Source organism: Rhizobium phaseoli, assembly GCF_003985125.1.
Lineage (GTDB): Bacteria > Pseudomonadota > Alphaproteobacteria > Rhizobiales > Rhizobiaceae > Rhizobium > Rhizobium phaseoli.
Map to the genome: position 1 here is coordinate 167,300 of NZ_ML133566.1, position 222,438 is coordinate 389,737.

The window sequence follows — 222,438 nt, forward strand, 5'->3', positions numbered from 1 at the left end:
CGCAGGTGCAGAAGGTGCTCGGCGCGCAGCCGGCCTTCTTTCTCCGCCGACTGGATGGCGTCGGCCATCTCGCGCATCTCGCCATGTTCGAAGCCGCCGTCCTCGTCCGCGCCCATGCGCAGGCAGTCGAACACCGTGGTGATGCCCGATGTGACGATCTGGGCGTCATGTGCCTGGACCGCGGCGGTCTTGTTCCAGCGAATGCCGGGACGCGGCTGATAATGGCCTTCGAGATGGTCGGTATGCAGCTCGACGAGGCCGGGAATAATGAAGTCGCCTTCGAAATCTTCGCCGGCTACCGACTTCCCTTCGGAAATATCGGCGATCTTGCCGTCGCGGATGAGGATCGATCCGGCGAGGACGTCATCCTCGAGAACGATGCGGGCATTGGAAAACACGGTCTCTTTGCTCATCTCGTCAGGTCTTTCAGCTTTTGGCGCCGGAAAGCGGCAGCCAGGAATGAACTTTGAACGGGGCGCCGCGCGTCTCCTCGACGAAGACGGCAAGGCTGGAAATCGACAGCGGCCGGCCGATGAAACCGGCAAAACGCTCGGCCAGAATCGTTTTCATCACCGCGGCGCGTGTCTCGGGCACTTGCCCGCTCAGCGTCATGTGGAAGCCGAAATCCTCCATGACGTAGGGATAACCCCAGCGCTGCAGATTGGCGCGCTGGCTGTCGCTGAGCTTCTCCGGATTGCGCCTGCTGATATCGGCTTCCGAAAGGGTCGCGCGAAACGGTTCGAAGGACTTTACCACCTTCGCGGCGAAATCCTGAAGAGGTTGATGAAGAGAACCGGGGACGAGCGCAAAAAAACGGCCGAGCTGGCCGAGCACGAGTTCGGGGATCTCGAAGGCCGGCGTGCGCGCGGCAAAATCCTCGGCAAAGGCCATGAGGTCCTTTTCGGTGACGGAGGCGGCAAGCGCAAAGGGCGCCTTGATCGTGGCATGGAAGCCATAACGGCGTGGATCGGCGGTCAGTTCGAACTGTTCTGCCTGGCCGAGCTGCTCATAGGCCGGGGCAGGATAGGTCTCGCCCGTAAAGGCGTCGCGGCCGAGCCAGAGCGAGGCCGCGCCGGTCAGGGGATCATCCTTCGGCGGCGAGAAATAGAGAGCGTAGCGCAAGGCTTTTGTCCTGGGAATCGTCGAGACGGGGGAGCGCAATGTGCAGTGATTTGGCGGTGAACCGCAAGCAGGCTCCCCGGCTAAAAGATTTCCGTGACAGAATGATGATGGCGGCCGCGTCGCCACGGCGTTGTGATCGTCAGTGTGTCCCGCTGCCCATCAGCCGATGGCGCAGTGCGTTGGAGGCGGCGTCAAAGAGGAAGACGACGATGAGGATCAGAATCACCATATAGGCGACGTTTTCCCAGTTGGCGTTGGTGCGCATGGCCTCCCAGAGTTTGAGGCCGATGCCACCCGCGCCGACGGCGCCGATGATGGTGGCGCCACGCACATTCGATTCCCACTGGTAGAGCGTCTGGCTGACGATGACAGGAACGATCTGCGGCATAATGCCGTAACGATGGACGAGCACCGTCTGAGCGCCGGTCGATTGGATGCCTTCCCGCGGTTTGTTGTCGATGTTCTCGAGGCCTTCGGAATAGAGCTTGCCGAGCGTGCCGGTCTCGGTGAGAAAGATCGCGCCGCTGCCGGCAAGCGGCCCGGGGCCGAAGGCGCGCGTCAGGAACAGCGCCCAGATCAGCATGTCGACCGAGCGCAGGAAATCGAAGAAGCGCTTCAGGACCTGGTTCAACAGCCGGTTCGGCGTGATGTTGCGCGCTGCCATGAAGGCAAGCGGGAAGGCGGCGAGCGCGCCGAGCAACGTTCCGAGGAAGGCCATGACGATCGTCTGGAAGAGCTTGGTCCAGATGTCGCCGTGCTGCCATTCGCTGTTGTTCCAGATGTCGTCGAAGGCGAGCGACAGGTTGGACTGGTCGGGCTTGATGCGCGGGCCGGAGACGATGAGGCCGATGACCTCGCTTGCCGGCTTGTCGAAGAAGGACGACTGCGTGTCAAAGACGAAATTTGCCCAGCCGATGAAGCGTTTGCGGATCTTCACCCGGTCGACAGAAATGCTGACATCGCCGGCAAAGCCGAGATCGGCGAGCGCGTTGTCGTCATAGACGGTCATCCAGGCGGGCACCGGTCCGACGACCTTCGGCGCGCCGCTCGAAACGTCGACGTGCACGCTGACGCCATGCGCCGTGACGATCGTCTCGCTCTTCGAGACGGTGACGGCGCGGCCGGTGCCGCTGACGGCAACGCTGATGCTGCCATCGGGATTGTCGACCACCCAGTCCGGGTGCGGATTGTCGCCGAGCGGCGAAAAGCGGGGATAACGCACCTCGATCGTGCCGTCGTCCTGAATGCGGAATTCCGGTTGAACGTCGTAGCTCACCCATTGGCTGAGATAGATGCCGACGCGCTCCCAATGGGCCTCGGCGAAAAGCTTGGGCAGGTCGAAGAACCAGACGGCGTAAAGGCCGTAGAGCAGCGTCGCGATGACAATCATCAGCCCGCCGAAACGCTGGCGGAACGAGCGGTGGAAATATTCCGGATAGCGCGCTTCGATTTCGTGCATGCGGTTGGCGTCGATCACCGTCATGGCGGCCTCAATGTTGCAGAAGGAAGGCGTGCTCGCCGACGAGGCGGCGGCGCAGCCATGCGGAGAACTGGTCGACGGCGACGATCGTCACGAACAGCAGCAGAACGAGCGCCATCGTCTTGGCGCCGAAGCCGCGCGAGATCGACAGCTTCAGCTCCTCGCCGATGCCGCCGCCGCCGACGGCGCCGATAATGGTCGAGGCGCGCACGTTGATCTCGAGACGGAGCAGCGCATAGGAGGTGAAATTCGGCAGCACCTGCGGCAGGGCAGCGAAGCGCGCCCGCTCCCACCAGTTGGCGCCGACGGCCTTCATGCCCTCATGCGGTTTCATGTCGATATTTTCGGCCACCTCGTAGAAGAGTTTGCCGAGCGCACCTGTTGTGTGCAGGGTGATAGCGATGATGGCGGCGACCGGTCCGATCGACAGGATCGCCGAAAACAGGCCGGCGATGACGATCTCGGGGAAGGCGCGCAGGAATTCCATCAGGCGCTTGGTGAAGATGCGCAGCGGCCATGAACGCGTCAGGTTGCGCGCGGCAAAGAAGCTTAAGGGAACGGCAAAGACAAAGGCGATGAGCGTCGAAAGCAGTGCCACGTTGATCGTGACGATCATCAGCTCGAAATATTCGGGAATGTAGAAGGCGCCCCAGACGTAGACACGGCCCTTGTCGAAATTGAATTCCTCGCCGCCCTTGTCATTGACGCTCGCTATGTCGAACAGCGCGCGCCAGACGTCGTTCCAGTCCTTGGGAATGAGCCAGCTCAGGAAGTCGAAAAGATGCGGCAGGCGGTCGAAGAAATGGCCGGCATTGCTCTCGTCGGCGAAGCGGACGGAGCTGACGAAAGCCGCGATGAGGATCACCAGGCCGAGCACGGTGTAGAAGCGGCGCTTGGCGACCATCCGGCCCCAGGCGGTGCCGATCTCCTCAGTGCTCTGCAAGTGCGGCAGTGTATCGGCAATAGTCATGGACGCCCCGCCCGGTTACAAAGAAAGGGCGGCCGTTTCCAGCCGCCCAGCATTCCAAAGGCCGATCAGCCGCCGATGGCAGCTTTGCGGACTTCGACAACAGTGTTGTAGAACTCGTGCTTGACGGGGGCGTAGCCCTTGTAATCACCGCCTTCGACGGCTGCGAAGCACTTGTGATCCTTTTCCGGCAACGCGGTGAAGAAGGCTGCGAGCTTCGTCTGCCATTCTTCGCCAAGCGCGTTGCGAACGACGAGCGGGCCGTTCGGGATCAGCGGCGAACGCCAGACTTCAACCAGCTTGTTCGGATCGACGGCGCCCTTGTCGACTTCCTTGCGGAAGGTGCCGGAGGTATAGCCGTCCTTGAAATCGCCGATGCCCGAGGAGTCGTCAACGGCAACGTCGACCTTGCCGTCATAGGCGGCGAGAAGGTTGTTCTCATGGCCGCCGTTGAACTGCGTCGAGGCGAAGAACTTGTCGTTCGGCATGCCCGTATCCTTCGGGATCTGCGTCAGCGGAACGAGATAGCCCGAGGTGGAATCCGGATCGGCATAGCCGAGCTTCTTGCCCTTGGCGTCCTGGATGGTCTTGATGCCGGAGGACTTCAGCGCCAGGCCGATCGAGTGGTAGCCCGTCGAGCCGTCCTTCTGCTGCGTCGTCAGGATCGGCGTAACCGCCTTCGGATCCTTGATGTAGACGGCTGCGTAGCCGGAAGCGCCGAGTTCGGCGAAGTCGAGCGTGCCGCCGAGCAGGCCCTGGATGACGCCGTCATAATCGGCGGCCGGGAACAGTGACACCTTCTCGAAGCCGAATTCCTGCTTCAGGTGGTCGGCGAGGCAGGCATAGTTGCGCAGGCGGTCGGTTTCGTTTTCACCGCCGAGGATGCCGATGCGGAATTCCTTGAGGTCTGCGGCATTGGCGGCGCCGGCGAGCGCAAACAGCGCCGTTGCCGCAAAGAGTGCTTTCTTCAACATGCGTTCTCTCCTATTGACCGGTGTCCCCGGCTTTCCGTTACGAAGAAGTGTGCCCTTGACGCGGGCTTTCGATCGCGGCCGCCTCGCTCAGAGGCCGGCCAGCGCCAGCGGTTGGATGCCGGCGGATTGATTGTCTGACCGCTCGGGAGCGAGATTGATCGATGTCGAGGTCATCGTTTCGTCGATGCCGGCGCCATCCTTATCCGTTCCGTAGATTGCCTTCACCGTGTCGGCGGTCAGCTCCGACGGCTTGCCGTCGAAGACGACGCGGCCGCCGGCCATGCCGACGATACGCTCACAATAGTTGCGGGCGGTATCGAGCGTGTGGAGGTTGGTGATGACGGTGATGCCTTCGCGCTCGTTGATGTCGCGCAGCGCATCCATGACGATCTTGGCGTTCAGCGGATCGAGCGAGGCGATCGGCTCGTCGGCGAGCACCATCTTTGGGTTCTGCATCAGTGCGCGGGCGATCGCCACGCGTTGCTGTTGTCCGCCGGAAAGCGTGCCGGCCGCCTGCAGCGCCGTCTGCTCGATGCCGAGGCGTTCGAGGGCTGCGATCGCGTGCACGCGTTCCTCGCGGGTGAAGATGTTGAGCAGGCTCAGAAGCGTCGAGCGGTGATTGAGGCGGCCGAGCATGACATTGGTGAGAACGTCGAGGCGCGGCACCAGGTTGAACTGCTGGAAGATCATCGCGCAGTCGCGCTGCCAGTTGCGCAACGCCCGGCCGTGAAGTCCGGAGACCTCGACGCCGGCGAAATGGATGGAGCCGGAGCTCGGCTCCTGAAGCCGGTTGATCATGCGCAGCAGCGTCGACTTGCCGGCGCCGGAGCGGCCGATGATGCCGACCATCTGGCCTTGGGGAATGGTGAGCGTGACGGTGTCGACGGCGAGCTTCTTTCCGAAACGGCGGGTGACATCCTTCAGCTCGAACATCATGCTCTTCCCTTGCACTCCAGGCCTTGGTCAGCATCGCATTAGTCCCGCTTCATGAACCTCAAATGTCATATTTGTGTAGTTCGTGTCACAATTCTCCGTGCCTATATCGGAGGTTTAGCCACCATATCTTGCCAGGAAATCTTCCGCGCTCAGGTTGCGAAAATCCTGCAACGCCTGGCGCAGAAGGTCATGGTCCCAGTCCCACCAGGCAAGCCTGTCCATGCGCTCGCCGACTGCTTTCGGAAAGCGCTCGCGGATTAATTTAGCCGGCACACCGCCGACGATCGAGTAGGCGGCGACATTCTTCGAAACGACGGCGCCGGCGCCGATCACCGCGCCGTTGCCGACGCTGACGCCCGGCAGGATCGTCGCCCCATGGCCGATCCAAACGTCGTTGCCGATCGTCACGCGGTTTGCGCGCCGCCAGGCGAAGAAGTCTTCCTCCATATCGCCGTCCGGCCAGTAGTCGGCGGCGCGATAGGTGAAATGATGCAGCGTCGCGCGCCAGGTCGGGTGATTGGTGGCGTTGATGCGCACGGCGGCGGCGATATTGACGAACTTGCCGATCGTCGCGCACCAGACGGAGCCGTCCTGCATGATGTAGGAATAGTCACCGAAGGTTACCTCGTTGATGCGGCAGCGCTCGGAAACCTCCGTATAGCGTCCGAAGCTGGACTCGCTGACGGAAGCTGTCTCGTGGACATAGGGTTCAATGCCCAGCCTGCGGCTCATGCGGCGATCTTTCTTGGAACTGCTGGACGTCGAGAATGCGGTCGGCGACGGCTTCGCGCACTTCCTCGTCGTGGAAGATGCCGAGAAGGGCGACGCCGGCCCGCTTCTTTTCCGAAATCATCTCGACGACGACGGCGCGGTTGCGGGCATCGAGCGAGGCGGTGGGTTCATCGAGAAGCAGAATCGTGTGGTCGGTGATGAAGCCGCGGGCAATGTTGACGCGTTGCTGTTCGCCGCCGGAGAAGGTGGCGGGCGGAAGCTGCCAGAGCGCCTCCGGCAGATTGAGCCTGGCAAGCAGGGCGCCCGCCTTCTCCCGGGCTGCGCCGGCTGCCTCGCCACGCGCCACCAGCGGTTCCGCCACCACGTCGATTGCCGCGACGCGCGGCACGGTGCGCAGGAATTGGCTGACATAGCCGAGCGTATTGCGCCGCACATTGAGCACGGTGCGCGGATCGGCGGCGGCGAGATCGACGACGCGCCCGTCGTGGCGGATGAGGATCTGGCCGGTATCGAGGGCGTAATTGCCGTAGATCATCTTGAGCAGCGAGCTCTTTCCGATGCCCGACGGGCCGCCGAGCACGACGCATTCGCCTGACGCGACCGAGAAGGCGACATCGGAGACGACGGGCAGCCGGATGCCGTCGCGCAGGTGCATGGTGAAGCTCTTCGAGACTTCGGAAACGACGAGAGGCGTTGGCATGATGTCTTCTTCCCTGGTTTTGGACCTGCAGTGGCGCTCAGACCTGCAGGATCGAGGAAACGAGCAGTTGCGTGTAGGGTTCGCGCGGATCGTCGAGCACCCGGTCGGTGAGCCCGTGTTCGATGACGTAGCCGTCCTTCATCACCATCATGCGGTGCGACAGAAGCCGGGCGACGGCGAGATCGTGGGTGACGATGATGGCCGAGAGGCTGAGATCGTTGACGAGGCCGCGCACGAGATCGAGCAGGCGCGCCTGCACCGAGACGTCGAGGCCGCCGGTCGGCTCGTCCATGAAGACCAGGCGCGGGCCGGTGACGAGGTTGCGGGCGATCTGCAAGCGCTGGCGCATGCCGCCGGAAAAGGCCCGCGGCTGGTCGTCGATGCGGTCGGCATCGATCTCGACGCGTTCCAGCCAGTCTATCGCCGAGGCGCGGATCTTGCCGTAGTGCCGGTCGCCGATCGCCATGAGGCGCTCGCCGACATTGGCGCCGGCGGAAACCGTCATGCGCAGGCCATCGGCCGGGTTCTGGTGCACGAAGCCCCAGTCGGTGCGCATCAGGAAGCGGCGCTCGGCCTCGTTCATATGGTAGAGGTCGCGGTAGGTGCCGTCGCGCATGTGGTATTCGACACCGCCGCTGGTCGGCATCAGCCGGGTGGAGATGCAGTTCAGCAGCGTCGTCTTGCCCGAGCCGGATTCGCCGACGATGGCGAGCACTTCGCCGGGCCAGAGCTCGAAGGACACATTGCGGCAGCCGATGCGGTTGCCATAGAACTTCGAGAGGTCGTTGACTTTGAGGAGCGGCGTTTCGGTCATTCTGCAGCCTCCCGGGCCAGCATCTCGCCGGCATGCCCATGTGCCCGGCGGTCTTCGCAATGATCGGTGTCGGAGCAGACGAACATGCGCCCGCCCTTGTCGTCGAGGATCACCTCGTCCAGGTAGACATCCTCGGCGCCACACAGCGCGCAGGGCTTGCCGAAGCGCTGGATTTCGAAGGGATGGTCTTCGAAATCAAGGCTGACGACGTCGGTATAGGGCGGCACGGCATAGATGCGCTTTTCGCGGCCGGCGCCAAAAAGCTGGAGCGCTTCCGACTTATGCATCTTGGGATTATCGAATTTCGGGGTCGGCGAGGGATCCATGACGTAGCGGCCGTGAACCTTGACCGGATAGGCATAGGTCGTGGCGATGCGGCCGTTGCGGGCGATATCCTCGTAGAGCTTCACGTGCATGAGGCCGTATTCTTCCAGCGCATGCATTTTGCGCGTCTCGGTCTCGCGCGGCTCGAGGAAGCGCAGCGGCTCGGGGATCGGCACCTGGTAGACGAGCACCTGGCCGGCCTTGAGCCTTTCCTCGGGGATGCGGTGGCGCGTCTGGATGATCGTCGCCTCGCCTGTGTGCGTCGTCACCGCGACATTGGCGACCTTCTGGAAGAAGGCGCGGATGGAAACGGCGTTGGTCGTATCGTCGGCGCCCTGGTCGATGACCTTCAGCACGTCATCGGGTCCGATGATCGAGGCCGTCACCTGCACGCCGCCGGTGCCCCAGCCGTAGGGCATCGGCATTTCGCGCGAGGCGAAGGGCACCTGATAGCCGGGGATGGCGATCGCCTTCAGGATGGCGCGGCGGATCATCCGCTTGGTCTGTTCGTCGAGATAGGCGAAATTGTAGCTGGCCAGATCGCTCATTCGGCGGCTTCCTTCAAATCTTCGCCCCTGTTGCGGGCGGCTTCGAATTCACGGCGCATGCGGCGGACGAGATCGAGTTCGGCCTGGAAGTCCACATAATGCGGAAGCTTCAGATGCTCGACGAAGCCGGTCGCCTGGACGTTGTCGGAATGGGAGATGACGAATTCCTCGTCCTGGGCCGGCGCAGTGATATCCTCGCCGAGCTCTTCAGCCCGTAATGCGCGATCCACCAGCGACATCGCCATGGCCTTGCGCTCGCTCTGGCCGAAGACCAGGCCGTAGCCGCGGGTGAATTGCGGCGGTGCCTTGGCCGAACCCTTGAACTGGTTGACCATCTGGCATTCGGTGATCTGGATGACGCCGAGCGAGACGGCGAAGCCGAGTTCCGGCACGTCGAACTCCACCTCGACCTCGCCGATGCGGATCTCGCCGGTGAAGGGATGGTTGCGGCCATAGCCGCGCTGGGTGGAATAACCGAGCGCCAGCAGAAAACCCTCGTCGCCGCGGGCGAGCGCCTGCAGGCGCAGATCGCGGCTCATCGGAAACTCCATCGGCTCGCGGGTCAGGTCGCCGACCTCGTGATCCTCCGGCATGTCGCCGTCGGCCTCGATCAGGCCTTCCTCGCCGAGAATTTCGGAGACGCGCATGACGCGGCCGGTCTCGGCGGCGCGCTGCGCGGGCGTCTCGACCGCCTCGTCGGTAAGCAGCGAGGGATCGAGCAGCCGGTGGGTATAGTCGAAGGTCGGCCCAAGAAGCTGGCCGCCCGGCAGATCCTTGTAGGTTGCCGAGATCCGCCGTTCGATCGTCATATCAGCCGTGTCGAGCGGCTTGGAATAACCGAAGCGCGGCAGCGTCGTGCGGTAGGCGCGCAGCAGGAAGATCGCCTCGATCATATCGCCGCGCGACTGGCGGATGGCGAGCGCGGCGAGCGTGCGGTCGAAAAGCGAGGCCTCGGCCATGACGCGGTCGACGGCGAGCGCCAGCTGCGCGACGATCTGGTCGATACCGATCGCCGGCAGCGAACGGTCGCCGCGGCGGCGGTCGGCAAGCAGGCGATGGGCATTGGCGATGGCGGCCTCGCCGCCCTTGACGGCAACATACATGAGCTCAGATCTCCGTTGCTGTGATCTTGGTGGTGCGCGGCAGGCAGAGGAAGCGCTCGGCCGAGGTCAGCACGATGTCGATGCCGCGCGGGAAAAGCGCGCGGTTCTCGGTCCAGAGCCGCAGGAAGGTATCTGGCAGCCCGACAGGCGCGATCTCAGTCACAGTCTGGATGCCGGGGCCGATCAGTGCCAGCCGGCGCCCACCCTCGAGTGCGGAAAGTTCGATGACGAGCGTCGTCGATCGGTCGGGATATTCCTGCGTGCCCGAGGCGAAGAGGCCGAAGGGGCAAAGCGTGGCACCGGCTTCCGTGAAGGCGAAGCGTGCCTCGGCCTTCTCCGTGGTCAGCGGCGCGCCGGCGTGGAAGCCGAGCCAGTCGGGCACGGCGGATTTCGCCAGCCCCTGAGAAAGCCAGACCGGCGTGTCGTGGTCGCAAAGCGTCAGCGCGATCGTGCCGGCGGCAATGCCGAGCGGTACAGGCGGCGCGACATCGGGCTGAACGGTCTGGATCGTACCGGGACGAGCCATGCCGTCCATCAGCAGCTTGAAGACGCTCTGGGCATGGAAGACCGGCTCGGCAAAGCCGCCGGTCAAGGCTTCCGTCTTGAAACCCATCAGTTGTCTCCCCGCACCATGGTGAAGAAATCGACGCGGGTCGCCGCCGTCTCGTCGGCCTTGCGGCGTTCGGCATCGGCGATCCGTTCGGTGATCGGCAAAAGCAGCGCCCGTTCGACGAAATCCTTCGTCGCCTCCTCCTGCCAGAGCGCATCGAAGATCGCCGCAAGCCGCGCCTTCTCGCGGTCGGTGCCGAGCGCCTGCGCATGGCCGACCGAGCCGGAACCGAGCCGGACCGTCGCGCGCGTCACCGTCACCTCGCCAAGATTGAAGGGAGCGCCGCCGCCGCCGATGCGTCCGCGCACCATCACCAGCCCTGTCTCCGGCCCGCGCACCGGATGCGCCGCAGGCTTTTGCGGCAACGCATTCCAGGCCGCCGAGAGTTCGCTGCGTTCTGCGCGCGCCAGCAGATCGGCGGCGCGTTTGCGCCCGGATGCCGTCTGTGACGCAGCGTTGTTCCTGTCCGCTGATATCATCGCCGCTTCCCTCCAAATGTCTATTGATATAGACAACTATACAAGCTATCCCTAGTCCTAAATCGATGCCGTGACAAGCGTGTGACATTCCGCAGCGCGCGCCTTTTCAGGCGCGTGGAGAGTGCTGTAATTCCTTGAAATCGATGGAAGGCATGAAATGGCAGGGCAGGGGATGGAATGGCGGGACTGAATCAGGTGCAAAGGCAGACCGGCGTGGCGCTCTGGCGCCAGATCGCCGACCGGATTCGCGAGGCGATCGGCAACGGCGCCTATGATGAAACCGGAATGGTGCCGCCCGAAACCGTCCTGGCGCTGCAATTCGGCGTGAACCGGCATACGGTGCGCAGCGCTTTGGCAGCCCTGGCGCAGGAAGGCATCGTCCGGGCGGTGCAAGGTCGCGGCACGCTGATCGAACGCAAGGAGCGGCTGAATTTCCCGATCACCAGGCGCACGCGTTTTACCGCCGGCATCGGCGACCAGGCGCGCGAGATGCGCAGCCTGCTGCTCGATGAGGTGACCGAGGAGGCGAGCGCCGAGATCGCCCGCTGGCTGGGCCTGAAGCCGGGCGCACAGGTGATCCGGCTGGAAACGTTGCGCGAGGCCGACAGGCGGCCAGTGTCAAAGGCGACGAGCTGGTTCCCCTCAGAACGTTTCGCTGGGATCGGCGAAGCCTACCGCAAGCACGAATCGATCACCAAGGCTTTCGCTGAACTCGGGCTGGCGGATTATATCAGGGCGACGACTGAGGTGACGGCGGCGCATGCCGACACGGCTGATCTGGCCGATCTCGAACTCACCCCCGGGGCGATCCTGCTGATCGCCAAGGCGATGAACACCGATCTCGACGGCGTGCCGGTACAATATTCGATCAGCCGGTTCGCGGCCGACCGGGTGCAGTTCACGATCGAAAATTGAGGACGGCCTCCCCCCGGTGGTGCAGGGAAGGCCGTTAAATTCAATGCGCGCCGGACATGTCGCCGAGCACTTCCTTGGAAGCGACGGTGGAATCGGCGTTCAGCTTGTAGACCATGGGAACGCCGGTGGCGAGGTTGAGGGCGAGCACGCCCTCCTTGGTCAGCTTGTCGAGCACCATGACGAGCGAACGCAGCGAATTGCCGTGGGCGGCGACCAGCACTTTTTCGCCACGCAGCACCCGCGGCAGGATTTCGGTGAGGTAATAAGGCCAAACGCGGGCGCCGGTGTCGCGCAGGCTTTCGCCGCCGGGAGGCGGCACGTCATAGGAGCGGCGCCAGACATGGACCTGTTCCTCGCCCCATTTGGCGCGGGCATCGTCCTTGTTGAGCCCGGAGAGGTCGCCGTAGTCGCGCTCGTTCAGCGCCTGGTCGCGGATCGTCTGCAGGTCGGGCTGGCCGACCTTGTCGAGGATAAGCTTCAGCGTGTGCTGGGCGCGCACGAGGGCAGAGGTATAGGCGACGTCGAATTTGATCCCGTATTCGGCAAGTGCGGCGCCGCCGGCATTGGCCTCCTGGATGCCGAGCTCGGTCAGATCGGGATCCTTCCAGCCGGTGAAGAGATTCTTCAGGTTCCAGTCGCTCTGGCCGTGGCGAACGAGGACGAGGGTTCCGCTCATCAATATGTCTCCGAATGTCGTTATTGGGAAGAAAGCCCGAGCACGTCGAGCATGGAATAGAGGCCCGGCTTCTTGTCGCGCGCCCAGAGAGCCGCCTTGATGGCGCCGCGCGCGAAGATCGAGCGGTCGGCCGCACTGTGCGACAGGGTGACGATTTCACCTTCGCCGGCGAAAAGCACCGAATGCTCGCCGATGACGGAGCCGCCGCGCAGCGTCGCAAAGCCGATGGTGCCGGCTTCGCGGGCTCCGGTATGGCCGTCGCGCACTTTGACCGATTTTGAAGCGAGATCGATGCCGCGCCCCTTGGCCGCTGCCTCGCCGAGCAGAAGCGCGGTGCCGGAAGGCGCATCCACCTTGTGCTTGTGATGCATTTCGAGGATTTCGATGTCCCAGTCATCAGGGTCGAGCGCCCGTGATGCCTGTTCGGTAAGCACGCTGAGCAGATTGACCCCGAGGCTCATATTGCCCGATTTGACGATGCGGGCATGCCGGGCGGCGGCCGCGATCCTGGCGTTGTCGTCTTCCGAACAGCCTGTGGTGCCGACGATGTGGACGATGCGGGCCTGGGCGACGAGGCCCGAGAATTCCACCGTTGCGGCGGGCGAGGTGAAGTCGAGCACGCCTTCGGCATGCAGGAAGGCATTGAGCGGATCGTCGCCGATGATGACGCCGGTCGGGCCAAGCCCGGCAATCTCGCCTGCATCCTTGCCGACGAAGGGCGAACCGGTGCGCTCGACGGCGGCGTGCAGCGTCACGCCCTCCATGGAATGGATGAGCCGGATCAGTGTCTGCCCCATGCGCCCTGCCGCGCCAACCACCACCAGTTTCATCGCAGCATCGCTCATCTCGGTCTCACCAGGTCAGTTTAGATCGGAGGCCGACGGCCTCTGCAGGTTGTTGAGGCGAGCGTAAAGACCGTCGCTGACCTTCGCAAGCGTCTCGTGGTTGCCTTCCTCGACGACACGGCCCTGCTGCATGACGACGATCTTGTCGGCGCGCACCACGGTCGAAAGCCGGTGGGCAATGACGACGACAGTGCGACCGGTCATCGCCTCGTCGAGCGCCTTCTGAACGGCAGCTTCAGATTCGGTGTCCAGCGCCGAGGTCGCCTCGTCGAGAAGCAGGATCGGCGCATTGCGCACCAGCGCACGGGCGATCGACAGCCGCTGACGCTGGCCGCCCGAAAGCGTCACGCCGTTTTCGCCGACCGGCGTGTCGTAACCCTGCGGCTGGGCCGAGATGAAGTCATGCGCATAGGCAAGCCGGGCAGCTTCTTCCACCTCGGCATCGGTCGCTTCCGGCCGGCCGTAGCGGATATTGTCGCGGATCGTGCCCTCGAACAGGTAGGGCTGTTGCGAGACGTAGGCGAGTTGCTGGCGCAGCGACTTCTTGGTGATGTGGGCAATATCCTGCCCGTCGATCAGGATCTGGCCCTCGCGCGGATCGTAGAAACGCGGAATGAGGCTGATGACGGTGGATTTGCCGGCACCCGAGGGGCCGACGAGCGCCGTCGTCTCTCCGCCTTCGGCGACGAAGCTGACGCCGCTCAGCACGCTTTCATGGCCATAGCCGAAAGAGACGTTGCGGAATTCGATCCGCGCCTGCGTCACCGTCAGCGGCCCTGCATCCGGCAGGTCGCGCTGGCGTGGCTCCATGTCGAGCAGTTCGTAGATCATCCGCGCATTGACGACGGCGCGCTCCATCTGCACCTGCAGGCGGGCCAGCCGGCGGGCCGGATCATAAGCCAGCAGCAAGGCGGTGACGAAAGAGAAGAAAGCGCCCGGCGGCACGTTGTAATAGATCGAGCGGTAAGCGGCATAGGCCAGCACGCTGGCAACCGCAAAGCCCGCAAAGCTCTCCGTCAGCGGCGAGGTGCGTTCTGAAAGCCGGGCAATCCGGTTTGCCCGGTTTTCGGCGCCTTTGATCAGTTTGTTGACCTTGCTTTCCAGCTCCTCTTCCATCGTGAAGGCTTTCACGATGGCAATGCCCTGGATCGTCTCCTGCATGGCGCCCAGCACGTGGCTGTTCAGATGCACGGCCTCGCGGGTTGCCGAGCGCAGCCGTTTGGAAACGTAACGCAGCGCATAGAGCAGCGGCGGCGCCATGATGAACACGGCAAGGCTGAGCAGCGGGTCCTGGAGGACCATCACGCCGATCAGCGAAACGAAGGTCAGGAGGTCGCGCACCGTCGACGTGATCGTCAGGTTGAGCACGTCGCGGATACCGCTGACGTTCTGGCTCACCTGCGCGGCGATATGGGCCGAGCGCGCCTCGCTGAAGAAGCCGACCGAAAGTGTCATCAGATGCGCGTAAAGGCGGCGCTGATATCGCGCGACGATATCGTTGCCGACCTTGGAGAGCGCCACCGCCTGTCCATAGCTCGCAAAGCCGCGCAGCACGAAGGCGACGAAGATCGAAAGACAGATGATCCAGACGACGTCGGCGCGGCGATTGGCGAAGGCCTCATCGATGATCGCCCGCATGATCCAGGCCGTGAACGCTGTCGAAAGGGCCACGATGATGAGGCAGGCGATCGCGAAGACATAGCCCCAGAGATGGTCGCGGCCGTTTTCAGCGATGATGCGCTTCAGGATGCCGGTGACGGTATCGCTGCTGACGCTCTGCTTTCTGCTTTCCGCCGCTTCCAATAATGAGCTTTCCTGTCTCGACCAAACGCGGCGCAGGGGCGACGCGTACTTTTGGCGGGTCTATAAAGAGTTGGGATCGGTTTGGCTAGAGCGCCGCGCGTCCGGGTGGGACGCGCGCCGGGATCAGCGCCGCCAGCGGCGGCCTTCCGTCGACACGCCGAAATTCGCCGGCATGCGCGCATAGGAGGAAAGCCCGGCAAGGGCCGCCAGCGGATGCGTCACCACATAGGTCGGGATGGTGCGAAGCAGGGCGGTGTGCGGCGCCTTGTCCTCGAAAGCCATGCGGAATTCCGGCTTCTTCAGGGCCGGGAGGATCTTCTGCGAGATGCCGCCGGAGAGATAGACGCCGCCACGCGCCATGAACACCATCGCCATGTCGCCCGCCACCCGGCCGAGATAGGTGGCAAACAGCGAGACGGTCTCGACGGCGGCCTTGTCGCTGCCGGCAAGCGCGTGCGAGGTGATGTCGGCCGGATCCTTCATCGTCGGCTGGATGCCGTCGACGATACAGATGGCGTGATAGAGGTTGACGAGGCCGCGCCCGCAGAGGATCTGCTCGGCCGAGACACGCCCCTCGATCGTCTCGATATGGGGGAAGAGTTGATAGTCGCGCTTGCTGCGCGGTCCAAGATCGACATGGCCGCCTTCGCCGGGGACCGGGATCCAGCTGTGCTGGGCATGCACGAGGCCGCCGACGCCGAGGCCGGTGCCGGGTCCGAGCACGACGCGCGAGGCGATCATGTCGCCGGTGGCGTCGCCGATGCGCTCGCGGTTTTCATCCGAGAGGGCGGCGATTGCCAGCGCCTGCGCCTCGAAATCGTTGACGACGAGAACGTCCTCGATGCCGAGGCCCTCGATCATCGTCTTAGGCCGCACCACCCAGTCGCAGTTGGTCAGGGGGATCTCATCGTCGTTGATCGGGCCGGCGACAGCAAGGATCGCCGAGCGCGGCTGCACCGCTGTTTTGTCGAGCACGCCCTTCTGGATCGCTTCGTCGATCGTTGCGAAATCCGCCGTGCGCACGTTCGGAAACTGCTTCGGTTCGGCATAGGCATCGGTCAGGATGGAGAAACGGGCATTGGTGCCGCCGATATCGCCGATCAGGATCGGGAAGGGCAGCGGAGCGGTGCTGTGGTTCGGTTTTGGCATGGCCGGTTCCGTGCTGATCAGGCTTCGAGAGTGGGAAGGAGCTTTATAGCGGTCGCATGATTGAGCGCCATCGGAATGTCGTAGACGATTGCCAGCCGCATCAGCGCCTTCACATCGACATCATGCGGCATCGGCGTCAGCGGGTCGACGAAGAAGATCAAGGCGTCCACCTCGCCGGTCGAAATCAGCGCGCCGATCTGCTGGTCGCCGCCGAGCGGCCCGCTTTTCAGCCTGGTGACGTCGAGGTCGGGCGCGGCGTCGAGCACGCGACCGCCGGTCGTGCCTGTCGCGACGATCTTCCAGCGGGAGAGAAGGTCTCTGTTGGCGCGGGCGAAAGCGGCCATATCGTCCTTCTTCTGATCATGCGCAATCAATGCTAGGCATTTGCCGCCGGCCATCGACCCCTCCGACCTGACAATTCAATCGATTTGACCGCTTCTATACCAAGAATTCGCGATTTGAAAGACAGCGCCGATGCTCCTCACTGGAGCGCCGGCTTGTCGTTCGGAACCGGGCCGACATCGGGCAGTTCGCCGTCGTCATCGTCGGTGGCCGGTGCGGCCGCAAGCGCGCTTGCTGCGGAAGGTCCGTTCGCGGCAGACGGTCCGCCCGCGGCCGAAGGTCCGCCATAGGTAGCGGCCTGCATCGAGGCGACGGAAGCGGCGTCGAGCACGGCGGCACAGGCCTTCGGCAGGTCGGAGACCATCATCTCGCGCGGTGGCTTCGGCGGCTTGGCGTCGGGTTTTGGCGGCTTCGGTGGCGCCCATGGAGCCGGCGTGAACCACCAGGCAAGCGACTTGTCGCAGCCGTCGCCGGCAGCAACGGGGGCCTGCGGCGTGCATCCCGCAACGCCTGGCGGGCATTTGAGGCGAATATGGAAATGCGAATCATGACCGTATTCCGGCCGGAGCTTGCCGAGATTGGTGCGATCGCCCGTCCAGGTGTCGCACATCTTCTTCTTGATCGCCGGGTTGACGAAAATGCGCTCCACCTGGGGATAGCTCGCGGCCAGCATCAAGAGCCGCGCATGCGATTCCGTCCAGACCCGGGGATCGATCGTCAGAAACTTGTTCTTCTGCAGCATCGAGGTGAAGGGCAGGTCCTCGCGCTCCTCGGCCGTCATGCGGCGCGCCGGCATCGGCGTCAGCCAGATATCGGCATCGAGGCCGATCTGGTGTGAAGCATGACCGCTGGCCATCGGTCCGCCGCGCGGCTGGGCGATATCGCCGACAAGAATGCCCGGCCAGCCGGCGTATTTGGCGGCGTCCTGCGAAAATCGTTCCAGCAGCGCAATGGTTACCGGATTGCCCCAGCGTCGATTGCGTGAAAGCCGCATCGCCTGCCAGGTCGGTCCGTCGGTCGGCAACGCCACCGCGCCGGTCATGCAGCCCTTGGCATAAAAGCCGATCGGCTGGGCCGGCCCCTGAGTCGGCAGGCTGACGCCGCCGAACAGCGCCTTGGCACTGCCCGGGCTCGGCGTCTTCTGCTCGGCGCCGACGTCGCCGGCGGCAAGGCTTGCGCCGATTGCGCCGGCAAGCGCCAGTTTGCCGAATGTCCTGAAAGCTTGAGCGAAGCCGAATGCCATGCTGTTCCCTTGAGAAGTGATTTGTCCGCGAATCTAACGTGAAAAGTGATTTTGGTGAATCGATGATTTGCAGGGCGGGCGGCGGTGACGGATCGCAGCAGCGGCGCAACCCCTGCGAGATCTGACGTCAGCCGATGGGGTCAAAATTTCGCGAGTCCGGCAAAAACCAAACTCTGTCCTGTTTTTCGCCCGCATTTTTCGTATTGTCGAACCATCAATATCAAGGGGAAGCGTGAATGGCGGTTGTGTGGTCGAAGATCGGTCTGTTTCTGTCGCTTGCAGGCGCACTGGCGCCAATGACGGCTGCGGGGCAGGACCAATCCTTTCAGATTGGAAGCTCGGTCATCAGCGAGATGAAGTACAAACCGGGCTTTACGCATTTCGACTACGTCAATCCCGCTGCCCCGAAAGGGGGCGACCTGCGTCTTTCCGCCAGCGGCGCCTTCGACACCTTCAACCCGCTGCTCGCGAAAGGCCAGACAGCGGTAGGCCTGTCGCTTGTTTACGACACGCTGATGAAGCCGGCCGATGACGAACTCCTCGTCTCATACGGCCTGCTGGCCGAGGGCCTCTCGTACCCCGCTGACGTCTCCAGCGCGACCTTTCGCCTGCGCAAGGAAGCGAAATGGGCGGACGGTCAGCCGGTAACGCCTGAAGATGTTGTCTTCAGCCTGGACAAAACCAAGGAACTCAATCCTCTCACGGCGAATTATTACGCCCACGTGGTCAAGGCCGAAAAGACCGGCGAACGTGATGTCACGTTCACCTTCGACGAGAAGAACAATCGCGAATTGCCCAATATTTTAGGTCAGCTGGTGGTCGTTCCGAAGCATTGGTGGGAAGCGCCTGGAGCCGATGGTAAGCCGCGCGACATTACCAAGACGACGCTGGAGCCCGTGATGGGTTCGGGGCCTTATAAGATTGCTTCCTTCTCCCCCGGCGCGACGATCCGTTATGAACTGCGTGACGACTATTGGGGCAAGGATCTCAATGTGAATGTCGGCCAGAACAATTTCCGCAACGTCATCTACACCTATTTCGGCGATCGGGACGTCGAGTTCGAAGCGTTTCGCGCCGGCAACAGCGATTACTGGCAGGAAACGACTGCCGCCCGCTGGGCAACCGGCTATGATTTCCCCGCGGTGAAGGAAGGAAGGGTCAAGAAGGAAGAGGTCAAAAATCCGCTGCGCTCCACCGGCATCCTGCAGGCGCTCGTGCCCAACATGCGGCGCGATCTGTTCAAAGACATCAGGGTCCGCGAGGCGCTGAATTACGGTTTCGATTTCGAAGAGTTGAACCGCACCGTTGCCTTCAACAGCTACAAGCGGATCGACAGTTATTTCTGGAACACCGACCTTGCCTCTTCCGGCCTACCCCAAGGACGGGAGCTCGAAATACTGCAGGGGCTGAAGGACAAGGTTCCGCCGGAGATCTTCACGACCCCTTATACAAATCCGGTTGGCGGCGATCCGCAGAAAAGCCGCGACAACCTCCGCAAGGCGATTGCGCTGCTGAAGGAAGCCGGCTGGGAGATCAAGAACAACCGGATGGTTAATACGAAGACCGGCCAGCCGATGAGTTTCGAGATCCTGTTGTCGAGCCCGATGTTGGAGCGCTGGGCGGTGCCTTACGCCAATAACCTCAAGAAAATCGGCATAGATGCGCGCGTGCGCACGGTCGACGCCTCGCAGGCCGTCAATCGCGAGCGCAGCTTCGATTACGACATGATCTGGAATGTCTGGGCGGAGACGATGAATCCAGGCAATGAGCAAGCCGATTACTGGGGATCAGGTTCGGCCAACCAGCAAGGCTCTCGCAATTATGCCGGCATCGTCAACCCGGCGGTCGACGAGCTTATTCGCATGATCATCTTCGCGCCCAACCGCGATGAACAGGTTGCGGCGATCAAGGCCATGGACCGGGTCCTGCTGGCAAATCATTATGTGATCCCGCTGTTTTACCGCGATACCTATAACATCGCCTATTGGAACACCGTCACGCGGCCGGCCGAGTATCCGGCTTATGGCCTTGGCTTCCCGGATGCCTGGTGGTCTACTTCGGCAAAATGAGCGGGCTTGCAATGCAGGGGCTCTGGGCTCCAAATGGCACGAGCGAATCACGACAAGCCGGCGGGGCCGGCAAGGGAAGGCTGGCGGATTGAGTGGAATTGGACTGAACGGCGTGCAGACAGGAAAAACATTCCCGGAGGCTGAAGGCTGATGGGCGCCTATATCATTCGCCGCCTGCTTTTGATGATCCCGACCATCGTCGGCATTATGGCGATTTCCTTCATAGTGGTTCAATTCGCCCCCGGCGGTCCGGTCGAGCAGGTGATCGCCCAGCTGACCGGCCAAGCCGACAGTGCCGATCAGCGTCTGTCCGGCGGCGGTGATCTTCTCGGCGCAGGCGGAGGCGAAGAAAACTCGAAATATCGCGGCGCCCAGGGGCTCGATCCGGAGCTGATCGCCAAACTTGAAAAACAATTCGGCTTCGACAAGCCGCCGCTGACGCGTTTCGGCGAGATGATGTGGAACTATATCCGCTTCGATTTCGGTGAGAGCTTCTTCCGCAACACCTCGGTGCTCGACCTCATCAAGGAGAAGCTGCCGGTGTCGATCTCGCTCGGCATCTGGATCCTGATCTTTTCCTACGCCATCTCCATTCCGCTCGGCATCCGCAAGGCGGTGAAGGACGGATCGACCTTCGATGTCTGGACGTCGGGCGTCATCGTCGTCGGCTACGCGGTGCCAAGCTTCCTTTTCGGCATCCTGCTGATCGTGCTGTTCGCCGGCGGCTCCTTCTACGACTGGTTCCCGCTGCGCGGCCTCGTCTCCGATAATTTCGACCAGCTCGCCTGGTGGCAGAAGCCGCTCGATTATTTCTGGCACCTCACCTTGCCGCTGATCTCGCTGTCGCTCGCCGCCTTCGCGACGACGACGCTGCTCACCAAGAATTCCTTTATCGAGGAGATCAAGAAGCAATATGTCGTCACCGCCCGCGCCAAGGGCCTGAACGAGCGGCAGGTGCTTTACGGCCATGTGTTCCGCAATGCCATGCTGATCATCATCGCCGGTTTTCCCGGTGCCTTCATCTCCGCCTTCTTCACCGGCTCGCTGCTGATCGAGAACATCTTCTCGCTCGATGGTCTCGGCCGCCTCGGCTATCTCTCGGTGGTCAACCGGGATTATCCGATCGTCTTTGCCACACTTTACATTTTCTCGCTGCTCGGCCTGTTCGTCAGCCTGATCTCCGACCTGATCTACACCTGGATCGATCCGCGCATCGATTTCGAGCGGAGGGATGTCTGATGGACGCTGCCGCAAATCCTGCCGTCGCAACCCCGGTCAAGCCGCCGCGCAAGGGCCTGCTGTCGCCGACAAACATCCGCCGCTGGAAGAATTTCCGGGCGAACGGCCGTGGCTATTGGTCGCTGTGGCTGTTCCTGCTGCTGTTCGTGCTCAGCCTGTTCGCCGAATTCCTCGCCAACGACCGGCCGATCATCGCCTCCTACAAGGGCGAGATCCTGTTTCCGGTGCTGATCGACTATCCCGAGGAGAAGTTCGGCGGCTTCCTTGCCGAAACCGACTACCGTTCCTCGGTAATCGCAGATGAGATCAACGCCAATGGCTGGATGATCTGGCCGCCGGTCCGCTATTCCTACCGCTCAGTCAACTCCAACATCCCGCATTCGGCGCCGACCGCCCCCTTCTGGCTGATGACCAAGGAGGAGCGCTGCTCCGGTTATCCAGAAGGGGTGAACGATCCTGCCTGCACGCTCGGCAATCTTAACTGGCTCGGCACCGACGATCAGGCTCGCGACGTACTGGCGCGCGTCATCTACGGCTTCCGCATATCGGTGCTCTTCGGCTTGGCGCTCACCATCTGCTCGGCGATCATCGGCGTGACAGCAGGTGCGGTTCAGGGTTATTTCGGCGGCTGGACCGATCTATTGCTGCAGCGCTTCATCGAGATCTGGTCGTCGATGCCGGTGCTCTACATCCTGCTGATAATCGCAGCCATCCTGCCGCCCGGCTTCTTCGTGCTGCTCGGCATCATGCTGCTCTTTTCCTGGGTCGGCTTCGTCGGCGTCGTGCGCGCCGAATTCCTGCGCGCCCGCAATTTCGAATATGTGCGCGCCGCCCGCGCGCTTGGCGTCAACAACCGCACCATCATGTGGCGCCATCTGCTGCCGAACGCCATGGTCGCGACGCTCACTTTCCTGCCCTTCATCCTCTCCGGCTCGATCACGACGCTGACCTCGCTCGATTTCCTGGGCTTCGGCATGCCGCCGGGCTCTCCCTCGCTCGGCGAGATGATTGCCCAGGGCAAGACCAACCTGCAGGCGCCATGGCTTGGGCTGACGGCCTTCTTCGCCATGTCGATCATGCTGTCCCTGCTGATCTTCATCGGCGAGGCCGTGCGCGACGCCTTCGATCCGAGGAAGACGTTCCAATGAATGACATGACAGAACCGCTCCTTTCCGTCCGTAATCTCTCGGTTGCCTTTCATCAGGGCGGCGAGGCGTCGCTTGCCGTCGATCGGGTCTCTTTCGATATCGCCAAGGGCGAGGTGGTCGCGCTCGTCGGCGAATCCGGTTCCGGCAAGTCGGTCTCGGCCAATTCGATCCTGAAGCTTCTGCCCTATCCCACCGCAAGCCATCCCTCCGGCGAGATCCTGTTCAAGGGCAAGGATCTCCTGAAGGCCTCGGAGCGAGCGTTGCGCGAGGTGCGCGGCAATGACATCACCATGATCTTCCAGGAGCCGATGACTTCGCTCAATCCGCTTCATTCAATCGAGAAGCAGATCGCCGAAATCCTCGCTTTGCACCAGGGCATCACTGGCCCGGCGGCGCGCCAGCGCGTGTTGGAATTGTTGAACCAGGTTGGCATTCGCGAGCCGGAAAAACGGCTGAAGGCCTATCCGCACGAACTGTCAGGCGGCCAGCGCCAGCGCGTCATGATCGCCATGGCGCTCGCCAACCGGCCGGAATTGCTGATTGCCGATGAGCCGACCACGGCGCTCGACGTCACCGTGCAGGCGCAGATCCTGGAACTGCTGCGGCAATTGAAGGCAGCGCACGGCATGTCGCTGCTGTTCATCACCCATGATCTCGGCATCGTGCGCAAGTTCGCCGACCGCGTCTGCGTGATGACCAAGGGCAGGATCGTCGAGACAGGAACGGTCGGGGAGGTCTTCGCCAATCCGAAGCACGATTATACCCGCCACCTCCTTGCCTCCGAGCCGCGTGGCGAGCCTCCGCGTGCCGATCCGACGAAGCCGGTGGTGATGGAAGGTTCCGACATTCGCGTCTGGTTTCCGATCAAGGCGGGGCTAATGCGCCGTGTCGTCGACCACGTCAAGGCGGTCGACGGCATCGATCTTTCTCTGCGCGCCGGGCAGACGCTCGGTGTGGTCGGCGAATCCGGTTCCGGCAAGACCACTCTCGGCCTGGCGCTCACCCGGCTGATCTCCTCGCAAGGGCGCATCGCTTTCGTCGGCAAGGATATAGCCGGCTATTCGTTCAGCGAGATGCGGCCGCTGCGCAACCAGTTGCAGATTGTCTTCCAGGACCCCTATGGCTCGCTCAGCCCGCGCATGTCGGTCGGCGATATCATTGCCGAAGGGCTGAAGGTGCATGAACGCGCCTTGAGCGCCGAGGAGCGAGACCAGCGCGTCTGCTGGGCGCTGGAGGAGGTCGGTCTCGACCCGCTGACCCGCTGGCGTTACCCGCATGAATTTTCCGGCGGCCAGCGCCAGCGCATCGCCATTGCCCGCGCCATGGTGCTCAAACCGCGCTTCGTCATGCTCGACGAGCCGACCTCGGCCCTCGATATGAGCGTCCAGGCCCAGGTGGTCGATCTCCTGCGCGACCTGCAGAAGAAGCACGACCTCGCCTATCTCTTCATCAGCCATGACCTGAAGGTGGTGAAGGCGCTTGCCAACGACGTCATCGTCATGCGGTTCGGCAAGGTGGTGGAGCAGGGGCCGTCATCGGAAATCTTCCGTGCGCCGAAGGACGATTACACCAAGGCGCTGATGGCCGCCGCCTTCAACATCGAGGCGGTGCCGACGCCCGCCGTGCAGCAGTAAAGAACATCATGTCCACACCTCCTCCTGTTCTCGTCGACATCAAGTTCAACCCCGAAGGTGTCGCCCGCGTGCTGAAAACGGCCTTTGCCGACCGCGGCAGCATCAATCTCGCCGATCCGGCCGATCGGCTGCGGGATCTCAGAGCGGCCGAATACGCGCTTCTCTGGAAACCGGATGCGGATCTCTTCCAGCGCGCGCCGAACCTCAAGGTGATCTTTTCCGGCGGCGCCGGCGTCGATCATATCATCGGCATGGACGGCCTGCCTGAGATCCCGATCGTTCGGTTCGTCGATCGCAGCCTGACCACCCGCATGAGCGAATGGGTGGTGATGCAATGCCTGATGCATCTGCGCGAGCAATACGCCCATGATATCAGCCAGCGACGGGGCGAATGGGCGAAGTTGATCGCGCCCGAAGCCGCGGAAGTGACGGTCGGCGTCATGGGCCTCGGCGTGCTCGGGCAGGACGCGGTCACCAAGCTGAAAGTGATGGGGTTCAACGTCATCGGCTGGTCGCGGACCCGCAAAGAGATCAATGGCATCGAGACTTTTGACGCGCGCGAACTGGATGCGTTCCTCGCCAGGACCGACATTCTCGTCGGCCTCTTGCCGCTGACGCCCGACACCACGGGGTTCTATGATAGCGGGCTATTTAAAAAGCTCCGCCGCGATGGTGCGCTCGGGCGGCCGGTCTTCATCAATGCCGGCCGCGGCCGCAGCCAGGTCGAGGCCGACATTGTCTCGGCCATCCGGGACGGCATCCTCGGCGGCGCTTCGCTTGACGTTTTCGAGGTGGAGCCCTTGGCGTCGGATAACCCGCTGTGGGCGTTGGAGAACGTTTTCATCACCCCGCATGACGCGGCGGTCTCCGAAGAGAACGCCCTGTTCCGCCATGTCGAGACGCAGATCGCCCGTTTCGAGCGCGGTGAGCCGCTGCAATTCGTCGTCGACCGCGCCGCCGGCTATTGAGCGTCGGGAACCTTCGAGACGACTGACCGTTTTCTCTGCGAACGTTTCTTGCGGCCGGATCGGCCGCTAGAACAGGATGATCTTAGCCCTCCTCGGCCTAAAATCTGAATCCTGTTCTAAAGAGTTAGAGCATGATGTCGTCCGAAAACCGCTCACACTTTTCGGCATCATCCTCTAAGGCAGCGGAAGGAGACGATGATGGCGCATCAGACGGAAACACGCTGGGAAAAATCCGACGGCAAGCTTCACAAGGAAGAGCAGATCCCGCCGGTTAAGGCAAAGCAGGGGCGCATGGGGTACCGCATCCTGACGGTGCTGCTCGTCGCGCTGATCCTCGCTTTCGTCGTGTGGATCCCGGTCGAGATCTGGGGTAATCGCGAGGCGAACGAGGTTGCGCCACAGCAGCCCGGCCAGCAGCTCCAGCAATCGGAAACAGCACCTGCCTCGGCGCAGCAAAATAGCAACGCAGTGCCGACCGAGACGCCGGCAATGGCGCCGGCCCCGAATGTTGCGCCTGCGGCACCGGGCCAGCCTGCGGCGCCGGCCCAATAGAGCAATTCCAGATGGCCTACCCATCCCGCCGCCCGGCCGCGGCGGGATGTTTATGTTTTATCTGGACTTTGCCCGCTGATTTTTCGATAAGAAGACGCACGAGCCGGTTTCGTGCGCCGGCCCGGATACTTGGCAGCACCTGACCGGATTGGACAGGGGCAGGAATTCATGGCCAAGACCGATATTGCACGACGCGTCTACAATCACGCTTGGAAGCTCGACCCGATCATCCGCAGCCTGATCGATACCGACTTCTACAAGCTGCTGATGCTGCAGATGATCTGGAAGCTCTATCCAGACGTCAATGCCTCCTTCACGCTGATCAATCGGACCAAACGCGTCCACCTCGCCGAGGAGATCGACGAAGGCGAATTGCGTGAACAGCTCGATCACGCCCGTACGCTGCGGCTCTCCAAGAAGGAGATGATCTGGCTTGCGGGTAACAGCTTCTACGGCCGCGCCCAGATTTTCGAGCCGGAATTCCTCGCCTGGCTTTCCAACTTCCAGCTTCCCGAATACGAGCTCTCGAAGAAGGACGGCCAATATGTGCTGGATTTTCACGGGGCCTGGAAGGAAACCACGATGTGGGAGATCCCGGCGCTGGCAATCGTCAACGAGCTGCGGTCGCGCTCGGCGATGAAGGCGCTCGGCCCTTTCACCCTCGATGTGCTCTATGCCCGCGCCAAGGCCAAGATGTGGTCGAAGGTCGAGCGGCTAAGGGAGCTGCCGGGCTTACGCATTTCCGATTTCGGCACCCGCCGCCGCCACAGCTTTCTCTGGCAGCGCTGGTGCGTCGAGGCGCTGAAGGAAGGCATCGGCCCGGCCTTTACCGGCACCAGCAACGTATTGCTGGCAATGGATTCCGATCTCGAGGCGGTCGGCACCAATGCCCATGAGCTACCGATGGTGGCGGCCGCCCTGGCGCAAACCGACGAGCAGCTGCGCAATGCGCCCTACAAGATTCTGCGCGACTGGAACAAGCTCTATGGCGGCAACCTTCTGATCGTCCTGCCGGATGCCTTTGGCACCGCGGCTTTCCTGCGCGACGCGCCGGAATGGGTGGCCGACTGGACCGGCTTCCGTCCGGATAGCGCGCCGCCGATCGAAGGCGGGGAGAAGATCATCGACTGGTGGAAGAAGATGGGCCGCGATCCGCGCCAGAAGCTGCTGATCTTCTCCGACGGCCTCGATGTCGACGCCATCATCGACACCTACCGGCATTTCGAAGGCCGGGTGCGGATGAGCTTCGGCTGGGGCACGAACCTGACCAATGATTTTGCCGGCTGCGCCCCGACCGAAATCTCGGGCCTCAATCCGATCTCGGTCGTCTGCAAGGTCAGCGACGCCAACGGCCGTCCAGCGGTAAAGCTCTCTGACAATCCGCAGAAGGCGACCGGCGAACCGGCAGAAGTCGAACGCTACCTGAAATTCTTCGGCACCGAGGACAGGGTCGATCAGACCGTCCTGGTTTAGGCGCGCCGCGCCGCACGGCCATCCCCGGGTACGGCGCGGCCGTTCCGGGGCATCGCGTGGCCGTCCCGGGGCATATCGATGTGCCCGGTCATCGCGTCCTCGATCGACCAGCCGAAGCGCCAGGCGTCGAACATCGAAAACCATTCCTGCAGATCGGTGATCGGCAGCACATCCGGCTTCGACATCGGATTGTCGGCCAGGCTGCGGCCGAGCGCACGGTCGCGTGCACCGCGTTCCTGCATCTCAAGCAGATCCTCGAACATCGTCACCCCCTCATTTGATGGGTTTATGCAATCATGCTAATGAAGCCTTGTCGAGTCCGGATACGCTGATTCCGGTTTTACACAGGATTAGCCCTAATTCGCTATCTCGACGCACTGAGCGCGACGGGGAGGCCCGGCTTCCTGGCTGGGGTCCGCCTCCGAGCCTCCCGGCTGGCCGAATCGCAAAACGGCAGCATCGATAAGTTGTCGCATTCCGGCCGGGCCGATCCAACCAAGATGATATAGACGGTGAACGGCGGGTTAATATCCACCGGATCTGTGTCGATTCCACGCGATCCGGCAGGTCGGCTGCGGCATGCCTCGACGGTTCAGGCAGCCAGTCTGCGAAACTGGGTTCTGATCCGGTCGAGGTAATAATGGCCGGGAGACGGTGCCGCTGTCATCGCATGGGCTTCCGATGCGGGAACCCCTTCGAACAGCCGCTCCTCACCATTCTTGAAGCAAATCCTGAGCCGCCCGTCTTCCTGGCTGAAATAGACGGATTTGATGATCTTCGACTTCACCGAAAGTTCTTCCACCTGTTTTACCTCTGTTTTTTAATTTTCCAGAGCATAACGCAGCACGTGCAAAGACCGGGTGAAGCGGCGTGGTAAAAATTCAGGAATCTTTCTGATCAACCCCAGCGTTTCCTTCGATGGGATCGGGCTTTTGCTTCCCGCAGGTTATGCGAGATCAGGTGATGTTGACAAACTTTGCCAAACAACCCAATTTTGAGGAAACGGAGAGCTTTGATGGCGACCATGAACGTATCCCTGCCCGATCCCATGAAAGATTGGGTGGAAGCGCAAACCAAAACAGGCCGTTATGCCAATGCGAGCGATTATGTCCGCGACCTCATCAGGAAAGACCAGGAGCGAAACGATAAGATTGCCGCTATGCAGCGCTTTGTCGATGAAGGCTTGAAGAGCGGCGTCGGGTCGCGGTCGAAGGACGCACTGTTTGAGGCGGCGCGGGCGCGCGTGGAAAGCTCTCGCGGCAATTGACGATGGGCTTTCGCCTTACGGAAGAAGCGGAGGAGGACATTATCGGCATAGCCGAAACCGGTATTCGCCTGTTTGGCTCAGCGCACGCTCGGCGCTACCATGATGAACTCTACGCCATTTTTGATGTGATTGCTGCCAATCCCCGTATGGCGCGCGAACGGGATGAAATTTCTCCTCCGATGCGCATCCATCCGTTCAAGGCCCATCTCGTCGTCTATACGATTGTGGAGGGCGATCATGTTCTCATTGTCCGTATTCGCCACGGACACGAAGATTGGTCCAGTCAGGCTTAATATTCAATCTGTTGGATGAAAATACGAAAAATGGCGGACAGGGAGGGATTCGAACCCTCGGTACGCTTTCACGTACACACGCGTTCCAGGCGTGCGCCTTAAACCACTCGGCCACCTGTCCTTTGGCGTTCGCACCAGGAGAGGAGCAAATCGTCGGAACGGCGCGATATATACCGATGAATTTTTGCCGATCAACCCAAATCTAACAGTTTTTTGACTTCTTCCGATAAAACTCGCCTGCGCCCGTCCGTTGTGCTTCACCCCATTGATGACTATGTAATTCTCAAGGTGGAGAATGGCGCGGGTCCGCCGGAATTGTCCGGCATGTCGAAGCGTCGGAGGAATTGATGCGTTTCCTGTTGCGTCTGGCCAGTCTTGTCGCGCTTGCGGCGGCCGTTATTGCCGGGACCATCGATTCAATCCAGTCGGTTGCGGCATCCGCCGTTGTCATGACGCCGATGTCCGACGCCTGGCAGGATGTCAGCCCGGACACGCTGACCTCGCTGCAATCCGCGCTCTCCTATTATATCCACCCGCGTTTCTATGCCTTCATCTTTCAGTGGCTGATGCTCCAGCCGGCCTTTGCGGTCTTTCTGGTGATCGCCCTGCTTCTTTGGATGGTCGGCTACAAGAAACCGCAGGTCTCCGGTCGGTTCATCGCATAGCGATGCTGTTTCAGGCGGTGCGATCCGGCAAAAGACCCGGGCATTTACCCTTGCCCGGTTTCAGGGCCCGGTTTTAGCGACGGCCCGCGGATCGGCTAAAAAATCCGCATGCCGCTCGGCGAAATGTCCAAAAATCAGCCCGGGAGAACTGATTTTCAGCAATTGCTGCAAATCTTTACCGCCTGAAAAATTTCTGGTGAATTTTTCCGTGAGCCATGCAAGGATGCGCCCAGCCAGGCCTCCGGGGGGAGGTCGGTGGTTCCGCAGACATGTCCGAAAAGGACTTGCGGGAGGACCCCTAACGAATAGCAACAACAGGGCTGCACAATGAAAAAATCCCTTCTCACTCTCCTTGCCGTGGCTGCCATGTCGACGACGGCGCTTGCCGCCGATGTCAAGCCGGCGCTGGTTTACGGCACCGGCGGGAAGTTCGATAAGTCTTTCAACGAAGCGGCCTATAACGGCGCCGAGAAGTTCAAGGCCGAGACCGGCATTGCCTATCGCGACTTCGAGCCGACGGGCGACACCCAGGGCGAACAGGCCATCCGCAACTTCGCAAGCCGCGGCTTCAACCCCGTGGTCGCCGTTTCCTTCGCCTGGACTTCCGCCATTGAGAAGGTCGCAGCCGAATTCCCCGATACCAAGTTCATCATCGTCGACTCCGTCGTCGACAAGCCGAACGTCCGTTCGGTCGTCTACAAGGAAGAAGAAGGCTCCTATCTCGTCGGCATTCTCGCCGGCATGGCCTCCAAGACCGGCAAGGTCGGTTTCGTCGGCGGCATGGACATTCCGCTGATCCGCAAATTCGAATGCGGCTATGAGCAGGGCGCCCGCGCCGCCAAGGCCGATATCGAAGTGTTCCAGAACATGACCGGCACCACCGGTGCGGCCTGGAACGACCCGGTTCGCGGCGGTGAGCTCACCAAGAACCAGATCGACCAGGGTGCCGACGTCATTTACGCGGCAGCCGGCGCCACCGGTCTCGGCGTTCTGCAGACTGCCGCCGACAACAAGAAGCTGTCGATCGGCGTCGACTCCAACCAGAACCATCTGCATCCGGGCTCGGTGCTGACCTCGATGGTCAAGCGCGTCGATCTCGCCGTCTACAACGCCTACACCGACACCAAGAACGACAAGTTCACCGGCGGCGTTCAGGCGCTCGGCGTCAAGGAAGATGGCGTTGGTGCAGCGATCGACGACAACAACAAGTCGCTGATCACGCCGGAAATGCAGGCGGCCGTCGACAAGGCCAAGGCTGACATCATTGCGGGAACCGTGAAAGTTCACGATTATACCTCGGACAACGCTTGCCCGAAGTGATCCGCGCCCTGATGTAATCGACGATTGAGATCGGGCGTATGGCGGAGGGGATTTTCGCCATACGCCCTTTTCTTATTTGGAGCCTGCTGTGACAGATAAGCCCGCCATCGAGCTTGTCGGCATCGATAAGAAATTCGGTGCCGTCCATGCCAACAAGGACATCAACCTCACCGTTGCCAAGGGGACGATCCACGGCATCATCGGCGAAAATGGTGCCGGCAAATCGACGCTGATGTCGATCATTTACGGCTTCTACTACGCCGACAGCGGCGAGATCCGCGTCAACGGCAATCCCGTCACCATCCGTGACAGCCAGGCGGCGATCGCCGCCGGCATCGGCATGGTGCACCAGCATTTCATGCTGGTCGATAATTTCACCGTTCTCGAGAATATCATGCTTGGCGCCGAAGGCGGCTCGCTGCTGGCGAGAGGCGTCGCCTCGGCGCGTGCCGAGCTGAAGCGGCTGGAAACGGAATACGGCCTCGAGGTCAATCCGGACGCGCTGATCGAACAGCTTCCCGTCGGCCTGCAGCAGCGCGTCGAAATCCTCAAAGCGATGTATCGCGGCGCCGAAATTCTGATCCTCGACGAACCCACAGGCGTGTTGACGCCGGCCGAAGCCGATCACCTTTTCCGCATCCTCAAGGTGCTGCGGGACCAGGGTAAGACGATCATCCTCATCACCCACAAGCTGCGCGAGATCATGGCGATCACCGATACGGTCTCGGTCATGCGCCGCGGCGAGATGGTCGCGACCCGCAAGACGGCCGAAACGACGGTGGAGGAGCTTGCCGAGCTGATGGTCGGCCGCCGCGTGCTGCTGCGCGTCCAGAAGGGTGAGGGACACCCGGGCGCTGCCGTGCTCTCCGTCCGCAACCTCACCGTCAAGGACAATCGCGGCGTTATCATGGTCGACAACGTCTCCTTCGATGTCCGCGCCGGCGAAATCGTCGGCGTTGCCGGGGTTGCCGGCAACGGCCAGTCCGAATTGCTGGAGGCGATTGCCGGCATCCGTAAGCCCGCCTCCGGCGAAATCCTTCTCGACGGCCAGACGATCGACAAGGCGGATCCCGCCCGACTGCGCGATCTCGGCCTTGCCCATATTCCCGAGGACCGCCACCACATGGGCCTGGTGCTGAAATTCGAGGAATACGAAAATTCCGTGCTCGGCTATCACCGCCGCCCGGGCTACAGCAAAGGCCCGCTGCTCGATCTCGACGCGATCCGCAAGGACGCGATGGAAAAGATCGAAAAATACGACATCCGCCCGCCGAACCCGCGGTTGAAGACGGCGAACTTCTCCGGCGGCAACCAGCAGAAGATCGTCGTTGCCCGCGAGATCGAGCGCGACCCGAAGATGCTGATCATCGGCCAGCCGACCCGCGGCGTCGATATCGGCGCCATCGAATTCATCCACCGCCGGATCATCGAAATGCGCGATGCGGGCAAGGCGATCCTGCTCGTCTCCGTCGAACTCGATGAAATCCGCGCCCTTTCAGACCGTATCCTTGTCATGTTTGCCGGCAACATCGTCGGCGAGAAGACGCCCGATGCCGGTGAACAGACCCTCGGCCTGATGATGGCCGGCATTGCCGCGTGAGGCCCTTATGAGCACTGCTTCCGTTCCGCTGCCAAACTGGATCAACTACGGCCTGATCCCTATTCTCAACCTTATCGTCGCCTTCCTGATCTCCGGCTTCGTCGTCTGGCTGATCGGTGAAAGCCCGCTTGCCGCCCTTTCGCTGCTGATCGAGGGCGCCTTCGGCAGCGGCGAAGGCATAGGTTTTACCCTCTACTATGCGACGAGCTTCATCTTCACCGGCCTTTCCGTCGCGGTAGCGATCCATGCCGGTCTCTTCAACATCGGCTCCGAAGGCCAAGCCTATATCGGCGGCCTCGGCTGCGCGCTCGTGGCGCTGGCGCTCGACAAATACGTGCCCTGGTATGTGACGATGCCGCTCGCCATTATCGGCGCCGGCATCTTCGGCGCAGCCTGGGCCTTCATTCCCGCGTTCCTCCAGGCCAAGCGCGGCAGCCATATCGTCATCACCACGATCATGTTCAACTATATCGCAGCCGCCCTCATGGTCTATCTGCTGGTACACGTGCTGATCGTGCCCGGCAAAATGGCGCCGGAAACCCGTACATTCCTCGAGGGCGGGCAGCTTCCGAAGCTCGGCTGGATCATGTCGATGTTCGGAGCCAAGCTCGGCGCCGCTCCCTTCAACGTCTCCTTTATCATCGCGCTTCTGGCCGCATGGTTCGTCTGGATCCTCATCTGGCGCACCAAGCTCGGCTTCGAAATGCGTACACTGGGCGTGAGCTCGACGGCCGCGGCCTATGCCGGCATTCCCTATGCCCGCATCGTCATCATCGCTATGCTGCTGTCGGGTGCGCTCGCCGGCATGATGGCGCTCAATCCCGTCATGGGCTCGTCCGCCCGTCTGCAGGTCGAGTTCGTCGGCGGCGCCGGCTTCGTCGGCATTGCCGTCTCGCTGATGGGCCGCAATCATCCGCTCGGGATCATCCTGGCGGCGATCCTCTTCGGCACCCTCTATCAGGGCGGCGACTGGATTTCTTTCGAAATGCCGAACATCACCCGTGAGATGATCCTCGTCATCCAGGGTCTGGTGATCCTCTTTGCCGGTGCGCTGGAATATATGTTCCGGCCGGCAATGGTGCACATCTACCAGCAGTTCAAGCCGGCCTGAGGAGCGGACGATGGATTACTATGAAATCTTCATCAACGTCCTGAGTTCGACGGTACGGCTCTCCATTCCGCTGATCTTCACGGCGCTCGCCGGCCTGTTTTCCGAGCGCGCGGGCGTTTTCGATATTGGCCTCGAAGGCAAGATGCTGGGCTCGGCCTTCGCCGCAGCCTGCATCGCCTATCTCTCTGGTTCGGCTTGGCTGGGGCTCGGCGCCGGCATCGTCTGTTCGGTGGCGCTCAGTCTGGTGCACGGCTTCGCCTCGATCACCAATCGCGGCAATCAGATCGTCTCGGGCGTCGCCATCAATTTCTTCATCGCCGGCATCACCATTGTCCTGGGGCAGGCCTGGTTTGGCCAGGGCGGCCGCACGCCGCAGCTGTTGCCGGAAGCGCGCTTCGCGCCGATCATCCTGCCGGGCGCAGATGCCATTCATAATGTGCCGATCATCGGTCCGCTCTATGCCGGCGTCATATCGGGCAATAATATCCTGACGTACCTCGCTTTCCTCGCCGTGCCCTTCTCCTGGTGGGTGCTCTACCGCACGCGCTTCGGCCTCAGGCTTCGCGCCGTCGGTGAAAATCCGGGCGCGGTCGACACCGCGGGCATTTCGGTCACCTGGCTGCGCTACCGCGCGGTCATGTGCGCCGGTATTCTCTGCGGCTTTTCCGGCACTTATCTCGCCATCGCCCAATCCGCTGCCTTCATCAAGGACATGTCGGCGGGTAAGGGCTACATCGCGCTCGCCGCTCTGGTCTTCGCCAAGTGGAAACCGGTGCCGGTCATGCTCGCCTGCCTGCTCTTTGGTTTCCTCGACGCGCTGGCGAATTTCATGCAGGGCAAGCAGGTGCCGCTGATCGGTGAGGTTCCGGTGCAAATCTTCCAGGCGCTGCCCTATGTCCTCACCTGCATCCTGCTCGCCGGCTTTATCGGCGTCGCGACCCCGCCGAAGGCCGGCGGCGTGCCCTATACCAAGGAGCGTTGATCATGTCCCACGACCTGTTCGAAGCCGCGCGCGGCGCCATGGCCTTTGCCCATGCACCCTATTCGAAATTCCCGGTTGGCGCGGCGATCCGCGCCGAGGACGGCAAGGTCTATACCGGGGCCAACATTGAAAACCTCTCCTTTCCACAAGGCTGGTGCGCCGAGCCGACGGCAATCAGCGCCATGATCATGGGCGGCGCCCGGAAGATCGTCGAAATGGCTGTCATTGCCGAGAAACTGCCGCTCTGCCCACCCTGCGGCGGCTGCCGCCAGAAGATTTCCGAATTCGCTTCCAAGGACACGAAGATCTATCTCTGCGATGAGGCCGGCGTGCAGAAAACCATGACGATGGACGAGCTCCTGCCTTTCAGCTTCGAGACCGAACTCGGATGAAGGCGACGGTCGAACTGCTTGTCGCCTTGCTCGGCGCCATCAAACCGCGCCATGGCATCGTGCTCGGCTCCGGTCTCGGCTCCCTCGTTGACCAATTGGACGGCGCCGTGCGTATTCCCTATCGCGACCTGCCGGGCTTTCCTGTCAGCGCCGTCTCCGGCCATGCGGGCGAAGTCGTCGCCGGCCGCCTTGGCGGCGTGCCCGTGATCATGCTCTCCGGCCGCGTCCATTATTACGAGAAGGGCGATGCCAATGCCATGCGCCTGCCGCTCGAGGTGTTGAAGGCGCTCGGCGTCGAGGCGCTGATTCTGACCAATTCAGCAGGATCGCTGCGTGAGGACATGCCGCCCGGTTCGGTGATGCAGATCACCGACCATATCAACTATTCCGGCATGAACCCGCTGATCGGCGAGGAAAGCGATCACCGTTTCGTCGGCATGACCAATGCCTATGATACCGACCTTGCCGCCGCGATGCGGAAGGCTGCGGCAAAGCTCAAGATCGAACTGGCCCAGGGTGTTTACATGTGGTTCTCCGGCCCAAGCTTCGAAACGCCGGCCGAAATCCGCATGGCGCGCATCCTCGGCGCCGATGCCGTCGGCATGTCGACGGTGCCCGAGGTCATCATCGCAAGAATGCTGGGCCTGAGGGTTGCGGCGGCCTCGGTTATCACCAACTATGGAGCAGGCATGACCGGCAACGAACTCAGCCATGAAGAAACCAAGGACATGGCGCCCATCGGCGGCGCCCGTCTCGCCGCCATATTGAAAGAGATGATTGCCGCCGGAGCAAGATGATTTTAGGCCGGGTCGGCGTAAAATCTGAATCCTGTTCTACATTCAAGAGCGAGAGCATGATGTCGTCCGAAACCCGCTCACACTTTTCGGCATCATGCTCTAGAGGAAGTGAAAATGAATAGCCATTCCATCCGGGAGACGGCGGCTGTCGCCCTTTCCCTTCTCGATCTCACCAATCTGAAGGACGATTGCACCGAGGCGCAGATCGAAGCGCTCTGCGCCCGCGCGCAGACGCCCTACGGCAACAGCGCTGCAATCTGCATCTGGCCGCGCTTCGTCGCCCAGGCCCGCAATGTCCTCGGCACCGGCCATGCCGTGCGCATCGCGACCGTGGTCAATTTCCCGGCGGGCGAGATGGAAGCGGCCGATGTCGCCGCCGAAACCCGCGAGGCGATTGCCGACGGCGCCGATGAGATCGATCTGGTCATCCCCTACCGCAAGTTCATAGCTGGCGATGAGAAGGCGGTGACCGACATGGTCCGTGCCGTGCGCGCAGAATGCACTGGGCCGGTTCTGCTGAAGGTCATCATCGAGACCGGCGAATTGAAGGAGGCGGCATTGATCCGCCGCGCCTCCGAACTTGCCATTGAAGCCGGCGCCGATTTCATCAAGACTTCGACAGGCAAGGTGGCCGTCAATGCCACGCTCGAAGCCGCCGACATCATGATCCGGGCCATTCGCGAAAGCGGACGCAAGGTTGGCTTCAAACCGGCCGGCGGCATCGGCTCGGTGGCCGATGCGGCGCTCTATCTCAGCCTCGCCGAAACCATCATGGCGCCGGATTGGGCGATGCCCTCGACCTTCCGCTTCGGCGCTTCCGGCCTGCTCGACGACATCCTGGCGGTTCTCAGCGGAGCGCAGCCGGCATCGGCTGCGGCGTCGGGCTATTGAGATGATCCCGCAGGAGATCATCCGGCGCAAGCGCGACGGCGGCGAACTCGCCGCCGCCGAGATCCGGTCTTTCATCGATGCGCTTGCCGCCGGTCGATTGTCCGAGGGCCAGATCGGCGCCTTCGCCATGGCCGTCTGGTTCAAGGGCATGTCGCGCCAGGAAATCGTTGCCTTGACCCTGGCGATGGCCGATTCCGGCGATCGCCTGCAATGGGCCGATATCGACCGTCCGATTGCCGACAAACATTCGACCGGAGGCGTCGGCGACAATGTCTCGCTGATGCTGGCGCCGATCGCGGCCGCCTGCGGCCTTGCAGTCCCGATGATATCAGGCCGCGGCCTCGGCCATACCGGCGGCACGCTCGATAAGCTTGAATCCATTCCCGGCTATATGATCACTCCGGATGCGGATCTGTTTCACCGGGTGGTCAAGCAGGCAGGATGCGCTATCATCGGCCAGACCGGCGCTTTGGCGCCAGCTGACGGCAGGCTCTACGCCGTGCGCGATGTAACCGCCACCGTCGATTCCATTCCCTTGATCACCGCCTCCATCCTCTCCAAGAAGCTTGCCGCCGGTCTTCAGACGCTGGTGCTCGACGTCAAGGTCGGCAACGGAGCCTTCATGGCTGAGCGCGATCAGGCGGAAATGCTGGCACGGTCGCTGGTCGAGGTGGCGAATGGCGCGGGCGTGAAGACTTCGGCGCTCATCACCGACATGAACGAGCCGCTCGCCGATAGCGCCGGCAACGCCGTCGAGATGCGCAACTGCCTGGATTTCCTGGCAGGCAGGAAAGGTAATACGCGGCTCGAGACTGTCGTTCTGGCCTTCGCCGCCGAGATGCTGGAGAAATCGGGCATTGCCGCTTTGCCTGAGGAAGGCGAGGCAATGGCGCGCCGGGCCCTGTCGTCGGGGAAGGCGGCCGAGATTTTTGCGCGCATGGTATCCATGCTCGGCGGCCCGGCCGATCTGATCGAGAACCCGGACAAGTACCTCGCTAGAGCGCCGGTCGAAAAGCCTGTTGCGGCCGCGCGGTCCGGCTGGCTTGCCGCCTGCGACGCCCGTGGCATCGGTGTCAGCGTCATCGATCTTGGCGGCGGACGGCGCCATCCCGCCGATCGGATCGATCACCGCGTCGGCTTCTCCGAACTGCTGCCGCTTGGCACCCGCGTGAATGCCGGCGAGCCGATCGCCCTCGTTCACGCCGCCGACGAAGCCGCGGCGGAAAGGGCAGCCGCAGCACTTGCCGCGCACTACCGCATCACCGAGGACGCGCCGGCGCTGAACCCGATCATTTCAGGCCTTGTCTGACACAGTCTATTGCTTGAGGCTGAGCGAGCCGTCAGCGACGGAATAGGAGGCGAGCTTCTTCAGGAAGCTCATGCCGACCAGCGTCGTCGTCAGCGCTTCGTCCTTGAGGACGAAGGCTTCGACATCCCGGACCCGGATGCCGCCGATTTCGATCCGGTCGAGTGTCACATGCGCGGCCTTTGTCTGGCCGTTCGCGGTGTTGACGCCATAGCGGAAATCGAGCTGGTTGGCGGTGAAGCCCATCCGGCGCGCCAGCGTCTCGTTGAGCGCGACATAGGTGGCGCCGGTATCGATCAAGCCTTGCACCGGCTTGCCGTTGATCTTGAAACTGCCGGTATAGTGGCCCTGCGCATCTGCCTGCAGGCGGATTACATTGCTGCCGGAGGCGGGTGCGGGGGCTGCGGGCATGCCGCTTTCGCTCGAGATGTAATTGGCGGAAAGAGTGTTGGCGGGCTGTGGGCCGGTGCCGGCGAAGAAGGATGGCACTTGTGTGGCGAGCACCGCGGCGATGCTGGCGAATATGATGGTACGCACGAGCATGAAACAGAAATCCTTCCTGTATAAACCTCGCTTCATGCGAGGCCCTCATGCTTTCAGACTGCTAAGCCTGAAGTGCTGATAAGTTGCTAATATCGGCACGAAAACGGCCCGGCGCGAACCGCCGGGCCGTAAAACTCTTTCGATTTGGTAAAGGAAGGCTGAAATTACTTGGTGCCGTACATGCGGTCGCCGGCGTCGCCAAGGCCGGGCACGATATAGCCCTTCTCGTTGAGGTGGCTGTCGATTGCCGCGGTGAAGACCGGAACATCGGGATGCGCCGCGCGGAAGTTGCGGATGCCTTCCGGGGCGGCAAGCAGGCAGAGGAAGCGGATATTGTGAGCGCCGCGTTCCTTCAGCTTGTCGATCGCCGCGATCGACGAATTGCCGGTTGCCAGCATCGGATCGACGACGATGATCAGCCGCTCGGCCACATCTTCCGGCGCCTTGAAATAATATTCGACCGGCTGCAGCGTCTCGTGGTCGCGGTAGACGCCGATATGCGAGACGCGGGCGGACGGCACGAGATCGAGCATGCCCTCGAGCAGGCCGTTGCCGGCGCGCAGGATCGAGGCGAAGACCAGCTTCTTGCCTTCCAGGATCGGCGAGTCCATCGTCTGCAGCGGCGTCTCGATCGTTTCCATCGTCAGCTCGAGGTCGCGGGTGACCTCGTAACAGAGCAGCGTCGAGATTTCGCGCAGCAGCCGCCGGAAACTTCCCGTCGATGTCTCCTTGCGCCGCATGATGGTGAGCTTGTGCTGCACAAGCGGATGATCGATGACCGTGACGCCGTCCATGGGGAAGCCTTTCATTCTTTCTATCGAATGTTTCTTTCACGGAAATTGGCCCGACCGCAAGAGTGCAGCCGAATTTGCGCCGATCTTCCCCAACCTCCGGAGCCTTTCCCGGTTAGGAAAGGCTCTCGCCTCAAAGGCGGGCGAGCAGCGTCTTCCGCGTCTCCTCGTCGACGAAGGCTGCTTCGATGGCGGTGCGCGTCATGGCGTCGATCTCCGCATTGTCGAAGCCGAAAACCTCAGCGGCAAGCGCATATTCCCGCTCGAGCGACGTATGGAAGAAGGGCGGATCATCCGAGCTGATCGTCACCGGCACACCCGCTTCCTTCAGCCGGCGCAGCGGATGCGAAGCGAAATCGGGAAAGACCCGAAGGGCGATATTCGAGCCGGGGCAGACCTCGAGCACGGTGCCGAGATCGGCAAGCCGCTTCACCAGATCGAGATCCTCGATGGCGCGCACGCCATGGCCGATGCGCGCGGGGCGCACCGCATCGAGCGCATCGGCGACGCTGAAGGCGCCGCAGACCTCGCCGGCATGGATGGTAAGACCGAGGCCGGCATCGCGGGCGATATCGAAGGCGCGGGCATAGTCGGCGACACGGCCCATGCGCTCTTCGCCGGCCAGGTTGAAGCCGGTGATCAGGGGGTTGCCTGCCTTGGCCGCATATTCCGCCGCCCCGATCACGCTCTCCGGGCCGAAATGCCGCTCGCCGGTGACGATCAGCCGGGCCTCGATGCCGCTCTTTTCCCGAGCGCGCCGGATGCCTTGGCAGACACCCGATATATAGGCATCGGCGCCGAGCCCGATACGTTTGCCGTGATCGGGCGACACGATGAGTTCGCTGTAGATCGTGTTGATGGCGGCGAGTTCATCGAGATAGGTTTCGGTCAGAAGCGCATAGTCCTCCTCGGTCTTGTAGACTTCCGAAACCTTGTCGTAACATTCGAGAAAACTTGCGAAATCATGCCAGACATAGGCGCCTTCGCGAAGCTGCCCGCTAATGTCGATCCCGTATTTCCGCGCCTGCGCCTCGGTCAAAGCTGGCGGTGCCGCACCCTCCAGATGGCAGTGCAGCTCGACCTTCTTCAAATGTGATGTCACAGAAAACTCCTTCCGTGCGGCCCGGCCGGAATGCCGAGATGACGCGCAATGCTTTCGCCGATATCGGCATAGCTGCGGCGCACCCCGATCGAACGCGACCGGATGCCGGGGCCATAGGCGATAACCGGCACGCGTTCGCGCGTATGGTCCGTGCCGCGCCAGGTCGGATCGCAGCCATGATCGGCGGTGAGCACGACGAGGTCGCCGGGCTTCAGCTTCTTGTGGACCTCAGGCAGGCGCGCATCGAAGGCTTCGAGAGCTGCGGCATAGCCCGGCACATCACGGCGATGGCCGTAATTCATGTCGAAATCGACGAAATTGGTGAAGACGAGATCGCCGTCTTCCGCCGCGTCGATCGCCGACAGCGACGCATCCATCAGCGCCTCGTTGCCTGTCGCCTTGATGACGCGCGAAATTCCCTGATGGGCAAAGATATCGCCGATCTTCCCGACGGCATGCACGTGCCGGCCGTGCTGGAGCAGCCTGTCGAGCAATGTCGGTTCCGGCGGTAGCACCGAGAAGTCGCGCCGATTTCCGGTGCGCTGGAAGGTGGAAGCCGACTGGCCGATGAAGGGCCGAGCGATGACGCGGCCTATATTGTAGGGATCGAGCAGCCCGCGGGCGATTTGGCAGAAGGCGAGCAGCCGATCGAGACCGAAATGCGCTTCGTGCGCGGCGACCTGGAAGACTGAATCCGAAGACGTATAACAGATCGGCTTGCCGGTGCGGATATGCTCTTCGCCGAGCCGGGCGATGATCTCGGTTCCTGATGCGTGGCAGTTGCCGAGAATGCCGGGCACATCGCCGTCTTGGCACAAGGCCTCTATCAGTTCCGCCGGGAAGGCGTCGCCCTCCGTCGGGAAATAACCCCAGTCGAAATTGACCGGCGTGCCCGCGATCTCCCAATGGCCCGAGGGCGTGTCCTTGCCGCGGGAAATTTCGTTGGCGGTCCCATAAACGCCGTATACCTTCTCCGGAAGAGGCATGCCGGCCGGAAACTGACCGGAGGCCGCGCGCGCGATATGCATCAGCCCAAGCTCGGACATATTCGGCAGGCAAAGCGGTCCGCTGCGCAGCCCGGCGCGATCCCCGGCTCCGGCGGCGCAGAATTCGGCGATATGGCCGAGCGTATCGGCGCCTTCGTCGCCATAAGCGGCCGCATCCGGCGCGCCGCCGACGCCGAAGGAATCGAGAACGAAAAGAAAGGCACGCGCCATTTTACCCCCGAAAGGACCGATCGCCGACCTCCGGGATATCGGAAGCGGTTGCGGCCCAGGCATATAATGCCGCGCCCGGCTTGGCAAATTCGAGATGGGGGAGGGGCGTCAGCAGTCGCCGCAGGGGATCGATTCGCCCTGCCGCTGGCGGTAGAAATAGCTGCGGCTGATGGTGATCGTGCGCATGCCATCCGGCATGAAATTCGGCGCGAACAGGAACATCGTATAGGGAATGCTGAGTTCGGTGCGGACGAGGAAGCTGTTGGCCGTCTTCATGTCGGCGGGTATGTTGCTGACGGCGGTGTTCTTGGCATAGGGCGCGCTCCCGTCCTGCGCCCAGGACCAGAGTACCTTGGGATTGGCGCTGGCGTCGACGGTAATCCCGGTGATCTTCAGGGTCAGCGAGGTCGAATTGTAGGGCACGAAGATCGCGGTTGCGACCGACCGCATCTCTGTGAGTGTGCTCTTCGTGATGGATTGCTGCTGGGTGACCAAGTCGGCGATCGAACCGGCGGCGCGGGTCGCGCGCTTGGAGACGCTGAGGCCGATCGTGATCTCGAAAGCGCCGATATAGAGCATGATGAGCACGGGAAAGAGGATCGCAAACTCGATCGCGCCGGCGCCCTTGCGCTCTCGGATCAGCCGCCGCGCCGTCAGTGCCAGTCTGGTGAACGGGTTGCGCAATGCCATTATGGATACTGCTCGTTCTGGAAGGCCGCGGTTGCGATAATCAGATATTGCGTCGGCATCGAACCGTCGGAGGGACGGATCGTCGTGATGTAAGGCCGGACCAGATCCGTGATGATTTCCCAGCGATAGTAGGCGCGCAGCATGTTGATCGAGCCGGCGGCACCGGGCGAATATTTGATGGCGGCCGTGTTGATGTCGGAATATCTGTCGGTGGAGAGCTTGGGGATCGTCGTCGGAATGGCCGAGAAGGTGGCGAAGGTCTGCACATCGAGATAGAGCTTGCTCGGCGTCGCCGCCTCGGTCGCCGAGCAGCTGATCAGGATCGCGATCTCGTTGCAGAAGGCCTGCCGAAATTGCGTCTGGGTCATATCGGTCGTGCGGCCGAGATTGTAGGTGACCTGCCCGGTCCGCATCCGCCGGCTCATCGTATCGACGGCATTGGAGACGAGTTCTTCGGCGGCAAAGGCGATGAAGGTTTCGAGGATCGCGAAGATCACGACGAAATAAGGGATGGCAAGCAGGGCGAATTCGATCGCCGCTGCGCCGTCGCGCGATCGGGCGGCAGCGCGAAACTGGGCGAAACGGAACGGCGCGAACGCGCGCTCCCCATCCGTCTTCTGATCAACTATCGTCATTGCCTGGACCCGAGCGACATCTGCCTGCCACACTAGGGTCCGTTCGTTGATTTTCCGTTTCAGTCCGATACGACGATTTTAACGATTGGCGAAGATCCGAGCCGATCAAGGTGACGTGCTGCTGTCGGCCGCTTGCTGCGCGTGCTGCTCGCAATTCGGCGTGCAAGACAGCACGGAGCGCTCTGTCTGCCGGTAGACGCGCACCGTGTTGCCCTCGTCGATCGAAACCAGGATGCGCTCGTCGAGGATGGCGTTGCCGTCGGCGTCCAGCAGAACGAGATTGGTGGTGCCGAAGCTGCGTCCTGTCAGCACGATCGTCTTGGCATCGGCCACGGTCGCGTCGGCGACCTTTGCATTGCCGACGATCACCTTGCTGACGGGGCGGTCGAGCTTCAGTACGCGCGCGTGATCCATATAGACACGCAGCATATCATCGTCTGCGGCCGCGGAAATTCCCGAAACACCGAAAACGGCGATCATGCCGGCAAAGAAAACGGTTTTGCCGCTCGATGACATTTGGTCCTCTTTCATGATCACAGCGCAACAGGTGCATAGAATGGAAAAAAATGGTGAATGAAGCTTTAAGCTCCCTATGGTGTTTCGGGGTGAGGCAGGATGAACCGATTTGGCACGCGCTCGGGGTGGTGCACGTCTCAGTTGGAAGTGCGCCTGTGCTATTTTTAGATGAAACCCGCCTTTAAACCAGGAATATCGTTAAATATTGAGAGAAATGAATAAGGTAATACTTACCCTACTGCAGTCTCTTATTGCCTTCACATCTCGTTAACTCTTTTTCTTAAGCCGATGGAAACGCCCATTCACTAGATTGCGGTCATCCGATCAACGGCAACAGTTGGCGGACGTGCTGAACATCAACTGGAGTTAGGAGTAACCATGACCAAGCTTTTTAGCCGTTTTCTGAAGGACGAATCCGGCGCGACCGCAATCGAATACGGCCTGATCGCCGCTCTCATTTCCGTCGCGCTCATCACCGGCGCAACGAGCCTCGGTTCCAAGATCGGCAACACGTTCAACGGCCTGAGCACCAAGATGGACGGCGCCACTTCGGCTGCCAACTAAGCGAGGTGCCGCGAGGCGGCATCTTCCTGATTCTGGCCGGAACTGCTCCGGCTGGTCTGTCGAGCGGGCTCACGCGCTGCACAGCCGTGAGCCTTTTCGTATCTTACGACGATCGGGTATAGACATGATCGCAGCTGGTGTTTTTGTCGTTCTGCCACTCTGCCTCGCCATGGCGGCCTTCTCGGACCTGTTCACCATGACGATTCCGAACCGCGTTTCCCTGATCCTTATCGTCTCGTTCCTGGTGCTGGCGCCGTTCTTGGGTTTTGGCCTTCAGGCGATCGGCATGCATCTTGCCGCCGCCGCTATCGTGCTTGCCGCTTGTTTTGCGCTTTTTGCATTCAATGTGATGGGCGGTGGAGACGCCAAGCTGTTGAGCGCCACCGCGCTCTGGTTCGGCCTGAACCAGTCGCTTACGCTGCTGATGGCCGACGTGGCTGCGGTCGGCGGTCTCATCACCTTGCTTATCCTGCTGGTGAGAACCCAGTCGAACACCATTCTCGCAATTGGCCTGCCGCTGCCGGACTCGGTGCTGGTCGCCAAGAAGATCCCTTATGGCATCGCGATCGCGATTGGTGGCTTCATGGCCTTTCCGTCCTCGCCGATCTTCATCGCCGCGCTGGAAAGCCTGAAATAACGGCATTTTAAATGCCCGTTAACTTAAAATGTAAGCGTTCCATTAACCATAATTATACCAATTGCTGAGCATTCTGCAGGGCGAACATATCGTGCCTTGGGGAATGATCGATGAAACCGGCCCGCCTTATAATTCTCGCTGTCGCCGTGGTGGCAGCCGGCCTCGCCGGCCTCCTGGCAATGCGCATGGCCGGCAGCGGTGGCGTCGTCACCCAGGTGCAGTCGGTCATCGAGAAGGAACCTACCGTCAATGTTCTCGTCTCCAGCGGCAATCTTGCGGTTGGCCAAAGGCTGGAGGAGGGCTCGGTGCACTGGATGGCCTGGCCGCAGGGCGGCGTCGTCCCGGGTCTCATCACCGATATCGAAAAGCCGGATGCGATCAAGGATCTGCAGGGCGCCGTCGTGCGCCTGCCGATCTTCGAAGGTGAGCCGATCCGGCCGGAAAAGGTCGCCGATTCCAGCAGCCGTATCCTGTCATCGCTGTTGCCGGCCGGCAAACGCGCCGTTGCGACCGAGATCTCCGTGGCAACGGGCGCCGGCGGCTTCATCCTGCCGAACGACCGCGTCGACGTCATCATGGTCCGCAAGGGCACCGAGGCCAACAAGCTCATCACCGAGACGGTGCTGAGCAATGTCCGTGTTCTCGCCATCGACCAGCAGATCCAGGAAAAGGACGATGGTTCCAAGGCAGTTGTGGGAACGACCGCGACGCTCGAGCTGACACCCGATCAGACCAAGGTTCTCGCCGTCGCTCAACAGATGGCCGACCGGCTGTCGCTTGCGTTGCGCTCGGTCGCCGATGCCCAGGAGCAGGATACCAGCGCCGCCGATTATCTGCTGAGCGGCGACAACGGCAGTGCGATCATTCAGGTCATCAAGTCGGGATCCATCGTAACGGATGCCGGCGCAGCGCCGAAGCCGGAATAAAAGGACGTGCAAATGGGCAATTCAACGCGGCGCGCCAAGCTTCTCCTGACAGGCAGCCTTTCGCTTGCGATCAGTGTCACCGGCATGGCGCCAGCCACTTTCGGGCCGCTTCTCGCCGTCGATGAGGCGCGTGCCGATTCCGGAAACCTTATCCGCATCGCGCAGACCGGCCCCGACGCCCACCGTCGGCTCAAACTCGGGCTGAACAAGGCTGTCGTCGTCGATCTGCCGGAGGATGCGCACGATATTCTTGTATCCGATCCGAGCATGGCCGATGCCGTGACGCGGACGTCGCGACGCATCTACCTGTTCGGCAAGAAGGTCGGTCAGACGAATATATTTGTCTTCGGCGCCGGCGGGCAGGAGATCATCAACCTCGATATCGAGATCGAACGCGACGTCTCCGGTCTCGAAGCCAATCTCCGCCGCTTCATTCCCGACTCCAATATCAACGTCGAAATCGTCTCCGACAACATCGTCCTGACCGGCACCGTGCGCACCCCGCAGGACGCCACGCAGGCCGCCGATCTCGCCCAGGTGTTCCTGAAAGGCGGCGAGGCGACGACGAGAACAGAGACAGCGTCCGGCACCGGCGGCGACAGCGCGGTGGCGCTCTTTGCCGAAGGCCGGCAGACCTCCCAGGTCGTCAATCTGCTGAAGATCGAGGGTGAGGACCAGGTCACCCTCAAGGTGACGATCGCCGAGGTCCGTCGTGAGGTGCTGAAGCAGCTCGGCTTCGACAACCTGATATCCAATTCCTCCGGCATGACGGTCGCCCAGCTCGGCACGCCTAGCGCCGACAGCGCGACGGCGACGGTTGGCGGCGGCCTGGCGGCTCTCTTCAAGAGCTCGATCGGCAAATACGATATCTCCACCTATCTCAACGCGCTGGAACAGGCCAAGGTCGTCAGGACCCTGGCCGAGCCGACTTTGACGGCGATCTCGGGCCAGGCGGCGACATTCAATTCCGGCGGCCAGCAGCTCTATTCGACGACCGACAATGACGGCAACGTCACTGTCGTTCCCTTCAATTACGGTATCAACCTCGCCTTCAAGCCGGTCGTGCTGTCGTCGGGGCGTATCAGCCTGGAGATCAAGACCAACGTCTCCGAGCCGGTGGCCGGCAGCGGCAACGCCACCTACCAGCGCCGTTCGGCAGAGACCTCGGTGGAGCTGCCCTCGGGCGGCTCGATCGCACTCGCCGGCCTCATCCGCGACAATGTCTCCCAGACGATGGGCGGCACGCCCGGCGTCTCGAAGATTCCGCTGCTCGGAACGCTGTTCCGTCAGAAGGGCTTTGAGCGTCAGGAAACCGAGCTCGTCATCATCGCGACGCCCTATCTGGTGCGTCCGGTGGCGCGCAACCAGCTGAACCGGCCGGATGACAATTTCAGCCCCGAGAATGACGGTGCGACCTTCTTCCTCAACCGTGTCAACAAGGTCTATGGCCGCCGCGAGGCACCCGTCGCGGATGCACAGTTCCACGGCTCGATCGGGTTTATCTACAAATGAGTGGAGAGGCATCGGCAGCAATGGCACAGAACAGAGATCAGGCGATGGCCTTCATGAATTGGACGACACCCCGGCTCGCAATCTCCAAGGCGCTCTTCGTCACGGCCGCCGTTTCAGTGGCGGTCCTTTCCGGATGCGCCGGTCCGCACGACCAGCTGACGACCGGCGGCATCCCGGATGATTACCGTGCCCGTCACCCGATCATCGTCACCGAGGCCGAGCAGACGGTGGATATTCCGGTTGCTTCCACCGATCGGCGCCTGACCATCGCCCAGCGCGACCTCATCCGCGGCTTTGCCGCAAACTATGTCTCCCGCGCCTCCGGCCCGGTCTACGTCTTGTCGCCGGAAGGTTCGCCGAATTCGGCGGCGGCCCATCAGCTGCGCAATCAGGTCCGTGCGGAGCTGGCGTCGAGAGGGATCGCGAGCTCGAAAATCATCAATACCTCCTACGCCGCCGCCGGTGCCGGCGATGCGGCACCAATCCGCCTGAGCTTCACCGGCACGACCGCGATCACCACGCAGTGCGGTCAATGGCCGAAGGACATCTCGAACGATTTCGCCAATCAGAATTACTATAATTTCGGCTGCGCCACACAGAACAACCTCGCCGCCCAGGTCGCCAATCCGGAGGATCTGGTGGCGCCTCGCGGCATGACGCCGATCGACGCGCAGCGGCGCAACAACGCGATCCAGGAATACCGAACGACGACAACGACGATCGAAGATGTCGCCGGTAGCGACAGCAGCTTCTGAGGCGAGACGGGACGATGAGTGCCATCGAATACGAGATCAAGAATCCCAGCGAGCTTCGTCATGTCGAGGAGGCGGTGCGCATGGCGGATCTGGAGGCCATGCGGCCGCTGCCGCGCATCTCCGTCCACGCCTTCTGCGAGAGCGAGACCTTGCAGAACGTCATGGAGCGCTGCGCCAATGACCGGCGCATGGCGAAGGTCAGCCTGCGCATCACCAGCGGCGGTATCGCCGCTGCCGCCAATATGTTTTCCGGTGCGCCGACGCCGAACCTCATCATCCTCGAGACCAAGGCGAATGTCGGAAGCCTGCTTGCCGAACTCGCTCCGCTCGCCGCGGTCTGCGATCCGACCACCAAGGTCGTCATCGTCGGCTACTACAATGACATCGGACTGTATCGCGAGCTGATCCGCAACGGCATTTCCGAATACATGGTCCAGCCCGTCGCCATGCCCGATATCCTTGCGGCGATGGCCTCGATCTTCGTCGATCCGGAAGCCGAGCCGCTCGGCCGCAGCATCGCCTTCATCGGTTCGAAGGGCGGTGTTGGCGCCTCGACCATCGCCCATAATTGTGCGTTCGGCATCTCCAATCTCTTCTCCACTGAGACGATTCTTGCCGACCTCGATCTGCCCTATGGCACGGCGAATATCGACTTCGACCAGGATCCGGCCCAGGGCATCGCCGAAGCGGTCTTCGCGCCCGACCGTCTCGACGAAGTCTTCCTCGACCGCTTGCTGACGAAATGTTCCGAGCATCTGTCGCTGCTCGCCGCCCCCTCGCTGCTCGACCGCGCCTATGATTTCGACGGCCAGGCTTTCCAGCCGGTGCTCGACGTCCTGCAGCGCAGCGCCCCGGTCACCGTGCTCGACGTTCCGCATGCATGGTCGGAATGGACCCGCTCGGTGCTGGCGAGCGTCGACGAGGTGGTCATCGCGGCGGTTCCCGATCTTGCCAACCTGCGCAACACCAAAAACATGCTGGATGCGCTGCGCAAGATGCGGCCGAATGACAAGCCGCCGCATCTCATCCTCAATCAGGTCGGTATGCCGAAACGTCCCGAGATATCGCCGTCGGATTTCTGTGAGCCGCTGGAGATCGATCCGATCGCGATCATCCCCTTCGACATCAACCTCTTCGGCAACGCCGCCAACAGCGGCCGGATGATCTCGGAAGTCGATCCCCGGTCGCCGACGGCGGAAACCTTTTCGCAGATATCGCACATAGTCACCGGCCGAGCGGCAATCAGGAAGGCGAAGAAGGGCGGCCTGCTGGGCCTCCTGAAGCGCAAGTAGACGAATAGAAAGAAGAAGCGGCATGTTTGGAAAACGCGGAAACGAAGGTTTCGGAAAGGCTGGAGGTGCGATCGCCTCTCCGCCGCCGGCTCCGGCCGCGCCCGCGCCCGTGGCTTCCTCTCCCTCCATTCTGGTCGAACCCGCGCGCGAGAACCAGCGCCAGCAGGTAACGCCGCCGCCGATGCAGGCGCCGCAGCGCAAGCGGCCGGTCCGCACCGACGAATATTACGACACCAAACAGCAGGTGTTTTCTGCACTGATCGACACGATCGATCTCTCGCAGCTTTCCAAGCTCGACGGCGAAAGCGCGCGTGAGGAAATCCGCGACATCGTCAACGACATCATCACCATCAAGAATTTCGCGATGTCGATCTCCGAGCAGGAGGAACTGCTCGAAGATATCTGCAACGACGTCCTCGGCTATGGTCCGCTGGAGCCGCTGCTGGCGCGCGACGACATCGCCGACATCATGGTCAACGGCGCCGGCCAGACCTTCATCGAAGTCGGCGGCAAGACGATCGAATCGGAAATCCGGTTTCGCGACAACGCGCAGCTTCTGTCTATCTGCCAGCGCATTGTCAGCCAGGTCGGCCGGCGCGTCGATGAATCGAGCCCGATCTGCGACGCACGCCTGCCCGATGGCTCGCGCGTCAACGTCATCGCGCCGCCGCTGTCGATCGACGGGCCGGCGCTCACCATCCGCAAATTCAAGAAGGACAAGCTGACGCTCGATCAGCTCGTCCGTTTCGGCGCGATCACGCCGGAAGGCGCGACCGTGCTGCAGATCATCGGGCGGGTGCGCTGCAACGTCATCATCTCAGGCGGCACGGGTTCGGGTAAAACGACCCTCCTGAACTGCCTGACCAATTATATCGATCGCGACGAACGCGTCATCACCTGCGAGGACACGGCCGAACTGCAGCTGCAGCAGCCGCATGTCGTGCGTCTGGAAACGCGTCCGCCGAATATCGAAGGCGAGGGCGAGATCACCATGCGCGATCTCGTCAAGAACTGCCTGCGTATGCGTCCCGAGCGCATCATCGTCGGCGAAGTGCGCGGACCCGAGGTTTTCGACCTGCTGCAGGCGATGAACACCGGCCACGACGGCTCGATGGGCACGATCCACGCCAACACCCCGCGCGAATGTCTGAGCCGTATCGAATCGATGATCGCCATGGGTGGCTTCACGCTGCCGGCAAAAACGGTGCGCGAGATCATCTCCACCTCGGTTGACGTCATCATCCAGGCGGCGCGCCTGCGCGACGGTTCGCGCCGCATCACCCAGATTACCGAGGTGATCGGGATGGAAGGCGACGTCATCATCACCCAGGATCTGATGCGCTACGAGATCGAAGGCGAAGACGCGGGAGGGCGATTGATCGGCCGGCACATGTCGACCGGCGTCGGCAAACCGCATTTCTGGGATCGGGCGCGTTATTTCAACGAGGAAAAGCGGCTGGCCGCCGCCCTCGACGCGATGGAAGCGAAAACCAAGGATTAGGCTGATGTTCGGGTTCGATCCGATAGTCCTGGCAATCGTCGTCCTCGCCGCAGTTTCCGCGGCGGCGGTCGCCTATGCCCTGATGTTTTCCCGGATCGAGGCCGACAAGAAATCGGCAAGCCGCATCAATCGTGTGAAATCGGCAGAGGTCGACCGGGTCAAGGTCAAGGCTGCCCGCGACCGCGTGCAGGAACTGTCGAAGCGGCGCAAATCGGTGCAGGACAATCTGAAGGATCTGGAAAAGCGCCAGCACGAAAAAACCCGCAAGACCCTGTCGATGAAATCCCGCCTGTTGCAGGCCGGCCTGCCGATCAGTGTGGGGAAATTCTATCTCATCAGTGCCGTCTTCGCTTCGGTGCTGCTGTTCGTCGCCTTAGTCGTCGGCGCATCGTGGATGGTCATGATCGGCATTGCCGTCGTCGCCGGTCTCGGCCTGCCGCGCTGGGTTCTCGGCTTCCTGATCAAGCGCCGCCAGAACAAATTCCTCAACGAGCTCCCCAATGCGCTCGACGTCATCACCCGCTCGATCAAGTCAGGCCTGCCGCTTAACGATGCGATCCGGCTGATCGGAACCGAAGGCACCGAGCCGGTCAAGAGCGAGTTCCGGCGGGTGATCGAGGCGCAGCAGGTGGGCCTCAGCATTCCCGACGCCTGTGCCCGCATGACGCTCCACATGCCGCTCCAGGAAGTCAACTTCTTCGCGATCGTCATCGCCATCCAGTCGCAGGCCGGTGGCAATCTGTCGGAAGCGATCGGCAACCTCTCCAAGGTGCTGCGCGAGCGCCGCAAGATGAAGGCCAAGGTGTCGGCGCTGTCGATGGAAGCCAAGGCCTCGGCTGTCATCATCGGCGCGCTGCCCTTCATCGTCGCGACCCTCGTCTACCTGACTTCGCCCAACTACATGATGATCCTTTTCACCGACCCGCGCGGCCATCTCATCATGGGTATCTCGGCGGTCTGGATGTCGATCGGCATCTTCGTCATGCGCAACATGGTCAATTTTGACATCTAGCGGAAGGAAGCACCATGTCGCAGGACCTCGCCGCAACACTGACCAATCCGGGCATGCTGATCGCCGTCTTCGTCGCGATCGCCGTCTTCGCCACTTTCTACACGATAGCCATCCCGTTTTTCGAGCGCGGTGATCTCACCAAGCGCATGAAGGCCGTTTCGACCGAGCGCGAGCAGATCCGCGCCCGCGAACGCGCTCGCATGAATGCCGACCCGGGCGCCGGCAAGGCGTCGCTCCGCAGCCAGAACAACCGCTCGGTCCGCCAGATCGTCGAGCGGTTCAACCTGCGCCAGGCGCTCGTCGACGAAAATACGGTCAACAAGCTGCGCGCCGCCGGTTTTCGCTCGGAAAATGCCCTGAATACCTTCCTCGTCGCGCGCTTCCTGCTGCCCTTCCTCTTCCTGGCGCTTGCCGCCTTCTGGGTCTTCGGCCTCGGCAACCTTGCCGAAAGGGGCATGGCCATCCGCCTCTTTGCCGTCATCGGCATCGGTTATGTCGGCTTCTACGCGCCCAACATCTATATCTCCAACCGCATGGGCAAGCGTCAGCATTCGATCAAGCGCGCCTGGCCGGATGCACTGGACCTGATGCTGATCTGCGTCGAATCCGGCATTTCGATCGAGGCGGCGATGCGTCGCGTGTCGGAGGAGCTTGGCGAGCAGTCGCCGCCGCTTGCCGAGGAGATGGTCCTGACGACGGCAGAGCTCTCCTTCCTGCCGGATCGCCGGGTGGCGCTCGAAAATCTTGCCACGCGCACCCAGATCGAACTGGTGCGCTCGGTGACCCAGGCGCTGATCCAGGCCGATCGCTACGGCACGCCGGTCGCCCAGGCGCTGCGCGTTCTCGCTCAGGAAGGGCGCGACGAGCGCATGAACGAAGCGGAAAAGAAGGCGGCTGCCCTGCCGCCGAAACTGACGGTGCCGATGATCCTGTTCTTCCTGCCGGTGCTGATTGCCGTTATCCTCGGCCCGGCCGGCATCCAGGTGGCCGACAAGTTCTGACGGTTTCCAGGCCGGAAAGCTTGCGTGACCGGCGCCGGCACAGCTGTTATATGAGAGCGACGGCCATCGGACGAGCGGATGCGCCTGCCCCAGCGCTCGTTCCTTCCCGGAGAAAGCTTTCGATGTCTTCGATTGGAATTTTCATCAGCATCATGGCAGCCCTGGGAGTCGGCGCGGTGAGTCCCGGCCCGAGCTTCGTCGTCGTCTCGAGGATCGCCATTTCGCGGTCAAGGCTCGATGGCCTTGCGGCCGCGCTCGGCATGGGGGCCGGTGGCGTCGTTTTCGCCGCGCTGGCGCTCGCCGGGCTGACGGCGCTGCTGTCGCAGTTTGAATGGCTCTATCTGCTGCTCAAGGTCGCGGGCGGCGTCTATCTTCTCTATATTGCCGTCAATATCTGGAGAGGCGCTGCGCAGCCGCTCGCGGTGTGCGACACCATCAATGGCCGCCGCGCGCCGATGCGCAGCTTCACGACTGCGCTGCTGACCCAACTCAGCAACCCGAAGACGATCATCGTCTATGCCAGCCTGTTTGCCGCGCTTCTTCCGAGGACGGTCCCACTCGACCTGATCATCGCCCTGCCGCTCGGCGTCTTTGCAGTGGAGGCGGGATGGTACTCGATCGTGGCGTTGGCATTTTCTGCTCGCCGTCCGCGGCGCTTCTATCTGGCTGCGAAGAGTTGGATCGACCGGGCCGCCGGAGCCGTCATGGGCGGCCTCGGTCTCCGTCTCATTCTTTCGGGTCTGAGCGCCCGCTAAATCATCACCCGCAGGTCCGTCTTCGGCGTCGACGCCGGTCAGTTGGTATTGCTGTCGCCCGCTGCTGGCGCTTTGTCCTTGGCGGCGAGTTTCTGCCAGGAATTCTGCTGCGACAGCATGCCTCTGAGATAGGCGACATTGGCATCGGCCTGCTGCGGCGAAAGCTCGCGCCGCGCGATCTGCTCGGCTTCCGCAAAACGTCCCTGCAGGCCGACGACGAGCGCCAGGTTCTGCCTGACGCGGCTGTCGGCGTTTGGTTGGCCGGCGGCGGAGCGCAGATAGGTTTCAGCCGTGCGCAGATCGCCGGTCAGCACGTAGGACATTCCGAGATTGGACAGGATGGACGGTTCGTTCGGCTGGATATCGAGCGCGTCGCGATAACGTTGCCTGGCCTCGCTTGCCCGGCCCATCTGATCAAGGATCGCGCCTTGGGCCGAGACCAGCTTCCAGTCCGGACGATCCGGGGTCTGGGCCCGGCCGATCGTGTCGAGCGCCTGCTGGAACTGCCCGGCTGCCGCTTGTGCCTTGCCATAGGCGGCCAGCACGTTTCGGTCGCCCGGATTGGCGATCGCCACCTGCTGCATGACGGCGAGAGCCTGCGCGTCGCGGCCGTTCATGCGCAGCAGATTGGCATAGCTGACGCCGGTAACGGGATCACGCGGGTTCTTTTCATAAGCCTGGCCGAGCCGGTCCGTTGCCGAGCGCAGCTCGGTCGCGTCCATCTCTTCGACCGGCTTGGTAAGTTTCGGCACCGAACCTGTCGTCATCCGGTCCTTGGTCGTCGTCGAGCAGCCCGCCACTGCAAGGACGATCAGCGACGCCGCGACGCCCTGCAGGAAGCGATTGGTGGATTTGGTGGTGAGCGAGGCAGGCATGACGCGTTCCTGATTCCGAAATCGGCGCCTCACCTCGAACGCGGGACAGGGAAAGGTTTGACGCAATCTTCGCTCCAGCAATAGTCTGTTAACCCTAACAGACCGTTAAGGAGTGATTCCTGACGACCGCCGAAGGACAATCATGGCCCTCTATCAGTTCATCGAAAGACCGACCCCCTTCAACACGAAGGGCGGTTCGACGCTGCCGATCTTTGCCGTCACGCCCGCCCATATCGAGACCGGCACGATCGATCCGATCGCCCTCGACTGGGCGAAAAAGGCAGGCTACAAGGCCGAGAGCGGATCGCTGCTGCTGATCCCGACCGCCGAAGGCCATCTCGGCGGCGCGCTTTTCGGCCTCGGCACCAATCCATCCGAACAGCCTTATATCACCGGCAGACTCGCGCGTGCGCTGCCGGCCGGCGACTGGCACATCGAGACCGCGCCGCTGACGGCAAATCGCCTCGCCCTCGGCTTCGGGCTCGGCAGCTACCGTTTCGACCGCTACAAATCGGAAAAATCTGCCGCCGCGACAATGCTCATTCCGAGCGATGCCGACGGCGCCGACATCAAGCGCCAGCTCGCCGGCGTCTTTCTCGCCCGCGATCTGATCAATACGCCGACCAACGACATGGGGCCGGATCAGCTCGAGGCGGCTTTCCGCGGTCTCGCCCAGCACTACAAGGCGGAAGTGTCGGTGATCACAGGTGACGAACTGCTTGAGCAAAATTTCCCGCTCGTCCATACCGTCGGCCGCGCCAGCGCCGATGCACCGCGCCTTCTCGAACTGCGCTGGGGCAAGAAGGGCCATCGCAAGGTGACGCTCGTCGGCAAGGGCGTCTGCTTCGATACCGGCGGTCTCGACATCAAGCCGGCCGCCTCGATGCTGCTGATGAAGAAGGATATGGGCGGCGCCGCCAATGTCATGGGGCTGGCCCTGATGATCATGGACGCCAAGCTGAAGGTCGATCTGCGTGTCATCGTCCCGGTCGTCGAAAACGCAATCTCCTCCAACGCCTTTCGCCCAGGGGACATTTATCGCAGCCGCAAGGGCCTCACCGTCCAGATCGACAATACCGACGCCGAAGGCCGCCTGATCCTGGCCGATGCGCTGGCCTATGCCGACGAGGAGGAGCCCGAGCTCCTGATCGACATGGCGACGCTGACCGGTGCCGCTCGCGTTGCGCTGGGCCCGGATCTTCCGCCCTTCTTCACCGACGACGCCAATCTGGCGCATGACCTGACCGAAGCGAGCCTGGAAACGGACGATCCGATCTGGCGCCTGCCGCTCTATCCCGGTTACGAAAAGGACGTCGGCGCCAAATTCGCCGATCTCACCAACGCGCCGGCCGGCGGCATGGCGGGGGCGATCACCGCCGCGCTTTTCCTCAAGCGTTTCGTCAGCAAGGCGAAGAGCTGGGCGCATTTCGACATTTACGGTTGGGCCCAGTCTGAACGGCCGCATTCGCCGGGTGGCGGCGAAGCCCAGGCGATCCGCGCGCTGTTTCATCATATCCGCACGGGCTTGCGCTAGAGCATGATGCCGACAAGTGTAAGCGGTTTTCGGACGACATCATGCTCTAACTCTTTAATTTAGAACAGGATTCATCCTGTTCTAAGGCACGCCGGCCGAACCGCGCCGGCGGTGGGGCGGAGGGCGATCGTTAAAATTTTATTCACCCTGCCGGACGGCAATTGCCGGCGGCCCTTGCATGTCCATGGCAACTGCCGGAAAATGAAACGCTAGCGTAACGATTTTCCGGAGGGGCCGTGCCGATCGAACTGACCGCCTCGCAGGCGCTGGGGCTCTGGCATGGCGTGGCGCTCGATCAGGTGCGTCTTGACGATCGCGATTTGACGTTGCGCCAGATGGCGATCCTGCTGCATATTTACCTGGTGCCGCCGCCTCACACCGTGCGCGGGCTGGCCGCGACGCTCGGTGTCACCAAGCCGGTCATTACCCGCGCCCTGGACACGATGGGCGAGATGGGCCTGGTCGATCGTGTGCGCGACGATGCCGATCGGCGCAACGTCATCATCAAGCGTACCGTCGGCGGCGCGCTTTACCTGGAAAAGCTTGGCGATCTCGTCCGTGATCAGGGTCGGCGCCTGCCGATCTGAAAGGGCGATCTGAAAGGAATGGGAATGACGATGTTCGACCGCCGCCTGCATGCCTATAGGCCCGATCTCGCGGAAGCAGACCTCGAAGGCAAGGTGGAGGCGTCGCGTTTTGTCCAAGGCACGCCGGCACGCGTCGCCGTTCCCGTCATTGGCTTGCGCCCTGCGCCGGAATTGGCGCGCGGCATCGATACGGAACTGCTCCTTGGCGAGCAGGTGACGGTTTTCGATCGCGCCGACGGCTGGTGCTGGGTGAAAGCCGCATCGGACGGTTATGTCGGCTATGTCACCGCAGACGCGCTCTCGCAAATTGATCCGGCGCCGACCCATATCGTCACCGCGCCGCGCACCTTCCTCTATCCGGAGCCCGAGCTGCGCAAGCCGCACCAGACGACGCTTTCGATGGGAAGCCGCATTCACGTCGCCCGCGAGGCGGAAGCGCGGGGCAATCATTATGTCGTGCTCGAGGATGGAACTGCGATCTTCGCAAGACACGTCCAGCCGATCGGCGCTCTCGATGGTGCCGATTATGTCGAGATCGCCGGACGATTCCTGGAGACGCCCTATCTCTGGGGCGGACGCTCCGGTCTCGGCATCGATTGTTCCGGCCTCGTCCAGCTTGCAATGCTGATGACCAGCCGACAGGCGCCGCGTGATACCGACATGCAGGCAGCCGGCCTCGGCGAAGCGATCGACCGTTCTGAAATCCGTCGCGGCGATCTGGTGTTCTGGAAGGGCCATGTGGCGATTTTCGAGGATCCGCAGACCATCCTTCATGCCAATGGTCACAGCATGACGGTGGCGCGGGAGAATTTCGAGGCTGCCGTCGCGCGCATCGGCTCGCTCTACCAACAGCCTACCGGCTATCGCCGCCCATTCAAGTGACCGGTGGCCGCGGCCAGGCGCTCACGCCGCCCGTCCAATCTTCGAAGGCTTTCGACAGTCTCAGGACCCGCATGTCGTCGAAGCGTGGCCCGACGATCTGCAGGCCGATCGGCATGCCCGACCGAGAGAAGCCGCAATTGATCGAGGCGGCCGGCTGTTCCGACATGTTCCACGGCACGGTGAAGGCGATATGTTCGAACGGCCTTGCCGGATCGTTGGTCGGCGATGCCCATTCGGCCGGATAGGAAATGATCGGGTTGGTTGGCGAGAGCAGCGCGTCGATCGTCGTGAACAGCCGTCCGCAGCTCCGGCGCATTTCGATCGTCTGGTTGAAGCCTCTGACCGCATCGACGCCGCTGACTTCGGCGCCGGCCTTTGCCCAATCGCCTATATAGGGCAGGATACTGTCGCGCCGCTCTTCATCCAGGCCAGCGATATCGCTCCACAGGCGGGCGCGCCAGAAGCTGTCGAGCCCGTCAAGCATGGCGCGCGTCAGCACCGGCTGGACGGATATGATGGTGGCGCCGGCCTTCTCGAAGCTTCGTGCCGCGGCTTCGACCGCGTCCCTGATTTCGTCATCCACCGCAAGCCCGCAGCCGGCATCGAGCATCAGACCGATCTTCATGCCTGCCATGTCGATTTCGAGATCCATCCAGTTGAAATCGTTCGGCGGCAGGCTGGTGCCGTCGCGCCAGTCCGGCCGTGCCAGCGTCGCCATGGAAAAGGCCGCATCCTCGACCCTGCGCGTCATCGGGCCGAGGCAGCGCCCGACATAATAGGGATCGGCCGGGATGCGCCCGTGGCTTGGCTTGAAGCCGAAGATGCCGGTCCAGCCGGCGGGCAGGCGCACCGAGCCGCCGATATCCGTGCCGATATGCAGCGGCCCGTAGCCGGCCGCCGCGGCGCCGGCAGCCCCGGCGCTCGATCCGCCGGGATTCTGTGTGATGTTCCAGGGATTGCGGCTGAGAGCATGGAAGCTCGAAAGGCCGGAGGAAAGCATGCCGTAATCGGGGCAGGTGGTCTTGGCGAAGATCACCGCGCCATCCTCGCGCAGCCGGGCGGCGGCCGGCGCATCGGCTTCCGCCGGTTTCAGCTCCACCGCCTTGGTCCCGAACGGCACCGGCTGGCCCTTCGTGGCGATCAATTCCTTCAGCGTCACCGGAATACCGTCGAGCGCGCCGAGCGGCCGTCCCTTCGCCCACCGCGCCGTCGATGCTTTCGCCTGCGCCCGCGCCGCTTCCGGATCGTAGAGGTAGAGCGCTGAAATCGACGGCTCCCAGGCGGCGATATGGTCTTCGAGGGCGAGCCAGTAGTCGAGCGGTGAAAGGCTTCTATCGGCGAAGCGCCGTCTGAGCGCGCGGATAGTCAGATTGATGTTGCCCGTCGCCGCGGTCATGGGCTTTTCGTTCCGGGAGGACATCAGTGGCTTGCCTCGCGTGGATCGAGAAGATCGCGCAAGCCGTCGCCGAGCATGTTGAAGCCGAGGACAGCAAGCGCGATGGCAAGGCCAGGCAGAATTGCCAGCCAGGGGGCCAGCGCCAGATAGGTTTGCGCATCGGCGAGCATCCGGCCCCATGTCGGCGCTGGTGGCGCCATGCCGAGTCCGAGAAAGCTGAGACCGGCTTCGGTCAGGATCGCCAGCCCGAGTTGGATCGCCCCATGCACGATGATCTGGCTGATGATATTCGGCAGCACATGGCGCAGCGAAATGGTCAGGCGCGTATTGCCGATCGCGCGTGCCGCCGTCACATAATCGCGGCTCCAGGCCTGCAGCGAAGTCGTCAGCGTCACCCGCGCAAAGACCGGGATCATGAAGACGGCGATTGCGGCGATCGCAGTGAACCGGCCCGGACCGAGAAAGGCGCCGAGCATCATGGCCGACAAGATCGGCGGCAAGGCAAAGATAACGTCGCAGACGCGCATCAGCAGCGCTTCGAACGGGCCGCGGATTGCTGCCGCCGAAACGCCGCCGATCGAACCGAGCGTCCCGCCGATCGCAACCGCGGTGATGGCGATCGACAGCGAATTCCAGCATCCCGCCATCAGCATCGACAGCACGTCGCGGCCGAACTGGTCGGTGCCGAGCAGGCCGAAGGCGAGCGGTGGCTGCAGTTTGTGGATGATCTGCATCTTTTCAGGCGGCAGCGGCGTCCAGATGAGCGACAGCAGCGCAACGGCGATCAGCAGCCCGACGATGACGGCGCCCGAGATCAAGTTCCTTCGCCGGCTAAGCCTGAAAGGCCGGCGGCCGCTTGACATGGCGGTGGCTACGATCGGCACCATGGTCAGGCCGCCTTTCTCATCCTGGGATCGATCGCCAGATAGCAGAGATCGACGATGAAATTCACCACGATGACCAGGGCGGCGAAGAACAGCACGACATCCTGCATCACGATGATGTCGCGCTGGGAAAGCGCCTGCAGGGCAAGCCGCCCGAGACCGGGCAGGTTGAAGACGTTTTCCACCAGCACTGCGCCGGCGACCAAAAAGGTGAACTGGAGCCCGATCATGGTGAGGATCGGGATCAGCGCGTTCGGCACGACGTGCCGCCACAGCACCGCGCTGCGCGAAAGCCCTTTGGCCACCGCGGTGCGGGCAAAATCCTCATGCATCGTCTCGAGCACGGCCGAACGCGCCACCCGCGTCAACACGCCCGCCTGCGGCATCGCCAGCGCGACCGCCGGCAGAACAAGCGCCTGCAACGCCGGCAGCAGACCGGCGCCCCAGCCCGGGAAACCGCCGGCCGGCATCAGCCTGAGCATCGTCGAAAACAGAATGATCAGCAGCAAGGCCACCCAGAAAGCGGGCATTGCGATGCTGATCTGTGAAAACAGCGCTGCGGCGATATCGAAGACACGGCCGCGGCGCGAGGCGGCGAGCACCCCAAGCGGCAGGGCGATCGCCACCGAAAGTGCGATCGCCATCAACGCCAGCGGCAGCGTCACGGCCAGCCGTTCGACGATCAATCCCGCCACCGGGACGCCGTAGGTGTAGGATCGGCCGAGATCGCCTGACAGCACGCCGGCCAGCCATTGCCCGTAACGCAGGACGAGCGGCTGGTCGAGGCCGAGATCATGCCGCAGCGCCGCTAAGGTCTCCGGGCTTGCCGACGTGCCGAGCAGGATCGAGGCGGGATCGCCGGGCAGCAGATCCATGATGGCGAAGATCAGCAGCGAGACGATGACAAGGGTGACGACAAGGCCGGCGAAGCGGCGGGCAAGGAGGGCGATCATGTGGGCCACGCTGCCGAGGTGGCACGGCGGCTCTCCGATGTGCTGGCATTGGGTTTGGCAGGGAGGTCAACCCCACTCTCTGTCATCCTCGGCCTTGAGCCGAGGATCCATGTCGCGGCTGCTGGTGGATGCCGTGTGGATGCTCGGCTCAAGGCCGAGCATGACGGCGGGCGGGGTGGGTGGAAGGAGTCATCAAAGGCGCTGGCGCCAGGAAGGCCATCCGCCAGCGAAATCAAACCATGTCGGCCCCAGCTGAACGGACTTAGGGAGCCAAGATCGGCCAAATATATGTCGGATCTGTCCAAGGCCATCCCCTCTATCGCGTCCCCAACGGGCCCGGCGCTCACTCCTCCCAGGAAACCCCGGACAGCACATTGGAAGGAATCGGCTCGTTCTCCCACAGCCCTTTCAGCCTCCTGTCCCAGACACCGAGTTTCGGCATGACGAAGAGGTAGAGCGCCGGCACGTCCTCGGCGAGAATCTTCTGTGCTTGCGCATAGATCGCGTTCTGCGCGGCGGGATCGGCCGTCTCCTGGACCTTCTTCATCAGCGCGTCGAAACCAGGGTTCTTGTAATTGAAATAATAGGGGTCGCGCGCATAGATGTCGATGTCGAGCGGCTCGGCATGGGCGACGATCGTCATGTCGAAGTTGCGGTCCTTCATGATGTCCTGGACCCATTTCGCCGGAAACTCGGTCGGCTCGATATTCATCGTCACACCGATCTCGGCAAACATCGCCTGCATCACCTGAGCGCTGCGCGGCGCGTAAGCCATCTGCGGCGATTTGATCGCGAAGGTGAAGCCGTTGGGATAGCCGGCTTCGGCCAGCAGCGCCTTGGCCTTCTCGACGTCATAGGGCAGCACGCCGGTCGTGTCCTCATAGCCCGGATCGTTCGGCGTGTAGTGGCTGCCGATCGGCGTGCCGAGGCCCGACCACGCGCCGTCGATCACCGTCTTGCGGTCGATTGCCATCATTAGCGCCTGGCGCACGCGCTTGTCGTCGAAAGGCTTCTTGGCATTGTTCATGCCGGCGACGACCTTGAGCTCGGTATTGCCGATCCTGGTCACGAGCCTGGCATCGCCGTCGAACGAACTCATCAGCTCGGGTGCGGCAAATTCCGGAAAAGCGTCGAGATCGCCGGATTTCAGCGCGGCGGCCTGCGCCTGTGGATCGGCGATGAAGCGGAAGGTCACCTTGTCGAGCTTGGCGGCCGCATCCTTGTTCCAGTAGTCGGCATTCCTGGCGAGTTCGACCCTGTCGCCCTTTGCCCAGCTGACGAATTTGAAGGGGCCGGTGCCGACCGGCGTTACCTTGTCGTCGGCAGCGGTTTTCGGCGCGACCATCACTGAAGCCGGCCAGCCGAGCCAGTAGATCAAGCTGCCGGTCGGCGCCGACAGATGCAGCACCAGCGTTTCCGCATCGGGCGTATCGATCGAGGCGATCGACGCGAAGAAGCGCTTCTGCGGATTGACCGAATCCGCGCCGCGAGCGCGGTCGAGCGAAAACTTGGCGCTGGCGGCGTCGAAAGCCTCGCCGTCGTGGAATTTGACGCCGGTCTGCAGCTTGAATGTATAGGTCAGGCCATCGGGCGAGACCTCCCAGCTTTTCGCAAGCTGCGGCTGGACCTTGCCGGTCTGGTCGATCCTCACCAGTCCCTCGAACACGTTCTGCCAGGTGACCTGGCCGATGGCGACAGGTGCGGCGATTGTCGGGTCGAGGCCGGTCGGCTCGACGCTCATGCCAAGCTTGAGGCTGGTGTTCGCCGCTTCCGCCGGCGTCATCGCCGTCACCACGAGACCGGCTGATAGCGCAGCGCCGAGGGAAAGCCGCCGGACGAAACGTGCCGACGGCGCAAACGAAACCTTATTCATCATGCCCATTCCACCAGGTTGCGACCTAAAACGTGCGGCGATCTTCAGATCGGCCTGCCGCGCTTCCGGTCTTTGTTTTCCGCATGTCCTCGACGCAAACGCTGCACACTTGCGGGACATGTTTATTCAATCAATGACCGTCAGGATAGCGGTCGCGCCACGCCTTCTGCGCGCCTTCGGCCGGAAGGGCGCTCGCCTCGTAGACACCACGGGCGATCGCCCGCGCCATCACGATGGTGGCGAGGTGGCAAAGCTCCATCAGGCTTGCCATGTCGTCTCGTCGATGCCGGCCGGTCGAGGCGGCAAAGACGGTGTCGCCGTCGAGCGGCAGGTGTGCCGGCAAGAGTGCCCGGGCAAAGCCGTCATGGCCGGCCAGCGAAAGCCGGTGCGCCTCCGCCTTCGTCAGCTGCGCGTCGGTCACCACCGCACCGATCGTCGTCGCCGGCGTGTTCATCCCCTTGAGCCGCATCCGGTGGTCGGAGACCGCAGGCATGCCGAGCCCGCCGAATTCGCCGTCCTTCTCGAAGGGTGCTGCCCAGAAATGCGGCCCGTCGCCGATCGTTGCGGAGCCGAGCGCATTGACGGCGACAACAGCCGCGATGCAGTGCCCGGCGCTGCTGACGGCGCTGGCCGAGCCGAGCCCGCCCTTGAAGGTGGCCGTCGTCGCTCCCGTCCCGGCGCCGGCGGTGCCGAGCGCGAATGCGCCCTTGGCGGCAGTCTTCAACGCCGCATAGCCCATGTCGCGATAGGGTGAATGGAGCCCCCAATCCTTGTTCCCGCCATTCAGCAGGTCCATCAGGATCGCCTGCGGCACGATCGGGATGCGCACCGAACCCACGGCAAAACCGCGGCCGACCTCGCGCAATCCCGCCTGCACGCCACCGGCGGCATCAAGTCCGAACGCCGAGCCGCCGGAAAGTACGAAGGCATCCACGGCGCTGACGGTCATCGATGGGTCGAGCAGGCCGGTATCGCGCCCACCCGGCGCGCCGCCGAGCACGGTACCCGATGCGACGGCCGGCTCGTCGAAGACGATGACCGTAACGCCAGAACCGAGGGCGAGGTCGGTCGCATGGCCGACGGCGACGCCGTCAATATCGGTAATCAGGTTGAGGAGGTCGGGCAAGGGCGGATCCTTGTGCACGAAGGGCCGCCGATAGGACTGCAATTGTCCTCAAAAAACAAGACCGGCCCCTGTGGCAGGACCGGTCACAAGAGAAAAGCCGCCAAAATCGGCAGCTGCCCCATGCCTCAGGCATGAAGCGGCTTCGGATGGCGGCGGGTCATCAGGTCATGGATGGCCAGCCGTACCTCGTCGGGCGAGCCGAATCGCTGCTCGTCGAGGTCGTGGACATGGTATTTGACGGCGATGAACTTCAGCCGGTCTTCGTCTGGAATGACGATCCCGACGGGAACGCCGGCATATTCGATAACTTGCTTCTTCATTGATAGAACTCCTGCCGCGCGACATGCGCAGCCATGGCGAATTGACTTGTCTGGTACCGTTGAAAGGAGGACGAACGTCACATTCGACAGTTCGGGCGGGAGAGGGCGCCCGGACGGTCATTGCCAAGCACAGGTCGCCCAAGCAGATAGGCGAGAATATCGATGTCTATCATGTCTCGTTCCTTGGGTTGGCGTTGCGCTTGAGTGGTCCCGGAAGAGCCCGGGGCCGGCGATGGCTGTCATCAATATCTACTAACTTAGTAGAGATTAACCGATAGCCTGTCGGAAACATATTCCGAAACGTGTCAAAAAATCGACGATCCGAAAAAATTAATTCCGTTCCTGGCGAACCTACCGAAAGAAACATATCAGCTCTTCGTAAAATTCGCATGACAGAATCGAAACTCTTTCGACCGCCACAGCAGAGATAGGAAGCCTTGCTGTATCAAGCAATGGGCCGCGTCGGCAAAAATCGGAATGCCTCGAAATGACCGATTTGGTTAAGGCGGCAAGCGCCTTGGTTACCAGCCTTCGTCGAGCACCTTTTCCAGCATGTCGGCGAAGAAATCCGCGCTTTCGATACTGAGGCAGAGCGGCGGTTTGATCTTCAGCACATTTTGGTGATCGCCGGTCGGCTGCATGATGACGCCAAGTGTCAGAAGCCGGTCGCAGATCGCCGCCGTCTCTTCCGTCGCCGGCTCCAGTGTCGTTCTGTCGCGGACGAATTCCAGGCCGAGATAGAGGCCCATGCCGTGCACGGCGCCTACGATCGGGTGGCGGTCGATCAGCGCCGCAAGCCGCTCCTTCAAATGATCGCCGACCGTGCGGGCATTTTCCTGCAGCTTTTCCTCGGCCATGATGTCGAGCACCGCCATGCCGGCGATGCAGCTGACCGGGCTGCCGCCGGTGGAGGAAAAGAACGGTCCTTGCTTCTCCAGTGACTGCGCGATCGCGCGGGTGGTGATGACGGCGCCGAGCGGATGGCCGTTGCCCATGCCCTTGGCGATGGTGATGATATCGGGCACGACCCCTTGTTGTTCGAAACCCCAGACATAATGACCGAGTCTGGAATAGCCGACCTGCACCTCGTCGGCGATGCAGAGGCCGCCGCGAGCGCGCACCTGGGCGTAGATCTCCCTCAAATAACCGTCCGGCAACGGAATGCCGCCGGCATTGCCGTAGACCGATTCGCAGATGAAGCCGGCCAGGCCCTGACCGCCGGCGTCGATCGTCTCCAGCATCGGCGTGACGGCGGCGAGGTAGCTCGCTGCCGTGTCGGGCCCGCGAAACGCGCCGCGATAGGTATTCGGCGAAACGACCGCATGCACCCAATCCGGCCGGGTGGTCAGCGCCTGCGGATTGTCGGCGATCGAGGTGGAGACGGCGTCACTCGCCGCCGACCAGCCGTGATAGGCTTCGAGCAGGCAGAGCATGTCGCGCGCGCCGCTATGGACTTGCGCCAGCCGGATCGCCAGATCGTTCGCCTCGGAGCCGCTGTTGACTAGAAAGACCGTATCGAGCCCCTCCGGCGCAAGCGCGGCGAGCCGGTCGGAAAATTCGGCGATCGCGCCATAGTGGAAGCGCGAATTGGTATTGAGCCGCAGCCATTGCGCGCCGATTGCCGCCGCGAACCTGGGGTGGCCATGGCCGAGAATGGTGACGTTGTTGACCATGTCGAGATAGGCGCGGCCCTCGACATCGAACAGATGTTCTTTCCAGCCGCGCTCGATCTGCGGCGGCGCGGCATAATAGTGTTTCTGCGCGCTTGCCAGATGCGCCTGCCGCTTGATGAGCAGACCGGCAGTTTCCGGTTGCGGCGCATCCGCTTGCCGGTCGAGAAGGGGCGAGGGTGAGGGGCACAGCACCGACCAGGCCGCCGCCTCCCGTGGCGTGGCAAAGAGCGGCGGTTCGAGACCCGCGACGTTGCAGAGCTGAAGGCGCAGCCCGCCGAGCGACGACGCCTCTCCGGAAACCGAACCCAGCGGATCGCCGGCTGCAAGCACGGCGCCGTCCTCGATTGAAGGGTCGAGCCCGTCGAGGTGCAGGGTCATCGTCTCGCAGGTCAGGGTCAGATGCTGGTCCTTCCAGCCGATGCGGCCGGCAAAGGGGGCCGCGACCGCGCTTCCCGCAGCAAGGCATATGTCGACATGCAGGGCGCAGGTCGCCTGTTCCTTGCTGCTGCCAAGGGCCGCGCGCGAGAGCCGATATTCGCCGTAACGCGTTGCCGCCGCGCCGCTTTCGGTCGCAGCCCGGGCCAGCAGCCGCCAATCCATATCGGTATTCAGCCAGTTGCCGGCGGAAAAATGCGGGCTTCGCACGCCAAGATCGATATAGGCGATCGCCGTGGTATCGATGTCGGGCAGCAGGGGCAGCCATTCCGATGTCTGCGGCGCGGCGACGTCGGCGCCTGCTGCCTTGAGGATGGCGGCTTCCATCAGTTCGAACGGAACCGACATCGCCGTATCGAAGATCGCCCGCTCGCCGTCGAGATTGCCGCGGACATAGTCGTTATCCGGGTCGACTGAAATCTGCTGCTCGCTGCTGGCGACGAGGATGACCGCGCGGGCGACGATCAGCGGCCACAGCGCCTTCAGTTCGTCGTCGCTCAGCGGATAGATCGCCTGATAGGCAGTGACGGCGGGCAGGATATGAAAGGGATCGCCATTCGCCTGATGCAGCAGCGAGGCGCAGGTGACCGCGAGGTCGCCGACCAGCCAGCCGCGGATGATGTCGCCGAAATCGATCACCCCATCGGGGATCGTATGGCCGCGTGCATCACGGTGGCCGACGACATTGTCGCCGGTGACGTCGTGATGGACGGCCTGCAGCCGGAGCGACGGCGCCAGGGGCTGGATTCGGCGAACGGCCAGCACCATGGTCTTGGCGATCCGGTCGCGGGCGGCGCTGTCGGTGATGGCGGAAAGCAGCTGCACGGCGACCGGCCCGGCGCGCCTCAGGTCCCATTGCAGGCTGCGGTCGAGACCCGGATGGTCGAAATCGGCAAGGGCCTGCGCCAGCCCGGCGCAGAGAGCGCCAAGCGCCGCGACGGAAGCCGGCGCGACATAGGTCAGTTCCGTCAGCCCCGAACCTTCCAGATATTCCAGCAGCCGGACCTGATAGCCCTGCCCACGCACAGTGAGGACAAGGATCTCTCGCCCGTCATTCGTGGCGACGACGTTCGGAACACGCGGCGCGTCCGACTTGCCTTTGAGGTGACGGATTGCCGCATTCTGCGCTTCGAGCTCGCGGGTCTCGTAGGCGGCATGGCAGATTTTCAGGACGTAGCGTCCGCGATCGCTGTCGACCCGGTAGTTCCGATCCTGCTGGCTGCCCAGTTCGATGACGGTGCCGGACAGACCGTAATGATCAAGAAGGATCTCTTCCGCGTCCGCGACGGTGACATCGGGACGCGGCAGCGCCATGCGATCAACAAGCGCCTCGTCGGTCATGACACCCCCTCCCGCAGCATGATTCGATTACCCGTTGCGCGAGATAATCAAATACTTGCCGCCGGCAGGCAACGGGTGATTGTCGTTTGCCAGCAAAAGAGATGCCGGCCTTGACCGGCCTCAGCCCATGCGTTCGGAGGCGTAGCTTCCGGGGCTTGCCGGGAAGACGACGGTGCGGTTGCCGTTGATGAAGGTGCGGTGATGGATATGGGCGTGGATGGCCCGCGCCAGCACCTGGCTTTCGACGTCGCGGCCGATCGAGACATAGTCCTCGGCGCTCTGGGCGTGGGTGATGCGGGCCGTGTCCTGCTCGATGATCGGGCCTTCGTCGAGATCGGCGGTGACGTAATGGGCCGTCGCCCCGATCAGCTTGACGCCGCGCTCATAGGCCTGCTTGTAGGGGTTGGCGCCCTTGAAGGACGGCAGGAAGGAATGGTGGATGTTGATGATCTTGCCGGACATCTGCTTGCAGAGCTGGTCGGAGAGAACCTGCATGTAGCGGGCAAGCACGATCAGCTCGGTGCCGGTCTGGTTGACGAGCTCGACCAGCTGGGCTTCGGCCTGCGGCTTGTTCTCCTTGGTCACCTTGATGTGGTGGAAGGGGATGTCGTGGTTGACGACGACCTTCTGGTAATCGAAGTGGTTGGAGACGACGCCGACGATGTCGATCGGCAGCGCCCCGATCTTCCAGCGGTAGAGCAGGTCGTTGAGACAATGGCCGAAGCGCGACACCATCAGCAGCACCTTCATGCGGCTTTCGCTGTCATGGAAATCATAGTCCATCTCGAAGGGCGCGGCGACGGCGGCAAAATCGGCGCTGATCGCCGAGCCGGCCAGACCCTCTTCCGAAATGAAGCTGACGCGCATGAAGAACTTGCCGGTATCGAGATCGTCGAACTGCGAGCTGTCGATGATGTTGCAGCCCTTCTCGGCCAGATAGCTTGAAATCGCCGCAACGATGCCGCGCGTCGATTTGCAGGATACCGTCAATACATAGCTTCTCATGTCTCTCGCTCTTCCCTCTTCAAGACCGCAGCCGTGCTTAGATCAAAGCCCGGGCCGCGAATAGGCCGGCGCACTTTCATTCATGCGACAAATTGCAAGAGCAACCATCACCTTTGTGCAAGTTCTCTCGCTTCCAGGTCCTAGCTTAAGAGAAGTTGCGCAAAAAACTGTGCCGCCAGCGCCGTGGGGATGCGTATTCTCGCCTTCGGCACGAAAGTCAGGCCGGCGGACGGCTTGCTACGGCCACTTTCCGGCGCGGGGTGGTGATTTCGTGGACGATGGCGCCGCCGGCCGACGAAAGCACCAGCGACAGGATGATGAAGAGCACCGGCTGCTGCAGGATGCCGATCGGCAGGCGGTCGGCGACAACCCTCAAAAAAGCCAGCGTGAAGGCGTGGGTGATATAGATGGCATAGGAGCAATCGCCGAGATAGTTCAGCCATCCGAGAACCGGCAGCCGGGAAAAGTCGATGGAGACCGCGCCGAAGACGATGAAGACGGCCGGGATACCCCAGCAGTAGAACCGGCTCTCCGGCTGCATCAGCGCCTCGTTGACGAAGAGGAACGCAAAGCCGGTGGCGAGTACGGCCCATGCCCAGCGGTTCGGCAGGAGCGCCTTCTGCCCATAGAGCCAGCCGAGCACGACGCCGGCGAGAAACTCGAGCATGATCGGTTCGCCGTAGAACCGGGTGGCCGTGGTTTCCGGCAGCAGCCGGCAGGCAATCAGGATCACGGCAAAGACCGCGAACATGGCCGGAATGCGACGGGTCTCCTGCAACGGCAGCAGCAGCGCAAACACGAGATAGAAGAACATCTCGTAGTTCAGCGTCCAGCCGGGCACGACGACGGGGGTGATCGTGCCGGGATCGGCGGCATTGGCCCATGGCAGAAAGAACAGCGAGGCGATGAGATGCGGAAGGTCGAACACCGTCGATTTCAGCAATGAGGGAGCCGCCAGCGCCACGACGGCTGAAAACAGCGTTGCCAGCCAGTAGAGCGGGACAATCCTTCTGATGCGGCGGCGGGCGAAATCGATGGGCCTCATCGTCCGCCCGCTCGTGGTCAGCCACATCACGAAACCGCTCAAGACGAAGAAGATGTCGACCCCGGTTTCGCCGTAGAGAAAGGCGGTCGCGTCGATGGCAGGATTGACTTTGGCAAGCTGCAATATCGCATGGAAATAGACGACCATCAGCGCTGCAATGGCGCGCAGATACTGAAGCTGGACAAGCATCGAGCGTCTTGCTCCCCGGGCTCGCGCCGGCGCCGGTCCCTCCCGTGCCGCTGCGGTCAACTCTCTACATCTGCCGCACGACCCTGCCGGATGCGCGGGCTGTCGTGGAAGCGCATATATCCGACGACGAACCACAGGAGGCCGGCAATCTTCATCGAGAAAACAGCGGTCCCCCCGATCATCATATTCAGAAAAATGAAAAGAGAAAGTGAATGGGCGCAACGCCGCTGCGCTGCCGTGCGGCCGGCGGGGAAGAGACAGACGAACAGCCAGAAGGCGATAACGCCAAAGACCGTCGCCGCGTAGATCAGGTAGACATAGCCGCTATCGGCGAACTCGGCGACCCTGTCGACCGAAAGCCCGAGAACGGCAAGAGGATCGAGCTCCATGATCTTCTTCATCGTCAGATTGATGCGGCCGGTGAAATTGTCGCCCGTCGCATTGGGTTTCATGGTGTAGACGAGGAAACCTGCGGCGACGATCAGCGGCATCAGCGCCAGATTGAAATTCCTCGGGATCTTCGGAAAGACGAAATAGCCGACGATGCAGGCAAAACAGAAGATCAGCATGGTGCGCGTATCGTTCGTCACCAGGATCAGCACCGCCGTAGCGATGAACAGCAGCCGATCCCAGCGGCTTATTCTTTCCCACATGGAGATCAGATAGATCGCGATCACGCCGCAGAAATTGGCGAGCGACACCTGCTCGAGGAAGATCGAGGACGAGCGGTGGTCGATGATGCCGAAGGAGAAGCGCTCGGGAAAACCGAGCGCGTTCTGGAACAGGCCCGTCTTATTGTAGCTCAGCGGCAGCAGCCCGCGCGTATTCGCGAAATAATCGGACGGATGCACGATGCTGACATAGAACGGCACGCTGACGATCTCGAAGATCAGGAAGATCAGCACCGCAAGGCTGGCCCAGCGAAAGGCGAGCTTCATGGTTTTCTCGTTGCTCCAGCCCCCGAGGCCGGAAAAGCAGAAGATGATCAGCACGTTGCGGAAATGATCGACGAACGGCATGCGGTTGAGCACGCTGACATAGATGGTCACGACAAGCGTAAACAGCAGGAACAGAAAGGCCGGCAGGTCGGTTTCGTAAATCCCCTTGTGGAGGATGTAGATGATGGCGCTTGCCATGATGAGGCCCTCGCTGGCGGCGACATGCGTCAACGAAAGGGGCATGAAGTTGTGATTGATGAAGGCCAGGATGCCGTTATAGAGCACTGACAGCAGGCCGAGCCAGAGCACCGGATGATCGACGTGCGATGCCCTTGCGGCCGCATCGAGCCGGTTGCCCGCCACAGCGAAAGTCGGTGCTTTCTGATCGACGGCTGCCACGGTCAGTTCCCCGCGGGCTTGACGGCGGTGCAGGCGCCGCGATCGGCCTGGGTCGACTCGGCGAGAAGCCGCATCTGCGGCCGCTCAGGGCCCTGATGCGGCTGAACGTTGAAAGGCTCGTCCGCCGGCCACCATTCGCCCGCCGCCCAATAGGACCAGCCAAGCCAGACGTCGCTATTTCCTGACATGGTGGCGTAGATCTCTTTCAGACCGCCCATGCAGTCCTTGTCGGCGGAGGCGCCGAATTCGCCGAGAAAGCCGCGCTTGTGGTTCTGCTTCAGCCAGGCGGTGACGCCAGCGATCGCCTCGACAGCGGCGGTCGCACCTTCGCAGGTCGGATGGGTTCCCGACGAGTCGACGTCGAGATATTGGTGGACCTCGTAAGCGTAGAAGTCGAGCGGGTCGCGCACGCCGAGCATTACCGTGCCGTTGGCGCCGCCGATTACGTCTTTTTCCCAGCTGTGAGCGCCGCTCCAGGCGGTGCCCGGCACGAGGATGAGATTGCGTGCGCCGATAGCCCGGATGCTGCGGATCGCAGCGTTGGCGGCATCGAGCCAGTCGGTCGCCTTGATGTCATGCGGTTCGTTCATCAGGCCGAAGAGCACGCCGTTCTCATTGGCGAATTCGACCGCAAGCCTCGCCCAGAAGTCGGCGAAGGCGGCGTCCGTCGCCGGCGCGGTGCCGATCTGCACCTTGTCGTAATAGCCGAAATTATGCGGATCGAGCAGGACGGCCATGCCGTGCTTGCGGATCAGAGCAACTGTTTCCTTGATCCGCGTGATTTCGTCCGCGTCGAGCCGGCCGCCGAGCGCCGGCTGCAGCCGCTCCCAGCGGAAGGGCAGCCGGATGATGGTCATGCCCTTTCTGGCGAAATAGCCGATCGTCGCCTCGCTTGGATAGAGATAGTTCGTGCCGTAGGTCGCGTCGCGCTCGCCATATTCGCCGCCGGACAGATTGACGCCACGATAGCAGGGCTTGTCGGCGCCGAGCGCCGGCGACGCGATGAGGGCGGCCGCAAGCAGCGGCGCCGCCATATGTCGTATCGTCCTCATGGCTATCCCTCGCAGTCGCGGCAAACGGCAACATCTCTATGGCCGCCAGCATCTTAACTGTCCGTTAGCTAAGAATTTCTAAAGTCTCGGCACCTCGGCTTCAGTCTTTCACGCTGGGCGGGACACGAGTGCGCGTATGAGCCAGTATGACAGGAATAGAGTAGGCCGGCTGCCAGGCTGGCGCAGTTTTGAGCCGCCTCAGACTGCACCGGAAGGCGTGCGCCTGCGCAGTCCTGTCGTCCGCCCGGATGATTTCGCCCGCCCGGCGCCCGAACCCGCTCCGCCGCCTTTCGTGCCGCCGCCGGCAAACGTTGCGCAAACCCGTCGATCCGAACAGCCGTCGGCTCCGCCTCCCGCGCCGCCCACGGCCGATCTGCCGCCGCAGAGCACGTCGGCACCCGGAGCCCCGCTTCTTGATCTCCGCTCCAGCATCGCGGCGATCTGGAGCCGTCGGCTGGTGGTGCTTGCCCTGGCCCTTGTCGGAGCCGTCGCCGGCGGGGCAGTGGCGCCGTTCATCGGCCAGAAATACACTGCCGTCAGCAGCCTCTATTTCGATCCGCGCCAGATCGGCCTTGCCGAGGCCGGTGCGCAGTCTTCCGGCCCGTCGCCGGAAATGATCTCGGCGCTGATCGACAGCCAGGTGCAGATCCTGACCTCGGGCAACGTGCTGCGCCGCGTCGTCGAGGCGATGAAGCTCGATCAGGATCCGGAATTCACCGGCGGCCGGAGCGATGGCGCTGCCGTCATCGGCACCCTGCAGAAGGCGCTGGTCATCACCCGCCAGGCCACCACCTATGTCGTTTCGCTTGCCGCGACGACCAATGATCCGGAAAAATCCGCGAGGCTCGCCAACCAGGTCGTCACCGCCTTCACCGAAGAGGAAAACAGCGCCTCGAACGGCCTCTACGAAAACACCTCCTCGACGCTCGACGGACGCCTCGACGACCTGCGCCAGAAGGTGTTGGAGGCCGAGCAGGCGGTCGAGACCTTCCGCGCCGATAACGACATGGCCGCGACCGAGGGCAACCTGATTTCCGATCAGCGGCTCGGCTCCCTGAACACACTGCTGGTGACGGCGCAGGAAAAGACTATCCAGGCGAAGGCCCGGGCCGACGCCGTCGCCAATCTGCGCGTCGAAGACATCGTCGCCGGCAATCAGACCGAGGGCGGCGCCACTTCGCCGCTGGTCAGCCTGCGCCAGCAATATGCAGCCCAAGCCGCCGCCGTCGGTAGCCTCGAAAGCCAGATGGGCACGCGTCATCCGCGCCTCCAGGCGGCCCGCTCCTCGCTGCAAAGCATATCAGGCGAAATCAAGGGTGAATTGCAGCGCCTCGCCACCTCGGCACGCGGCGAATACGAGCAGGCGAAGGCCGCCGAAGACAGCATCGCCAAGGAGCTTGCGGTGCAGAAGGCGCTGCAGGCGACGACCTCGGACAAGCAGGTGGAATTGAACGAACTGCAGCGCAAAGCGACGGCGGCGCGCGATATCTACGAGACGGTGCTGAAGCGCTCGAGCCAGACGAGCGAGGAGCAGAACCTCAGCCAGAGCAATATTCGCGTCATCTCGCCGGCCGAGCCGCCGGTCAAGGCCGACGGCCCGGGAAAGAAGATCCTGCTGGTCGCCGGCATCATCGGCGGCCTCCTTGCCGGTTTCGTCGTCGGCGCCGGCTTTGCGATTCTCGCCGGCCTCTTCAGCCATCCCATCATCAGAAGTTATTTCAGGAAGCCGCCTGCTGCGGCGGCTTGATCGCGATCCCCGGTTTCCCTACATCCTATCAACGGCGCAACGATGCCGGCAGGAGAATTTCCATGCGGCTTGTGATGATGTTTCCGATATTGCTCGTTGCCCTATCAGGCCTTGCGCCGGCCTCCGCCTTTGCCGTCGACTGGACGAAACCCGTCACATCCGAGGTTCAAGCCCTCTATCCCTACAAGGGCCTTCCCGGCGTCAAGGCGCAGCCGGACAAGAAGGAAGAGGAATCCTATAATTGCCGTACTGAAACGGTCCAGGTCCGCCGCCGTTACGACGACATCTTCCGCTCCGGCGGCATGCCGACGCTGATGTATGTCTGCGAACGCCACGGCTTCGTCACCATGGGCGGCAAGGTGCCGCTGCGCGGCCACTATCAGCCGGTGCGATAGGCGCTTCAACCGGTAGGCAAAGCCGTTGGCCTGTCGGAACCGTTGGGCCGGAAGCTCCATCCTCAGATAGTCGAAGCCGGCATTTGCTTGCGATCGCTCGACGACCGAATATTTCACCATGCCGTCTTCGTCAGTGCGCCGTAGCGGCATGCGATCGGCGGTGGCAGCGAGATTGTTTCGAGCTACCGCCGCGTGCGTTCCGCCGTGGCGCTGAACTGAGTGGGCAATTCCGTCCGGCAACGATGCCGCTTTCGCCTTGCGCGGCACGCTAATTGCATTATTACTAATATTCTAATCCTTGTGGAGAAAGTGCCATGCAATGGGACACATCGGTGGATTTTGCGCCTCTCGTTCTCTTTGTTGGGGGCCGGGGAAAGATCGTCCGGACGCTCCGAGACGCAGCCGAGGTTCTGATGATCGAATGGCCGCTTGACGACGGAGAGGAATACGTCGCGGCTGTGAAGGCTTGCGCCGATGCCATCATTGGGCAGGCCGGAATGGACGAACTCAGGGACTTGCTTCTGAGCGCCGCCAGAGAAGCCGGTATCGTGGTCTTGTCGGTGATTGCCGACGGCGGGAAAACGGCGCCGCACATGGCTGCATGAAGGCTGGGAATCACGCCATCACATGGCTGCGCTGGTTCGGCTTGCAGAACCAGCATCATGGAACCGGCCTATCGATAACGCGCATCACGAACGGCCTTCGCAGGAAGGTGCCAGTGCGCAATCTCGGAAGGTTTGATTACCTGATCCTGGTAGCGATCAAGATTGGAATGGTGCCCAGAAGAGGACTCGAACCTCCACGCCTCGCGGCACAGGTACCTGAAACCTGCGCGTCTACCAATTCCGCCATCTGGGCGACGGAGAGCGATGTAAGGGGGTGGCCCGCGACTGTCAACTGGGTTTTTGAAGTTTTCCTGACAGTTGGCAAAAAACTGCCGATCACATCATGAGGCGGGCTGCCGGACAGCCATAGCGCCTGTCATCGGGCGTCCTATATAAGAGAGGATCAAAAGGAAATGGACGATGCCTGCTTCCCGCACGTTTCTGCTCGCCGCCCTCTTGGCCGTTCTGTCGCCCGCAATTGCCGCCGCCGATTCGCTGAAGGTGGGTAAGCCGGGGCTCGGGCCGCTCAATACGGGTTCGACGCTTTGCGATTTTCGCGGCTGCTTCGGCTTCGGGCCGCAGCAATGGCATCGGCCGGCCTATGTTCAGCCGAATTACCGCCCGCGCGGCGCCGGGCCGACCTATTATCTGCCGGGTGCGGCCGGGCGGCCGCAGCTGACCTATGATCCGCCGCCGGTGCGCCGCGTGCAGCCGGCGGCGCGCGATATGAACAAGCATATCGCCTGGTGCACCAATGAGTATCGCTCCTATAATCCGCGGACGGATCACTTCCTCACCTATGAGGGCGTCTACCGAGTCTGCCGCTCGCCCTATCGCTGAGGTCAGCTTTCGAGCGAGGCGCGGTCGACATGGCCGAGATCGCGGCCGGGCTCGACGATGTCGCGGACCCGCTGCTTCAGCTCCTTCGGCCCGGGGAAACCGCCGTCGCGCTTGCGTTCCCAGATGAGATCGCCATTGACGCGGATCTCGAAATTGCCGCCGGTGCCGGGGATCAGCGCCACTTCGCCGAGGCTGTCGGAAAACGTATGCAGCAGCTCCTGCGCCATCCAGGCGGAGCGCAGCAGCCAGTTGCACTGGGTGCAGTAGAGGATCGAGACGCGGGGTTTTTCGGTCATGGCGATTTCCTTTCGTTCCGCTTGGTTTAGGCACGGTGGCGTGGCCGCGCAATTGCTGTGATCGAAGCGTCTTGCCTACGGTCTTACGCCATGGTCTCCTCCGCGTCGATCATATCGGGAACGCCCATGCGAGTCGCAGTCGTCGAAAACATGAAGAATAGCGGTCTTGGGGCGCTTGCCAGAGCGCTCGACGAGGCGGGCGCCGAGATCGAGTGGTTTCGCGTCTGGCAGGACGGCATCCTGCCGCTCGATATAGCCGGCCATGACGCGCTGGTCGTTCTCGGCGGTGAACAGAGCGCGCTGGATGACGAGACGCATCCCTATCTGCCCGAACTCGCCCGGCTTGCCCGCCGCTTCGGCGATGCCGGCAAGGCTGTGCTTGGCATCTGCCTCGGCAGCCAGATCCTCGCCCGCGCCTATGGCGCCGACAATCATCTCGGCATCGCCTGCGAATTCGGCTGGCACCGGATTGGCGTCACCGCCGAGGGCCAGGCCGATCCGCTGCTATCGGCGCTTGGCGGCGAATTCACCATCTTCGAATGGCATGCCGACACCTTTACCCTGCCCAAGGGCGCGGTGCGTCTGGCGGCGAGCGCCGTCGCCGAAAATCAGGCCTTCCGCATCGGCCGCGCCGCCTACGGCACCCAGTTCCATTTCGAGGCCGACCGGAGGGTCGTCGCGCAGTGGAAGGCGGAATTCCCTGATACGATCGCCCGCATCGCCCCCGGCTGGCTGGAGAACCATGCCGAACTGGCGGCGCACCATGGCGTCGCCGCCGATGCCGCCGGCCTGGCCATCGCGCGTGCCTGGGTCAGCCTGATCGAGTCGGCAGAGATCGGGCTATTGTCGGAGGCCCCGGCTTGAGAGGCGAAACGATGCCGGCAAGCGAATATGAAAAGATGGCGGCGGGTGAGTGGTATTGCTGCCTCGACGACGAATTGGATCGCCTGCGTCAGCAGGCGCGCCGTGCCGTTCACGCCCATAACACGCTGCCGCCGGATGCGCGCGGGGCCGTCGCCCCGGCGCTCAGAGCACTCTTTGCCGGCGCGGCGCCCGATATCTTCATCGAAGCGCCGTTTCACTGCTCCTACGGCATCAATATTGTTCTCGGCGAGCGCGTCTATTTCAATGCCGGCTGCACCATCCTCGATTCCGGCCGCGTGACGGTCGGCGACCGCACCATGTTCGGACCGGGCGTGCAGATCTATTGTGCCGAACATCACGAGGACCCCGCACTTCGCAGCCAAGGTATCGAGATCGCCCGGCCGGTTGCGATCGGCAGCGACGTCTGGATTGGCGGCGCTGCCGTCATCCTTGGTGGCGTCACCATCGGCGATGGCGCGATCGTCGGCGCCGGCGCTGTCGTGACCAGGGACGTGCCGGCGGGGACCACCGTGGTCGGCAAGCCGGCCCGACCGATGAACCGCCTCTGAGATTTGCGCCGGCGGGCTCTATCGACAACGTCGCCGGCTCCGCTAAATCACAGTGGCGGAAGGGGAGAGATATCATGACGGCCCAGAACTTACCCATGGAAGGCGGCTGCCGTTGCGGCCAGGTGCGGTTGAAGATCAGCGCGCCGCCGCTGCTGACAATGGCCTGCCACTGCACGGGCTGCCAGAGGATGACCGCGAGTGCCTATTCGCTGAGTGCCGCCATCCCCAGCGAAGGTTTCGAAGTGACGAAAGGCGAGCCTGTCATCGGCGGCCTGCACGGCACGACGAAACATTATTTTTGCCCGCATTGCATGAGCTGGATGTTCACCCGCCCGGAAGGCATGGACTGGTTCGTCAATCTGCGCGTCACCATGCTCGATGACCGCAGCTGGTTCACGCCGTTCATCGAGACATGGACGAGCGAGAAGCTGGCCTTTGCCGAGACCGGTGCAGTGCACAGCTACGCGGCGCTGCCGGAAATGGCGGCCTATGAAGGGCTGGTGAAGGAGTATATGGGCCGGGGATGAGTCAAAACTGCCGGTGTTTCGCAAATGGCAGGCCATGCTTCGCAACATATTCGTTTTGCTCCGCGATCGCCTCGGCGTTTTCAATTCGCCAAAGTCTTTCGCGTTCTTCGCGAGGCAGCGTTTCATCATCGCTGGTCTTTTGATCGACGGCCTGGACTTTGCCGCCCTTGTTGGGATCGCTATCTGCGCCTGCCGCCGATCCAGGGTTTCCGGTTGCTCGGCTTTCATTCTTCATGGCAGAACCTCCCTAGCAAATGCCGGCGCATTGGCGCTGGCATCATACCTTGCGTAGTCTAGGCGATACACCCCGGAAATGCGACTTCCCGGCTACCGACGGGCTTTCGTTCTCCTTGGACGACTTATAGAGCCTGACCACTTCTCCTCCGTCATGCTCGGGCTTGTCCCGAGCATCTGCGGCCGGTTGATACGTTGGCAGATCCTCGGCACAAGGCCGAGGATGACGGAGAATAAAGAGCGAGGCTTGGCAACAAACCAAGGAGACCCAGGTCTCGTCGTCAAAAAAGGCTCTGGGAAAGCCTATTCATCGCCCATCTTCAACGCCGCGATGAAGGCTTCCTGCGGAATCTCCACCTTGCCGAACTGGCGCATGCGCTTCTTGCCGGCCTTCTGCTTGTCGAGCAGCTTGCGCTTGCGGGTGGCGTCGCCGCCGTAGCATTTCGCGGTCACGTCCTTGCGCAGCGCCGAGATCGTCTCGCGGGCGATGACGTTGCCGCCGATCGCGGCCTGGATCGGGATCTTGAACATGTGCTTCGGGATCAGCTCCTTGAGCTTTTCGCACATGTCGCGGCCGCGCTTTTCGGCGGCGGTGCGGTGCACCATCATCGATAGCGCGTCGACCGGCTCGCCGTTGACGAGGATCGACATCTTCACGAGGTTGCCCTCGCGGTGATCGGTGAGCGTATAGTCGAACGAGGCGTAGCCCTTGGAAATCGACTTCAGCCGATCGTAGAAATCGAACACGACCTCGTTGAGCGGCAGGTCGTAGGTCAGCATCGCGCGCGTGCCGACATAGGTCAGTTCAATCTGGATGCCGCGCCGGTCCTGGCAGAGCTTCAGGATGCCGCCGAGATAATCGTCGGGGGTCAGGATCGTCGCGCGGATCCACGGCTCGTGGATCTCGGAGATTTTGACGACGTCGGGCATGTCTGCCGGATTGTGCAGCTCGCGTTCCGTGCCGTCGGTCATGTACATTTTGTAGACTACCGACGGGGCGGTGGCGATCAGATCGAGGTCGAACTCACGCTCCAGCCGTTCCTGGATGATTTCGAGATGTAAGAGGCCGAGAAAGCCGCAGCGGAAGCCGAAGCCGAGCGCCGCCGACGATTCCATCTCGAAGGAGAAGGAGGCGTCGTTGAGGCGCAGCTTGCCCATGGCGGCGCGCAGATCCTCGAAATCGGCGGCATCGACTGGGAAGAGGCCGCAGAAGACCACCGGCTGCGCCGGCTTGAAGCCCGGCAGTGCCTGTGCCGTCGGCCGCTTGTCCTCGGTGATCGTATCGCCGACGCGGGTATCGGCCACTTCCTTGATCGAAGCGGTGATGAAACCGATCTCGCCGGGGCCGAGGCTGTCGACATTGACCATCTTCGGCGTCAGCACGCCGACGCGCTCCACCTGGTATTTCGCATCCGTGCCCATCATGCGGATCGTCTGACCCTTTGTCAAAACGCCGTCGATGATGCGCACGAGAACCATGACGCCGAGATAGGTGTCGTACCAGCTGTCGACGAGCAACGCCTTCAGCGGCGCCTTCTCGCCGCCCGGGCTCTTCGGCGCCGGCAGCTTGTGGACGATCGCTTCGAGCACATCGGGAATGCCGAGGCCTGTTTTGGCCGAGATCAGCACAGCCTCCGACGCGTCGATGCCAATCACTTCCTCGATCTGTTCCTTGATGCGGTCGGGTTCAGCGGCCGGCAGGTCGATCTTGTTGAGCACCGTGACGAGCTCGTGATTGTTGTCGATCGCCTGATAGACGTTGGCGAGCGTCTGCGCTTCCACGCCCTGCGAGGCGTCGACGACCAGCAGCGAGCCCTCGCAGGCCGACAGCGACCGCGAGACTTCATAGGCGAAGTCGACGTGGCCGGGCGTGTCGATCAGGTTGAGGATGTATTTTTCGCCATTATTTGCCTGGTAGTGCAGGCGCACGGTCTGGGCCTTGATGGTGATGCCGCGCTCGCGCTCGATATCCATATTGTCGAGCACCTGCTCGGACATTTCGCGCTCGGCAAGGCCGCCTGTCGTCTGAATCAGGCGGTCGGCCAGCGTCGATTTGCCGTGGTCGATATGGGCCACGATCGAGAAGTTGCGGATATGGGACAGCGGAGTGGTCGAATTGGTGCTCATGCGCGCCATATAGCAGCGCCGCCCCCGGCCGCAAAGCGGTAATTATCCCGCCGTTTACGCTATTTTACGAGCCGGTCGAACGCGTCTCAGACCGGCCAGGTGTCCAGCCGCCAGGCCGAATCCCAGAACATCCATTCATACTGCGAGGCGCGCACGAAGACATCGCTCATCTCAATGCGTTCGGCCGGCGAGGCGGCGCGGGCGGCGATGTCGGTCAGTGCGATCACTTCGCGCGCGCCGGCGGCAAATTGCGGATCGCCATAGGTGTTGATCCAGGCCTGGAAGGCATTGCCCTCGACAACGGGCTGGTTCTTGATCGCCTCGCCGACATGCCAGTAGATCCAGAAGCAGGGGAGAATGGCGGAAAGCGCCACCGCGTAAGAGCGGTGATAGGCGGTGGCCAGCAGAAAATTGGTATAGGCAAAGCAGGTGGGCGACGGCTCCGCCGAGGTCACATCCGCGGCCGTGATGCCGAACTGGGTGAGAAAGCCGGCATGCAGGCCCTGCTCGACGGTGATCGCCTTCTGCGCCGAACCGAGGAAACGCAGCACCTGCGCATTGTCGGGCGCCTTGGCCGCGACGATGGCAAGGCAGCGTGCATAATGCTTGAGGTAAAGCGCGTCCTGCAGAATGTAGTGGCGAAAGATTTCCGGCGGCAGCGTGCCGTCGGAGAGCCGCGTCAGAAGCGGCAGCGCCTCGATCTCGGCCATGATGGGCGCAATCCTGCCCCAGGCGGCGGCCGTGAAGCTTCCCGTCAGTTCCGTGCTCTGCGTGTTGGCGTCCATTCGTCTCTCCATCGATCGCGCTGACATATACCGGCGAGGCTGCGATGAAAGCAAGTTGCGTGCGCGCCGCTTATCGGCTTGATTCCATCATGAGATCCTGTATTTCTCATATAGTAGAATCGCGGATAGGAAAGATGGAAGAGCAACTCGAGCAGGCGATCGGCATTCGCATCCGCAAGCTGCGGCTGGAAAAGGGCTTGACGCTGGACGATCTCTCCACCGCCTCCGGCGTCAGCCGGGCAATGATTTCGCGTATCGAGCGGGCCGAGGCCAGCCCGACCGCCTCACTGCTGGCAAGGATTTGCGCCGCCCTCGGCCTGTCGCTCTCGGCCTTTTTCGCAGAGGAGGGGCAGCAGGCCTCGCCGTTCGCCCGCAGGCAGGACCAGCAGGTCTGGCGCGATCCGGAAACCGGTTACCTCAGGCGGTCGGTCTCGGCGCCCGGCACTGCCTCCAATGTCGATATTGTCGAGGTCGAATTTCCCGCCGGCGCCCGCGTCAGCTTTCCCCCGCATACGGCCTCCCACGGCATGACCCAGCATGTCTGGCTGTTCGATGGCGAGCTGGAGATGACCGCCGGTGAGACGGTCTACCGGCTGCGTCCCGGCGACTGCCTCTTCATGCCTGTCGGCGAGGGCCATGTCTTCCACAATCCCGGCAACGCGCCGGCGCGCTATTGCGTCGTGCTCGATCGCGGCGGCCGATGACAGCCCCTATTTCAGGAGAACGACATGCCTGACATTCGCATCCTTTCCGCCGAGGAGGCACGCGCCGCCATTCCGGCCCTGTCGCAGGTGCTTGCCGATTGCGTCGCCGGCGGCGCGTCGGTCGGCTTCATGCAGCCCTATACGCCCGACGATGCCGAGCCCTATTGGCGCGACGTCGCCGATGCCGTTGCGGCGGGCGGCAATCTGCTGCTGGTCGCCGAACTCGCCGGAAGCATCGTCGGTACCGTGCAGGTGGGCGCTGCGCAGATGCCGAACCAGCCGCATCGCGGTGATCTGAAGAAACTGCTGGTGCATCGCTCCGCCCGCGGCAGGGGCCTTGCCCGGCTGCTGATGGAGGCCGCCGAACAGGAGGCAAGAAGGCGCGGCAAAACCCTGCTCGTGCTCGACACGGCAACCGGCAGCGATGCCGAGGCGATTTATCCGCGCCTGGGCTGGGAGCGCGTCGGCGTCATTCCCGATTATGCGCTGTGGCCGCAAGGCGGCTTCTGCGATACCACCCTGTTCTATAAGCGGCTCTAATTGCGCCGGCTCCGCTCAAGCCGGCCGGCGCAAACCCGGAAATGCCCCGGCAAGTGTGGTGCCTGCCGTCCATTGCGCCGCGTTCCAGCCGAACTGCCGCGCCGCTTCGATATTTTCCGCCATGTCGTCGATGAAGCCGATTTCGCCGGGCAGGGCGCCGGCGCGTTCGGTCGCCAGCCGGAAAAAGTCCGGCGAAGGTTTGCGGTGTCCGAGCGCGGCGGAATAGATGATGCCGTCGACATGCCCGCCGAGGCCAGCCTCTTCCATCAGATAGCGGGCCCGCCTGTGCTCCTGATTGGTCGCCAGAAAGAGGGCAACACCGCTTTGCCGGAGGGCGGCAAGCTCCTCCAGGAGATTGAGATCGAGGCGGGAATCGTTTTCGAACCAATAGTCGATCAGGGTTGCGGCGCTGAGATGCGGCGCGATCTCTGCAAGCACGGCCGAAAGCCGCGGTTCCAACGGCTCGCGGCCGATGATGATATCGTTCCAGTGGGTCTGGAAGAACGCCTGCTGCAGCAGGTCGAGGCGCAGCCCGAGATCGCGCTCGAGAAAGGTGAAGTGCGGCAGGCCGTCGGCCGGCCGGCCATGAATCAGCACGCCGTCGACATCGACCATCAGCACCTTCATGCGGAAAATTTCCTCGTTCTGAAAACACCGGCGAAGGTGGCGTTATTTAGCGCGGCGATCAAGCCGACACACCGCTTTTTCGTTGGGGCGAAGCCGTGTAAATCTCGATTTTCAATCAGGGGCAGGATCTGCAATGCGCGTCATCTATTCCGAAGATCATAAGCTGCGCGATGCCAGGACAGAGCTCTATGCCGGCCAGCTGGTGACGCCCTTCGAGGCGCCGTTCCGGGCCGAATGGATCCTGGCAGCCGTCAAGGAGGCGGGCTTTGCCGATGTTGTGGCGCCCGATGCGCACGGGCTGGAAACCGCCAAAAAGGTGCATGATCCCGCCTATCTCGATTTTCTCGCCACCGTCTGGGACCGCTGGGTGGCGGCCGGCTTCGAGGGCGAGGCGATCGCCAATTCCTTCCCGGTGCGCCGCACCAGCCAGCGCGTGCCCGACAATATCGTCGGCGCGATCGGCCATTATGCCAATGCCGCCGATACCTCGATCACCAAGGGCTCCTACGAGGCGGCGGTCGCCTCGATGCGCTGCGCTTTGACCGGCGCCGATTGGCTGGCCAAGGGGCACCGTTTGGCCTTCGCGCTCTGCCGCCCGCCTGGCCATCACGCCGGCATCGATCTCTTCGGCGGCTACTGCTTCATCAATAATGCGGGTGTCGCGGCGCAGCGGCTGCTCGATCGTGGCGCGGCCAGGGTTGCCGTACTCGATGTCGATTTCCACCATGGCAACGGCACGCAGGATCTCTTTTATCACCGCGGCGATGTCTTCACCTCCTCGCTGCATGGCGATCCGATGCACGCCTTTCCCTATTTCCTCGGCCATGCCGACGAGGAGGGCGAGGGAGCGGGCACTGGGACCAACCGCAATTATCCGATGCCGTCGGGCACACCCTTTGAGGTCTGGTCTTCTGCCCTTGCCGATGCGCTCGCCCGCATCAAGGCCTTCGGCGCCGAAGCGATCGTTCTGGCACTCGGCGTCGACACCTTTGAGCGCGATCCGATCTCCTTCTTCCGCCTCACCTCCGACGATTTCATCCGCATGGGCGCAATGATATCAGCCGCAGGACTGCCGGTGCTTGCCTGCATGGAAGGCGGCTACGGCGTGCCGGAGATCGGCCTCAATGTCGCCAATGTCCTCAAGGGTCTGGAAGCCTGATCGCTTGATATGACCGACGAGACCGTTCCATCCGATATCCCGACACCCCGCATGCTGAGCTGGGCGCGCAACTCCGCGATCTATCGCCTGGAGCGGCGGATGATGACGGAAAAGCAGCTCTTCGACGCCATCAGCCGCAAGGCCAGGGAGAAGTTCGAAGACATCAGCGCGGGCCAGCTCAAGGCCGTTGCCGATTTCGCCGTCACGTTTGCCTATGACAACAAGCTGATCGACGATGGCGCCTATGCCGAAATCAGCACGCGCTCTGCCGTGCGCGGCGGCAAATCGAAGCGCGCCATCGCCCAGAAACTCGCGGCCAAGGGTGTCGCGAGCGACAAGGTCGAGGCGGCGCTCGGAGAGGCGAACGATCTCTATGCCGCGACCATATTCGCCCGCAAACGCGCCTTCGGCCCGTTTCGCCGTGGCGACCTCGACGACAAACGCAAGGCAAAGGAACTGTCCGCCTTCGCCCGCAATGGCTTCAGCTTCGAGATCGGCAGGAAGGTCTTCGACATGAGTGTCGAAGACGCCGAAGAGGTGATCCTCTCCGGCCGCCTCTGATATGCATCAGCTCTTTTGCTGCCTGGATCAGAAGATTGAATTTGTCGGTTGCAAGCGGTCTCCGTATGAACGGCGCTCGATCGGAGATGCAGATGAAAGACAGAACGAACGACGGCGCCGGCGTGCTGGCATTGGAAACGCCTGCAACGTCCTCCGGCCTGGCGGCCGGCGGGCTGATGTGCCTCCTGTCCATGTCGTCGATCCAGTTCGGCGCAGCTCTGTCTTCCCACGCGATCGCCACCTATGGACCGGCCGGCGCGAGCTGGCTGCGCCTCGTCTTTGCCGCCATCATCCTGGTCGTCGCCGTCCGTCCACGCATGTTCAGCTACTCCAGGGAGCAATGGACAAGCGCGCTCGTTCTCGGCACGACGACAGCGTTGATGACCATGAGTTTTTTCGCGGCGATCGAGCGCATTCCGCTCGGCCTTGCCGTGGCGATCGACTTTCTCGGCCCGCTTTCGGTCGCGACCATCGGTTACGGTCTCAGCCGGCGTCTCGTCTGGCCGCTCATTGCCGCGCTCGGCGTGCTGGCGCTTGCCCATGACGGCGAAGGCTGGATCGGGGATATCTGGGGCATTCTCTTTGCCGGCGGCGCCGGGACCGGCTGGGCGATCTATATCGTGCTGACGAAGAAGATCGGCGCCAGCTTCAGGGGACTGGAAGGGCTTTCCATGTCACTGATGGTTGCCGCTGTGGTTGCCACACCCTTCGGCTTTTCAGGCGCCGCACCGGCGCTTGACGCTTCTGGCCTGATCGAAATGGCGGGCCTCGCCGTGCTCGTGCCGCTGCTGCCCTATACGCTGGAGCTGATCGCCCTGCGGCGCATGCCGACGACCTCCTTCGGCATTCTCATGAGCCTGGAACCGGCCATTGCGGCTCTGGCAGGCTTCGTCATTCTGATGCAGCCGATGACGCTTCTGCAGATGGCAGGAACGGCCCTGGTCGTCGCTGCAAGCGCCGGCGCGACCTTTTCCGCTAGAACAGGATGATTTTAGGCCCGGTCGGCCTAAAATCCGAATCCTGTTCTACATTAAAGAGTTAGAGCATGATGTCGTCCGAAAACCGCGCACACTTTTCGGCATCATGCTCGAGGCAATAATCCGTCAGCCCGCCTTCTTCGCCGGGTCGTCGAGCGCCGGATTGTAGAACAGCGACAGCGTCAGGCTCTTGGCGATCCGCTCCGCCGTCGCCATGAACCAGGCCTTGGCCTCCGGCGACGGGGCGATATCGTCGAGGGTTGCGGCAAACAGCGCCAGCCATTTCGGAAAGAGGTCCGGCGTCAGATCGGCGACGCCGGTATGCGCCTGCACCGGCTTGCCACCATAGGCGCCGCTGCGGAAGGCGACGGCCGACCAGAAACTCTTCATCTTCTCCATATGCTCCGGCCAACGGCCGGAGAGCCTGGCGTCGAACACCGGACCGAGATCGGCATGCGCCAGCACGCGCCCGTAAAACGTCTCGACCAGCCTGCCGATGAAGGCCTCGTCGACGCCCATCGCCCGCATCTCCGCCTCCGCCCTTTCGCGGATCGCCGCGACATGGGCTGGACGGCCCTGAATGTCATTGTCCATCATAAACCCCGGCGCCGCGCAATGCGGCCGCTCCTCATATAGGTGTTTGCGCCGGCGCGCCAAAGGCGTCCGTGCGGCTTGCGGCAATCTGTCAGCCTAAAGCGCGTAGCGATCTTTCAGATTCGCTTGTCGCGCTTTAGCTCCTTGTTTTTGCGCATGTCGTTGCCGCAAAACCGCGGCACACTTTTGCGTGACATGCTTTGTCGGCCTCAGCCACTTGACCGCCACCACCGCCTTCTTTAGATTTAGAATTATTCTAAATTTGTTGGAGCAAGTCATGCTGGCGCGGTTTTTCAGATCCTCGAAACGATCTTTTCAGTCGCTGTCCGAGCAGGAAATCCTCGCCCTTGCCATTGCCTCCGAGGAAGACGATGCCCGCATCTATCTCGCCTATGCGGATAAATTGCGGCCCGAATTTCCGGCATCGGCCAAGGTCTTCGAGGATATGGCCGAGGTCGAGGATACGCATCGCAAATCGTTGATCGAGATTTATCGTCAGCGTTTCGGCGAGCGCATCCCGCTGATCCGGCGCGAACATGTCGAAGGCTTTTATGAGCGCAAGCCCGACTGGCTCAGAGCCAACCTGTCGCTCGACGCGATGCGGCAGGAGACCGAGGCAATGGAGGAGCAGGCCTACCGCTTCTACGTCGAGGCGGTAAAGCGGACCTCGGACGCCTCGACGCGAAAACTTCTCGGTGATCTGGCGCTGGCCGAACAGGGGCATGAAGATATTGCCCGTATGCTCGGCGACAAGCACACGCCCGAGGATGTCAGGCGCGACGAGGACGAGACGGCGCACCGGCAATTCGTGCTGACCTATGTGCAGCCGGGCCTTGCCGGGCTGATGGACGGCTCCGTCTCGACGCTGGCGCCGATCTTCGCCGCCGCCTTTGCCACCCAGGACACCTGGCAGACCTTCCTCGTCGGCCTTTCCGCTTCCGTCGGCGCCGGCATTTCGATGGGCTTCACCGAAGCCGCCCATGACGACGGCAAGATCTCCGGCAGGGGCTCGCCGATCAAACGCGGGCTTGCCTGCGGCATTATGACGGCGCTCGGCGGCCTCGGCCATGCGCTGCCCTATCTGATCCCGCATTTCTGGACGGCGACGATCACCGCCGCGATCATCGTCTTCTTCGAACTCTGGGCGATCGCCTTCATCCAGAACCGTTACATGGAAACGCCGCTCCTGCGCGCCGCCTTCCAGGTCGTGCTCGGCGGCGGCCTGGTGCTCGGAGCGGGGATTTTGATTGGGAATGGGTGAGCTGCGGTCGGGCGCAGCCCGAGCAATCGATCCAGTGAATCGGTTGCAGCAGCGAACGCCCGTAGCCATGCGGAGGGCCGGGCGACGGCGCGGAAAACGCAACCCAATTCCAGTGCCGCAAATCTCCACGTCGATTCATATCACCCGAGCCTCTCCCTCATCCTGGGCGGCAGGCACAACGATCAGCCCTCATCCTGAGGCGCCCCGCAAGGGGCCTCGAAGGACGAGGGCGGGTGGTTGCGGTGGCCAGCCCCGTCCTTCGAGGCTTCGCCCTGCGGGCTACGCGCCTCAGGATGAGGCCGGAGAGAGGGCGCGCCAGCATCCTGTGCCCTTCGCTTAAGCTCCGTGCATTCGCGGCTTTGCCGCTCACCCCCTCATCTGCCTGCCGGCATCTTCTCCCCGCTGGGGAGAAGGACTCGCGGCAGCGTCTCGATCCTCTTGAGACCTTTGATGCAGGAATGATGACCGTGCGGCTCGCTCCCCCTTCTCCCCAGCGGGGAGAAGATGCCCGTCAGGGCAGATGAAGGGGGCGAGGAGCGTCAGCGACGAACGCCTTGAGCGTAAGCGAAAGGCCGGTAGCGGCAGACACCACAGCTCTCCGGCATAGAAAAGGCGCGTCTCGACGCCAAAAGCAAAAGGCCGGCTTTCGCCGGCCTTTTTCCCCGCATCCCCCGGAAATTGTCAGCGCAGTGCGCCGACCAGAACGTCGCGGCCGTTCTCGATGGTGACCCAGCGGCCGGCATTGTAGCTCGACTGGCGCTTGACGAAGGAATAAGGCGTCGCAAACCATGGCTTGACGTCGGTGGCGAGGTTGTCGAGCACGAAGTCGCCCTCGGCGGTGCGCAGCGTCAGGACGGCATGGCCCTCACCGTCAGGCTTGCGCACGACGGTCATCAACAGATCGGCGGCCGAAATGCCGCGCTGGATCAGGATGCGGCGCTTCAAGAGCGCGAAATCCTCGCAGTCGCCGGCGGTGGTCGGGTAGGCCCAGACTTCATCCTTGCCGTAGATTTCCTTGTCGGTCATCGGCGTGATCGTGCGGTTGACCATCGTGTTGACCGAACGAACGAGCGACCACTTTGCCGGCGTCATCTCGACAGGGCCAGCATTGCGGTTCGCGCCGCATTCGCTGCTGTGGGTCTGACAGAAATCATAATGGCCGATCGGCTGCGAAGTGGCGTTGCCTGTTACCATGGAAGCATTTCTGCTTGGAGCTGGGATGGCGGCCGTCGCCATCGCAAACACGGCCATCATGGCCACAAAGATACCCTTGATCCGCACGCCCGCTCTTTCCTCGATCGCCCCTTAATTATTAACAAATTGTTAATGGAGAGGGCCGAGAAGAGTCAATCGTTACTTCTTAGGAGGACCTTGCGACCCGTCGACATGGTTAAAATGCAACAAGACGGAGAGCTCGTTTCAGAGCATTATTGCCCGGCCATGGCGGTGCGGATGATGCCTTTGACGGCGCCCAGAATGAGGGCGATATCGCCGGGACGGGACAGGCGATGGTCGCCGTCGCGGATGAAGGTCAGCACCACGTCGTCGGCGGGAAGGTGCTCGACAAGTTTCATCGCATGCGCGTGCGGCACGTCGGGATCCTTCATCCCCTGGAGGATATGCACCGGGCAGCCCGTCTCGATCATGCCGTCGAGCACGCGGTTCTTGCGGCCGTCCTCGATCAGTGCCAGCGTATAGATGTTTGGTTCCGGGCTGTATTGCGAGCGCTCCTCGAAATAGCCGCGCTCGGCCAGCGACTTGCGCTCCTTCGCCTTCAGGTTCGGCTCGATCAGTTCGGAGGTGAAATCGGGCGCCGGCGCGATCAGCACCATTCCCTCGAGTTTTGGGCCTTCGAGCTTCGGGCCGTCCTGTCGTGCGAGTTCCTGCGCCAGCCGCAGCGCAATCCAGCCGCCCATCGAGGAGCCGACGAGAATGACCCGGTCGGGTGCGACGTGGCGGATCACGGCCAGCGCCTCCTCCAGCCAGCGCGAGATCGTGCCGTCGCGGAAACTGCCGCCGGAAAGCCCGTGGCCGGAATAGTCGAAACGGATACAGGCGGTACCGAGTTCGCCCGCCAGGCCGTCGAGCTCCAATGCTTTGGTGCCGCTCATGTCGGAACGGTAGCCGGATAGCCAAACGAGCGTCGGGGCATTATTGCCGGCTTGCGCCGGGCGCACCAGCATGGCGATCTCACGCGCCGTCTCGCCTTCGCCGACCGTCACGAACTGTGGCCGGACATTGGGCATCTGATCGGACATCGGCGAAACTCCTGTTGTTTTGGCCTATAAAACAGATTCTTGGCAGGCTGACAGCACGTGATTTTTCCGCTAAAGGATGATATTGACTCCGTTGCAGCGATAACGAGATACGTTTGTGCACCCTGATCGGGAGCGCGCGGCTGCAACATTCCGGAAACAACGCGAGGAGAATACGACCATTCGCAGACCTTTTAAGACCGATGCGCCCGTGAAGGACGGCCCGCGCTCGAACCGTGAAATCCGCATTCCCAAAGTTCAGCTGATCGCGGCTGACGGACAGAATATGGGCATCGTGCCCACCGACCAGGCCTTGAGAATGGCGGAAGAAGCCGGCCTCGATCTCGTCGAAATTTCCCCCAATGCCGAACCGCCGGTGTGCAAGATCCTCGATCTGGGCAAGCTGAAATATGCCAACCAGAAGAAGGCTGCCGAGGCGCGCAAGAAGCAGAAAATCGTCGAAGTCAAAGAAATCAAGATGCGTCCGAATATCGACACCCATGATTATGAGGTGAAGATGAAGGCGATGGGCCGCTTCTTCGATGAAGGCGATAAGGTCAAGGTGACGCTGAAGTTCCGCGGCCGTGAAATGGCCCACCAGGAACTCGGCATGAAGCTTCTGCAACAGGTCAAGGCCGATACGCTTGAGATCGCCAAGGTGGAAGCCGAGCCCAAGCTCGAAGGCCGCCAGATGATGATGGTGCTGGCGCCGAAGTAAGCGCCAGATACCCTTTTGCCCAAGGCCGTCCGCAAGGGCGGCTTTTGTGCTTTCGGTAATGTGCATTGGGCCGGCGAAGATTCCTCTCGGGCCCCGTTGCACTTTCATGACGCTGCGGTTATAAGCGCGCGTCCGAACTGACCGGCAGGGCATGCCGTGGCAGTTTCGAATGCTTGCGGAACGGTTCGTCGCCGATGCCGCAGATCAACAACAAACGCTCCCGCACCTTGTTGCGACGGCCGGAGAACCGGACTTCGCGAGAGGGCTTTTTTGATGAAGCGCGCAGGGAGGACAGAAGGAGTAGCAAAATGCCCAAGATGAAGACGAAGTCCTCTGCCAAGAAGCGGTTCAAGATCACCGCGACCGGCAAGGTCAAGGCTGCCGCTGCCGGCAAGCGCCATGGCATGATCAAGCGTACCAACAAGTTCATTCGCGATGCACGTGGCACCATGGTTCTCGCAGAACCGGATGGCCGCAAGGTTATCAAGAATTACCTGCCGAACGGTCTCTGAGACTCGTCCGCGAACGCTAGATTTAAGGAGATCATGATATGGCACGCGTAAAAAGAGGCGTCACCGCCCACGCCAAGCACAAGAAGGTTCTGAAGGCCGCCAAGGGCTTTTACGGCCGCCGCAAGAACACCATTCGCGCCGCCAAGGCCGCTGTCGACCGGTCGAAGCAGTACGCTTACCGCGACCGCAAGGTCAACAAGCGCAACTTCCGCGCCCTCTGGATTCAGCGCATCAACGCCGCTGTCCGCGAATTCGGCCTGACCTACGGCCGCTTCATTGACGGCCTGAACAAGGCCGGCATCGAAGTCGACCGCAAGGTTCTCTCCGACATGGCGATCCACGAGCCGGAAGCATTCGGCGCGCTCGTCAATGCTGCCAAGAAGGCCCTTGAGTACCTCAAGGAAACCGGTACGGCCAACGAGTTTGAAGGCGCGGTTCGTTAACCAGCGCTTCCCAGGCTCTATGCTATTCGAATTTTGGGAAACCCGCGCTGGTTTGGGCTAGCGCGGGTTTTTCTTTCTTTATATCCCTGCGCCGGTCGGCGCCGCCTGCCTCCCGATCCCCGCCTGATACTGGACGGAAAGAAGTGACAATGTCAGATATCGACCAGCTCAACTCATCGCTGCTCGCGGAAATCGCCGCCGCCAATGACGAGGCCGCCCTGGAAGCCGTGCGCGTGTCTGCCCTCGGCAAGAAAGGCTCGGTCTCGGAACTCCTGAAGACGCTCGGCGCCATGACGCCGGAGGAGCGCCAGACTCGAGGGGCTGCGATCAACGCCCTGAAGAATGCCGTGACGGATGCCATCGCCGAACGCAAGTCGGTGCTGAAAATGGCGGCGGTCAATGCGCGGCTGAAGGCCGAAACGGTCGATGTCAGCCTGCCGGTGCGCTCCTCGCCGGCCGAGCGCGGCCGCATCCATCCGATCAGCCAGATCGTCGATGAGATCACCGCGATCTTCGCCGACATGGGCTTCTCGATCGCCGAGGGTCCCGATATCGAGACCGATTATTACAATTTCACCGCGCTGAATTTTCCCGAAGGCCACCCGGCCCGCGAGATGCACGACACCTTCTTCTTCAATCCTGACGAAAACGGTGAACGCAAGGTGCTGCGCACGCACACCTCGCCGGTGCAGGTGCGCACCATGGAAGCGCAAAAGCCGCCGATCCGCATCATCATTCCCGGCAAGACCTATCGCCAGGACAGCGATGCCACGCATTCGCCGATGTTCCATCAGGTCGAGGGCCTCGTGATCGACAAGAAGGCCAATGTCGCCAACATCCGCTGGGTGCTCGAGGAGTTCTGCAAGACCTTCTTCGAGGTCGACAGCGTGACGATGCGCTTTCGCCCGTCCTTCTTCCCTTTCACCGAGCCCTCCTTCGAGGTCGACATCCAGTGCGACCGCTCCGGTCCGATCGTCAAGTTCGGCGAAGGCACCGACTGGATGGAGATCCTCGGCTGCGGCATGGTCCATCCGAACGTGCTGCGCTATGGCGGGCTCGATCCGGATGAATATCAGGGCTTTGCCTGGGGCATGGGCCTCGACCGCATCGCCATGCTGAAATACGGCATGCCCGACCTGCGCGACTTCTTCAACGCCGACGTCCGCTGGATGACGCATTACGGCTTCCGCCCGCTCGACATGCCGACGCTGTTCGGCGGCCTCAGCGTTTGAACGGAGAATTGCAACGATGAAATTCACGCTCTCCTGGCTGAAAGAGCATCTGGAAACGGATGCCACGCTTGACGAAATCTGCACCCGCCTGACCGAGATCGGTCTGGAGGTGGAGGAGGTCGACGACAAGGCGGCGTTCAAGCCCTTCGTCATCGCAAGGGTTGTTTCGGCGGAAAAACATCCGCAGGCCGATCGCCTGAAGGTGCTGATGGTCGACACCGGTTCCGGTGCGCCGGTCCAGGTCGTCTGCGGCGCCCCGAATGCGCGCGCCGGCCTCATCGGCGCCTTCGCCGCACCCGGGACCTATGTTCCCGGCATCGACGTGACGCTTGCCGTCGGTAATATCCGCGGCGTCGAAAGCCGCGGCATGATGTGCTCCGAAAAGGAAATGCAGATCTCCGACAATCATGAGGGCATCATCGATCTGCCCGACGACGCGCCGGTCGGTCAGAGTTACGCGGCCTATGCGCATCTCGACGACCCGGTCATCGAAATCAATCTGACGCCCAATCGGCCCGACTGCACGTCGATCCACGGGATCGCCCGCGATCTCGCCGCCTCCGGTCTTGGTACACTGAAGACACGCGCCGCGCCGTCCTTCGCCTTCGAAGGCGAGACGCCGGTCAAGTTGACGCTCGATCTCGACGATCCGAAGCTCTGCCCCGGCTTTGCGCTGCGCCTGGTGCGCGGCGTCAGAAACGGTCCGAGCCCGCGCTGGATGCAGCAGCGGCTCCTCGCCATCGGCCTGCGCCCCATCAACGCGCTGGTCGATATCACCAATTACATGACCTTCGATCAGGGCCGGCCGATGCACGTCTTCGACGCCGCCAAGGTCACGGGCAATCTCACCGTTCGCCGCGCCAGGGAAGGCGAGACCGTGCTGGCGCTCGACCAGCGCGAATACAAGCTCGGTCCGAACAACGTCGTCATATCAGATGAAGACGGCATCGAATCGATCGGCGGCATCATGGGCGGCGAACATTCCGGCTGCGACGAAAACACCGTCGACGTGCTGATCGAATCGGCCCTGTGGGACCCGATGAACATCGCCAAATCGGGCCGCAGCCTCGGCATCATCACCGATGCGCGCTACCGCTTCGAACGTGGTGTCGATCCGGAATATATGGTTCCGGGTCTCGAACGCACGACCGAGCTGGTGCTCGAACTCTGCGGCGGCATGGCCGCGCGCGCCGAGGTCGTCGGCTATAAGGGGCACGAGCCGAAGGTCGTCGATTTCCCCTATTCCGAGGTCAAGCGCCTGACGGGCCTTGAAGTCTCGACCGAAGAAAGCAACGCGATCCTCGCCCGTCTCGGTTTCACGGTTTCCGGCTCCGGCGAACGCGTTTCCGTCGCCGTTCCTTCATGGCGCCCCGATGTCGACGGCAAGGCCGATCTCGTCGAGGAGGTGATGCGCATCCACGGCGTCGACAATATCAAGCCGGCGCCGCTCGAAAGTCATGCTGCCGTCAACGGCAGGATTCTGACGACGCTGCAGATCCGCACCCGCGCGGCCAAGCGTGCGCTCGCCTCGCGCGGCATGCTGGAGGCCGTCACCTGGTCCTTCATTCCGGAAGATCAGGCGAAGCTCTTCGGCGGCGGTTCGCCGGCCCTGAGGCTTGCCAATCCGATCGCCGCCGAAATGTCGGATATGCGCCCCTCGCTGCTGCCTGGCCTGCTGACTGCAGCGCAGCGCAACGCCGACAAAGGCTATGGCGACGTGGCGATCTTCGAAGTCTCGGGCACCTATGAGAATGATCGGCCGGACGGCCAGCGTCGCGTTGCCGGCGGCATCCGCCGCGGCACCGCCTCGCTCGCCGGAGGCGGGCGCATGTGGTCGAATGCGGTGAAGGGTGGCGGCAAACCGGTCGACGTCTTCGACGCCAAAGCCGATGCGCTCGCCGTCATCGAAGCCTGCGGCCTGCCGATGGGCAATATCCAGATCGAGCAGGGGGGGCCTGAATGGTATCATCCCGGCCGCTCCGGCACCATCAAGATGGGGCCGAAGGTGGTGCTCGGTTACTTCGGTGAATTCCACCCGCTCACGCTGGAAGCGCTCGATGTCTCCGGCGCCCTCTGTGGTTTCGAGGTCTATCTCGACGCGATGGCCGAGCCGAAGAAGAAGGCGACCCGCACCAAGCCGGCGCTGGAACTGTCACCCTTCCAGGCGGTCAAGCGCGACTTCGCCTTCGTCGTCGACAAGACGGTGGAATCGGGCGCCATCATCAAGGCTGCGACGGGGGCAGACCGCAAGCTCGTCACCGGCGTCAACGTCTTCGATATCTTCGAAGGTGCGTCTGTCGGCGAAGGCAAGAAATCGGTGGCGATCGAGGTTCAGATCCAGCCGGTCGAGCGTACGCTGACGGATGAGGATTTCGAAGCGCTGACGCAGAAGATCGTCGCGAGCGTCGCAAAGTTCACCGGCGGCGTGCTGAGAAGCTGATCCCGCCAGTCTTCGCAAAAATAAAGAACCGGTCGTTCGAGCGGCCGGTTCTTTCACGTGTGGAGATGGTAGAGCTTGCTGACGATGACCCATCGGCCGTCGATCTTCAGCAGTGAGAGATAGTCGGTAAAGCGCATTCCGGCGAAATCGTCGGTGACCTTCACGCTCGCCGCGTCACCCTCGACATCGACGCTTTGTATATCCATGAAGGGCTGCGTGCCGGGCGGAGCCGGTTCCTCCGCCAGGATCGCGGTGATGAATTCATCCCGCGTCAGCCATTCGACGGCATTCTGGTAATAGCCGATGATCGAGCTTTTTGGGTGAAAGGCCTTCTTCAAGGCTGCCGCATTGGCGAAGGCCATGCCTTCGACATAGAGATGAACCGTCTGTTCGACTGCCTGCCTGTCCGACATGTTTCCATCCCGTTCTCCGAGATGACGTTAGATAGTTTCGCCGGACCGGAAGACAAGCCCGGCCGATTGCATCAGGCCGGGCTTCTTCGATTACAGATTCGTCATCGCAAGCGAGGCGTCCGAATAGCGTTTTCCCGCCACCTGTGCGGCGGGGATCGCTTCGCCGAGCTGCCGGAGCTCGGCTGCGCTGAGGCTGATATCGGCAGCGGCGGCGTTCTGCTCGAGATGGTGAAGCTTGCGGGCGCCGGGGATCGGCACGATGTCGTCGCCCTGGCTCAGCACCCATGCGAGCGCCAGTTGCGCCGCCGTCACGCCCTTCTCGGCGGCAAGCCGCTCGAGCGTCGCGACGAGGGCGGCGTTGGCGTCGAAATTTTCCGCCTGGAAGCGCGGCACCTGCCGGCGGAAATCGTCGGCGGCAAGATCATCGGCCTTGCGGATCGCCCCTGTCAGGAAACCGCGGCCGAGCGGGCTGTAGGGCACGAAGCCTATGCCGAGTTCGCGGCAAGTGGCAAGCACATCCTCTTCGGGATCGCGGGTCCAGAGCGAATATTCGCTCTGCAGCGCTGCGATCGGATGGACCGCGTGGGCGCGGCGGATGGTGGCGCTGCCGGCTTCCGAGAGGCCGAGCGCGCGGACTTTGCCTTCCCTTACCAACTCGGCCATGACGCCGACCGTCTCCTCGATCGGCACGTTGGGGTCGACCCGGTGCTGGTAGAGGAGGTCGATGGTCTCGATGCCGAGACGTTTCAGCGAGGCCTCGGCAACCGCCCTGACATGTTCGGGGCGGCTGTCGACGCCGGCGATGGCGGCAGCGCCCGCCCGGCTGGTATCGATCTTGAAGCCGAATTTGGTGGCGATCACCACGCGGTCGCGGTGAGGCTTCAGCGCTTTTCCAAGAAGAATCTCGTTGGTAAACGGGCCATAGACTTCGGCAGTGTCGAAGAGGGTGACGCCGAGATCGACGGCGCGATTGAGCGTCCGGATCGATTCCGCTTCGTCGCTGGCGCCATAGGCGAAGCTCATGCCCATGCAGCCGAGGCCGACGGCGGAGACGGTCAGATCATTTCCGAGTTTACGGGTCTTCATGATGGGGTTCCTTTTCTGAGCTGATTTTGACCGCTGGAGCATGATGCCGACACGTGTGAGCGATTTCGAATGACACCACGCGTCCGGAGAAATCATTTGTTTGGCGGTGCGGACAGACCATATCGGCCACGGATCGATCAGAAAATACATGCGGTTTCTAACAAGCTGTTCTATCATTTCGATCAATGAACAGGACACAGCTCTCCCAACTCGCCGTTCTTGCCGCCGTCTCGGAGCATCGCAGCTTCCGCGCCGCGGCCCGGGAACTCCTCGTGGCGCCGTCGGCGATCAGCCATGCAATCTCGAGCCTCGAGGAAAGCCTGGGCGTCAGGCTTCTGGCGCGCACCACCCGCAGCGTCGCGCCGACCGAAGAAGGACGTCTGCTTCTCGAGAGGCTGCGACCGGCGCTGGAGGAAATCGACATTGCGCTGGAGGCGGTTCGCGACACGCGCGCCAAACCGGCCGGAAACCTGCGCATCACTGCCCCGCGCTTCGCCTCCGATATCCTGCTTGCTCCGCGCCTCGGCGATTTTCTCAACCTCTATCCCGATATCACCCTGGAGATTGCCAATGAGGACGGCTTCACCGATATCGTCAAGGAAGGCTTCGATGCCGGCCTAAGACTGGAAGAGAGTCTGGAGGCCGATATGATCGCCGTCAGGTTCTCGCCCAATCTAACGACTGTCATCGCCGCCTCGCCGGACTATTTCGAACGCCATCCGAAACCGGAGCATCCGCGTGATCTCGTCTATCATCGCTGCATCAAACGGCGCTTCACCAATGGCTCCATCTATCGCTGGGAATTCGAAAAGGACGGTCAGGAACTCGTTGTTGCCGTCGACGGGCCGCTCATCGTCAGCGAGGACCGGCTGGCTCTGCTTGCGGCACTGAACGGCGCCGGCCTTGCCTATCTCTTCGATTTGCGGGTGCATGCGGAACTGGCGGCCGGCAAGCTTGTGCGCGTGCTGGAGGATTGGTGCGCGCCCTATCCCGGGCCGTTTCTCTATTATCCCACCCGCCGGCAGATGCGCCCGGCGCTGCGCGCCTTCATCGATTTCTTCAGATATGCCGAGAGGGATGCGGGCGGCCGGTAGGGCAGCCGCCCGTTCTCATCGTGGCGTCAGGCAGCCTTGGCCTTCTGGTTTGCCGCGGTGGTGGCAAGCTGCGAGAGCGTCTTGTCGGTGGCCGTCTCCTCCTGCAGCGTCTGGTCGAGCAGGCTGACGACATCCTTGAGGCCGAGCGTTGCAGCCCAGGTTTTCAGCGTGCCGTAACGAGCGATTTCATAATGCTCGACGGCCTGTGCTGCCGAGATCAGGCCAGCATCCAGCGCCGGGGTGCCTTTGAACTCCTCCATGATGTCCTCGCCTTCGGCGATAATGCCCTGGATCGCCTCACAGGTCTTGCCCTGGGCGCGCTTGCCGATCTTCTCGAAGACCTGCTGCAGGCGCTCGACCTGACCTTCGGTTTCCTCGAGATGCTTCTGGAAGCCTGCCTTCAGTTCGGAGGACTGGGCGGCGCGCGCCATCTTCGGCAGGGCGCGCAATATCTGCCGCTCGGCGAAGTAAATGTCCTTGAGCGTGTCATAGAAGAGATCTTCCAACGTCTTTTCCTTGGCCATTTTCTCGATCCTTGATTTGGGAAAGGCCGCGAACGCGGCGACACATTAAGAAGCAAGGATCGCGCAAATTGTTCCCGAGCGATTTCGGGTGGACTGGAAATCGGCTCCGGGCAATCATCCCGCCGTTTCCTAGGGAGAAAAAATGATGCGGAAGCCGGGTTCGATGAAAGGGCTGGAGGATCTTGGCCGGGTGCGGCTGTCGCCGAATTTCTTCTTCCGCGATTTCCTGCATTCCGAAATCGCCGATTTCTACCGCATCCCCAACATTCCCGAGGATCCCGATCTGGCCATCGAGGCGGGGAGGCGGCTTTGTGAGGATCTGCTGGAGCCGCTGGAGGCAACGTTTGGGCGTCTGCACATCCGCTCCGGCTATCGCTCGCCTGATGTCAACAGGTTCGGCAACGAGAACAAGCTGAACTGCTCGACCAATGCCGCCACATCAGCCCATCACATTTGGAATATGCGCGATTTCGATGGCTGCATGGGTGCCGCCGTCTGCATCGCCGTGCCGTGGATGATCGACCGCTATCGCGACGAAAGCGACTGGCAGCGGCTCGCCTGGTGGATCCACGACCACCTGCCCTATGCTTCGCTCTGCTTCTTCCCCAAGCTCTGGGCCTTCAATATCCAGTGGCACGAACGGCCGAAACGGATCATCCAGAGCTATGTCAGCCCGCGCGGCATCCTCACCAAGCCGGGCATGGCGAACTGGGAGGGCGATCATGGCGCGTTCTACGAGGGGTTTCCGCCGCTCAGAAGCTGATGCGATAGCGGATGTGGCCGTCGCTCTCGACATAGCTGTCATAGAGCGCCCGGGCCGTCTTGTTGTTTTCGCTCGTATGCCAATAAAGCCGCGACCAGCCCTTTGCCTTGCCGAGTGCGACGAGATCGTCCATCAGCGCCCGGCCGACGCCCTTGCCACGCGCATCGGCATCGACGAACAGGTCTTCGAGATAGCAGTCCCTGCCGCGGATCCAGGTGCCCTCATGCGTCAGATACAGCGCAAAGCCGATGATCCTGCCGTCGATCTCGGCGACGCGCATCGCGATCGCGGAGGCGGGATCGAAGATCCGCCGCCACGTCTGGTCGGTGATATCGGCCTCGACGGTCACGTCGTAAAAGTCGAGATAGGCCGCCCAGAGCTGGCGCCAGCCGGCTTCGTCCTCAGGGCGGGCATCGCGTATCGTCACGGTCATGGCTCTGTTCCTTCAGCGCCGGCTTCGTCGAGCAGCGCCATCGCCTCGTCGGAGAGGGACAGTGTCGCCGCTTTCGCCAGGCTTTCGAGCTGCGACAGGCTGGTGGCGCTGGCGATCGGCGCCGTCACGCCTTTCTTGCGCAAGAGCCACGCAAGCGAGATTTCCGCGGGCTTGGCGCCGGTCTCGGCAGACACCTTGTCGAGCGCGGCCAGGATGCGCAGGCCCTTTGCGTCGAAATACGTCGAAACGCGGCCCTCGCGTGCCCGGCCCTGCGTATCGGCCTTGCTGCGGTACTTTCCGGTGAGGAAGCCGGCGGCGAGGCTGAAATAGGTGATGACGCCGATATCCTCCTCGACGCAGAGCTCTGCGAGCGGCCCCTCGAAACTTGCGCGCGCATAGAGATTATATTCCGGCTGCAAGACGTCGTAACGCGGCAGGCCGGCCTTTTCGGCGGCGTCGAAGGACGCCTGCAGCAGGCCCGCATCAAAATTCGAGCAGCCGATGGCGCGGATCTTGCCCTGCTCTTTCAGCTTGGCATAGACGCCGAGCGTTTCCTCATGCGGCGTATCGGCATCCGGCCAGTGCGAGAGATAGAGATCGATATAGTCGGTCTGCAGCCGGCTAAGCGACGCCTCGACCGCTTTCAGAATATAGCCCGCCTTCAGCGTCTTTCCCTGACCCATGTCCGAACCGACCTTGGTGATGATGACGGCCTTGTCGCGCGAAACCGCTGATTGCTTCAGCCAGCGGCCGATGATCTTCTCGGAATCGCCGCCCTTGTTGCCCGGAACCCATGCGGAGTAGACATCCGCCGTATCGATCGCGTTCAGGCCGGCATCGAAGAAGGCGTTGAGAATGGCAAAGGAAGTTTTTTCGTCGGCCGTCCAGCCGAAGACATTGCCGCCGATGACGATCGGCGCGACCGAAAGGCCAGTTTTTCCAAGCCGACGCATTTCCATGACGCTCTCCAAAATCGTTGAGTGAGTGAAATCGCGGATACGGCAGAACGCCGCCCCGGAGCATGATGCCGAAAAGTGTATGCGGTTTTCGGACGACATCATGCTCTAACGATCTGAGGTAAATTAGTGCGATCTCTGCATCGGGAAAACCAAACTTCCGTGATTTCATGTCGCACCATTGCGCCGCAGCCAAGCCCTGAATATGGTTCGCGGACATCAGTCTGGGAGGCTTGGACATGCTGCGTTTCGGTATCATTTCGACGGCGAAGATCGGGCGCGACAATGTGGTTCCCGCCATCCAGGATGCGGAAAACTGTGTCGTCACGGCGATTGCGAGCCGGGATCTCGCGCGCGCAAGGGAGATGGCCGACCGCTTCTCCGTGCCGCACGCCTTCGGCTCCTATGAGGAGATGCTGGCTTCCGACGTCATCGACGCCGTCTATATCCCGCTGCCGACCTCGCAGCATATCGAATGGTCGATCAAGGCGGCCGATGCAGGCAAGCACGTGCTCTGCGAAAAGCCGCTGGCGTTGAAGGCCGCCGAGATCGACGCAGTGATCGCTGCCCGCGATCGCAATAAGGTGGTGGTCACGGAAGCCTATATGATCACCTATTCGCCAGTCTGGCAGAAGGTGCGCTCGCTGATCGACGAGGGAGCGATCGGCTCGCTCCGGCATGTGCAGGGCGCCTTCACCTATTTCAATCGCGATGCCGCCAACATGCGCAACATCCCCGAGCTCGGCGGTGGCGGCCTTCCCGATATCGGCGTCTACCCCGTCATGAGCACGCGATTTTCGACCGGCAAGGAGCCGCTCCGGATCCAGGCGATTACCGAGCGCGATCCGGATTTCGGCACCGATATCTATTCGAGCGTCAAGGCCGACTTCGCCGATTTCGAGTTGAGCTTCTATGTCTCGACACAGATGGCCAACCGCCAGATCATGGTTTTTCACGGCACCGACGGTTACATCGAGGTCAAGTCGCCGTTCAACGCCAATCGCTGGGGGCCGGAAGAGATCGAACTGGCCGATCGCAGCCACAATGAATCGCGCATCTTCCGCTTTCAGGACAGCCGCCAGTACAGGCGCGAGGTCGAGGCTTTCGCTCGGGCGGTAGAGAACGGCAAGGAAGAGATCGTTACGCTCGAAAATTCGAAGCTGAACCAGAAGGTCATCGATGCGATCTATCGCGCCAGCGAGAAGGACGGCTGGGAGGCGGTCTGATAATTACGCGCGGAAGACGAAGCGCGAATAGCCGAAGAAGCTGAAGACCATTGCGGCGAGACTGGCGACCACCATCGCCGCAAGCGGCTGGAGCCCAGGCAGCGAAAGCAGCAGCGCCGAATAAAGCCCGTAATTGACCAGCGCCGTCGTGACGCCGACCGAGCCGTAGCGGAAGCCTTCGGCGGCGAGCGAGCGGCCGGAGCGATCGAAGGTGAAGTTCCGGTTGAAGACCCAGGTTGACGCCATTGCGAGGGCGATTGCGATGAGCCGCGCCACGAAGGGGCCGAGCGGCGTCAGAGAAAGCAGCGCCGACAGCGCACCGGCATCGACGAGAAAGCCGATGCCGCCGGCAATCGCGAAACGGATGAACTTCTTCACGCGGCATCCGCCTTGCCGCGACCGCGGCGCAACGCCGGCGCTGGCTCGCGATCAGGCAGTTTGGCTGCGCTTGGCGTCTCCAGGCTCATATAGTGGATACGCAGCTGTTCGGCGCGGGCGCGAGCGACCGAATCCAGGATGACGCCGGCCGTAAACAGCATGAAAGAGATCATCATCAGCGCCATCGACAGCACCCAGGTCGGCATGCGGCTGACCAGGCCCGTTGCGAAATATTCCGCCAGCACCGGCGTCATGAAGCCGAGGCTCGCCAGCATGAAGGCGGTGCTGATGGCGCTGAAGAAGGCGAAGGGTCGCGTTTCCTTCATCAGCATCGCGAACATCCAGAGGATCTTGCCGCCGTCGCGGAAGGTCGAAAGTTTGGAATGCGAACCTTCCGGCCGGCGGCCGTAGTCGAGCTCCAGCTCGCTGACCGGCAGCTTCAGCCGGGAGGCGTGCACCGACATTTCGGTTTCAATCTCGAAGCCGCCTGAGACAGCCGGGAAGCTCTTGACGAAGCGGCGCGAAAAGGCGCGGTAGCCGGAAAAGATATCGGTGAAATCGGGGCCGAAAATCGTCCGGTAAAGCAGGTTGAAAAGCCGGTTGCCGAGCGCATGGCCCTGACGGCCGGCATCGGCATGCACGCCGCGCCGGGTTCCCACAACCATGTCGGCGCGCTCGGTCAGAAGCGTGCGCACCAGTTCCTCGGCATCGTCGGGCGCATAAGTTCCGTCGCCGTCGGCGATAATGTAGATGTCGGCCTCGATGTCGGCGAACATCCGGCGCACGACGTGGCCCTTGCCCTGTCGCCGCTCGCGCACGACATGCGCGCCGGCAAGCATTGCCTGCAGCGCGGTCCCGTCGGTGGAATTGTTGTCGTAGACGTGAATCGCGGCGTCCGGTAGCGTCGCCCGGAACCCCCGCACGACAGAACCGATCGTCGCCGCCTCGTTATAGCAGGGAAGCAGGACGGCTATCTCAGGATTACCGCGGCGTGGTGGGGCCATGACTCTACTCGTTACACAAAAGCCGTGCCGAGCCTAAACGCCCGGCGTTAATAAGACCCTATGACGCAGGCAAAATCGGCAGTCGCAACCAATGTTTTACACTTTCTTGATCGGCGGAGGCTAAGGTTCGGCCATCCGGAAACGAGCCGCTAACCACGATGAACGCCGTGCAGCCGATCACCAACGCATCATCCCCGACAGATATCACGAGCGGCGGCGTCCGTGGCCTGCTGATGCGTCTGTGGCCGACCGTCATCGCCTATTGCGTCATTCTCGCCGCCGTCATCGTCGTCACCAGGCTCCACGGTGCTACCGATTACGTCGGCCCCGACAATGACGATGGCATGCGCCTCGTCGAGGTTCGCGATTTACTCGCCGGCCAGGGCTGGTTCGATCTGATGCAATATCGTCTTGGCCTCCATGGCGGCACGCTGATGCACTGGTCGCGGCTGATCGACCTGCCGATCGCCTCGCTGATCTGGTTCTTCGGCCTGTTTGTGCCGCGTGAGACGGCCGAGGCGCTGGCGCTCGGCATCTGGCCGGTATCGCTCATCCTGCCCGCCATGCTTGCCATGGCCGTTGCCGGCCGGCGCATCGGCGGCGTTGCCGGCATGCATATCAGTCTCGGGCTGACCGCGCTCGCCATCTATACCGGAAACCGGTTCGCGCCCGGCGCCATCGATCATCACAATGCGCAGCTGGCGCTGGTCGCGACGATGACGGCGATGCTGCTGGATCCGAAGCGTCGCGGCTGGAGCTATGCGGTTGCCGGCATTGCGGCCGCCATCGCCATTGCCATCGGCGCCGAGACGACGCCCTTCGTTGCCGCCGTCTGCCTGACGGTCGCCGTTCTCTGGGCGTGGGAGGGCAAGGATTTCGCCGTCGCCGCCCAGTCCTTCGGGCTTGCGCTGGCGATGACGATCAGCATCCTCTTCTTCGCAACGGTGCCGCCGCCGCTCTATTCGATGGTCACCTGCGACAACCTCTCGCTCGGTTACTACAGCCTGGCGGCGATCGGCGGCGGGCTTCTGCTGTTTTGCGCGGTGTTTGCGAGTGGGCTCGCCAGGCCGCTGCGCTTTGCGGCGCTTGCCCTCGTCGGCGCCGGCGTCCTCGGTTCGGCTGTCGTGATCGCGCCGCAGTGCCTGAGCGATCCGCTGGCCGGTCTCGATCCCATGCTGGTCGAACTCTGGCTGCGCAATGTTTCCGAGGCGAAGTCGATTTTCGCTCTGGCGCGCAGCGAGCCTTTCGATATCGGCGCCTTCTATGCGGCCGGTCTCTTCGGCATCGCCGTCTGCATCTTCCGCATCGTTCAGCGCGATCGCGTGCAGATTCACCTGGTTCTGCTCTTCCTTCTTGCCATCAGCTGGGCGATCGCGCTCGTCCAGGTGCGCGGCTCGACCTTCTCGAACCTCATCTCCATCCTGCCGCTTGCCCTGCTGATCATCGATATCAGGCGCATTTCCAACAGCGACAGCGAAAATATTGCGGTTGCCCTGGTCTATGTGGTGACGGTGCTTGCGGGCGTGCCCGCCGCCTGGGGCCTCGGCGGTGGGCTCATCTCGCTGCAGATGGAGAGTGAGGCGCAGAAGAAGGCGTCGGACCCTGCAAAAGAAAAGGCTTGTGCATCCAGAGAGGCGCTGGCGCCGCTTGCCGGGCTTCCCGTCGGCCTCGTCTCCGCGCCATCGGAAATGGGCGTCGCAATTCTCCGCTTCACGCAAAACCGGGTGCTTTCGGCCCCCTATCACCGCAATCAGGGCGGCATGCTGACGGAGCTGCATATCGGCATGGCCGAGCCGCAGGAGGCGGAAGCCTTTCTGAAAGGGGCAGGCGTCACGACGCTTGCCTTCTGCCCAAGTGATCCGCAGACGCGGCAGCTCGCGAAACTGAAGCCGGACGGCCTCTATGCGCAGCTCGGCAAGGGAAATATTCCGGCCTATCTGGAGCCGCTTCCGAAAGCGGCGGACGCGGCTGTGCAGTTCTTTCGCTATCGGCCGGCGGCGAACTGACGCCGGCGATCATCGTGATGGCAAGTCGTCAGTGGGAGACACGCGGCGCGCGAAAGCGTGCGCTGGCGTAGAGGCCAAGGACGAAGAGGATCAGGCCGCCATTATAGCCGAGAACGGCATAGAGGAACGCCAGAAGTGATACCGGCCCCGGCGAAGATACCGCCGCCAATGCGAAGGTTATTCCGATCAGCGCGGCGATCAACGCGATCGCGCCGGCCGAGCGGGTTTGCCCGGCGGTGATGCCCAATGCTGCGGCTGTAAGAATAATCATTTCAGCACCTTCCCGAAGAGAACGAGGGGAAGCATAGGAAGCCCCACCTAACAAAGATTTACCGGCCATCTTGGCCGAAAAGCCTTTGTATTGCGGTGGTTAGCAATCTCTTTCGTATAAAACGCGCATTATAACTATGCGTTCCGCAGCGAACCGGATTTACTGATACCGCTGTCATCACCATGCCTGCCGATCTCAGTTTCACGGCCATGCAGGCGGCACGGGAAACAGAGCCCTGGGCCGATACCGAGCTTCCCGTTTGCTGCCGATGGACATAGAAAGAAGGGATGAGCAACCTCTTCGACAGCGATTCGCCGACCAACCTTGCCGAATATTCGGTTTCGGAACTTTCCGGCTCGATCAAGCGCACCGTCGAGACGGCCTTCGACCAGGTTCGCGTGCGCGGCGAAATATCAGGCTATCGTGGGCCGCACTCCTCGGGTCATGCCTATTTCGCGCTGAAGGACGATCGCGCCCGCATCGACGCCGTCATCTGGAAGGGCACTTTCTCGCGGCTGAAATTCCGCCCTGAGGAGGGCATGGAGGTGATCGCCACCGGCAAGGTCACGACCTTTCCGGGCTCCTCGAAATATCAGATCGTCATTGAGACGCTGGAGCCGGCCGGTGCCGGCGCGCTGATGGCGCTGATCGAGGAGCGCAAGCGCAAGCTCGGCGCCGAAGGCCTGTTCGATGCCGCCCGCAAGAAGCGGCTGCCCTTCATGCCCAAGGTGATCGGCGTCGTCACCTCGCCGACCGGCGCCGTGATCCGCGACATCCTGCACCGCATCTCCGATCGTTTTCCCGTGCATGTCCTCGTCTGGCCGGTCAAGGTCCAAGGGGAGGGGGCCGGCGACGAGGTGGCGAATGCCATCCGTGGGTTCAATGCGCTGGAGCCGGGAGGTGGGATTGCCCGCCCCGACGTGCTGATCGTCGCGCGCGGCGGCGGCAGCCTGGAAGATCTCTGGAGTTTCAACGACGAAATCGTCGTGCGTGCTGCCGCCGAAAGCCGGATACCGCTGATCTCGGCCGTCGGCCACGAAACCGACTGGACTCTGATTGACTATGCCGCCGATGTCCGTGCGCCGACGCCGACCGGTGCTGCGGAAATGGCAGTGCCGGTCAAGGCGGAGCTGGAGGCGCAGGCCGCTGCTCTTGCCGCACGCCTGCAGGGCTGCATGAACCGGCAAATGGATCAGCGCCGCCAGTCCGTCCGCGCCCTGATGCGGGCATTGCCATCGCTCGATCAGCTTCTCGCTCTGCCGCGCCGGCGCTTTGACGAGGCGGCCGCCGGCCTCGGCCGCGGGCTGGCGCTCAACACCATCAACAAGCGCCGCGGCTTCGAGCGTGTTGCCTCACATCTGCGCCCAGACGTGCTTTCCAACCGCATCGCCGAGCGCCGCCAGCTTCTGAACGAGCGCATGGCGCGAGCCGAACGCACCGTCGAACGCCTGCTCGACCGCTCGAAGTCCCGCATCGACCGCGCCGAAGCCATCCTCGCCTCGCTGCCCACCCGGCTGAAGACACAGATCGATCGCGGCCGCGAACGCCTCGGTAATCTCACGCGCCATGCCGATACGGCGATCCGTCACCAGCTGACGCGCGCCCGTGCCGAGCTTTCCGCGCAGGATCGCGTGCTGCAGTCGCTTTCCTACAAGAATGTGCTGAAGCGCGGCTATGCTGTCATTCGCGACGAAGATGACCGGCCGGTCTCGCAGGCCGCGGCTCTCTCCGCCGGCATGGGGATCGCCATCGAATTCGCCGACGGCCGCGTCGGCGCGATGACGACGGAAGGCGGTTCAGCGCCTGCCAGTGCCAAGAAGCGGGGCGCAAAGCCCGCGGAGCCGACGAAACAGGGAAGCCTGTTCTAGAGCAATTCCGACAGCAGTTTCTCAGGAATTGCGTAAAAGGTTGGCGCATATCACCCGTCCTCGTCCTTCGAGGCTCCGGCCTTTGGTCTACGCACCTCAGGATGAGGGCTGGTCGTCGTGCCGCTGGCGGGTACGCGCGCGCTCCAGCCTCATCCTGGGGCGTCCTGCAGGGGCCTCTCTCCAGCCTCATCCTGAGGTGCCCCGCAGGGGCCTCGAAGGACGGGGCTGGCCACCGGCGCCGCATCCGACTTTGCCGCGCGACGGAGCGCGTTCGCAAGGCGCTCGCCGCCGTCTGACTATTCGAAATCCGCCAAGAGCTTCTTCAGCAGCCGGTCGAACGCGGCCTTGTCCTCGGTCGTCAGATTACGTGTCAGCCGGTGCTGGTTGGCGACATGGGCGCCGACCGCCTCTTCGACGGTTGCGAGCCCCTTTTCGGTCAGGGCGATCAGCACGCTGCGCCTGTCTTCGCGATTGAGGATGCGCTCGACGAAGCCTGATTTCTCCAACTGGTCGATGCGGTTCGTCATCGTGCCGGAGCTGACCATGGTCATCTCCAGAAGCTCGCCCGGCGAGAGCCGGTAAGGCGCGCCGGAGCGGCGAAGCGTGGCCAGCACGTCGAAGGCTGAGGTCGAAAGCCCGTGCTTCATGAGCACGGTTTCCACTTCGCGGCCGAGATGGGTGCCGAGGCGCTTCAGACGCCCGAGGATGCCCATCGGTTCGACGTCGAGGTCCGGGCGCTCGCGGCGCCATTGCGCCAGGATCCTGTCGACATGATCTTGCTTCTCTTCACCCATGTCACATCGATAGCAGGAGATATCTTGACGTCAAGATAAAGTGCGTTATTCTGATTTTATCTTGATGTAGAGATTCTTGATATGAAGACAAATTCGCGATATCTCACCGATGTGCTGATCACCGCCGTCGCTCCGGCCGTCTGGGGCAGCACCTATTTCGTCACGACATCCTTCCTGCCGCATGGCTATCCGCTCACATCAGCCATGCTGCGCGCCTTGCCGGCAGGCCTGCTTCTGCTGCTCATTGTCCGCAAGCTGCCGACGGGTGTTTGGTGGGGCCGCGCCTTCATGCTCGGCGCGCTGAACTTCTCGTTCTTCTGGGCGATGCTCTTCGTCTCGGCCTACCGTCTGCCAGGTGGCGTGGCCGCAACGGTCGGCGCCGTGCAGCCGCTGATCGTCATTGCCTTGTCGCGTCTTTTTCTCGGTAAGCCGATCCGCTTCCTCGCCGTCATCGCCGGCCTGATCGGCATGTCAGGCGTGGCGCTGCTGGTGCTGACGCCGAATGCGGCGCTCGATCCCGTCGGCATTGCCGCCGGTCTCGCCGGCGCAGTGTCGATGGCCTTCGGCACGGTTCTGACCCGCCACTGGCAGCCGCCGGTCTCCAGCCTGACCTTCACCTCATGGCAATTGACCGCAGGCGGCATCCTGCTCGTGCCCGTGGCCTTCCTGCTGGAGCCGGCGCTGCCTGCGCCGACACCAGCCAATATGCTCGGCATCGCCTATCTCGGCCTGATTGGCGCCGCCTTCACCTATCTGCTCTGGTTTCGCGGCCTGTCGCGCATCGAGCCTTCGGCCGCGGCATCGCTCGGCTTTCTCAGCCCCGTCGTCGCGACCCTGCTCGGCTGGCTGGCGCTCGGCCAGAGCCTGTCGCCGGCGCAGATCGCCGGCTTCGCCATGGTGCTCGCCAGCGTCTGGCTCAGTCAGCGGACGATGATGCCGGTCAGGCCCACTCGCCCTGCCGCATCACCGGAACCCGCGAGCCATCCGGCGTGATGCCGTCGATATCGACCTTGTCCGAGCCGATCATCCAGTCGATATGGATGAGGCTGGAATTGCCGCCCTGCGCCTTGATCTGCTCCAGGCTCAAATTCGCCCCGTCGAGGAAGCACTTGGAATAGCACTGGCCGAGTGCGATGTGGCACGACGCGTTTTCGTCGAACAGCGTATTGTAGAACAGGATGCCGCTCGCCGAGATCGGCGATGAATGCGGCACCAGCGCCACTTCGCCGAGGCGGCGCGCGCCTTCGTCGGTATCGAGCACCTTGTTCAGCACTGCTTCGCCGCGTGACGCCTTGGCCTCGACGATGCGCCCGCCCTCGAAGCGCACCTGGATATTGTCGATCAGCGTGCCCTGGTGCGACAGCGGCTTGGTGCTGGAAACATGGCCTTCGACGCGCAGCGCATGCGGCGTGGTGAACACCTCCTCGGTCGGAATGTTCGGATTGCAGGTAATGCCGTTCTTGGCGGTGGAGGCGCCGCCATGCCATTCGTGCCCGTCGGCAAGACCGACCGTCAGATCGGTGCCAGGTCCCTTGAAATGCAGCGAGGCGAAACGCTCGCCGTTCAGCCAGGCGGAGCGTTTGGCGAGATTGGCATTGTGTTCGGCCCAGGCGGCGACGGGATCGTCGAGATCGACGCGCGAGGCGGCAAAGATCGCTTTGGCGAGCTTGGCGATCGCAATCGGCTCCGGATCGTCGGGGAAGACCACCTTGGCCCAGGACGGGTTGGGATAGGAAACGATGTTCCAGTTGATGTCGAAATTGGCGATCTTCTCCAGCGCCGGCTTGTAGGCAGTGGAGGTGGCGCGATTGGCGCGGCCGACCTTGCCGGCATCTTGCTCGGACAGCAGCAAAGGATTGTCGCCGGCAACCGCAAGACGGGCCGCCCCGTTGGCATAGGCCTTGGCCATGCCCTCATAGAGCCAGTCGGAGGCGCGGTCGAAACTCTCGTCGCTGCCGTATTGATAACGCGCCAGTGTCGTTTCCTCGTCCGAATAAAAAGCGCTCACCAGTCCGGCGCCGGCCAGATAGGCGTGCTTGGTGATCAGGCGCACGAGCGGCAGCGCCACGACCGGCGCGGTGATCACCAGGTCCTGGCCCTTTTGCAGCCGAAGGCCAACCTTGACGGCGACTTCCGCAAGCTTCTCCAGCTTGACGGGATCAACGGTGTTCTGGCTCTGGGGCATGAAAGTCATTGGTTCAACCTGCCTTCTGTGATCGACGGTGGAGGCTGGCAGACTTAGACCCGTTTGCGGCGAAAATGAAGCACCCGCCACCGAATGATGCGGCCGGACTCAAGCCCGGCCGCATGCGAGGGGGAGGCTCTTCAGGCAGCCACGGATGGCCTGAGCAGGATGGAGTTATGGGTCTTGAGGAACTGCATCAGCCGCTGCGGATAATCCTCGCCGACGGCGCTTTTGACGCTTGCACGCTCCGCCAGCGCCTTGCGCCAGCGCCCTACGCGCTCCAGCCCGTCAAATATGCCGCTGTCGCCGAGCGTGTCGAAAAGATCGAAATAGCGGAAGACCGGCGCGAAGACAGCATCGACAAGGCTGAAGCTGCTGCCGGAAAAATAGGGTCCGTCCGCCAGCGCGCCTTCGATCGTCGTGAATTTGGCAATGAGGGCCGCGCGCTTGACGTCGAGCTGGAGCCCGTCCTCCGCCGTTTCATAGCCCCAGAGATCGGAAAGCACGGACGAGCCGAATTCCATCCATCCGCGGTGGCGCGCGCGGGTCAGCGGATCGGCGGGATGCAGGCCGGCGCCCGGCTGCGTTTCCTCCAGATACTCGCAGATGACGCTGCTTTCGAACAATACGGTCTCGCTGCCGTCCGCTTGCTCGATGCGCAGCAACGGCACCTTGCCGAGCGGCGAGATTTCCAGGAACCAGTCCGGCTTGTTGGCAAGGTCGATGTTGATGCGCTCGAAAGGCACGTTCTTTTCGAACAGTGCGATCGCGGCGCGCTGCACATAGGGGCAGAGGTGATGACTGATCAATGTCAGCTTGCTCATGGTTGTCTCCTGGCGCTGAAACGCGGTTCAAAAACAATTGGTGACGAAAGTAGATGCAGATGCATATAATAGCTCTTGCGCCGATGTTCAAGTTAAATGTAATTGCATCTATGCCTGAGAAGCCCCCGACCCCGAGCAACGCCGTCACCGGCGCATGGATCCACATCATGCGCGCCCGCGACCGTCTGCTCGCCGCGATCGAAAGCGATTTCAAGGCGGCAAAAATGCCGCCGCTGTCCTGGTATGACGTGCTTTGGGAACTGGCGAGGTCAGAGGACAAGCGGCTGCGTCCTTATGAGATCGAAGAGCGGACGCTGCTCGCACAGTATAATCTTTCCCGCCTCGTCGACCGGTTGGAAAGGGAGGGCCTGGTCCGCCGCGAGACCTTCGGCGAGGATGCACGCGGCCGCTGGGTTGTCATCACCGACGCCGGGCTGCAGCTGCGCGAGCGCATGTGGACGGTCTATGACAAATCCATCGAGGCGAATATCGGCTGCAGGCTCAGCGAAAACGAGGCAAACAGCATCTCGGCCTTGCTCGCGCGTTTCCTGTGATCAGGCGATCAATGGCGCGGGGACGGCCTTCAACACCGCCAGCGCATCCTTCGGGGCGAGCCGCACCTGCAGCCCGCGCTGGCCGCCATTGAGATAGACGAGCGGCTCGGCAAGGGCAGCCTCCTCGATCGCCGTCGGCACCGTCTTCTTCTGGCCGAAGGGGCTGATGCCGCCGACATGATAGCCTGTCAGCCGCTCGGCATCGGCGGGCTTCATCATATTGGCCGACTTGCCGCCAAAGGCGCTGGCGAGTTTCTTCATGCTGACTTCGCGATCCGACGGCACGACGACGCAGACCGGCTTGCCATCCACCTCCGCCATCAGCGTTTTCAGCACCCGGTGCGGTGCTTCGCCGAGCGCTTCGGCCGCCTGCAGCCCGACGCGCTCGGCGCCGGGGTCATAATCATAGGTGTGGATGGTGAAGGCGATGCCGGCCTGGGAAAGAACTTGTGTCGCGCGCGTGGTCTTGGACATCGGGCACCCGTCAGCCGTCGACTGTGCCGGCATAAATTTCCGGTTTGAAGCCGATCAGCAGCTTGCCGCCAGCCTCCAGAACCGGCCGCTTGATCATCGACGGCTGCTCGAGCATCAGCGTGATCGCCCTCTCCCGGGTCAGATTCTCACGCTCGGCATCGGGCAGTTTGCGGAATGTCGTGCCGGCGCGGTTGAGCACGGTGTCGAGGCCGGCCTGGTCGATCCAGGCTTCGAGATGGGCGCGGTCGATGCCGAGCGCCTTGTAGTCGTGAAATTGATAGGCGACCTCGTGTTCTTCCAACCAGCTGCGGGCCTTCTTCATCGTGTCGCAGTTCTTGATGCCATAAATGGTGACGGCCATGACCGATCGATCTCCCTATGATGCCAACGGGATAGCATGTGCGACGGCAAGCGCAAACGCCGAGCGGCATTTATCCCCGGCAGCACCTGCTCAACTCTCCAGTGTGCCGGCCTTGCGCTCGGCCTTGCTGGGCTTGGCGCCGACGATCTTCATCAGGTCGCCGCGCCGGCGCACCAGCCGATCCGAGGTCCGGGTCAGGACCAGTCCATCCTGCGGCGCATGCAGGTCGATGCTGCCATCAGGCTGCCCCGGCCGGGTGACGACCGTCGCCAGAAGCTCGCCTTCCGCAACCCTGTCGCCGATCGTGCGATGAAAGAGCACGGCGCCGCCTTCGGGAGCACGGATGATCTCGACATTGTCGAGCGGCACGGCCGGACCGGCAAAGGCGGCCGTCGTCACCGCTTCGTCCCTGACAATCCCGCGCGCCGCGAGGAAACGCCAGAGCCCCTCCGCATCCTGCTTTGCCAGCATCGGATCGACGTCGCGCTTGCCGCGCAGCTCGACCGTGACCGAGAGTTTGCCGGGCAGGCGGGATTGCCGCTCGCCGGGAATTTCATATTTCCATGCGAAACCGACGGCCTCCTCGAAGGCAGAGCTTTCGCCGTCCGAAAGCAGCACGGCCTGCATGTCGAGCGCAGCGGCAAGATCGGCCGCCTCCGGCCAGAAGGCCTCGTCGATATAGGCATATTGCAGAGATTCGTCGTCGCAATGCAGGTCGAGCACGAGATCGGCGCCGAGCGCCATATGCAGGAGCTGCCGCTTCAGCCTGTCGGTAGCCGGATAATCATCGAGGTCGTCGATCAACATCATCCGGTCGGCGATGGAGATCAGCGGGAAATCCCGGTTGAAATTGGTGCGGGAGCCGAGATCGAAACGGCCCTGCAAGTCACCGAAGTGCGATTGTGCTGCGCCGATCGGGTTGGCCTGCGGCACGATGGTGACGTCGCCCAGTATTCCACCCTGGTCTTCCGCCTGCCTCAGCCGTTCGCAGAGGAAATGCAGGAGCGCCGTTCCCGGGAGTTCGCCGGCATGAAGGGCCGCCTGGATATAAATATTCGGCGCCTTCGGATCGCGACCGGCAAAGCGCAGCACGGGCAGCCGCCACTGCGTTCCCGGTGTATCGCCCGGGATGATGATCTCTGAAACGTCCATGCTGTCTTCGCTCCGCATTTGCCGTCCGAATGGTTTTCCAGCTTTATGCGCGGATAGCCGGCAAGCGCAAGCCTCATCGGGACGGCACTCTCAGCAGTGGAATGGCCAGTGATCGATGTTGTGCTACTCGGTTTTTCCGGGAACGGTGTCGCCGCTCCGGCTTGCACCCAAACGCCCACGCCGATTTGGCCATACTCGAAATCGAAGGAAATCTGGTTGATGGCAAACCTCGTCGTTCCGCTAGGATAGATGCGCCGGTCAGGTAGAGCGTGCAGAACAAAAAAAGAACGCGATACGCAAGAATCGGGTTGAAACAGCGGCCGTCCCGTACGATTTTGGGGGCAATCGAAAACGCGGAGGCTGTGGCATGGCCCAGACGATCCATCACTATTGCATCTTCGAAACCGCAGGCGGTTTCTGCGGCATCGCCTGGAGCGATGCCGGCATCGTCCGTTTCCAGCTGCCGACGAAAACCGCAGAGGCGACCGAGCGGCTCTTGCTGCGCCGTCTGCCCGATGGCGAGCCCGGTGTGGCGACGCCCGATGTGCTCGAGACCGTGGCGGCGGTGAAGCGCTACTTCCAGGGTGAGGAGACGGATTTCTCAGGCGTCGAACTCGATCTTGCCGGCCAGAATGGCTTCTCCAGGGAGATTTATGCAGCGGCAAGGCGTGTCGGCTGGGGCCACACGACCACCTATGGCGCGCTGGCGAAAGAGCTTGGCGCCGGGCCGGAAGCGGCCCGCGACGTCGGCCAGGCAATGGCGAAGAACCCCGTCGCGCTGATCATTCCCTGCCACCGGGTGCTGGCGGCCGGCGGCAAGATCGGCGGCTTCTCCGCGCCCGGCGGTTCGTCGTCGAAGACCCGCATGCTGGAACTCGAAGGCGTCAACCTCGCCCCGCCGCCGCCCGCCCAGCAGTCGCTGGGATTTTAAGCGGCGAGGACAGCTCAGCCGGGATATCGGTTGCTCAATGCGGACTGGCCGTCGGCCGGATGATGATCTCGCTGACATCGACATCCTCAGGCTGGCTGACGGCATAGAGGATCGAATGGGCGACGGCCTCGGGGCTGATCGTCACCGCCCTGAAAGCCGTCATGGCCTCGCGCGCGGTCGGGTCGGTGATCGTGTCGGCCAGTTCCGATGTCGTCGTGCCGGGCGAGATGACGGTGACGCGGATGCGATCGGTCTCCTGCCGCAGCCCGTCGGAGATCGCGCGGACGGCGAATTTCGTCGCGCAATAGACGGCTGCGGTCGGCGAGACGCTGTGACCGCCGATCGACGACAGGTTGATGATCTGCCCGGATCCCTGCGCCTTCATGATCGGCAGGGCTGCCGCGATGCCGTAGAGCACACCCTTGATGTTGACATCGACCATCCGGTCCCACTCCTCGACCTTGAGGGCCGCGAGCGGCGAGAGCGGCATGACGCCGGCATTGTTGACGATGACGTCGAGCCGGCCGAATTCCAATCTGGCAAAACCGGCGAAGGCCTCGACCTCGGAACGGTCGGTGACGTCAAGCTTCCGCAGACGCACCGTTCCGCCCCTGGCTTCGATTTCGCCGGCGAGCCTCTCCAGGCGCTCGGTACGTCGCGCGCTGATCACGATGTGGGCGCCGGCCGCAGCCAGCACCTTTGCCGCAGCTTCGCCGATGCCGCTGCTGGCGCCGGTGATGGCAATGACTTTTCCTTCGATATTGGACATTTCAGACTCCGTCTGTCTGTTGAGTGTTTCTGGGGCGCGGCTCAGTCGGGGAAATCGGCGCTAAGCGTTATCTCCGCCCAGGCGTCGAAATTTGCCCGCAGCGCGTCGAGCCGTCCGCGCGCGATCTTCAGGGCGGGCGCGCCGAGCAGCAGGCGCAAGGGCGGCTCCTCCGCCTCGAATGCCGAGATGATGGCAGCGGCGGCGCGCGCGGGATCGCCCGGCTGCCTGCCGGAGACCGAACGGGTGGCCTGGCGCCGCTTGCCCGACGTTTCGGCATAGTCATCGATAACAGTCTTGGATTCGATCATCGACCGGCCGGCCCAGTCGGTACGGAAGGCACCGGGTTCGAGAATCGTCACCTTGATGCCGAGCGGATTGACCTCATGGAACAGCGATTCCGACAGGGCTTCGACCGCAAACTTCGTGGCGTGGTAGTAGCCGGTGGCGGCGAAGGCGACGAGCCCGCCGAGCGACGAGACGTTGAAGATATGCCCCCGCCGGCGTGAGCGCATGCCAGGCAGGACATGCTTGGTGACGTCTATCAAGCCAAAGACGTTGGTCTCGAACTGGGCACGGATTTCAGCGTCGAGGCCCTCCTCGATCGCCGAGAGATAGCCGTAGCCGGCATTGTTGACGAGGACATCGATCGCCCCGAAATGCCGTTCGGCCTCTCGGACCGCGCTGGCGATGGAGCGGCCGTCCGTCACGTCGAGGAAAAGGGCAAGTGCGCGATCCCCGTGCTGTGCTGCGAGTTCACGCAGGGTCTCGGGCTTACGCGCGGTCACGACGGCGCGCCAACCACGCGCCAGAACGGCTTCGGCGAGCGCCCGGCCGAGGCCGGACGATGCGCCGGTGATGAACCAGATGGGTGTGGTGGAAGACATGATCCTCATCCTTTCCGGCCGGATACGGCCCTATTGAGCGAGCTTGTCATTTGCGGCGAAGCACCATGCCGCCGTGATGGAGGGTGTTGGCGTCGACGAAATCGCCATCGGCCGTGAAGCCGGTATCGTCCCAGTATTCGATGTGGCTGCTGGTGACCTCGTAACGGCCTTGATAGGCGCTCTCCCGGTTGCCGCGGGCCTCGTCATAACGGCCGTTGGGCAGAAGTTCGTGGCGGACGCGGCCGTCATCCGTCACCCACATGCCGACATAGGGATGGTCCTGCATTCGTGTTCTCGCTTGTTTGTTGACGCTTCGCTGACGGGACTGAACATAATGCGGTCGGCGATGGCGATTAAGTTGCCAATCTCAGATGCCTTGGTTAGAAATATTAACCAATGGTCGACGATCTCGAAGGCATTTCGGTTTTTCTTGCCGTGGCGGAAGCGCGTAACTTCCGGCTCGCGGGCGAGCGGCTTGGCGTCACCCGCTCCGCCGTCAGCCAGGCGCTGCAGCGTCTGGAGGATCGTCTTGGCGTCGCGCTCGTCCAGCGCACGACGCGCAGCGTCAGCCTGACCGAAGCCGGCGAAGTGTTCTTCGCGGCGGTTCGTCCATCGGTCCGGCAGGTCAGGGATGCGATGCAGACGGTGCGGGACATGCAGGCGCGCCCAAGCGGCCTGCTGAGGATCACGGTGTCCTCGATTGCCGAAAGTTTCCTGTCCGGCACCTTGCTGGCCGGCTTCATGCAGGCTTGTCCCGAGATCAAACTGGATATCACCGTCACAGACGACGAATTCGATATCGTCGAAACCGGTTTCGATGCCGCGGTCCGTCTGGGCGAAGTGATCGAGCAGGATATGATTGCGGTCCCGGTCTCAGAGCCGCAGCGGCAATGCGCGGCCGCGTCCCCCGCCTATCTCGAGCGCCACGGCGGTCCTCGTTATCCAGGCGAACTCCGGGACCATGCCTGCATCGGCTGGCGGCCTCGCCCGGACACGGCGCCCTATCGCTGGGAATTCACCGAAAACAATCGCGATTTCGACGTCGCCGTCGACCCTGCCGTGACAACGAACGATATGGGAATGATGATCCGCCTGGCCTGTGCCGGAGCCGGGATCACTTTCGGCATGGTGGAAACCTTCCAGAGCTATTTCGATCGCGGAGAGCTCGTGCCGCTGCTGGAAGATTTCTGCCCGCCCTTTCCTGGCTTTTATCTCTACTATCCCAGGCGCGAGCGGCAACCGCTGAAGCTGCGGGCGCTGGTTGAGCATATCAAGAGGTCCGGCAAGCGGTAGCGATCCATCGCCACGGCGGATCTTCACCAAGCAAATTCGGCGGTTGCCAACTGGTCGCTGCGCCCCGCTAAGATTGCCCCTGTCACGCGCTTTTGCTAATTCCGGTTCCTGAGAGAGCGGAAGCGGCCAGCGGCGGCCCGTATTTAGGTGCGCGTAATCCCTTCCGCTCCCAATGGCTTATGCTGCCGGAGACCATATGCTGGACGACGTCTTTCGCATTCCAACCAGGGCCCTGATCCGCCAGGGTGGGCGGGCCTGCTTTTTTCGTCTCGTCAATACGAGCCCCCTGTTGATCCAGGTGCAGTCGGGAACGAAGATCGTCATGGCGGATGACAAGGCTTTGCGTCTTGAGGCCGGCGCTTATGCCCTGCTGCCCGACTATCGACCGTTGACGATGGAGAACATTCCAAAGGCGCCGCAGAAGTATCAGACCCTGGCGCTTCCTGTTCCAAGACAGCTCTTCGAGGATGCCTATATCGCCATGGGCTCGATCGCCGTCCCCTCGCGGCCGCTCCCGGCAAGCGCCTCGAACCTGCCGGAGGAAGCGGCGGCATTGTTTGACTATTGCTGCCAGCCCGGCAACCTGACGAGGCTTCCCGGCGCCATTGCCAAGGCCCGTTTGATGGAGCTGATCACCTGGTTCGCACTCTGCGGCGCGGTGCTGGGCCAATGCCAAAGTCCTCGGCTCGAGGACCGGCTGAGGCAGATGATTGAAGGTGATACGGCCTACGATTGGACGCTGGGGCACGCGGCCCGCGCCTTCAACATGAGCGAAGCGACGCTCAGGCGTAAGCTCGCCGCCGAAAACACAGGTTTCAGCGAGATCTTGAGCGATACAAGGATGAATCGCGCTCTCGCCCTCATTCAAACCACAACCCTGCCGATGGCGCAGGTCGCGCTCGAAGTCGGCTATGATTCGCCGTCGCAATTTTCGGCGCGGTTCAAAGAACGGTTCGGCGTCAATCCGCGCCACGTGCGCAGCGGCTCCGAGCACTTTGAGCGGATCGGGGCAGAAGTTGAGCATAGCGGGGCAGATGCGCTGCCGTGATGACGGTAGTTTTCCCGCATCATCAACCGCAGGAAAACAACATGCGTCTTATAACAGCAGCACTTCTGGCCGCGTCCGTCTTTGGCGCCACGGCGGCTCAAGCCGAAATGAAGCTTACTTCGAAAGATCTGACATCCGGCAAGACCATGGCCGATGCGCAGGTCTTCAACAGCTTCGGCTGCACGGGCAAGAACATCTCGCCGGAACTCACCTGGTCGGGTGCTCCAGAGGGAACCAAGAGCTTTGCCGTGATGGTCTACGACCCGGATGCTCCGACCGGTTCAGGCTGGTGGCATTGGTCGGTGTTCAACATTCCGGCAGACGCCTCGAAGATTGCCACCGGCGCAAGCGGAGATAAGAAGCTTCCCGCAGGCGCCGTCGAGGGTCATACCGATTTCGGTACATCAGGATATGGCGGCGCCTGCCCGCCGGTCGGCGATGCGCCGCACCACTACCAGTTCACCGTCTACGCGCTGTCGGTGGACAAGCTGCCGCTTCCGGAGACGGCACCGGGCGCGATGGTTGGCTACTATGTCAGGGCAAATACGCTCGACAAGGCCTCGATCGAGGTCACCTACGGCCGCTGACGCCGTCGCCGCAGCCATTGTCGCCGCAGAACGTGGCCGGCCGAGGAAACCTTGGCCGGCCTGCCCGATCATCCTCCAGGTCAACTAACCCGTCACCGCTTCCCAGCAAATCAATGGACCGTCTTCGGCATCGATGCGCTCGCCGGTGCGGATGAAGCCGTTACGCTCGAGAACACGTTGCGACGCGATATTCCCCATCCCTGTCTCCGCAGAGAGCCGTGCCACGCGAGGATCGCTCCGTCCCCATGCCAGCAACTGCCCTATGGCCCGCGTCGTGCATCCACGGCCCTGGCGGGAAGGCGCAATGCCGTAGCCGATATGGATGTTTCCATCTCGTGGCATTCTGACGATGGAGCAGAGACCGACGATCTCATCCTCCTCCACGATCATCCAGGCCGATGGCGAGAATACGGCGCCGATGTCGGCCGCAAGGCGGCTCAGCATCTCCAATACCTCAGGAGGCGCAATCGCGCTGTCGGGGACAAGGCGCAGGTTAAGAGGCGCGCTGCCCTTCAGCAGCGCGTCAAAGTCAATAGGCGTTAGTTCGATGATCATGTTCTTCTCGACATTAGACATGCACCCGTATGGGCGCTCCAAGGCCGGACAATAATGGGGATCAGTTCTCAGCCGATATGCCGAGCGCCTCTATCCCTACCGCCGCAGCCGGTGAGTTCTGGATCGTTGCGACGGCAAACAAAGGCCTTCTCCTACAAACGAAAGTGCGAATAAGAAGTCCGCGAGCATCCTAGCACGCGTCTTTCCCCTTCGGGAGATTAAGCTGGAACGTAGACCAACCGGATCACATTCTCGTCAATACGGTCATTAGCAATAAGGCGCAGCGGCGGTCGGGGTCCGGCAAAATAGGGCGTGCCGTGGCCGAGCACGACGGGATGCAGATAGATAATATACTCGTCGATCAGGCCCAGATCGGTGAGGCTTCGCGCCAGGTCCGGGCCGGCCACTTCGATCTCTCCGTCGCCTTCGGCCTTCAGCTTGCGGAGCGCACTCTCAAGATCGCCCTCGACCAGCCTGGCGTTGGGACCAACCGATTTCAACGAGCGCGAGACAACCCATTTCGGCTGGTTTCGCCAGGCGGCCGCGAAGTCGCGTTCGTCTGCGTTCCATTCAGGATGATCGTCATCCCAGTAACGCATGATCTCATACATTTGGCGACCGTACACGCTGCCCGCTTGCCTCCGCGTCGACTCGACGAAGTGACGGAAGAGCGTGGGGCTAGGCCCGAACGCCGTATGATCGACATAGCCGTCCAGGGACTGGTTCATTCCGAACACGAGCTTGGCCATGCTCACTTCCTTTCCTTCAGGGTCCATCTGCATGGAGTCGGATTGCGTTGGGCGATCGGTCAAAGCTTAGATCGACTGATTGTGAATTGCAATCAGTTTTTCGCAGGTTAACCACTTGCGAGAACGACAAAGCGGGCGCGCAGCGGAGGTGCCCATATGCGCGTCGGGACTACGCGCCTATCGTGATGCAAAGCGCTTCTTTGCCGGATCGGTGAACGGCATGAACAGCGCGACAAGTGTGCCTTCCGGATCGCGGAACTGTACCGAACGATTGCCCCACGGCATCAGCTTAGGCGCGTGGACAAGGTCGACGTTATTCTTCAGCCTGATATATTCGGCGTCGACATCGTCCACCATGAACTCGATGATCGCCGTTCGGTTGGCAGCGGCCTCGGCGCTGCCTTCCTTAAAGAGCGAAACGGTTTCCATGCCGCCGATGGCGAGTGTCGCCGAAGGGGTGACGATCTCGGCGAAGACCGGCGCCAACCATTCGGCAGATTGCAGTGTGACCATTTCGTAGAAGCCGACCATAGTCTTGATGTCACCGGCGATCAGCCGGATTGAGGCGAATTTCATGAGCTTTTCCTTTCGAGAAGGCCGCAGACCTGTGCGCGGCATCGCTGCGGGCCTTGTCGCACAGGCCTGTTGCCACCATTATGGCAACAGGAGTCAACAGCAATGCGCAAAGCCGATCGCCTGTTTCAGATCATTCAGATCCTGCGCCGTACGAGCCGGCCGGTGACTGCCGCGGCAATGGCCGAGGAGATCGAAGTGTCCAGGCGCTCGGTGTATCGCGATATAACCGACCTGATCGGCCAAGGCGTTCCCATCGTCGGAGAGGCCGGCTTCGGCTATTTGCTCGATCCTAGTTATGACATGCCGCCCTTGATGCTGACGCCCGACGAGATCGAGGCGATCGTGCTTGGTACGCAATGGGTCGCAACACGCGGCGATAAGGCGTTATCCGCAGCGGCACAGGACGTACTGAGCAAGATCGCCGCTGTTATCCCCGAAAGGCTGCGTCCCTACATTGCCGAGCCAAGCGTTGGAGCAAAGCCTGGCAGGATCGTTCCGATGGACATGGTTGACTCGAACGAACTGCGCCGGGCGATCCGTGAAGATCGAAAGCTTCGCCTGCGCTATCGATCCGACACTGGGGAGAAGACCGACCGAGTCGTGTGGCCGATCATCCTCGGTTATGGTGAAGCAATGCGCTTGATTGTTGCCTGGTGCGAGCTGAGGCAAGACTTCCGTCACTTCAGAACGGATCGCATGATCGAGATCGAGGTGCTGGAGGCGACCAACGGCCTGCGGAAGGGCGACCTGCGTCGCCGCTGGGAGCGATGGCGCGAGGAGCAGCGCTCCTGGTCCGGCCACTAATCGCCGGCGTGCGGCAATAACTGCGAAGACGTCGCTATTGCCGCCTCGGGTCCGTCACTCCCACTCGATCGTGCCGGGCGGCTTCGACGTGACGTCATAGACCACGCGGTTGATGCCGCGCACCTCGTTGATGATGCGCGTTGCGGCGCGACCGAGGAATTCCATGTCGTAATGGTAGAAGTCTGCGGTCATGCCGTCGACAGAGGTGACGGCCCGCAGTGCGCAGACGAATTCGTAGGTGCGTCCGTCGCCCATGACGCCGACGGTCTGGACGGGCAGCAGCACGGCGAAGGCCTGCCAGATGGCGTCGTAGAGGCCGGCCTTGCGGATCTCGTCGAGATAGATCGCATCGGCTTCGCGCAGGATTTCCAGCTTCTCGCGGGTGATGCCGCCGGGGCAGCGGATGGCGAGGCCGGGGCCGGGGAAGGGGTGGCGGCCGATGAAGCTGTCGGGCAGGCCGAGTTCGCGGCCGAGCGCACGCACTTCGTCCTTGAAAAGTTCGCGCAGCGGCTCCACGAGCTGCATCTTCATGCGCTCCGGCAGGCCGCCGACATTGTGGTGCGACTTGATCGTCACCGACGGGCCGCCGGTGAAGGAAACGCTCTCGATCACGTCGGGATAGAGCGTGCCCTGGCCGAGGAAATCGGCGCCGCCGAGTTTCTTTGCCTCTTCCTCGAAGGTCTCGATGAACAGCCGGCCGATGATCTTGCGCTTGGTTTCCGGGTCGCTGACGCCTTCGAGCTCGCCGATGAAACGGTCGGAGGCGTCGACGTGCAGCAGATGCAGATTGTAGTGCTCGCGGAACATGGCGACGACGTTTGCCGCCTCGTCCTTGCGCATCAGGCCGTGGTCAACGAGGATGCAGGTCAGCTGATCGCCGACCGCCTCATGGATCAAGAGCGCGGCGACCGAACTGTCGACGCCGCCGGAAAGCGCGCAGATGACGCGCTTGTCGCCCACCTGCTTGCGGATCTCGTCGACCGCCTTCTGACGGTAGGCCGACATCGACCAGTCGCCCTTGATGCCGGCAATGTTGTGAATGAAGTTACCGATCAGCTTGGCGCCGTCGGGCGTATGCACGACCTCGGGATGGAACTGCACGCCGTAATATTTACGCTTCTCGTCGGCGATGAAGGCATAGGGCGCGTTGGAGGAGGTGGCGACCACCTCGAAACCATCGGGCAGCGCCGTGACGCGGTCGCCATGGCTCATCCACACCTGATGGCGCGAGCCGGAGGACCAGAGACCTTCGAACAGCTGGCAGTCCTTATCGACGTCGAGGAAGGCGCGGCCGAATTCGCGGTGATGGCCGCTTTCGACCTTGCCGCCGAGCTGCATGCACATCGTCTGCTGGCCATAACAGATGCCGAAGACCGGCAGACCGCTGTCGAAGATGATCTGCGGAGCCCGCGGCGATCCCTCGTCGACCGTCGAAGCAGGGCTGCCGGATAGGATCACGGCTTTCGGCTGCAGGCGCTTGAAGCCCTCTTCGGCCGATTGGAAGGGAACGATTTCGCAATAGACGCCGGCCTCGCGCACGCGTCGTGCGATGAGCTGGGTCACCTGGCTGCCGAAATCGACGATGAGAACGGAGTCGGGATGTGCTGTGTGGGTCATGGCGAGGCTTTAATGAAAAGCGCTTCGCCTGGCAATCCGGGAAATCGGCGGCATCGGGTTTTTATTGTTCCGATTTCTCGCGCGTCGGGAAAGGCGTGCGGTTTTCAGGGCCTAGAACCAGAAAACCCCGTCCTCCAGCGCCGTGAACAAGCTGTCGACGCCGTAGGAGAGCTTGCGGTCGACGATGTGCAGATACTCGGTCCAGCCGGAAATATGCTGCAGCTCGACCGCGCCGTCGGAAATGCCGCGAAGGCCGATCAGCGGCAGCTTGTAGCCCTGGCAGGCGCGCAGCACAGCATAGGTCTCCATATCGACCATGTCGGCGTCGATGTCGCTATAGGCGGCACCCGAGATGACGTTGCCGCCCGTGGAAAGACTTGCCTCGGCAATACCAGGAATGCGCAGCGGCAGCTCGAGCGTCGCCGGCAGGTCGAGGAAGGGCGTCCGGCCCTTTTCGAAGCCGAGCGGCGAAGCGTCCATGTCGCGGTAGGAAACCGAGGTTACCTGATAGATTTCCGTCTGTTCCAGTTTTGCCGAACCGGCCGAGCCGAGCGAAACGACGAGATCCGGCAGATCGTCGGCCGCGTCGAGCCGCGCCAGCGTCTTGGTCAGCGCCACCGCTGCCTCGACCGGACCGACGCCGGTCATCAAGGGTTCGATGCGCGACCGCAGAAACGGGCCGTATTCTGCCTCCGCCGCCATGACGAACAGCATGGATTTTCCCGCGACCGATTTCAGTTCGAACTTCATCCTGTAATTCCTTCTCTGCCGCGGATGACCATCATCGTTCCGGTCATGGAGGCGATGAGTTTCGCCGGCCCGTCGCTGATCGCGTAGCCTCGCCCGTCGGCGACGATGATGGTGGAGCCCGGCTTGGTGATTTCGCCGCGAAACAGGAAGCGCTCGCCACGCCCCGGCGACATGAGATTGACCTTGAACTCGATCGTCAGGATCGAGGCTTCCGGGTCGATGACGCTGTAGGCGGCAAAGCCGCAGGCTGAATCGAGCGCGGCGGAAATGATGCCCGCATGCAGAATGCCGTGCTGCTGCGTCAGTTTGATGTCGAAGGGAAGCTCGATCTCGACGACGCCGTGCTCGACGCGCGTCAGCTCCGCGCCGATCGTCTGCATCGCCGCCTGGCGCGCAAAGTTGCGGCGGATTCGCGCGCGGAAATCGCCCCTGTCAGTCTCACTCATGGCTACCCCTCTCGAAGCCGGGAAAGTGGCATGGCGGGCCGGATTCGACAAGCTGGACATTGCTGAAATCGAACCGGTGGGCGATGGAAACCTCAAGCCGTGTCGCCAGCGCAACCTTTCGCCGTGCCGTCGTTGCGCAAACCCGTTGCCGGCCTCCTGCGAAGGCGATTGCAGCTTCGCGCGCAGCGGGTATTCTCCGGCATCCTGTCTCGAAATAAGGGAGCGCCGGCGCTATGACGACGATATCGCAATCGGTTCGGAATTTCGAGACTTGGCTGGCCGGGGAGCTCGGCGGCGATCTCGTCAAGGACGATCTCCTGGAAAAGCACGAGAAGATGCGCAGCGACGATTTCGTCTTCCTACGTGCCACCTATTGGCGCTGGTGCGAGATCATCCTCGATATCTGCCCGGAGCTCGGCCGTGCGCCCGAGGTGCTGGCGATCGGCGATACGCATCTGGAGAATTTCGGTACCTGGCGCGATAGTGAGGGCCGGCTCGTCTGGGGCGTCAATGATTTCGACGACGCGGCGGTGATGCCCTATGCGCTGGATCTCGTTCGCCTTGCGGCAAGTGCCATCCTGGCGCGCGGGGAGGACGGTCCCTCGGTTCGCATGATCGGTGAACTGATCCTCGGCGGCTACCGCAGAGGCCTTGAAAATCCGCTGCCGGTCATCCTCGAACGCGACCACAAATGGCTGCGCAAGGCGCTGATGCTGCCGAATTCGGAACGGCGGGAATTCTGGGAAAAATACGAGATGTTGGCTCCGGGCAAGACGAAGGCGCCGGCTGCCTATATCCAGGCCCTTGCCGACGCATTGCCATCGGGATCGGGACCTTTCACGGCCAAGCCGCGCAGCGCCGGTACCGGCAGCCTCGGCCGCCCGCGCTTCGTCGCCTATGCCGAATGGCAGGGTGGGCCGGTCTTGCGCGAGGCGAAGGCGCTGGTGTCCTCGGCCTGGTCGCTTCACCACAGGCCGCTTGATGGGACGATCCGTGCGGGTGAAATCGCCGCCGGCCGGGCGCGCTCGGCCGATCCTCATTATCGCGTCTGCGACCGCATCCTCGTGCGCCGGATCTCGCCGAACAGCCGCAAGATCGAAATCGACAAGCATCCGGAGATCCTGCTTTCGCCGACAATGCTCGAACTGATGGGCTTCGAGATCGCCAATTGCCATTCCAACGATGCGGCCGCCGCAGCAGCGATCCTGCAGGATTTACAGGCCCGGGGATCCGAATGGCTGCATGAGGCGGCGAGGGCCGCGGCGTCGAGCGTCAGCGCCGAGCAGAAGGCCTATGCGCGCGCCCGCTGAGAGATCCGGACAATGTGCTGATCCCAGGCGACATCGCTGCGGGTCGCCAGGAAATCGCCGTCATAGGAGGAGACGGCAAAGCCATCTCTTGCCGGCGCGATGCCGGCGGCCTCCGGAACGGCGCTCTCGGCCAGCACCTTGCCCGTTTTTGCGTCGATGGTCACCGAGGTGCCGCCTTTCGGCGAGGTGATGCCGACGAGACCTTCGCTGCGGTTGACGGCGATCGCTCCGACATAGTTGGCAAGCCTGCGCGTCGTCTCCTCCGGCAGCGCGACGAAGGAAAGATCCTCCCCTTTGGCGAAATGGCCGACGAGCGGCGGCAGGTCCTTGCGGTGGCCTTCGTACTGGCAGGCGAACCAGATGCGGCCCTCGCCGTCGAGGTCGACGTGGCGGGTCGACAACTGCGACCATTCGGCCGGCAGCACGTGTTTTTCGATCAAGGCGCCCGTTGCCGCATCGATCAGCGCCAGCGACGGCTGCATCGCCCCGAGATTGAGTTTGGTGCGGCCGAAATCCGGATGCGTCTCGATGCCGCCATTGGCGACGATGAGCAGGCGTCCGTCATCGGAAACCGTCATGTCATGCGGACCGATGCCATAGGTCTCGTATTCGCCGATGCGAGCAAAGCGGTTGGTGGCGTCGTAGAGACCGATCATGCCGCGATTGCCGTCGAAATCATTCTCGCTGGCGTAGAGAATTCGGCCATCGGGCGAGAAGACGCCATGCCCGTAAAAATGGCGGTCTTCCCTGGAACTGATGACGATCGGCTCGCCCTTATCTCGTGGATCGAAGATCATCGCATAGGTGCCCGGCCGGCGCGCGAAGGCAACAGTCTTGCCGGTGGCGGCGCTGAAGGCCATGCCGTGGGCGCGGGCGGGAAGCGCCACCTGATCGATGATCTCGCCGCGCTCGGTTACGGTCGCGATGGCAAAGGAACCGTTTGCCGTGCGAATGCCCGAGGCGTAGACCGCATCGGCCCGTTCAAGCGCCAACAGCGACCTCGGCGCCAGGCTCGCAAGGAAGCCGATCCCTGCCGCCTTGACGAAACTGCGTCGATTGATCAGGGCGCTCCGCATCATCGCTTCAGTCTCCGTCCGAAAAGGAAAAGCCGGCCGAAAGTCCGATGGCCGCGCCATAGTCGTCGCTGATCCGGGTGATCAGATCACGGCTTTCGGCCAAAAGCGTGTCGAGCTTGGCCTTTTCCGCATCACTGGTGGCGGCGTCTATATCGGGGTTGAGTTTCGGCACGCTGTCGAGCAGCGATTTGAAGTCCTCGTCGATCGACGCGGCAATCGACCGTTTGTCCGGCGGCAAAAGCTCGGCCATGCCGGCCTTCTGCCAGAGCGTGCGCAGGCCCTCCAGATTGGCGGCCATCGACTTCCAGGTATTTTTCGAACGCCAGTAGATCGCCATGCGCGGCCGCGGCGCGTTATCCTTGCCCTTGTAGAACTGTTCCAGCCGCTGATCGCGGACATTCTCGGCGCCGTGGACGAGAATGCCGAGCAGCGCGGTCACCGCCTCCTTGTTGTCCATGAAATCATTGCTCTGCGGGCCGGGATGTTTCCAGCTCGCCTGTACCCCGTCCGGCTTTTCCCAGGCAGCGACGACTTCGCCGGCCTCGCGCTGGATATTGCCGGCGACGGCGGCGCCGTAAAGGCAGCGAAAGCCACCCTTCTGCCCGACGAGATTTTCCGAGCCGTTGCCGTAAAGCACGTATTCCAGCGCCGTCAGCCCCTGCAGCGCCACGCTCTTGCCGGCGATCGCATCGACCGTCGCATCCTTCGGATCGGCCTTGGCGATCAGCGCCTGCACCTGCTTCAGGCCGACGCCCTTGCGGTCGGGATAAAACAGGATGTGCTCGAAGAGATTGTCCTGAATGACGGGGCCGGTCTGGACGATCTCGATGATCGACCAGTAGCGGATCGTATCGTCGAAGGCCGATTTCGCCTTGTCGAGCGTTTGCTGCGTGCCGGCGTCGCAGAGATCCTTCATCGCCGTCGTCAACCGGGCGGCCGATTGCTGCATATTGCGATAGCCCGGGCGGATCACTTCGTCGACGGCGCGCTGCATGACGGCGGGAACGGCATCCTCGTTCAGCCCTGCCGGAGAAGCGGCGGTCTGGGCGGCCGCTGATGTGGCAAGGCCGATCAGAGTGAGGCAGAGCAGAGGGTGCCAAAGGCGCATCAAAGTGACTCCAGGAATGTAATCAGGGCCGCCCTGTCGTCTTTTGACAGGGCGGAGAAAGCGTTGCGGGCCTTTTCAGCTTCGCCGCCGTGCCACAGGATCGCCTCGGTGAGATCCCGCGCACGGCCGTCATGCAGGAAAAAGCTGTGTCCGCTGACCGTCCGGGTCAGTCCTATACCCCATAGCGGTGGCGTGCGCCATTCACGTCCGCTTGCAAGCCCGACCGGCTGCCCGTCGGCAAGTCCCTCGCCCATATCGTGCAAGAGAAAGTCGGAATAGGGCCAGATCAGCTGGAAGGATTGCGCCTTCTCAGGCGAATCCTTGCGGGTGACGAATTTCGGCACATGGCAGGAAATGCAGCCGGTTTCGTAGAAAATCCGCTTGCCATTCAGCGTCTCGGGGAAGCTCGCCTTGCGGCGCGAGGGAACGGCAAGATTTTCGGAATAGAAGGTCACGAGATCGAGAATTGGACCCGGCGCTTCTTCGTCGCCCAGCCGTTTCTGCACGCCGGTCGGCATAGCGAGGCATTTTTCCTCCGCCTTGGTGCAATCGCCATGGGCATCCGGATGATCGGGGGTCGAGATGCCGATATCATTGGCGAAGGCGTCGGCATTCTGGTCGCGGACCGTGGCGTTCTGTGCCTTCCAGCCGAAGCGGCCGAGCGCGATCTCGCCGCTGCGATGATCGCGGACAATCGCCGCCTTGCCGGAGATGCCGTCGCCATCGGCATCGTCAGGGTCCGCATGGGCAAGGATATCGGCCGCGGGGATCGCCTCGATCAGCCCGAGGCCGATCATGGCGGGGGCGACACGCGCCGAGATCGTCGTCGAAGCATCGAGCGGTCCATAGGCCAGATTGGTCGCCGCGTAATGCGGCCGGCGCAGCGATACGGTCTCGCCGTCGCCAAGCGTTACCGTCTCCTCATCATAGCGGATCGTCATCCGGCCTTCGGCGGCAAGGCCGGGAACGGCAAGGTCTTGCAGCTGATGGCCATAAACCGGATCGGGGAAATTGAGGATGTCAGCGTTCGCGATCGCCTTTTCCTCTTCCGGCGTCCTGGCTGCGCGGGAAAGCCGCAGGAACATTGACACGGCGCTTGGGCCTCCTTCCGGCGGTTTGCCGCGGCCGTCATTGACATGACAGCTCATGCAGGAGCGGGCGTTGAACAGCGGCCCGAGCCCGTCGGAGGCCTGCGTCGAGGAGGGCGAGGAAACCCAGAGCTTGCGGAAAAGCGCATTACCGAGCTTGAAATTCTGCTCTTCCTCGAAGGGCATATTGGCCGAAATATGCGAGAAGCTGTCTTCGGTGACGGGGTCGATCGAGGTCGCCGCGCCCGCCTGCATCGCTTCATATTGTTCAGCCTTGGAAAAATCCTTGGTTGACCGCGTGACCTCGGTCACGCGCTTGAGATCGGCCTCGGAAAGATCGGTCCGTTTCACCGGCAGATCAAAACCGGCGGCGATGGCTGTGGAAAAGCCGGCAAGCGTGGCGCAGAGCGCTGCGCTGGCGATCAATCTGCGGGCCGGGGCATGCGACATTCGGAGTCCGGGCCGCTCCGTCATCGAAGCGGCCCGCCTTTTTGCTTATTTGAAGACGGCGTTAGGATTATCCAAGCTGTCGGAACCTTCAAGCTGAACCGTGCCGAGATCGAGTGCGGCAATAACGCGCTGGATCGATTTCGTCTGGTCGATCAGCCCGTCGATGGCGGCCTGGACGACGGCGTTACCGTCCTTGTTGCCTTCGGCGATCATCTGGTCGTACTTCTCGACCGTCTCGCCGCGCTTGGCCATGGCGTTCATCGCATCGAGCGTCTTGTTGAGCTTGCCTTCCAGCTCGGCATCGAGCGCCTTGTCCTTGGCGGCCACGAGGTCGTGCAGCGACGGGCCGCTGAGCTTGGTGCCGTCGACGCGCGTATAGTTGCCCGTATAGGCGGCGGCGATGCCGATGGCGTCGTTGAGGTGCGAGTTGTAGGTGTTGTCGGAGAAGCAATCATGCTCTTCCTCGGGATCGTGCAGCAGCAGGCCGAGCTTCATGCGCTCGCCGGCAAGCTCGCCGTAGGAGAGCGAACCCATGCCCGTCAGGATCGCAACGAGGCCGGCCTTCGGATCGGCTTCGACGTTCTTGGTCGCAGCCCCGTCCGGCTTCCAGTTGTCGGTCATTTCCTGCAGGTCGGACACCAGGAGCGTCGAGGCAGACTTCAGATATTCGGCGCGCCGGTCACAATTGCCGTGCGTGCAATTCTTGAGATCGTAATCAGTGGCCGGGCGGTTGCCGGCGCCGGGTCCCGTGCCGTTCAGATCCTGGCCCCAGAGCAGGAATTCGATGGCGTGGTAGCCGGTCGCGACATTGGCTTCGATGCCGCCGGCCTCGGCAAGCGTGCCGGAGAGGAATTCCGGCGTCAGCTTGGAGGCGTCGACATCCTTGCCGTCGATCTTGATCGTCTTGTTGGCGATGACATTGGCCACATAGAGGGAGTTTTCGTCGCTCTCGCTGCCGTAGGAGGGATCGACATAGTCGATCAGGCCTTCGTCGAGCGGCCAGGCGTTGACCTTGCCTTCCCACTCGTCGACAACAGGATTGCCGAAGCGGTAGACTTCGGTCTGCTGGTAGGGCACGCGCGCCTTGATCCAGGCGTCCCGGGCGGCCTTGAGCGTTTCGTCGGTGGGCGCCTTCAGAAAGGCGTCGATCGCGGCGTCGAGCGCCTTTGCCGTCGTCAGCGAGTCTTCGTATTTCGCATGCGCCACGTTGGCATAATGTTTCACCACGGCGGCAGCATCGGTGGCGGCCTGCGCGGGAAGGGCGAGCAGAGCTGCGGGGGCGATCGCCAGCACGGCTGCGCGGAGTTTGTTGAGCTTCATGATCCTCTCCTGTGACGGATCTTCCGTCTAATCGGGCCTCGTCTCTTCGCGCAAAAGTAAACTGGTGTCAAACGCTCTAGTTTGGAATGATTTTAAGGACGGAGACGGGGATACGCGGCCTCTTTCAGACGCTTGTGCCTGAAAGATCAGCGCGCTGTCCTGCTGCCGCGCGGCAGGCTGGTGTCCATGCCTGCCGGCCGCGTCAGCCCTTGCGCTGCAGGCGGCAGAAGAAGAAGCCGTCGGTGTCGGTGGAAGCCGGCGTCAGCGTCACCGTCAGGGCGTCGGACGAGTGCGGCCGCGGGGCATCCTTGCCGAACAGCGCGTCCCAGGCGGGCAGGGCGCTGACGATCTGGAAATCGGGATTGTCGGCCGCGAAGCGGCGCACCTGTTCCTCGTTTTCCTGAGGCAGAACCGAGCAGGTGACATAGATCAGTTCGCCGCCTGGTTTGACGAAGCCGCTCGCCTGCGCCAGCGCGTCCTGCTGCTGGGCGGTGCGCTCGTCGAGGTTCTTCGCCGTCAGGCGCCATTTCGTATCGGGGCGGCGGCGCCATGTGCCGGTGCCGGTGCAGGGCGCATCGACCAGCACCTTGTCGCAGCGCCCGGCAAGGGCCGAAAGCCCTCTGGGGTCGTCATGCACCTGGACATTGCGCGTGCCCGCCCGCTTCAGCCGCTCGATGATCGGCGCCAGCCGCTTGCGGTCGGCGTCATAGGCGTGAACCTGTCCCTTGTTCTGCATGGCCGCCGCCATGGCGAGCGTCTTGCCGCCGCCGCCGGCACAATAGTCGAGAATCTGTTCGCCATCCTTGGCGAGCACCAGATCGGCGACGATCTGCGAACCTTCGTCCTGAACTTCGAACCAGCCTTTCTGGAACGAAAGCTCGGCGGTCACGTTGGGAAGGCGCGAGGCGCCTTCGCCGGCGGCAATCCGGATGCCGTAGCGGGCGATCTTTGCAGCATGCGCGCCGGCGCGTTCGAGCGCCTTGACGGCCTTGTCGCGGGAGGACTTCAGGATGTTGGCGCGCAGATCGAGTGTCGGGCGCGCCGCGAGCGCCTGCGCCTCGGCGAGCCAGCCGGCGCCGAAGGCCTGTTCGAAGGAGGGTTGGATCCATTCGGGAATATCGCCGCGGATATGCGGCGGCGCATCGTCGAGCGAGCGGCTTGCAAAGGCGGCGAGGGCATCAGCTGCAAGCGGCGGCGGTGCAAACTTGTCGTCCGCCAGTTCGGCGGCGAGGCGATCGGGCGTGAAGCCCCATTGGCGGAACATGACGGCGTGGGCGATGGCCGCGGCGCTGTCGTCATCCATCAGCCAGGCATGGGAGAGCCGCATGCGCAAGGCGTCGTAGACGATATTGCCGATCGCCGCACGATCGCCGGAACCGGCGAAGCGGTGCGCAAGGCCCCAGTCCTTGAGCGCGTCGGCGACGGGCCGCTTGCGGGCATCGATATCCGCGAGCACAGAAATCGCCCCTTCGAGGCGGCCGCCCAGACGCATTCACATATCTCCTGTTGCCGTGACGTGTGAACGATCCGCACACAGGCCGGGCGGATTGTTGACAGGTTTCAACCGCGTGGTAACCGCGATTGGCGGCAAGAGCAAGCGCCGGTCAGGGCGCAGCCGGTTGTGCGGCGCTGTCAGCTTAGCTGATTACTCGGTTGTCAGCTTTAGCTGATCACCTCGGCTGTCAGCTTCAGCTGATCACTTCGGGTGTCAGCTTCAGCTGATCACTTGGTAGCAGACCTTCGCCGTGCCTGAGCTCACCATACCGATATTCTGTGCAGCGGCGCGCGACAGATCGAGGACGCGTCCACGAATGAACGGACCGCGATCATTGATGCGAACGACGACGGTGCGGCCATTGTTGCGGTTGGTGACCTTCACCTTGGTGCCGAACGCCAGCGAACGATGTGCGGCAGTCAAGACGGCCGGGTTCATACGTTCCCCGGAAGCAGTTTTGGAGCGAAGCGCGTACCATGAAGCACCGCCGCAGCCATTGCCAGCAAAGCTCTCCGCCGGAAGCATGGAAGAGCAGGCTGCAATAGTTACGGCAGCGATAATAGAACGACGTATTTTCTTCAAAACAGAGTATCCCTCAACTATTGAACTCACGCCCTTGCAGGCGGCGGGGCTTAAATCTGTTAAAAAGTGGCGAAAAAGTGCCGCTGCAGTTCACGGAATGTTACAGGCTGTAATATTTGTGAGTGCATTGATATCATGACGGAAATTGGTGACGGCCGTAATGCGTGGAAAAAACATAATGAAATCAGTTAAAATGCGAATGAATTTTCCGGAGCGGCGGTCGCCGTCCCGCCGTTCACAAAAATCGCGAAAATTTTTTTCTGACTTCGCCATATTTATTGCCACATTTGGGCAAATTCAAAGGCTGTTAACCATAATATAGGGCGAAATTTTCCCGTCCTCCGACGGAAAGTAGGAATTTCCTACTCCTTTTGGGTGAGTGCGCGAGCCGCTGGCTTTAGCCGCGCCAGTGTCCGTCCTGCCACAATTGCGCAAGCGACTGCGGATAGGTCGGGAAAGAGAATTCGAAGCCCGCCTTCTTGAGCTTCGCATTGGAAACGCGTTTGTTCTCACCGTAGAAGGTGCGCGCCATCGGCGTCAGTTCGGCAGTTTCGAAAGCCTGTTCCGGCGGCGGTTCGACGCCCATCAGGCGCGCCGCCTCGACAATCACATCCTGCGGCGGGCCGGGCCGATCGTCGGTGACATTATAGATGCCGCCAAGGCCGCGTTCCGACAGGAAGCGCGTCGCCGCGCCGATATCCTCGACGCGGATGCGGTTGAAGACCTGATCCTTCTTGATGAGGCGCCGCGCCGTGCCCTTGTCGAGGTTGCAGAAGGCGTTGCGCCCCGGCCCGTAAATGCCGGAAAGGCGCAGTATCGCTGCCGGCACATCGCGTTCCCGGCCGATGGCCAGCCAGCCCTCTTCCGCCTCCAGCCGCTCCTTCGACCGCCCGGAAACCGGCAGGCACGGCGTTTCCTCGCTTACCCAGGCGCCCTTGTGATCGCCATAGACGCCGACGGTGGAGAGATAGCCGATCCATTCGAGCCGGGACACGAGACGGGCACTGTCTTCGCCCAACAGCCGCAGCAGCGGGTCGGCCTTTCCCGGGGCGATCGATTGCACGAGGTGGGTGACGCTTTCCAGCGCGCGGCCCAACCCCTCTCCCATTGTCTCGCCATCGAAGCGGAAGGCTTCGATCCCGTTGGCTCGTAGCGCCTCGACCTTCTCGGCCGAACGCGTGGTGCCGGAAACGCGCACACCCTGGCCGGCGAAGGCCTTCGCAATCGCCGTGCCGGAATAGCCGCAGCCAAAAATCATCACATGCATCAATCCGCTCCCGCCAGCCGCCATTCGTTCAGCACATCGTCGTCACTCTCATCGCTCCTATGTGCGGCAAAGACGGAGAATTCGCCAGCCTCCATCAGCCGGGAAAGCGCCCAGACCGCCATGCCGCGCACCGCCGGGGCGGCATCGCCGGCCAGCGCGCGACATTGCGCAATGAGCGCCCTCTCGCCGGAATTGCCGGCGGCGATCAGCACATTGCGGATGAAGCGGTCGCGGCCGATCCGCTTGACCGGTGAACCGCTGAAGAAGGTACGGAAGGCGGCATCGTCGAGCGTCAGCAGAAAGGCGAGCGACGGCTCCTTCAGATCGCCGCGGGCCTTGAGCTTCATTTCGGCGGCGGAGACCGCGAACTTGTTCCAGGGACAGGCGGCAAGACAGTCGTCACAGCCATAGATGCGATTGCCGATCAGCGGCCTGAGATCGGGGTCGATCGGCCCCTTGTGCTCGATGGTGAGATAGGAGATGCAGCGGCGCGCGTCGATCTGATAGGGCGCCGGGAAGGCAGCCGTCGGACAGATGTCGAGGCAGGCGCGGCAGGAGCCGCAATGATCGCTCTCGGCCTCGTCGACGGCAAGGTCGGCGGTAGTGAACATGCTGCCGAGAAACAGCCAGGAACCATGCGTGCGGCTGACGAGATTGGTGTGTTTGCCCTGCCAGCCGAGGCCGGCCGCCGCCGCCAGCGGCTTTTCCATGACAGGCGCGGTATCGACGAACACTTTCACGTCGGCGCCGGCCCGCGCCGCAAAACGCGTGGCGATCTCCTTCAGCCGGCCCTTGATGATGTCGTGATAGTCGCGGTTGCGGGCATAGACCGAAATCGCCGCCTTGTCCGGCTTGCCGAGGATGCCGCGCGGATCCTCCTCGGGAGCATAGTTGAGGCCGAAGACGACGACGGACCGGACCTCGCTCCAGAGCGTCAGGGGATCGCCGCGCCGCTCGCGCGTCTCCGCCATCCACTCCATCGTCCCGTGGCGCCCGGCATCGATGAACTGGCCGAGGCGCTGCTTCGCTTCAGGGATCGCATCCGGGCGGGTGATGCGGCAGAGATCGAAGCCCTTGGCGGCGGATTCCGTCCGGACGAACTCGGTCAAATTGTCGCGGCGGCGGCGCTCTTTTTCATCATTGTCGGGCATGAAGCGCCCTCGTCAAAAATCCAGATCGGCATAATGCGAAACCGGGGTCAGACCGCGCACGCGCTCGGTCAGCATCGGCCGGAAGGAGGGGCGCGATTTCAGCCGCTGGTACCATTCCTTGACGACAGGGGCCTCGGCCCACTCGATTTCGCCGAGATAATCGAGGATCGAGATCGAGGCGGCGGCGGCGAGATCGGCATAGCTCATCCGCTCGCCGGCCAGCCATTGGCGCGAGCCGGCAAGCCAGGTGAGATAACGCATATGCTGGCGGATATTCGCGCGGGCCGTGCGCAAAATCTTCGAATCCGGCGCACCGCCGCCCTGATCGGCGGTCATCTGCAACTTGTAGACACGCTCGCGAGCGAGCGGCTTGGTGACGTCGTTTTCCATCTTCTGCATGAACCATTCGCTCAGCCGGCGGATTTCCGCCCGCTGGAAAGGGTCCTCGGCGAGCAGCCGCCGGTCGCGCTTCAACACGCCATGCGTCTCGTCGAGATACTCGGAAATGACGGTCGCGCCGCAAAGCGCGCGCATGCTGTCGTCGACATAGACCGGCAGCGTGCCGGCCGGATTGAGCGCCAGGAAATCTCGGCGCTTCTCCCATGTCTGCTCCTCGATCAGATCCGCCTGATAGCCGTATTCGGCCAGGATCAGCCGGACGAAGCGAGATGCGGATGACATGGGATGATGATAAAGCGTGGGCATCGATACTCGGGCTTTATGATTGCTGTTACAGGACTGTGTGGCAGCTCGTTTATAGCGCCTTAGTCGTGACTCATTGGTTGAAGCTATAGGAGCTTGGCCCGGCCAATACAAGCGAATCGGCTTTCACGCCATCTGACAAGGGACAAAACAACCGTTTGCGAATGAGGATAGAGGCAGCGCCTGATCGGCTCAAGCGCTGTTCAAATCCGACCGACCTTTAAACCGGAGACAATTTATGGACTATATCAATGCCGCCCTTCTCGGTGTCATCGAGGGCATCACCGAGTTTCTGCCGATCTCGAGCACCGGCCATCTCATCATTGCGGAGCAATGGCTCGGCCACCGGTCGGACATGTTCAATATCGTCATTCAGGCCGGCGCCATCCTCGCCGTCACCATCATCTACTGGCGTCGTCTGCTGGATCTGGTGCTTGGCTGGCGGGAGCCTGAGAATCGCGATTATGCCGCCAAGCTGATCGTTGCCTTTCTCATCACCGCCATTCTTGGGCTCGTCGTCAAGAAGCTCGGCTTCGAACTGCCGGAGACCGCGACGCCGATCGCCTGGGCGCTGATCATCGGCGGCATCTGGATGATCTTTGCCGAATGGGCGGCCGCGCGTAAGGCGCCTCACAAGCAGATCACCTGGCTCGTCGCCATCCTGGTCGGCATCGCCCAGATCGTTGCCGGCGTCTTCCCGGGAACCTCACGCTCCGGCGCCACGATCTTCGTCGCCATGCTGGCCGGCACCGGCAACCGCGCCGCGGCCACCGAATTCGCCTTTCTCGTCGGCATCCCGACCATGTATGCGGCAAGCGGCTATGAACTGCTGAAGACCTTCAAGGACGGCGGCGCGGCAGGCGAAGACTGGACCGCGCTCGGCATCGCCTTCGTCGTCTCCACGATCGTCGCCTTCATCGCGGTCAAATGGCTGCTTGCCTATATCAGGAGCAACCGGTTTACGCTGTTTGCCATCTACCGCATCATCCTCGGCGTCCTGCTGCTCGGCATGGCCGCAACCGGCCTGATCGCCTGAGCCATCTCCACCGCATTGCATTCGCGCATCTCCCGGGCGCGGATGCAATTGCCCGTCGGACGCCGCGAAGTGACATGGGAGCGGCAGGCGCAAACGTTCCAGCTGGCAATATTTGAGAGAGATTAAGCGTCCGCTGCTTTTGAAGCGGGCAAGACAAAGCGTTCATTTGGGAACGTCCTGGTCCAGACGCTCCGGCCGCTGTTTGTCTCTATGAGGCCGGCGCGAAAGCGCCTTTTCGTCAATGGCTGATCGAAGCCGTGGAGCAAGGGTCGACGCCGTAGGCCGGCGAGCAGCCGCCCTTTACCGCCGCGACCGAACCGGACGCAACGAAGGAGCCTGCAAGGATAACCAGCGCCGCACACGCAAACAGGAGCGCGATTGACTTGCCCATCGAGTATTGCCTTTCACAGTGATTGCCGCACGCTTTCGCAGGCGTCGAGTCCATTGGAGACGCGCGGGGTTTGGTAGTCAGTGGAATGGCAAATAGCAATAAATGTTCCTGCTAAATTTGGCGTTAATTCCACAAAATTTCCGCTGCGTCTTTTATGCAACTGCACTTGATATGGCCGGCACAACAACATTTGAGACTTGCGCCGGCTTTGCTTCCGGCGAACACGCAAAACGCCGTCCGCGCTATGCGCGAACGGCGCCGTGTCGAAGGCAAAAAATTGTTCAGGCAGCCTTGCCGGAGCCGGTGTACTGGCCGTGCGGACGATACTGCACCAGGTAGGATTCGAGCACCGATGCGGCCATGGTTGGCGCAATGCCGAGACCCTTCAGCGTGCGGCCTTCCGCTTCGGCTTCGGCGGAAACGACGTTGTCGCGCTTGAGCAGGCGCACCTGGTCCGGGGTGATCGGCGGCGTCACGAACGGGATCAGCGAGGCGATGCTGCCGATCATCGACGCGATGCCGAAGGGCAGGGACACCAACCGGTTCTTGCGGCTCGTCACCTTCAGCATCGTCTCGAGACATTCGCGGAAGCTCAGCACCTCGGGCCCGCCAAGTTCATAGACCTTGCCGGCGGGGACCTTGCCGTCGACGGCGCGGGCAACCGCCTCGGCGACATCCTCGACATAGACGGGCTGGAATTTCGTCTTGCCGCCGCCGACCAGCGGCAGGACCGGCGACATGCGCGCCATATCGGCAAATTTGTTGAAGAAGCTGTCCTCCGGCCCGAAGACGATCGACGGGCGAAAGATCACCGCATCCGGCTTGATGGAGAGGATGGCCGTTTCGGCGCGGCCCTTGGTGCGGCCGTAGTCCGAATTGGAATTGGCATTGGCGCCGATCGCCGAAATATGGGCGAGCGTCGCGCCGGCATTGCGCGCCGCCTCGGCAACCGCGCGGGCGCCGAATTCCTGCACGGCATCGAAGGTGTTGCGGCCAGCCTCGTGCAGAATGCCGACGCAGTTGACGACGTGGCTTGCACCGTCGACGGCGCGGTCGATCGAATTGCGATAACGCAGGTTCGCCTGCACGAGGGAAATCTGGCCGACATTGCCGAGCGGCTGCAGGAAGCCGGCGAGATCAGGACGGCGCACCGCGACGCGGATGCGATAACCGCGCTTGGCCAGCGCCCGAACCACGTGCCTGCCCACGAAGCCGGACCCTCCAAACACGGTGACGAGCGGCGGCAGGTTGGCAAGGGTCATGGCAGGCTCCTCGAAAGGCTGTGGGGGATGCTGTATCGGCACCCGTCTTAGCCCAATCCCGGCAAGACGGGAAGGCCCATCCCGCCCGTGAGTTTTGCGGGTGCGAAGTCGTTCAGATGCCTTCGACGACGACCATTTCCGCATCCGCCACTTCCTGGCGGATTTTGGCGGCGATCTGGTATTCCGGCGAATTATAGCAGTCGACCGCATGCTGCATCGAGGGGAATTCGATCACGACGTTGCGAGCGCGGGACTTGCCTTCCAGTTCGGTGATCGCGCCGCCGCGCGCCAGGAAATTGGCGCCGTATTTTTCGAAGGCGGGTTTGGCCGCCGCCACATAATCCTTGTAGCGCTCGGCATCGCGAACATCGACGCGGGCGATCCAATATCCCTTGGCCATGGTCTTCTCCCTTTTGCGTTGGTGTATGTCAGCGGTTTGCCGGCCAGCGCGCAGCAACCATTTCGTTGAGCACGGCGCGAGCGGCATGCCGGGGATCGGGCGCCTTGACGATCGGCCGGGCAACGACGAGGTGTGTCGCCCCCGCCTTCAGCGCGTCGAAAGGCGTCATCACCCGCTTCTGGTCGCCATGGTCGCTGCCGGTCGGGCGAATGCCGGGGGTGACGATCGCCATGTCGGGTCCGAGGACCTCGCGCACTTCGGCCGCTTCCGCTGCCGAACAGACGATGCCGCCCATGCCGGCGGCGCGCGCCTGTTCGGCGCGGCGCAGCACCAGGCTGTGCGGATCCTTGTCGTAGCCGGCCTCGGCAAGGTCCTCGGCATCCATCGAGGTCAGCACCGTCACGCCGAGCAGACACAGGCCGGAGCCGGCCGCGGCCCCCACCGCCGCCCGCATCGCTTTGGGATAAGCGTGCAGCGTCAGCATCGACATGCCCATCCTAGCGATGTTTTCGACACCCGAGGCGACGGTGTTGTCGATGTCGAGCAGCTTCATGTCGAGAAAGATCTTCTTGCCGCTTGCCGCGAGGTCACGGGCGAATTCCAGGCCGCCTGCAAAGACCAGCTGATAGCCGATCTTGTAGAAGAGGATATCGTCACCGAGCGTGGAAACCAGCCTTTCGGCCTCGCCGACCGTGGGAACATCCAGGCCGATGATCAACCGCTCGCGTGCGTCCATTTCAACTCACCCCCGCCAGTCTTCGATGGGTGTCCAGTCGCATGATAAGCGGCGATCCGCAAGGCCGAAAGCATAGAGATTGCCGCCGCCGCCCGGCTGGTCGCGATCACGGGAGATGGGCCGGCCGGCCAGATGGCATTTGAGCAGCGTGCCGACGCCGCCATGGCCGACGAAGGCGATCGGGGCTGCCGCGTCATGTGCAGCCAGCACGGCGTCAACCGCTTCCACGATGCGGGCCTGCGCGTCGACGGCGCGTTCCCAGCCCTTGAAGCTCTCTTCCGGATGAGCGAAGAACCAGTTGGCCGCCTCTTCGAATTGCGGCGGCGGCAGGAAGCCGGTGGCCGAACGGTCGTTCTCATGCATGCCTTGGACGATTTCGATCGCCACGCCGGAGGCTTCCGCCAGGATTTCGGCCGTCTCGATCGCCTTCGTCTCGTCGCTGGAGATGATGCGCCGCAATTGCCTCGCCCAATCGCTCTCGGCCGCCTTGCGGGCGCGGGCGGCGCCGACATCGGAAAGCCCCCATTTCGGCACCGGCACGTTGGCATCGATCTTGACTTGCGGATGGGTGATATAGATCCCGAACATTTCAGCCGCGCTTGTAGATCCAGAGCTGCGCCGGCGGAATGTTGCGCATGACGAAGTCGAAATGCTGGATATGGTAGCGATCGGGATTGGCGGCGATCGGCGAGATCGCGCCATAGGAGATCTGCACCACCGGCCGGCCGGGCGGCAGGCGGTCGAGCAGGCTTTCCAGCAGCGACACGCGCATCGCCATCGGGAAGTTCAAGAGCGGAATGCAGGAGATGACGCAATCGAAGGTCTGGTCGCCGAAGGCGCCAAGCGTCGTCTTGAGATCGAAGGCGTCGCCGTTGATGAAGTGCACGCCGGGATAGGCTCGCAGCAGATGCTGGTGGAAATCCGTCGAATATTCGATGGCGACCAGATTGTCCGGCTTCACGCCGCGGCCGAGGATCGCTTTGGTGATGGCGCCCGTGCCCGGCCCGAGTTCGAGGACCGGCAGCCCCGAATGCATATCGATGACGCTGGCCATGCGCTTGGCGGTGATCGAGGAGGTCGGCACGATCGAGCCCACCGTCTTCGGCCCCTGCATCATGCCACGGAAGAAGCGGATTTCCTCATCGAATCTCTTCCCGAAATGTTCCTTCACCTTGACCCGTAACCGCATTCTCCACCCATCCGCATGTTGATCGACTGTGTTAATATGCTGCTTGTCGCTCTCGCGACAAGGATTTTCGCAATAAGGACATCGGCATCAACAACTCATGCGGCCTTTCGGTCGGAACGAGGCATGAGATCGGCAAGCCTTTCGCTGAGATGATCGGCGTCGACGGGCGCGCGCAGCTTCTTGTCGGTATTGTCGAAATAGAGATAGACGTCGCGGCCCTTCTTGCGCGACGGCAACGGCGCAAGCACCCGCGTCGCATGTTCCGGTTCTCCGCCGGTTGCCCAGGCGCGGATGCGCTCGGCCCACAGATCGAGCGCTTCATCCTCATAGCCACTGACATAGAGCTGCTCGGAACCATGCAGGCGGCAATAGATGAAATCGGCGGTGATGTCCATCAACAGCGGCCACTCCACCGTGTCGGCGCAGACGAGCGCGACGTTGTGACGCCTCAGCATCTCGATGAAGGCTGGCGAGCGGAAGCTGTCGTGGCGGATCTCGAAAGCATGGCGGATCGGCTGGTCGGCGTCGCTTTTCAGCCAGGCTCGCCCTTCGAGGCGGCCGTCATGGCGTTTCGCAAGCGCGATCGCGGCATCGCAGTCATGCGGCAGCAGCGACAAGAAGGTTTCGAAAAGCGCAGGGTCGAAGCCCATGTTCGGCGGAAACTGCCAGAGGATAGGGCCAAGTTTGGGGCCGAGCCGCAACAGGCCGGAGGCGAAGAAATTGGCAAGCGGCGTCTCGATCTCCTGCAATCGCTTCATATGAGTGATGAAGCGCGAGCCCTTGACTGCGAAGACGAAATCCTCGGGCGTTTCGTCGCGCCAGCGGCCGAAGCTTTCAGGCCGCTGCAATCCGTAGAAAGTGCCGTTGATCTCGATCGAAGGGAAATGCCGGGCGGCGTAGGAAAGCTCGTGCTTCTGCGGCAGATCCTTGGGATAGAATTGGCCGCGCCAGGGCGCATAGGTCCAGCCGGATATGCCGATGCGCACAGTTCCGGTCTTTTTCATGAGGAGATCCTCCCGTTTTGACAGGAGGAAAACAATGGCTGGCGGCCTTCGTTCCCGTCAGACGCGCATTGGCATCAGCACGTAAAGCGCATCGTCGCCGGCCGTGTCGCGGATCAGCGTCGGCGAGCCGGCATCGGCCAGCAGGAAGATCGCTTCCTCGCCGGAAAGCTGCGCGGTGATGTCGAGCAGGTACTTGGCGTTGAAGCCGATTTCCATCGCGTCGGTATCGTAGCCGACGGCGACTTCTTCCGTGGCGCTGCCGGAATCGGGATTGTTGACGGTCAGCATCAGCTGCCCCTCGGATAGCGCCAGCTTCACGGCGCGGCCGCGCTCGGAAGAGATGGTCGAGACGCGGTCGACGGCCTGGGCGAAGGTCGTGCAGTCGACGCGCATTTCCTTGTCGTTGCCGGTCGGGATGACGCGCTGATAGTCGGGGAAGGTGCCGTCGATCAGTTTCGAGGTCAGGACGATCGAACCGATCGTCATGCGGATCTTGGCGTCGGACACCTCGACGGTGACGATCGCTTCCGGATTGTCGACCAGCTTCTGCAATTCGCCGACCGTCTTGCGCGGAATGATGATGCCCGGCATGCCCTCGGAGCCGGAGGGCGCGTCGACGTCGGCGCGCGCCAGCCGGTGGCCGTCGGTCGCGACCGCCCGAAGCTTCAACTCGCCCTTGCTCTCGATCGTGTGGAAGAAGATGCCGTTGAGGTAATACCGCGTCTCTTCCGTCGAGATCGCGAACTGCGTGCGGTCGATCAGCATCTTCAGATCGGTCGCCTTCAGCTTGAAGGAATGGGTGAAGGTGCCGGCGGTCAGATCCGGGAAGTCGGATTCCGGCAGGCACTGCAGCGAGAATTTCGAGCGGCCGGACTGCACCGTCATCGAGCCGCCGTCGGTGCTGGTGGCGAGCAGCACTTCCGAGCCGTCGGAAAGCTTGCGCACGATGTCGTAGAGAAGATGGGCGGGAACGGTGGTGGCGCCGGCCTGCTCGACGCTGGCAGGCGTCGCCTCGGTGATCTCGAGGTCGAGGTCGGTGGCCTTCATGTCGAGGTTCTGGCCGTCGGCCTTGAGCAGTACGTTGGACAGGATCGGGATCGTGTTGCGACGTTCGACCACGCGGTGCACGTGGTTCAGCGATTTCAACAGGTTTGACCGCTCAATAGTAATACGCATGGGATGCTACCGCTTTCGACCGTGACTGTCCGGGCGCATCGAGCACCCGAAGAATGCTTTCCCGATTGAGGTCGGGGGAGTGGACGGGCAAAATGGCAGACTTCAGCACCGGTTTGCAAGAGGCATGGGCGGTGGGAGGCCCGCATTTCAGGTTTTCTGGAGCAATCCTCACAGAAATCCGAACCCTTGCCGAAGCGGTGCGGCTCGCCCATAAAGGTTCCCCCATAAGGTTCGACGACGGCGCGACGAAAGCAAACGGCATGAACGAGGAAACGACGGCGGAGGCGGCCACGCGGCGAGGCTTCCGTCTGCACAATATGGCAGTGCCGGCGCGGCCGCTGGAGCCGGCGCTCTATCTGGTCGCCACCCCGATCGGCAATCTCGGCGACATCACGCTGCGGGCGCTGGAAACGCTGGCCGGCGCCGACGTGCTCGCCTGCGAGGATACGCGTGTCACCCGCGTTCTGCTCGACCGCTACGGCATCCAGAACCGTCCCTTCGCCTACCACGAGCACAATGCCGACGAAGCCGGCCCGCGGCTCATCCAGGCGCTCGAAGCCGGCCGCTCGGTGGCGCTGGTGTCCGATGCCGGCACGCCCTTGGTTTCCGACCCCGGCTATCGGCTAGCGCAGCAGGCGATCGCCGCCGGCTATCGGGTCGTCCCCATCCCCGGCGCCTCGGCGCCGCTTGCGGCCCTTGTCGGCTCAGGCCTGCCGAACGACGCTTTCCTCTTCGCCGGTTTTCTGCCGGCCAAGGACAAGGCCCGCCGCGACCGTCTCGGTGAACTTGCCGCCGCCCCCGCGACACTGATCTTCTTTGAATCGCCGCATCGCATCGCTGCCACACTCCTCGCTGCCGCCGATGTGCTGGGCGGCACGCGGCCGGCCTCCGTCTGCCGCGAGCTGACCAAGACCTATGAGGAATTCCGCCGCGGCACGCTGGCGGAACTCGCCGCGCATTACCAAGAGGTGGACAACGTCAAGGGCGAGATCGTTCTCGTCGTCGCTCCGCCGCAGCCGGTAGAAACGCCGGAGGCCGACGTCGAGGCCGTGCTTGCCGATCTCGCCAAGACGATGCCGACCGCAAAGGCCGCCACCGAAGCGGCCCGTCTGACCGGCCTGCCGCGCAAGGCGCTTTATCAGCGCCTCTTGGAGTTGAAGGGCGCCGATGGGCGATAACGACCGCACCGCCATCAGACGAAGGGCGCTGCGCCGCGGCCTGATGTCGGAATATGTCGCCGCCGTCTTCCTGATGTTGAAGGGCTATCGCATCCTGGCGCTGCGCCACCGCACCCGGCTCGGCGAGATCGATATCGTCGCCCGCAAGGGCGATCTCGCCGTCTTCGTCGAGGTCAAGGCCCGCCACGGCGAGGCTGCGGCGGTCGATGCCGTCTCCGCTGCCGCGCAGAAGCGGATACGGGCGGCAAGCGATCTCTGGCTCGCCCGCCAGGCGGACCAGGCCCGTCTTTCCCAGCGCTACGATATCGTCGCGGTCACCCCCGGCCGCCTGCCGCGGCATTTCCCCGACGCCTTTTAGCGGTTCCGGTCCAGCCGTTCCGGATCGTTAAAATTTTAGTCCCGGCTTGAACCAGCTCCTTACGACTCTCTGCTATCGCAGTCCTCGTAGGGGTAACAATTGGGGGTTGTTTCATGGCCTGGAAGATGATGCTGGCAAGTGCGGTCGCCATGGCCGCGCGTTCGGTGCCTTATGCGGTGGCGAAGCCGGCCGGCAGATCCTTCGTCGCCCATGCAAGCGACCTGCTGCCGCTGAAATCGACGCCGATCAATCCGGACTGGATCATCAGCGGCAACCCGCAAGCGCGCACCGCCGAACATTCGCGCGGCCACGACGAGGCGTCGCTGACGGCGATCTGGGACTGCACATCAGGCGAATTCCGCTGGTATTTCGGCTGGGACGAGACGGTGATGATCCTCGAAGGCGAGGTTCATATCACCGCCGAAGACGGCACCGAACGAACCCTGTGCGCCGGCGACGTCGCCTTCTTCGCCGGTGGAACCTGGGCAAGCTGGCGGGTCGACAATTACGTCCGCAAGGTCGCCTTCCTGCGCAAGCCCTTCCCGAAGCCCTTGGCGATCGCCTACCGCCTGCGCAACCTGCTGCGCAATGGCGGCAACCAGGGGATCGCCGCCTGACGACCGGTGCCGGCAAGCCTTGATTGACCGTTGCGTTTGATACCGGGCCGACCTACATCTGTCCGGCATTCAGCGAGGGACGGAAATGGCCAAGATCACCAATGTAGCGGTCCAGATGGATCATGTCGCCGGCATCAACATCGCAGGTGACTCCACCTTCGCCATGAGCCTGGAAGCCCAGGCGCGCGGCTACCGGCTGTTCCATTACACGCCCGAACGCCTGAGCTTCCGCGACGGCAAGCTCTTTGCCAGCGTCGAGCCGATGCTGCTGCGCGACGTCAAGGGCGATCACTTCGAGCTCGGCGAGCCCGAGCGCGTCGATCTCTCCACCATGGATGTAGTGCTGCTGCGCCAGGATCCGCCCTTCGACATGGCCTATATCACCTCGACGCATCTGCTCGAGCGCATCCATCCGAAGACGCTCGTCGTCAACGATCCGGCCTGGGTGCGCAATTCGCCGGAGAAGATCTTCGTCACCGAATTTGCCGACCTGATGCCGAAGACGCTGATCACTAGGGATGCGGCCGAAATCCGCCGCTTCCGCGACGAGATGGGCGATATCATCCTGAAGCCGCTCTACGGCAATGGCGGCGCCGGCGTCTTCCATTCGACCCGCGACGACCGCAACCTCTCCTCGCTGCTGGAAATGTTCGGCCAGCTCTTCCGCGAGCCCTTCATCGCCCAGCAATATCTGCCCGATGTGCGCAAGGGCGACAAGCGCATCATCCTGGTCGACGGCGAATTTGCCGGCGCCATCAACCGCGTGCCGGCCGAGCACGACAGCCGCTCCAACATGCATGTCGGCGGCCGCGCCGAGGCGACCGAGCTGACGCCGCGCGAAAAGGAAATCTGCGAACGCATCGGCCCGGCGCTGAGGGAACGCGGCTTCCTGCTCGTCGGCATCGACGTGATCGGCGATTACATGACCGAGATCAACGTCACATCGCCGACCGGCATCCGCGAGGTGAAAAAGTTCGGCGGCGCCGATATCGCAGCCCTGCTCTGGGATGCGATCGAGCGCAAGCGCAGCTGAGGGCCGCGGCTCCAGCCCCACGCCTGCTGTGACCGGGTACAACCCCGGTCACCACTCATATCTGAAAACGTTCCTTGATCGTTCTTGTTTTATTCTCGCTTCCATGCCAGATTGCAACCGCTGGCCCTGAAGGGTTGCGGGCGGTATAAGAGTTTGCGGGCAGGGGATGGGCATATGGTCGCGCGTGTCGGTACGGTGGCATTCCAGGGCATAGAAGGCGTGCCGGTCGAGGTCCAGGTCATGATCGCGCCCGGCAAGATTGGCATGCAGATCGTCGGCCTGCCCGATAAGGCGGTGGCCGAAAGCCGCGAGCGGGTGCAGGCCGCCCTTCACGCCTCCGGCCTGGCGCTGCCGGCAAAGCGGGTGACCGTCAATCTTGCGCCGGCCGATCTGCCGAAGGAAGGCTCGCATTTCGACCTGCCGATCGCGCTCGCGCTGATGGCGGCGCTGGGCGCCATTCCCGCCGATGCGCTGTCGGATTATGTCGTCGTCGGCGAACTCAATCTCGACGGCACGATCGCCGCCATTGCAGGCGCGCTGCCGGCCGCGATCGGCGCCAATGCGCTCGGCAAGGGGTTGATCTGCCCGGCTGAAAGCGGCGCCGAGGCCGCCTGGGCCGGCGCCGACGTCAATATCCTCGCGCCGCGCAGCCTGATTGCCATTGCCAATCATTTCCGCGGCACCCAGGTGCTGTCGAGGCCGGAGCCGTCGATCCGCGCCAATGCCGCCAACCTGCCGGATCTCGCCGAGATCAAGGGCCAGGAAAGCGCCAAGCGCGCGCTGGAAGTCGCGGCCGCCGGCGGTCACAATCTGCTGATGGTCGGCCCTCCCGGCTCCGGCAAGTCGATGCTGGCCTCGCGGCTGCCGTCGATCCTGCCGCCGCTCTCGGCGGCGGAATTGCTTGAAGTCTCGATGGTCCATTCCATTGCCGGCCAACTCACCGGCGGCAAGCTCTCCGACCGCCGTCCCTTCCGCACGCCGCATCATTCCGCCACCATGGCCGCCCTCGTCGGCGGCGGCCTGCGCGCCCGTCCGGGCGAAGCCTCGCTCGCCCATCACGGCGTGCTCTTCCTCGACGAGTTTCCCGAATTCACGCCGCAGGCGCTCGACGCGCTGCGCCAGCCGCTCGAAGGCGGCGAATGCGTCATTGCCCGCGCCAATCACCGCGTCTCCTATCCGGCGAAATTCCAGCTGATCGCGGCGATGAACCCCTGCCGCTGCGGCATGGCGGGCGAACCCGGCCATACCTGCGCCCGCGGCCCGCGCTGCATGAGCGATTACCAGGCCCGCATCTCCGGCCCACTGATGGACCGTATCGATATCCGCATCGACGTGCCCGCCGTCTCCGCCGCGGATCTCATCCGCCCGATGGCCGCCGAGGCGAGCGCCGACGTCGCCCGCCGCGTCGCCCGCGCCCGCGAACTCCAGCAAGAGCGCTTCGAGGCCGCCGGCGCCAAGGGCATCGGCACCAACGCCCGCTGCTCCACATCAATGATCGAGAAACTCGCCGAGCCGGATGCCGCCGGCCTGCAGCTCCTGCGCGACGCCGCCGAAAAAATGAAATTCTCCGCCCGCGGCTACCACCGCGTCCTCAAGGTCGCCCGCACCCTTGCCGATCTCGACGGCAAACCAACCGTCGGCCGCCTGCATCTGGCCGAGGCGATTTCCTATCGCATCGCCGGGGAGAGGTTAACGGCGGCGGCGTAGGGCGAATGCGCGCAAATATTTTGAACTTTTAGTCGTCGGGCCGCCAGCGATCTGCCGATCGCGGTTGCGCTGATGGCTGTTTCGGTGACGCTGATGCGCTGGATTATAAGGTTATGTCGCCGTCGGCGAATCAACCTCGACGGAACGATGGGTCGCTGCCATGGCGGGAATGCTGCCGGCCGCGATCGCGCTGTGTTGCTTATCCGTTAGCGGTAAGAGCCTCTCCTCATTTCGTCGCTATTTACAATATTAGCTTCGGCTGGAAAAATTTCGAGGATGATGTCGGTCCGTCCGACATGGTCGGTCGGAGGTGAGGGATGAGAAAGCCTGTTGCCGGGAATGCCCATGAGTAATGAATATCCGGGCTCAAACGCCAATCCCTTGGAAGTTCTAGACTTGGCGAATGCCTACTTTGACGCTTCCAAACTCCTGTTCAACGAGGGTCGGAAGCAAGTTGCACTATCCCTCGCACCGGCTCGAATGTGCGCCATTCATGCTATTGAACTCTACCTAAATGCCTTCCTGCGCTATGAGGGCGTTGCTCCCGAGGAAATACGAAAACGCATGCACAATCTCGCTGAGCCAATGTTCGTCGATAAACTCAAACTGAGAAAGAAAACCGCCCTGCATCTGGAGGCAATGACAACAAAGCGTGAGTACATCATATCGCGCTATGCTCCGGAGCGGACGAGGGAGCACACTGCGCTGAACCGCCTGAACGCGACGCTGTCGGAAGTCATGGCGAAGGTTGGCAAACACATGCATTCAACGAGCTCAGCTGGACATCGGCAATCATTATTGCGGACTGCCATAGAACTTTCGTCCCACTTCGATTGGGATGCAGATGATGGCACAAGAGAAGGGGCGCTGAAGCGCCCCAATGTTAGCCAAGACAAAGCGCCGGCCGAAAGACTCGGCCACGGCCCACTTTAGCTCCCCAGCCCCTCAAACAATGCCGTCGAGAGATAACGCTCCGCGAAGGACGGGATGATCACGACGATATTCTTGCCCGCATTCTCGGGACGGCTGCCGACCTTGATTGCTGCCGTCAGCGCCGCACCCGAGGAGATGCCGACGGGCACGCCTTCGAGCCTTGCGACCAGCCGCGCCTGTTCGAAGGCTTCGTCGTTGGTGACGGTGACGACCTCGTCGTAGATGCCGGTGTCGAGGATTTTGGGGGCGAAGCCGGCGCCGATGCCCTGGATCTTGTGCGGGCCGGGATTGCCGCCGGAGAGAATGGGGGAATCGGCGGGCTCGACGGCGATGATCTGGATCTCGGGCTTATGGCTCTTCAGCACCTGGCCGACGCCGGTGATTGTGCCGCCGGTGCCGATGCCGGAGACGACGATGTCGACCGTGCCGTCGGTGTCGTTCCAGATTTCTTCCGCGGTCGTCTTGCGGTGAATTTCGGGATTGGCCGGGTTTTCGAACTGCTGCGGAATGATGGCGTCGGGCAGCGACTCCGCCAGTTCCTCGGCCTTGGCGATCGCGCCCTTCATGCCCTTGGCGCCTTCGGTCAGCACCAGCTCGGCGCCGAGCAGCGCCAGCATCTTGCGCCGCTCGACCGACATGGTTTCCGGCATGGTGAGGATCAGCCGATAACCCTTGGCGGCAGCGGCAAAGGCGAGCGCGATGCCGGTGTTGCCGGAGGTCGGCTCGATCAGCACGGACTTGCCGGGGGTGATCCGGCCCTGCGCTTCCAGGCTTTCGATCATCGCCACGCCGATACGGTCCTTGACCGAGGCGATCGGGTTGAAGAATTCGAGCTTGCCGATCAGGTTGGCCACCACGCCCTTTTCCCGCGCCAGCTTGTCGAAGCGCACGAGCGGCGTGTTGCCGATGGTCTCGGTGATCGAGGAATAGATGCGGCCGCGGCCGGGCTTGTGCGACATGGATGCCTCCCTTTGGACTTCGGTCCCTGAAATCGGAAGGAGAATAGGGGCAAAGGCCGAATGAGGCCAGCCCGCGTTGATACCGACGGAGCCGGACGCGAAGAAAAAAAGCTTTGAAAACCGCTTCTTGGCGGATGTTTATTTCAGGCCGCCCGCGTGGCGATGAAGGCGGCGGTGCCCGCCAGGATGCCGGCCGCTACCCGGTTCAGCGCCTGCAGGGCGCGCGGCTGTTTCAGCATCGTGCGGGCCCGTGAGGCAAGCAGCATATAGGGCACGAGCACGGCAATCAGCACGACGAAGGTGACGGCGAGCAGCATCACATAATCACGCAAGCCGATATTGCCGATATCGATCAGCGTCGGCGCCAGCGCGACATAGAACAGCATCGTCTTCGGATTGCCGAGTGTCACCAGCAGGCCGGAGAGGAAGGACAGGCCGATATTGCTGGATTTCTTCGCCGCGATGTCTTGCGGCAGCAGCCCCGCCGTCCAGAGTTTCCAGGCGATATAGGCGAGATAGAGGGCGCCGGCGATCTTGATCGCGATAAAGACCTCGGTGAAGGTCTGCGCCACGAAGGCAAGGCCGAGAATAACGGCGGTGAGATAGGTCATGTCACCGAGCACCAGGCCGAGGCCCATGAAGAAGGTCTCGCGGAAATTCGAGCCGAGCGCGCGGGCGACGATCGCGGTAATCCCGGGTCCGGGAATGGCGGCGGCGATAAACAGCGCTCCGGCATAGGCAAGTAAGGCGGCAAGGCTCATGGATGGGCTCCCTCTTCCCAGCTGTTTTATAGCCGCCAAGCCTTGCCATCAATCGACCGGCGTTGATGGGTCCATCACCAGAAGAAATGCCTGCCGCCGCATGCCTGCCCCTTCTCGTCAGCCTTGAAGTGCCCGCGGCCGCAGCCAGCGCGGCGTCCAGCCGAGATTCATGCCGGCGGCGGCAAGGAGGATGATGGCGGCGCCTGCGATCTGCATCGGCTGCAGCGCGTGGCCGAAGGCCAGCCGGTCGACGAGGATCGCGGCGATCGGATAGAGGAAAGACAAGGCCCCGGTCAGATGGGTCGGCAGCCGCTGGATGGCACCGTAGAGCAGCACATACATCAGCCCGGTATGGACGACGCCGATGGAAACGAGGATTGCCCAGCTTCCGGCATCCTGAGGCGGTTGCGAAAAATCCGTCATCGGCGCCAGCATCAGCATGCCGGTTGCGACCTGGATCAGTGCGATCAGATGCGGCGGCGTGCCCTTCAGCCACTTCGCGGCAAGCGCTGCCAGCGCGTAGAAGAAAGCCGCGCCCAGCGCCATCAGGATGCCGAGGCCGTAGCTCTCGAACGTATTGCCGCTTCCGCCCGGCTTTGCCTGGACGATCGCTATCATGCCGGCAAAGGCGAGCGTCAGCCAGAACAGCTTGGCGGCGGTGATCTTTTCGCCGAGAAACAGCGCGCCGAGCACCAGCAGCATGAAGGGCTGGGTGTTGTAGACGGTGGTGGCGATCGAGATCGTCGCATGCGAATAGGAGGCAAAGAGCAGCAGCCAGTTGACGACGATGGCGATGCCGCCGAGCACGGCGATCGCGAAGGTGCGCAGCGTCAGGATGCCCGGCCGCAGCAGCCCGAGGGCGCCGCAGATGGCAAGCAGCGTGAGCGCGCCGAACAGGCAACGCCAGAAAACCACGCCGCTGACCGGCTGGCCCGACATCACCACGAACCAGCCGATCGTCCCCGAGATCAGCATTGCTGCCGTCATTTCCGCCGTGCCTCTTTTGATGTCGCCGCTCATGATCGCCTCCGTTTTGCTGAGGTGATAATATTGCGGCGACAGCCGAAATTATATAATGATAAAAATGTGGTTTGCCGTCACGGCCTAATAATAAAAGGAAAAGTCATCACCATGCCTAACGATGTCCAGCCGCTTGACGAAATCGATCAGGCCATTCTCGAAGCGCTGGCCGGCAATGCCCGGATCTCGCTGAAGGAGCTGGCGCAGCAGGTGGGGCTTTCCTCGCCGAGTGCTGCCGAGCGCCTGCGCCGGCTGGAGGAGCGCGGCGTCATCAAGGCCTTCACCATCGATCTCGATCCCGCCGCCGTCGGCTATCCCCTGCAGGCCATCGTCCGCGTGCGTCCGCTGCCGGGGCAGTTGCATGTCGTCGAGCGCCTCATTCAGGAAATTCCCGAAATCGTCGAATGCGACAAGGTGACTGGCGAGGATTGCTTCATCGCCCGCCTGGTCATCCGCTCGATGGCGGAACTTGACGGTCTCCTGGACAGGGTTGCCGAACGTGCGGAGACCAACACCGCGATGATCAAAGCCTCGCCCGTCAAGCGCCGCCTGCCGCCGCTGTCGCGTGGGAAATAATGCATGCCGCCCGGAAGTGCTCAGCGGTTCCGGGACAACGACAGGCATAGAAACAAAGATCTAAAGCGCGTTGCATGAAATAAGTTTGATGCGACGCGCCTTAGATCGGCGAACGGGCTAGAAATCCGCCATCGGCGAGAGCATCGCCGGAAAATGCGGAGCGTCGTCGCCGAGCCCGCGCAGCATCAGCGTCGTGCCGCCTTCAAACGGCTGCGGAGTGCCCGTCCAGCCGAGCTTGTCCGGTCGGAAGAGCACCTCGACGGCGGCCGAGGCAATGTCGAGCCCGCCTAGGATCGCGGCAAGCGACGGGATCTCCGCTGCCACGACATCGAGAAGGCTGAAGCGGCCTGTCCCATCCATCTTCCAAGCGACGACGGCCTGGCAGTCTTCCAGGAAGCTGATGCGGACATCGGCATCGAGCTGCGTGTTGATGAGAAACATCGCTGCATTTGCGGTCACCGAGAGCGTCGTCGAAACCGGGCTGCGTGCTTTCAGCAGCAATTGCAGCAGGGCGAGATCGTCCGCACTCGCCGGCAAAAGCGGCCGGGCAGGTATGGCGTCAATCTCGGGGGTGGGTGCCGTTCCCACATATCGGTGCAGCGGCATCGCGCGAAAACCGTAAGGCTCATAGAGCGACGGTTTGTCGGTGTAGAGGATGACTGCTTCGAAGCCCTGCCGCTCGCACCAGTCGAGCGCCTTCACCGTCAGGTCGCGATAGAGTCCGCGGCCGCGCCAAGGGGGCCGCACCGCGCCCGATTGCAGCCCGGCAGCATGGACGATCCTGCCGTTGAGGACGAAGGGCAGCGCGAAGGCCGAGAGATTGGCCGCAAGCTCGCCGTCGGCATCAAACCAGCCGAACGGCATGCTGGTGGGATCGGGGCCGCCAAGCTGCTGCAGCGGACCGATGTCGATGCCGAAAATATCCTGGAGCAGGCGGACAAGAGCCGCCCAGCCGGCAGCGTCGCCGAAATAATCCTGTCGGAAGGTCAGGCCTGTGCTGTCCAGGCGCTTTGTCATCACACGCCGGTGGAGCCGAAGCCGCCTGCGCCGCGCACGGTTTCGCTTGCCGCTGTAATCTCGGCCACCCGTGCCTGAGTGACCGGCGCGATCACCATCTGGGCGATGCGCATGCCGCGCTCGATGACGAAGGCTTCTTCACCGAGATTGGCGAGCAGCACCTTCACTTCGCCGCGATAGTCGCTGTCGACGGTGCCGGGTGAGTTGAGGCAGGTGATGCCGTGCTTGAAGGCAAGACCGGAGCGCGGCCGCACCTGGCCCTCGTAACCCTCGGGGATCTCGAAGATGAAGCCGGTCGGCACCAGCGCCCGCTTGCCGGGCAGCAGCGTCAGGGGCGCATCGCCGTCGACGGCGGCGCGCAGGTCCATGCCGGCCGCCCCCTGGCTTTCATAGGCGGGCAGCACGAGGCCTTCGCCGTTGGCCAGGCGGATGAGGTTCAGCGTCGGGCGCGTGTCGTGATGAATGGTCATGGGCCATTACTTTGCGCGCCGAGGGCCGAGGTCAATTGCAATGCCGGGCTTTAATCGTTAGATACGCGGCAATTCCACAGGATTCATAATATGGCCGAAAGTCTCGCCGAGGCGGTCTCCCGCCGCCGCACATTCGCTATTATCGCCCACCCGGACGCGGGCAAGACGACGCTCACCGAAAAGCTGCTGCTGTTCGGCGGCGCCATTCAGCTGGCCGGTGAAGTCAAGGCGAAGAAGGACCGCATGCAGACGCGCTCCGACTGGATGAAGATCGAGCGCGAGCGCGGCATCTCCGTCGTCACCTCGGTGATGACCTTCGAATATAACGACAATGTCTTCAACATCCTCGACACGCCCGGTCACGAGGACTTTGCCGACGACACCTATCGCACGCTAACCGCCGTCGACGCCGCCGTCATGGTCATCGACGCCGCCAAGGGCATCGAGCCGCGCACGCTGAAGCTCTTCGAAGTCTGCCGCATGCGCGATATCCCGATCATTACCTTCATCAACAAGATGGACCGCGAAAGCCGCGATCCCTTCGAGATCCTCGACGAGGTGGAAGAGAAGCTGGCGCTGGATACGGCGCCGATCACCTGGCCGATCGGCCGCTCCAAGACCTTCTGCGGCTCCTATCACCTGGCCAACAGCACCGCCCGCGGCTCCGACACCGAAGTCGAGACCACGCCGGTCAATGGCCCGCAGGCCGTTGCCGGCAGGCTGCCGGAAAACGAACGTCAGGCCTTCATCGACGAGACGGAGCTGGCGATCGAGGCCTGCCGGCCCTTCGACCGCGACTCGTTCCTGGAGGGCCATATGACGCCGGTCTTCTTCGGCTCGGCGCTGCGCAATTTCGGCGTTCGCGACCTCATCAATGCGCTCGGCGAATTCGCCCCGCCGCCGCGTGACCAGGTCGCCGATACCAGGACGGTGCACGCGACCGACGACAAGATGACGGCCTTCGTCTTCAAGATCCAGGCCAACATGGATCCCAACCACCGCGACCGTATCGCCTTTGCCCGCATCTGCTCCGGCAAGCTCGAACGCGGCATGAAGGCGAGGCTCGCCCGCACCGGCAAGCAGCTCGGCCTGACGGCGCCGCAATTCTTCTTCGCCTCGCAGCGCCAGCTGGCCGACACCGCCTATGCCGGTGATGTCGTCGGCATTCCCAATCACGGGACGCTGCGCATCGGCGATACGCTGACCGAAGGTGAATCGCTGGTCTTCCAGGGCGTGCCGAATTTCTCGCCCGAGATCCTGCGCCGCGTGCGCCTCGAAGATGCGATGAAGGCGAAAAAGCTCAAGGAAGCCCTGCAGCAGATGGCCGAGGAAGGCGTCGTCCAGCTGTTCTCGCCGGAAGACGGCTCGCCGGCAATCGTCGGCGTCGTCGGCGCCCTGCAGCTCGACGTCCTGAAGGAGCGCCTGATGGCCGAATACGGCCTGCCGGTCTCCTTCGAAATGTCGCGTTTCTCCGTCTGCCGCTGGATCTCCGCCGATCAATCGGCCGATCTCGACAAATTTCTCACCGTCAAACGCGGCGATATCGCCCGCGATCTCGACGGCGATCCCGTCTTCCTCGCCCAGGACGCCTTCTCGCTGCGTTACGAGGCGGAGCGTTATCCGGCAATCAAGATGGTCGCCATCAAGGAATATCACGCCGCCAAGGCGGCGTGATTCCGGGGCAATGGTTGGCGCGCCCTCTCTCCAGCCTCGTCCTGAGGCGCGTAGGCCAAAGGTCGGAGCCTCGAAGGAGGGGGCTGGCCACCGGTCTCGGCAAATGCAGATGCTGAGCGGTATTCAGCCACCCGCCCCCGTCCATCGAGGCCCCTTGCGGGGCACCTCAGGATGAGGGCTGGTCGTTGTGCGTGCCACCTGAAGTAAGCCTACCGGCCTGCTAATCCTCTCGATCGAACCGCGGCAGCGGTTCGATATTGTCCACCCAAGGCAAGGCCGACCGGCACCATATCTGTTTCCTCGGCGTCAGGTCGCGCCGCTGGTCGATGCTGCCGAGACGGATGCCGATCGCGCCTCCTTTACCATCGGTGCGGTAGAGCGGCGATCCGCACGTCGGGCAGAAGAACTGCCGGCTGAGACCGCCGCTGTCGCCATATTTGCTGTAGCCGCGCGGTTCGCCTGAAATCAGCGTGAAGCTGTCCGGCCGCGCCGGCGCGGTGACGCGATAGGCGGAGCCCGTCAGCCGCTGGCAATCGGTGCAATGGCAGATCGAAACCCGCTCCGGATCGATCTCCGCCCGATAGCGGATCGCCCGGCAATGGCATCCTCCTGATATTTGCATCGGCATCCTCAATCTGCCGGCGGGGAAGCCGGGCGCGTGGTATAGAAGGCCTTGGCATCCGCCGTGAAGGCGGCCCGCTGATCGGCATGGGTGTAGAACATATGGCCGCCGCGATAGAGTTTCAGCCCGACGCGGCCGCCGGCGAGCGAGGGCGGCAGGTGGTCAACCACGTAGCGGCTGACCCCGTAAGGCGTCACCAGATCGCTGTAGCCATGCGCGATCAGCAGGTGGAAGGCCGAGTTCGAGGCGAGCAACTGCCTGAGGTCATCGGAGGCGCTCGCCTGGGCGCGTGATCCGCCGCGCCCGCCGCCCCATTCCCAGCGCCGGCTGATATCGCTGTCGAGCAGCGAATAGGTCATTTCGGTCCTGAAGCCGAGCATATTGCGGGCATAATCGGTGAAGGCGCCGCCATAGGCGCGGGTGAAGCCGTCAAGAATGGCGTCGTCGCCGCGGTCGTAATCCGATTCCGGATAGGGATCGGGTGCGGCAAAGGAAGCGTCGTAGGGGCTCATCACCGCGCCGCTGCCCCCGTCTGAATGTTTGACGAAGGAATTGCCGAGGAAGCCGCGATTGCGCGCGACGATATCCTCAGGAATACCCGTCAGTCCGGCGATCCTGCCATAGAAGGCGGCGGCGCTGGCGCCCGTCGGCGGCGGACCGGCGAGCGTCGTCAGATAGTCGCCGAGCGCGAAGGTCTCGGCCTCGCGCTGTTTCTGTTCGTCGAAGGTGTTGTGTCGGTCGAGTTCGGCCGCCGCCAGCGACGGCAGCTCGAGTGCCGCGCCGAGTGCAAACTGGTCGGCGTTGAACATCAACTGTCCCTCCAGCAAGGGCGATAGCATCACCGCACCGGCGATGACGATGCCCTGGCTTTCCTGCAGCACGGAGGCGACCTTGGCGGCGCGGAAACCGCCATAGCTTTCGCCGAGCAGATATTTCGGCGAATTGGAACGGTTGTTGTGCGCGACATAGAGCGCGATCGCCTTGGCGATGCTCTGGGCGTCGGAGCTGACGTTGTAATAATTGGAGGCGTCGTCGGCCTTGACCGTCCGGCTCCAGCCGGTGCCGATCGGATCGATCAGTACGAGATCGGTGAAATCGAGCCAGCTGTGGGCGTTGTCGACGAGCTTGGCATTGGCGCCGTCGCGGCCCTGAGGCCCGAAGTCGAGCACTTTGGGCCCGACCAGCCCGAGATGCAGGAAGGCGGACGCTGCCCCCGGTCCGCCATTGAAGGCAAAGGTCAGCGGCCGGTCGGCCCCCGCGTCATTCGCAACGTAGGCGGTGTAGAAGATCGCGCCGGTCTGGGCGCCGTCCCGGTCGAAGAGATCGAGCGTGCCGGCGGTCGCGGTATAGGCGATCTTCCGGCCGCCGATCGTCAACTCGTGCTCGGTGACGGAATCGGCCGGCAGCAGCTTCAGCACGCCGTCGCGCGCGCCGCTTTCGACATTGGCTCTGGATTGGGCGCTTTCCTGTGCCGGGGACAGGGCGGGGGCCAGCGACGCCGCAAGCGCGGCCAGCAGAAACAGGAATCGTCGGCGCATTCTCTCCTCCGGCAGTGCGGCACGCTGGTTGAGATAGCGTAGCATCCGCGGCTGGCGACCGGCATCAAGAGATGGTGATGGGCCGGTGAGCTACCAATCGTGCAGGCTGGGCTCAGCCGGTCTTCGCGACCGCACGGACATTGACGTCAACCGAACGGCCGGCCTTCCAGCCGTTGATCGCGGCGCCGAGCCCGAGCGCGACGAAGAGAAGCGCGCACCAGGAAAAGCTGCCGGTCCAGCCGCGGATGAGGCCGACGATGAGCGGGCCGATGGCCGCAAGCAGGTAGCCGACGCATTGCGCCATGCCGGAAAGATGGGCGGCGACATCGGGATCGCGCGAGCGCAGCACGATCGTCGTCATCGCCGCTGCGATCAGCCCGCCCTGGCCGATACCCTGCAGCAAAGCCCAGAGCCAGACCGTCGACAGCGGCGCGAAGAGCAGGCCGAGCAGGGCGGTGACGGCGACGCCGCAGAGGCTGGCATTGATCAGCCGCTGGTCTTTGCCGCGCACGGCGATATGCGGCACGATGAGACAAGATGCGGCCTGCACCATCACCGAGAGCGAAACGATCGCCCCGGCGGTGACGCCGTCGAGTCCGCGTTCGCGCAGGATCGGAACCAGCCAGCCGAACACGCAATAGGCAAGCGCCGATTGCAGCCCCATGAACAGTGTCACCTGCCAGGCAAGCCGGTCTCGCCAGAGGCCTTTGACATGGAATCCGTTTCGCCTTGCCTGGCCGTTGCTGCGCAGCACCTGTGGCAGCCAGATCAGGCCGACGGCGAGCGCCGGCAGTGCCCAGATGGCGAGCGCACCGGCAAGCGAGCCGCCGAGAGCGTGCTCGACCGGCAGCGTCAGCCCGGCGGCACTTGCCGCACCTGCGCAGAGCGCCATCGTGTAGAAGCCGGTCATCAGGGCGGTGCGCGTGGCGAAATCCCGTTTGACCAGTCCCGGCAGCAGTACGTTGCCGATGGCGATGCAGGCGCCGGCGAGCGCCGTGCCGATGAAGAGCAGCGGCACGGAGGAAAGCCCGCGCAATGCAGTGCCAAGGGCCAGGAGCAGGACGACGCCGAGCAGCGTACGCTCCGAACCGAAGCGCTGGGCAAGGCGCGGCGCCAGCGGCGAGAAGGCCCCGAGGCAGACGACCGGCAGCGTCGTCAGCAGGCTGGCGCCGAGTGCCGTCAGGCCAAGTTCCGAGCGGATTTCGGGCAGCAGTGCCGAGGCGCTTGAGAAGACCGGGCGCAGGTTGAAGGCGATCAGCACGAGGCTCGCCCCGAGCAGGACACGATCCGCGGCGCCGCGGATCGGTGTCGTCTGCGGCGGCGGCCGGCGGCCGGCCTCGGCGTCGATCAGCAGTTCGTCGGCCGGGTCGAGCGTGGCTGTGAGATCGTTAGAAGGTGCGCTCATGAAAGGATCATCCGCTCGAGGGCGGCGAGAACCGGGGCCATGAAGCGGCGCACCGCAGCATCCGCCTGATCGGGATTGCCGGTTTCGATCGCGTCGACGATATCGGCATGCGCCTGCATATCCGGTTCGGGAATATCTTGCCCCAGCGTCGCCGCGATCGTCTCGGCGATCGAGGCGGAGAAGAAATCATAGATCTCGACCATCGCCCGGTTGCCCGACGCGGCGATGACCGCCTTGTGGAAGGCGAGGTCGCGCTCGATGAAGCCGGCCTTGTCGCCGCCGTCATAGGTGCCGCGCTCGGAAAGCAGCCGGCGAAGCTCCGTCAGCGTCTCCGGCGTCTTGCGGATCGCCGTCAGCCGGGCGGCCTCGACGTCGAGCGCCAGGCGCGCCTCGAACTGGTCGCGCAGGCTGGCGCGCCGCGCCATTGTCAGCGGCCGGCCGGCATCGCTGGTCGAGCGGACATAGGTGCCCGAACCCTGCCGCGTTTCGAGATAGCCCTGCGAGACGAGGACGCGTACCGCTTCACGCACCGTGCCGCGGCTGACGGAGAGCATGGCCGAAAGCGCGGCTTCATTCGGCAATTTATCGCCGACCGCCCAGCGTTTGCCGAGGATGTCGCTGCGGATCGCCTCGATCGCCTCCTCGGCGAGATTTGTCCTGCTGATCGCACGCATGTCGCTACTCATAAAGTCATCGGATGACTTTATGAGTAGCTGACTTTGTCCCGTTCGTCAAAGCAAAATCCGGGCATAAAAAAGGGCCGCCTCAGCGACCCTTTCCATGAGTTTGGCCTCGAACTGGCCTGGACTGTCGAAGCAGCCCCAGGAAGGCGGGTCTTAGAGCGAGGGCTGCCTCGCTTTCATCACCACTTCCATGCCCGTTACGAGGTCCGAAATCTCATTAGACATTGGATCACCTTCCTTTCGTTCTGTTGCTGATAGATCGAAGGTAGGCCGATTCTACTCGGATGCAAGAAGAAATTGCTTCGATGGGCCGCTGTCGGGGCCGTTTGCTGTTCACAAAAGAACACAGAGCTTCGCTGAATTTGAAGGCGCCGGGCGCCACGAAACCGTCATCTTGCGCTTGCAAACCGGCCGGGCGTTAAGCTGTTATTAGCCTTGACGTTCGACAATTTCAGCATTCCCGCCGAAGCGGCGGCGGGTCCCCGGAGCAAAAGCCATGTGTCGCTGGGCAGCCTATCGCGGAAACCCTCTCTATCTCGAGGAGCTGGTATCCTCGCCCGCCCATTCGCTGATCGAGCAGTCCCATTGCGCCACCCGCGCCAAGACAGCGACCAACGGCGACGGCTTCGGTATTGCCTGGTATGGCGACAGACCGGAGCCCGGTCGCTACCGCGATATCCTGCCGGCCTGGTCGGACTGCAATCTGAAGAGCCTGGCGCGGCAGATCCGCTCGCCGCTCTTCCTCGCCCATGTCCGCGCCGCGACCGGCGGCGGTACGCGCCGCGACAACTGCCACCCCTTCACCCACGACACCTGGTCCTTCATGCATAATGGCCAGATATCCGGCTTCGAGCGCCTGCGCCGGCCGATGGAGGCGATGCTCGACGACGAGCTGTTCAATGCCCGCAGCGGCACGACCGATTCCGAACTGATGTTCCTGCTGGCGTTGCAATTTGGCCTGCGTGAGGCGCCGGTCGCCGCGATGGCTGCTATGGTCGGCTTCGTCGAAGACCTGGCCGAGAATATCATCGGTTCGATCCTGCTGCGCTTTACTGCCGCCTTCTCCGACGGCAATACGCTCTATGCGATCCGCTATGCCACGGATCGCAAGGCCCCGACGCTTTATGCCTCGCCGGTCGGCGCCGGCTATTGCCTCGTCTCCGAACCGTTGAACGACGATGTCGACGCCTGGGCGGAAATTCCCGATGGCAGCGCCGTCACCGTCGGCAAAAACGGTATCGACGTCGCCGATTTCCGGCCGGAAAATCGAAGCGTCGCCAAGCTGCAGCCTTTGGCCGCCTCCGTATAATCTTCGTCGAAAATCGAAAGCGATTTTCTAAAGCGTTCGCAATCGTTCAGACTCGCGAGCCATGCCCACTATGCGTGGAAATGCTCGGCGATCAGCGCCGCCAGCCTTTCGGCAACCTCTTCCTTCGCCAGGTCGGGCCATCGCTCGACGCCGTCGTGCCGGATGAGTCTGACGCTGTTGCGGCTGCCGCCCATGATGCCGGTCGCCGGAGAAACGTCGTTGGCGACGATCATGTCGGCGCCCTTCCGCTCGAGTTTCGCTCTCGCATTGCTCTCCACGTCCTGCGTCTCGGCGGCAAAGCCGATCACCAGTTTCGGCCGCATCGTGTGATGGCCGACGGTTTTGAGGATGTCGGGATTTTCCGTCAGCGCCAGCGTCGGAATCGATTCGCCCGGATGTTTCTTCAGCTTCTGATCGGCGGCCGAGGCGACGCGCCAGTCCGCCACCGCCGCCACCATCACGGCGATATCGGCCGGCAGCGCCGCCAGCACGGCATCACGCATTTCCTCCGCCCGCTCGACATGGACGGTGTTGATACCGACGGGGTCGGCGATCGCTACCGGCCCGGAGACAAGCGTCACCTCAGCCCCGAGCTTGGCAAGCGCTGCGGCGATCGCATGGCCTTGCCGGCCGGAAGAGCGGTTGGCGATGTAGCGCACCGGGTCGATCGGCTCATGCGTCGGTCCTGAGGTGACGATCGCCTTGCGGCCTTTCAGCGGTTTTTCCCCGTCCTCGAGCATGGTTTCGGCGGCAGCGACGATGTCGAGCGGTTCCGCCATCCGGCCGAGCCCGGCCTCGTGGCTTTCCGCCATCTCGCCGGCCATCGGTCCGACAAAGCGGATGCCGTCTTCCCGCAGCCTTGCCACATTGCGCCGGGTCGCCGGATGCGCCCACATTCTGGGGTTCATCGCCGGAGCCGCAAGCACCGGCCTTGCCGTTGCCAGCAGCACCGTCGAGGCGAGATCGTCGGCAAGGCCGTTCGCCATCTTTGCCATCAGGTCGGCGCTGGCGGGCGCAATCAGCACGAGATCGCAGTCGCGCGCCAGCCTGATATGGCCGACATCCTGTTCGTCCTGCCGCGAAAACAGATCGGTGAAGACGTGATCCGCGGCCAGCGCACCGACGGCCAGCGGTGTCACGAATTCCTGCGCCCCCTTGGTCATGATGGGACGCACACTTGCGCCACGCTCGCGCAGCCGGCGGATCAGATCCAGGCTCTTATACGCGGCGATGCCGCCTGAGATGATGAGGAGGATGCGTTTGCCGCTGAGAGCCATGGCTTTCTACCCGTCGCCTTTTTTTGCCCGGCCTCGACCCTAAGCCTTTGGCGCAGAACATGCAATCGCGCGGACGGGCTGGAGAGGGATCCCCAGCCCACCGGCGAATATCATGCCGCGCCGTCTCAGCTGCGGGTGATCGAAATGCCGCCGTCGACCAGCGACGCCGTGCCGGTGACGAAGCTGGCATCGTCGGAGGCAAGGTAGAGCACCGAGCGGGCGACTTCGTCCGGCGTCGCGACCCGCTTCAGGGCATGCATAGCGGTGACGGCAGCCTGCTTGTCGGCCGTATCGTTCATGTCGCGGTACATGTCGGTATCGACGGCGCCCGGCAGGACGGCGTTGACGCGCACGCCCTGCGGCCCGAATTCGGCGGCGAGCGCCTGCGTCAGCCCGATCAGGCCGGATTTGCTGGCGGCATAGGCGGCAACGCCGGGAAAGGCGAAGCTGTAGCCGACGAAGGTCGAGGTGAAGATCACCGAACCGCCGCCATTTTGCGCCATCGCACCGATCTGATGTTTGGCAGCGAGGAAGGATGCGGTCAGGTTGACGGCCAGTGCCTCGCTGAAGCCTGCTTCCGAGACACCGGTGCTCGGACCCGCTTCGCCGATGATGCCGGCATTGTTGAAGGCGATGTCGAGTTTGCCGTAATGGGTCACGGCGGCCGCAACCAGCGCCTGGTGATATTCTTCCGACCGGACGTCGCCGGCAACGGCCACGGCATCGCCGCCCTCGGCACTAATCTCCGCCACCAGGCTGTCGAGTTCGGCTTGACGTCGGGCGCCGACAATGACCTTGGCGCCTTCGGCGGCAAAAAGCTTTGCCGTGACGCGGCCGATGCCGGAGCTTGCGCCGGTGACGATTGCGACCTTGTTGTTCAAGCGGTTCATGGTTCCATCTCCTATTTTGAGGCGAGGCGGCCCCTGCCGTCCCTTCCGTTGAATGGAAGATGGCATTTTCCTTTCGTTCGGATTAGTCTCCAGATCGGGGAATTCGAATTCGGAAAGACCGAACAATGATCAGGGTCGAAGGCATTGCCGCTTTCGTTGCTGTCGTCGAGGCCGGCTCGGTCAGCGAGGCGGCCCGGCGGCTGCGCCTCTCCAAATCCGTCGTCAGCGAAAGGCTGGCAGAACTGGAGAAGGCGCTTGGCGGCACGCTGCTGCACCGTACGACGCGCAAACTCACTCTGACGGAAGACGGTGCGGTCTTCCTGGAACGAGCCGGGCGCATCGTGCGCGAGATCGAGGAGGCCGCCGCCGACATGGCCGAGCGGCGCGGCGCGCTGTCCGGCCCGATCCGTATTGCTGCACCCGTCACCTTCGGCCGCATGCATCTCGGTCCGGCGCTCTATCCCTTTCTCGCCCAACATCCCGACATCCACCTGACGCTCGATATCGACGACCGCCGTGTCGATGCTGCCTCGGACGGTTATGACGCCATCATCCGCAACGGCCCGCTCGCCGACAGCCGGCTGGTTGCCTGGAAGCTTGCGCCGAGCCGCCGGCTTCTCTGCGCGGCGCCGGATTATCTCGCCCGCCAGGGAATGCCGACCTCGCTCGCCGACCTCAACAATCATCGCGGTATCTTCTACACCAATCGCGGTGTCGCCGACTGGCGCTTCCAGACGCCGGAGGGGGCGATCCTCGTCCGGGCAAAACCGGCGCTCGGCATCAACAACGGCGATATGCTCCGCGACGCCGCCATCGCCGGCCTCGGCATTGCGCTGCTGCCCGCCTTCATCGCCGGCCCGGCCATCCGCGAGGGCCTGCTTGCCGAAATCGATGTCGGTCACAGGCCGGAGGCCGAATTCATCTATATGGCTCATCCCGCCGGCCGGAACCCCTCGGCCAAGCTGCGCGCCATCGCCGATCACCTGAAGAAGAGTTTTGGCGATCCGCCCTATTGGGATATTGCGGATGAACACGAAGGTTCGTCAGGATGAAGATATGCCGCCCTCAGTGCACGCGGTGAAGACCGTGCCCACAGGAGAAAAGCACTATTTGACACGCGGTACCGGCGCCTATCGCCGCGCCAGCCTGGCGCTTTTCCTCTCCGGCTTTTCCACCTTCTCGCTGCTCTATTGCGTGCAGCCGCTGCTGCCGATCTTTTCGCAGGAATTTTCCGTCAGCCCGGCCGAAAGCTCGCTGTCGCTGTCGCTCTCCACCGGCTTTCTTGCCCTCGCCATCGTCTGCGCCGCCGCCGTCTCGGAAGGGCTTGGTCGCCGCAGCCTGATGTCGATATCGCTGGTCGGTGCGGCCTTGCTGACGGTCGCCACGGCTTTTGCGCCGAACTGGCACTTGCTGCTCGTCATACGCGCCGTTCAGGGTCTCGTTCTCGGCGGCGTGCCCGCCGTCGCCATGGCCTATCTCGCCGAGGAGATCGATCCGCGCGGCCTTGGCGCCACCATGGGCCTTTATGTCGGCGGCACGGCCTTCGGCGGCATGTCCGGCCGCGTGCTGACCGGCATCTTCGCCGAATATCTCGGCTGGCGGCCGGCGCTGTTCGTCATCGGCGCCATCGGCCTTGCCGCGGCGCTCGGCTTCATCGCCCTGCTGCCGCCATCGCGGAATTTCGTCCGCCGGCCGGGCTTCGACCCGCGTTTTCACGCAAAGGCCTGGCGCGGCCATCTCGCCAATCCGGCGCTGCCCTTCATCTTCGCCATCGCCTTCCTGGCGATGGGCTCCTTCGTGACCATCTACAATTACGCCGGCTTCCGTCTCGTGGCGCCGCCCTATGGCCTCAACCAGACCGAACTCGGCCTGATCTTCGCCGTCTATCTCTTCGGCATCGGCGCTGCCTCGATCGGCGGCCTCATCGGAGATCGGATCGGGCATTTTCGCTTGCTGCTCTTCGGTCTGGCGCTGACCGCCGCCGGCAGCGCGCTGACGCTCTTTGCCCCGCTGCCATCGATCATTCTCGGTGTCGTCGTGCTGACGGCCGGCTTCTTCATGAGCCATTCCATCGCCAGCGGCCTCGTCGGCAGGCTGGCGCATGGCACCAAGGGCCACGCCTCGTCGCTCTATATGCTGGCCTATTACGTCGGCTCCAGCCTCATGGGGTCGGCGGGTGGCTGGTTCTTCGCAATCGACGGCTGGGCCGGCGTCGTCGCCTTCACCCTTGTCATGCTGACCCTCGCCTTTATCTCCGCCTGTGTCGCGCAGCGTCTTGCAAGGGAGAAAGCATGATCCGCATCGACCGTCTCGATCACCTCGTGCTGACCGTCGCCGATATCGCAGCCACCTGCGACTTCTATTCCCGCATCCTCGGCATGTCGGTCGAAACCTTCGCGGAAGGCCGCAAGGCGCTGAAATTCGGCCGCCAGAAGATCAACCTGCATCGGGCCGGCCACGAATTCGAACCGAAGGCAAAACATGCCGCCCCCGGCTCCGGCGACCTCTGCTTCATCGCCGAAACGCCGATTGCCGACGTCATTGCTCATCTGCAGGCGTCGGGCGTTGCGATCGAAGAGGGCCCGGTCGAACGCACCGGCGCGACCGGACGGTTGCGTTCGGTGTATTTCCGAGACCCGGACGGCAATCTCATCGAGGTTTCGGATCTGATCGGCTGACGTTCGATAGGCCGATACCTGCCTTCGGTTTCAATCCAGCCGGATATAGGGCACGTCCTTCTTCGTCACCTCGTCCAGCGCCTCCTCGTAGCCCGCATCGGCATACCGCATGACGCCGAGGGCGGTGTCGTTGGTCAGCGCGTGGTCGAGCCGTTCGTCGGCGGAATCGGTGCCGTCGGCGATGACGGTGACGCCGCAGCTCGTCATGTAGCCGGCATAACCGCCGCCGCCGGAATGGACGACGACGAGATCGGCCATCGACGAGCAGAGCATCATCGCATCGATCAGCGGCCAGTCGGCGATCGCATCCGAACCGTCCTTCATCCGCTCGGTCATGATGTTGGGATGCGCCATGGCGCCGGCATCGAGATGGTCGCGGGAAAAGGCCACCGGGCCTTTGAGTTCGCCGCCTGCGACCAGCGCATTGACGCGCCGCGCCAGCATCGTGCGTTCGCCGTGGCCGAGCCAGGCGATGCGCGCCGGCAGCCCCTCGAAGGGGACGTGCTCGCGCGCCAGCCGGATCCAGTTTGTGATGATCTTGTTGTCGGGGAAGAGTTCGAGCAACAGATCGTCGACGCGGGCGATATCGTTATTCTCGCCCGACAGCGCCATCCAGCGGAACGGGCCGATCGCCCGAGCAAAGAGCGGCCTCAGATAGGCTTCGGTGAAGATCGGAATGTCGAAGGCATTGGTGACGCCGCCCTCTTTGGCCTGGGTGCGGATGAGGTTGCCGTTGTCGAAGACTTCGGAGCCGCGCTTCTGGAAATCCAGCATCGCCGTTACATGTTCGACGATCGAGGCGCGGCTTGCCGCCATCAATTGCCCCTGGCCGTCGTCGCGCAGCCCTTTGACCTGATCCAGGCTCATGCCCTTCGGCACATAGCCATAGACGAGGTCATGCGCCGAGGTCTGGTCGGTGACGATGTCGGGCACGATGCCGCGCCGGGCGATTTCGGGATAGACCTCCGCCGCATTGCCGACGAGCCCGACCGACAGCGCCCGCTTCTCCTTAACCGCCGCATCGATCATCTGAAGGGCGGTATCGAGATCGGGCGCTATTTCCTGGAGATAACCGATCTGCTGGCGCTTGTGCGCGCGCTCCGGATCGATGTCGATACAGAGGATCGCAGCCCCCGCCATGCGGCCTGCGAGCGGCTGCGCCCCGCCCATGCCGCCGAGACCCGCCGTCAGCACGAAGCGGCCGGCGAGATCGCCGCCGAAGCGCCGCTCGGCAATGCGCATGAAGATCTCGTAGGTTCCCTGGATGACACCCTGGCTGCCGATATACTGCCAGGCCCCCGCCGTCAGTCCGCCCCAGCAGATCAGTCCCTTGCGCTGCAGTTCGTAGAACACCTCCGCTTTAGCCCATTGCCCGACGATATTGCAGTTCGCCATGATGACGAGCGGCGCCCTGGCGTGCGTCCTCACCAGCCCGATCGGCTTGCCGGACTGGATAAGCAGCGTCTGGTCCTCCTCCATCTCGGTCAGCGCCTTGACGATGCCCTTATGCGCCGCCCAGCTGCGGGCCGCCTTGCCGAGCGCGGCATAGACGATCAGGTTTTCGGGATCCTCGCCAACGGAAAGCACGTTTTCGAGCAGGCGCAGCAGCGCTTCCTGCCGCCAGCCCTTGGCGCGCAAGTCCGGCCCGCCGGGAATCGGAAATTTCGGATGACGCGGATTGGCCTTCGACATGGTTGTTCCTCGCTTGGTCTCTGTTTTCCCTTCTCCCCGGTCGGTGGCCCGAAGGGTCGGATGAGGGCGCCACACGGTAGGCCTTTGCTTGCCTTCGCTTGCGCTCAGGCACTCGTGGCCCTGCCGCTCGCCCCCTCATCTGTCCTTCGCACATCTTCTCCCCGCCGGGGAGAAGGGAAAACTCTACTTCCCCGGCAGCGATTCCACATAGGCGATCGCGCCATCGAGCAAGCGCCGTCGCAGCGCATCGCCGCCGTAGACCTCGGCGGTCACCTGCAGCCAGCCCTGCATGACCCGCTCGCCCGACAGCATCTGGATCACCCCGGGCAGGGCCAGCGCCCAGCCGTCATTGCCCTTGCCGAGACGCATCAGCATGCCGTCGCTGCGCGCGCCGCAGAGAAGATTGCCGTTCAGCAGGAAGGCCCGGCCGCCGAACATCGATTGTTCGGTCAGCCCTGGCCGATCGCCGAGTTCTTCGCGCAGCAGTTCTTCGAGGCCGGGATCGCGCGTCATGACTCAGGCCTTCGTTTCCAAAGCGTAGCGGGCAATCTCGATCCCCATCGCCTTTTCGACGACGGGATAGACGGTGGGATCGAGCACGCTCGCCGACAGCGGGATGATATCCTTCGGCACATGCAGGATGAAGACGGACATGCCCTCCTGCAACTGGCCGACGCTGAGCGGCTCGCCCTCCGGAGAAAGCGTGGTGATCACCGCGGGGAAGGTGGCAAGCCGTGCGCCATCGGCATCGTCCACGGCCATATATTCGTTCATCACATGCAGCCTCACCGATTTTGCGCCCGTGCCGACGGTGACCGTGCCGATATCGAAAGCTTCTTTGGTGTAGACGACGTCCTTTCGAGAGATGACGCCCTCGGCGAGGATATGCCCGCCCGTTGTCTTGCAGATGGCGTCGATCACAGCAGATCCGCCGCGTTTCTCCGCCGCGATGATCGCCTCGCCGAGCGCAAGCGCCATCGAGATGCCGCCGAGTGCGGCGTGACTGCGGACATAGGAAGCGCGCAGCGGGTTGCGGCAGCTGGCGATGAAGCCGCCGGATTGATCGGCGGCGGCGCGCAGTACCGGCGAGATCTTCGCCGTCGCCCCCTTCACCACCAGCTCGATATAGCGGTTTTCGGCCCGATTGCCGCCGACCGCAGTCTGGATCATCGGCTCGGGCGAGCCGGCCATGCCGATCGAGCCCATGTCGCCGGTCGGATGGGCGCGGATATCGCCGACCGCGTCGACCACCTTGGTGCCGAGGATCGCCGAGGGCAGCCAGCCGTTCAGGGTCGAGGATTTGCCGTTCTGGCCGATGATCAGCCCGAAAAGCTTTTCGCCGAGCGCCTCCTGCAAGAGCTGCACCGCCTTCACATAATCGATGCCCTGCATTTCCCAGGGCGTGGTGGAGGCGGGCGCGCCGATGGCAGCGGCCGTCGCGATCCAGTCCTCGTCCCGCAGCTCGTCGATCGAGACCAGCTCCGGTTTCCCGACATTGACGGCCGCAAGCCCGAGCATCCGCCCGTGATCGGCCCAGCCGCCGCCGCCGGCGGCATAGACGGAGCCGCCCTTGACGGCGGCTTCGACGTCTTTCTCAACCAGTATGCGTCCCATCGGCCTTCTCCCGCTTCAAATCCTTGTCCATCTCGCGCACCGCTTCGAACAGCACGGCGGCGCCGAGCGCGATGTCGTCATTGTCGGCCCATTCGTCGGGGCAATGGCTGCGGCCTCCCCGGCAGGGCACGAAGATCATCGCCGCCGGCGCCACCTTGGCTATCCAGGCCGTGTCATGTCCGGCGCCGGACGCCATGCGCCGATTTTTCGCGCCGACACGCTCGCAGGCAGCCTCAAGCGTCGAAAGCAGGCTGGCATCGCCTGGTGTCGGCATGTTGTCGGACACCCGGTTCGGCGTCTCGATCGTCACGCCGTAGGCGGTGGCGAGCTTTTCGACATGGCCGTCGAGCCAGCGGCAGAAGGCCTCCATGTCGGCGCGGATTTCCGCACGGCCGTCGATCAGCAGCACCACTTTCGACGGCACGACATTGGCGGCGTTCGGCTCGATCCTGAGTTCGCCGACCGTCGCGGCGAAGTGGCCCGGCATCTTGGCAAGTTCGGCGGCGGCGTTGCGGATGTCGAGCACCAGCTGCGAAGCCGCCACCAGCGCATCCGCCCGCCGGTCCATCGGCGTCGTGCCGGCATGGTCGGCTCGTCCCTCGACGGCAATTTCGATGCGGGTGATGCCGGCGATCGCGGTGACGACGCCGATATCCTTGCGTTCGGCTTCGAGCACCGGCCCCTGCTCGATATGCAGTTCTAGGAAGCCTGCCAGATCGGGCCGCTTCTGCTGGTCCAGCACGCCAGGCCTGCCACCCATTTCGGCGATACCTTCGGCCAAGTCGCGCCCATCGCTGACGCGCGATAGCCAGGCTTCCGGCAATTGCCCGGTCATGCCGCGGCTGCCGATGCAGGAGACACCGAAGATGCTGACTTCTTCGGCGAGGAAATCGACGATCTCCAGATCGTGCTCGAGTTCGATGCTCTGGTCGCTGAGCGCCCGCGCCACCTCAAGCGCCGCGATCACCCCGGCAATGCCGTCGAAGCGGCCGCCGTCGGGCACCGTGTCGGAATGCGAACCGAGCATGATCGTGCCGAGCCACGGTTTGCGACCCGTGCGCCGGCCGATCAGATTGCCGGCCGCGTCGATCCGCGTTTCCAGTCCGGCCGCCTTCATCCGCGCTTCGAGATAGGCCCGGCCTTCGAGAAAGAGCGGCGAGAAGGCCCGCCGCGTCCAGGGGTGCCCCGGCTCGGTGATTTCGGCCAGCGCCACGATATCCTCGGCGATCCGGCTGACATTGACGGGAAGATTGCGATTCATGCACCGGCTCCCGCAATGAGGTGGCGCGGCGGCGGCCGGACGAACCGGCCGGTGCCGGGCTTGGCCAGCACCTTGCCGCCTTCCGCGATCTTTTCGCCGCGCAGGTAGGTGGCCGCGACGGTCCACGGCAAGGCAATGCCGTTATAGGGGCTCCAGCCGACGACATTGTTGCCGCTGGCCGACGCATCATAGACATTTTCCCGCGGTTCCAGCACGGTGATATCGGCGTCCTTGCCCGGCGTCAGCGCTCCCTTGATATGGTCGAGCCGGAAATGCTTGGCCGGATTTTCCGCCATCAGCCGGGCCGCCCAAGTCAGCGGAATTCCGCGCTCGATCGCGCCTTTGACGAAAAGCGGCACCATGACCTCGAGGCCCGGCACGCCGGATGCATTGGCGAGCATGTCGGGATTGGTCTTGCGGTTCTCCGACCAGCTGACGTGATCGGTCGAAACCAGCCAGACATCGCCCTCGGCCACCTTCCGCCAGAGCTTCTCAACCTCGGCGCGCGGCCGCAGCGGCGGATTGATCTTCGCCTTGCCGCCGAGGCGCTTCACGTCATTCTCTTCGTCGAGCGTCAGATAGTGGATGCAGCATTCGACGGTCGCCGCAAAACCGTCACGCCGATAGGCGCGGGCGATATCGTAGCCGCGCCCGAGCGAGCAATGCACCACATGCGCCGGGCAGCTGGTGGCCGCACCCGTCTCGAAGATCGTGTGCATCGCCAGAAGTTCGGTGATCGGTGGCCGTGACAGGCCGTGCGCCCGCCAGTCGGTGATGCCGCTCGCCTTTACTTGCTCCATGTAGCTGCGCACCGCCTCGTCGTCCTCGTTGTGCACGCCTGATGTCAGTCCCGTCGGCGCGATCGCCGCAAAGCAGGCGTCGAGCAGGGCCGGCGGAATGCGCGGAAAGCGCTTGGGGTCGGTGCCGAAAGTGGAAAACTTGAAGGCGGCGACGCCCGCCGCGACCATCTCGCCGATCCGCGCCGGGCCTTCTTCCGGATCGACGGTGCCGTAAAGCGCGAAGTCGACACGCGCCTGCGCGCCCGCGTGGTCGATCTTGCGTTTGACCGCTGCGGCCGAGCAGACGAGATCGCCCTCGTCATAGGGCATGTCGACGATCGTCGTGACGCCGCCGGCCGCCGCCGAGCGCGTCGACCAGATGAAGTCTTCCTGGTCTTTCTGCGAAAGCGAGTGCACCTGGGCGTCGATCGCACCGGGCAGGATCAGTGCTTTGCCGAGCAGATGCCGCTCGCGCGCTGAAGGCGGCACGCCGAGGCCGACCTCGGCGATCTTGCCGTCGCGGGCGGCGACATAGCCTTCGTCGAGAATGCGGTCCGGCAGCACCACCGTGCCCTGCAGAACGAGATCGAAGTCCATGCGGCTTCCTCCTAGACTGAAGTCAGACCGTTGCCGGCTGGAGCGTGGTGCCAAAAGCGTGACGTCTGTCGAATGGCATCATCTGGTTAATGTAGAACAGGATCCCAATTTTCAGGCCCTGGCCGGACATCATCCTGTTCGGCTGGCCAGCCGCTCCTCGATGGGCTCCGGCGAGCCGAGTGCGAAGAAATCGTCGAAGGAGGCGATCGGAACCTGTTCGATCAATTTTGCCAGAAACTCGTCCGATCCGAGCTCTTCCTCGATCGCTTCCACCTCGGCCGAAAGCGGCCGGTCGACGGTATAAAAAGCCGCGTGTTTGCGCACGACCTGATAAAGCATGCCGGCGACGCCCTTCGGTTCGTCTCCGAGAATGTCGATTGCCTGGGCCGACAGCAGCGCCTCGAGTGCGGCAAGCCGCTTCAGCGCCTGCATCTGCCGCTCGAAGCGCTCGATGACGAGCGGCAGGAAGGCCGCCTCGTCCTCCAGGCCGGCTGCCACGACCAGCGACTGCGCCGAAACGGGACCGGACATCGACAAGACGCGCGAGAAGATCTCGCCGGCAAGCTTGATGATCGGCCCGAAGCCGGTGGCGATCCGACCCGGAGGCACGAGATTGACCGGCAGGTCGCGCCGCTGGCCATTGCCGAGAATGACGCAGCGGTTGAAGGCGTTGCGTGCCGCATGCGCCATGCAGAGGGCGGCCGATTCGAGCAGGATGGTCACATCGAGCGGCAGCGAGCCGCCCGAGGTCATCACCCTGCCTTCCACCACCACGGGATTGTCGTCCGAGCGGCCGGTGGCGGCAAGGATCTTGTGGCCGGTCGACAGCAGGTTTTCGATGACGGCGCCGAACACCTGGGCGATCATGCGCAGGCTGAGCGGATCCTGCACATGCGTTGCAACAGGCCAGTTCCAGTCCTCCGACGCATTGCAGAGCCAGGCGCCGATCAGTGCCTCGCGCGCCGTGCCGACATGGCGGACGGCTTTCCAGGGATCGCGGGAGGCGCCGAGTGCGCCGGCCGCCATCATCGCCGTCGCCAGCAGGATGCGGATCGAGGCCGCCGCATTGCGTGTCGTTTCCGCAGCGGCCGCAAAGCTCACCGCATTGATGCTGAGCGAGGCGAGGCTGTCGCGCGGCGCCATCCGCACCGGTTCCAGTCCCGCGGCCCGGAAGGCGTCGGCCGCCTGCATCCGCTTGCCGCGATAGACCGCTTCGCCGACGCCGGTGAGCACCGCGCCGATCTGCCCCATCAGGCCGATATCGGCGCAGCCGATCGAGCCGGTGCGGCGCACGACCGGGATGACATCGGCCTCCAGCATCCTGATATAGGCCTCGATCAGCTCCGGCGTGCAGCCGACCTGGCCGGTCAGCGCCGTATTGACGCGGATCGCCATGGCGTTGCGCACGACATTGCAGGAAAACGGCGTGCCGGTGCCGAAATGATGGGCGCGCACCAGGCCGAGATTGAAAGTGTCGAGTTCGTCGGCCGACCACTCCACATCCTTCATGGCGCCCACACCGGTCGTCGAGCCGTAGACCGGCATGCCTGATGCAATCGCATCCTCGACGATCTCGCGGGCGATGGCGATGCGGGCCATGCCGGTTGTCGAAGCGGAAACCGTCGCCTTGCCCGCACCGATGGTCACCATCTCGGCAAAACCAAGCGGTCGTCCGGAAAGTTCGATGCCGGGGCGTTCGTGCTGCATGTGCCTTATCTCCTAATTCGAGAGACTAAGCGAGCCCTCCGTCACATGGGATATCCTAAATGCCGAACACAGCATGTTATCGGGAGGCGGTCAGCTCAACATCCAGGCAATATAGAGAAGCGTCAATGCGATGATCCACAGCGCGATCTTGCCCGAGCGGTTGTGGCGTGCTTCCGCCTTGCCGATCGCCTCGGCCGTCTCCTCGTCGAAACGCAGGCCGTGCTCGCTCATATGCAGGAGCTGATGATGGAATTTTTCGGTCTTTGCCGCAATTTCCGGCACGGCTTCAGCAAGCTTGACCGCCGCCTTCAGCCCGTCCTTGAGATCGGTCGCGATCCGCTTCGGCCCGAGATTGTTGCGAATCCAGTCGCCGACAACAGGCTCGGAGGCCTTCCACATGTTGAAGCGCGGATTGAGCATGCGTGACACGCCTTCGACCACGACCATGGTCTTTTGCAGCATCACCAGTTCCGGCCGCGTCGCCATGTCGAAGAGTTCGGTCACTTCGAACAGCAGCGTCAGCAGCTTGCCCATCGAGATCGTCTCGGCCGGCTGTCCATGGATCGGCTCGCCGATCGCCCGGATTGCCTGGGCGAAGCTCTCGACATTGTGGTGGCCCGGCACATAGCCGGCCTCGAAATGCACCTCGGCGACGCGGATGTAATCGCGGGTGATGAAGCCATAGAGGATTTCGGCCAGGAACCGCCGTTCCTTCTTGCCGAGCCGCCCGACGATACCCATGTCGACGGCGACGATCATGCCATCGGCATCTACGAACAGATTGCCCGGATGCATGTCGGCATGGAAGAAGCCGTCGCGCAGCGTATGGCGCAGGAACGACTGGATCAGCGTGTCGGCGAGCAGGTTGAGATCGTGGCCGGCCGCGCGCAGCCCCTCGACATCCGACATTCTCGTGCCGTCGATCCACTCCATGGTGATGACGTCGCGGCCCGTGCGCTCCCAGTCGACCTTCGGTACGCGGAAGCCGGGATCGCTGTCGGTGTTTTCGGCAATCTCCGAAAGCGCTGCCGCCTCCAGGCGCAGATCCATCTCCACCTTCGTCGTCTGTTCGAGCGTCTTCGTCACCTCGACCGGCCGCAGCCGCCGGCTCGACGGCATGAAACGCTCCTGCATATGGGCAACGAGGTACATGGCTTCGATATCGTGCGCAAAACGCTGGCGCACCCCGGGTCGCACGATCTTGACGGCGACCTTCTTTCGGCCTTGCGGTGTCTCGACTTCGGCCGGGTGCACCTGGGCGATCGAGGCGGCGGCGATCGGCTCGCCGAAGCTCGCATAAAGCTCGCCGATCGGTCGCCCGAGCGAGCCTTCGATATTCGCCTTGGCGGCAGCCGATGAAAAGAAGGCCATGCGGTCCTGCAACTGCGACAGGTCGTTGGCGAATTCGACGCCGACCACGTCAGGCCGCGTCGCCAGGAACTGTCCGATCTTCACATAGGAAGGGCCAAGCCGCTCGACGGCCTGCGCCAATCGGTCGCTGCGCTTCTGATGCTTTGCCTTGCTTCGCTCGAAAATCGTGACGAAGGATTTGGCGAGCGCGACCGAAGGCGGCAGGCCTTCGGAAGGAAGCGCCGAGACGACGCCCTCACGCACGAGCACCCAGCCGACGCGCCAAAGGCGGAAATAGGCTCCGAAAGTGCTCATGCTGGAATGCCCCGGTGACGGAGGTTCGTCTCTTTTTTCTTCATTCCCTCAGAGCTTCCAGCCGGAATGCAGCGCGGCGATGCCGCCGGTATAATTGGTGAAGCTGACACGCGAAAAGCCGGCCTGGCGGATCATCGCCGCGAAATTCTCCTGGTTCGGGAATTTGCGGATCGATTCCACCAGATACTGGTAGGGCTCGGCATCGCCGGTGATCGCCTTGCCGAATTGCGGAATGGCGTTGAACGACCAGGCGTCATAAATCTTGTCGAGCAGCGGCATGTCGACTTCGGAAAATTCCAGCACCAGCAGCCGGCCGCCGCGCTTCAGCACACGATAGGCCTCAGCCAGCGCGACATCGATCCTGGGCACGTTGCGGATGCCGAAGGCGATCGTGTAGGCGTCGAAGCTGGCGGCCTCGAAGGGCAGTTCCTCGGCATTCGCCTCGACGAAGGTCAGATTGGCCGAAAGCTTCTTCTTTTCCGCCCGCTCGGCGCCGACGCCGAGCATCGATCCGTTGATGTCGAGTACGGTGGCATGCGCCTGCCGACCGGAAGCCTCGACGATGCGGAAGGCGATGTCGCCGGTGCCGCCGGCAACGTCGAGCACTTTGTAGCCCGGTTCCTTGCGCGGATTGAGGGCGGCGATCATCGCATCCTTCCAGACGCGGTGCATGCCCATCGACATGACGTCGTTCATGATGTCGTAGCGCTTGGCGACCTTGTGGAACACCTGGTTGACCAGGCCCTGCTTCTCGCCGCCGGGCACTTCGCGAAAGCCGTAGGAGGTCTCCATGCCGCCATCGGCGGAAGTGCGGCTTTCTGACATCAGGCTGCTCCGTTCCTTCAAGATTCGGGCACGGCGGCCATAGCGAAAGACCGCGCGCGACGCTATCACTGGGCTGCGCTCTCCGCGGCCCACTGGCGCTATAGCGCACATCGACCTCGGTTGAAACACGTTCGATATAGATGGGTTAAGATGCCGGAATTGCCAGAAGTCGAAACGGTCAAGCGCGGGCTGGCGCCGGCGATGGAAGGGGCTCGCGTCGCGCGGCTGGAACTGCGCCGCCAGGACCTTCGCTTCCCCTTTCCCGAAGCCTTGGCGGACAGGGTTTCCGGCCGCACCATCGTCGGGCTTGGCCGCCGCGCCAAATATTTGCTGGTCGATCTCGACGACGGCAATACGCTGGTTTCCCATCTCGGCATGTCCGGTTCCTTCCGTATCGAGGAGGGCGCGGCCTCGGCGATGCCGGGCGAATTCCATCACGCCCGCACCAAGGACGAGAAGCACGATCACGTCGTCTTTCATCTCGAAGGCCAGGGCGGCCCGCGCCGCGTCGTTTATAACGACCCGCGCCGTTTCGGCTTCATGGATATGGTAAGACGAGCCGATCTTGCCGCCCATCCCTTCTTCCGTGACCTCGGCCCGGAGCCGACGGGCAACGATCTCGGCGCCGCCTACCTCGCCGAACGTTTCCGCGACAAGGCGCAGCCTTTGAAGAGCGCGCTTCTCGACCAGAAGAACATTGCCGGTCTCGGCAATATATATGTCTGCGAGGCGCTGTGGCGTTCGCATCTTTCGCCGATCCGCGCAGCCGGCACCCTGGTGACGCCGGGCGGCAAGCCGAAGGAAAAGCTCGGCCTGCTCGTCGCCTCGATCCGCGACGTCATCGCCGATGCGATCGCCGCCGGCGGATCGTCGTTGCGCGACCATATCCAGACCGACGGGTCGCTCGGCTATTTCCAGCATTCCTTCTCCGTCTATGATCGCGAAGGTCAGGCTTGCGGCACGCCCGGCTGCGGCGGTACGGTCGCCCGTATCGTGCAGGCGGGCCGCTCCACCTTCTATTGCGCCGCCTGCCAGAAATAACAGTGAACCGGAGACCAGCATGGCTTACGAGACCCTGATCGTCGAAACCCGAGGCAATGTCGGCCTCGTCACGCTGAACCGCCCGCAGGCGCTGAACGCATTGAATTCCACCGTGCTGAAGGAGTTGAAGGTGGCCTACGCCGCCTTCCATGACGACGAGGCGATCGGCGCGATCGTCATCACCGGCTCCGAACGCGCCTTTGCCGCCGGCGCCGATATCAAGGAGATGCAGTCGCTCCAGTTCGCCGACATGTATAAGAGTGACTTCATCAGCGGCTGGGACGACATTGCCAAGGCGCGCAAGCCGGTCATTGCCGCCGTCAGCGGTTTTGCGCTCGGCGGCGGCTGCGAGCTGGCGATGATGTGCGATTTCATCATCGCCTCGGAGACGGCGAAGTTCGGCCAGCCGGAAATCACCCTCGGTGTCATCCCCGGCATGGGCGGCTCGCAGCGGCTGACGCGCGCCGTCGGCAAGGCGAAGGCGATGGATCTTGTCCTGACCGGCCGGATGATGGATGCGGCGGAAGCCGAACGATCGGGACTCGTTTCGCGTGTGGTGGCGCCCGAGCGTCTGCTCGACGAGGCGCTTGCCGCCGCCGAGAAGATCGCCTCGCTTTCGCAGCCCTCGGTGATGATGGCCAAGGAGGCAGTCAACCGCGCCTTCGAGACGACGCTGGAGGAGGGACTCCGCTTCGAACGCCGCCTGTTCCACAGTCTCTTTGCCACCGATGATCAGAAAGAAGGCATGGCGGCCTTTGTCGAGAAGCGCAAAGCCGTCTTTAAGCACCGTTGAATGCTTTTCGGCGCCTGCCGGCTGGAAAGCTTGAAAATCCGCGTTGACGTGGGCCGGCTTTAGGGTTATATGCCCGCCCACGGTTCGGAAAGCCGCTCTGGTTTTCCGCGATTGCTCCCGCATTGCTGGATTTGGTGGCCGCAGGGCCCGCGGTGATGGCGGAGTTTGTTCGAATTCTTGAGAGAGGCATCCATGGCCAATACAACTTCGGCGAAAAAAGCGACCCGCAAGATCGCCCGCCGTACCGACGTCAATAAGGCTCGTCGCTCGCGCGTTCGCACTTTCGTTCGCCAGGTCGAAGAGGCTATCGCATCCGGTGACGCCGACAAGGCGAAGGCGGCTTTCCTGGCCGCTCAGCCGGAGCTTGCCCGCGCCGCCAGCAAGGGCGTGCTGCACTCCAACACGGCATCGCGCAAGGTCTCGCGCCTGGCCGCTCGTGTGAAGGCGCTTTCGGTCTCCGCGACCGCGTAATCTTCCATTAACGACCTCCTCGTTATGATTAGCCCGGTAATTTTACCGGGCTTTTTCGATTCTGCCGATCGGCGTCTTCATGGTTAATCGCACGACTGTTTCGTGTCAGCGCCATGACAGGAAAAGTCTTTAAAAAACAACGGCTTGCGCAAGGATGCTTTCGCGCTGCGCGACTCTGGCCTACGCTCCGGGGACCCTGGGCGAGTCAAGAAGATTTTTATTTTTTTTCTTTCTTTGCGTGTCAAAATAGCCCGAACGGGGAATCTCCTTGATTCAAAAGCGATTCTTTTTTGACGCTGGTGTGACGCCCGAAAAGGGCGGGCGGAGTCAATGGCCGCATCTTAATTTTGCGTAAAATTCATCGTTGATCTTGCCATTTGATCCTGCCTAAATGGCTTCCAACAAAGGGCGCGGACATCACCTGCAGAGGCTCGGTCTTAACTGCCACGTCGGCAGGGCGATAAGTTTGTACCATTTGTTACGGAGCTTTGCGCTTCCGTTTTTTCAAGCACTTGACGGATTTGAGCCGTAACGTGGCTGTTACGGGGCAGGGATGTTTTGTGCCTATGGTAACCACACGTTTAACGTGCGGCTGCGGGATAGGGGATAGTAATATTGCGTTCGGGCTGGTCGGCCGAAAACGAGGATCGACCGCCAGCCTGGCACGGAAGGCCGATGAAGGCGCCGCATGAACGCGGTACCTGCAGCGGAGTTCTGCGCCGGTCCCTTCGGGGGCAGTGTTTGAGTGAACCGGCAGGCGAGCGGCTTCATGAGGATGCCGCCAGCCCGTCAAAGGCGGGGAATGCTCGGGCGGCTGTTTAGCGGAGGCCGCCCGGTGGAATTGAAAGGCGGCACTATGCAGATGAATACGATGACGGCAGGCGGGCACGACAACGGGGATGCGGCACCGCAGGCGTTCGGCTCCATTCGCCTGGAAATGGGGGAAGTAAAGGCGGAAATGAAGCAGAGCATATTGTTTGAGCGCGTCAGCGCGCGCTTGAAGGCCCAGGTCGGACCTGACGTCTATGCCAGCTGGTTTGCCAGGTTGAAGCTGCATTCGGTATCGAAGAGCGTCGTTCGCCTGTCGGTTCCCACGACCTTCCTGAAGTCGTGGATCAACAATCGTTATCTCGATCTCATCACCGGTCTGTTCCAGGCTGAAGATCCGGAAATTCTCAAGATCGAAATTCTGGTGCGCACGGCAACGCGCAGCGGCATGAAGGCTGCCGACGAGGTGGTCCAGCCCGAGCCGGCCGCTCCCGCGCAGATGCGCCGCCCGGCGAGCGCCCAGCCGGCCAGCCAGGCCGTCCAGCAGGCAGTTTCGGCTGTCGCCGCCGCAAGGCCGGCAAGCCTGGGTTCGCCGCTGTTCGGTTCGCCGCTCGATAGCCGTTTCACCTTCGATACCTTCGTGGAAGGCAGCTCGAACCGCGTCGCACTTGCAGCTGCCAAGACGATCGCGGAAGCCGGATCCGGCGCCGTGCGCTTCAATCCGCTCTTCGTCCATTCGACGGTCGGGCTCGGCAAGACCCACCTGCTGCAGGCGATCGCCAATGCGGCGGTGCAGAACCCGCGGGCTCTGCGCGTCGTCTATCTGACGGCGGAATATTTCATGTGGCGCTTCGCCACCGCGATCCGTGATAACGACGCGCTGACGCTGAAGGATTCGCTGCGCAACATCGACCTCTTGATCATCGACGACATGCAGTTCCTGCAGGGCAAGATGATCCAGCACGAATTCTGCCATCTCCTCAACATGCTGCTCGACAGCGCCAAGCAGGTCGTCGTCGCCGCCGACCGCGCGCCCTGGGAGCTGGAATCGCTCGATCCCCGCGTCCGTTCGCGCCTGCAGGGCGGTGTGGCGATCGAACTCGACGCGCCGGATTACGAAATGCGTCTCGAAATCCTCAAGCGGCGCCTTGCGGCCGCCCGCCAGGAGGATCCGTCGCTGGAAATCCCGGCCGATCTGCTCCAGCACGTCGCCCGCAACATCACGGCCAGCGGCCGCGAACTAGAAGGCGCCTTCAACCAGCTGATCTTCCGCCGCTCCTTCGAACCGAACCTGTCGATCGAGCGCGTCGACGAACTGCTCGCCCATCTCGTCGGCTCCGGCGAACCGCGCCGCGTGCGCATCGAGGATATCCAGCGCATCGTCGCCCGGCATTACAATGTCTCGCGCCAGGAGCTGGTCTCCAATCGCCGCACCCGCGTCATCGTCAAGCCGCGCCAGATCGCCATGTATCTGTCGAAGACGCTGACGCCACGCTCCTTCCCCGAGATCGGCCGCCGTTTCGGCGGGCGTGATCACACGACCGTGCTGCACGCCGTGCGCAAGATCGAGGAGCTGATTTCGGGAGACACCAAGCTTTCGCACGAAATCGAGCTGCTGAAGCGGCTGATCAACGAATAATTGGTGGATTTTCGAGGAAATTCGACGGCCGGGAGCGATTCCGGCCGTTTTCCTTTATAAGCTTTTTATTCTATACCTCCGCCCATCCCGTGCATGTCCGATTTGGAGCGGCACGCATCGGGCAAAAACGAAAGCGCCGAAGCGGGCGCGTGGGAGGATATGCATGAGTTTCAAAAAGATTGCCGTTCTCGGCCTGGGCAAGGTCGGACGGCTGGCGGCGACGCTGTTGCATGAAGGCGGCTTCGAGGTCATCGGCGTCGATGCGCAATTGCCGCTGGGCGATCTGCCCTTCCGGTGCCGCACCGGCGATATCTCCGATCCCCAGGTGATTGGCGAACTGCTCTCCACTGTCGAGGCGGTGCTCTCCTGCCTTCCCTACCATCTGAACATCGAACTGGCCCGCGCCGCCCATCTTGCCGGCATCCATTATTTCGATCTGACCGAAGACGTTCCGACCACCAATTTCATCATCGAACTGTCGAAGACCGCCCGCGGCCTGATGGCGCCGCAATGCGGCCTGGCGCCGGGTTTCGTCGGCATCGTCGGTGCAAGCCTCGCCGACGGCTTCGATCGCTGCCGCTCGATCCGCATGCGCGTCGGCGCCCTGCCGCAGCATCCGACCGGCCTTCTCGGCTATGCATTCAACTGGTCGCCGGAAGGCGTCGTCAACGAATATCTGAATGATTGCGAGGTCATCGAGGGCGGTGTGCGCAAGCTGGTCTCGCCGATGGAATGGCATGAGACGGTCTATGTCGGCGGCGTCAAGCTCGAAGCCTTCACCACTTCGGGCGGGCTTGGCACCATGTGCGACACCATGCTCGGCAAGATCGACAATCTCGACTACAAGACCATGCGTTATCCCGGCCATATGGAACTGATGAACTTCTTCTTCCATGAGCTCTTGATGCGCGACAAGCGCGCACTCGCCGGCGAGATCCTGACCAATGCCAAGCCGCCGGTTGAAGACGATGTCGTCTATGTCCATGTCGCCGCCGAAGGGACGGAGAATGGCAGCCTGCGCCGCAAGGAGTTCGTGCGCGCCTATTATCCGATCGAGATTGCCGGCGCCCGCCGCACGGCGATCGCCTGGACGACCTCGGCTTCGGTCGTCGCCGTCATCGAGATGGTCCGCGACGGGTTGCTGCCGGCGACCGGCTTCCTGCACCAGGAGCATATTCCGCTGGAGATGTTCCTGAAGACGCCGACCGGCAGCCTGTTCAAGGCGGGCGCCACCAATCACGGCTGAAGATGATTTCGGCGCGGCGGTAAGGTCATCGCCGCGCCGAAAACAATCAGTTGTCCTCAGTCAGCAGGCGAGATCGGCGACGACGGAATCGAGGATCAGCATGCCGGATGGCGTGCAGCGCAGCCGTGAATTGCCGATCCGCTCGATGAATTTGTGTTCGAGCAAAAACTCTTCGCGCTTCGGGTCCAGCTCGCGACCGGAAAGCTGCTGCCAGCGGGCGAGATCGACACCTTCCCGGAGACGCAGCCCCATCAGCAGCAATTCGTCGGACTGCTCCTCGTAGCCGAGCCGCTCCTCGTCGAGAATGCCGTGGCCGTCGCGCTCGACCATCTCGAGCCAGGCTTCCGGCCTGCGCTCTGTTGCCGTCGCGATCTTCTCGCGGCCGCGCGTCAGCCGGCCGTGCGCGCCCGGGCCGATGCCGGCGTAATCGCCGTAACGCCAATAGGTCAGATTGTGCCGGCTTTCCGCACCCGGCCGGGCGTGATTGGAGACCTCATAGGCGGGCATGCCCTCACGCGCAGTGATCTCCTGCGTCGCCTCATAGAGCACAGCCGATTGCTCGCCATCCGGCACGATCAGCTTGCCCGCCTTGTGCAGGCCGTAGAAGGGCGTGCCTTCCTCGATAGTCAGCTGGTAGAGCGACAGATGGTCGACCGCATAGGAGATCGCCTGCTTCAGCTCGCTTTCCCATTCCTCGACCGTCTGGTCCGGCCGGGCATAGATGAGATCGAAGGACATGCGCGGAAAAATCTCGCGCGCCAGCCGGATCGCCTTCAGCGCATCGGCGACATCATGCAGCCGGCCGAGAAATTTCAGGTCCCGGTCGTTCAGCGCCTGCACGCCGAGCGACACGCGGTTGACGCCGGCCGCCCGGTAGCCGCGGAAGCGCTCGGCCTCGACGCTCGACGGATTGGCCTCCATGGTGATCTCGATGCCGGCGGGCACGTGCCAGTGCCGGGCAATGCCGTCGAGAATGGCGGCAACCGTTTCCGGCTTCATCAGCGAGGGCGTGCCGCCGCCGAGGAAGATGCTCGTCACGGTCTTCGGCCCGCTCATCGCCCGCACCGCTGCCGTCTCCTTCAGAAAGGCGGCGGCAAAGCGTTCCTGATCCACCGGCTGGTGGCGCACATGGCTGTTGAAGTCGCAATAGGGACACTTCGCCGCGCAGAAGGGCCAATGGACATAGACGCCGAAGCCGGGCTCGCCGGTATCGGGCAGCAGCGCCGCATCGCGCGGGGAGCCTGGCGTGTCGAAATTGTCCACGTGGTGACCTTATGCCTCCAGGCAGGTTTCGACGAAGAGTTTGAAGGCGCGCGCCCGGTGCGACAGCGCCTGCGGCTTGCCGATATTCCAGCCGTGTTTTTCCTCGCCGCTCATCTCGCCGAAGGTAACGCCGTAACCCTCCGGCTGGAAGACCGGATCGTAGCCGAAGCCCTGCGTGCCGCGCGGCGGCCAGACGACGTTGCCTTCCACTTCGCCGCGGAAGAGTTCGGTATGCCCGTCCGGCCAGGCGAGGCAGAGCACGCTGACGAAACGTGCGGTGCGCTGTTCGGGCGCCGTGGCGCCTGCATCCTGCAGCGCCTTTTCCACCTTGGCCATCGCCATGTCGAAATCGCGCGTGCCGTCGGCTTTTTCTGCCCAATTGGCGGTGTAGACGCCGGGATCGCCGCCGAGCGCATCGACCACCAGTCCGGAATCGTCCGACAGCGCCGGCATGCCGGCGGCATTGGCGGAGGCGACCGCCTTGATCGTCGCATTCTCCTCGAAGCTGGTGCCGGTCTCGTCGGGCTCGACGAAATTCAGCTCGGCGGCCGATTTGGCGGTGAAGCCGAGCGGCCCGATCAGTTCCTGGATCTCGCGGATCTTGCCGGCATTGTGGCTGGCGACGACGATGGTCTTCGTTTCAAGCTTGCGCATTCAGATATCCTGTTCGATGCCCCAGATTTTGGCCTCCGCGCATTCCAGGCTGTTACCTTCAGGATCGCGGAAATAGATCGAGCGGCCGCCGTTCGGCCAATGCACCTCGGATTCGATCGCCACACCTGCCGCTTTCAGCCGTTCGGCCATCGCATCGATATTGCGGCCGGAGACCCGGAAGCAGGCATGGCCCTCGCCTGATGTGCCGTGCGGCGGCACCTGCAGGGCATTGGGCGCCGGCGGCTTTACCGTTTCCTCGGGATTGAAGATCAGCAGCACGCCGGGGCCGCAGCGGAAGAAGACATGCCGGTTGCCCGCTCGGCTGATCTTTTCAAGGCCGAGAACGTCTTCGTAGAAGGTCTCGGCCTTGTCGAGATCGCGCGCATAGAGCGCCGTTTCCAGCATGCCTTCCAGCATGGGGTTCATCCCGCAATCGCCTGTTTCTGCAGGGCGACGAGTTCGCCGATGCCGTTCTTGGCAAGACCCATCAGCGAGGTGAATTCCTCTTCGGTGAACGGCGTGCCTTCGGCCGTGCCCTGGATCTCGACGATGCCGCCGGCGCCGGTCATGACGAAATTGGCATCGGTCTCGGCCGAGGAATCCTCGAGATAGTCGAGGTCGATCACCGCCTGGCTGGCGAAGACGCCGCAGGAGATGGCGGCGACGTGATCCTTGAGCACCCGGTCGACCTTGATCATATTGCGGCTTTCCATCCATTTCAGGCAATCGTAAAGCGCGATCCAGCCGCCGGTGATCGACGCGGTCCGCGTGCCGCCATCGGCCTGGATGACATCGCAATCGAGCGTGATCTGCCGTTCGCCGAGCGCCTGCAGGTCGACGACGGCGCGCAGCGACCGGCCGATCAGCCGCTGGATTTCCTGGGTGCGGCCGCCCTGCTTGCCGGCGGCGGCCTCGCGCTTCATGCGTTCGCCGGTTGCCCGCGGCAGCATGCCGTATTCGGCCGTCACCCAGCCCTTGCCGGTATTGCGCAGCCACGGCGGCGTCTTGTCCTCGAGGCTTGCGGTGCAGAGCACATGCGTATCGCCGAACTTGACCAGGCAGGAGCCTTCCGCATGCTTGGAAAAGTTGCGCTCGAACGAGACCTTGCGCATCTGGTCGGTTTTTCTGCCTGAAGGCCGCATTCTTATCTCCTGGAGTTGCTGACCGCTTCTACGATTGGCCGCGCCCATTTGCAAATTCCCTTTTGCCACGGGGGCGAGTTTGACTATATTTTCGAAAGCATCATCAGTGTGGGTTCGAGAGGTTCATGGGCATCAGGTCGACGTCGGTTTCGGATGCCGTTGCTGTGCTGGACGAGCGCTCCCGGGAGATCTTTCGCCGCATCGTCGAGGGGTATCTGGAAAGCGGCGAACCGCTCGGCTCGCGCAATCTGTCGCGCCTCCTGCCGATGTCGCTGTCGCCCGCCTCGGTGCGCAACGTCATGAGCGATCTCGAAGAGCTCGGCCTGATCTATTCGCCGCATATCAGCGCCGGCCGGCTGCCGACCCAGATCGGCCTGCGCTTCTTCGTCGATGCCTTCATGCAGGTCGGCGATCTCTCCGCCGAGGACCGCGCCAATATCGACCGCCAGGTGCGGGCCGAAAGCGGCGGCAATCCGGTGGAATCGATGATGAATGAGGCGAGCCGCATGCTATCGGGCATTTCGCGCGGCGCCGGCCTCGTCATCACTTCGAAGAGCGATCCGGTGCTGAAGCATGTCGAGTTCATCCGGCTCGAGCCGACAAAGGCGCTCGCCGTGCTTGTCGGCGATCACGACCAGGTGGAAAACCGCATCATCGAGCTGCCGGCCGGCGTCACCTCCTCGCAGCTGACGGAGGCGGCGAATTTCCTCAATGCCCATATGTCCGGCCAGACGCTGCCGGAGCTGCGCAAGCAACTCAGCCGGCTGAAGGACGATGTCCGCCACGAGCTCGATGCGCTGTCGCGCGATCTGGTCGAGCGCGGCATCGCCGTCTGGGCCGGCAGCCCGGACGAGGGAAAGCCCGCCCAGCTGATCATTCGCGGCCGCGCCAACCTGCTCGAAGGCCTTGGCGGCGCCGAGGATCTCGACCGGCTGCGCATGCTGTTCGACGATCTGGAAAAGAAGGACAGCCTGATCGAGATCCTCAATCTGGCCGAAAGCGGCTCGGGCGTGCGCATCTTCATCGGCTCGGAAAACAAGCTCTTCTCGCTGTCCGGCTCGTCGCTGATCGTCGCGCCCTATCGCGACGAGGATGATCGGATCGTCGGCGCCGTCGGCGTCATCGGCCCGACGCGGCTCAATTATTCCCGCATCGTGCCGATGGTGGATTACACGGCCCAGCTCGTCTCCCGCCTGTCGCGCAATCCGCTTTGACACGCTTTAGCTCTTTGTTTTGATGCGTGTCGTTGTCCCGGAACCGCGGCACACTTCCGGGCGACAGGCATGAGCGGACAACTCCACGGAATTTTCGCTTCTTTGTCACGCAGACTTGATTTTTTTCGGTCAAACCTCGATATCGGGCGCATCTGAAGACACCAACCGGAGACCGTCATGACCGATGAAACGACGAAAAACGGACCTGACGCAACTGCGGCCGATGCCGCAGCCGACGCTGCCGCCTACGTCGAGAACGATACCGTGCAGGAAGAGACCGCCCAGCCAGACCCGCTTGAGCTTCTGAAAGCCGAAAACAGCGAGCTGCGCGACCGCTACCTGCGCCTTGCCGCCGAGATGGACAATCTGCGCCGCCGCACCGAGCGCGAGGTCAAGGACGCCAAGTCCTATTCCGTCGCGGGTTTCGCCCGCGACATGCTCGCCGTCTCCGACAATCTGCGCCGGGCGCTGGATGCCATCTCTCCGGAGGCCAAGGCCACGGCCGATGCCGGCCTGACCACGCTGATCGAGGGTGTGGAGATGACCGAACGCGCCATGCTGTCGGCGCTCGAACGCCATGGCGTGCGCAAGCTAGAGCCGGTCGGCCAGAAGTTTGATCCGAATTTCCATCAGGCGATGTTCGAGGTGCCGAACCCTGAGGTGGCGAACAACACGGTCGTCCAGGTCGTGCAGGCAGGCTTCACCATCGGCGAGCGCGTGCTGCGCCCGGCCATGGTCGGTGTCGCCAAGGGCGGCCCGAAGCCGGCCGAAGCTGAAACCAACTCCGTCTTCGACGAGAAGGACGCCTAAGATCGCTTCCTTCCCCTCTCTTGGGGAAGGAAAACCAAAAGATCAGATGCGGGCGAAGCGTTCGATCAGCAGATCGAAGAAACCGTCCGCATCGACATGGCGCATCACCTTCGCATTGCGCTTGCGCTCCGTCACATGCCACCAGTCGACCACGGTCATGCCGACGGTGAGTTCAGATTGGACCTCGATCTCGACATTGCAGTCCCGGCCGTTGAAAAGCTCCGGCTTCAACAGATAGGCGACCACCGTCGGATCGTGCAGCGGCCCGCCGTCGGAGCCGTATTTCTCGATATCGAAGCGTTCGAAGAATTCCAGCATCTCGACCATCGCCTGGGCTGGCGCCGTACCGATCTCGGCCATGCGCTTCACCCGGTCCTTGCGGGTCAGCAATTGATGCGTCACGTCGAGCGGCATCATCACGATCGGCACGCCCGAGCGGAAGACGATGTCGGCGGCCTCAGGATCGACATAGATGTTGAACTCGGCCGCCGGCGTGATGTTGCCGCCCTCGAAGAAGCCGCCGCCCATCATCACCAGTTCGCGGATGCGCGGGATGATGTCGGGCGCCTTCTGGAAGGCCATGCCGATATTGGTGAGCGGCCCGAGCGTGCAGAGCGTCACCGTGCCTGCCGGCTCTTGGCGCAGCGTCTCGATGATGAAATCGACGGAATGGGCCGGCTGCAGCGCCATCGTCGGCTCGGCGAGCGCGGGTCCGTCGAGGCCGGTCTTGCCGTGCACATGCTCCGCCGTCACCAGCTTGCGGGCAATCGGCCTGTCGGCACCGGCGAAGACCTTCGTCTCCGGCCGGCCGCAAAGCTCGCAGACGATGCGCGCATTGCGGCTCGTCAGCGAAAGCGGCACATTGCCGGCGACCGTCGTGATCCCCAGTACCTCCAGCTCGTCGGGGCTGCCGAAGGCCAGCATGATGGCGGCCGCGTCGTCCTGGCCGGGATCCGTGTCGATGATGATTTTTCTTGCGCTTGCCATGACCGTCCCGTCCTCGCCATGCCTGTTGCTGCGGCATGCACTACTTGTTCATTTCCCGTCACAAATCAGCACATTTCGCACGGGTACGTTTTGATGCGAGGCGATAGGCGCTTTGTCAAGCAAGGAGACGCAAGCCGTCGATCTGAACTGGAGAGATCCTTAAGTCCGCAACGGGTCGCCGACAGGCCGCCTGTGCCTTGCAGCGTCGGCATCCTGTCCCCATATTAGCGGCATCCGGATGCTGCGCTTGAGGTCCGGGATGGTCGCTTGCATCAAGGACTTGAAAAGAGATGAGCCGCATTACCCCTTTCGCCAGTCCGCTGCTTCTGGGCTTCGATGCCATGGAAAAGACGCTGGAGCGCATTTCCAAGGCGAGCGACGGATATCCGCCCTACAATATCGAACGCATCGCCGCCGACAGCGGCGCGCCGGAACGTCTGCGCATCACCCTTGCCGTCGCCGGCTTCAGCGAGGAGGAGCTAGACGTCACCACCGAGGAGAACCAACTGGTCATCCGTGGCCGCCAGGTGGAGCAGGGCGAGCGGGATTATCTCTATCGCGGCATCGCCGCCCGCCAGTTCCAGCGCACCTTCGTTCTTGCCGACGGCATGCAGGTACTCGGCGCCGGCCTGAAGAACGGCCTGCTCTCCGTCGATCTAATTCGGCCGGAACCTGCGCGCATGGTCAAGAAAATTAACATTTCGGTTTCACAGTAGCACAACGGTTTGTCGAACCGTTGGTCCCTTCTTCCGGAGGAACAGGAATGTTGATGAAAGAAGCCACGTCTCACTTGACCAAATCCGAGCTTGCCCACATCGGCAACGGCGAGGTCGCCTATATCAGGAAAATGCGCACCGAAGAGGTCGCCAAGTGTTTCCCCGAGGCGCCGGATATCGATCCGAACGTCGATCTCTGGGCGCTCTTCGGCGCCGACGGCACGCCGATTCTCTTGACGGACAACCGCTCCAGCACCTTCTTCAAGGCGGCCGAGGACGAACTGAAGACGGTCAGCCTGCACTGACCGTCAGATAGCGCCTAATTGTCGCGACGCTGCTTCACTAGTCGCCGTTGCTGCTGTGCCTGCGGCCCCCTCATCCGGCCCTTCGGGCCACCTTCTCCCCGAGGGGAGAAGAGGGAGCAAGCTGTGCTAACACCGCCTAAAACGAACGTGTCTGCTTAAAGGCATTCCGTCCAATGCGGGCGATGGCGAAGCGGCATTCTCCCTCTTCTCCCCAACGGGGAGAAGGTGGCCCGAAGGGCCGGATGAGGGGGCCGCAGGCACGCCCGTCACTACTGCCCTTTAGCCACCGTTGAAACTGAGATCTTCCGGAACGTCAAATAAGCCGAAGACCGGCCTTCGCGCCGTGCCTTCGCCTCGTAGCGCGTGCTCGGCCAGCCCTCGAAGGGCGTCAGCCAGTCGGCGGCATTGTCGGCGATCCAGTCGAAGCCGCCGTGGTCGCGGCATTTGAGCAGCGTCCAGTTCACATAGGTGTCGATGTCGGAGGCGAAGCAGAACAGGCCGCCGGGCTTCAGCACGCGATGAAAGCGGTCGAGATTGGTCTTCGAGACGAAGCGGCGTTTCCAGTGTTTCCGCTTCGGCCAGGGATCGGGATAGAGCAGATCGATCTGGTCGAGCGACGCGTCCGGCAGCCAGTCGAGCAGCTGCGTCGCATCGTCGTTGTAGACACGGATATTGCGCGCCCCCGTCTCGCCGATGCGCGACAACAGCTTCTGCATGGAGTTGACGAAGGGCTCCACGCCGATGAAGCCGGTCGAAGGCCTTTCCAGGGCGCGGTGCATCAGATGCTCGCCGCCGCCGAAACCGATTTCCAGCCGTAACGTTTCGACAGGAACCGGAAAGAGAGAGGTCAGCGGCTCCGGAGGAGCCGCCGAGAGGTCGACGAGGAATGCCGGGAGCAGGCTGTTTAGCGTCTCGGCCTGCTGTTCGCGCAGGGCCTTGCCCTTGCGGCGACCGAAAAAGGCTTCGGTCGCCCGGCCCCGGCGTTCCATATCCGTCATGCAGCAGCCTTGGTCTTGACGGCTTCCTTCAGCGCCTTGACGAGGTCGGTGCGCTCCCAGGAGAACGAGCCGTCGCGGCCGGCCTTGCGGCCGAAATGGCCGTAGGCCGAGGTCTTGGCGTAGATCGGCTTGTTGAGGTCGAGGTGACGGCGGATGCCCGACGGCGACAGATCCATGTTCTCGCGGATCGCCGCTTCGACCTGGTCTTCCGAAACGTCCTTGCCGGTGCCGTGCAGATCGACATAGATCGACAGCGGCTGAGCGACGCCGATCGCGTAGGAGAGCTGGATCGTGCAGCGGTCGGCAAGGCTGGCGGCCACGACGTTCTTGGCGAGGTAGCGGGCGGCATAGGCGGCCGAACGGTCGACCTTGGTCGTGTCCTTGCCGGAGAATGCGCCGCCGCCATGCGGAGCCGCACCGCCGTAAGTGTCGACGATGATCTTGCGGCCGGTGAGGCCGGCGTCGCCATCCGGGCCGCCGATGACGAACTTGCCGGTCGGGTTGATGTACCACTTGCAATCATCGGCAATCTTCAGCTCGCCGAGCGCTTCGCGGATATAGGGCTCGACGACGGCGCGGACCTTGTTGGAATCCCAGCTGTCGTCGAGATGCTGGGTCGAAAGTACGATCGAGGTCGCTTCCGACGGCTTGCCGTCGACATAACGCACCGTCACCTGGCTCTTGGCGTCCGGGCCGAGCTTGGCGACTTCGCCATCACCCTTCTTGCGGGCGGTTGCGAGCAGCTGCAGGATCTTGTGGGAATAGTAGATGGGGGCCGGCATCAGGTCCGGCGTTTCCTTGCAGGCATAACCGAACATGATGCCCTGGTCGCCGGCGCCCTCGTCGCCCTGCTGATCGGCGGCGCTATCGACGCCCTGGGCGATGTCGGCCGACTGCGAGTGCAGGAGCACGTCGATCTTTGCCTTCTTCCAGTGGAAGCCGTCCTGCTCGTAGCCGATATCCTTGATCGCACGGCGGGCAGCGGCCTTGAACTTCGACGGGTTGATGACGTCGTTGCCGTCCTTGTCCTTCTTCATCAGGCTCGGCGGCAGGCGAACTTCGCCGGCGATGACGACGCGGTTGGTCGTCGCCAGCGTCTCGCAGGCAATGCGCACGCCCCACGGATTGACGCCGGTCTTGGCCGCTTCGCGGTAGACCAGGTCGACGATCTCGTCGGAGATGCGGTCACACACTTTGTCCGGGTGACCTTCGGCAACAGATTCGCTGGTAAAGAGATAATTCGCGCGCATTCCGGGATTCCCCTCAAAGAATAATAGCCTGCTAGTAGGTACTCAGTTCATGCGCCGATGACAAGCGCAGAAGGACATAAATATATCTTTATATCTGCCGTAAAGTGACAAATTTTGCCCCAAAAACGCAAAAAAGCGGCCTTTCGGCCGCCTTTCCATTCCGGTGAAGGGCGCTGTGATCAGTCGGCGTCGGCTTCGGCGGCAAGCGCCTTGACCAGTTCCACGACCTTGCGGCGAACCTTGGGATCGGAAATCTTCACGAAGGCGCGGTTGAGCTGCAGGCCTTCGGAGGAAGAGAGGAAGTCGACGACATAATTCGAGCTGGAGGCTTCGGCCATGCCGCCGATGGCGCCGGAATGTTCGCCGGGCGCATCCTCGAAGAAGAAGGAGACCGGAACATTCAAAATGCTCGAGATGTTCTGCAGACGGCTTGCGCCGACGCGGTTGGTTCCCTTTTCATATTTCTGGATCTGCTGAAAGGTGATGCCGAGGCTTTCGCCAAGCTTTTCCTGGCTCATGCCCAGCATCGTTCGGCGAAGGCGAATGCGGCTGCCAACATGGATGTCGATCGGATTCGGCTTCTTTTTGTTTTCAATCATGGTCGTGCCCTAGCTACGAATTTCAACCTGTTTCTAACCGGCATGCCCCTGATCCATCCCAAAACGCCACGTTGCAGTCAGTGGGAACCCACCTTCCAACATACGTTAAGAACGCCGATTGTCATCACTATGCAATTTTAGGGGTTTTTGGTCAATTCAACCCTAAAATAAAACCTCCGCGCGAGATCAGCGCAATCAAAATCAGCAGAGCCTCGGTCAACCAGAAGTATGTCTGGCGGGGGTATGTGCTTCCGAACCCTTCACTGAGGCTATCGACAGTTGCATCAATAAAGCCGGTTTCTCCAAGATCGAGGCCGGCGATTATTTCTCCATGCGCGTTCACTAGCGCCGAAATGCCGCTATTGGCATCGCGAATCAGCGGCAGGCCGGTCTCGACCGCCCGCACCCGCGCCTGCAGGAAATGTTGGTAGGGGCCGGGCGTCATGCCGAACCAGGCATCATTGGTGAGATTGAGGAGGGCGTTGGCGTCTTTGATGTCGCGGGTCATTTCATCAGGAAAAATGATCTCGTAGCAGATCAGCGGATAAAGATTGAGCCCGCCGGGCAGCGCCAGCAGGTGCCGGCTTGCGGCGGCCGAAAACCCGCCCGGTACCTCGACGACGTTCTGGATGCCGAGTTCGGTGAGCAGCTCCTCGAGGGGCAGATATTCGCCGAAGGGCACCAGATGCACCTTGTCGGAGGCGGCGATGATCTGGCCGCGGCCATCGATGACATAGATGGAATTGTAGTAGCGCACCGGCGTGCCCGGTCCCATCTCCTCGGCGCGCACCGCGCCGGCGATCAGGATCTGGTCGTCGTCGAGCGTATCGGCGATCCGCGTCAGGGCATCCTGGTTGTCGGTCAGGATGAAGGGGATCGAGGTTTCCGGCCAGACGATGATATTGGGCTTGCGCCCGCCATTCCTCGGCGCCTCGGCCGAAAGCTTCAGATGCGTCTCGAAGATCGCATTGCGATCGGCGTCATTGTCCATCTTCGCCGCCTGGTCGATATCAGGCTGTACCAGCCGCACCACGGGCCGCTTGTCCTCGGGCAGCGGCGCGGGCCGTGGCGCCAGATAGAGAGCGTAGGCGCCGTAGCCGAGATGGGCGGCAAACAGCGCGACGGCCAGCGCAAGGCCGGTGCGAGCGCCCTGCCGGGTCCCGACAAGGGCGGGGGCGGAAAAGACGAAGACGGCAAGGGCGGTGACGCCCATCGCCCCGATCACATGCGCCGACTGCATCATCAGCGGCACCGGCATCAGGCCGTAGCCGATGGCGTTCCAGGGGAAACCGGTGAGGATGACGCTGCGAAGCCATTCCATCAGCCCGAAGCCAGCCGCAAGTGCGGCGATCCGCCCCATGCCGTCGGACCAGAAGATGCGGGCCAGCGCAACAGCCAGCCCGTAGAAAATCGCCAGACAGGCCGGCAGACCGAGGATGGCGAGCGGCAGTGCCCAGGCGAACTCCTCCGAATCGACGAGCAGCGCGTGGCCGAGCCACCAGAGGCCGGTGACGAAATAGCCGAAGCCGAACAGCCAGCCGACCGCAAAGGCCGGCCACAGCCTGCCGATCAGGCCGCTTTCAGGAGAAGCCGCCGCTCCGTCTATCAGCCAGACGAGCAGCGTGAAGGAGAGAAACATCGCCGCGAAAAAGCCGAAGGGCGGCAGCGCCAGCACGGCGAATGCCCCTGCGCCGATCGCCAGCAACGACCGTTTGAACCCCCAGACGAGGATAATCCTGTCCGCAAGCCGCTCCATGCGCACTCCCATCAAGCCGCGAATCAACCCTTCCGCAGTCTTTCAAAAAAGCGGCTCTTTGTCCTGTTAATGCATGTCACCAGGAACCGCGCAGCGGTTCCTGACGACATGTTCAAGCAAGGGACTAGTTGGCGGTCGATTCAGTCGGCCGGTCGTCGCCGGTCTCGGAGCCGGGCGTGATATCGCCGGCCTCCTTGGCGCGGCGGCGGATCGCGTGGCGCTTGCGGGTGATGCGCAGCCGTTTGATGCGGCGCGGATCGGCGTCGAGGATGTGGAACTCGAAATTCGGCAGCGCCTGAACGACCTCGCCGCGCACCGGAATGCGGCCGAGCGCCGAGAAGATCAGCCCGCCCAGCGTATCGACTTCGTCGACCTGCTCGCTGATGTCGAAATCCGGCCCGATCGCCTCGGCGATTTCTTCCAGCTCGACGCGGGCGTCGGCGACGAAGACGTCTTCGGCGACGCGCTTGAACATCACCTCTTCGTCGTCATGTTCGTCATCGATGTCGCCGACCACCATTTCGACGATGTCCTCATGCGAGGCGAGGCCGTCGGTGCCGCCATATTCGTCGATGACGAGCGCCATCTGCGTGCGGTTCACCTGCATCCGGCGCAGCAGGTCGGAGGCCAGCATCGACGGCGGTACGAACAGGATCTTGCGGATGATGCCGGCCTCCTCCAGCGTCTTCTGCAGATCGACGCGGGCGAGATCGAAATTCTGCTTGGCCGAACGCGGCGGCTTCTGGATGTTCTCAGGCGCGACGTCGATCGCCGGCACGGCGACGGCCGGTTTTGCCGGACCGCGGCGCTTGTTGCGCGCCTGCTTGGCGACATAGGACAGCAGGTCGCGGATATGCACCATGCCGCGCGGATCGTCGAGCGTATCGGCATAGACGGGCATGCGCGAGCGGCCGGATTCCTCGAACAGGATCATCAGTTCGCCGATGGTGATGTTCTGGTCGACCGCCTCGATATCGGCGCGCGGCACCATCACGTCGGCGACGCGCACCTCGCGGAAGCGCAGGATATTATGCAGCATCGCCCGCTCGTCGGGCGAAAAGGCATCATCGCCGGCCGCGTCGGTCATCAGCGCGTCGGCCAGATCCTCGCGCAGTCGCGAGCCCTGCTGCGGACGGAGAATGCGCGCGGCGCGCGACCAGAAGGATTGGGATCGGCCGGATGGCCGACTACTACTGCCCGCCTCGTCCGAAGAAGAGGATGGCTCGGAGTCCTTGGCGTCTGCCGCCGGCTTCGTCGTAAAGTCGCTCATGGTTCCATTTTAAGGTCTTGACCCTCGTAAGGATCAGATAGGCCGAGCTGCGCCAAAATGCGAGTCTCCAGCCCCTCCATAATTTCGGCTTCGGCACTATTCATATGGTCGTAGCCGAGAAGATGCAAGAAACCGTGCACCAGAAGATGGGTCAGGTGGTCGTCGAAACTCTTTTCGAGCTCATGCGCCTCCCGCTCCACCGTCTCCCGGGCGATGATGATGTCGCCGAGCATCGGGCCGGGCATTTTGCCCGGCTGCACCGGAAAGGCCGGAAAGGAGAGCACGTTGGTCGCCTTGTCCTTGCCGCGCCACTCGGCGTTGATGTCCTGGATCGAGGCGTCGTCGGTAAAGACCAGCGACACTTCGGGCGGCATCGTCGGGAAGGGCTGCTTTTCGCTGTCGCGCAGATAGACCGCCGCTGCCCCGAGCACGCGGCCGCAAAAGGCCAGCAGCGTCTCCTCCTCGGGCCAGCCGATGTTCTCGATGCTGATCTGGATGTCGAGCTCGGCCATCAGTCCTGCCGGCTGACGTCTTCAGCGTCGACGGCATAGGTGGAATCATAGGCCCTGACGATGCGCCCGACCAGCGGATGACGCACGACGTCGGTATCCTTGAAGCGCACGATCGAGATGCCCTCGACGCCGTTCAGCAGCTGCAGGGCCTCGACGAGGCCGGATTTGACGCCGCGCGGCAGGTCGATCTGGCTCGGGTCGCCGGTGACGATCATCCGGGCATTCTCGCCGAGGCGCGTCAGGAACATCTTCATCTGCATCGACGTGGTGTTCTGCGCTTCGTCGAGGATGATCGCGGCATTGGCGAGCGTGCGGCCGCGCATGAAGGCGAGCGGCGCGATCTCGATGACGCCGGCGGTGATCGCCCGGTCGACCTTGTCGGCGGGGATCATGTCGTAGAGCGCGTCATAGAGCGGGCGAAGATAGGGATCGACCTTTTCCTTCATGTCGCCGGGCAGGAAGCCCAGGCGCTCGCCGGCCTCGACGGCCGGACGCGACAGGATGATTTTTTCGACGGCGCCGCGCTCCAGCAACTGGGCGGCATGGGCGACGGCGAGATAGGTCTTGCCGGTGCCGGCCGGGCCGACGCCGAAGACCAGTTCGGAGCGTTCCAGCGCCCTGATATAGGCGTCCTGGGTCGGCGTGCGGGCGATGATCGTCTTCTTGCGGGTGGAAACCTGCGCCATCGTCAGCTTGGCCTTGCGCTCCATGGTCGGCAGGCTGAGCTGATCGTCGGCGGCGACCGCCATGCGGATTGCGCCCTCGACGTCGGATCGTTCCACGCTGCCGCCTTTCTGAAGCTTTTCATAGAGATAGTCGAGCGTGCGCCGCGCCTGGTTGGTGGTCACGACATCACCCGAGATGACGACGGAATTGCCGCGCGCCCGCGCATCGATGTTCAGCCGCTCCTCGAGCAGCTTCAGGTTCTGGTCGAATTGACCGAAGAGCTCGCTGGCGAACCGATTGTTCTCGAACGTCAGGACGAAGTGATTGGTGTCGCTCGGCGTGCGGGGGTGGCGCGGTGAAGAAGAAACCAATTCTTGTCCGTTCAAGCGGTCGGGCTCCTTGGGTTAGACCGCAGCCTCTGCGCGTTCGGCAAACAGGCTGTTCGTTCCGGTTCCGGTGATTCGCACTTTAATAATGTCACCGATTTGCGATGCTTTTGCATCAACATTCACTGATTGAAGCCAGGGAGAACGTCCGATTAGCTGGCCGGGCATGCGGCCGGGCTTTTCGAGCAGCAGATCGATCTCCTTGCCGATGCAGGATTCGGCAAATTCCTGCTGCTGCTTCAAAAGAAGCGCTTGCAGGCGTTCCAGCCGTTCTGCCTTGATTTCTTCCGGCACCTGGTCCTTCAGTTCCGCGCCGGGGGTGCCCGGCCGTGTCGAGTATTTGAACGAGAAGGCCTGCGCGTAGCGCACCTCCTCCACAAGTTTCAGTGTATCCTCAAAATCCGCGTCTGTCTCCCCCGGAAAGCCGGTGATGAAATCGCCCGACAGCGCGATGTCGGGCCGCACGGTGCGGATGCGTTCGATCAGCGAGAGATATTCGGCGGCCGTGTGGCGCCGGTTCATCGCTTTCAGGATGCGGTCGGAGCCCGATTGCACCGGCAGGTGCAGATAGGGCATCAGCGCCCTCAGGTCGCGATGCGCCTCGATCAGCCGGTCGTCCATGTCGCGCGGATGGCTGGTGGTATAGCGCAGCCGGGCGAGGCCGGGGATTTCGGCCAGGCGGTAGAGCAGGTCGCCGAGGCTCCATGCCTCGCCCCGCGGTCCGGCGCCGTGCCATGCATTGACGTTCTGGCCGAGCAGGGTGATCTCGCGCACCCCGGCTTCGACCAGCTTTTCGGCTTCCTCGACGATCTGGGAAACCGGCCGCGACACTTCCGAGCCGCGTGTGTAGGGCACGACGCAGAAGGTGCAGAACTTGTCACAGCCCTCCTGCACCGTCAGGAAGGCGGTGACGCCGCGGGCGCGGATCTTCCGGCTCTCGGCGATCGGCAGATGCTCGAACTTGTCCTCAATCGCATATTCGGTGTCGACGACGCGCTGGCCCTGTTGGGCGCGGCGCAGCGCTTCCGGCAGGCGATGATAGGTCTGCGGACCGATGACGACGTCGACGGCGGGTGCGCGGCGCAGGATCTCCTCGCCTTCGGCCTGGGCGACGCAGCCGGCAACGCCGATCATCATCTCCCGGCCGTCCGCCGCCTTCTTTTTCTTCATCTCGCGCAGCCGGCCGAGCGCGGAATAGACCTTCTCGGCCGCCTTTTCGCGGATATGGCAGGTGTTGAGAAGGACGAGGTCGGCCTCTTCCATGTCTTCCGTCGGCTCGTAGCCGTCGCGGGCGAGCGCATCGCTCATGCGCGTGGAATCATAGACGTTCATCTGGCAGCCATAGGTCTTGATGAAGACCTTGCGGCTGTTGGAGCCGTCGCGGAGCATCGGCTCCGGGGCCTGGAGAAGGGCGCTGTCCTGTGTCATGGCGGCTATGTAGTGGTTTTTGCCGTCCGAGAAAATCAAAATCTTGTTTTAGCAGCCGCGCAAAAGTGTGGAGCGACCCTGAGGCAGCGACATGCGCGAAAACCAGGAGCGCAAGCGCAACGGGCGCATCCGAAGATCGCGGTGCGCTTCAGGAAATTTCCCGCCCGCGCAGGCGGCTGTTCAGGAGGTTGCGGATGCGCGAGGCGATCGTCGCGCTCACCTCCTTGCGGTTGGTGTCGGCGCGGTATTCCACCGCTTCACCGAAGGAAACCTCCGCATCGAGGGCGCCGCATCTGACGATGTCGATCAGATGCGGTAGGAGCTCGATATCACCCGGCCAGGCGGCGAGCGGCCGGTGATAGCGTCCCATGGCGATGCCGTGTACGCGGGTATAGGCGATCGCTACCGGCTGCACCACGACGGTTCCCGTCGGCGAGGCGGGAACCGCCATCGCGGCGGCGCCGAACAGCGAGGATTTCACCTCCAGCAGCCGGTTACCGTCCGAGGTCGTGCCCTCGGGGAAGAGCACGATGATTTCGCCGTCGGCCATGCGCCCGGCGATCTCATTGGCCTGATGGCCGGTTTTGCGCCTCTCCTCGCGCACGACGAAGACGCTTTTCTGCAGCTTGGCGAGCGTGCCGAAGATCGGCCAGTCGGCCACCTCGATCTTGGCGATGAAGGCGACGTCGGCGACGGCCGACATCACCATGATATCCATCCAGGACGAATGGTTGGAACAGAGCATCAGCGGCCGCCGGCCTTCCAGCCTGCCGGTGACGCGCACGCGGATGCCGAGGCAGTAGCAGATGATGCGGTGCCAGACCCTCGGCAGCCGTCGGCGCAGCCGCCAGTCGAAACGCAGCGCCAAGAGCTGCAGCGGTATGAGCACGATGCTGACGGCAAGGATGACGGCCGCAGCCAAGACAATGCGCAGCCAGACGATCAAATGTGCTGCTCCCGGGCGGCCATCGCTTCAGAGATCGTCCTTCTTCAACGGAATGCCGTAGAGCTCCAGGCGATGGTCGACCAGCTGGAAGCCATGCTCGCGGGCGATGCGCTCCTGCAGCGCCTCGATCTCCGGCGAGCGAAATTCGATCACCGTGCCGGTCTTCAGGTCGATGAGGTGATCGTGATGCTCTTCCGGCACGGTTTCGTAGCGCGAGCGCCCGTCGCGGAAGTCGTGGCGGGCGATGATGCCGGCATCCTCGAACAGTTTGACGGTGCGATAGACGGTCGAGATCGAAATTTTCGCATCGACCTTCACCGAGCGGCGGTAGAGCTCTTCGACGTCGGGATGATCTGCCGAATCCTCCAGGATACGCGCGATCACGCGGCGCTGCTCGGTCATGCGCATGCCGCGTTCGGCGCAAAGCTCCTCAAGGGTCTTGGCTACATCAGACATGGCCCGCCTTCACACTCGCGTTTCGACAACGCCCGCACGGTCATCGCGCCGGCCGGCCTGTCATCTCCTGCCAGGGAACTACCGAAGAACGCGCTTCATGACAAGCGCCGTGGAAAGGGCGCCGTTTTCCTGCTTGTAGTAGCCTTGGCGCTCGCCGACCTTCTCGAAGCCGAGCTTGCGATAAAGGCCGAGGGCGGCCGTATTGCCGTTATCGACCTCGAGAAACATGCTCTCGCCGCCGCGCGCCCGCGCTTCCCGCATCGCTGCCTGCATCAGCCGCCAGCCGAGCCCGGCGCGCGCTGCCTTGGCCTGGACGGCGATCGTCAGGATTTCCGCCTCGCCGGCGACCTGACGGGCAAGGATGAAGCCGGGGAGCGGCTTCTTCAGGATAGCATTGGTCTGGCGCGCGACGAAGCCGAACACCGTCTCCTGCGACAGCAGGCTGTGAAATTCGCCGTCACCCCAGGGCCTGGCAAAACGCTCGCCGTGCAGCACGGCGACATCGCGGCAATCCTCGCGCTCCATGGCGATGATCTCGAATTCCGGCTTCAGCGTCAGATAGGCTTCCAGCATGGTCACACTCGTCGCGCAATCGCATATCCGGCCTGCGGTTTGGCATCCGGTCCGCGCAGATAAAGGGGCTTTGGCTTTCCGGCATCGGCCGAGGCAGCAGCACCGAGGCGCGCCACCACCGAAATCGGAAACACGTTGGCATGGTCGCCGCCGGCGCCCGCCTTCAGCAGCGGCGTTGCCGAACCGGTGATCTCGCCGTCGAAGCCGGCGGCGAAAGCCTGCGCATCGGCGACGCTCGCCGCCCGCGGTGCATCGAGCGGCGAACCATCCGCGGCAAAGGACTGGAGGTAGATTTCGTCCCGCTTGGCGTCCATTGCCGCAAGCACGGCGCGGCCGGGTGTCCTCTCCCGTTCGGCGGCCGCCATCACTTCGAGCGTGGTGACGCCGACGACGGGGATTTGCAGGGACAGGGCAAAGCCGCGGGCTGCGGCCACGCCGACGCGGATACCGGTAAAGGAGCCAGGGCCAACGGTGACGGCAAGGCGGTCGACCTCAGAAAGCGTCATATCGGCCTGACCGAGCGCACGGTCGACGATACCGATCAGATGTTCAGCATGCCCCTTGCCGATCATGTCCGATGCCTCCCCCAGCACCGTATTCCTGCCGCTGTCATAAACGGCGGCAGAGCAATCTACACCTGCCGTGTCGAGCGCCAGAACGATCATGCCATCAATTTCCGAATAAACTCTTGTCGCTAACCATAAATCCGTCCGGCCGAACGAGAGATGAACGGCCCGAACGAATTCGAGATTTTCAAGCGGCAATCACTTCCTGCACTTCGGGTACGAAATGGCGCAGCAGGTTCTGGACGCCGTGCTTCAGCGTCGCCGTCGAAGACGGGCAGCCGGAGCAGGAGCCCTTCATATTGAGATAGACCTTGCCGTCCTTGAAGCCGCGGAAGGTGATGTCGCCGCCGTCCTGGGCAACGGCCGGGCGCACGCGGGTCTCCAGAAGTTCCTTGATGGTCAGCACGATCGATTCGTCGCCTTCGTCAAAGAACTCGTCGCCGGCATCGGCGTCTTCGGACAGAATCGAAGCGTCGCCCATGACCGGCTTGCCGGACATGAAATGCTCCATGATCGAGCCCAATATAGCCGGCTTAAGATGCTGCCATTCAGCATTGTCCTTGGAGACGGAAATGAAATCATAGCCGAAATAGACCCCGGTGACGCCGGGTATTTCGAACAGCCGGGCGGCAAGCGGCGAGGCTTCGGCCTCCGCGGCGCTGCGGAATTCGGCGGTGCCGTTTTCCATGACCACCTTGCCCGGCAGGAACTTCTGGGTGGCGGGATTCGGCGTGGCTTCGGTCTGAATGAACATCTGGCTCTCCATGCGGCAGGCCCGTGACCTCGGCCGTCTTTAGAATTCTTCAAAAGAAAATAGGCCCATTGCCTGATCTAATCAAGAGACTTGTACTCAAGAAATAGGCTCAGCAGAGCGCATCGATTTCCTCGTTCGTCAGCGTATCCGGCAGCACGGTGACTGGAATCGGGAACGCCGCCGCGCGTCCGGCGACCGACGAAACCAGCGGTCCCGGACCCTCCTTCGCCGAACCGGCGGCAAGAACCAGGATCGCCACGTCGCGGTCTTCCTCGATCACGGCGTTGATCTGCTCGGCCGCACTGCCTTCGCGGATGACGATCTCGGGCTCGATGCCGATCGTCTCGCGCACGATCTGGGCGATCTTGGCGACCGTTGCCTCGGCTTCCTCGCGCGCCTCGGCCCGCATGATCTCCTCAACGCCGAGCCATTGCTGGAAATCGCCGTTGGGGATCACATAGAGCAGCACCAGGCCGCCATTGGAATTCTTCGCGCGCCGGCCGGCATAATGAACGGCGCGCTGGCATTCGGGGGTCCCGTCGATCACCGCCATGAACTTGCGCCGGTGACCTTCGAGCCGTGAGAGTCGCTTCGATACCATGGGGCGGACTCTGACACCTGAAGCGGAAAAATTGCAAGCGCAGTTTTTGCCGCTTCTCCTTCCGAATAGATCCTCTTCCCCCGAAGGGTAAGCAGAGGAGATCTGCCTCAGTAAAGGAAGCCGATGATGTCGCGCAGCTGGTTCATCGTCACCTCGGCGCGGGCCCGGGCGCGTTCGCCACCCTTGCGCAGGATCGCATCGATGTGGCTGGTATCGTCCATCAGCCGGCGCATTTCGCCGGTGATCGGCGCCAGCACGTGGATGGCGAGATCGACCAGCGCCGGCTTGAAGACGGAGAACTGCTGGCCGCCGAATTCGGCAAGCACTTCCGACTTCGACTTGTCGGCAAGCGCGGCATAGATCGCCACCAGATTGTCGGCTTCCGGCCGACCCTGCAGACCGTCGATCTCGCTCGGCAAGCCGTCCGGATCGGTCTTGGCCTTGCGGATCTTCTTCGAGATCGCATCCTCGTCGTCCATCAGGTTGATGCGCGACAGGTCGGAAGGGTCCGATTTCGACATTTTCTTGGTGCCGTCGCGCAGCGACATGACGCGCGGCGCCGGTCCGCCGATCAGCGGCTCGACCATCGGGAAATAAGCATGCACCGGCTCGTCGCCGACGGTGATGTCGATGCCGTAGCCGGTCCTGGCGATATGCTGGGCATAATCGAGGTTGAACTTCATGGCGATGTCGCGGGCAAGCTCGAGATGCTGCTTCTGGTCCTCACCGACAGGCACATGCGTTGCACGGTAGACGAGAATGTCGGCGGCCATCAGGCTCGGATAGGCGTAGAGCCCGAGCGAGGCCTGCTCGCGGTCCTTGCCGGCCTTGTCCTTGAACTGCGTCATGCGGTTCATCCAGCCGATGCGGGCGACGCAGTTGAAGATCCAGGCGAGTTCGGCATGCTGCGGCACGGCCGACTGATTGAAGACGATATGTTTTTCCGGATCGATGCCGGCGGCGATGAAGGCGGCGGCGATAGAGCGCGTCTGGCTCGGCATATCCTCGTGCACCAGCTGAGCGGTGAGCGCATGCATGTCGACGACGCAGTAGATGCAGTCATTGCCCTCCTGCAGCGCCACGAAGCGGCGGATCGCGCCGAGATAATTGCCGAGATGCAGATTGCCGGTCGGCTGCACGCCGGAGAATACGAGTTTCTTGAATTCGCTCATGTCGTCCTCAATAGGCTGGTGGAGGGCCCCAAGGCTTGTCGCCTGTGTTGCTAACGCCGCGGCTTATGCACGGGCAGCCGGTCGCAATCAAGGGGTTCAGTCTGCGGCATGCTGGATCAGATCGAAGCTGTTGCCGTAGGGATCGGCAAAGACCGCCACCGTGCCGTAGACCTCATGCCGCGGCGCTTCCAGAAAGCGCACGCCGGCTGCAACCATGGCGGCGTGATCGCGGGCGAAATCGTCGGTCTTCAGGAAGAAGCCGACCCGGCCGCCCGTCTGGTTCCCGATGGCCGCCCGCTGTACTTCGGTTGCCGCCTGCGCCAACAGAAACGCGGCGCCGTCCCCGCCTCTCGGCTTCACCACCACCCAGCGCTTGCCCTCCGGCTGCGGCTGGTCCTCAACGCAGTCGAACCCAAGCACATCGCAATAAAAGGCCTTGGCGCGGTCGTAATCGTCGACGACGAGGGTGACGAGGAAAAGCGACTTGATCGTCATGCGACCTCCTGAGATTGGATGTTTTTTTCATTTCGAGGCAGATAATACCCCGATTTTAAGCCGAATTGATCAGAGCGTTTAGCCATAATTGAGTATAAAATTTCACAGAAAAGCTTTTATTGAACTGAAAATCCTCGACCGAGCAGTGGCGGCCGGATGGCCGCCGTTCCAACCGCCCGGAGGGACCATGCAGAACCTCGCTTTGCTGGCCATGGCAGGCCTTTTCGCCCTACAATCAGCAACCAGCGCTGTCGGTCAAGACAGCAAAAGGCCGGCCATTCATCTGCCGAAACACGAGGCGCGTCTCGCCTACACGGTCCAGACCGTCAGTGTCCGTGCCGGGTGTTTTCCAACCCGCCTTCAGGCGATCCTGTCGCATATCGCCGCAAAAACCGGACGCCGTCCGATCATCACCTCCGGCCTGAGGCCGCATCCAAGCCGTCATGGCTCCCTGCACGGCAAATGCCTGGCGGCCGATTTCAGGATGCCGGGCCTGTCGGAGCGCACCATCATCGCCGCCGCCAGAAGCGCGCCGGGGATCGGCGGCATCGGCAGTTATTGCAACGGCATCATTCACGTCGACGTCGGGCCGCAGAGGCGATGGGTCGATTGTTAGAGCTTATGCATCTTCTGCCGCCGCCGGCTTGCGGTTCAGATTGCGGCGGATCATGCCGAGATTTGCCCCGCCGATCAGGAAGGCGGCGGCGAAATAGACCAGCATGGAAATCGCAATCAACAGCCCCAGCGTACCGATCTTGGTCAGAAGCGGTGCGCCCGAGGCAAGCCAGGGGGCAAAATACTGCTTGAGGAAGACGATCGCCGCGCCCATGACGGCGGCGGCGACGATCAGAAGGGCGGCGCGTTTTGCCAGCGCCCATTCCCATGTCAGATGGCCGCGGCGCAGAAGCGTGGTGAACAGCAGCACCGTGCTGATCCAGCCGGCGGTGGCCTCGGCGACCGCGATACCGGGCGCGCCCATATAGGGGAAGAGCGTCAGCGCGGTGGCGCAGTTGGTCGCAACGGCGATCGCCGAGAAGCGCATCGGCGTCTTGGTGTCCTCGCGGGCATAGAAGCCGGGCTGCAGCGCCTTGATCAGAACGAAGGCCGGCAGGCCGATGCCGTAGATCGCCAGGATTGAGCCGACGACGAGGGTATTTTCCTGATGGAAGGCGCCGCGCTCATAGAGCACGCGGATGATCTCGTCGGACAGGATCCAGAGCGCGAAGGCGGCGGGAATGGTGAGGAACAGCACGAATTCGATCGAGCGGTTCTGCAGGTTGCCGGCCTCGCGCAGGTGGCCGGCCTTCAAGGCGCGCGCCAGCTCCGGCAGCAGCACCACGCCGACGGCGACGCCGACGACGCCGAGCGGCAGCTGGTAGATGCGGTCGGCATATTGCAGCGCCGCGATCGCGCCGTCGCGGGACGAGGCGATCGCTTGGCCGATCAGCTGGTTGATCTGGGTGATGCCGCCGGTGACCGCGGCCGGCACGGCCAGGATCAGCAGCCGCTTGACGTTGGGCGTCATCTTCGGGAAGCGTAGGCCGATGCTCATGCCGGCCGCAAGGACGCCGATATAGACGACGGCAAGCTGCAGCAGGCCGGCGATCAGCACGCCCCAGGAGAGATACCAGGCCGTCGCCAGCGGATCGGCGCCGGTATAGAGGGCATAGAACAGCGCCCCGATCATCACCACGTTGAGGAAGACGGGCGCGATGGCGGCGGCGAAGAAATGATGCAGCGAATTCAGCATGCCGCTCATCATCGCCGTCAGCGACATGCACATGAGATAGGGAAACATCACGGCCGCCATGCGGATCGTGATCGAGAACTTCTCGGGATCGTCGGCAAAGCCCGGCGCGATGACGAAGCGCACGAGCAGCGGCATGGCAAGCTCCATCACGATGGTGATGAGGAGCAGCACCGAAAACAACACGCCGAAGACTTCCTCCGAAAAGCGCTTGGCGCCATCCGTGCCGTTCGCCTCGATCTCCTTGGCAAAGAGCGGCACGAAGGCGGCGTTGAAGGCGCCTTCGGCAAACAGCCGGCGGAAGAGGTTCGGAAAACGGAAGGCCGCGTAGAAGACGTCGGCCATCGGCCCGGTGCCGAGTGCGGCCGCCATCAGCGTTTCGCGGGCGAAGCCGAAGATGCGGCTGCCGAGGGTGGCGCCGCCGACGGTCGCGAATTTCTTGACGAGGCTCATGCTTGATAGCTCATGCGGGGGAATCGGCTTTCTTTTCGGCTGGGGGCGATGTCCGGGCGGTGGCGGCGGGCGCGATGATGCCGGAAGGCATGCGTTCGCGCAGTTCGTCCTCCTCTTCGGCCATCACCGCCTTCATCCGGGCGGTGATGTTGGCGCGCTTGCTGTCGCCCGAGATTTTCTGGCCGACCAGGTCGGTGACGTAGAAGGTGTCGATTACCTTCTCGCCGAAAGTGGTGATGCGGGCCGACTGAATGTCGAGCGACAGATCGGAGAGCACGGCGGTGATCTCCGACAAGAGGCCAGGGCGGTCGAGGCACTCGACCTCGATGACGGTGAACTTGTTCGACAGGCTGTTGGTGATGTTGACCGAGGGCGGAATGACGAAGGCCTTGCTTTTCTTGCGGTTGCGCGTGCGTGTGGCGATGACCTCGGGCAGGCGCTTGCGCCCCGACAGCACGTCCTCGATCATCCGCCCGATCGTGCCGGCGCGGCGCAGCTCGTCGGCGTCGTCGGCAAATTCCCGGCTGACATGGATCGTATCGAGCGCCCGCCCGTCCGAAGTCGTGAAGATCTGCGCGTCGACGATGTTGGCGCCGGCCGCCGCACACGCGCCGGCGATGACGGCAAGCAGCCGCGGATGGTCGGGCGACAGCACGGTGATCTCGGTGATGGCGTGGAAACTGTCGGTCCGCACCATGGTGGCGAGCGCCTGGCCCGCCTTGTCGGCCTGGCGGATGAAATGGGCGTGACGGATCTGGTCTTCCAGCGGCACGGAGAGCAGATAGGGCTGGTAGTGCAGCTTGGTATAGGTGTTGCGGTCCTTCTGGCTCCAGTCTGAGAGCGCGCCGCGCAGCGCCTCGGCGGCGGCGTTGGCCCGCTCCTTGCGCGAGACTTCCGAGAAACCGCCGGCCAAAAGCAGCTCGGTTTCATAATAGAGCGTCCGCAGAAGCTGGCCCTTCCAGCCGTTCCAGACGCCGGGGCCGACGGCGCGGATATCGCAGATCGTCAGGATCAGCAGCATCTTCAGCCGGTCGAGTGACTGCACCCGGTCGGCGAAATCGGTGATGGTCTTGCGGTCGGTGAGGTCGCGGGTCTGCGCCACCATCGACATGGTCAGATGTTCCTCGATCAGCCAGACGACGATTTCCGTCTGCTTCTGCGACAGGCCGAAACGGGCGCAGAGCTTGCGGGCGACGCGGGCGCCGGCGATCGAGTGATCCTCCAGCCGGCCCTTGGCGATATCGTGGAGAAGAACGGCGACGTAGAGCGCCTCGCGGTCCTCGATATTTGCGATCAGCTTGTTGGCGAGCGGGTGCAGATCCTCGGAGCGCGACTTGTCGATCTCCGAGAGAACGTCGACGGTGCGGATCAGATGTTCGTCGACCGTATAGTGATGATACATGTTGAACTGCATCATCGCGACGATCTTGCCGAAATCGGGAATGAAACGGCCGAGCACGCCGGCCTCGTTCATGCGGCGCAGGATCAGCGCCGGGTCGCGTTTCGATGTCAGGATCGACATGAACAGGCGGTTGGCTTCGTCGTTTTCCCTGAGCCGGTTATCGATCAGGGCAAGCGAACGGGTGACGCGCTTCAGCGCGTCGGGATGAAATTCCAGCCCATTGATGTCGGCGACGTGGAAGAGCCGCAGGATGCTGACCGGATCGCGCTTGAAGACATCAGGGTCGGCGAGCGCGATGCGGCCGCGGTCTTCGACGAATTCGACGCTGCCGGCGATCTTGCGGGTGCGATGGGTGAAACGGCTGATGACGCCGGTAAGGCCGGGGATCGACTTTGCCTGCTGGTCTTCGAGCGCGGCGCACAGGATGCGGGTCAGATCGCCGACATCCTTGGCAACGAGGAAATAGTGCTTCATGAAACGCTCGACGGCCGAAAGGCCGGGGCGGGTGTGATAGCCGAAGGCTTCGGCGATCTCGCGCTGGATGTCGAAGGAGAGCCGCTCCTCGGCCTTACCGGTCAGGAAGTGCATGTGGCAGCGCACCGCCCAGAGGAAATCGTCGGCCTTCTCGAGCAGGCGGAATTCGTGTTTTGACAGGACGCCGAGTTTGACCAGCTCGGCCTGGTCGCGCACGTGATAATAATATTTCGAGATCCAGAACAGCGTGTGCAGGTCGCGAAGCCCGCCCTTGCCTTCCTTGACGTTCGGTTCGACGAGATAACGCGTATCGCCTGCCTTGCGGTGGCGTTCGTCGCGCTCGGCAAGTTTGGCGGCGATGAACTCCGGGCCGGTGCCGGTGACGATTTCCTTGTCGAAGCGGGTCTCGAGCTCGGTTTCCAGCCGCTGCAAGCCGCAGATAAAGCGCATTTCCAGAATGGCGGTGCGGATCGTCATGTCGGACTTGGAAAGCGCGATGCATTCCTCCACCGTGCGGGTGGCGTGGCCGACCTTGAAGCCCATGTCCCAGAGCACGTAGAGCATGAATTCGACCGCCTTGTGCGTCTCTTCCGCCGGCCGCGGCAGGAAGAGGAAGAGCAGGTCGATATCCGAGCCCGGCGCCAGCGTGTCGCGGCCATAGCCGCCGACGGCGGTGACGGCGAACTTGTCCTTCTGCTGCGGAAAGATGTGGGCGGTGGCGAAATTGTAGAGGACGGTGATGATCTGGTCCTGCAGCCAGGAAATCCGGTAGGCGCAATTCAACCCGCTGCCGTCGGCGGCAAGCGCCGCACGCGCCTTCTGCCGGCCCTCGGTGCTCGCCTTTTTGAGGACGGCGAGGAGATCGCTGCGCATGACGTCGGGCCGGTTCCGATTGGCCTCGGCAACGGCATCGCACTGGTTCTGCAGCAGTTCGGTGTCGAGAATCGTGGAGAAATCGAGGTCGCGCATTGCTTTCGCCGGAGTGGCGTCCTGTTCATGCCGGGCTGCCGGTTCGCGGTCTGCCGCTGGTTTCGTCTGCATGCGCTATAGCCTCTTTGCCCAGCGATTGACACGGGCTTTCATACTGCAAGAACCTTTAAATTTGGCGAAATGGTGTTGGTCCGCTGCAGGATGCGGGACGCTTTGACGCAAGCAGCGGACTTTCCCGAAAAGCCTCAGCTCGCGAACTCGGCCTGCAGCGAATACAAGACGTGCCGTGTCTCGCTCAGGATCTCCTCGAGTGTCTGGCGGTCGCATTCGCGATAGCCTGCCTTGGCGATCGAAGTGGCGAGTTCCGAGATTGTAGCGCAACTGCGCGTCATTTTCAGCAGGCCGATCGGCGAGGTCCAGCCGCGTGCATTGCGGTCCCGGTCGGCGCGTCGCATGGTGTCGAGCAGGGAGCAGATCAGCGACAGGCGCTCGGTTTCGCGAACCAGTTTTTCCATGAACATCGGCCGCGCTCCTATTTCAGCTTCTTCTTGAGATTGTAAAGCGCATCCATTGCCTCGCGCGGCGTCATGTCGTCGAGGCTCATCGCCCTCAAAGCCTCCTCGACCTTGGACGGGCCGCGGGCCGCGTCCTCGCGGCGCACCGCCACCTGGAAGAGCGGGAGGTCGTCGATCAACTGGCTCGCCGGGTTCTTGCGGTCGGCATCCTCGAGGCGGGTGAGCACGTCGCGGGCACGCGCCACGACCGAGGCCGGAAGTCCGGCGAGGCGGGCGACCTGAATGCCGTAGGACCGGTCGGCCGCACCGGGCCCGACCTCATGCAGGAAGATGACATCGCCATCCCATTCCTTGACGCGCATCGTGGCGTTCGATAGCCGGCCAAGTTTCTCCGACAGCACGGTCAGCTCGTGGAAATGCGTGGCGAACAGACCGCGGCAGCGATTGGCCTCGTGCAGGTGCTCGACGGCGGCCCAGGCGATCGACAGGCCGTCGAAGGTGGCGGTGCCGCGGCCGATCTCGTCGAGGATGACGAGCGAGCGGTCGCTCGCCTGGTTGAGGATCGCAGCCGTCTCGACCATCTCGACCATGAAGGTCGAGCGCCCGCGCGCCAGGTCGTCGGAGGCGCCGACGCGCGAGAACAGCCGGTCGACGATGCCGATATGGGCGGATGTCGCCGGCACGAAAGAGCCCATCTGCGCCAGGATCGCGATCAGCGCGTTCTGGCGCAGAAAGGTCGATTTACCGCCCATGTTCGGGCCGGTCAGCAGCCAGATGGCGCCGTCCTTGGCGCCGTCCTTCGGCGAAAGATCGCAATGGTTGGCGACGAAGGGGCCACCCGCCTGCCGCCGCAGTGCCTGCTCGACAACAGGATGACGGCCGCCCTCGATGGCAAACATCTTCGAGCCGTCGACCTGCGGCCGGCAATAGGCCTGCTCCTCGGCGAGCAGCGCGAGAGCGGCGGCGACGTCGATGACGGCGAGCGCCCGGGCGCCTGATTTGATCGCCTCGGCTTCCGCCACGACGGCCGCCGTCATCTTGTCGAAGGCTTCGAGTTCGATCGAAAGCGCCCGGTCGGCGGCATTGGCGATGCGGCTTTCGAGATCGGCAAGCTCGGTCGTGGTGAAGCGCATCGCGCTCGCCATCGTCTGGCGGTGGATGAAGCGGGCCTTGGCTTCCGTCGTATCGGTCATCGGGCCGGCATTGCCGGCGGTGACCTCGATGAAATAGCCGAGAATATTGTTGTGCTTGATCTTCAGCGAGCGGATGCCGGTTTCCTCGGCATATTGCAGCTGCAGCCCGGCGATGACGCGGCGCGACTGGTCGCGCAGCGCACGGACCTCGTCGAGTTCGCCGCTGGCGCCGTCGCGCAGGAAACCGCCGTCGCGCTTGAGCAGCGGCAGTTCGTCGGCGAGCGTCTCCGCAAGCAGCGTTTCCAGGCTCGCGGGAAGCGCTTTCAGTCCGGACAGCGCCTCGCCGAGTTCTTCCGGCAGCATGGCGGTGGCGAGCAGATCCGCGAGCCCGCTTGCCGCCTGCAGGCCCTGGCGGATGGCCGCGAGATCACGCGGGCCGCCGCGGTCGAGCGCCAGGCGCGAGAGCGCCCGCGGCATGTCGGGCACATGTTTCAGCGTATCGCGCAGCCTGCCGCAGAGCGAGGGCTCGTCGATCAAGAAACCGATCGAATCGAGCCGGGCATTGATGCGGGCGGGGTCGGTGAGCGGCGACATCAGCCGCTCGGCCAGAAGCCTGGCGCCGCCGCCGGTGACGGTGCGGTCGATCGCCTTCAGCAGCGAACCGTTGCGATCGCCCGACAGCGTGCGGGCAAGCTCGAGATTGGCGCGGGTGGCCGGGTCGATGAACAGCGTCGAGGCGGCACTTTCCCGCTCGGGCTGCCCGAGCGGCGGGCGCTCGGCGATCTGCGTCTTCTCGACATAGGCGACGGCGGCTGCGGCTGCCGCAAGCTCGGCGCGCGAGAAGCTGCCGAAGCCGTCCAGCGTCGAAACGCCGAAATAGCGGGCGATCCGGCCTTCGGCGCTGGCGCTGTCGAAGAGCACCGCCGGCTGCGGCACCGCCGTTCGGCCGAGCACGTCAAAGACGGGTTTCAGCTCGGGATCGTGGAAAATCGTATCGGGCAGGATCAGCTCGCGCGGATCGATGCGCAGGATGTCGGCGAGCAGCCGCGAACTTTCCGTCTCCGCCAGCCGGAAGACGCCGGTGGAAATATCGATCCAGGCAAGTGCCAGCGCCGGTTCGGCCCCGCCGCGAATGCGGGCGAGCGCCATCAGATAGTTGGATTCCGAGGGCGATAGCAGCTTTTCCTCGGTGATCGTGCCCGGCGTGACCAGCCGCACGACATCGCGCTTGACGACGGATTTGCCGCCGCGTTTCTTTGCTTCGGCCGGATCTTCGACCTGCTCGCAAACGGCGACGCGGAAACCGAGCGAAATCAGCTTCTGCAGATAATCGTCGGCGGCATGCACCGGCACGCCGCACATCGGAATATCCTGGCCCATATGCTGGCCGCGTTTCGTCAGCGTGATGCCGAGCGCGCGCGAAGCCTCCAGCGCATCCTCGAAGAACAGCTCGTAGAAGTCGCCCATGCGGTAGAACAGCAGCGAACGGGGGTTGTTCGCCTTGATCTCGATATATTGCTCCATCATCGGCGTTGCCGAGGCACGGCTTTCCGCCGTGGCAAGCTCGGCAGCCGAAAAGGCTTCATTTCCTGTGTCGAATCGTGCGTTCACGGAGCTGCAGTTTTTCCCAAAAAAACAGGTGCCAACCCTATCCGCGCGCCGCTATAGATGACAACAGCATTTGAGGAAGAGCAAAGCGTCGCCCACAGGACGTTGGAGGATTTATGCCCGATATCGATAAGAAGGACCGGCCGACGACATCAGTGACCGACCAGGAGGCGCTCGATTTTCATGCGATGGGCCGGCCCGGCAAGCTGGAAGTCGTCCCGACCAAGCCGATGGCAACGCAGCGCGACCTGTCGCTGGCCTATTCCCCGGGTGTCGCCGTTCCCGTCAAGGCGATCGCCGCCGATCCGCAGACGGCCTACGACTACACGGCGCGCGGCAACATGGTCGCGGTCATCTCCAACGGCACTGCCATTCTCGGCCTCGGCAATCTTGGCGCGCTCGCCTCCAAGCCGGTCATGGAAGGCAAGTCGGTCCTCTTCAAGCGCTTCGCCGACGTCGACTCTATTGATCTCGAAATCGATACCGAAAATGTCGACGAGTTCATCAATTGCGTGCGCTTCCTCGGCCCCTCCTTCGGCGGCATCAACCTTGAGGACATCAAGGCGCCGGATTGCTTCGTCATCGAAAGCCGGCTGCGCGAGCTGATGGATATTCCGGTGTTTCATGACGACCAGCACGGTACGGCGATCATCGCCGCCGCCGGCCTGATCAACGCGCTGGAGCTGACCGGCCGCGACCTGAAGACGACGAAGCTCGTCTGCAACGGCGCCGGAGCGGCGGCGATTGCCTGCGTCGAGCTGATCAAGGCGATGGGTTTTGCGCCTGAAAACATCATCCTCTGCGATACCAAGGGCGTCATCTACCAGGGCCGCACCGAGGGCATGAACCAGTGGAAATCGGCGCATGCGGCAAAGACCGACGCCCGCACGCTGGAAGAGGCGATGAAGGGTGCCGACGTCATTTTCGGCCTGTCGCAGAAGGGCGCCTTCTCGGCCAAGATGATCCGCTCGATGGCGGACCGGCCGATCATCTTCGCCATGGCCAATCCCGATCCCGAAATCACCCCGGAAGAGGTGGCCCGCATCCGCGACGACGCCATCATGGCGACGGGCCGCTCGGACTATCCGAACCAGGTCAACAACGTCCTCGGCTTCCCCTATATCTTCCGCGGCGCGCTCGACGTGCGCGCATCGACGATCAACGACGCCATGAAGATCGCCGCCGTCAACGCGCTGGCCAATCTTGCCCGCGAGGACGTGCCTGATGATGTGGTCGCCGCCTATCAGGGCAACCGGCCGCGTTTCGGGGCGCAATACATCATCCCGGTTCCATTCGATCCGCGGCTGATCTCGGCCATCCCGGTCGCGGTCGCGCAGGCCGCAATCGAGACCGGCGTTGCCCGCAAGGTCATCACCGATATGGCCGGTTACGCCCGCGAGCTTTCGGCCCGCCGCGATCCGATCGCCTCGACGCTCGCCAGCCTCTACGAGCGGGTGCGCCGCCGCCCGAAGCGGATCGTCTTTGCCGAAGCCGAGGAAGAGCAGGTGCTGCGCGCAGCATTGTCCTATGCCAATCAGCAGCTCGGCACCGCGCTGCTGCTCGGCCGCGAAGACCTGATCCGGGCGACGGCGGAACGCGCCGGCATCGATCTCAACCGCCCCGGCCTCGAGATCGTCAACGCCCGTATCTCCACACGAGTCGAGGCCTATATCGATTATCTCTATGCCAGGCTGCAGCGGAAGGGTTACCTGCACCGCGATGCCCAGCGGCTGATCCACAACGACCGCAACCATTTCGCCGCCACCATGGTAGCGCTTGGCGACGCCGATGGCATGGTGACGGGCATCACCCGCAACTATTCGACCGCGCTCGAGGATGTGCGCCGCTGCATCGACGAAAAGCCCGGCCACCGCGTCATCGGCGTGTCGCTGGCGCTCTGCCGCGGCCGCACCGTCTTCGTTGCCGATACCGCGGTGCACGACATGCCGAGCGCCGAAGAGCTTGCCGATATCGCCGAGGAGGCCGCCGGACTCGCACGGCGCATGGGCTATCCGCCGCGTGTCGCGTTGCTCGCCTATTCCACCTTCGGCCATCCTTCCGGCGAACGTTCCGAGCGGGTGCGCGAGGCGGTGAAGATCCTCGACAGGCGCCGCGTCGATTTCGAATTTGACGGCGAGATGGCCGCCGATGTCGCGCTGAACCGCAAGGTGATGGAGCAATATCCGTTCTGCCGGCTCTCCGGCCCCGCCAACGTGCTGGTTATGCCGGCCTTCCACTCGGCCTCGATCTCGACCAAGATGCTGCAGGAACTCGGCGGCTCGACGGTGATCGGCCCGATCCTCGTCGGCCTCGACAAGGCCGTGCAGATCACCTCGATGGGCGCCAAGGACAGCGACATCGTCAACATGGCGGCGATCGCTGCCTACGGGGCGGGTTCGTAAACTCGCCTCTGCCTCCCATTCGAGAGGGTATTTAGCGCCCGGCCGACAGCACGTCGGTCGGGCGCGCCTTTTGTGGCTTGCTCCCCGAAGAGATGGTTGAAAGGCTCAATCCGATAAGTCATACTTTTGAAACAATGCCTGCGGCATATATTTGATATTTCATCAGCCGTTTGGATTCCCATGCCGGAAAACGCCTCCCCGAATTTCACCGCCCGATTTCAGGGGACAACGTTCGACGATATGGTCGAGGCTCTGACTAAGGGGTTCGGTTCGTTCGACGCATGGCGAAATGGTCGAGACAAACCACTCGACTGGAAAGTCGGGTTTTGGGGTGATGAGAGGTTGTCGCTGGTCAGCAACCAGGATTCCGGCGGCTGGGGTGCAAGAACGGCAGATGGAACGCCGGAAACTCTGGCAATCATCGTTCCGCGCACGGGAGCTCTCGACGTCGCTTTTGGTCGGACCATGGCCGAAGCAACACCCGGGCGGCTGTTGATGGCGAACAATCTTGAGCCGGAACGGGTTTCGGTACGGGCAGCGCCACACCGGTCGGACACACTCAGTCTAAGTTGGGCGATCATAGCTCAGACCGTCGCCGCCGTATTGGAGACCCCGCTCACCGGGGCACTGGACCTGGCGCCGATCGTTGATCGTTCCACGGCGGCGGGACAGCTGATCTTCGGTCTCGCTCAAACGATGATCATCGGCATGCGCAACGGCGGCCCGCTACTCCACTCGCCGATTGCCATATCAAACCTCACCCAGGCATTTGCCGATCTGGTCGTACGTTTGGTTCCTCATCGGCTCTCGCATCTTCTGGATAAGAAAATCCATCTGATCGCACCGCGGCATGTCCGTCGCGCAATTGAATTTATGCATGCGAACATCGCGCAGCCGTTGACGATGCAGAATGTCGCGGACGCGGCGGGCATTTCCATTCGCGCTCTTGAAGTCGGCTTTCGGGCCTTCAAGGCAACCACACCGTCTGCCTACCTCAGGACGATCCGTTTGCAGGCGGTCCGGGAGGATCTGCGCGATCCTTCAAACCGCCAGCCGTTGCGGGACATCTGTTTGAAGTGGGGGTTCTTCCACTTTGGCCGTTTTGCGGCAATCTATCGGGCGGCCTATGGCGAGAATCCGTCGGACACGCGAAGGCGATCCGATCTTTGAGACGCCGATCGCGAGCCCGGGAGGTTTGCGCCAGGGCAGCATGCTGCAAGCCGACCAGAAAAGACTTTAGCTCGCAAAGCGGCCGGCGTCGGCACCGTAATAGTTCAGGTAGCGGTCGGAAATGCTGGAGATCGGCAGCACGATCAGCACGTCTGTCGTGTTGAAGGCGTGGTCGATGACCGCGCTGGAGCCGACCATCGCGCCGAGGCGAAGATACCCCTTGATGAGCGGCGGCAGAGCCATCAGCGCCCGCTTCGGGTTGACCGCCTCGACCGGCATCAGGTCCATGTTGCGGGCGAGATGCGGCAGTGCGCCGACGGCCCATTCGTCCTTCGCCAGCACATTGTGGTAGAGGAACGACAGTGCCAGCGCATGGCTTTCGAGATAGACGCCGGGGAACGAGGCGCAGCCGAACATGGCGCTCATGCCGTGTTTCAGCGCATAGGCCCAGTTGCCCTGCCACAGGAGCTCGACGGTGCGCTTGGTGCGGTATTCCGGCAGCACGCAGGAACGGCCGAGCTCCATGAAGCGCTTCTCCGGATGCTTGGCGAGAAGCCCCTCGATCTCGAATTCGGAAGCCGAGTAAAAACCTCCATTGGCCATGGCGACATCTTGGCGCAGCAGCCGATAGGTGCCGACGATCTGGTCTTCCGGATCGCCCTCGATCGCACGGTCGAGAACAAGAAGATGATCGCAGAAGGCATCATAGGCGTCGACATCACGCTGGCGGCGCATGGCGTCCAGCGGCAGCTGCGCTTTCATTTCGTCGACGAAGACCCGGTAGCGCACCGCCTGGGCGGCGTCGATCTCGCGCGCCGAGCGGGCAAGGCGCGTTTCCAGATTGCCGATCCGGCCCAGGATATCGCCGTCCTTCTGGGCAGCAGCCGTCGACGGCCGTGCAGCCTCCGCGGTGACGTCACGATTGAGGATGTCGATGGAGGACATGGCGATTCTCCGGTTGCCGGCTTATCGACGCCATAAAACACTTCTGTACGACAGGAAAGTGACATATTGCATTTCCCGAGGCAAGGAGCGGGCTGGGCCCGAGAGGCTCTATCGCGCCTCTGCCCGGCGGGCCGAAAGTGCGGCGACCGCCTGAACTTCGGTCAGCAGCCGCAGCGGGTCGACCGGCTTCACCATGACGCGGTTGGCGCCGTTGAGCAAAACCTGGCGGCGTGATTCGTCGCTCTTGTCGGCGGTCAGCACGATCACCGGTACCGGCGCAAGATCGAGCCGCCGTTCGTGGCCGCGCAGCCGTCCCAGCATGTCGATGCCGTTGCCGCCCGGCATCGACAGATCGCTGATGATGATGTCGGGGCGGGCATCCGCCTCGCCGAGGGCGCAATCGAGCAGCGTCTCGAAGTCTTCGACATGACGCACCTTGTGCCCGCCTTTTTCCAGGACGACGCGCACCAGCATGGCGTTGATCGGATCGTCCTCGCCGAGCAGGATGCTGAGCCCGCTCGCCGCCACTCTCGTCTCCGCAACCGAAAGCCCGAAGCCCGGCTGATTGTCGTTCAGCGCGTCGCGCTTTTCCATGCCGCGCATGCGCCCGCGCAGCACATCGATCAGCGACTGTTCGCGCAGCGGCCGGATGAGCCAGGCGTCGAACAGGTCGAGCGGATGGGCGCTGCGCTCTTCCGGGTTGACGAGCAGAACCTTGCGCAGGCCCAGCGCAGCGATTTCGGCGCGATCGGCAAGATGGGCGGAAAATTCCGCCGACATGCGATGATCGACGATGATATCGGTCGGCCGACCACCGTAACTGGCCATGCCGAGCAGCTTTTCCCGCGCCGTCTCGCCGTCACCGACGAGATGGCAGATGCCGCCGAGCGTGGTGATGGTCTCGGCGATGGCGGTGCGCGCCGCACCTGCCGGCGCCAGAAGCACGACGCTGTTGCCGGCAAGCAGCGTGTTTCGCCGCTCGGGCCTTTCGCTGCCGACATCGACGGGAAAGCGGATGGTGAATTCGCTGCCCAGGCCCTTTTCGCTGGCTACCGTCAATGCGCCGCCGAATTCGCGCATGATGCGGGCGGAGATCGCAAGACCGAGCCCGGTGCCGGCGCTCTTGTCGGCGACGGTGCCGCCCTGCTCGAACTCGCCGAAGACACGCGCCTGCTCCTCGGCCGTCATGCCGGGACCGCTATCGGCGACGGTGATCAACAGATCGCCGGCGTCAAGCGAGACACGGATGAAGACGCCGCCCACCTGCGTGAACTTCACGGCGTTGCCAATGACGTTGAACAGAACCTGCCGCAGCCGCGCCGGATCGAAGCTCATATTCTGGGGCACGTCAGAGGACACGGTGGCGCCGATCTCGATACCCTTTTCATGCGCCCGGTGGGCAAGCATCTCGACGACGCTCTCGAGAAGCTTGCGCAGCGATTCCGAGCGCGGATGCAGTTCGAAACGGCCGACCTCGATGGTGGAGAAATCGAGCAGGTCTTCGACGAGCTGCGTCAGCGCGTGGCCGGACTGGCGGATATTCGCCAGGTAATTCTGCTGTTCCTGTGTCAGCCGCGTCTCCGCGAGCAGATGCGTCATGCCGAGGATGCCGGAAAGCGGCGTGCGCACCTCGTGACTGACGGTGGCAAGCAGCCGGGATTTGGCGGCGCTGTTATATTCGGCCTTCTGGCGGGCTTGCTCGCGGCCCTGCGCGAGCAGCCGCTCTTCGGTGACGTCGCGGGCAACGCTGTGCAGCAGCAGGCGGCCGTCCGCAGGATCGCGGGTGACGACGTCGCGCCAGACGAAAATTCGCTGGCCTTCCGGTGTCGAGATTTCGACATCGTAGCAACGCGGGATCGGACCGGGGCGGAAGGCGAGGCCGATCTCCTCGCAACTGCGTCCTTCCGGATGCAGCCGTCCGGTCAGACGGCGAAACGTATCATTGGCGGAGATGATACGCCGGTCCATGGTCCGCGAGACCGTGATGTCGCCGAGCACGTCGTGCACGTCGGCGAACAGCTTTGCGCCTTCGTTGCGCTCGGGCAGGGATTGGCGGCCGGGCTTGTTTGCCCCGCGCCGGCGGATTGTCAGGAGGAGGTAACCGGCCATCGCCGCAAGGCCGAGAACGACAAGCCCGCCTGGAAGCAGCAGCGGATCGCCGGCATAGGCAAGCAGCATGAGGGTGGTTGCGGCCAGCAGGCCGGCGCCGCTCAGCCAGTAGAACAGCAGGCGCCGGGTCGGCGCGGGCATCTGACGCTGATTGGTTTGCTCAGGGGCTGCTGCACGTGGTCGCGGGAAGGGCTGCCCCATCCGCTCCTGATGCGGCTTGGCGGCGGGTCCGCCGAAGGCGGCGGACAATCTTTCCTGCAACTGTCCCAGATTGTGCATGCTATCTGGCTAACATGAGGCCCCTTCCGAATGCCTTCAGGAATTCGATAAGATTTTAGCGGCCGGCCTTTTTCGGCAGCAAGAGCTCGTCGAGAATGACGCAGGCCGCACCGATGGTGATGAAACTGTCGGCGAGATTGAAGACGGCGAAGGACCAGCTTGCGGTGTAAAAGAGGATGTAGTCGATCACATGCCCGTAGGCGAAGCGGTCGACCAGATTGCCGATCGCGCCGGCGATGATCAGCGCGTAACCGAGATGCGCAAGCCAGCGGTCCTTGGCGGTGCGGTACCACAGCCAGACGACGAAGGCGACGATGATGAGCCGCATGCCGACGATGAACCAGCCGTCCATGCCCGACAGCATCGAAAAGGCGACGCCGAGATTATAGGTGCGGTAGAGCGCCAGCATCGGGATGACGGGCACGGCCTCCTGCAGCGGCAGGTAATGGTCGACGGCGATCTTGACGATCTGGTCGATGAGAACGGCGGCGACGATGAAGAAGAGGATCGGCGCCGGGCGCGCAAAAAGCGCGGAGCGTGCATGCGTCGGTTCGGTCATTTGCCCTCGGCAAGTGAGAGGAGGTGGCGGCGCGCCTCGAAAAGCATGACGGCGGTGGCGACGGCGAGGTTCAGGGAATCGGCGCGGCCCTGCTGCGGAATGCGGGCAAGCGCGTCGGCCTCCTTGGCGAGCTGCTCGGGCAGGCCGGATTGCTCGTTGCCCATCAAGAGCACGACGGGCTTCTTCCGGTAGTCGATCGTGCGGTAATCGAGCGCGCCGGCAAGATGGGTCGCGACGACGGAAACGCCGGCCGATTTGCGCCAGGAGAGGAATTCCTCCGGTGTCGCGCGTGCGACCGGAACGGCAAAGACTGAGCCCATGGTGGCGCGCACGGTCTCGAGCGAGAAGGGATCGGTTGCCTCTCCGACCAGGATGACGCCGGAAGCCCCGGCCGCATCCGCTGTGCGGATGATGGTGCCGAGATTGCCGGGATCGCGCACGCGGTCGAGGGCCACCCAGGTCTCACCCTCCCTCGGCCGGATGTCCTTGAGCGGCTTCCAGCGCTGGTCGAAGATGCCGACGACCATCTGCGGGTTCTCGCGGCGGGTGATCGAGCCGATTACCTTTTCGCTGACTTCGAGCACCAGCCCGCCGGAGGCGACGGTCTTGGCGGCCATCTGCTCGACCAGCGGCTTGCCCTTGGCGGCCTTGGCATAGACCAGCGTGCGGATCGTCCAGCCGAGCTCGATCGCATCGATGACGAGCTTCAGTCCTTCGGCGAGGAAAGTCCCGCTTTCCTCCCGCGACTTCTTGTTCGTCAGCGCCTTGATGTCCTTGATGATCGGATTGGCGAGCGAGGTGACTTCCTTCACCTGGCCGACCCTGCGCGGTCCCTGATCGTGGAAGTCCTTGCTCATTTCGGCACCCAGCGGGAAAAGAGGGAGGTGGAAAGTGCGCGGCCCGGCGTCTTGCCGTCGAGGCCCGCTTCGCGGATCACCAGTTCGCCGGATTCGACCGCACCGCCGGCACCCCGCATCGTCTCGCGCATCAGCTCGTGGATCGAATAGAAGCTGGCGCGGATCGAATAGGCCGTCAGCACCAGGCCGGCCGCCTGCGGCGACAGGATCTCGCGGCAGACATCGAGCATCAACGGCAGATGCTCGAAGAGATGCCAGACTTCTCCATTGGGGCCGCGACCGAATTTCGGCGGATCGGTGAGGATGATGTCGTACTGGCTGCCGCGGCGCTCCTCGCGCAGGATGAATTTCATCGCATCCTCGCAGATCCAGCGGATCGGCAGCTTTTCCATCCGTCCCAGCGCCTGGTTTTCGCGGGCCCAGCCGATTGCCTTCTTCGAGGCGTCGACATGGGTGACCTCGGCGCCGGCCGCGGCGGCGACCAGCGAGGCGACGCCGGTATACCCGAAGAGGTTCAATACCTTCAGCGGCCGGCCGGCCTTTTCGACCTGCTCCTTCATCCAGCTCCAGTGCACGATCTGTTCGGGGAAGACGCCGACATGGCGGAAGGAGGTGAAGCGGCCGAGAAAATCGACGCCGAGCAGATTGAGCGGCCAGGTCTCGCCGAGTGCGGCCTTCGGGAAACGCCAGCGACCGGTGCCTTCCTCGTCGGTATCGCCGGTGAAGACGGCATCGACCTTTTCCCAGATGTGCGGCGCCAGCGAAGGCCGCCACAACGCCTGGGCTTCCGGGCGGATGATGCGATAGGGGCCGTATTGCTCGAGCTTTTGGCCGTCGCCGCTGTCGATCAGGTGGAAATCACCGGCGCCGAGCGACTCGAGGATGACAGGCACGCGTTCCGCCGGCCGTTCGCCGGTGCGCGTCATCAACGGACGGGAAACCGTGACTGGAGCTGCGCTCTCGCGCGCCGTCTCGCGGGCTGCCGCCGGCCGCGCCGGTGGCTTCGGCGACCGTCCTGCCCGATCGTCCCTGCGGCTTTCACCGGGGGGACCTGACGTTTTCTTCTGGCCCGGCCGGCGTTCTCTTTGTTTCAACGTGCTCTTCCGCGTCTCTGTCGAGGGTATCTAAAGAGGGTCTGCGTCGGCCGCAGCGCCCTTTGACTATGCAGTAGCCCAGAAAAGCGTGTCGGATCAACTGCGCGCCGGCGCGGCATTTGTTTCAACTCATAGGGACGGCTGCCTGTGCAGCCAATTATCGCGACATGGCCGAGGCTGGGCGACTCAAGAGAGAGCCTCATCCTGAGGTGCCCCAAAGGGGCCTCGAAGGACGAGGCGGGTGCGCTGGCATTGGATGAATGCAAGAAGCAGCGTGGAGCGTGTCCTTCGAGGCTCCGCCCTATGGGCTGCGCATCTCAGGATGAGGGCCGTTGGAGAGTGCCGCGCGGCCAACTGCTTGCTTGGAATCGCCGGATAACATTCCCTTCCTCCTTGGCAAAGCGCTTTGCCGTTGGGATAAGATAGGCGAATCGCAGATGAGGCTATCGAATGGATTTCACCGGCGAAGAACGCATCGCGGCGCCGCGGGACATGGTCTGGGCGGCGCTCAACGATCCGGAGATCATGCGCGGCTGCATTCCGGGCTGCCAAAACATCGAGCGGCTGTCGCCTGATAGCTTCGAGGCGACGATTAGGGTCAAGTTCAGCCTGCTGTCGGCCACCTTTCATGGGCTGTTGACGCTTGCCAATGTCGATGCGCCGAAAAGCTATACGCTGTCGGCTGAAGGCAAGGGCGGCCTTGCCGGCTTTGCCAGGGGAACCGCCGATGTCGTGCTCGAAGAACGGGGTGCGGAGACGATCCTGCACTACCGGGGGCGGGCTGAACTCGGCGGCAAGCTCGCCCAGCTCGGCGCCCGCCTCCTCGATTCGACCTCGCAGAGGCTCGCCGAGGGCTTCTTCTCCGATTTCAACGCCGCCGTCGTGGCAAAAATGGCGGCTGAGTGAGGGCCATTCGCTGTGGACTTGGCGCCGGCAGGAGCTTGGTTTAAGGGCTCATCATGACATGGACCATCAGGCCGCCGCGGGCGGAAGACCAGGAAGCGCTTGCGGATATCTATCTGTCCGTACGCCGCGAAACATTTGTCTGGGTCGATCCCGGCAAGTTCCACCGCGAGGATTTCGCCGCCCATACCAATGGCGAGACGATCTTTGTCTGTGAGCATGCCGATGGTAGACTTGCCGGCTTCCTGTCGCTCTGGCCGGAGGATGATTTCATTCACATGCTTTATATAAGCTCGGAATTCCAGGGTGTCGGCGCCGGCACGGCGCTGCTGCGGTCGCTGCCGGAATGGCCGCAACATAAATACCGGCTGAAATGCCTGGTGAACAACCGGCGAGCGAAGGCCTTCTACCTTTCCCATGGTTTCCAGGTGACCGGCAATGGTGCGTCGCCGGAAGGCGATTACGAGGAGCTGAGCTTCTTTCCGGTGTGACGCGCCGGGTCGCGCTGTTACCGTGCCGGCAGCTGACCGGCGATATCCTCGGCGCGCGTCCTGTGGCGGTCGGCCTCACCCTGCCAGCGAATGGCTTCCTTGGCTTCGGTGCGGGCGCGTTTGCGGTGTTTGCCTTGGCTGAACCAGGTGGCAGCCGAGCCGATCAGCATGCCCGAAATCAGCGCGATGAACAGGAAGACGAAGAAAGGCGCGGAGACCGCGAGCACCTGATCGTCAGGTCGGAATGGATTGAAGGCGAGCGTGACGCTTTGCCGGTTGGCAACGCAGAAGACGATGAGGATGACGCCGAGCGGCAGCAGAATCAAGAGGTTGATGATCTTCTTGGCCATTGAGGTCTCCATGCGTCGGACGGCGCCGCTCTCTTCGAATGACGCGTTGTATCTATGCATCGGCCCGAAAATCGATTCCGATTTTCGGGCCGATGCGCTAGCAGAATAGAAAAACCGAGTTCAAGTTCAAGTGCGGTTTC

Annotated in this window: 228 protein-coding genes, 2 tRNA genes and 1 pseudogene (1 of these 231 running past the window's edge); 90 read left to right on the forward strand and 141 right to left on the reverse strand. The window is 62.9% G+C overall.

From position 1 onward, the window contains the following. The 13 genes from EFD56_RS03900 to phnG form a co-directional block, all read right to left on the reverse strand. A protein-coding gene (locus EFD56_RS03900; protein ID WP_126904710.1) for an alpha-D-ribose 1-methylphosphonate 5-triphosphate diphosphatase crosses the window boundary here: on the reverse strand, window positions 1–413 show its 5' portion. It extends 727 nt beyond the left edge of the window; only the first 413 of its 1,140 coding nucleotides appear in the window; its start codon is at window positions 411–413; its stop codon lies beyond the left edge, outside the window. Window positions 414–426: 13 nt separating this feature from the next. Further along, on the reverse strand, window positions 427–1,122 hold the full coding sequence (locus EFD56_RS03905; RefSeq protein WP_126904711.1) for a DUF1045 domain-containing protein: 696 nt from the start codon (window positions 1,120–1,122) through the stop codon (window positions 427–429). Window positions 1,123–1,261: 139 nt separating this feature from the next. Next, window positions 1,262–2,605 (reverse strand): phosphonate ABC transporter, permease protein PhnE, encoded by a 1,344-nt coding sequence (gene phnE, locus EFD56_RS03910; RefSeq protein ID WP_126904712.1) that lies wholly within the window; start codon window positions 2,603–2,605, stop codon window positions 1,262–1,264. A gap of 7 nt (window positions 2,606–2,612) precedes the next feature. Beyond that, the gene (gene phnE, locus EFD56_RS03915) at window positions 2,613–3,572 is read right to left on the reverse strand and encodes a phosphonate ABC transporter, permease protein PhnE (RefSeq protein ID WP_126904713.1); all 960 of its coding nucleotides are present in this window, start codon (window positions 3,570–3,572) and stop codon (window positions 2,613–2,615) included. Window positions 3,573–3,637: 65 nt separating this feature from the next. Then, window positions 3,638–4,543: a phosphonate ABC transporter substrate-binding protein gene (gene phnD / locus EFD56_RS03920; protein ID WP_126904714.1), complete on the reverse strand. Its 906-nt coding sequence runs from the start codon at window positions 4,541–4,543 to the stop codon at window positions 3,638–3,640. A gap of 87 nt (window positions 4,544–4,630) precedes the next feature. Next, on the reverse strand, window positions 4,631–5,476 hold the full coding sequence (phnC, locus tag EFD56_RS03925; RefSeq protein WP_206513408.1) for a phosphonate ABC transporter ATP-binding protein: 846 nt from the start codon (window positions 5,474–5,476) through the stop codon (window positions 4,631–4,633). A gap of 117 nt (window positions 5,477–5,593) precedes the next feature. Continuing rightward, window positions 5,594–6,211: a DapH/DapD/GlmU-related protein gene (locus EFD56_RS03930; RefSeq protein ID WP_126904716.1), complete on the reverse strand. Its 618-nt coding sequence runs from the start codon at window positions 6,209–6,211 to the stop codon at window positions 5,594–5,596. Then, window positions 6,189–6,911, reverse strand: a complete 723-nt coding sequence (phnL, locus tag EFD56_RS03935; RefSeq protein WP_126904717.1) for a phosphonate C-P lyase system protein PhnL — start codon at window positions 6,909–6,911, stop codon at window positions 6,189–6,191. Before phnL ends, EFD56_RS03930 begins: the two co-directional genes overlap by 23 nt. A 37-nt stretch (window positions 6,912–6,948) precedes the next feature. Further along, a complete protein-coding gene (phnK, locus tag EFD56_RS03940; RefSeq protein ID WP_126904718.1) occupies window positions 6,949–7,725 on the reverse strand; it encodes a phosphonate C-P lyase system protein PhnK in 777 nt (258 codons plus the stop codon). Continuing rightward, window positions 7,722–8,597 carry an alpha-D-ribose 1-methylphosphonate 5-phosphate C-P-lyase PhnJ gene (locus EFD56_RS03945; RefSeq protein ID WP_126904719.1) on the reverse strand — a complete coding sequence of 292 codons (876 nt, stop codon included), beginning with the start codon at window positions 8,595–8,597 and terminating at the stop codon, window positions 7,722–7,724. The genes phnK and EFD56_RS03945 overlap by 4 nt, the downstream gene beginning before the upstream one ends. Then, entirely contained in the window at window positions 8,594–9,700 is a 1,107-nt protein-coding gene (locus EFD56_RS03950; RefSeq protein WP_126904720.1) for a carbon-phosphorus lyase complex subunit, read from the reverse strand. Before EFD56_RS03950 ends, EFD56_RS03945 begins: the two co-directional genes overlap by 4 nt. 4 nt (window positions 9,701–9,704) lie before the next feature. Next, window positions 9,705–10,313, reverse strand: a complete 609-nt coding sequence (phnH, locus tag EFD56_RS03955) for a phosphonate C-P lyase system protein PhnH (protein ID WP_126904721.1) — start codon at window positions 10,311–10,313, stop codon at window positions 9,705–9,707. Then, window positions 10,313–10,789 carry a phosphonate C-P lyase system protein PhnG gene (phnG, locus tag EFD56_RS03960; RefSeq protein WP_126904722.1) on the reverse strand — a complete coding sequence of 159 codons (477 nt, stop codon included), beginning with the start codon at window positions 10,787–10,789 and terminating at the stop codon, window positions 10,313–10,315. The genes phnH and phnG overlap by 1 nt, the downstream gene beginning before the upstream one ends. Window positions 10,790–10,966: 177 nt before the next feature. Between phnG and phnF the strand changes: the two genes are divergently transcribed. Further along, window positions 10,967–11,704 (forward strand): phosphonate metabolism transcriptional regulator PhnF, encoded by a 738-nt coding sequence (gene phnF, locus EFD56_RS03965; protein ID WP_064833419.1) that lies wholly within the window; start codon window positions 10,967–10,969, stop codon window positions 11,702–11,704. A gap of 40 nt (window positions 11,705–11,744) precedes the next feature. On the opposite strand, the gene EFD56_RS03970 is transcribed toward phnF, so the two are convergent. The 6 genes from EFD56_RS03970 to mepA all read right to left on the reverse strand — a co-directional run bounded on the left by EFD56_RS03970 (window position 11,745) and on the right by mepA (window position 17,762). Continuing rightward, a complete protein-coding gene (locus EFD56_RS03970) occupies window positions 11,745–12,380 on the reverse strand; it encodes a 2,3-bisphosphoglycerate-dependent phosphoglycerate mutase (RefSeq protein WP_004673523.1) in 636 nt (211 codons plus the stop codon). Window positions 12,381–12,400: 20 nt separating this feature from the next. Then, window positions 12,401–13,225 carry a 4-hydroxy-tetrahydrodipicolinate reductase gene (gene dapB / locus EFD56_RS03975; protein ID WP_126904723.1) on the reverse strand — a complete coding sequence of 275 codons (825 nt, stop codon included), beginning with the start codon at window positions 13,223–13,225 and terminating at the stop codon, window positions 12,401–12,403. Window positions 13,226–13,240: 15 nt separating this feature from the next. Then, the gene (locus EFD56_RS03980) at window positions 13,241–15,028 is read right to left on the reverse strand and encodes an ABC transporter ATP-binding protein (RefSeq protein ID WP_126904724.1); all 1,788 of its coding nucleotides are present in this window, start codon (window positions 15,026–15,028) and stop codon (window positions 13,241–13,243) included. A gap of 123 nt (window positions 15,029–15,151) precedes the next feature. Beyond that, window positions 15,152–16,177 carry a glucokinase gene (locus tag EFD56_RS03985; protein WP_126904725.1) on the reverse strand — a complete coding sequence of 342 codons (1,026 nt, stop codon included), beginning with the start codon at window positions 16,175–16,177 and terminating at the stop codon, window positions 15,152–15,154. A 17-nt stretch (window positions 16,178–16,194) separates the two neighbouring features. Next, a complete protein-coding gene (locus EFD56_RS03990) occupies window positions 16,195–16,575 on the reverse strand; it encodes a methylglyoxal synthase (RefSeq protein ID WP_004673532.1) in 381 nt (126 codons plus the stop codon). An 83-nt stretch (window positions 16,576–16,658) separates the two neighbouring features. Next, complete coding sequence (gene mepA / locus EFD56_RS03995; protein ID WP_126904726.1) at window positions 16,659–17,762, reverse strand: penicillin-insensitive murein endopeptidase; 1,104 nt, start codon at window positions 17,760–17,762, stop codon at window positions 16,659–16,661. 236 nt (window positions 17,763–17,998) lie between these two features. Here mepA and EFD56_RS04000 point away from each other — a divergent pair, with 236 nt between their 5' ends. The 7 genes from EFD56_RS04000 (at window position 17,999) to pncB (ending at window position 26,845) form a co-directional block, all read left to right on the forward strand. Next, entirely contained in the window at window positions 17,999–19,831 is a 1,833-nt protein-coding gene (locus EFD56_RS04000) for an extracellular solute-binding protein (RefSeq protein ID WP_126904727.1), read from the forward strand. 150 nt (window positions 19,832–19,981) lie between these two features. Continuing rightward, window positions 19,982–21,070, forward strand: a complete 1,089-nt coding sequence (locus EFD56_RS04005) for a microcin C ABC transporter permease YejB (protein ID WP_004673538.1) — start codon at window positions 19,982–19,984, stop codon at window positions 21,068–21,070. Then, window positions 21,070–22,218: an ABC transporter permease gene (locus tag EFD56_RS04010; RefSeq protein WP_012482258.1), complete on the forward strand. Its 1,149-nt coding sequence runs from the start codon at window positions 21,070–21,072 to the stop codon at window positions 22,216–22,218. The genes EFD56_RS04005 and EFD56_RS04010 overlap by 1 nt, the downstream gene beginning before the upstream one ends. Further along, a complete protein-coding gene (locus EFD56_RS04015) occupies window positions 22,215–23,852 on the forward strand; it encodes an ABC transporter ATP-binding protein (RefSeq protein WP_126904728.1) in 1,638 nt (545 codons plus the stop codon). The genes EFD56_RS04010 and EFD56_RS04015 overlap by 4 nt, the downstream gene beginning before the upstream one ends. Before the next feature lie 8 nt (window positions 23,853–23,860). Continuing rightward, on the forward strand, window positions 23,861–24,820 hold the full coding sequence (locus EFD56_RS04020) for a 2-hydroxyacid dehydrogenase (protein ID WP_126904729.1): 960 nt from the start codon (window positions 23,861–23,863) through the stop codon (window positions 24,818–24,820). Between the two features lie 195 nt (window positions 24,821–25,015). Then, window positions 25,016–25,372, forward strand: coding sequence for a hypothetical protein (locus EFD56_RS04025; RefSeq protein WP_126904730.1), 357 nt, complete (start codon window positions 25,016–25,018; stop codon window positions 25,370–25,372). Window positions 25,373–25,540: 168 nt separating this feature from the next. Continuing rightward, window positions 25,541–26,845 carry a nicotinate phosphoribosyltransferase gene (pncB, locus tag EFD56_RS04030; protein WP_004673542.1) on the forward strand — a complete coding sequence of 435 codons (1,305 nt, stop codon included), beginning with the start codon at window positions 25,541–25,543 and terminating at the stop codon, window positions 26,843–26,845. Here the strand turns inward: pncB and EFD56_RS04035 are convergent. Together EFD56_RS04035 and EFD56_RS04040 are read right to left on the reverse strand one after the other, a co-directional pair. Then, a complete protein-coding gene (locus EFD56_RS04035) occupies window positions 26,842–27,108 on the reverse strand; it encodes a CrpP-related protein (protein ID WP_126904731.1) in 267 nt (88 codons plus the stop codon). The two genes, pncB and EFD56_RS04035, sit on opposite strands and share 4 nt — an antisense overlap. 329 nt (window positions 27,109–27,437) lie before the next feature. After that, window positions 27,438–27,647, reverse strand: coding sequence for a KTSC domain-containing protein (locus EFD56_RS04040; RefSeq protein ID WP_010023871.1), 210 nt, complete (start codon window positions 27,645–27,647; stop codon window positions 27,438–27,440). Between the two features lie 213 nt (window positions 27,648–27,860). Between EFD56_RS04040 and EFD56_RS04045 the strand changes: the two genes are divergently transcribed. Beyond that, window positions 27,861–28,112 carry a type II toxin-antitoxin system ParD family antitoxin gene (locus tag EFD56_RS04045; protein WP_004673546.1) on the forward strand — a complete coding sequence of 84 codons (252 nt, stop codon included), beginning with the start codon at window positions 27,861–27,863 and terminating at the stop codon, window positions 28,110–28,112. A gap of 2 nt (window positions 28,113–28,114) precedes the next feature. Beyond that, window positions 28,115–28,405, forward strand: a complete 291-nt coding sequence (locus EFD56_RS04050) for a type II toxin-antitoxin system RelE/ParE family toxin (protein ID WP_126904732.1) — start codon at window positions 28,115–28,117, stop codon at window positions 28,403–28,405. Window positions 28,406–28,436: 31 nt separating this feature from the next. Here EFD56_RS04050 and EFD56_RS04055 read toward each other — a convergent pair. After that, window positions 28,437–28,526 (reverse strand) — tRNA-Ser (locus EFD56_RS04055). A 226-nt stretch (window positions 28,527–28,752) separates the two neighbouring features. On the opposite strand from EFD56_RS04055, the gene EFD56_RS04060 reads away from it, so the two are divergent. The 9 genes from EFD56_RS04060 to deoA all read left to right on the forward strand — a co-directional run bounded on the left by EFD56_RS04060 (window position 28,753) and on the right by deoA (window position 37,472). Further along, entirely contained in the window at window positions 28,753–29,070 is a 318-nt protein-coding gene (locus tag EFD56_RS04060; RefSeq protein ID WP_012482264.1) for a hypothetical protein, read from the forward strand. A gap of 327 nt (window positions 29,071–29,397) precedes the next feature. After that, complete coding sequence (locus EFD56_RS04065) at window positions 29,398–30,390, forward strand: BMP family lipoprotein (RefSeq protein ID WP_004673552.1); 993 nt, start codon at window positions 29,398–29,400, stop codon at window positions 30,388–30,390. Window positions 30,391–30,478: 88 nt separating this feature from the next. Next, the gene (locus EFD56_RS04070; RefSeq protein ID WP_126904733.1) at window positions 30,479–31,990 is read left to right on the forward strand and encodes an ABC transporter ATP-binding protein; all 1,512 of its coding nucleotides are present in this window, start codon (window positions 30,479–30,481) and stop codon (window positions 31,988–31,990) included. A gap of 7 nt (window positions 31,991–31,997) precedes the next feature. Continuing rightward, window positions 31,998–33,101: an ABC transporter permease gene (locus EFD56_RS04075; protein WP_004673554.1), complete on the forward strand. Its 1,104-nt coding sequence runs from the start codon at window positions 31,998–32,000 to the stop codon at window positions 33,099–33,101. 10 nt (window positions 33,102–33,111) lie between these two features. Continuing rightward, window positions 33,112–34,083 carry an ABC transporter permease gene (locus EFD56_RS04080; RefSeq protein ID WP_126904734.1) on the forward strand — a complete coding sequence of 324 codons (972 nt, stop codon included), beginning with the start codon at window positions 33,112–33,114 and terminating at the stop codon, window positions 34,081–34,083. A 2-nt stretch (window positions 34,084–34,085) separates the two neighbouring features. Further along, a complete protein-coding gene (locus EFD56_RS04085) occupies window positions 34,086–34,475 on the forward strand; it encodes a cytidine deaminase (protein ID WP_126904735.1) in 390 nt (129 codons plus the stop codon). Continuing rightward, window positions 34,472–35,272: a purine-nucleoside phosphorylase gene (locus EFD56_RS04090; RefSeq protein ID WP_037142787.1), complete on the forward strand. Its 801-nt coding sequence runs from the start codon at window positions 34,472–34,474 to the stop codon at window positions 35,270–35,272. Before EFD56_RS04085 ends, EFD56_RS04090 begins: the two co-directional genes overlap by 4 nt. Before the next feature lie 114 nt (window positions 35,273–35,386). Continuing rightward, window positions 35,387–36,163 carry a deoxyribose-phosphate aldolase gene (gene deoC / locus EFD56_RS04095; RefSeq protein ID WP_126904736.1) on the forward strand — a complete coding sequence of 259 codons (777 nt, stop codon included), beginning with the start codon at window positions 35,387–35,389 and terminating at the stop codon, window positions 36,161–36,163. 1 nt (window position 36,164) lies between these two features. Continuing rightward, window positions 36,165–37,472 carry a thymidine phosphorylase gene (gene deoA, locus EFD56_RS04100; protein ID WP_126904737.1) on the forward strand — a complete coding sequence of 436 codons (1,308 nt, stop codon included), beginning with the start codon at window positions 36,165–36,167 and terminating at the stop codon, window positions 37,470–37,472. A 6-nt stretch (window positions 37,473–37,478) separates the two neighbouring features. Here deoA and EFD56_RS04105 read toward each other — a convergent pair whose 3' ends face one another. The 7 genes from EFD56_RS04105 to EFD56_RS04135 form a co-directional block, all read right to left on the reverse strand. Beyond that, window positions 37,479–38,048, reverse strand: a complete 570-nt coding sequence (locus tag EFD56_RS04105; RefSeq protein ID WP_064826716.1) for a TIGR02281 family clan AA aspartic protease — start codon at window positions 38,046–38,048, stop codon at window positions 37,479–37,481. Between the two features lie 128 nt (window positions 38,049–38,176). Next, entirely contained in the window at window positions 38,177–38,806 is a 630-nt protein-coding gene (gene upp, locus EFD56_RS04110) for a uracil phosphoribosyltransferase (RefSeq protein WP_126904908.1), read from the reverse strand. A 130-nt stretch (window positions 38,807–38,936) separates the two neighbouring features. Then, window positions 38,937–39,905, reverse strand: a complete 969-nt coding sequence (locus EFD56_RS04115) for an adenosine deaminase (RefSeq protein WP_126904738.1) — start codon at window positions 39,903–39,905, stop codon at window positions 38,937–38,939. Then, a complete protein-coding gene (locus EFD56_RS04120) occupies window positions 39,902–41,122 on the reverse strand; it encodes a phosphopentomutase (RefSeq protein ID WP_126904739.1) in 1,221 nt (406 codons plus the stop codon). Before EFD56_RS04120 ends, EFD56_RS04115 begins: the two co-directional genes overlap by 4 nt. A 108-nt stretch (window positions 41,123–41,230) precedes the next feature. Further along, entirely contained in the window at window positions 41,231–41,812 is a 582-nt protein-coding gene (locus EFD56_RS04125) for a TadE/TadG family type IV pilus assembly protein (RefSeq protein WP_126904740.1), read from the reverse strand. After that, window positions 41,812–42,447, reverse strand: a complete 636-nt coding sequence (locus EFD56_RS04130; RefSeq protein ID WP_126904741.1) for a TadE/TadG family type IV pilus assembly protein — start codon at window positions 42,445–42,447, stop codon at window positions 41,812–41,814. Before EFD56_RS04130 ends, EFD56_RS04125 begins: the two co-directional genes overlap by 1 nt. A gap of 105 nt (window positions 42,448–42,552) precedes the next feature. Then, window positions 42,553–42,963 (reverse strand): pilus assembly protein N-terminal domain-containing protein, encoded by a 411-nt coding sequence (locus EFD56_RS04135; RefSeq protein WP_037142807.1) that lies wholly within the window; start codon window positions 42,961–42,963, stop codon window positions 42,553–42,555. 378 nt (window positions 42,964–43,341) lie between these two features. Here EFD56_RS04135 and EFD56_RS04140 point away from each other — a divergent pair, with 378 nt between their 5' ends. The 10 genes from EFD56_RS04140 (at window position 43,342) to EFD56_RS04185 (ending at window position 52,918) form a co-directional block, all read left to right on the forward strand. Further along, window positions 43,342–43,527 carry a Flp family type IVb pilin gene (locus EFD56_RS04140; protein WP_004668696.1) on the forward strand — a complete coding sequence of 62 codons (186 nt, stop codon included), beginning with the start codon at window positions 43,342–43,344 and terminating at the stop codon, window positions 43,525–43,527. 124 nt (window positions 43,528–43,651) lie between these two features. After that, on the forward strand, window positions 43,652–44,164 hold the full coding sequence (locus tag EFD56_RS04145; RefSeq protein WP_004668695.1) for an A24 family peptidase: 513 nt from the start codon (window positions 43,652–43,654) through the stop codon (window positions 44,162–44,164). A gap of 110 nt (window positions 44,165–44,274) precedes the next feature. Further along, a complete protein-coding gene (cpaB, locus tag EFD56_RS04150; RefSeq protein ID WP_037142813.1) occupies window positions 44,275–45,090 on the forward strand; it encodes a Flp pilus assembly protein CpaB in 816 nt (271 codons plus the stop codon). A gap of 12 nt (window positions 45,091–45,102) precedes the next feature. Then, a complete protein-coding gene (locus tag EFD56_RS04155; RefSeq protein ID WP_004668693.1) occupies window positions 45,103–46,602 on the forward strand; it encodes a type II and III secretion system protein family protein in 1,500 nt (499 codons plus the stop codon). Beyond that, window positions 46,599–47,357 carry a CpaD family pilus assembly protein gene (locus EFD56_RS04160; protein WP_012482276.1) on the forward strand — a complete coding sequence of 253 codons (759 nt, stop codon included), beginning with the start codon at window positions 46,599–46,601 and terminating at the stop codon, window positions 47,355–47,357. Before EFD56_RS04155 ends, EFD56_RS04160 begins: the two co-directional genes overlap by 4 nt. Window positions 47,358–47,371: 14 nt before the next feature. Then, window positions 47,372–48,649: a CpaE/TadZ family protein gene (locus EFD56_RS04165; protein ID WP_126904742.1), complete on the forward strand. Its 1,278-nt coding sequence runs from the start codon at window positions 47,372–47,374 to the stop codon at window positions 48,647–48,649. A 22-nt stretch (window positions 48,650–48,671) separates the two neighbouring features. Continuing rightward, window positions 48,672–50,150, forward strand: coding sequence for a TadA family conjugal transfer-associated ATPase (locus EFD56_RS04170; protein WP_004668690.1), 1,479 nt, complete (start codon window positions 48,672–48,674; stop codon window positions 50,148–50,150). A gap of 4 nt (window positions 50,151–50,154) precedes the next feature. Continuing rightward, complete coding sequence (locus EFD56_RS04175) at window positions 50,155–51,162, forward strand: type II secretion system F family protein (RefSeq protein WP_037142822.1); 1,008 nt, start codon at window positions 50,155–50,157, stop codon at window positions 51,160–51,162. 14 nt (window positions 51,163–51,176) lie between these two features. After that, window positions 51,177–52,163, forward strand: coding sequence for a type II secretion system F family protein (locus tag EFD56_RS04180; RefSeq protein ID WP_126904743.1), 987 nt, complete (start codon window positions 51,177–51,179; stop codon window positions 52,161–52,163). A 122-nt stretch (window positions 52,164–52,285) separates the two neighbouring features. Next, on the forward strand, window positions 52,286–52,918 hold the full coding sequence (locus EFD56_RS04185) for a LysE family translocator (RefSeq protein WP_126904744.1): 633 nt from the start codon (window positions 52,286–52,288) through the stop codon (window positions 52,916–52,918). 38 nt (window positions 52,919–52,956) lie between these two features. Here the strand turns inward: EFD56_RS04185 and EFD56_RS04190 are convergent, their stop codons facing one another. Then, complete coding sequence (locus EFD56_RS04190) at window positions 52,957–53,793, reverse strand: tetratricopeptide repeat protein (protein WP_126904745.1); 837 nt, start codon at window positions 53,791–53,793, stop codon at window positions 52,957–52,959. 142 nt (window positions 53,794–53,935) lie between these two features. On the opposite strand from EFD56_RS04190, the gene EFD56_RS04195 reads away from it, so the two are divergent. The 3 genes from EFD56_RS04195 to EFD56_RS04205 all read left to right on the forward strand — a co-directional run bounded on the left by EFD56_RS04195 (window position 53,936) and on the right by EFD56_RS04205 (window position 56,796). Continuing rightward, entirely contained in the window at window positions 53,936–55,327 is a 1,392-nt protein-coding gene (locus EFD56_RS04195) for a leucyl aminopeptidase family protein (RefSeq protein ID WP_126904746.1), read from the forward strand. Between the two features lie 236 nt (window positions 55,328–55,563). After that, a complete protein-coding gene (locus EFD56_RS04200) occupies window positions 55,564–55,914 on the forward strand; it encodes a MarR family winged helix-turn-helix transcriptional regulator (RefSeq protein WP_016735093.1) in 351 nt (116 codons plus the stop codon). Window positions 55,915–55,938: 24 nt separating this feature from the next. Continuing rightward, entirely contained in the window at window positions 55,939–56,796 is an 858-nt protein-coding gene (locus tag EFD56_RS04205; protein ID WP_126904747.1) for a C40 family peptidase, read from the forward strand. Here EFD56_RS04205 and EFD56_RS04210 read toward each other — a convergent pair. The 11 genes from EFD56_RS04210 to EFD56_RS04260 form a co-directional block, all read right to left on the reverse strand. Next, complete coding sequence (locus EFD56_RS04210) at window positions 56,789–58,192, reverse strand: amidase (RefSeq protein WP_126904748.1); 1,404 nt, start codon at window positions 58,190–58,192, stop codon at window positions 56,789–56,791. The two genes, EFD56_RS04205 and EFD56_RS04210, sit on opposite strands and share 8 nt — an antisense overlap. A gap of 23 nt (window positions 58,193–58,215) precedes the next feature. After that, complete coding sequence (locus EFD56_RS04215; protein WP_126904749.1) at window positions 58,216–59,079, reverse strand: ABC transporter permease; 864 nt, start codon at window positions 59,077–59,079, stop codon at window positions 58,216–58,218. Window positions 59,080–59,081: 2 nt separating this feature from the next. Beyond that, entirely contained in the window at window positions 59,082–60,029 is a 948-nt protein-coding gene (locus EFD56_RS04220) for an ABC transporter permease (protein ID WP_126904750.1), read from the reverse strand. A 343-nt stretch (window positions 60,030–60,372) separates the two neighbouring features. Further along, entirely contained in the window at window positions 60,373–61,902 is a 1,530-nt protein-coding gene (locus tag EFD56_RS04225) for an ABC transporter substrate-binding protein (RefSeq protein WP_206513409.1), read from the reverse strand. A 130-nt stretch (window positions 61,903–62,032) separates the two neighbouring features. Next, window positions 62,033–63,028, reverse strand: coding sequence for a P1 family peptidase (locus EFD56_RS04230; RefSeq protein WP_037143969.1), 996 nt, complete (start codon window positions 63,026–63,028; stop codon window positions 62,033–62,035). A 125-nt stretch (window positions 63,029–63,153) separates the two neighbouring features. Then, window positions 63,154–63,348: a hypothetical protein gene (locus EFD56_RS04235; protein ID WP_004674838.1), complete on the reverse strand. Its 195-nt coding sequence runs from the start codon at window positions 63,346–63,348 to the stop codon at window positions 63,154–63,156. Window positions 63,349–63,869: 521 nt separating this feature from the next. Further along, window positions 63,870–66,797 carry an aminotransferase gene (locus tag EFD56_RS04240; protein ID WP_126904752.1) on the reverse strand — a complete coding sequence of 976 codons (2,928 nt, stop codon included), beginning with the start codon at window positions 66,795–66,797 and terminating at the stop codon, window positions 63,870–63,872. A gap of 120 nt (window positions 66,798–66,917) precedes the next feature. Further along, window positions 66,918–67,802 carry a formyltetrahydrofolate deformylase gene (gene purU / locus EFD56_RS04245; RefSeq protein WP_064833443.1) on the reverse strand — a complete coding sequence of 295 codons (885 nt, stop codon included), beginning with the start codon at window positions 67,800–67,802 and terminating at the stop codon, window positions 66,918–66,920. Between the two features lie 217 nt (window positions 67,803–68,019). Continuing rightward, the gene (locus EFD56_RS04250; RefSeq protein ID WP_126904753.1) at window positions 68,020–69,036 is read right to left on the reverse strand and encodes an acyltransferase family protein; all 1,017 of its coding nucleotides are present in this window, start codon (window positions 69,034–69,036) and stop codon (window positions 68,020–68,022) included. Window positions 69,037–69,092: 56 nt separating this feature from the next. Next, window positions 69,093–70,373: a hypothetical protein gene (locus EFD56_RS04255; RefSeq protein WP_126904754.1), complete on the reverse strand. Its 1,281-nt coding sequence runs from the start codon at window positions 70,371–70,373 to the stop codon at window positions 69,093–69,095. 2 nt (window positions 70,374–70,375) lie between these two features. Continuing rightward, window positions 70,376–71,425: a glycoside hydrolase family 5 protein gene (locus tag EFD56_RS04260; protein WP_126904755.1), complete on the reverse strand. Its 1,050-nt coding sequence runs from the start codon at window positions 71,423–71,425 to the stop codon at window positions 70,376–70,378. Between the two features lie 136 nt (window positions 71,426–71,561). On the opposite strand from EFD56_RS04260, the gene EFD56_RS04265 reads away from it, so the two are divergent. From EFD56_RS04265 to EFD56_RS04280, 3 genes are all read left to right on the forward strand, one after another. Further along, entirely contained in the window at window positions 71,562–73,172 is a 1,611-nt protein-coding gene (locus EFD56_RS04265; RefSeq protein WP_126904756.1) for a GumC family protein, read from the forward strand. 62 nt (window positions 73,173–73,234) lie between these two features. Beyond that, entirely contained in the window at window positions 73,235–73,567 is a 333-nt protein-coding gene (locus EFD56_RS04270) for a hypothetical protein (RefSeq protein WP_085741559.1), read from the forward strand. 314 nt (window positions 73,568–73,881) lie between these two features. Continuing rightward, window positions 73,882–74,172 (forward strand): DUF982 domain-containing protein, encoded by a 291-nt coding sequence (locus EFD56_RS04280; RefSeq protein ID WP_004675986.1) that lies wholly within the window; start codon window positions 73,882–73,884, stop codon window positions 74,170–74,172. A gap of 168 nt (window positions 74,173–74,340) precedes the next feature. Here the strand turns inward: EFD56_RS04280 and EFD56_RS04285 are convergent. After that, a tRNA-Leu gene (locus tag EFD56_RS04285) sits at window positions 74,341–74,425 on the reverse strand. A 167-nt stretch (window positions 74,426–74,592) separates the two neighbouring features. Between EFD56_RS04285 and EFD56_RS04290 the strand changes: the two genes are divergently transcribed. Continuing rightward, window positions 74,593–75,012 (forward strand): BA14K family protein, encoded by a 420-nt coding sequence (locus EFD56_RS04290; protein ID WP_085741561.1) that lies wholly within the window; start codon window positions 74,593–74,595, stop codon window positions 75,010–75,012. Window positions 75,013–75,014: 2 nt separating this feature from the next. Here the strand turns inward: EFD56_RS04290 and EFD56_RS04295 are convergent, their stop codons facing one another. Then, entirely contained in the window at window positions 75,015–75,308 is a 294-nt protein-coding gene (locus EFD56_RS04295) for an Rdx family protein (protein ID WP_012482297.1), read from the reverse strand. Between the two features lie 126 nt (window positions 75,309–75,434). Here EFD56_RS04295 and EFD56_RS04300 point away from each other — a divergent pair, with 126 nt between their 5' ends. From EFD56_RS04300 to EFD56_RS04310, 3 genes are all read left to right on the forward strand, one after another. Then, window positions 75,435–76,172, forward strand: coding sequence for a type 1 glutamine amidotransferase (locus EFD56_RS04300; RefSeq protein WP_126904757.1), 738 nt, complete (start codon window positions 75,435–75,437; stop codon window positions 76,170–76,172). Between the two features lie 11 nt (window positions 76,173–76,183). Next, window positions 76,184–76,741 (forward strand): sugar O-acetyltransferase, encoded by a 558-nt coding sequence (locus EFD56_RS04305; protein ID WP_126904909.1) that lies wholly within the window; start codon window positions 76,184–76,186, stop codon window positions 76,739–76,741. A gap of 74 nt (window positions 76,742–76,815) precedes the next feature. After that, on the forward strand, window positions 76,816–77,268 hold the full coding sequence (locus EFD56_RS04310) for a GFA family protein (RefSeq protein WP_126904758.1): 453 nt from the start codon (window positions 76,816–76,818) through the stop codon (window positions 77,266–77,268). 1 nt (window position 77,269) lies between these two features. Here EFD56_RS04310 and EFD56_RS04315 read toward each other — a convergent pair whose 3' ends face one another. The 3 genes from EFD56_RS04315 to tenA form a co-directional block, all read right to left on the reverse strand. Next, window positions 77,270–77,503 (reverse strand): type II toxin-antitoxin system CcdA family antitoxin, encoded by a 234-nt coding sequence (locus EFD56_RS04315; protein ID WP_126904759.1) that lies wholly within the window; start codon window positions 77,501–77,503, stop codon window positions 77,270–77,272. Window positions 77,504–77,805: 302 nt separating this feature from the next. Continuing rightward, window positions 77,806–79,638, reverse strand: coding sequence for a translation elongation factor 4 (gene lepA / locus EFD56_RS04320; protein ID WP_037142863.1), 1,833 nt, complete (start codon window positions 79,636–79,638; stop codon window positions 77,806–77,808). Between the two features lie 77 nt (window positions 79,639–79,715). Next, window positions 79,716–80,414 (reverse strand): thiaminase II, encoded by a 699-nt coding sequence (gene tenA, locus EFD56_RS04325; RefSeq protein ID WP_126904760.1) that lies wholly within the window; start codon window positions 80,412–80,414, stop codon window positions 79,716–79,718. Window positions 80,415–80,548: 134 nt separating this feature from the next. Between tenA and EFD56_RS04330 the strand changes: the two genes are divergently transcribed. Beyond that, window positions 80,549–81,118, forward strand: coding sequence for a helix-turn-helix domain-containing protein (locus EFD56_RS04330; protein ID WP_126904761.1), 570 nt, complete (start codon window positions 80,549–80,551; stop codon window positions 81,116–81,118). A 24-nt stretch (window positions 81,119–81,142) separates the two neighbouring features. After that, window positions 81,143–81,658, forward strand: a complete 516-nt coding sequence (locus tag EFD56_RS04335; protein ID WP_126904762.1) for a GNAT family N-acetyltransferase — start codon at window positions 81,143–81,145, stop codon at window positions 81,656–81,658. A gap of 15 nt (window positions 81,659–81,673) precedes the next feature. Here EFD56_RS04335 and EFD56_RS04340 read toward each other — a convergent pair whose 3' ends face one another. Next, on the reverse strand, window positions 81,674–82,285 hold the full coding sequence (locus tag EFD56_RS04340) for an HAD-IA family hydrolase (RefSeq protein ID WP_037142870.1): 612 nt from the start codon (window positions 82,283–82,285) through the stop codon (window positions 81,674–81,676). Between the two features lie 133 nt (window positions 82,286–82,418). Between EFD56_RS04340 and EFD56_RS04345 the strand changes: the two genes are divergently transcribed. From EFD56_RS04345 to EFD56_RS04355, 3 genes are all read left to right on the forward strand, one after another. Then, window positions 82,419–83,444 (forward strand): histone deacetylase family protein, encoded by a 1,026-nt coding sequence (locus tag EFD56_RS04345; protein WP_126904763.1) that lies wholly within the window; start codon window positions 82,419–82,421, stop codon window positions 83,442–83,444. A 9-nt stretch (window positions 83,445–83,453) separates the two neighbouring features. Then, window positions 83,454–84,005, forward strand: coding sequence for a recombination regulator RecX (gene recX, locus EFD56_RS04350; RefSeq protein WP_126904764.1), 552 nt, complete (start codon window positions 83,454–83,456; stop codon window positions 84,003–84,005). A gap of 92 nt (window positions 84,006–84,097) precedes the next feature. Further along, window positions 84,098–84,994, forward strand: coding sequence for an EamA family transporter (locus EFD56_RS04355; RefSeq protein ID WP_126904765.1), 897 nt, complete (start codon window positions 84,098–84,100; stop codon window positions 84,992–84,994). Window positions 84,995–85,108: 114 nt separating this feature from the next. Here EFD56_RS04355 and EFD56_RS04360 read toward each other — a convergent pair whose 3' ends face one another. Further along, complete coding sequence (locus tag EFD56_RS04360; protein WP_126904766.1) at window positions 85,109–85,576, reverse strand: group III truncated hemoglobin; 468 nt, start codon at window positions 85,574–85,576, stop codon at window positions 85,109–85,111. A 277-nt stretch (window positions 85,577–85,853) separates the two neighbouring features. On the opposite strand from EFD56_RS04360, the gene mbfA reads away from it, so the two are divergent. Further along, window positions 85,854–86,837 (forward strand): iron exporter MbfA, encoded by a 984-nt coding sequence (gene mbfA, locus EFD56_RS04365; protein ID WP_126904767.1) that lies wholly within the window; start codon window positions 85,854–85,856, stop codon window positions 86,835–86,837. Between the two features lie 681 nt (window positions 86,838–87,518). Here the strand turns inward: mbfA and EFD56_RS04370 are convergent. Together EFD56_RS04370 and EFD56_RS04375 are read right to left on the reverse strand one after the other, a co-directional pair. Then, entirely contained in the window at window positions 87,519–88,118 is a 600-nt protein-coding gene (locus EFD56_RS04370) for a transglutaminase-like cysteine peptidase (protein ID WP_037115232.1), read from the reverse strand. A gap of 146 nt (window positions 88,119–88,264) precedes the next feature. After that, on the reverse strand, window positions 88,265–89,095 hold the full coding sequence (locus tag EFD56_RS04375) for an alpha/beta hydrolase (protein ID WP_126904768.1): 831 nt from the start codon (window positions 89,093–89,095) through the stop codon (window positions 88,265–88,267). Between the two features lie 178 nt (window positions 89,096–89,273). On the opposite strand from EFD56_RS04375, the gene infC reads away from it, so the two are divergent. From infC to pheT, 5 genes are all read left to right on the forward strand, one after another. After that, window positions 89,274–89,810, forward strand: a complete 537-nt coding sequence (gene infC, locus EFD56_RS04380; protein ID WP_082928759.1) for a translation initiation factor IF-3 — start codon at window positions 89,274–89,276, stop codon at window positions 89,808–89,810. A gap of 308 nt (window positions 89,811–90,118) precedes the next feature. Then, window positions 90,119–90,322, forward strand: a complete 204-nt coding sequence (rpmI, locus tag EFD56_RS04390) for a 50S ribosomal protein L35 (RefSeq protein WP_003570998.1) — start codon at window positions 90,119–90,121, stop codon at window positions 90,320–90,322. 38 nt (window positions 90,323–90,360) lie between these two features. Then, window positions 90,361–90,765: a 50S ribosomal protein L20 gene (gene rplT / locus EFD56_RS04395; protein ID WP_004673860.1), complete on the forward strand. Its 405-nt coding sequence runs from the start codon at window positions 90,361–90,363 to the stop codon at window positions 90,763–90,765. 149 nt (window positions 90,766–90,914) lie between these two features. Next, a complete protein-coding gene (pheS, locus tag EFD56_RS04400; RefSeq protein WP_126904770.1) occupies window positions 90,915–91,997 on the forward strand; it encodes a phenylalanine--tRNA ligase subunit alpha in 1,083 nt (360 codons plus the stop codon). A 16-nt stretch (window positions 91,998–92,013) separates the two neighbouring features. Further along, entirely contained in the window at window positions 92,014–94,437 is a 2,424-nt protein-coding gene (gene pheT / locus EFD56_RS04405) for a phenylalanine--tRNA ligase subunit beta (RefSeq protein WP_126904771.1), read from the forward strand. 53 nt (window positions 94,438–94,490) lie between these two features. Here the strand turns inward: pheT and EFD56_RS04410 are convergent, their stop codons facing one another. Together EFD56_RS04410 and EFD56_RS04415 are read right to left on the reverse strand one after the other, a co-directional pair. Then, window positions 94,491–94,850: a nuclear transport factor 2 family protein gene (locus EFD56_RS04410; RefSeq protein WP_004673863.1), complete on the reverse strand. Its 360-nt coding sequence runs from the start codon at window positions 94,848–94,850 to the stop codon at window positions 94,491–94,493. A 90-nt stretch (window positions 94,851–94,940) separates the two neighbouring features. Further along, window positions 94,941–95,936: an aldo/keto reductase gene (locus EFD56_RS04415; RefSeq protein WP_126904772.1), complete on the reverse strand. Its 996-nt coding sequence runs from the start codon at window positions 95,934–95,936 to the stop codon at window positions 94,941–94,943. Window positions 95,937–96,121: 185 nt separating this feature from the next. Here EFD56_RS04415 and EFD56_RS04420 point away from each other — a divergent pair, with 185 nt between their 5' ends. Continuing rightward, window positions 96,122–97,030, forward strand: a complete 909-nt coding sequence (locus EFD56_RS04420) for a LysR family transcriptional regulator (protein WP_064826745.1) — start codon at window positions 96,122–96,124, stop codon at window positions 97,028–97,030. Window positions 97,031–97,056: 26 nt separating this feature from the next. Here the strand turns inward: EFD56_RS04420 and EFD56_RS04425 are convergent, their stop codons facing one another. Continuing rightward, window positions 97,057–97,554, reverse strand: a complete 498-nt coding sequence (locus EFD56_RS04425) for a YciE/YciF ferroxidase family protein (RefSeq protein ID WP_004673867.1) — start codon at window positions 97,552–97,554, stop codon at window positions 97,057–97,059. 145 nt (window positions 97,555–97,699) lie between these two features. Here EFD56_RS04425 and EFD56_RS04430 point away from each other — a divergent pair, with 145 nt between their 5' ends. Further along, the gene (locus tag EFD56_RS04430; RefSeq protein WP_126904910.1) at window positions 97,700–98,317 is read left to right on the forward strand and encodes a hypothetical protein; all 618 of its coding nucleotides are present in this window, start codon (window positions 97,700–97,702) and stop codon (window positions 98,315–98,317) included. Here EFD56_RS04430 and EFD56_RS04435 read toward each other — a convergent pair. Together EFD56_RS04435 and EFD56_RS04440 are read right to left on the reverse strand one after the other, a co-directional pair. Next, window positions 98,307–98,750: a GNAT family N-acetyltransferase gene (locus tag EFD56_RS04435; RefSeq protein WP_016735059.1), complete on the reverse strand. Its 444-nt coding sequence runs from the start codon at window positions 98,748–98,750 to the stop codon at window positions 98,307–98,309. The genes EFD56_RS04430 and EFD56_RS04435 overlap by 11 nt on opposite strands. After that, complete coding sequence (locus EFD56_RS04440) at window positions 98,747–99,709, reverse strand: aldo/keto reductase (protein ID WP_126904773.1); 963 nt, start codon at window positions 99,707–99,709, stop codon at window positions 98,747–98,749. Before EFD56_RS04440 ends, EFD56_RS04435 begins: the two co-directional genes overlap by 4 nt. A 236-nt stretch (window positions 99,710–99,945) precedes the next feature. Between EFD56_RS04440 and EFD56_RS04445 the strand changes: the two genes are divergently transcribed. Then, entirely contained in the window at window positions 99,946–100,932 is a 987-nt protein-coding gene (locus EFD56_RS04445; RefSeq protein ID WP_126904774.1) for a Gfo/Idh/MocA family protein, read from the forward strand. A 3-nt stretch (window positions 100,933–100,935) separates the two neighbouring features. Here EFD56_RS04445 and EFD56_RS04450 read toward each other — a convergent pair whose 3' ends face one another. Both EFD56_RS04450 and EFD56_RS04455 read right to left on the reverse strand, forming a co-directional pair. Beyond that, window positions 100,936–101,310, reverse strand: coding sequence for a GtrA family protein (locus EFD56_RS04450; RefSeq protein ID WP_126904775.1), 375 nt, complete (start codon window positions 101,308–101,310; stop codon window positions 100,936–100,938). Then, window positions 101,307–102,314: a glycosyltransferase gene (locus tag EFD56_RS04455; RefSeq protein ID WP_126904776.1), complete on the reverse strand. Its 1,008-nt coding sequence runs from the start codon at window positions 102,312–102,314 to the stop codon at window positions 101,307–101,309. The genes EFD56_RS04450 and EFD56_RS04455 overlap by 4 nt, the downstream gene beginning before the upstream one ends. A gap of 158 nt (window positions 102,315–102,472) precedes the next feature. Between EFD56_RS04455 and EFD56_RS04460 the strand changes: the two genes are divergently transcribed. Continuing rightward, window positions 102,473–104,320 (forward strand): hypothetical protein, encoded by a 1,848-nt coding sequence (locus EFD56_RS04460; protein ID WP_126904777.1) that lies wholly within the window; start codon window positions 102,473–102,475, stop codon window positions 104,318–104,320. Window positions 104,321–104,348: 28 nt separating this feature from the next. On the opposite strand, the gene EFD56_RS04465 is transcribed toward EFD56_RS04460, so the two are convergent. Then, window positions 104,349–104,591: a hypothetical protein gene (locus tag EFD56_RS04465; protein ID WP_037115251.1), complete on the reverse strand. Its 243-nt coding sequence runs from the start codon at window positions 104,589–104,591 to the stop codon at window positions 104,349–104,351. A gap of 287 nt (window positions 104,592–104,878) precedes the next feature. Between EFD56_RS04465 and xseA the strand changes: the two genes are divergently transcribed. After that, window positions 104,879–106,459 carry an exodeoxyribonuclease VII large subunit gene (gene xseA / locus EFD56_RS04470; RefSeq protein WP_126904778.1) on the forward strand — a complete coding sequence of 527 codons (1,581 nt, stop codon included), beginning with the start codon at window positions 104,879–104,881 and terminating at the stop codon, window positions 106,457–106,459. Window positions 106,460–106,755: 296 nt separating this feature from the next. Here xseA and EFD56_RS04475 read toward each other — a convergent pair whose 3' ends face one another. Continuing rightward, window positions 106,756–107,253, reverse strand: coding sequence for a MarR family winged helix-turn-helix transcriptional regulator (locus EFD56_RS04475; protein WP_126904779.1), 498 nt, complete (start codon window positions 107,251–107,253; stop codon window positions 106,756–106,758). Between the two features lie 81 nt (window positions 107,254–107,334). Between EFD56_RS04475 and EFD56_RS04480 the strand changes: the two genes are divergently transcribed. Further along, on the forward strand, window positions 107,335–108,246 hold the full coding sequence (locus EFD56_RS04480) for an EamA family transporter (RefSeq protein ID WP_126904780.1): 912 nt from the start codon (window positions 107,335–107,337) through the stop codon (window positions 108,244–108,246). Here EFD56_RS04480 and EFD56_RS04485 read toward each other — a convergent pair. Next, window positions 108,194–109,447, reverse strand: a complete 1,254-nt coding sequence (locus EFD56_RS04485) for an aminopeptidase (protein WP_085741580.1) — start codon at window positions 109,445–109,447, stop codon at window positions 108,194–108,196. The two genes, EFD56_RS04480 and EFD56_RS04485, sit on opposite strands and share 53 nt — an antisense overlap. A gap of 131 nt (window positions 109,448–109,578) precedes the next feature. Then, window positions 109,579–110,262 (reverse strand): glutathione S-transferase family protein, encoded by a 684-nt coding sequence (locus EFD56_RS04490; RefSeq protein ID WP_126904781.1) that lies wholly within the window; start codon window positions 110,260–110,262, stop codon window positions 109,579–109,581. A 110-nt stretch (window positions 110,263–110,372) separates the two neighbouring features. Between EFD56_RS04490 and EFD56_RS04495 the strand changes: the two genes are divergently transcribed. Further along, window positions 110,373–110,816 (forward strand): MarR family winged helix-turn-helix transcriptional regulator, encoded by a 444-nt coding sequence (locus EFD56_RS04495; RefSeq protein ID WP_126904782.1) that lies wholly within the window; start codon window positions 110,373–110,375, stop codon window positions 110,814–110,816. Here the strand turns inward: EFD56_RS04495 and ybaK are convergent, their stop codons facing one another. The 3 genes from ybaK to EFD56_RS04510 all read right to left on the reverse strand — a co-directional run bounded on the left by ybaK (window position 110,817) and on the right by EFD56_RS04510 (window position 112,803). Next, complete coding sequence (gene ybaK, locus EFD56_RS04500) at window positions 110,817–111,290, reverse strand: Cys-tRNA(Pro) deacylase (RefSeq protein WP_085741583.1); 474 nt, start codon at window positions 111,288–111,290, stop codon at window positions 110,817–110,819. It lies immediately after the preceding gene. 10 nt (window positions 111,291–111,300) lie between these two features. Beyond that, window positions 111,301–111,651, reverse strand: coding sequence for an ArsC family reductase (locus tag EFD56_RS04505; protein ID WP_126904783.1), 351 nt, complete (start codon window positions 111,649–111,651; stop codon window positions 111,301–111,303). Window positions 111,652–111,741: 90 nt separating this feature from the next. Continuing rightward, window positions 111,742–112,803, reverse strand: coding sequence for a M14 family metallopeptidase (locus tag EFD56_RS04510; RefSeq protein WP_126904784.1), 1,062 nt, complete (start codon window positions 112,801–112,803; stop codon window positions 111,742–111,744). A 367-nt stretch (window positions 112,804–113,170) separates the two neighbouring features. On the opposite strand from EFD56_RS04510, the gene EFD56_RS04515 reads away from it, so the two are divergent. Then, window positions 113,171–113,734, forward strand: a complete 564-nt coding sequence (locus EFD56_RS04515) for a methylated-DNA--[protein]-cysteine S-methyltransferase (RefSeq protein ID WP_126904785.1) — start codon at window positions 113,171–113,173, stop codon at window positions 113,732–113,734. A 34-nt stretch (window positions 113,735–113,768) separates the two neighbouring features. Here EFD56_RS04515 and EFD56_RS04520 read toward each other — a convergent pair whose 3' ends face one another. From EFD56_RS04520 to EFD56_RS04530, 3 genes and pseudogenes are all read right to left on the reverse strand, one after another. Continuing rightward, the gene (locus tag EFD56_RS04520) at window positions 113,769–114,503 is read right to left on the reverse strand and encodes an SDR family oxidoreductase (RefSeq protein WP_126904786.1); all 735 of its coding nucleotides are present in this window, start codon (window positions 114,501–114,503) and stop codon (window positions 113,769–113,771) included. Between the two features lie 41 nt (window positions 114,504–114,544). Beyond that, a complete protein-coding gene (locus tag EFD56_RS04525) occupies window positions 114,545–115,396 on the reverse strand; it encodes an oxidoreductase (RefSeq protein ID WP_184332053.1) in 852 nt (283 codons plus the stop codon). A 37-nt stretch (window positions 115,397–115,433) separates the two neighbouring features. Next, a pseudogene (locus tag EFD56_RS04530) lies at window positions 115,434–115,701 on the reverse strand (Atu4866 domain-containing protein); the annotation flags it as partial. Between the two features lie 82 nt (window positions 115,702–115,783). Between EFD56_RS04530 and EFD56_RS04535 the strand changes: the two are divergent. The 3 genes from EFD56_RS04535 (at window position 115,784) to EFD56_RS04545 (ending at window position 118,315) form a co-directional block, all read left to right on the forward strand. Then, on the forward strand, window positions 115,784–116,680 hold the full coding sequence (locus EFD56_RS04535; protein WP_126904789.1) for a LysR family transcriptional regulator: 897 nt from the start codon (window positions 115,784–115,786) through the stop codon (window positions 116,678–116,680). Window positions 116,681–116,876: 196 nt separating this feature from the next. Further along, a complete protein-coding gene (locus EFD56_RS04540) occupies window positions 116,877–117,728 on the forward strand; it encodes a helix-turn-helix domain-containing protein (protein ID WP_126904790.1) in 852 nt (283 codons plus the stop codon). A gap of 41 nt (window positions 117,729–117,769) precedes the next feature. Beyond that, on the forward strand, window positions 117,770–118,315 hold the full coding sequence (locus EFD56_RS04545; RefSeq protein WP_037115273.1) for a YbhB/YbcL family Raf kinase inhibitor-like protein: 546 nt from the start codon (window positions 117,770–117,772) through the stop codon (window positions 118,313–118,315). 84 nt (window positions 118,316–118,399) lie between these two features. Here the strand turns inward: EFD56_RS04545 and EFD56_RS04550 are convergent, their stop codons facing one another. The 3 genes from EFD56_RS04550 to EFD56_RS04560 form a co-directional block, all read right to left on the reverse strand. Further along, a complete protein-coding gene (locus EFD56_RS04550; RefSeq protein WP_206513407.1) occupies window positions 118,400–118,891 on the reverse strand; it encodes a GNAT family N-acetyltransferase in 492 nt (163 codons plus the stop codon). Between the two features lie 197 nt (window positions 118,892–119,088). Continuing rightward, window positions 119,089–119,619, reverse strand: a complete 531-nt coding sequence (locus tag EFD56_RS04555) for a dihydrofolate reductase family protein (protein WP_126904792.1) — start codon at window positions 119,617–119,619, stop codon at window positions 119,089–119,091. Window positions 119,620–119,796: 177 nt separating this feature from the next. Beyond that, complete coding sequence (locus tag EFD56_RS04560; RefSeq protein WP_126904793.1) at window positions 119,797–120,195, reverse strand: VOC family protein; 399 nt, start codon at window positions 120,193–120,195, stop codon at window positions 119,797–119,799. Window positions 120,196–120,297: 102 nt separating this feature from the next. On the opposite strand from EFD56_RS04560, the gene EFD56_RS04565 reads away from it, so the two are divergent. Continuing rightward, a complete protein-coding gene (locus EFD56_RS04565; protein WP_126904794.1) occupies window positions 120,298–120,999 on the forward strand; it encodes a helix-turn-helix transcriptional regulator in 702 nt (233 codons plus the stop codon). 54 nt (window positions 121,000–121,053) lie between these two features. Here EFD56_RS04565 and guaA read toward each other — a convergent pair whose 3' ends face one another. The 3 genes from guaA to EFD56_RS04580 form a co-directional block, all read right to left on the reverse strand. Then, window positions 121,054–122,616, reverse strand: a complete 1,563-nt coding sequence (guaA, locus tag EFD56_RS04570) for a glutamine-hydrolyzing GMP synthase (protein WP_064826763.1) — start codon at window positions 122,614–122,616, stop codon at window positions 121,054–121,056. A 111-nt stretch (window positions 122,617–122,727) separates the two neighbouring features. Beyond that, window positions 122,728–123,366, reverse strand: a complete 639-nt coding sequence (locus tag EFD56_RS04575) for a 5'-methylthioadenosine/S-adenosylhomocysteine nucleosidase (RefSeq protein WP_004673906.1) — start codon at window positions 123,364–123,366, stop codon at window positions 122,728–122,730. Then, the gene (locus EFD56_RS04580; protein ID WP_010028223.1) at window positions 123,363–123,812 is read right to left on the reverse strand and encodes a PaaI family thioesterase; all 450 of its coding nucleotides are present in this window, start codon (window positions 123,810–123,812) and stop codon (window positions 123,363–123,365) included. Before EFD56_RS04580 ends, EFD56_RS04575 begins: the two co-directional genes overlap by 4 nt. Window positions 123,813–124,045: 233 nt before the next feature. Here EFD56_RS04580 and EFD56_RS04585 point away from each other — a divergent pair, with 233 nt between their 5' ends. Further along, the gene (locus EFD56_RS04585; protein WP_126904795.1) at window positions 124,046–125,122 is read left to right on the forward strand and encodes a DUF2252 family protein; all 1,077 of its coding nucleotides are present in this window, start codon (window positions 124,046–124,048) and stop codon (window positions 125,120–125,122) included. Here EFD56_RS04585 and EFD56_RS04590 read toward each other — a convergent pair. The 10 genes from EFD56_RS04590 to EFD56_RS04635 all read right to left on the reverse strand — a co-directional run bounded on the left by EFD56_RS04590 (window position 125,104) and on the right by EFD56_RS04635 (window position 135,364). Beyond that, window positions 125,104–126,201, reverse strand: a complete 1,098-nt coding sequence (locus EFD56_RS04590; RefSeq protein WP_126904796.1) for a DUF1513 domain-containing protein — start codon at window positions 126,199–126,201, stop codon at window positions 125,104–125,106. The two genes, EFD56_RS04585 and EFD56_RS04590, sit on opposite strands and share 19 nt — an antisense overlap. A 4-nt stretch (window positions 126,202–126,205) precedes the next feature. After that, entirely contained in the window at window positions 126,206–127,306 is a 1,101-nt protein-coding gene (locus tag EFD56_RS04595; protein WP_016735029.1) for an imelysin family protein, read from the reverse strand. Beyond that, a complete protein-coding gene (locus EFD56_RS04600) occupies window positions 127,306–128,844 on the reverse strand; it encodes a di-heme oxidoreductase family protein (protein WP_126904797.1) in 1,539 nt (512 codons plus the stop codon). The genes EFD56_RS04595 and EFD56_RS04600 overlap by 1 nt, the downstream gene beginning before the upstream one ends. A gap of 45 nt (window positions 128,845–128,889) precedes the next feature. Further along, window positions 128,890–130,164 carry an imelysin family protein gene (locus EFD56_RS04605; RefSeq protein WP_126904798.1) on the reverse strand — a complete coding sequence of 425 codons (1,275 nt, stop codon included), beginning with the start codon at window positions 130,162–130,164 and terminating at the stop codon, window positions 128,890–128,892. Between the two features lie 202 nt (window positions 130,165–130,366). Further along, window positions 130,367–131,656: an RsmB/NOP family class I SAM-dependent RNA methyltransferase gene (locus EFD56_RS04610; protein ID WP_126904799.1), complete on the reverse strand. Its 1,290-nt coding sequence runs from the start codon at window positions 131,654–131,656 to the stop codon at window positions 130,367–130,369. A gap of 222 nt (window positions 131,657–131,878) precedes the next feature. Continuing rightward, window positions 131,879–132,241: a septal ring lytic transglycosylase RlpA family protein gene (locus EFD56_RS04615; RefSeq protein WP_012482355.1), complete on the reverse strand. Its 363-nt coding sequence runs from the start codon at window positions 132,239–132,241 to the stop codon at window positions 131,879–131,881. 90 nt (window positions 132,242–132,331) lie between these two features. Continuing rightward, window positions 132,332–132,514 (reverse strand): hypothetical protein, encoded by a 183-nt coding sequence (locus EFD56_RS04620; protein ID WP_126904800.1) that lies wholly within the window; start codon window positions 132,512–132,514, stop codon window positions 132,332–132,334. A 124-nt stretch (window positions 132,515–132,638) separates the two neighbouring features. After that, window positions 132,639–133,508: an SDR family oxidoreductase gene (locus EFD56_RS04625; RefSeq protein WP_126904801.1), complete on the reverse strand. Its 870-nt coding sequence runs from the start codon at window positions 133,506–133,508 to the stop codon at window positions 132,639–132,641. Then, window positions 133,508–134,659: a tRNA epoxyqueuosine(34) reductase QueG gene (gene queG / locus EFD56_RS04630; protein ID WP_126904802.1), complete on the reverse strand. Its 1,152-nt coding sequence runs from the start codon at window positions 134,657–134,659 to the stop codon at window positions 133,508–133,510. The genes EFD56_RS04625 and queG overlap by 1 nt, the downstream gene beginning before the upstream one ends. Window positions 134,660–134,671: 12 nt before the next feature. After that, window positions 134,672–135,364 (reverse strand): glutathione S-transferase family protein, encoded by a 693-nt coding sequence (locus EFD56_RS04635; protein ID WP_016735022.1) that lies wholly within the window; start codon window positions 135,362–135,364, stop codon window positions 134,672–134,674. 235 nt (window positions 135,365–135,599) lie between these two features. On the opposite strand from EFD56_RS04635, the gene EFD56_RS04640 reads away from it, so the two are divergent. Then, on the forward strand, window positions 135,600–136,397 hold the full coding sequence (locus EFD56_RS04640; protein ID WP_126904803.1) for an undecaprenyl-diphosphate phosphatase: 798 nt from the start codon (window positions 135,600–135,602) through the stop codon (window positions 136,395–136,397). A 238-nt stretch (window positions 136,398–136,635) separates the two neighbouring features. On the opposite strand, the gene EFD56_RS32540 is transcribed toward EFD56_RS04640, so the two are convergent. The 8 genes from EFD56_RS32540 to dnaN all read right to left on the reverse strand — a co-directional run bounded on the left by EFD56_RS32540 (window position 136,636) and on the right by dnaN (window position 142,555). Beyond that, on the reverse strand, window positions 136,636–136,788 hold the full coding sequence (locus EFD56_RS32540; RefSeq protein ID WP_003570911.1) for a hypothetical protein: 153 nt from the start codon (window positions 136,786–136,788) through the stop codon (window positions 136,636–136,638). Between the two features lie 281 nt (window positions 136,789–137,069). Further along, on the reverse strand, window positions 137,070–138,050 hold the full coding sequence (locus tag EFD56_RS04645) for a complex I NDUFA9 subunit family protein (RefSeq protein ID WP_126904804.1): 981 nt from the start codon (window positions 138,048–138,050) through the stop codon (window positions 137,070–137,072). Between the two features lie 112 nt (window positions 138,051–138,162). Further along, the gene (locus EFD56_RS04650) at window positions 138,163–138,450 is read right to left on the reverse strand and encodes a DUF1330 domain-containing protein (protein ID WP_064817275.1); all 288 of its coding nucleotides are present in this window, start codon (window positions 138,448–138,450) and stop codon (window positions 138,163–138,165) included. Window positions 138,451–138,478: 28 nt separating this feature from the next. After that, complete coding sequence (pyrF, locus tag EFD56_RS04655; protein WP_126904805.1) at window positions 138,479–139,186, reverse strand: orotidine-5'-phosphate decarboxylase; 708 nt, start codon at window positions 139,184–139,186, stop codon at window positions 138,479–138,481. 6 nt (window positions 139,187–139,192) lie between these two features. Beyond that, the gene (locus EFD56_RS04660; protein ID WP_096477155.1) at window positions 139,193–139,774 is read right to left on the reverse strand and encodes a histidine phosphatase family protein; all 582 of its coding nucleotides are present in this window, start codon (window positions 139,772–139,774) and stop codon (window positions 139,193–139,195) included. A gap of 1 nt (window position 139,775) precedes the next feature. Further along, window positions 139,776–140,375 carry a phospholipid N-methyltransferase PmtA gene (gene pmtA, locus EFD56_RS04665; RefSeq protein WP_064833530.1) on the reverse strand — a complete coding sequence of 200 codons (600 nt, stop codon included), beginning with the start codon at window positions 140,373–140,375 and terminating at the stop codon, window positions 139,776–139,778. A gap of 95 nt (window positions 140,376–140,470) precedes the next feature. Then, window positions 140,471–141,379 carry a DUF72 domain-containing protein gene (locus EFD56_RS04670; protein ID WP_126904806.1) on the reverse strand — a complete coding sequence of 303 codons (909 nt, stop codon included), beginning with the start codon at window positions 141,377–141,379 and terminating at the stop codon, window positions 140,471–140,473. Between the two features lie 57 nt (window positions 141,380–141,436). Beyond that, complete coding sequence (gene dnaN, locus EFD56_RS04675) at window positions 141,437–142,555, reverse strand: DNA polymerase III subunit beta (RefSeq protein ID WP_010006864.1); 1,119 nt, start codon at window positions 142,553–142,555, stop codon at window positions 141,437–141,439. A 260-nt stretch (window positions 142,556–142,815) separates the two neighbouring features. Between dnaN and rsmI the strand changes: the two genes are divergently transcribed. The 6 genes from rsmI (at window position 142,816) to EFD56_RS04710 (ending at window position 148,381) form a co-directional block, all read left to right on the forward strand. Then, window positions 142,816–143,733 carry a 16S rRNA (cytidine(1402)-2'-O)-methyltransferase gene (rsmI, locus tag EFD56_RS04680; RefSeq protein WP_126904807.1) on the forward strand — a complete coding sequence of 306 codons (918 nt, stop codon included), beginning with the start codon at window positions 142,816–142,818 and terminating at the stop codon, window positions 143,731–143,733. Beyond that, a complete protein-coding gene (locus tag EFD56_RS04685; protein ID WP_126904808.1) occupies window positions 143,723–144,091 on the forward strand; it encodes a YraN family protein in 369 nt (122 codons plus the stop codon). The genes rsmI and EFD56_RS04685 overlap by 11 nt, the downstream gene beginning before the upstream one ends. Before the next feature lie 113 nt (window positions 144,092–144,204). After that, window positions 144,205–144,708: a cupin domain-containing protein gene (locus EFD56_RS04690; RefSeq protein ID WP_126904809.1), complete on the forward strand. Its 504-nt coding sequence runs from the start codon at window positions 144,205–144,207 to the stop codon at window positions 144,706–144,708. A gap of 85 nt (window positions 144,709–144,793) precedes the next feature. After that, window positions 144,794–145,741, forward strand: a complete 948-nt coding sequence (gene gshB, locus EFD56_RS04695) for a glutathione synthase (RefSeq protein ID WP_126904810.1) — start codon at window positions 144,794–144,796, stop codon at window positions 145,739–145,741. A 174-nt stretch (window positions 145,742–145,915) separates the two neighbouring features. After that, the gene (locus tag EFD56_RS04700; protein WP_126904811.1) at window positions 145,916–147,448 is read left to right on the forward strand and encodes a YifB family Mg chelatase-like AAA ATPase; all 1,533 of its coding nucleotides are present in this window, start codon (window positions 145,916–145,918) and stop codon (window positions 147,446–147,448) included. A 345-nt stretch (window positions 147,449–147,793) separates the two neighbouring features. Next, complete coding sequence (locus tag EFD56_RS04710; RefSeq protein WP_064831677.1) at window positions 147,794–148,381, forward strand: hypothetical protein; 588 nt, start codon at window positions 147,794–147,796, stop codon at window positions 148,379–148,381. Here the strand turns inward: EFD56_RS04710 and cysK are convergent. From cysK to EFD56_RS04725, 3 genes are all read right to left on the reverse strand, one after another. Next, window positions 148,378–149,340: a cysteine synthase A gene (gene cysK / locus EFD56_RS04715; protein WP_016735011.1), complete on the reverse strand. Its 963-nt coding sequence runs from the start codon at window positions 149,338–149,340 to the stop codon at window positions 148,378–148,380. The two genes, EFD56_RS04710 and cysK, sit on opposite strands and share 4 nt — an antisense overlap. A 143-nt stretch (window positions 149,341–149,483) precedes the next feature. Then, entirely contained in the window at window positions 149,484–150,101 is a 618-nt protein-coding gene (locus EFD56_RS04720) for a LysE family translocator (RefSeq protein ID WP_012482375.1), read from the reverse strand. 117 nt (window positions 150,102–150,218) lie between these two features. Beyond that, window positions 150,219–151,121, reverse strand: coding sequence for a DMT family transporter (locus EFD56_RS04725; RefSeq protein ID WP_126904812.1), 903 nt, complete (start codon window positions 151,119–151,121; stop codon window positions 150,219–150,221). A 111-nt stretch (window positions 151,122–151,232) separates the two neighbouring features. On the opposite strand from EFD56_RS04725, the gene EFD56_RS04730 reads away from it, so the two are divergent. Next, window positions 151,233–151,697 (forward strand): Lrp/AsnC family transcriptional regulator, encoded by a 465-nt coding sequence (locus EFD56_RS04730; protein WP_010004811.1) that lies wholly within the window; start codon window positions 151,233–151,235, stop codon window positions 151,695–151,697. A gap of 117 nt (window positions 151,698–151,814) precedes the next feature. Here the strand turns inward: EFD56_RS04730 and EFD56_RS04735 are convergent, their stop codons facing one another. Together EFD56_RS04735 and dut are read right to left on the reverse strand one after the other, a co-directional pair. Beyond that, entirely contained in the window at window positions 151,815–152,714 is a 900-nt protein-coding gene (locus EFD56_RS04735; protein ID WP_126904813.1) for a GNAT family N-acetyltransferase, read from the reverse strand. Next, window positions 152,714–153,184: a dUTP diphosphatase gene (gene dut / locus EFD56_RS04740; RefSeq protein WP_126904814.1), complete on the reverse strand. Its 471-nt coding sequence runs from the start codon at window positions 153,182–153,184 to the stop codon at window positions 152,714–152,716. Before dut ends, EFD56_RS04735 begins: the two co-directional genes overlap by 1 nt. A 90-nt stretch (window positions 153,185–153,274) precedes the next feature. On the opposite strand from dut, the gene EFD56_RS04745 reads away from it, so the two are divergent. Next, entirely contained in the window at window positions 153,275–154,858 is a 1,584-nt protein-coding gene (locus tag EFD56_RS04745) for a peptide chain release factor 3 (protein ID WP_126904815.1), read from the forward strand. Window positions 154,859–155,078: 220 nt separating this feature from the next. On the opposite strand, the gene EFD56_RS04750 is transcribed toward EFD56_RS04745, so the two are convergent. From EFD56_RS04750 to EFD56_RS04765, 4 genes are all read right to left on the reverse strand, one after another. Next, the gene (locus tag EFD56_RS04750; RefSeq protein WP_126904816.1) at window positions 155,079–155,480 is read right to left on the reverse strand and encodes a GFA family protein; all 402 of its coding nucleotides are present in this window, start codon (window positions 155,478–155,480) and stop codon (window positions 155,079–155,081) included. Between the two features lie 8 nt (window positions 155,481–155,488). Beyond that, window positions 155,489–157,018: a S10 family peptidase gene (locus EFD56_RS04755; RefSeq protein WP_126904817.1), complete on the reverse strand. Its 1,530-nt coding sequence runs from the start codon at window positions 157,016–157,018 to the stop codon at window positions 155,489–155,491. A gap of 112 nt (window positions 157,019–157,130) precedes the next feature. After that, window positions 157,131–158,423, reverse strand: coding sequence for a CynX/NimT family MFS transporter (locus EFD56_RS04760; RefSeq protein WP_126904818.1), 1,293 nt, complete (start codon window positions 158,421–158,423; stop codon window positions 157,131–157,133). Then, entirely contained in the window at window positions 158,420–159,097 is a 678-nt protein-coding gene (locus EFD56_RS04765) for a FadR/GntR family transcriptional regulator (RefSeq protein ID WP_126904819.1), read from the reverse strand. The genes EFD56_RS04760 and EFD56_RS04765 overlap by 4 nt, the downstream gene beginning before the upstream one ends. 505 nt (window positions 159,098–159,602) lie before the next feature. Here EFD56_RS04765 and EFD56_RS04770 point away from each other — a divergent pair. Beyond that, complete coding sequence (locus EFD56_RS04770; RefSeq protein ID WP_126904820.1) at window positions 159,603–160,415, forward strand: class II glutamine amidotransferase; 813 nt, start codon at window positions 159,603–159,605, stop codon at window positions 160,413–160,415. A gap of 68 nt (window positions 160,416–160,483) precedes the next feature. Here EFD56_RS04770 and coaBC read toward each other — a convergent pair whose 3' ends face one another. Next, window positions 160,484–161,692 carry a bifunctional phosphopantothenoylcysteine decarboxylase/phosphopantothenate--cysteine ligase CoaBC gene (gene coaBC, locus EFD56_RS04775; protein ID WP_126904821.1) on the reverse strand — a complete coding sequence of 403 codons (1,209 nt, stop codon included), beginning with the start codon at window positions 161,690–161,692 and terminating at the stop codon, window positions 160,484–160,486. Between the two features lie 125 nt (window positions 161,693–161,817). Beyond that, complete coding sequence (locus tag EFD56_RS04780) at window positions 161,818–162,582, reverse strand: SDR family oxidoreductase (protein WP_126904822.1); 765 nt, start codon at window positions 162,580–162,582, stop codon at window positions 161,818–161,820. 125 nt (window positions 162,583–162,707) lie between these two features. Between EFD56_RS04780 and EFD56_RS04785 the strand changes: the two genes are divergently transcribed. Genes EFD56_RS04785 through EFD56_RS04795 form a run of 3 tightly spaced genes read left to right on the forward strand, consistent with a single transcriptional unit; the run spans window position 162,708 to window position 165,260 of the window. Continuing rightward, window positions 162,708–163,634, forward strand: a complete 927-nt coding sequence (locus tag EFD56_RS04785; protein WP_126904823.1) for a LysR family transcriptional regulator — start codon at window positions 162,708–162,710, stop codon at window positions 163,632–163,634. A 4-nt stretch (window positions 163,635–163,638) separates the two neighbouring features. Then, window positions 163,639–164,877 carry an MFS transporter gene (locus tag EFD56_RS04790; RefSeq protein WP_126904911.1) on the forward strand — a complete coding sequence of 413 codons (1,239 nt, stop codon included), beginning with the start codon at window positions 163,639–163,641 and terminating at the stop codon, window positions 164,875–164,877. Continuing rightward, window positions 164,874–165,260 carry a VOC family protein gene (locus EFD56_RS04795; RefSeq protein WP_126904824.1) on the forward strand — a complete coding sequence of 129 codons (387 nt, stop codon included), beginning with the start codon at window positions 164,874–164,876 and terminating at the stop codon, window positions 165,258–165,260. Before EFD56_RS04790 ends, EFD56_RS04795 begins: the two co-directional genes overlap by 4 nt. A 30-nt stretch (window positions 165,261–165,290) precedes the next feature. Here the strand turns inward: EFD56_RS04795 and EFD56_RS04800 are convergent, their stop codons facing one another. The 8 genes from EFD56_RS04800 to ubiE all read right to left on the reverse strand — a co-directional run bounded on the left by EFD56_RS04800 (window position 165,291) and on the right by ubiE (window position 175,400). After that, window positions 165,291–166,952 (reverse strand): thiourocanate hydratase, encoded by a 1,662-nt coding sequence (locus EFD56_RS04800; protein ID WP_126904825.1) that lies wholly within the window; start codon window positions 166,950–166,952, stop codon window positions 165,291–165,293. A gap of 183 nt (window positions 166,953–167,135) precedes the next feature. Further along, window positions 167,136–167,465 (reverse strand): TfoX/Sxy family protein, encoded by a 330-nt coding sequence (locus tag EFD56_RS04805; RefSeq protein WP_126904826.1) that lies wholly within the window; start codon window positions 167,463–167,465, stop codon window positions 167,136–167,138. A gap of 3 nt (window positions 167,466–167,468) precedes the next feature. Continuing rightward, entirely contained in the window at window positions 167,469–168,566 is a 1,098-nt protein-coding gene (locus tag EFD56_RS04810; RefSeq protein WP_126904827.1) for a thiohydantoin desulfurase, read from the reverse strand. After that, complete coding sequence (locus EFD56_RS04815; RefSeq protein WP_126904828.1) at window positions 168,547–169,827, reverse strand: Zn-dependent hydrolase; 1,281 nt, start codon at window positions 169,825–169,827, stop codon at window positions 168,547–168,549. The genes EFD56_RS04810 and EFD56_RS04815 overlap by 20 nt, the downstream gene beginning before the upstream one ends. Next, complete coding sequence (locus EFD56_RS04820; RefSeq protein WP_126904829.1) at window positions 169,824–171,203, reverse strand: dihydroorotase; 1,380 nt, start codon at window positions 171,201–171,203, stop codon at window positions 169,824–169,826. The genes EFD56_RS04815 and EFD56_RS04820 overlap by 4 nt, the downstream gene beginning before the upstream one ends. Window positions 171,204–171,332: 129 nt before the next feature. After that, the gene (locus tag EFD56_RS04825; protein ID WP_064821221.1) at window positions 171,333–172,910 is read right to left on the reverse strand and encodes an aromatic amino acid lyase; all 1,578 of its coding nucleotides are present in this window, start codon (window positions 172,908–172,910) and stop codon (window positions 171,333–171,335) included. A gap of 90 nt (window positions 172,911–173,000) precedes the next feature. Continuing rightward, on the reverse strand, window positions 173,001–174,575 hold the full coding sequence (gene ubiB, locus EFD56_RS04830; RefSeq protein ID WP_004679867.1) for a 2-polyprenylphenol 6-hydroxylase: 1,575 nt from the start codon (window positions 174,573–174,575) through the stop codon (window positions 173,001–173,003). Between the two features lie 48 nt (window positions 174,576–174,623). Beyond that, on the reverse strand, window positions 174,624–175,400 hold the full coding sequence (gene ubiE / locus EFD56_RS04835; protein ID WP_016734988.1) for a bifunctional demethylmenaquinone methyltransferase/2-methoxy-6-polyprenyl-1,4-benzoquinol methylase UbiE: 777 nt from the start codon (window positions 175,398–175,400) through the stop codon (window positions 174,624–174,626). A gap of 150 nt (window positions 175,401–175,550) precedes the next feature. Here ubiE and mutM point away from each other — a divergent pair, with 150 nt between their 5' ends. The 5 genes from mutM to EFD56_RS04860 all read left to right on the forward strand — a co-directional run bounded on the left by mutM (window position 175,551) and on the right by EFD56_RS04860 (window position 181,358). Next, window positions 175,551–176,441, forward strand: coding sequence for a bifunctional DNA-formamidopyrimidine glycosylase/DNA-(apurinic or apyrimidinic site) lyase (gene mutM, locus EFD56_RS04840; RefSeq protein ID WP_012482401.1), 891 nt, complete (start codon window positions 175,551–175,553; stop codon window positions 176,439–176,441). Window positions 176,442–176,460: 19 nt separating this feature from the next. Further along, complete coding sequence (locus EFD56_RS04845; protein WP_126904830.1) at window positions 176,461–177,234, forward strand: enoyl-CoA hydratase; 774 nt, start codon at window positions 176,461–176,463, stop codon at window positions 177,232–177,234. Between the two features lie 192 nt (window positions 177,235–177,426). Beyond that, window positions 177,427–177,705 carry a 30S ribosomal protein S20 gene (gene rpsT, locus EFD56_RS04850; RefSeq protein ID WP_008524652.1) on the forward strand — a complete coding sequence of 93 codons (279 nt, stop codon included), beginning with the start codon at window positions 177,427–177,429 and terminating at the stop codon, window positions 177,703–177,705. An 856-nt stretch (window positions 177,706–178,561) separates the two neighbouring features. After that, window positions 178,562–180,112, forward strand: a complete 1,551-nt coding sequence (dnaA, locus tag EFD56_RS04855; RefSeq protein ID WP_037142973.1) for a chromosomal replication initiator protein DnaA — start codon at window positions 178,562–178,564, stop codon at window positions 180,110–180,112. Window positions 180,113–180,275: 163 nt separating this feature from the next. Beyond that, the gene (locus EFD56_RS04860) at window positions 180,276–181,358 is read left to right on the forward strand and encodes a saccharopine dehydrogenase family protein (RefSeq protein ID WP_037142974.1); all 1,083 of its coding nucleotides are present in this window, start codon (window positions 180,276–180,278) and stop codon (window positions 181,356–181,358) included. Window positions 181,359–181,418: 60 nt separating this feature from the next. Here EFD56_RS04860 and hemW read toward each other — a convergent pair whose 3' ends face one another. The 4 genes from hemW to rph are packed head-to-tail and all read right to left on the reverse strand — an operon-like array spanning window position 181,419 to window position 184,417. Continuing rightward, on the reverse strand, window positions 181,419–182,621 hold the full coding sequence (gene hemW, locus EFD56_RS04865; protein WP_126904831.1) for a radical SAM family heme chaperone HemW: 1,203 nt from the start codon (window positions 182,619–182,621) through the stop codon (window positions 181,419–181,421). Between the two features lie 9 nt (window positions 182,622–182,630). After that, window positions 182,631–183,275, reverse strand: a complete 645-nt coding sequence (gene rdgB / locus EFD56_RS04870; protein WP_037142977.1) for an RdgB/HAM1 family non-canonical purine NTP pyrophosphatase — start codon at window positions 183,273–183,275, stop codon at window positions 182,631–182,633. Continuing rightward, entirely contained in the window at window positions 183,276–183,701 is a 426-nt protein-coding gene (locus EFD56_RS04875) for a VOC family protein (RefSeq protein ID WP_064821228.1), read from the reverse strand. Next, window positions 183,698–184,417 (reverse strand): ribonuclease PH, encoded by a 720-nt coding sequence (gene rph, locus EFD56_RS04880; protein ID WP_010024267.1) that lies wholly within the window; start codon window positions 184,415–184,417, stop codon window positions 183,698–183,700. Before rph ends, EFD56_RS04875 begins: the two co-directional genes overlap by 4 nt. Before the next feature lie 125 nt (window positions 184,418–184,542). Between rph and hrcA the strand changes: the two genes are divergently transcribed. Continuing rightward, window positions 184,543–185,631 carry a heat-inducible transcriptional repressor HrcA gene (hrcA, locus tag EFD56_RS04885; RefSeq protein ID WP_010032692.1) on the forward strand — a complete coding sequence of 363 codons (1,089 nt, stop codon included), beginning with the start codon at window positions 184,543–184,545 and terminating at the stop codon, window positions 185,629–185,631. Between the two features lie 177 nt (window positions 185,632–185,808). Continuing rightward, a complete protein-coding gene (gene grpE / locus EFD56_RS04890) occupies window positions 185,809–186,441 on the forward strand; it encodes a nucleotide exchange factor GrpE (RefSeq protein ID WP_037118320.1) in 633 nt (210 codons plus the stop codon). Between the two features lie 42 nt (window positions 186,442–186,483). Here grpE and EFD56_RS04895 read toward each other — a convergent pair whose 3' ends face one another. Next, a complete protein-coding gene (locus tag EFD56_RS04895) occupies window positions 186,484–187,428 on the reverse strand; it encodes a nucleoside hydrolase (protein ID WP_126904832.1) in 945 nt (314 codons plus the stop codon). Window positions 187,429–187,718: 290 nt separating this feature from the next. Between EFD56_RS04895 and EFD56_RS04900 the strand changes: the two genes are divergently transcribed. Both EFD56_RS04900 and EFD56_RS04905 read left to right on the forward strand, forming a co-directional pair. Further along, window positions 187,719–188,144: an Hsp20 family protein gene (locus tag EFD56_RS04900; RefSeq protein ID WP_010004745.1), complete on the forward strand. Its 426-nt coding sequence runs from the start codon at window positions 187,719–187,721 to the stop codon at window positions 188,142–188,144. 47 nt (window positions 188,145–188,191) lie between these two features. Further along, entirely contained in the window at window positions 188,192–188,449 is a 258-nt protein-coding gene (locus EFD56_RS04905) for a BQ00720 family protein (protein ID WP_008524631.1), read from the forward strand. Between the two features lie 269 nt (window positions 188,450–188,718). On the opposite strand, the gene trmB is transcribed toward EFD56_RS04905, so the two are convergent. From trmB to EFD56_RS04985, 16 genes are all read right to left on the reverse strand, one after another. Further along, window positions 188,719–189,447, reverse strand: a complete 729-nt coding sequence (gene trmB, locus EFD56_RS04910; RefSeq protein WP_126904833.1) for a tRNA (guanine(46)-N(7))-methyltransferase TrmB — start codon at window positions 189,445–189,447, stop codon at window positions 188,719–188,721. Further along, window positions 189,444–190,697 carry a methionine adenosyltransferase gene (gene metK, locus EFD56_RS04915; RefSeq protein WP_126904834.1) on the reverse strand — a complete coding sequence of 418 codons (1,254 nt, stop codon included), beginning with the start codon at window positions 190,695–190,697 and terminating at the stop codon, window positions 189,444–189,446. The genes trmB and metK overlap by 4 nt, the downstream gene beginning before the upstream one ends. Before the next feature lie 179 nt (window positions 190,698–190,876). Next, window positions 190,877–191,296, reverse strand: coding sequence for a helix-turn-helix domain-containing protein (locus EFD56_RS04920; RefSeq protein ID WP_004679846.1), 420 nt, complete (start codon window positions 191,294–191,296; stop codon window positions 190,877–190,879). 151 nt (window positions 191,297–191,447) lie between these two features. Further along, a complete protein-coding gene (lnt, locus tag EFD56_RS04925; RefSeq protein WP_126904835.1) occupies window positions 191,448–193,052 on the reverse strand; it encodes an apolipoprotein N-acyltransferase in 1,605 nt (534 codons plus the stop codon). Between the two features lie 124 nt (window positions 193,053–193,176). Further along, window positions 193,177–194,322 (reverse strand): hemolysin family protein, encoded by a 1,146-nt coding sequence (locus EFD56_RS04930; RefSeq protein WP_126904836.1) that lies wholly within the window; start codon window positions 194,320–194,322, stop codon window positions 193,177–193,179. Further along, complete coding sequence (ybeY, locus tag EFD56_RS04935) at window positions 194,319–194,834, reverse strand: rRNA maturation RNase YbeY (protein ID WP_012482413.1); 516 nt, start codon at window positions 194,832–194,834, stop codon at window positions 194,319–194,321. Before ybeY ends, EFD56_RS04930 begins: the two co-directional genes overlap by 4 nt. Then, window positions 194,834–195,886, reverse strand: a complete 1,053-nt coding sequence (locus tag EFD56_RS04940; RefSeq protein ID WP_004679840.1) for a PhoH family protein — start codon at window positions 195,884–195,886, stop codon at window positions 194,834–194,836. The genes ybeY and EFD56_RS04940 overlap by 1 nt, the downstream gene beginning before the upstream one ends. Window positions 195,887–195,904: 18 nt before the next feature. Continuing rightward, entirely contained in the window at window positions 195,905–197,314 is a 1,410-nt protein-coding gene (miaB, locus tag EFD56_RS04945) for a tRNA (N6-isopentenyl adenosine(37)-C2)-methylthiotransferase MiaB (RefSeq protein ID WP_126904837.1), read from the reverse strand. Between the two features lie 148 nt (window positions 197,315–197,462). Continuing rightward, on the reverse strand, window positions 197,463–198,260 hold the full coding sequence (gene olsA, locus EFD56_RS04950) for a lyso-ornithine lipid O-acyltransferase (protein ID WP_126904838.1): 798 nt from the start codon (window positions 198,258–198,260) through the stop codon (window positions 197,463–197,465). Between the two features lie 27 nt (window positions 198,261–198,287). Further along, window positions 198,288–198,716 carry a Fur family transcriptional regulator gene (locus tag EFD56_RS04955; protein ID WP_010004259.1) on the reverse strand — a complete coding sequence of 143 codons (429 nt, stop codon included), beginning with the start codon at window positions 198,714–198,716 and terminating at the stop codon, window positions 198,288–198,290. 78 nt (window positions 198,717–198,794) lie between these two features. Next, complete coding sequence (locus EFD56_RS04960) at window positions 198,795–199,289, reverse strand: GNAT family N-acetyltransferase (RefSeq protein WP_004679835.1); 495 nt, start codon at window positions 199,287–199,289, stop codon at window positions 198,795–198,797. 2 nt (window positions 199,290–199,291) lie between these two features. After that, window positions 199,292–199,954: a tRNA (adenosine(37)-N6)-threonylcarbamoyltransferase complex dimerization subunit type 1 TsaB gene (gene tsaB / locus EFD56_RS04965; RefSeq protein ID WP_126904839.1), complete on the reverse strand. Its 663-nt coding sequence runs from the start codon at window positions 199,952–199,954 to the stop codon at window positions 199,292–199,294. 88 nt (window positions 199,955–200,042) lie between these two features. After that, window positions 200,043–200,609 carry a NifU family protein gene (locus EFD56_RS04970; RefSeq protein WP_010005468.1) on the reverse strand — a complete coding sequence of 189 codons (567 nt, stop codon included), beginning with the start codon at window positions 200,607–200,609 and terminating at the stop codon, window positions 200,043–200,045. 109 nt (window positions 200,610–200,718) lie between these two features. Further along, the gene (locus tag EFD56_RS04975) at window positions 200,719–201,210 is read right to left on the reverse strand and encodes a universal stress protein (protein ID WP_004679831.1); all 492 of its coding nucleotides are present in this window, start codon (window positions 201,208–201,210) and stop codon (window positions 200,719–200,721) included. A 107-nt stretch (window positions 201,211–201,317) separates the two neighbouring features. Next, window positions 201,318–202,382 carry a tryptophan--tRNA ligase gene (trpS, locus tag EFD56_RS04980; RefSeq protein ID WP_126904840.1) on the reverse strand — a complete coding sequence of 355 codons (1,065 nt, stop codon included), beginning with the start codon at window positions 202,380–202,382 and terminating at the stop codon, window positions 201,318–201,320. Between the two features lie 96 nt (window positions 202,383–202,478). After that, window positions 202,479–202,877 carry a VOC family protein gene (locus EFD56_RS04985; protein WP_126904841.1) on the reverse strand — a complete coding sequence of 133 codons (399 nt, stop codon included), beginning with the start codon at window positions 202,875–202,877 and terminating at the stop codon, window positions 202,479–202,481. A gap of 187 nt (window positions 202,878–203,064) precedes the next feature. Here EFD56_RS04985 and EFD56_RS04990 point away from each other — a divergent pair, with 187 nt between their 5' ends. Continuing rightward, window positions 203,065–203,493: a YcbK family protein gene (locus EFD56_RS04990; RefSeq protein WP_126904842.1), complete on the forward strand. Its 429-nt coding sequence runs from the start codon at window positions 203,065–203,067 to the stop codon at window positions 203,491–203,493. A gap of 3 nt (window positions 203,494–203,496) precedes the next feature. Here the strand turns inward: EFD56_RS04990 and murJ are convergent, their stop codons facing one another. The 4 genes from murJ to mutS form a co-directional block, all read right to left on the reverse strand. Next, a complete protein-coding gene (gene murJ / locus EFD56_RS04995) occupies window positions 203,497–205,077 on the reverse strand; it encodes a murein biosynthesis integral membrane protein MurJ (RefSeq protein WP_126904843.1) in 1,581 nt (526 codons plus the stop codon). Window positions 205,078–205,087: 10 nt separating this feature from the next. Continuing rightward, window positions 205,088–207,994 (reverse strand): [protein-PII] uridylyltransferase, encoded by a 2,907-nt coding sequence (locus EFD56_RS05000; protein WP_126904844.1) that lies wholly within the window; start codon window positions 207,992–207,994, stop codon window positions 205,088–205,090. A gap of 134 nt (window positions 207,995–208,128) precedes the next feature. Continuing rightward, window positions 208,129–208,404, reverse strand: coding sequence for a hypothetical protein (locus EFD56_RS05005; RefSeq protein ID WP_126904845.1), 276 nt, complete (start codon window positions 208,402–208,404; stop codon window positions 208,129–208,131). 11 nt (window positions 208,405–208,415) lie between these two features. After that, a complete protein-coding gene (gene mutS, locus EFD56_RS05010; protein ID WP_126904846.1) occupies window positions 208,416–211,142 on the reverse strand; it encodes a DNA mismatch repair protein MutS in 2,727 nt (908 codons plus the stop codon). A 113-nt stretch (window positions 211,143–211,255) separates the two neighbouring features. On the opposite strand from mutS, the gene EFD56_RS05015 reads away from it, so the two are divergent. Beyond that, complete coding sequence (locus EFD56_RS05015) at window positions 211,256–213,541, forward strand: NADP-dependent malic enzyme (protein WP_004679820.1); 2,286 nt, start codon at window positions 211,256–211,258, stop codon at window positions 213,539–213,541. 180 nt (window positions 213,542–213,721) lie between these two features. Then, window positions 213,722–214,711, forward strand: a complete 990-nt coding sequence (locus EFD56_RS05020) for a helix-turn-helix transcriptional regulator (RefSeq protein ID WP_037142999.1) — start codon at window positions 213,722–213,724, stop codon at window positions 214,709–214,711. 66 nt (window positions 214,712–214,777) lie between these two features. Here EFD56_RS05020 and olsB read toward each other — a convergent pair whose 3' ends face one another. From olsB to EFD56_RS05045, 5 genes are all read right to left on the reverse strand, one after another. Continuing rightward, complete coding sequence (olsB, locus tag EFD56_RS05025) at window positions 214,778–215,656, reverse strand: l-ornithine N(alpha)-acyltransferase (RefSeq protein ID WP_004679816.1); 879 nt, start codon at window positions 215,654–215,656, stop codon at window positions 214,778–214,780. 108 nt (window positions 215,657–215,764) lie between these two features. Beyond that, the gene (locus tag EFD56_RS05030) at window positions 215,765–218,044 is read right to left on the reverse strand and encodes an ATP-binding protein (protein ID WP_126904847.1); all 2,280 of its coding nucleotides are present in this window, start codon (window positions 218,042–218,044) and stop codon (window positions 215,765–215,767) included. A 55-nt stretch (window positions 218,045–218,099) separates the two neighbouring features. Beyond that, the gene (gene lspA / locus EFD56_RS05035; RefSeq protein ID WP_126904848.1) at window positions 218,100–218,603 is read right to left on the reverse strand and encodes a signal peptidase II; all 504 of its coding nucleotides are present in this window, start codon (window positions 218,601–218,603) and stop codon (window positions 218,100–218,102) included. Further along, window positions 218,600–219,460, reverse strand: a complete 861-nt coding sequence (locus EFD56_RS05040) for a TrmH family RNA methyltransferase (RefSeq protein WP_126904849.1) — start codon at window positions 219,458–219,460, stop codon at window positions 218,600–218,602. Before EFD56_RS05040 ends, lspA begins: the two co-directional genes overlap by 4 nt. Further along, window positions 219,457–220,554: a class I SAM-dependent methyltransferase gene (locus EFD56_RS05045; RefSeq protein ID WP_004679811.1), complete on the reverse strand. Its 1,098-nt coding sequence runs from the start codon at window positions 220,552–220,554 to the stop codon at window positions 219,457–219,459. Before EFD56_RS05045 ends, EFD56_RS05040 begins: the two co-directional genes overlap by 4 nt. Window positions 220,555–221,004: 450 nt before the next feature. Here EFD56_RS05045 and EFD56_RS05050 point away from each other — a divergent pair, with 450 nt between their 5' ends. Both EFD56_RS05050 and EFD56_RS05055 read left to right on the forward strand, forming a co-directional pair. Continuing rightward, on the forward strand, window positions 221,005–221,460 hold the full coding sequence (locus EFD56_RS05050) for an SRPBCC family protein (protein ID WP_016734961.1): 456 nt from the start codon (window positions 221,005–221,007) through the stop codon (window positions 221,458–221,460). 53 nt (window positions 221,461–221,513) lie between these two features. Beyond that, window positions 221,514–221,948 (forward strand): GNAT family N-acetyltransferase, encoded by a 435-nt coding sequence (locus EFD56_RS05055; protein ID WP_004679810.1) that lies wholly within the window; start codon window positions 221,514–221,516, stop codon window positions 221,946–221,948. A gap of 17 nt (window positions 221,949–221,965) precedes the next feature. Here EFD56_RS05055 and EFD56_RS05060 read toward each other — a convergent pair whose 3' ends face one another. Next, window positions 221,966–222,298 (reverse strand): LapA family protein, encoded by a 333-nt coding sequence (locus EFD56_RS05060; RefSeq protein ID WP_016734958.1) that lies wholly within the window; start codon window positions 222,296–222,298, stop codon window positions 221,966–221,968. Between the last annotated feature and the right edge of the window lie 140 nt (window positions 222,299–222,438).

Bases quoted from the DNA above. Each gene is read 5' to 3' on its own strand.
- EFD56_RS04545 (WP_037115273.1), top strand. From the start codon at position 117,770: ATGCGTCTTATAACAGCAGCACTTCTGGCCGCGTCCGTCTTTGGCGCC.
- pheS (WP_126904770.1), top strand. From the start codon at position 90,915: ATGTCAGATATCGACCAGCTCAACTCATCGCTGCTCGCGGAAATCGCC.
- phnL (WP_126904717.1), bottom strand. From the start codon at position 6,911: ATGCCAACGCCTCTCGTCGTTTCCGAAGTCTCGAAGAGCTTCACCATG.
- pmtA (WP_064833530.1), bottom strand. From the start codon at position 140,375: ATGCGGTTACGGGTCAAGGTGAAGGAACATTTCGGGAAGAGATTCGAT.
- EFD56_RS04415 (WP_126904772.1), bottom strand. From the start codon at position 95,936: ATGAAGACCCGTAAACTCGGAAATGATCTGACCGTCTCCGCCGTCGGC.
- EFD56_RS04460 (WP_126904777.1), top strand. From the start codon at position 102,473: ATGAACGCCGTGCAGCCGATCACCAACGCATCATCCCCGACAGATATC.
- rplT (WP_004673860.1), top strand. From the start codon at position 90,361: ATGGCACGCGTAAAAAGAGGCGTCACCGCCCACGCCAAGCACAAGAAG.
- EFD56_RS04960 (WP_004679835.1), bottom strand. From the start codon at position 199,289: ATGCTGGAAGCCTATCTGACGCTGAAGCCGGAATTCGAGATCATCGCC.
- rsmI (WP_126904807.1), top strand. From the start codon at position 142,816: ATGAACGAGGAAACGACGGCGGAGGCGGCCACGCGGCGAGGCTTCCGT.
- EFD56_RS04755 (WP_126904817.1), bottom strand. From the start codon at position 157,018: ATGCGCCGACGATTCCTGTTTCTGCTGGCCGCGCTTGCGGCGTCGCTG.
- murJ (WP_126904843.1), bottom strand. From the start codon at position 205,077: ATGAGCCTCGTCAAGAAATTCGCGACCGTCGGCGGCGCCACCCTCGGC.
- EFD56_RS04120 (WP_126904739.1), bottom strand. From the start codon at position 41,122: ATGGCGCGTGCCTTTCTTTTCGTTCTCGATTCCTTCGGCGTCGGCGGC.
- EFD56_RS04185 (WP_126904744.1), top strand. From the start codon at position 52,286: ATGTCTTCGATTGGAATTTTCATCAGCATCATGGCAGCCCTGGGAGTC.
- EFD56_RS04475 (WP_126904779.1), bottom strand. From the start codon at position 107,253: ATGGGTGAAGAGAAGCAAGATCATGTCGACAGGATCCTGGCGCAATGG.
- grpE (WP_037118320.1), top strand. From the start codon at position 185,809: ATGACCGATGAAACGACGAAAAACGGACCTGACGCAACTGCGGCCGAT.
- EFD56_RS03950 (WP_126904720.1), bottom strand. From the start codon at position 9,700: ATGTATGTTGCCGTCAAGGGCGGCGAGGCCGCCATCGCCAATGCCCAT.
- EFD56_RS04175 (WP_037142822.1), top strand. From the start codon at position 50,155: ATGTTCGGGTTCGATCCGATAGTCCTGGCAATCGTCGTCCTCGCCGCA.
- EFD56_RS04590 (WP_126904796.1), bottom strand. From the start codon at position 126,201: ATGATGCGGAGCGCCCTGATCAATCGACGCAGTTTCGTCAAGGCGGCA.
- EFD56_RS04540 (WP_126904790.1), top strand. From the start codon at position 116,877: ATGCTGGACGACGTCTTTCGCATTCCAACCAGGGCCCTGATCCGCCAG.
- EFD56_RS03990 (WP_004673532.1), bottom strand. From the start codon at position 16,575: ATGGCCGGCGGCAAATGCCTAGCATTGATTGCGCATGATCAGAAGAAG.
- lspA (WP_126904848.1), bottom strand. From the start codon at position 218,603: ATGACCGAACCGACGCATGCACGCTCCGCGCTTTTTGCGCGCCCGGCG.
- tsaB (WP_126904839.1), bottom strand. From the start codon at position 199,954: ATGATCGTTCTGGCGCTCGACACGGCAGGTGTAGATTGCTCTGCCGCC.
- EFD56_RS03985 (WP_126904725.1), bottom strand. From the start codon at position 16,177: ATGCCAAAACCGAACCACAGCACCGCTCCGCTGCCCTTCCCGATCCTG.
- EFD56_RS04105 (WP_064826716.1), bottom strand. From the start codon at position 38,048: ATGAAGCGAGGTTTATACAGGAAGGATTTCTGTTTCATGCTCGTGCGT.
- EFD56_RS04765 (WP_126904819.1), bottom strand. From the start codon at position 159,097: ATGCGTGCGATCAGCAGGACAAATCTCGCCGAGGAGGCGATCGAGGCG.
- EFD56_RS04205 (WP_126904747.1), top strand. From the start codon at position 55,939: ATGACGATGTTCGACCGCCGCCTGCATGCCTATAGGCCCGATCTCGCG.
- EFD56_RS04520 (WP_126904786.1), bottom strand. From the start codon at position 114,503: ATGTCCAATATCGAAGGAAAAGTCATTGCCATCACCGGCGCCAGCAGC.
- EFD56_RS04445 (WP_126904774.1), top strand. From the start codon at position 99,946: ATGCTGCGTTTCGGTATCATTTCGACGGCGAAGATCGGGCGCGACAAT.
- EFD56_RS04330 (WP_126904761.1), top strand. From the start codon at position 80,549: ATGGAAGAGCAACTCGAGCAGGCGATCGGCATTCGCATCCGCAAGCTG.
- mepA (WP_126904726.1), bottom strand. From the start codon at position 17,762: ATGGCATTCGGCTTCGCTCAAGCTTTCAGGACATTCGGCAAACTGGCG.
- EFD56_RS04985 (WP_126904841.1), bottom strand. From the start codon at position 202,877: ATGACGATCAAGTCGCTTTTCCTCGTCACCCTCGTCGTCGACGATTAC.
- EFD56_RS04430 (WP_126904910.1), top strand. From the start codon at position 97,700: ATGCGGAAGCCGGGTTCGATGAAAGGGCTGGAGGATCTTGGCCGGGTG.
- EFD56_RS04780 (WP_126904822.1), bottom strand. From the start codon at position 162,582: ATGAACCGCTTGAACAACAAGGTCGCAATCGTCACCGGCGCAAGCTCC.
- EFD56_RS04635 (WP_016735022.1), bottom strand. From the start codon at position 135,364: ATGCCCACGCTTTATCATCATCCCATGTCATCCGCATCTCGCTTCGTC.
- EFD56_RS04785 (WP_126904823.1), top strand. From the start codon at position 162,708: ATGATCAGGGTCGAAGGCATTGCCGCTTTCGTTGCTGTCGTCGAGGCC.
- EFD56_RS04000 (WP_126904727.1), top strand. From the start codon at position 17,999: ATGGCGGTTGTGTGGTCGAAGATCGGTCTGTTTCTGTCGCTTGCAGGC.
- EFD56_RS04035 (WP_126904731.1), bottom strand. From the start codon at position 27,108: ATGTTCGAGGATCTGCTTGAGATGCAGGAACGCGGTGCACGCGACCGT.
- EFD56_RS04240 (WP_126904752.1), bottom strand. From the start codon at position 66,797: ATGACCGACGAGGCGCTTGTTGATCGCATGGCGCTGCCGCGTCCCGAT.
- EFD56_RS04800 (WP_126904825.1), bottom strand. From the start codon at position 166,952: ATGTCGAAGGCCAATCCGCGTCATCCGAAATTTCCGATTCCCGGCGGG.
- EFD56_RS04455 (WP_126904776.1), bottom strand. From the start codon at position 102,314: ATGGCCCCACCACGCCGCGGTAATCCTGAGATAGCCGTCCTGCTTCCC.
- EFD56_RS04490 (WP_126904781.1), bottom strand. From the start codon at position 110,262: ATGAGCAAGCTGACATTGATCAGTCATCACCTCTGCCCCTATGTGCAG.
- EFD56_RS04550 (WP_206513407.1), bottom strand. From the start codon at position 118,891: ATGTCTAATGTCGAGAAGAACATGATCATCGAACTAACGCCTATTGAC.
- EFD56_RS04480 (WP_126904780.1), top strand. From the start codon at position 107,335: ATGAAGACAAATTCGCGATATCTCACCGATGTGCTGATCACCGCCGTC.
- EFD56_RS04620 (WP_126904800.1), bottom strand. From the start codon at position 132,514: ATGGCGAAGTCAGAAAAAAATTTTCGCGATTTTTGTGAACGGCGGGAC.
- EFD56_RS04235 (WP_004674838.1), bottom strand. From the start codon at position 63,348: ATGAAGAAGCAAGTTATCGAATATGCCGGCGTTCCCGTCGGGATCGTC.
- EFD56_RS04220 (WP_126904750.1), bottom strand. From the start codon at position 60,029: ATGATCGCCCTCCTTGCCCGCCGCTTCGCCGGCCTTGTCGTCACCCTT.
- EFD56_RS04090 (WP_037142787.1), top strand. From the start codon at position 34,472: ATGAAGGCGACGGTCGAACTGCTTGTCGCCTTGCTCGGCGCCATCAAA.
- EFD56_RS04825 (WP_064821221.1), bottom strand. From the start codon at position 172,910: ATGCAGCACGAACGCCCCGGCATCGAACTTTCCGGACGACCGCTTGGT.
- EFD56_RS04345 (WP_126904763.1), top strand. From the start codon at position 82,419: ATGCGCGTCATCTATTCCGAAGATCATAAGCTGCGCGATGCCAGGACA.
- EFD56_RS04080 (WP_126904734.1), top strand. From the start codon at position 33,112: ATGGATTACTATGAAATCTTCATCAACGTCCTGAGTTCGACGGTACGG.
- EFD56_RS04140 (WP_004668696.1), top strand. From the start codon at position 43,342: ATGACCAAGCTTTTTAGCCGTTTTCTGAAGGACGAATCCGGCGCGACC.
- phnK (WP_126904718.1), bottom strand. From the start codon at position 7,725: ATGACCGAAACGCCGCTCCTCAAAGTCAACGACCTCTCGAAGTTCTAT.
- upp (WP_126904908.1), bottom strand. From the start codon at position 38,806: ATGGACGGCGTCACGGTCATCGATCATCCGCTTGTGCAGCACAAGCTC.
- EFD56_RS04700 (WP_126904811.1), top strand. From the start codon at position 145,916: ATGGTCGCGCGTGTCGGTACGGTGGCATTCCAGGGCATAGAAGGCGTG.
- EFD56_RS04295 (WP_012482297.1), bottom strand. From the start codon at position 75,308: ATGACCGAAAAACCCCGCGTCTCGATCCTCTACTGCACCCAGTGCAAC.
- EFD56_RS04565 (WP_126904794.1), top strand. From the start codon at position 120,298: ATGCGCAAAGCCGATCGCCTGTTTCAGATCATTCAGATCCTGCGCCGT.
- EFD56_RS04670 (WP_126904806.1), bottom strand. From the start codon at position 141,379: ATGAAAAAGACCGGAACTGTGCGCATCGGCATATCCGGCTGGACCTAT.
- dapB (WP_126904723.1), bottom strand. From the start codon at position 13,225: ATGAGCGATGCTGCGATGAAACTGGTGGTGGTTGGCGCGGCAGGGCGC.
- EFD56_RS05015 (WP_004679820.1), top strand. From the start codon at position 211,256: ATGCCCGATATCGATAAGAAGGACCGGCCGACGACATCAGTGACCGAC.
- EFD56_RS04045 (WP_004673546.1), top strand. From the start codon at position 27,861: ATGGCGACCATGAACGTATCCCTGCCCGATCCCATGAAAGATTGGGTG.
- EFD56_RS04510 (WP_126904784.1), bottom strand. From the start codon at position 112,803: ATGGACGTTTCAGAGATCATCATCCCGGGCGATACACCGGGAACGCAG.
- EFD56_RS04340 (WP_037142870.1), bottom strand. From the start codon at position 82,285: ATGAAGGTGCTGATGGTCGATGTCGACGGCGTGCTGATTCATGGCCGG.
- EFD56_RS03945 (WP_126904719.1), bottom strand. From the start codon at position 8,597: ATGAGCGATCTGGCCAGCTACAATTTCGCCTATCTCGACGAACAGACC.
- EFD56_RS04215 (WP_126904749.1), bottom strand. From the start codon at position 59,079: ATGGTGCCGATCGTAGCCACCGCCATGTCAAGCGGCCGCCGGCCTTTC.
- EFD56_RS04650 (WP_064817275.1), bottom strand. From the start codon at position 138,450: ATGGCCAAGGGATATTGGATCGCCCGCGTCGATGTTCGCGATGCCGAG.
- pyrF (WP_126904805.1), bottom strand. From the start codon at position 139,186: ATGGACGCACGCGAGCGGTTGATCATCGGCCTGGATGTTCCCACGGTC.
- EFD56_RS04810 (WP_126904827.1), bottom strand. From the start codon at position 168,566: ATGGGACGCATACTGGTTGAGAAAGACGTCGAAGCCGCCGTCAAGGGC.
- phnC (WP_206513408.1), bottom strand. From the start codon at position 5,476: ATGTTCGAGCTGAAGGATGTCACCCGCCGTTTCGGAAAGAAGCTCGCC.
- miaB (WP_126904837.1), bottom strand. From the start codon at position 197,314: ATGACACAGGACAGCGCCCTTCTCCAGGCCCCGGAGCCGATGCTCCGC.
- cpaB (WP_037142813.1), top strand. From the start codon at position 44,275: ATGAAACCGGCCCGCCTTATAATTCTCGCTGTCGCCGTGGTGGCAGCC.
- EFD56_RS04050 (WP_126904732.1), top strand. From the start codon at position 28,115: ATGGGCTTTCGCCTTACGGAAGAAGCGGAGGAGGACATTATCGGCATA.
- EFD56_RS05020 (WP_037142999.1), top strand. From the start codon at position 213,722: ATGCCGGAAAACGCCTCCCCGAATTTCACCGCCCGATTTCAGGGGACA.
- EFD56_RS04420 (WP_064826745.1), top strand. From the start codon at position 96,122: ATGAACAGGACACAGCTCTCCCAACTCGCCGTTCTTGCCGCCGTCTCG.
- EFD56_RS04425 (WP_004673867.1), bottom strand. From the start codon at position 97,554: ATGGCCAAGGAAAAGACGTTGGAAGATCTCTTCTATGACACGCTCAAG.
- EFD56_RS04060 (WP_012482264.1), top strand. From the start codon at position 28,753: ATGCGTTTCCTGTTGCGTCTGGCCAGTCTTGTCGCGCTTGCGGCGGCC.
- EFD56_RS04970 (WP_010005468.1), bottom strand. From the start codon at position 200,609: ATGTTCATTCAGACCGAAGCCACGCCGAATCCCGCCACCCAGAAGTTC.
- EFD56_RS04290 (WP_085741561.1), top strand. From the start codon at position 74,593: ATGCCTGCTTCCCGCACGTTTCTGCTCGCCGCCCTCTTGGCCGTTCTG.
- EFD56_RS04250 (WP_126904753.1), bottom strand. From the start codon at position 69,036: ATGCTTGTCCAGCTTCAGTATCTGCGCGCCATTGCAGCGCTGATGGTC.
- EFD56_RS04360 (WP_126904766.1), bottom strand. From the start codon at position 85,576: ATGGACAATGACATTCAGGGCCGTCCAGCCCATGTCGCGGCGATCCGC.
- olsB (WP_004679816.1), bottom strand. From the start codon at position 215,656: ATGTCCTCCATCGACATCCTCAATCGTGACGTCACCGCGGAGGCTGCA.
- EFD56_RS04905 (WP_008524631.1), top strand. From the start codon at position 188,192: ATGTTGATGAAAGAAGCCACGTCTCACTTGACCAAATCCGAGCTTGCC.
- guaA (WP_064826763.1), bottom strand. From the start codon at position 122,616: ATGACCCACACAGCACATCCCGACTCCGTTCTCATCGTCGATTTCGGC.
- deoC (WP_126904736.1), top strand. From the start codon at position 35,387: ATGAATAGCCATTCCATCCGGGAGACGGCGGCTGTCGCCCTTTCCCTT.
- EFD56_RS04015 (WP_126904728.1), top strand. From the start codon at position 22,215: ATGAATGACATGACAGAACCGCTCCTTTCCGTCCGTAATCTCTCGGTT.
- EFD56_RS04805 (WP_126904826.1), bottom strand. From the start codon at position 167,465: ATGACGCGCGATCCCGGCCTCGAAGAACTGCTGCGCGAAGAACTCGGC.
- hrcA (WP_010032692.1), top strand. From the start codon at position 184,543: ATGGGCATCAGGTCGACGTCGGTTTCGGATGCCGTTGCTGTGCTGGAC.
- EFD56_RS04875 (WP_064821228.1), bottom strand. From the start codon at position 183,701: ATGAACCCCATGCTGGAAGGCATGCTGGAAACGGCGCTCTATGCGCGC.
- EFD56_RS04265 (WP_126904756.1), top strand. From the start codon at position 71,562: ATGAGCCAGTATGACAGGAATAGAGTAGGCCGGCTGCCAGGCTGGCGC.
- EFD56_RS04155 (WP_004668693.1), top strand. From the start codon at position 45,103: ATGGGCAATTCAACGCGGCGCGCCAAGCTTCTCCTGACAGGCAGCCTT.
- tenA (WP_126904760.1), bottom strand. From the start codon at position 80,414: ATGGACGCCAACACGCAGAGCACGGAACTGACGGGAAGCTTCACGGCC.
- EFD56_RS04660 (WP_096477155.1), bottom strand. From the start codon at position 139,774: ATGTTCGGGATCTATATCACCCATCCGCAAGTCAAGATCGATGCCAAC.
- xseA (WP_126904778.1), top strand. From the start codon at position 104,879: ATGAGCAACCTCTTCGACAGCGATTCGCCGACCAACCTTGCCGAATAT.
- EFD56_RS04025 (WP_126904730.1), top strand. From the start codon at position 25,016: ATGATGGCGCATCAGACGGAAACACGCTGGGAAAAATCCGACGGCAAG.
- EFD56_RS04190 (WP_126904745.1), bottom strand. From the start codon at position 53,793: ATGCCTGCCTCGCTCACCACCAAATCCACCAATCGCTTCCTGCAGGGC.
- EFD56_RS04580 (WP_010028223.1), bottom strand. From the start codon at position 123,812: ATGAGTGAGACTGACAGGGGCGATTTCCGCGCGCGAATCCGCCGCAAC.
- EFD56_RS05005 (WP_126904845.1), bottom strand. From the start codon at position 208,404: ATGTTCATGGAAAAACTGGTTCGCGAAACCGAGCGCCTGTCGCTGATC.
- EFD56_RS04440 (WP_126904773.1), bottom strand. From the start codon at position 99,709: ATGGAAATGCGTCGGCTTGGAAAAACTGGCCTTTCGGTCGCGCCGATC.
- lnt (WP_126904835.1), bottom strand. From the start codon at position 193,052: ATGGAGCGGCTTGCGGACAGGATTATCCTCGTCTGGGGGTTCAAACGG.
- phnD (WP_126904714.1), bottom strand. From the start codon at position 4,543: ATGTTGAAGAAAGCACTCTTTGCGGCAACGGCGCTGTTTGCGCTCGCC.
- EFD56_RS04690 (WP_126904809.1), top strand. From the start codon at position 144,205: ATGGCCTGGAAGATGATGCTGGCAAGTGCGGTCGCCATGGCCGCGCGT.
- EFD56_RS05030 (WP_126904847.1), bottom strand. From the start codon at position 218,044: ATGCACAATCTGGGACAGTTGCAGGAAAGATTGTCCGCCGCCTTCGGC.
- EFD56_RS05000 (WP_126904844.1), bottom strand. From the start codon at position 207,994: ATGCAGACGAAACCAGCGGCAGACCGCGAACCGGCAGCCCGGCATGAA.
- EFD56_RS03970 (WP_004673523.1), bottom strand. From the start codon at position 12,380: ATGAGCGGAACCCTCGTCCTCGTTCGCCACGGCCAGAGCGACTGGAAC.
- EFD56_RS04610 (WP_126904799.1), bottom strand. From the start codon at position 131,656: ATGCGTCTGGGCGGCCGCCTCGAAGGGGCGATTTCTGTGCTCGCGGAT.
- EFD56_RS04975 (WP_004679831.1), bottom strand. From the start codon at position 201,210: ATGGTATCGAAGCGACTCTCACGGCTCGAAGGTCACCGGCGCAAGTTC.
- queG (WP_126904802.1), bottom strand. From the start codon at position 134,659: ATGCCCGACAATGATGAAAAAGAGCGCCGCCGCCGCGACAATTTGACC.
- EFD56_RS04065 (WP_004673552.1), top strand. From the start codon at position 29,398: ATGAAAAAATCCCTTCTCACTCTCCTTGCCGTGGCTGCCATGTCGACG.
- phnE (WP_126904713.1), bottom strand. From the start codon at position 3,572: ATGACTATTGCCGATACACTGCCGCACTTGCAGAGCACTGAGGAGATC.
- EFD56_RS04795 (WP_126904824.1), top strand. From the start codon at position 164,874: ATGATCCGCATCGACCGTCTCGATCACCTCGTGCTGACCGTCGCCGAT.
- EFD56_RS04270 (WP_085741559.1), top strand. From the start codon at position 73,235: ATGCGGCTTGTGATGATGTTTCCGATATTGCTCGTTGCCCTATCAGGC.
- phnE (WP_126904712.1), bottom strand. From the start codon at position 2,605: ATGACGGTGATCGACGCCAACCGCATGCACGAAATCGAAGCGCGCTAT.
- EFD56_RS04280 (WP_004675986.1), top strand. From the start codon at position 73,882: ATGCAATGGGACACATCGGTGGATTTTGCGCCTCTCGTTCTCTTTGTT.
- ubiB (WP_004679867.1), bottom strand. From the start codon at position 174,575: ATGAGCACTTTCGGAGCCTATTTCCGCCTTTGGCGCGTCGGCTGGGTG.
- EFD56_RS04575 (WP_004673906.1), bottom strand. From the start codon at position 123,366: ATGAAGTTCGAACTGAAATCGGTCGCGGGAAAATCCATGCTGTTCGTC.
- EFD56_RS04720 (WP_012482375.1), bottom strand. From the start codon at position 150,101: ATGAGCCTTGCCGCCTTACTTGCCTATGCCGGAGCGCTGTTTATCGCC.
- EFD56_RS04645 (WP_126904804.1), bottom strand. From the start codon at position 138,050: ATGACCCTTGCCAACCTGCCGCCGCTCGTCACCGTGTTTGGAGGGTCC.
- dnaA (WP_037142973.1), top strand. From the start codon at position 178,562: ATGCAGATGAATACGATGACGGCAGGCGGGCACGACAACGGGGATGCG.
- EFD56_RS04310 (WP_126904758.1), top strand. From the start codon at position 76,816: ATGACGGCCCAGAACTTACCCATGGAAGGCGGCTGCCGTTGCGGCCAG.
- trpS (WP_126904840.1), bottom strand. From the start codon at position 202,382: ATGAGCGAATTCAAGAAACTCGTATTCTCCGGCGTGCAGCCGACCGGC.
- gshB (WP_126904810.1), top strand. From the start codon at position 144,794: ATGGCCAAGATCACCAATGTAGCGGTCCAGATGGATCATGTCGCCGGC.
- EFD56_RS04005 (WP_004673538.1), top strand. From the start codon at position 19,982: ATGGGCGCCTATATCATTCGCCGCCTGCTTTTGATGATCCCGACCATC.
- rpsT (WP_008524652.1), top strand. From the start codon at position 177,427: ATGGCCAATACAACTTCGGCGAAAAAAGCGACCCGCAAGATCGCCCGC.
- EFD56_RS04225 (WP_206513409.1), bottom strand. From the start codon at position 61,902: ATGAATAAGGTTTCGTTTGCGCCGTCGGCACGTTTCGTCCGGCGGCTT.
- EFD56_RS04505 (WP_126904783.1), bottom strand. From the start codon at position 111,651: ATGGCCGTCACCATTTATGGCATCAAGAACTGCGACACGATGAAGAAG.
- phnF (WP_064833419.1), top strand. From the start codon at position 10,967: ATGGCGGGACTGAATCAGGTGCAAAGGCAGACCGGCGTGGCGCTCTGG.
- EFD56_RS04760 (WP_126904818.1), bottom strand. From the start codon at position 158,423: ATGAGCGCACCTTCTAACGATCTCACAGCCACGCTCGACCCGGCCGAC.
- ubiE (WP_016734988.1), bottom strand. From the start codon at position 175,400: ATGTCAGAAAGCCGCACTTCCGCCGATGGCGGCATGGAGACCTCCTAC.
- EFD56_RS04955 (WP_010004259.1), bottom strand. From the start codon at position 198,716: ATGTCTGATGTAGCCAAGACCCTTGAGGAGCTTTGCGCCGAACGCGGC.
- trmB (WP_126904833.1), bottom strand. From the start codon at position 189,447: ATGACGGATATGGAACGCCGGGGCCGGGCGACCGAAGCCTTTTTCGGT.
- dut (WP_126904814.1), bottom strand. From the start codon at position 153,184: ATGACCATTCATCACGACACGCGCCCGACGCTGAACCTCATCCGCCTG.
- pheT (WP_126904771.1), top strand. From the start codon at position 92,014: ATGAAATTCACGCTCTCCTGGCTGAAAGAGCATCTGGAAACGGATGCC.
- EFD56_RS04170 (WP_004668690.1), top strand. From the start codon at position 48,672: ATGTTTGGAAAACGCGGAAACGAAGGTTTCGGAAAGGCTGGAGGTGCG.
- EFD56_RS04145 (WP_004668695.1), top strand. From the start codon at position 43,652: ATGATCGCAGCTGGTGTTTTTGTCGTTCTGCCACTCTGCCTCGCCATG.
- EFD56_RS04750 (WP_126904816.1), bottom strand. From the start codon at position 155,480: ATGCAAATATCAGGAGGATGCCATTGCCGGGCGATCCGCTATCGGGCG.
- lepA (WP_037142863.1), bottom strand. From the start codon at position 79,638: ATGGCGCGCATGAGCACCAATTCGACCACTCCGCTGTCCCATATCCGC.
- EFD56_RS04355 (WP_126904765.1), top strand. From the start codon at position 84,098: ATGAAAGACAGAACGAACGACGGCGCCGGCGTGCTGGCATTGGAAACG.
- EFD56_RS04525 (WP_184332053.1), bottom strand. From the start codon at position 115,396: ATGAGGATCATGTCTTCCACCACACCCATCTGGTTCATCACCGGCGCA.
- EFD56_RS04920 (WP_004679846.1), bottom strand. From the start codon at position 191,296: ATGATTGAAAACAAAAAGAAGCCGAATCCGATCGACATCCATGTTGGC.
- EFD56_RS04020 (WP_126904729.1), top strand. From the start codon at position 23,861: ATGTCCACACCTCCTCCTGTTCTCGTCGACATCAAGTTCAACCCCGAA.
- EFD56_RS04595 (WP_016735029.1), bottom strand. From the start codon at position 127,306: ATGCGCCTTTGGCACCCTCTGCTCTGCCTCACTCTGATCGGCCTTGCC.
- EFD56_RS05050 (WP_016734961.1), top strand. From the start codon at position 221,005: ATGGATTTCACCGGCGAAGAACGCATCGCGGCGCCGCGGGACATGGTC.
- metK (WP_126904834.1), bottom strand. From the start codon at position 190,697: ATGCGCGCGAATTATCTCTTTACCAGCGAATCTGTTGCCGAAGGTCAC.
- EFD56_RS04845 (WP_126904830.1), top strand. From the start codon at position 176,461: ATGGCTTACGAGACCCTGATCGTCGAAACCCGAGGCAATGTCGGCCTC.
- EFD56_RS04710 (WP_064831677.1), top strand. From the start codon at position 147,794: ATGAGTAATGAATATCCGGGCTCAAACGCCAATCCCTTGGAAGTTCTA.
- EFD56_RS04260 (WP_126904755.1), bottom strand. From the start codon at position 71,425: ATGAGGACGATACGACATATGGCGGCGCCGCTGCTTGCGGCCGCCCTC.
- EFD56_RS04605 (WP_126904798.1), bottom strand. From the start codon at position 130,164: ATGAAGCTCAACAAACTCCGCGCAGCCGTGCTGGCGATCGCCCCCGCA.
- EFD56_RS04730 (WP_010004811.1), top strand. From the start codon at position 151,233: ATGCCTAACGATGTCCAGCCGCTTGACGAAATCGATCAGGCCATTCTC.
- EFD56_RS04535 (WP_126904789.1), top strand. From the start codon at position 115,784: ATGGTCGACGATCTCGAAGGCATTTCGGTTTTTCTTGCCGTGGCGGAA.
- EFD56_RS04465 (WP_037115251.1), bottom strand. From the start codon at position 104,591: ATGATTATTCTTACAGCCGCAGCATTGGGCATCACCGCCGGGCAAACC.
- EFD56_RS04305 (WP_126904909.1), top strand. From the start codon at position 76,184: ATGCCGGCAAGCGAATATGAAAAGATGGCGGCGGGTGAGTGGTATTGC.
- dnaN (WP_010006864.1), bottom strand. From the start codon at position 142,555: ATGCGTATTACTATTGAGCGGTCAAACCTGTTGAAATCGCTGAACCAC.
- mbfA (WP_126904767.1), top strand. From the start codon at position 85,854: ATGCTGGCGCGGTTTTTCAGATCCTCGAAACGATCTTTTCAGTCGCTG.
- EFD56_RS04130 (WP_126904741.1), bottom strand. From the start codon at position 42,447: ATGACGATAGTTGATCAGAAGACGGATGGGGAGCGCGCGTTCGCGCCG.
- phnG (WP_126904722.1), bottom strand. From the start codon at position 10,789: ATGATATCAGCGGACAGGAACAACGCTGCGTCACAGACGGCATCCGGG.
- EFD56_RS05040 (WP_126904849.1), bottom strand. From the start codon at position 219,460: ATGAGCAAGGACTTCCACGATCAGGGACCGCGCAGGGTCGGCCAGGTG.
- EFD56_RS04375 (WP_126904768.1), bottom strand. From the start codon at position 89,095: ATGTCCGATCAGATGCCCAATGTCCGGCCACAGTTCGTGACGGTCGGC.
- EFD56_RS04195 (WP_126904746.1), top strand. From the start codon at position 53,936: ATGGCCCTCTATCAGTTCATCGAAAGACCGACCCCCTTCAACACGAAG.
- EFD56_RS04585 (WP_126904795.1), top strand. From the start codon at position 124,046: ATGACGACGATATCGCAATCGGTTCGGAATTTCGAGACTTGGCTGGCC.
- EFD56_RS04555 (WP_126904792.1), bottom strand. From the start codon at position 119,619: ATGGCCAAGCTCGTGTTCGGAATGAACCAGTCCCTGGACGGCTATGTC.
- EFD56_RS03930 (WP_126904716.1), bottom strand. From the start codon at position 6,211: ATGAGCCGCAGGCTGGGCATTGAACCCTATGTCCACGAGACAGCTTCC.
- phnH (WP_126904721.1), bottom strand. From the start codon at position 10,313: ATGGGTTTCAAGACGGAAGCCTTGACCGGCGGCTTTGCCGAGCCGGTC.
- ybeY (WP_012482413.1), bottom strand. From the start codon at position 194,834: ATGGCCGAGCTCGACATCCAGATCAGCATCGAGAACATCGGCTGGCCC.
- pncB (WP_004673542.1), top strand. From the start codon at position 25,541: ATGGCCAAGACCGATATTGCACGACGCGTCTACAATCACGCTTGGAAG.
- EFD56_RS05055 (WP_004679810.1), top strand. From the start codon at position 221,514: ATGACATGGACCATCAGGCCGCCGCGGGCGGAAGACCAGGAAGCGCTT.
- rph (WP_010024267.1), bottom strand. From the start codon at position 184,417: ATGCGGCCTTCAGGCAGAAAAACCGACCAGATGCGCAAGGTCTCGTTC.
- mutM (WP_012482401.1), top strand. From the start codon at position 175,551: ATGCCGGAATTGCCAGAAGTCGAAACGGTCAAGCGCGGGCTGGCGCCG.
- EFD56_RS04745 (WP_126904815.1), top strand. From the start codon at position 153,275: ATGGCCGAAAGTCTCGCCGAGGCGGTCTCCCGCCGCCGCACATTCGCT.
- EFD56_RS04410 (WP_004673863.1), bottom strand. From the start codon at position 94,850: ATGTCGGACAGGCAGGCAGTCGAACAGACGGTTCATCTCTATGTCGAA.
- EFD56_RS04770 (WP_126904820.1), top strand. From the start codon at position 159,603: ATGTGTCGCTGGGCAGCCTATCGCGGAAACCCTCTCTATCTCGAGGAG.
- rdgB (WP_037142977.1), bottom strand. From the start codon at position 183,275: ATGCGCAAGCTTGAAACGAAGACCATCGTCGTCGCCAGCCACAATGCC.
- EFD56_RS04125 (WP_126904740.1), bottom strand. From the start codon at position 41,812: ATGGCATTGCGCAACCCGTTCACCAGACTGGCACTGACGGCGCGGCGG.
- EFD56_RS04160 (WP_012482276.1), top strand. From the start codon at position 46,599: ATGAGTGGAGAGGCATCGGCAGCAATGGCACAGAACAGAGATCAGGCG.
- ybaK (WP_085741583.1), bottom strand. From the start codon at position 111,290: ATGTCCAAGACCACGCGCGCGACACAAGTTCTTTCCCAGGCCGGCATC.
- EFD56_RS04790 (WP_126904911.1), top strand. From the start codon at position 163,639: ATGCCGCCCTCAGTGCACGCGGTGAAGACCGTGCCCACAGGAGAAAAG.
- EFD56_RS04485 (WP_085741580.1), bottom strand. From the start codon at position 109,447: ATGACTTTCATGCCCCAGAGCCAGAACACCGTTGATCCCGTCAAGCTG.
- deoA (WP_126904737.1), top strand. From the start codon at position 36,165: ATGATCCCGCAGGAGATCATCCGGCGCAAGCGCGACGGCGGCGAACTC.
- EFD56_RS04495 (WP_126904782.1), top strand. From the start codon at position 110,373: ATGCCTGAGAAGCCCCCGACCCCGAGCAACGCCGTCACCGGCGCATGG.
- recX (WP_126904764.1), top strand. From the start codon at position 83,454: ATGACCGACGAGACCGTTCCATCCGATATCCCGACACCCCGCATGCTG.
- EFD56_RS04815 (WP_126904828.1), bottom strand. From the start codon at position 169,827: ATGAATCGCAATCTTCCCGTCAATGTCAGCCGGATCGCCGAGGATATC.
- purU (WP_064833443.1), bottom strand. From the start codon at position 67,802: ATGAGAAGCTATGTATTGACGGTATCCTGCAAATCGACGCGCGGCATC.
- EFD56_RS04990 (WP_126904842.1), top strand. From the start codon at position 203,065: ATGCAGAACCTCGCTTTGCTGGCCATGGCAGGCCTTTTCGCCCTACAA.
- EFD56_RS04725 (WP_126904812.1), bottom strand. From the start codon at position 151,121: ATGAGCGGCGACATCAAAAGAGGCACGGCGGAAATGACGGCAGCAATG.
- EFD56_RS04210 (WP_126904748.1), bottom strand. From the start codon at position 58,192: ATGACCGCGGCGACGGGCAACATCAATCTGACTATCCGCGCGCTCAGA.
- EFD56_RS04010 (WP_012482258.1), top strand. From the start codon at position 21,070: ATGGACGCTGCCGCAAATCCTGCCGTCGCAACCCCGGTCAAGCCGCCG.
- EFD56_RS04685 (WP_126904808.1), top strand. From the start codon at position 143,723: ATGGGCGATAACGACCGCACCGCCATCAGACGAAGGGCGCTGCGCCGC.
- EFD56_RS04085 (WP_126904735.1), top strand. From the start codon at position 34,086: ATGTCCCACGACCTGTTCGAAGCCGCGCGCGGCGCCATGGCCTTTGCC.
- EFD56_RS05060 (WP_016734958.1), bottom strand. From the start codon at position 222,298: ATGGCCAAGAAGATCATCAACCTCTTGATTCTGCTGCCGCTCGGCGTC.
- EFD56_RS04600 (WP_126904797.1), bottom strand. From the start codon at position 128,844: ATGTCGCATGCCCCGGCCCGCAGATTGATCGCCAGCGCAGCGCTCTGC.
- EFD56_RS04135 (WP_037142807.1), bottom strand. From the start codon at position 42,963: ATGTCATCGAGCGGCAAAACCGTTTTCTTTGCCGGCATGATCGCCGTT.
- EFD56_RS04335 (WP_126904762.1), top strand. From the start codon at position 81,143: ATGCCTGACATTCGCATCCTTTCCGCCGAGGAGGCACGCGCCGCCATT.
- cysK (WP_016735011.1), bottom strand. From the start codon at position 149,340: ATGTCGCACAAGCCCGGCCGCGGCCGCATCTATTCCTCGATCACCGAG.
- EFD56_RS04895 (WP_126904832.1), bottom strand. From the start codon at position 187,428: ATGGCAAGCGCAAGAAAAATCATCATCGACACGGATCCCGGCCAGGAC.
- EFD56_RS04435 (WP_016735059.1), bottom strand. From the start codon at position 98,750: ATGACCGTGACGATACGCGATGCCCGCCCTGAGGACGAAGCCGGCTGG.
- EFD56_RS04735 (WP_126904813.1), bottom strand. From the start codon at position 152,714: ATGACAAAGCGCCTGGACAGCACAGGCCTGACCTTCCGACAGGATTAT.
- EFD56_RS04165 (WP_126904742.1), top strand. From the start codon at position 47,372: ATGAGTGCCATCGAATACGAGATCAAGAATCCCAGCGAGCTTCGTCAT.
- coaBC (WP_126904821.1), bottom strand. From the start codon at position 161,692: ATGGCTCTCAGCGGCAAACGCATCCTCCTCATCATCTCAGGCGGCATC.
- EFD56_RS04625 (WP_126904801.1), bottom strand. From the start codon at position 133,508: ATGCATGTGATGATTTTTGGCTGCGGCTATTCCGGCACGGCGATTGCG.
- EFD56_RS04075 (WP_004673554.1), top strand. From the start codon at position 31,998: ATGAGCACTGCTTCCGTTCCGCTGCCAAACTGGATCAACTACGGCCTG.
- EFD56_RS04180 (WP_126904743.1), top strand. From the start codon at position 51,177: ATGTCGCAGGACCTCGCCGCAACACTGACCAATCCGGGCATGCTGATC.
- EFD56_RS04900 (WP_010004745.1), top strand. From the start codon at position 187,719: ATGAGCCGCATTACCCCTTTCGCCAGTCCGCTGCTTCTGGGCTTCGAT.
- EFD56_RS04860 (WP_037142974.1), top strand. From the start codon at position 180,276: ATGAGTTTCAAAAAGATTGCCGTTCTCGGCCTGGGCAAGGTCGGACGG.
- EFD56_RS04560 (WP_126904793.1), bottom strand. From the start codon at position 120,195: ATGAAATTCGCCTCAATCCGGCTGATCGCCGGTGACATCAAGACTATG.
- EFD56_RS32540 (WP_003570911.1), bottom strand. From the start codon at position 136,788: ATGGGCAAGTCAATCGCGCTCCTGTTTGCGTGTGCGGCGCTGGTTATC.
- EFD56_RS04640 (WP_126904803.1), top strand. From the start codon at position 135,600: ATGGACTATATCAATGCCGCCCTTCTCGGTGTCATCGAGGGCATCACC.
- EFD56_RS04300 (WP_126904757.1), top strand. From the start codon at position 75,435: ATGCGAGTCGCAGTCGTCGAAAACATGAAGAATAGCGGTCTTGGGGCG.
- EFD56_RS04820 (WP_126904829.1), bottom strand. From the start codon at position 171,203: ATGGACTTCGATCTCGTTCTGCAGGGCACGGTGGTGCTGCCGGACCGC.
- EFD56_RS04515 (WP_126904785.1), top strand. From the start codon at position 113,171: ATGGCCCAGACGATCCATCACTATTGCATCTTCGAAACCGCAGGCGGT.
- EFD56_RS04930 (WP_126904836.1), bottom strand. From the start codon at position 194,322: ATGAGCGACTTTACGACGAAGCCGGCGGCAGACGCCAAGGACTCCGAG.
- rpmI (WP_003570998.1), top strand. From the start codon at position 90,119: ATGCCCAAGATGAAGACGAAGTCCTCTGCCAAGAAGCGGTTCAAGATC.
- EFD56_RS04315 (WP_126904759.1), bottom strand. From the start codon at position 77,503: ATGAAGAATGAAAGCCGAGCAACCGGAAACCCTGGATCGGCGGCAGGC.